Annotated in this window: 205 protein-coding genes, 3 tRNA genes and 7 pseudogenes (1 of these 215 cut by a window edge); 97 read left to right on the plus strand and 118 right to left on the minus strand. The window is 38.9% G+C overall.

Features of this window, described 5'->3' with window-relative positions; all coding sequences use genetic code 11:
• Nucleotides 1-196: 196 nt before the first annotated feature.
• The 3 genes and pseudogenes from HYG88_RS15170 to HYG88_RS00020 form a co-directional block, all read right to left on the minus strand.
• Nucleotides 197-1097 (minus strand): annotated as a pseudogene (locus HYG88_RS15170) (TonB-dependent receptor domain-containing protein).
• Nucleotides 1098-1189: 92 nt separating this feature from the next.
• Nucleotides 1190-1579 (minus strand): transposase family protein, encoded by a 390-nt coding sequence (locus HYG88_RS00015; RefSeq protein WP_081399871.1) that lies wholly within the window; start codon nucleotides 1577-1579, stop codon nucleotides 1190-1192.
• Nucleotides 1580-1618: 39 nt separating this feature from the next.
• Nucleotides 1619-1942, minus strand: a complete 324-nt coding sequence (locus HYG88_RS00020; protein ID WP_162622378.1) for a transposase family protein — start codon at nucleotides 1940-1942, stop codon at nucleotides 1619-1621.
• Nucleotides 1943-2333: 391 nt separating this feature from the next.
• Here HYG88_RS00020 and HYG88_RS00025 point away from each other — a divergent pair, with 391 nt between their 5' ends.
• Nucleotides 2334-4397: a TonB-dependent siderophore receptor gene (locus HYG88_RS00025; RefSeq protein ID WP_005161032.1), complete on the plus strand. Its 2064-nt coding sequence runs from the start codon at nucleotides 2334-2336 to the stop codon at nucleotides 4395-4397.
• Nucleotides 4398-4561: 164 nt separating this feature from the next.
• A pseudogene (locus HYG88_RS00030) lies at nucleotides 4562-4784 on the plus strand (DUF6500 family protein).
• Between the two features lie 9 nt (nucleotides 4785-4793).
• On the opposite strand, the gene HYG88_RS00035 reads toward HYG88_RS00030, so the two are convergent.
• The 3 genes from HYG88_RS00035 to HYG88_RS00045 are packed head-to-tail and all read right to left on the minus strand — an operon-like array spanning nucleotide 4794 to nucleotide 8478.
• Nucleotides 4794-6266: a sulfite reductase subunit alpha gene (locus HYG88_RS00035; RefSeq protein WP_005161036.1), complete on the minus strand. Its 1473-nt coding sequence runs from the start codon at nucleotides 6264-6266 to the stop codon at nucleotides 4794-4796.
• Nucleotides 6267-6275: 9 nt separating this feature from the next.
• Nucleotides 6276-6866, minus strand: coding sequence for a PepSY-associated TM helix domain-containing protein (locus HYG88_RS00040; RefSeq protein ID WP_005161038.1), 591 nt, complete (start codon nucleotides 6864-6866; stop codon nucleotides 6276-6278).
• Between the two features lie 34 nt (nucleotides 6867-6900).
• Nucleotides 6901-8478, minus strand: a complete 1578-nt coding sequence (locus HYG88_RS00045; protein ID WP_005161040.1) for a DUF2271 domain-containing protein — start codon at nucleotides 8476-8478, stop codon at nucleotides 6901-6903.
• Nucleotides 8479-8786: 308 nt separating this feature from the next.
• Here HYG88_RS00045 and HYG88_RS00050 point away from each other — a divergent pair, with 308 nt between their 5' ends.
• On the plus strand, nucleotides 8787-9668 hold the full coding sequence (locus HYG88_RS00050; RefSeq protein ID WP_005161041.1) for a DUF4198 domain-containing protein: 882 nt from the start codon (nucleotides 8787-8789) through the stop codon (nucleotides 9666-9668).
• Nucleotides 9669-9766: 98 nt separating this feature from the next.
• Here HYG88_RS00050 and HYG88_RS00055 read toward each other — a convergent pair whose 3' ends face one another.
• Complete coding sequence (locus tag HYG88_RS00055; protein ID WP_005161043.1) at nucleotides 9767-10099, minus strand: multidrug efflux SMR transporter; 333 nt, start codon at nucleotides 10097-10099, stop codon at nucleotides 9767-9769.
• Nucleotides 10100-10217: 118 nt separating this feature from the next.
• Nucleotides 10218-12098, minus strand: coding sequence for a tRNA uridine-5-carboxymethylaminomethyl(34) synthesis enzyme MnmG (gene mnmG, locus HYG88_RS00060; RefSeq protein WP_005161046.1), 1881 nt, complete (start codon nucleotides 12096-12098; stop codon nucleotides 10218-10220).
• A 251-nt stretch (nucleotides 12099-12349) separates the two neighbouring features.
• On the opposite strand from mnmG, the gene HYG88_RS00065 reads away from it, so the two are divergent.
• The 9 genes from HYG88_RS00065 (at nucleotide 12350) to HYG88_RS00105 (ending at nucleotide 21583) form a co-directional block, all read left to right on the plus strand.
• Nucleotides 12350-12664 carry a hypothetical protein gene (locus HYG88_RS00065; RefSeq protein ID WP_005161048.1) on the plus strand — a complete coding sequence of 105 codons (315 nt, stop codon included), beginning with the start codon at nucleotides 12350-12352 and terminating at the stop codon, nucleotides 12662-12664.
• A 199-nt stretch (nucleotides 12665-12863) separates the two neighbouring features.
• On the plus strand, nucleotides 12864-13769 hold the full coding sequence (gene prmA / locus HYG88_RS00070) for a 50S ribosomal protein L11 methyltransferase (protein ID WP_005161050.1): 906 nt from the start codon (nucleotides 12864-12866) through the stop codon (nucleotides 13767-13769).
• A 14-nt stretch (nucleotides 13770-13783) separates the two neighbouring features.
• On the plus strand, nucleotides 13784-14647 hold the full coding sequence (locus HYG88_RS00075) for a DUF3426 domain-containing protein (protein WP_005161052.1): 864 nt from the start codon (nucleotides 13784-13786) through the stop codon (nucleotides 14645-14647).
• Nucleotides 14648-15022: 375 nt separating this feature from the next.
• Nucleotides 15023-15292 (plus strand): DNA-binding transcriptional regulator Fis, encoded by a 270-nt coding sequence (gene fis / locus HYG88_RS00080; protein ID WP_001086304.1) that lies wholly within the window; start codon nucleotides 15023-15025, stop codon nucleotides 15290-15292.
• Between the two features lie 82 nt (nucleotides 15293-15374).
• The gene (gene purH, locus HYG88_RS00085) at nucleotides 15375-16949 is read left to right on the plus strand and encodes a bifunctional phosphoribosylaminoimidazolecarboxamide formyltransferase/IMP cyclohydrolase (protein WP_178882383.1); all 1575 of its coding nucleotides are present in this window, start codon (nucleotides 15375-15377) and stop codon (nucleotides 16947-16949) included.
• Nucleotides 16950-17055: 106 nt separating this feature from the next.
• The gene (purD, locus tag HYG88_RS00090) at nucleotides 17056-18342 is read left to right on the plus strand and encodes a phosphoribosylamine--glycine ligase (RefSeq protein ID WP_005161056.1); all 1287 of its coding nucleotides are present in this window, start codon (nucleotides 17056-17058) and stop codon (nucleotides 18340-18342) included.
• A gap of 581 nt (nucleotides 18343-18923) precedes the next feature.
• The gene (locus tag HYG88_RS00095; protein WP_005161058.1) at nucleotides 18924-19796 is read left to right on the plus strand and encodes a MetQ/NlpA family ABC transporter substrate-binding protein; all 873 of its coding nucleotides are present in this window, start codon (nucleotides 18924-18926) and stop codon (nucleotides 19794-19796) included.
• A 69-nt stretch (nucleotides 19797-19865) separates the two neighbouring features.
• On the plus strand, nucleotides 19866-20891 hold the full coding sequence (locus HYG88_RS00100; protein ID WP_005161062.1) for a methionine ABC transporter ATP-binding protein: 1026 nt from the start codon (nucleotides 19866-19868) through the stop codon (nucleotides 20889-20891).
• Nucleotides 20888-21583 (plus strand): methionine ABC transporter permease, encoded by a 696-nt coding sequence (locus HYG88_RS00105; protein ID WP_004661291.1) that lies wholly within the window; start codon nucleotides 20888-20890, stop codon nucleotides 21581-21583. The genes HYG88_RS00100 and HYG88_RS00105 overlap by 4 nt, the downstream gene beginning before the upstream one ends.
• A 54-nt stretch (nucleotides 21584-21637) precedes the next feature.
• Here HYG88_RS00105 and HYG88_RS00110 read toward each other — a convergent pair whose 3' ends face one another.
• Nucleotides 21638-22504 (minus strand): hypothetical protein, encoded by an 867-nt coding sequence (locus tag HYG88_RS00110; protein WP_005161065.1) that lies wholly within the window; start codon nucleotides 22502-22504, stop codon nucleotides 21638-21640.
• Nucleotides 22498-23484, minus strand: a complete 987-nt coding sequence (locus tag HYG88_RS00115; protein ID WP_005161068.1) for a hypothetical protein — start codon at nucleotides 23482-23484, stop codon at nucleotides 22498-22500. The genes HYG88_RS00110 and HYG88_RS00115 overlap by 7 nt, the downstream gene beginning before the upstream one ends.
• 371 nt (nucleotides 23485-23855) lie before the next feature.
• On the opposite strand from HYG88_RS00115, the gene gloB reads away from it, so the two are divergent.
• From gloB to HYG88_RS00155, 8 genes are all read left to right on the plus strand, one after another.
• Nucleotides 23856-24587 (plus strand): hydroxyacylglutathione hydrolase, encoded by a 732-nt coding sequence (gene gloB, locus HYG88_RS00120; RefSeq protein ID WP_005161069.1) that lies wholly within the window; start codon nucleotides 23856-23858, stop codon nucleotides 24585-24587.
• A gap of 286 nt (nucleotides 24588-24873) precedes the next feature.
• A complete protein-coding gene (locus HYG88_RS00125) occupies nucleotides 24874-25080 on the plus strand; it encodes a hypothetical protein (RefSeq protein WP_004661287.1) in 207 nt (68 codons plus the stop codon).
• A gap of 297 nt (nucleotides 25081-25377) precedes the next feature.
• The gene (gene ahcY / locus HYG88_RS00130; RefSeq protein WP_005161071.1) at nucleotides 25378-26760 is read left to right on the plus strand and encodes an adenosylhomocysteinase; all 1383 of its coding nucleotides are present in this window, start codon (nucleotides 25378-25380) and stop codon (nucleotides 26758-26760) included.
• 74 nt (nucleotides 26761-26834) lie between these two features.
• Nucleotides 26835-27671, plus strand: a complete 837-nt coding sequence (gene metF / locus HYG88_RS00135) for a methylenetetrahydrofolate reductase [NAD(P)H] (protein ID WP_005161073.1) — start codon at nucleotides 26835-26837, stop codon at nucleotides 27669-27671.
• Nucleotides 27672-27692: 21 nt separating this feature from the next.
• Nucleotides 27693-28415: a 16S rRNA (uracil(1498)-N(3))-methyltransferase gene (locus tag HYG88_RS00140; RefSeq protein WP_005161077.1), complete on the plus strand. Its 723-nt coding sequence runs from the start codon at nucleotides 27693-27695 to the stop codon at nucleotides 28413-28415.
• A gap of 116 nt (nucleotides 28416-28531) precedes the next feature.
• A complete protein-coding gene (locus HYG88_RS00145; protein WP_005161079.1) occupies nucleotides 28532-31408 on the plus strand; it encodes an EAL domain-containing protein in 2877 nt (958 codons plus the stop codon).
• A 191-nt stretch (nucleotides 31409-31599) separates the two neighbouring features.
• Complete coding sequence (locus tag HYG88_RS00150) at nucleotides 31600-33870, plus strand: NADP-dependent malic enzyme (RefSeq protein WP_005161082.1); 2271 nt, start codon at nucleotides 31600-31602, stop codon at nucleotides 33868-33870.
• Nucleotides 33871-33967: 97 nt separating this feature from the next.
• Nucleotides 33968-35200 (plus strand): multifunctional CCA addition/repair protein, encoded by a 1233-nt coding sequence (locus HYG88_RS00155; RefSeq protein WP_005161085.1) that lies wholly within the window; start codon nucleotides 33968-33970, stop codon nucleotides 35198-35200.
• Nucleotides 35201-35268: 68 nt separating this feature from the next.
• Here HYG88_RS00155 and tsf read toward each other — a convergent pair whose 3' ends face one another.
• Together tsf and rpsB are read right to left on the minus strand one after the other, a co-directional pair.
• Nucleotides 35269-36147 (minus strand): translation elongation factor Ts, encoded by an 879-nt coding sequence (tsf, locus tag HYG88_RS00160; protein WP_005161087.1) that lies wholly within the window; start codon nucleotides 36145-36147, stop codon nucleotides 35269-35271.
• A 137-nt stretch (nucleotides 36148-36284) separates the two neighbouring features.
• Nucleotides 36285-37037: a 30S ribosomal protein S2 gene (gene rpsB / locus HYG88_RS00165; protein WP_004661273.1), complete on the minus strand. Its 753-nt coding sequence runs from the start codon at nucleotides 37035-37037 to the stop codon at nucleotides 36285-36287.
• A gap of 222 nt (nucleotides 37038-37259) precedes the next feature.
• Here rpsB and map point away from each other — a divergent pair, with 222 nt between their 5' ends.
• The 4 genes from map to HYG88_RS00185 all read left to right on the plus strand — a co-directional run bounded on the left by map (nucleotide 37260) and on the right by HYG88_RS00185 (nucleotide 42376).
• Nucleotides 37260-38084, plus strand: a complete 825-nt coding sequence (gene map, locus HYG88_RS00170) for a type I methionyl aminopeptidase (RefSeq protein ID WP_005161089.1) — start codon at nucleotides 37260-37262, stop codon at nucleotides 38082-38084.
• A gap of 194 nt (nucleotides 38085-38278) precedes the next feature.
• The gene (locus HYG88_RS00175; RefSeq protein WP_005161091.1) at nucleotides 38279-39334 is read left to right on the plus strand and encodes an OmpW family protein; all 1056 of its coding nucleotides are present in this window, start codon (nucleotides 38279-38281) and stop codon (nucleotides 39332-39334) included.
• Nucleotides 39335-39723: 389 nt separating this feature from the next.
• Nucleotides 39724-41073, plus strand: a complete 1350-nt coding sequence (locus HYG88_RS00180) for an MFS transporter (protein WP_005161093.1) — start codon at nucleotides 39724-39726, stop codon at nucleotides 41071-41073.
• A gap of 88 nt (nucleotides 41074-41161) precedes the next feature.
• Nucleotides 41162-42376 carry an alginate export family protein gene (locus HYG88_RS00185; RefSeq protein ID WP_005161094.1) on the plus strand — a complete coding sequence of 405 codons (1215 nt, stop codon included), beginning with the start codon at nucleotides 41162-41164 and terminating at the stop codon, nucleotides 42374-42376.
• A 195-nt stretch (nucleotides 42377-42571) separates the two neighbouring features.
• On the opposite strand, the gene HYG88_RS00190 is transcribed toward HYG88_RS00185, so the two are convergent.
• The gene (locus tag HYG88_RS00190; protein WP_178882384.1) at nucleotides 42572-43756 is read right to left on the minus strand and encodes a trypsin-like peptidase domain-containing protein; all 1185 of its coding nucleotides are present in this window, start codon (nucleotides 43754-43756) and stop codon (nucleotides 42572-42574) included.
• A gap of 191 nt (nucleotides 43757-43947) precedes the next feature.
• Here HYG88_RS00190 and HYG88_RS00195 point away from each other — a divergent pair, with 191 nt between their 5' ends.
• The 4 genes from HYG88_RS00195 (at nucleotide 43948) to HYG88_RS00210 (ending at nucleotide 45784) form a co-directional block, all read left to right on the plus strand.
• Nucleotides 43948-44706: a Nif3-like dinuclear metal center hexameric protein gene (locus HYG88_RS00195; protein ID WP_178882385.1), complete on the plus strand. Its 759-nt coding sequence runs from the start codon at nucleotides 43948-43950 to the stop codon at nucleotides 44704-44706.
• Between the two features lie 144 nt (nucleotides 44707-44850).
• Nucleotides 44851-45477, plus strand: coding sequence for a superoxide dismutase (locus HYG88_RS00200; RefSeq protein ID WP_005161104.1), 627 nt, complete (start codon nucleotides 44851-44853; stop codon nucleotides 45475-45477).
• Nucleotides 45478-45623: 146 nt separating this feature from the next.
• Nucleotides 45624-45699: transfer RNA gene (locus tag HYG88_RS00205), tRNA-Asn, on the plus strand.
• A 9-nt stretch (nucleotides 45700-45708) separates the two neighbouring features.
• Nucleotides 45709-45784, plus strand: a tRNA-Asn gene (locus HYG88_RS00210).
• Nucleotides 45785-45895: 111 nt separating this feature from the next.
• Here HYG88_RS00210 and HYG88_RS00215 read toward each other — a convergent pair.
• From HYG88_RS00215 to HYG88_RS00265, 11 genes are all read right to left on the minus strand, one after another.
• On the minus strand, nucleotides 45896-46552 hold the full coding sequence (locus HYG88_RS00215; protein WP_005161106.1) for a tRNA-(ms[2]io[6]A)-hydroxylase: 657 nt from the start codon (nucleotides 46550-46552) through the stop codon (nucleotides 45896-45898).
• 4 nt (nucleotides 46553-46556) lie between these two features.
• Complete coding sequence (gene pdxJ, locus HYG88_RS00220; RefSeq protein ID WP_005161107.1) at nucleotides 46557-47285, minus strand: pyridoxine 5'-phosphate synthase; 729 nt, start codon at nucleotides 47283-47285, stop codon at nucleotides 46557-46559.
• A gap of 55 nt (nucleotides 47286-47340) precedes the next feature.
• Complete coding sequence (locus HYG88_RS00225; RefSeq protein WP_005161109.1) at nucleotides 47341-48048, minus strand: DNA repair protein RecO; 708 nt, start codon at nucleotides 48046-48048, stop codon at nucleotides 47341-47343.
• Between the two features lie 9 nt (nucleotides 48049-48057).
• The gene (locus HYG88_RS00230) at nucleotides 48058-48255 is read right to left on the minus strand and encodes an NF038104 family lipoprotein (protein WP_005161113.1); all 198 of its coding nucleotides are present in this window, start codon (nucleotides 48253-48255) and stop codon (nucleotides 48058-48060) included.
• A gap of 26 nt (nucleotides 48256-48281) precedes the next feature.
• On the minus strand, nucleotides 48282-49307 hold the full coding sequence (gene era / locus HYG88_RS00235; RefSeq protein ID WP_005161120.1) for a GTPase Era: 1026 nt from the start codon (nucleotides 49305-49307) through the stop codon (nucleotides 48282-48284).
• A gap of 4 nt (nucleotides 49308-49311) precedes the next feature.
• A complete protein-coding gene (gene rnc, locus HYG88_RS00240) occupies nucleotides 49312-50007 on the minus strand; it encodes a ribonuclease III (protein WP_005161122.1) in 696 nt (231 codons plus the stop codon).
• Complete coding sequence (locus HYG88_RS00245; RefSeq protein WP_005161125.1) at nucleotides 49976-50353, minus strand: DUF4845 domain-containing protein; 378 nt, start codon at nucleotides 50351-50353, stop codon at nucleotides 49976-49978. The genes rnc and HYG88_RS00245 overlap by 32 nt, the downstream gene beginning before the upstream one ends.
• Before the next feature lie 28 nt (nucleotides 50354-50381).
• Nucleotides 50382-51245: a signal peptidase I gene (gene lepB / locus HYG88_RS00250; RefSeq protein ID WP_005161127.1), complete on the minus strand. Its 864-nt coding sequence runs from the start codon at nucleotides 51243-51245 to the stop codon at nucleotides 50382-50384.
• 20 nt (nucleotides 51246-51265) lie between these two features.
• On the minus strand, nucleotides 51266-53083 hold the full coding sequence (gene lepA / locus HYG88_RS00255) for a translation elongation factor 4 (RefSeq protein ID WP_005161129.1): 1818 nt from the start codon (nucleotides 53081-53083) through the stop codon (nucleotides 51266-51268).
• Nucleotides 53084-53240: 157 nt separating this feature from the next.
• On the minus strand, nucleotides 53241-53699 hold the full coding sequence (locus HYG88_RS00260; RefSeq protein WP_005161133.1) for a thioesterase family protein: 459 nt from the start codon (nucleotides 53697-53699) through the stop codon (nucleotides 53241-53243).
• Nucleotides 53700-53812: 113 nt separating this feature from the next.
• On the minus strand, nucleotides 53813-55189 hold the full coding sequence (locus HYG88_RS00265; protein WP_005161136.1) for a Do family serine endopeptidase: 1377 nt from the start codon (nucleotides 55187-55189) through the stop codon (nucleotides 53813-53815).
• Between the two features lie 374 nt (nucleotides 55190-55563).
• Between HYG88_RS00265 and nadB the strand changes: the two genes are divergently transcribed.
• Nucleotides 55564-57201 carry an L-aspartate oxidase gene (gene nadB, locus HYG88_RS00270; RefSeq protein ID WP_171063583.1) on the plus strand — a complete coding sequence of 546 codons (1638 nt, stop codon included), beginning with the start codon at nucleotides 55564-55566 and terminating at the stop codon, nucleotides 57199-57201.
• Between the two features lie 223 nt (nucleotides 57202-57424).
• Here the strand turns inward: nadB and tmk are convergent, their stop codons facing one another.
• From tmk to pabC, 3 genes are read right to left on the minus strand one after another with little or no spacing between them, the layout of a single operon-like run.
• Nucleotides 57425-58024 (minus strand): dTMP kinase, encoded by a 600-nt coding sequence (gene tmk, locus HYG88_RS00275; RefSeq protein WP_005161142.1) that lies wholly within the window; start codon nucleotides 58022-58024, stop codon nucleotides 57425-57427.
• An 8-nt stretch (nucleotides 58025-58032) separates the two neighbouring features.
• Nucleotides 58033-59103, minus strand: a complete 1071-nt coding sequence (mltG, locus tag HYG88_RS00280) for an endolytic transglycosylase MltG (RefSeq protein ID WP_005161146.1) — start codon at nucleotides 59101-59103, stop codon at nucleotides 58033-58035.
• Between the two features lies 1 nt (nucleotide 59104).
• Nucleotides 59105-59917, minus strand: coding sequence for an aminodeoxychorismate lyase (pabC, locus tag HYG88_RS00285; protein WP_005161148.1), 813 nt, complete (start codon nucleotides 59915-59917; stop codon nucleotides 59105-59107).
• Between the two features lie 403 nt (nucleotides 59918-60320).
• Between pabC and HYG88_RS00290 the strand changes: the two genes are divergently transcribed.
• The 6 genes from HYG88_RS00290 (at nucleotide 60321) to HYG88_RS00315 (ending at nucleotide 65825) form a co-directional block, all read left to right on the plus strand.
• A complete protein-coding gene (locus HYG88_RS00290) occupies nucleotides 60321-61328 on the plus strand; it encodes a sulfate ABC transporter substrate-binding protein (RefSeq protein ID WP_005161151.1) in 1008 nt (335 codons plus the stop codon).
• Between the two features lie 31 nt (nucleotides 61329-61359).
• On the plus strand, nucleotides 61360-61962 hold the full coding sequence (locus tag HYG88_RS00295; RefSeq protein ID WP_005161155.1) for an alpha/beta hydrolase: 603 nt from the start codon (nucleotides 61360-61362) through the stop codon (nucleotides 61960-61962).
• A gap of 77 nt (nucleotides 61963-62039) precedes the next feature.
• Nucleotides 62040-62873, plus strand: coding sequence for a sulfate ABC transporter permease subunit CysT (gene cysT / locus HYG88_RS00300; RefSeq protein ID WP_005161162.1), 834 nt, complete (start codon nucleotides 62040-62042; stop codon nucleotides 62871-62873).
• Nucleotides 62870-63754 (plus strand): sulfate ABC transporter permease subunit CysW, encoded by an 885-nt coding sequence (cysW, locus tag HYG88_RS00305; RefSeq protein WP_005161167.1) that lies wholly within the window; start codon nucleotides 62870-62872, stop codon nucleotides 63752-63754. The genes cysT and cysW overlap by 4 nt, the downstream gene beginning before the upstream one ends.
• Before the next feature lie 11 nt (nucleotides 63755-63765).
• On the plus strand, nucleotides 63766-64836 hold the full coding sequence (locus tag HYG88_RS00310) for a sulfate/molybdate ABC transporter ATP-binding protein (protein ID WP_005161170.1): 1071 nt from the start codon (nucleotides 63766-63768) through the stop codon (nucleotides 64834-64836).
• A 65-nt stretch (nucleotides 64837-64901) separates the two neighbouring features.
• The gene (locus HYG88_RS00315) at nucleotides 64902-65825 is read left to right on the plus strand and encodes a CysB family HTH-type transcriptional regulator (RefSeq protein WP_004959761.1); all 924 of its coding nucleotides are present in this window, start codon (nucleotides 64902-64904) and stop codon (nucleotides 65823-65825) included.
• A gap of 104 nt (nucleotides 65826-65929) precedes the next feature.
• Here the strand turns inward: HYG88_RS00315 and carO are convergent, their stop codons facing one another.
• A complete protein-coding gene (carO, locus tag HYG88_RS00320) occupies nucleotides 65930-66682 on the minus strand; it encodes an ornithine uptake porin CarO (RefSeq protein ID WP_005161185.1) in 753 nt (250 codons plus the stop codon).
• Between the two features lie 292 nt (nucleotides 66683-66974).
• On the opposite strand from carO, the gene dapD reads away from it, so the two are divergent.
• The 6 genes and pseudogenes from dapD to HYG88_RS00345 all read left to right on the plus strand — a co-directional run bounded on the left by dapD (nucleotide 66975) and on the right by HYG88_RS00345 (nucleotide 70548).
• Complete coding sequence (gene dapD / locus HYG88_RS00325) at nucleotides 66975-67796, plus strand: 2,3,4,5-tetrahydropyridine-2,6-dicarboxylate N-succinyltransferase (RefSeq protein WP_004661218.1); 822 nt, start codon at nucleotides 66975-66977, stop codon at nucleotides 67794-67796.
• A 116-nt stretch (nucleotides 67797-67912) separates the two neighbouring features.
• Nucleotides 67913-68623, plus strand: coding sequence for a 7-carboxy-7-deazaguanine synthase QueE (gene queE / locus HYG88_RS00330; protein WP_005161188.1), 711 nt, complete (start codon nucleotides 67913-67915; stop codon nucleotides 68621-68623).
• 70 nt (nucleotides 68624-68693) lie between these two features.
• Nucleotides 68694-69362 carry a 7-cyano-7-deazaguanine synthase QueC gene (gene queC, locus HYG88_RS00335; protein ID WP_201775130.1) on the plus strand — a complete coding sequence of 223 codons (669 nt, stop codon included), beginning with the start codon at nucleotides 68694-68696 and terminating at the stop codon, nucleotides 69360-69362.
• Between the two features lie 30 nt (nucleotides 69363-69392).
• Nucleotides 69393-69809: a hypothetical protein gene (locus tag HYG88_RS00340; protein ID WP_005161190.1), complete on the plus strand. Its 417-nt coding sequence runs from the start codon at nucleotides 69393-69395 to the stop codon at nucleotides 69807-69809.
• Between the two features lie 77 nt (nucleotides 69810-69886).
• Nucleotides 69887-70016, plus strand: a pseudogene (locus HYG88_RS15200) (ATPase); the annotation flags it as partial.
• A gap of 19 nt (nucleotides 70017-70035) precedes the next feature.
• Nucleotides 70036-70548 (plus strand): peroxiredoxin, encoded by a 513-nt coding sequence (locus HYG88_RS00345; protein WP_005161193.1) that lies wholly within the window; start codon nucleotides 70036-70038, stop codon nucleotides 70546-70548.
• Nucleotides 70549-70723: 175 nt separating this feature from the next.
• Here HYG88_RS00345 and HYG88_RS00350 read toward each other — a convergent pair whose 3' ends face one another.
• Nucleotides 70724-71299: a nicotinate-nicotinamide nucleotide adenylyltransferase gene (locus tag HYG88_RS00350; RefSeq protein WP_081399881.1), complete on the minus strand. Its 576-nt coding sequence runs from the start codon at nucleotides 71297-71299 to the stop codon at nucleotides 70724-70726.
• Nucleotides 71300-71407: 108 nt separating this feature from the next.
• Here HYG88_RS00350 and HYG88_RS00355 point away from each other — a divergent pair, with 108 nt between their 5' ends.
• Complete coding sequence (locus tag HYG88_RS00355; protein ID WP_005161200.1) at nucleotides 71408-72208, plus strand: enoyl-CoA hydratase-related protein; 801 nt, start codon at nucleotides 71408-71410, stop codon at nucleotides 72206-72208.
• 101 nt (nucleotides 72209-72309) lie between these two features.
• Nucleotides 72310-73071 carry a nitroreductase family protein gene (locus HYG88_RS00360; RefSeq protein ID WP_005161201.1) on the plus strand — a complete coding sequence of 254 codons (762 nt, stop codon included), beginning with the start codon at nucleotides 72310-72312 and terminating at the stop codon, nucleotides 73069-73071.
• Here the strand turns inward: HYG88_RS00360 and HYG88_RS00365 are convergent, their stop codons facing one another.
• Both HYG88_RS00365 and purL read right to left on the minus strand, forming a co-directional pair.
• Complete coding sequence (locus HYG88_RS00365) at nucleotides 73072-73386, minus strand: hypothetical protein (protein ID WP_005161204.1); 315 nt, start codon at nucleotides 73384-73386, stop codon at nucleotides 73072-73074.
• A 100-nt stretch (nucleotides 73387-73486) separates the two neighbouring features.
• Entirely contained in the window at nucleotides 73487-77317 is a 3831-nt protein-coding gene (gene purL, locus HYG88_RS00370; RefSeq protein WP_178882386.1) for a phosphoribosylformylglycinamidine synthase, read from the minus strand.
• 462 nt (nucleotides 77318-77779) lie between these two features.
• Between purL and HYG88_RS00375 the strand changes: the two genes are divergently transcribed.
• From HYG88_RS00375 to pal, 10 genes are all read left to right on the plus strand, one after another.
• Nucleotides 77780-79120 carry a deoxyguanosinetriphosphate triphosphohydrolase gene (locus tag HYG88_RS00375; RefSeq protein ID WP_005161211.1) on the plus strand — a complete coding sequence of 447 codons (1341 nt, stop codon included), beginning with the start codon at nucleotides 77780-77782 and terminating at the stop codon, nucleotides 79118-79120.
• Nucleotides 79121-79176: 56 nt separating this feature from the next.
• On the plus strand, nucleotides 79177-79779 hold the full coding sequence (gene ruvA / locus HYG88_RS00380) for a Holliday junction branch migration protein RuvA (protein ID WP_005161214.1): 603 nt from the start codon (nucleotides 79177-79179) through the stop codon (nucleotides 79777-79779).
• A gap of 18 nt (nucleotides 79780-79797) precedes the next feature.
• Nucleotides 79798-80793 carry a Holliday junction branch migration DNA helicase RuvB gene (ruvB, locus tag HYG88_RS00385; RefSeq protein ID WP_005161224.1) on the plus strand — a complete coding sequence of 332 codons (996 nt, stop codon included), beginning with the start codon at nucleotides 79798-79800 and terminating at the stop codon, nucleotides 80791-80793.
• Between the two features lie 152 nt (nucleotides 80794-80945).
• Nucleotides 80946-81854 (plus strand): hypothetical protein, encoded by a 909-nt coding sequence (locus tag HYG88_RS00390; protein ID WP_005161225.1) that lies wholly within the window; start codon nucleotides 80946-80948, stop codon nucleotides 81852-81854.
• 152 nt (nucleotides 81855-82006) lie between these two features.
• Complete coding sequence (gene ybgC / locus HYG88_RS00395; RefSeq protein ID WP_005161226.1) at nucleotides 82007-82414, plus strand: tol-pal system-associated acyl-CoA thioesterase; 408 nt, start codon at nucleotides 82007-82009, stop codon at nucleotides 82412-82414.
• A 24-nt stretch (nucleotides 82415-82438) separates the two neighbouring features.
• Nucleotides 82439-83137 (plus strand): protein TolQ, encoded by a 699-nt coding sequence (gene tolQ, locus HYG88_RS00400; protein WP_004661166.1) that lies wholly within the window; start codon nucleotides 82439-82441, stop codon nucleotides 83135-83137.
• Complete coding sequence (gene tolR, locus HYG88_RS00405; protein ID WP_005161227.1) at nucleotides 83137-83589, plus strand: protein TolR; 453 nt, start codon at nucleotides 83137-83139, stop codon at nucleotides 83587-83589. Before tolQ ends, tolR begins: the two co-directional genes overlap by 1 nt.
• A 3-nt stretch (nucleotides 83590-83592) precedes the next feature.
• Nucleotides 83593-84942: a cell envelope integrity protein TolA gene (gene tolA / locus HYG88_RS00410; protein ID WP_178882387.1), complete on the plus strand. Its 1350-nt coding sequence runs from the start codon at nucleotides 83593-83595 to the stop codon at nucleotides 84940-84942.
• A gap of 96 nt (nucleotides 84943-85038) precedes the next feature.
• The gene (gene tolB / locus HYG88_RS00415) at nucleotides 85039-86322 is read left to right on the plus strand and encodes a Tol-Pal system beta propeller repeat protein TolB (RefSeq protein WP_005161248.1); all 1284 of its coding nucleotides are present in this window, start codon (nucleotides 85039-85041) and stop codon (nucleotides 86320-86322) included.
• A gap of 22 nt (nucleotides 86323-86344) precedes the next feature.
• Complete coding sequence (pal, locus tag HYG88_RS00420; RefSeq protein WP_005161251.1) at nucleotides 86345-86914, plus strand: peptidoglycan-associated lipoprotein Pal; 570 nt, start codon at nucleotides 86345-86347, stop codon at nucleotides 86912-86914.
• 50 nt (nucleotides 86915-86964) lie between these two features.
• On the opposite strand, the gene HYG88_RS00425 is transcribed toward pal, so the two are convergent.
• Complete coding sequence (locus HYG88_RS00425; protein ID WP_005161254.1) at nucleotides 86965-87150, minus strand: NF038105 family protein; 186 nt, start codon at nucleotides 87148-87150, stop codon at nucleotides 86965-86967.
• Between the two features lie 177 nt (nucleotides 87151-87327).
• Here HYG88_RS00425 and HYG88_RS00430 point away from each other — a divergent pair, with 177 nt between their 5' ends.
• From HYG88_RS00430 to HYG88_RS00450, 5 genes are all read left to right on the plus strand, one after another.
• Entirely contained in the window at nucleotides 87328-88299 is a 972-nt protein-coding gene (locus HYG88_RS00430; RefSeq protein WP_005161257.1) for a class 1 fructose-bisphosphatase, read from the plus strand.
• A gap of 59 nt (nucleotides 88300-88358) precedes the next feature.
• A complete protein-coding gene (locus HYG88_RS00435) occupies nucleotides 88359-89135 on the plus strand; it encodes an RNA methyltransferase (protein ID WP_005161260.1) in 777 nt (258 codons plus the stop codon).
• Between the two features lie 156 nt (nucleotides 89136-89291).
• Nucleotides 89292-89903, plus strand: coding sequence for an RNA polymerase sigma factor (locus tag HYG88_RS00440; protein WP_005161262.1), 612 nt, complete (start codon nucleotides 89292-89294; stop codon nucleotides 89901-89903).
• Nucleotides 89896-90219: a hypothetical protein gene (locus HYG88_RS00445; RefSeq protein WP_005161264.1), complete on the plus strand. Its 324-nt coding sequence runs from the start codon at nucleotides 89896-89898 to the stop codon at nucleotides 90217-90219. The genes HYG88_RS00440 and HYG88_RS00445 overlap by 8 nt, the downstream gene beginning before the upstream one ends.
• Complete coding sequence (locus tag HYG88_RS00450; RefSeq protein WP_005161265.1) at nucleotides 90209-90598, plus strand: DUF3106 domain-containing protein; 390 nt, start codon at nucleotides 90209-90211, stop codon at nucleotides 90596-90598. Before HYG88_RS00445 ends, HYG88_RS00450 begins: the two co-directional genes overlap by 11 nt.
• Before the next feature lie 95 nt (nucleotides 90599-90693).
• Here HYG88_RS00450 and HYG88_RS00455 read toward each other — a convergent pair whose 3' ends face one another.
• From HYG88_RS00455 to cxpE, 4 genes are all read right to left on the minus strand, one after another.
• Nucleotides 90694-93165, minus strand: coding sequence for a hypothetical protein (locus tag HYG88_RS00455; protein WP_005161266.1), 2472 nt, complete (start codon nucleotides 93163-93165; stop codon nucleotides 90694-90696).
• An 18-nt stretch (nucleotides 93166-93183) separates the two neighbouring features.
• Nucleotides 93184-95031 carry a rhombotarget A gene (rbtA, locus tag HYG88_RS00460; RefSeq protein ID WP_005161268.1) on the minus strand — a complete coding sequence of 616 codons (1848 nt, stop codon included), beginning with the start codon at nucleotides 95029-95031 and terminating at the stop codon, nucleotides 93184-93186.
• Nucleotides 95032-95146: 115 nt separating this feature from the next.
• Nucleotides 95147-95842 (minus strand): DnaA regulatory inactivator Hda, encoded by a 696-nt coding sequence (gene hda, locus HYG88_RS00465; RefSeq protein ID WP_004661138.1) that lies wholly within the window; start codon nucleotides 95840-95842, stop codon nucleotides 95147-95149.
• Between the two features lie 20 nt (nucleotides 95843-95862).
• On the minus strand, nucleotides 95863-97056 hold the full coding sequence (gene cxpE / locus HYG88_RS00470; RefSeq protein ID WP_005161270.1) for a chloramphenicol efflux transporter CxpE: 1194 nt from the start codon (nucleotides 97054-97056) through the stop codon (nucleotides 95863-95865).
• A gap of 134 nt (nucleotides 97057-97190) precedes the next feature.
• Here cxpE and purM point away from each other — a divergent pair, with 134 nt between their 5' ends.
• A complete protein-coding gene (purM, locus tag HYG88_RS00475) occupies nucleotides 97191-98261 on the plus strand; it encodes a phosphoribosylformylglycinamidine cyclo-ligase (RefSeq protein WP_004661134.1) in 1071 nt (356 codons plus the stop codon).
• Nucleotides 98258-98887, plus strand: a complete 630-nt coding sequence (purN, locus tag HYG88_RS00480; protein ID WP_171063585.1) for a phosphoribosylglycinamide formyltransferase — start codon at nucleotides 98258-98260, stop codon at nucleotides 98885-98887. The genes purM and purN overlap by 4 nt, the downstream gene beginning before the upstream one ends.
• A 498-nt stretch (nucleotides 98888-99385) precedes the next feature.
• Here purN and HYG88_RS00485 read toward each other — a convergent pair whose 3' ends face one another.
• Complete coding sequence (locus HYG88_RS00485) at nucleotides 99386-100180, minus strand: alpha/beta fold hydrolase (RefSeq protein ID WP_005161279.1); 795 nt, start codon at nucleotides 100178-100180, stop codon at nucleotides 99386-99388.
• 136 nt (nucleotides 100181-100316) lie between these two features.
• The gene (gene sppA, locus HYG88_RS00490) at nucleotides 100317-101339 is read right to left on the minus strand and encodes a signal peptide peptidase SppA (RefSeq protein ID WP_005161282.1); all 1023 of its coding nucleotides are present in this window, start codon (nucleotides 101337-101339) and stop codon (nucleotides 100317-100319) included.
• A 138-nt stretch (nucleotides 101340-101477) separates the two neighbouring features.
• On the opposite strand from sppA, the gene HYG88_RS00495 reads away from it, so the two are divergent.
• A complete protein-coding gene (locus HYG88_RS00495) occupies nucleotides 101478-102428 on the plus strand; it encodes a lysophospholipid acyltransferase family protein (protein WP_005161285.1) in 951 nt (316 codons plus the stop codon).
• A gap of 41 nt (nucleotides 102429-102469) precedes the next feature.
• Here the strand turns inward: HYG88_RS00495 and HYG88_RS00500 are convergent, their stop codons facing one another.
• The 3 genes from HYG88_RS00500 to HYG88_RS00510 form a co-directional block, all read right to left on the minus strand.
• Nucleotides 102470-104896: a DNA internalization-related competence protein ComEC/Rec2 gene (locus HYG88_RS00500; protein ID WP_178882388.1), complete on the minus strand. Its 2427-nt coding sequence runs from the start codon at nucleotides 104894-104896 to the stop codon at nucleotides 102470-102472.
• An 87-nt stretch (nucleotides 104897-104983) separates the two neighbouring features.
• Nucleotides 104984-105670 carry a lipoprotein-releasing ABC transporter ATP-binding protein LolD gene (gene lolD / locus HYG88_RS00505; protein ID WP_050041672.1) on the minus strand — a complete coding sequence of 229 codons (687 nt, stop codon included), beginning with the start codon at nucleotides 105668-105670 and terminating at the stop codon, nucleotides 104984-104986.
• Nucleotides 105663-106898 carry a lipoprotein-releasing ABC transporter permease subunit gene (locus HYG88_RS00510; protein WP_005161293.1) on the minus strand — a complete coding sequence of 412 codons (1236 nt, stop codon included), beginning with the start codon at nucleotides 106896-106898 and terminating at the stop codon, nucleotides 105663-105665. The genes lolD and HYG88_RS00510 overlap by 8 nt, the downstream gene beginning before the upstream one ends.
• Before the next feature lie 25 nt (nucleotides 106899-106923).
• Between HYG88_RS00510 and HYG88_RS00515 the strand changes: the two genes are divergently transcribed.
• The gene (locus HYG88_RS00515; protein ID WP_005161296.1) at nucleotides 106924-107511 is read left to right on the plus strand and encodes a PilZ domain-containing protein; all 588 of its coding nucleotides are present in this window, start codon (nucleotides 106924-106926) and stop codon (nucleotides 107509-107511) included.
• Nucleotides 107512-107528: 17 nt separating this feature from the next.
• Here the strand turns inward: HYG88_RS00515 and HYG88_RS00520 are convergent, their stop codons facing one another.
• Together HYG88_RS00520 and HYG88_RS00525 are read right to left on the minus strand one after the other, a co-directional pair.
• Nucleotides 107529-108422: a DMT family transporter gene (locus HYG88_RS00520; protein ID WP_005161299.1), complete on the minus strand. Its 894-nt coding sequence runs from the start codon at nucleotides 108420-108422 to the stop codon at nucleotides 107529-107531.
• 7 nt (nucleotides 108423-108429) lie between these two features.
• Nucleotides 108430-108900, minus strand: a complete 471-nt coding sequence (locus HYG88_RS00525; protein ID WP_005161301.1) for a YaiI/YqxD family protein — start codon at nucleotides 108898-108900, stop codon at nucleotides 108430-108432.
• A gap of 221 nt (nucleotides 108901-109121) precedes the next feature.
• Between HYG88_RS00525 and HYG88_RS00530 the strand changes: the two genes are divergently transcribed.
• Both HYG88_RS00530 and HYG88_RS00535 read left to right on the plus strand, forming a co-directional pair.
• On the plus strand, nucleotides 109122-110060 hold the full coding sequence (locus tag HYG88_RS00530; protein ID WP_005161305.1) for a hypothetical protein: 939 nt from the start codon (nucleotides 109122-109124) through the stop codon (nucleotides 110058-110060).
• Nucleotides 110061-110096: 36 nt separating this feature from the next.
• The gene (locus HYG88_RS00535; RefSeq protein WP_178882389.1) at nucleotides 110097-110240 is read left to right on the plus strand and encodes a hypothetical protein; all 144 of its coding nucleotides are present in this window, start codon (nucleotides 110097-110099) and stop codon (nucleotides 110238-110240) included.
• 73 nt (nucleotides 110241-110313) lie between these two features.
• Here the strand turns inward: HYG88_RS00535 and serC are convergent, their stop codons facing one another.
• Nucleotides 110314-111393 carry a 3-phosphoserine/phosphohydroxythreonine transaminase gene (gene serC / locus HYG88_RS00540; protein ID WP_178882390.1) on the minus strand — a complete coding sequence of 360 codons (1080 nt, stop codon included), beginning with the start codon at nucleotides 111391-111393 and terminating at the stop codon, nucleotides 110314-110316.
• Nucleotides 111394-111718: 325 nt separating this feature from the next.
• Here serC and HYG88_RS00545 point away from each other — a divergent pair, with 325 nt between their 5' ends.
• Genes HYG88_RS00545 through HYG88_RS00560 form a run of 4 tightly spaced genes read left to right on the plus strand, consistent with a single transcriptional unit; the run spans nucleotide 111719 to nucleotide 116634 of the window.
• Nucleotides 111719-113215 (plus strand): TolC family protein, encoded by a 1497-nt coding sequence (locus tag HYG88_RS00545; protein ID WP_178882391.1) that lies wholly within the window; start codon nucleotides 111719-111721, stop codon nucleotides 113213-113215.
• 12 nt (nucleotides 113216-113227) lie between these two features.
• On the plus strand, nucleotides 113228-114391 hold the full coding sequence (locus HYG88_RS00550) for an HlyD family secretion protein (protein WP_178882392.1): 1164 nt from the start codon (nucleotides 113228-113230) through the stop codon (nucleotides 114389-114391).
• Nucleotides 114392-114394: 3 nt separating this feature from the next.
• Nucleotides 114395-115525, plus strand: a complete 1131-nt coding sequence (locus HYG88_RS00555) for an ABC transporter permease (RefSeq protein ID WP_178882393.1) — start codon at nucleotides 114395-114397, stop codon at nucleotides 115523-115525.
• Nucleotides 115522-116634, plus strand: a complete 1113-nt coding sequence (locus tag HYG88_RS00560; protein ID WP_087545823.1) for an ABC transporter permease — start codon at nucleotides 115522-115524, stop codon at nucleotides 116632-116634. Before HYG88_RS00555 ends, HYG88_RS00560 begins: the two co-directional genes overlap by 4 nt.
• 26 nt (nucleotides 116635-116660) lie before the next feature.
• Here HYG88_RS00560 and gyrA read toward each other — a convergent pair whose 3' ends face one another.
• The 12 genes and pseudogenes from gyrA to HYG88_RS00620 form a co-directional block, all read right to left on the minus strand.
• Nucleotides 116661-119390 carry a DNA gyrase subunit A gene (gene gyrA / locus HYG88_RS00565; RefSeq protein ID WP_178882394.1) on the minus strand — a complete coding sequence of 910 codons (2730 nt, stop codon included), beginning with the start codon at nucleotides 119388-119390 and terminating at the stop codon, nucleotides 116661-116663.
• A 296-nt stretch (nucleotides 119391-119686) separates the two neighbouring features.
• Nucleotides 119687-120202, minus strand: a pseudogene (locus HYG88_RS00570) (DinB family protein).
• A gap of 82 nt (nucleotides 120203-120284) precedes the next feature.
• Nucleotides 120285-121217 carry an electron transfer flavoprotein subunit alpha/FixB family protein gene (locus tag HYG88_RS00575; protein WP_178882395.1) on the minus strand — a complete coding sequence of 311 codons (933 nt, stop codon included), beginning with the start codon at nucleotides 121215-121217 and terminating at the stop codon, nucleotides 120285-120287.
• Nucleotides 121218-121234: 17 nt separating this feature from the next.
• Nucleotides 121235-121984: an electron transfer flavoprotein subunit beta/FixA family protein gene (locus HYG88_RS00580; protein WP_004661090.1), complete on the minus strand. Its 750-nt coding sequence runs from the start codon at nucleotides 121982-121984 to the stop codon at nucleotides 121235-121237.
• A 438-nt stretch (nucleotides 121985-122422) separates the two neighbouring features.
• Nucleotides 122423-123310 carry a site-specific tyrosine recombinase/integron integrase gene (gene xerA / locus HYG88_RS00585; RefSeq protein WP_171063586.1) on the minus strand — a complete coding sequence of 296 codons (888 nt, stop codon included), beginning with the start codon at nucleotides 123308-123310 and terminating at the stop codon, nucleotides 122423-122425.
• Between the two features lie 37 nt (nucleotides 123311-123347).
• The gene (locus HYG88_RS00590; protein ID WP_005161348.1) at nucleotides 123348-123950 is read right to left on the minus strand and encodes an alpha/beta fold hydrolase; all 603 of its coding nucleotides are present in this window, start codon (nucleotides 123948-123950) and stop codon (nucleotides 123348-123350) included.
• On the minus strand, nucleotides 123947-124684 hold the full coding sequence (locus HYG88_RS00595) for a hypothetical protein (protein ID WP_005161350.1): 738 nt from the start codon (nucleotides 124682-124684) through the stop codon (nucleotides 123947-123949). Before HYG88_RS00595 ends, HYG88_RS00590 begins: the two co-directional genes overlap by 4 nt.
• A 71-nt stretch (nucleotides 124685-124755) precedes the next feature.
• Complete coding sequence (gene dapF, locus HYG88_RS00600; RefSeq protein WP_005161353.1) at nucleotides 124756-125610, minus strand: diaminopimelate epimerase; 855 nt, start codon at nucleotides 125608-125610, stop codon at nucleotides 124756-124758.
• Nucleotides 125611-125616: 6 nt separating this feature from the next.
• The gene (gene lysA / locus HYG88_RS00605; protein WP_005161356.1) at nucleotides 125617-126867 is read right to left on the minus strand and encodes a diaminopimelate decarboxylase; all 1251 of its coding nucleotides are present in this window, start codon (nucleotides 126865-126867) and stop codon (nucleotides 125617-125619) included.
• Nucleotides 126868-126889: 22 nt separating this feature from the next.
• Entirely contained in the window at nucleotides 126890-127117 is a 228-nt protein-coding gene (locus tag HYG88_RS00610) for a lipoprotein (protein WP_004661075.1), read from the minus strand.
• Nucleotides 127118-127260: 143 nt separating this feature from the next.
• Nucleotides 127261-128673 (minus strand): amino acid permease, encoded by a 1413-nt coding sequence (locus HYG88_RS00615; RefSeq protein WP_005161361.1) that lies wholly within the window; start codon nucleotides 128671-128673, stop codon nucleotides 127261-127263.
• 311 nt (nucleotides 128674-128984) lie between these two features.
• Entirely contained in the window at nucleotides 128985-130478 is a 1494-nt protein-coding gene (locus tag HYG88_RS00620; protein WP_005161364.1) for a sodium:alanine symporter family protein, read from the minus strand.
• 351 nt (nucleotides 130479-130829) lie between these two features.
• Between HYG88_RS00620 and radA the strand changes: the two genes are divergently transcribed.
• Together radA and HYG88_RS00630 are read left to right on the plus strand one after the other, a co-directional pair.
• A complete protein-coding gene (gene radA, locus HYG88_RS00625) occupies nucleotides 130830-132221 on the plus strand; it encodes a DNA repair protein RadA (protein WP_005161367.1) in 1392 nt (463 codons plus the stop codon).
• Between the two features lie 82 nt (nucleotides 132222-132303).
• Nucleotides 132304-133284, plus strand: a complete 981-nt coding sequence (locus HYG88_RS00630; RefSeq protein WP_005161369.1) for a Tim44 domain-containing protein — start codon at nucleotides 132304-132306, stop codon at nucleotides 133282-133284.
• A gap of 726 nt (nucleotides 133285-134010) precedes the next feature.
• Here HYG88_RS00630 and HYG88_RS00635 read toward each other — a convergent pair.
• Nucleotides 134011-135639, minus strand: a complete 1629-nt coding sequence (locus HYG88_RS00635; protein ID WP_005161373.1) for an inorganic phosphate transporter — start codon at nucleotides 135637-135639, stop codon at nucleotides 134011-134013.
• A gap of 438 nt (nucleotides 135640-136077) precedes the next feature.
• Here HYG88_RS00635 and metH point away from each other — a divergent pair, with 438 nt between their 5' ends.
• On the plus strand, nucleotides 136078-139764 hold the full coding sequence (metH, locus tag HYG88_RS00640; protein WP_005161375.1) for a methionine synthase: 3687 nt from the start codon (nucleotides 136078-136080) through the stop codon (nucleotides 139762-139764).
• A 150-nt stretch (nucleotides 139765-139914) separates the two neighbouring features.
• Here metH and HYG88_RS00645 read toward each other — a convergent pair.
• The 3 genes and pseudogenes from HYG88_RS00645 to def all read right to left on the minus strand — a co-directional run.
• Nucleotides 139915-140034 (minus strand): annotated as a pseudogene (locus tag HYG88_RS00645) (DUF559 domain-containing protein); the annotation flags it as partial.
• A gap of 107 nt (nucleotides 140035-140141) precedes the next feature.
• Nucleotides 140142-141419 carry a glutaminase gene (locus HYG88_RS00650; RefSeq protein WP_005161379.1) on the minus strand — a complete coding sequence of 426 codons (1278 nt, stop codon included), beginning with the start codon at nucleotides 141417-141419 and terminating at the stop codon, nucleotides 140142-140144.
• Between the two features lie 115 nt (nucleotides 141420-141534).
• On the minus strand, nucleotides 141535-142017 hold the full coding sequence (def, locus tag HYG88_RS00655) for a peptide deformylase (protein WP_005161384.1): 483 nt from the start codon (nucleotides 142015-142017) through the stop codon (nucleotides 141535-141537).
• A gap of 130 nt (nucleotides 142018-142147) precedes the next feature.
• Here def and HYG88_RS00660 point away from each other — a divergent pair, with 130 nt between their 5' ends.
• Nucleotides 142148-142351 (plus strand): hypothetical protein, encoded by a 204-nt coding sequence (locus tag HYG88_RS00660; protein ID WP_034602845.1) that lies wholly within the window; start codon nucleotides 142148-142150, stop codon nucleotides 142349-142351.
• A gap of 45 nt (nucleotides 142352-142396) precedes the next feature.
• Here the strand turns inward: HYG88_RS00660 and HYG88_RS00665 are convergent, their stop codons facing one another.
• Both HYG88_RS00665 and HYG88_RS00670 read right to left on the minus strand, forming a co-directional pair.
• On the minus strand, nucleotides 142397-142888 hold the full coding sequence (locus tag HYG88_RS00665) for a DUF2505 family protein (RefSeq protein ID WP_005161389.1): 492 nt from the start codon (nucleotides 142886-142888) through the stop codon (nucleotides 142397-142399).
• A gap of 109 nt (nucleotides 142889-142997) precedes the next feature.
• Entirely contained in the window at nucleotides 142998-143288 is a 291-nt protein-coding gene (locus tag HYG88_RS00670; RefSeq protein ID WP_005161399.1) for a hypothetical protein, read from the minus strand.
• Between the two features lie 213 nt (nucleotides 143289-143501).
• On the opposite strand from HYG88_RS00670, the gene HYG88_RS00675 reads away from it, so the two are divergent.
• Complete coding sequence (locus HYG88_RS00675) at nucleotides 143502-143942, plus strand: universal stress protein (RefSeq protein WP_005161401.1); 441 nt, start codon at nucleotides 143502-143504, stop codon at nucleotides 143940-143942.
• A 44-nt stretch (nucleotides 143943-143986) separates the two neighbouring features.
• Here HYG88_RS00675 and HYG88_RS00680 read toward each other — a convergent pair whose 3' ends face one another.
• The 3 genes from HYG88_RS00680 to HYG88_RS00690 form a co-directional block, all read right to left on the minus strand.
• Nucleotides 143987-145150 (minus strand): alanine racemase, encoded by a 1164-nt coding sequence (locus HYG88_RS00680; protein WP_005161405.1) that lies wholly within the window; start codon nucleotides 145148-145150, stop codon nucleotides 143987-143989.
• A 234-nt stretch (nucleotides 145151-145384) separates the two neighbouring features.
• Nucleotides 145385-146671: a D-arabinono-1,4-lactone oxidase gene (locus HYG88_RS00685; RefSeq protein WP_005161411.1), complete on the minus strand. Its 1287-nt coding sequence runs from the start codon at nucleotides 146669-146671 to the stop codon at nucleotides 145385-145387.
• Nucleotides 146668-148416 (minus strand): neutral/alkaline non-lysosomal ceramidase N-terminal domain-containing protein, encoded by a 1749-nt coding sequence (locus HYG88_RS00690; RefSeq protein ID WP_005161412.1) that lies wholly within the window; start codon nucleotides 148414-148416, stop codon nucleotides 146668-146670. The genes HYG88_RS00685 and HYG88_RS00690 overlap by 4 nt, the downstream gene beginning before the upstream one ends.
• A 61-nt stretch (nucleotides 148417-148477) precedes the next feature.
• Between HYG88_RS00690 and HYG88_RS00695 the strand changes: the two genes are divergently transcribed.
• Nucleotides 148478-149578: an AraC family transcriptional regulator gene (locus HYG88_RS00695; protein WP_034602731.1), complete on the plus strand. Its 1101-nt coding sequence runs from the start codon at nucleotides 148478-148480 to the stop codon at nucleotides 149576-149578.
• 109 nt (nucleotides 149579-149687) lie between these two features.
• Here HYG88_RS00695 and HYG88_RS00700 read toward each other — a convergent pair.
• Nucleotides 149688-149951: pseudogene (locus tag HYG88_RS00700) on the minus strand (IS701 family transposase); the annotation flags it as partial.
• A gap of 258 nt (nucleotides 149952-150209) precedes the next feature.
• On the opposite strand from HYG88_RS00700, the gene chrA reads away from it, so the two are divergent.
• Nucleotides 150210-151553: a chromate efflux transporter gene (gene chrA, locus HYG88_RS00705; protein ID WP_005161417.1), complete on the plus strand. Its 1344-nt coding sequence runs from the start codon at nucleotides 150210-150212 to the stop codon at nucleotides 151551-151553.
• A 139-nt stretch (nucleotides 151554-151692) separates the two neighbouring features.
• Here chrA and HYG88_RS00710 read toward each other — a convergent pair whose 3' ends face one another.
• Genes HYG88_RS00710 through modA form a run of 3 tightly spaced genes read right to left on the minus strand, consistent with a single transcriptional unit; the run spans nucleotide 151693 to nucleotide 153777 of the window.
• Entirely contained in the window at nucleotides 151693-152310 is a 618-nt protein-coding gene (locus HYG88_RS00710; RefSeq protein WP_005161420.1) for a molybdenum ABC transporter ATP-binding protein, read from the minus strand.
• Between the two features lie 2 nt (nucleotides 152311-152312).
• Nucleotides 152313-153002, minus strand: coding sequence for a molybdate ABC transporter permease subunit (modB, locus tag HYG88_RS00715; protein ID WP_178882396.1), 690 nt, complete (start codon nucleotides 153000-153002; stop codon nucleotides 152313-152315).
• Nucleotides 153003-153006: 4 nt separating this feature from the next.
• Nucleotides 153007-153777 carry a molybdate ABC transporter substrate-binding protein gene (modA, locus tag HYG88_RS00720; protein WP_005161425.1) on the minus strand — a complete coding sequence of 257 codons (771 nt, stop codon included), beginning with the start codon at nucleotides 153775-153777 and terminating at the stop codon, nucleotides 153007-153009.
• A 756-nt stretch (nucleotides 153778-154533) separates the two neighbouring features.
• Between modA and HYG88_RS00725 the strand changes: the two genes are divergently transcribed.
• Nucleotides 154534-156063 (plus strand): cryptochrome/photolyase family protein, encoded by a 1530-nt coding sequence (locus HYG88_RS00725; protein ID WP_178882397.1) that lies wholly within the window; start codon nucleotides 154534-154536, stop codon nucleotides 156061-156063.
• Nucleotides 156064-156065: 2 nt separating this feature from the next.
• Complete coding sequence (locus HYG88_RS00730; RefSeq protein WP_081399873.1) at nucleotides 156066-156227, plus strand: DUF2256 domain-containing protein; 162 nt, start codon at nucleotides 156066-156068, stop codon at nucleotides 156225-156227.
• A gap of 24 nt (nucleotides 156228-156251) precedes the next feature.
• On the opposite strand, the gene HYG88_RS00735 is transcribed toward HYG88_RS00730, so the two are convergent.
• Nucleotides 156252-156785, minus strand: a complete 534-nt coding sequence (locus tag HYG88_RS00735) for a lipocalin family protein (protein ID WP_372616322.1) — start codon at nucleotides 156783-156785, stop codon at nucleotides 156252-156254.
• Between the two features lie 344 nt (nucleotides 156786-157129).
• Here HYG88_RS00735 and HYG88_RS00740 point away from each other — a divergent pair, with 344 nt between their 5' ends.
• Nucleotides 157130-158302, plus strand: a complete 1173-nt coding sequence (locus HYG88_RS00740) for an iron-containing alcohol dehydrogenase (RefSeq protein WP_005161441.1) — start codon at nucleotides 157130-157132, stop codon at nucleotides 158300-158302.
• 365 nt (nucleotides 158303-158667) lie between these two features.
• Here HYG88_RS00740 and HYG88_RS00745 read toward each other — a convergent pair whose 3' ends face one another.
• Entirely contained in the window at nucleotides 158668-159849 is a 1182-nt protein-coding gene (locus HYG88_RS00745; protein WP_005161443.1) for a hypothetical protein, read from the minus strand.
• Nucleotides 159850-159991: 142 nt separating this feature from the next.
• Between HYG88_RS00745 and HYG88_RS00750 the strand changes: the two genes are divergently transcribed.
• Nucleotides 159992-161503, plus strand: coding sequence for an aldehyde dehydrogenase family protein (locus tag HYG88_RS00750; RefSeq protein WP_005161445.1), 1512 nt, complete (start codon nucleotides 159992-159994; stop codon nucleotides 161501-161503).
• 212 nt (nucleotides 161504-161715) lie between these two features.
• Here HYG88_RS00750 and HYG88_RS00755 read toward each other — a convergent pair whose 3' ends face one another.
• The 7 genes from HYG88_RS00755 to HYG88_RS00785 all read right to left on the minus strand — a co-directional run bounded on the left by HYG88_RS00755 (nucleotide 161716) and on the right by HYG88_RS00785 (nucleotide 170764).
• Nucleotides 161716-163110, minus strand: coding sequence for an amino acid permease (locus HYG88_RS00755; RefSeq protein ID WP_005161448.1), 1395 nt, complete (start codon nucleotides 163108-163110; stop codon nucleotides 161716-161718).
• A gap of 177 nt (nucleotides 163111-163287) precedes the next feature.
• Nucleotides 163288-164262: a succinylglutamate desuccinylase gene (gene astE, locus HYG88_RS00760; RefSeq protein ID WP_178882398.1), complete on the minus strand. Its 975-nt coding sequence runs from the start codon at nucleotides 164260-164262 to the stop codon at nucleotides 163288-163290.
• A gap of 34 nt (nucleotides 164263-164296) precedes the next feature.
• Entirely contained in the window at nucleotides 164297-165637 is a 1341-nt protein-coding gene (gene astB, locus HYG88_RS00765; protein ID WP_178882399.1) for an N-succinylarginine dihydrolase, read from the minus strand.
• A 32-nt stretch (nucleotides 165638-165669) separates the two neighbouring features.
• Complete coding sequence (gene astD / locus HYG88_RS00770) at nucleotides 165670-167139, minus strand: succinylglutamate-semialdehyde dehydrogenase (protein WP_178882400.1); 1470 nt, start codon at nucleotides 167137-167139, stop codon at nucleotides 165670-165672.
• On the minus strand, nucleotides 167139-168182 hold the full coding sequence (gene astA / locus HYG88_RS00775) for an arginine N-succinyltransferase (RefSeq protein WP_178882401.1): 1044 nt from the start codon (nucleotides 168180-168182) through the stop codon (nucleotides 167139-167141). Before astA ends, astD begins: the two co-directional genes overlap by 1 nt.
• 22 nt (nucleotides 168183-168204) lie before the next feature.
• Nucleotides 168205-169410, minus strand: coding sequence for an aspartate aminotransferase family protein (locus tag HYG88_RS00780; RefSeq protein ID WP_178882402.1), 1206 nt, complete (start codon nucleotides 169408-169410; stop codon nucleotides 168205-168207).
• Between the two features lie 79 nt (nucleotides 169411-169489).
• Nucleotides 169490-170764: a Glu/Leu/Phe/Val dehydrogenase gene (locus HYG88_RS00785; RefSeq protein WP_155756603.1), complete on the minus strand. Its 1275-nt coding sequence runs from the start codon at nucleotides 170762-170764 to the stop codon at nucleotides 169490-169492.
• Nucleotides 170765-170990: 226 nt separating this feature from the next.
• On the opposite strand from HYG88_RS00785, the gene HYG88_RS00790 reads away from it, so the two are divergent.
• Entirely contained in the window at nucleotides 170991-171413 is a 423-nt protein-coding gene (locus tag HYG88_RS00790; protein ID WP_004660976.1) for an Lrp/AsnC family transcriptional regulator, read from the plus strand.
• Nucleotides 171414-171495: 82 nt separating this feature from the next.
• On the opposite strand, the gene HYG88_RS00795 is transcribed toward HYG88_RS00790, so the two are convergent.
• The 13 genes from HYG88_RS00795 to HYG88_RS00855 form a co-directional block, all read right to left on the minus strand.
• Entirely contained in the window at nucleotides 171496-172335 is an 840-nt protein-coding gene (locus HYG88_RS00795; RefSeq protein WP_005161472.1) for an SDR family oxidoreductase, read from the minus strand.
• Nucleotides 172336-172344: 9 nt separating this feature from the next.
• The gene (locus HYG88_RS00800) at nucleotides 172345-173412 is read right to left on the minus strand and encodes an amidohydrolase (protein WP_005161475.1); all 1068 of its coding nucleotides are present in this window, start codon (nucleotides 173410-173412) and stop codon (nucleotides 172345-172347) included.
• Nucleotides 173413-173710: 298 nt separating this feature from the next.
• Nucleotides 173711-173821, minus strand: a complete 111-nt coding sequence (locus HYG88_RS00805; protein WP_087543379.1) for a hypothetical protein — start codon at nucleotides 173819-173821, stop codon at nucleotides 173711-173713.
• Nucleotides 173822-174034: 213 nt separating this feature from the next.
• Complete coding sequence (locus HYG88_RS00810) at nucleotides 174035-175735, minus strand: NAD-dependent malic enzyme (protein WP_005161493.1); 1701 nt, start codon at nucleotides 175733-175735, stop codon at nucleotides 174035-174037.
• A 292-nt stretch (nucleotides 175736-176027) separates the two neighbouring features.
• Entirely contained in the window at nucleotides 176028-176414 is a 387-nt protein-coding gene (locus HYG88_RS00815; protein WP_005161494.1) for a carboxymuconolactone decarboxylase family protein, read from the minus strand.
• Nucleotides 176411-177868 (minus strand): NAD-dependent succinate-semialdehyde dehydrogenase, encoded by a 1458-nt coding sequence (locus tag HYG88_RS00820; RefSeq protein WP_005161496.1) that lies wholly within the window; start codon nucleotides 177866-177868, stop codon nucleotides 176411-176413. The genes HYG88_RS00815 and HYG88_RS00820 overlap by 4 nt, the downstream gene beginning before the upstream one ends.
• Before the next feature lie 147 nt (nucleotides 177869-178015).
• Nucleotides 178016-179185 (minus strand): hypothetical protein, encoded by a 1170-nt coding sequence (locus HYG88_RS00825; protein WP_005161498.1) that lies wholly within the window; start codon nucleotides 179183-179185, stop codon nucleotides 178016-178018.
• 25 nt (nucleotides 179186-179210) lie between these two features.
• Nucleotides 179211-180611: a cytosine permease gene (locus tag HYG88_RS00830; RefSeq protein ID WP_005161499.1), complete on the minus strand. Its 1401-nt coding sequence runs from the start codon at nucleotides 180609-180611 to the stop codon at nucleotides 179211-179213.
• Between the two features lie 313 nt (nucleotides 180612-180924).
• Entirely contained in the window at nucleotides 180925-182394 is a 1470-nt protein-coding gene (gene tgnC, locus HYG88_RS00835) for a (Z)-2-((N-methylformamido)methylene)-5-hydroxybutyrolactone dehydrogenase (protein WP_005161500.1), read from the minus strand.
• Between the two features lie 10 nt (nucleotides 182395-182404).
• Complete coding sequence (gene tgnB / locus HYG88_RS00840; protein ID WP_178882403.1) at nucleotides 182405-183442, minus strand: flavin-dependent trigonelline monooxygenase oxygenase component; 1038 nt, start codon at nucleotides 183440-183442, stop codon at nucleotides 182405-182407.
• Nucleotides 183443-183444: 2 nt separating this feature from the next.
• Nucleotides 183445-184377, minus strand: a complete 933-nt coding sequence (tgnA, locus tag HYG88_RS00845) for a flavin-dependent trigonelline monooxygenase reductase component (RefSeq protein ID WP_004660963.1) — start codon at nucleotides 184375-184377, stop codon at nucleotides 183445-183447.
• A gap of 30 nt (nucleotides 184378-184407) precedes the next feature.
• Nucleotides 184408-185199: an alpha/beta fold hydrolase gene (locus HYG88_RS00850; protein ID WP_005161504.1), complete on the minus strand. Its 792-nt coding sequence runs from the start codon at nucleotides 185197-185199 to the stop codon at nucleotides 184408-184410.
• The gene (locus HYG88_RS00855; protein WP_005161507.1) at nucleotides 185168-185770 is read right to left on the minus strand and encodes an amino acid synthesis family protein; all 603 of its coding nucleotides are present in this window, start codon (nucleotides 185768-185770) and stop codon (nucleotides 185168-185170) included. The genes HYG88_RS00850 and HYG88_RS00855 overlap by 32 nt, the downstream gene beginning before the upstream one ends.
• A 153-nt stretch (nucleotides 185771-185923) precedes the next feature.
• On the opposite strand from HYG88_RS00855, the gene HYG88_RS00860 reads away from it, so the two are divergent.
• Nucleotides 185924-186586: a GntR family transcriptional regulator gene (locus HYG88_RS00860; protein ID WP_005161509.1), complete on the plus strand. Its 663-nt coding sequence runs from the start codon at nucleotides 185924-185926 to the stop codon at nucleotides 186584-186586.
• A 56-nt stretch (nucleotides 186587-186642) separates the two neighbouring features.
• Complete coding sequence (locus tag HYG88_RS00865; RefSeq protein WP_005161511.1) at nucleotides 186643-186930, plus strand: DUF1330 domain-containing protein; 288 nt, start codon at nucleotides 186643-186645, stop codon at nucleotides 186928-186930.
• A 116-nt stretch (nucleotides 186931-187046) separates the two neighbouring features.
• Here the strand turns inward: HYG88_RS00865 and HYG88_RS00870 are convergent, their stop codons facing one another.
• The 7 genes from HYG88_RS00870 to HYG88_RS00895 all read right to left on the minus strand — a co-directional run bounded on the left by HYG88_RS00870 (nucleotide 187047) and on the right by HYG88_RS00895 (nucleotide 192242).
• Nucleotides 187047-188006 (minus strand): ATP-binding protein, encoded by a 960-nt coding sequence (locus tag HYG88_RS00870; RefSeq protein ID WP_005161515.1) that lies wholly within the window; start codon nucleotides 188004-188006, stop codon nucleotides 187047-187049.
• Between the two features lie 86 nt (nucleotides 188007-188092).
• On the minus strand, nucleotides 188093-188419 hold the full coding sequence (locus HYG88_RS15205) for a hypothetical protein (protein WP_005161517.1): 327 nt from the start codon (nucleotides 188417-188419) through the stop codon (nucleotides 188093-188095).
• On the minus strand, nucleotides 188419-189099 hold the full coding sequence (locus tag HYG88_RS00875) for a response regulator (protein WP_004660952.1): 681 nt from the start codon (nucleotides 189097-189099) through the stop codon (nucleotides 188419-188421). The genes HYG88_RS15205 and HYG88_RS00875 overlap by 1 nt, the downstream gene beginning before the upstream one ends.
• The gene (locus tag HYG88_RS00880; RefSeq protein ID WP_256730981.1) at nucleotides 189084-189986 is read right to left on the minus strand and encodes an FAD:protein FMN transferase; all 903 of its coding nucleotides are present in this window, start codon (nucleotides 189984-189986) and stop codon (nucleotides 189084-189086) included. Before HYG88_RS00880 ends, HYG88_RS00875 begins: the two co-directional genes overlap by 16 nt.
• An 84-nt stretch (nucleotides 189987-190070) precedes the next feature.
• Entirely contained in the window at nucleotides 190071-191450 is a 1380-nt protein-coding gene (locus HYG88_RS00885; RefSeq protein WP_005161523.1) for a DUF3570 domain-containing protein, read from the minus strand.
• Nucleotides 191441-191695 (minus strand): DUF4266 domain-containing protein, encoded by a 255-nt coding sequence (locus tag HYG88_RS00890; protein ID WP_005161526.1) that lies wholly within the window; start codon nucleotides 191693-191695, stop codon nucleotides 191441-191443. The genes HYG88_RS00885 and HYG88_RS00890 overlap by 10 nt, the downstream gene beginning before the upstream one ends.
• Nucleotides 191696-191708: 13 nt before the next feature.
• The gene (locus HYG88_RS00895) at nucleotides 191709-192242 is read right to left on the minus strand and encodes a TlpA disulfide reductase family protein (RefSeq protein ID WP_005161529.1); all 534 of its coding nucleotides are present in this window, start codon (nucleotides 192240-192242) and stop codon (nucleotides 191709-191711) included.
• Between the two features lie 183 nt (nucleotides 192243-192425).
• Between HYG88_RS00895 and dsbD the strand changes: the two genes are divergently transcribed.
• Nucleotides 192426-194333 (plus strand): protein-disulfide reductase DsbD, encoded by a 1908-nt coding sequence (gene dsbD / locus HYG88_RS00900; RefSeq protein ID WP_005161532.1) that lies wholly within the window; start codon nucleotides 192426-192428, stop codon nucleotides 194331-194333.
• 65 nt (nucleotides 194334-194398) lie between these two features.
• On the opposite strand, the gene HYG88_RS00905 is transcribed toward dsbD, so the two are convergent.
• The 6 genes from HYG88_RS00905 to greB all read right to left on the minus strand — a co-directional run bounded on the left by HYG88_RS00905 (nucleotide 194399) and on the right by greB (nucleotide 198553).
• A complete protein-coding gene (locus HYG88_RS00905; protein ID WP_005161539.1) occupies nucleotides 194399-195283 on the minus strand; it encodes a cation diffusion facilitator family transporter in 885 nt (294 codons plus the stop codon).
• Between the two features lie 19 nt (nucleotides 195284-195302).
• Entirely contained in the window at nucleotides 195303-195812 is a 510-nt protein-coding gene (locus HYG88_RS00910; protein ID WP_005161542.1) for a cytochrome b, read from the minus strand.
• 319 nt (nucleotides 195813-196131) lie between these two features.
• Complete coding sequence (gene nudC, locus HYG88_RS00915; protein WP_005161545.1) at nucleotides 196132-196905, minus strand: NAD(+) diphosphatase; 774 nt, start codon at nucleotides 196903-196905, stop codon at nucleotides 196132-196134.
• 97 nt (nucleotides 196906-197002) lie between these two features.
• Nucleotides 197003-197266 carry a TIGR03643 family protein gene (locus HYG88_RS00920; protein WP_034601686.1) on the minus strand — a complete coding sequence of 88 codons (264 nt, stop codon included), beginning with the start codon at nucleotides 197264-197266 and terminating at the stop codon, nucleotides 197003-197005.
• A gap of 612 nt (nucleotides 197267-197878) precedes the next feature.
• A tRNA-Ser gene (locus tag HYG88_RS00925) sits at nucleotides 197879-197968 on the minus strand.
• Nucleotides 197969-198064: 96 nt separating this feature from the next.
• The gene (greB, locus tag HYG88_RS00930) at nucleotides 198065-198553 is read right to left on the minus strand and encodes a transcription elongation factor GreB (protein ID WP_178882404.1); all 489 of its coding nucleotides are present in this window, start codon (nucleotides 198551-198553) and stop codon (nucleotides 198065-198067) included.
• A 372-nt stretch (nucleotides 198554-198925) separates the two neighbouring features.
• On the opposite strand from greB, the gene HYG88_RS00935 reads away from it, so the two are divergent.
• Nucleotides 198926-200035 carry a transglycosylase SLT domain-containing protein gene (locus tag HYG88_RS00935; RefSeq protein ID WP_005161677.1) on the plus strand — a complete coding sequence of 370 codons (1110 nt, stop codon included), beginning with the start codon at nucleotides 198926-198928 and terminating at the stop codon, nucleotides 200033-200035.
• A 52-nt stretch (nucleotides 200036-200087) separates the two neighbouring features.
• On the opposite strand, the gene HYG88_RS00940 is transcribed toward HYG88_RS00935, so the two are convergent.
• Nucleotides 200088-200471 carry an SCP2 sterol-binding domain-containing protein gene (locus tag HYG88_RS00940; protein ID WP_004660844.1) on the minus strand — a complete coding sequence of 128 codons (384 nt, stop codon included), beginning with the start codon at nucleotides 200469-200471 and terminating at the stop codon, nucleotides 200088-200090.
• A gap of 199 nt (nucleotides 200472-200670) precedes the next feature.
• Nucleotides 200671-201576: a tRNA 2-thiocytidine(32) synthetase TtcA gene (gene ttcA, locus HYG88_RS00945; protein ID WP_005161680.1), complete on the minus strand. Its 906-nt coding sequence runs from the start codon at nucleotides 201574-201576 to the stop codon at nucleotides 200671-200673.
• Between the two features lie 493 nt (nucleotides 201577-202069).
• Here ttcA and HYG88_RS00950 point away from each other — a divergent pair, with 493 nt between their 5' ends.
• Both HYG88_RS00950 and htpX read left to right on the plus strand, forming a co-directional pair.
• Complete coding sequence (locus HYG88_RS00950; protein ID WP_005161682.1) at nucleotides 202070-202930, plus strand: lytic transglycosylase domain-containing protein; 861 nt, start codon at nucleotides 202070-202072, stop codon at nucleotides 202928-202930.
• A gap of 214 nt (nucleotides 202931-203144) precedes the next feature.
• Nucleotides 203145-204050, plus strand: coding sequence for a protease HtpX (htpX, locus tag HYG88_RS00955; protein ID WP_005161684.1), 906 nt, complete (start codon nucleotides 203145-203147; stop codon nucleotides 204048-204050).
• 57 nt (nucleotides 204051-204107) lie between these two features.
• Here htpX and HYG88_RS00960 read toward each other — a convergent pair whose 3' ends face one another.
• Nucleotides 204108-204701, minus strand: coding sequence for a DUF4112 domain-containing protein (locus tag HYG88_RS00960; protein WP_005161686.1), 594 nt, complete (start codon nucleotides 204699-204701; stop codon nucleotides 204108-204110).
• 172 nt (nucleotides 204702-204873) lie between these two features.
• Complete coding sequence (locus tag HYG88_RS00965; protein WP_005161688.1) at nucleotides 204874-207981, minus strand: multidrug efflux RND transporter permease subunit; 3108 nt, start codon at nucleotides 207979-207981, stop codon at nucleotides 204874-204876.
• A gap of 309 nt (nucleotides 207982-208290) precedes the next feature.
• Here HYG88_RS00965 and HYG88_RS00970 point away from each other — a divergent pair, with 309 nt between their 5' ends.
• Nucleotides 208291-209904 carry a phosphoethanolamine transferase gene (locus HYG88_RS00970; RefSeq protein ID WP_005161690.1) on the plus strand — a complete coding sequence of 538 codons (1614 nt, stop codon included), beginning with the start codon at nucleotides 208291-208293 and terminating at the stop codon, nucleotides 209902-209904.
• A gap of 164 nt (nucleotides 209905-210068) precedes the next feature.
• Nucleotides 210069-211202: a glycerophosphodiester phosphodiesterase gene (locus HYG88_RS00975; protein WP_005161692.1), complete on the plus strand. Its 1134-nt coding sequence runs from the start codon at nucleotides 210069-210071 to the stop codon at nucleotides 211200-211202.
• A gap of 43 nt (nucleotides 211203-211245) precedes the next feature.
• Here the strand turns inward: HYG88_RS00975 and pnuC are convergent, their stop codons facing one another.
• Nucleotides 211246-211818 carry a nicotinamide riboside transporter PnuC gene (gene pnuC / locus HYG88_RS00980; protein WP_005161695.1) on the minus strand — a complete coding sequence of 191 codons (573 nt, stop codon included), beginning with the start codon at nucleotides 211816-211818 and terminating at the stop codon, nucleotides 211246-211248.
• Between the two features lie 278 nt (nucleotides 211819-212096).
• Between pnuC and HYG88_RS00985 the strand changes: the two genes are divergently transcribed.
• Nucleotides 212097-213701 carry a CocE/NonD family hydrolase gene (locus tag HYG88_RS00985; protein ID WP_178882405.1) on the plus strand — a complete coding sequence of 535 codons (1605 nt, stop codon included), beginning with the start codon at nucleotides 212097-212099 and terminating at the stop codon, nucleotides 213699-213701.
• A 29-nt stretch (nucleotides 213702-213730) separates the two neighbouring features.
• Here the strand turns inward: HYG88_RS00985 and HYG88_RS00990 are convergent, their stop codons facing one another.
• From HYG88_RS00990 to rlmE, 5 genes are all read right to left on the minus strand, one after another.
• Complete coding sequence (locus HYG88_RS00990) at nucleotides 213731-214045, minus strand: DUF5713 family protein (RefSeq protein WP_034602853.1); 315 nt, start codon at nucleotides 214043-214045, stop codon at nucleotides 213731-213733.
• Between the two features lie 111 nt (nucleotides 214046-214156).
• Nucleotides 214157-215776 carry a VWA domain-containing protein gene (locus tag HYG88_RS00995; RefSeq protein WP_178882406.1) on the minus strand — a complete coding sequence of 540 codons (1620 nt, stop codon included), beginning with the start codon at nucleotides 215774-215776 and terminating at the stop codon, nucleotides 214157-214159.
• A 118-nt stretch (nucleotides 215777-215894) separates the two neighbouring features.
• Complete coding sequence (folP, locus tag HYG88_RS01000; protein ID WP_218647809.1) at nucleotides 215895-216749, minus strand: dihydropteroate synthase; 855 nt, start codon at nucleotides 216747-216749, stop codon at nucleotides 215895-215897.
• Nucleotides 216750-216882: 133 nt separating this feature from the next.
• A complete protein-coding gene (gene ftsH, locus HYG88_RS01005; RefSeq protein WP_005161716.1) occupies nucleotides 216883-218778 on the minus strand; it encodes an ATP-dependent zinc metalloprotease FtsH in 1896 nt (631 codons plus the stop codon).
• A 136-nt stretch (nucleotides 218779-218914) separates the two neighbouring features.
• Nucleotides 218915-219565 carry a 23S rRNA (uridine(2552)-2'-O)-methyltransferase RlmE gene (gene rlmE / locus HYG88_RS01010; RefSeq protein ID WP_004660807.1) on the minus strand — a complete coding sequence of 217 codons (651 nt, stop codon included), beginning with the start codon at nucleotides 219563-219565 and terminating at the stop codon, nucleotides 218915-218917.
• 228 nt (nucleotides 219566-219793) lie between these two features.
• Here rlmE and yhbY point away from each other — a divergent pair, with 228 nt between their 5' ends.
• Together yhbY and HYG88_RS01020 are read left to right on the plus strand one after the other, a co-directional pair.
• Nucleotides 219794-220120 carry a ribosome assembly RNA-binding protein YhbY gene (gene yhbY, locus HYG88_RS01015; RefSeq protein ID WP_004660805.1) on the plus strand — a complete coding sequence of 109 codons (327 nt, stop codon included), beginning with the start codon at nucleotides 219794-219796 and terminating at the stop codon, nucleotides 220118-220120.
• A 5-nt stretch (nucleotides 220121-220125) separates the two neighbouring features.
• Nucleotides 220126-220662 (plus strand): DOMON-like domain-containing protein, encoded by a 537-nt coding sequence (locus HYG88_RS01020; RefSeq protein WP_005161717.1) that lies wholly within the window; start codon nucleotides 220126-220128, stop codon nucleotides 220660-220662.
• A 49-nt stretch (nucleotides 220663-220711) separates the two neighbouring features.
• On the opposite strand, the gene HYG88_RS01025 is transcribed toward HYG88_RS01020, so the two are convergent.
• Nucleotides 220712-221320, minus strand: a complete 609-nt coding sequence (locus tag HYG88_RS01025; RefSeq protein WP_005161718.1) for a hypothetical protein — start codon at nucleotides 221318-221320, stop codon at nucleotides 220712-220714.
• 360 nt (nucleotides 221321-221680) lie between these two features.
• Here HYG88_RS01025 and carA point away from each other — a divergent pair, with 360 nt between their 5' ends.
• The 5 genes from carA (at nucleotide 221681) to HYG88_RS01050 (ending at nucleotide 227976) form a co-directional block, all read left to right on the plus strand.
• Complete coding sequence (gene carA / locus HYG88_RS01030) at nucleotides 221681-222820, plus strand: glutamine-hydrolyzing carbamoyl-phosphate synthase small subunit (protein WP_005161719.1); 1140 nt, start codon at nucleotides 221681-221683, stop codon at nucleotides 222818-222820.
• 14 nt (nucleotides 222821-222834) lie between these two features.
• On the plus strand, nucleotides 222835-226068 hold the full coding sequence (gene carB / locus HYG88_RS01035; RefSeq protein WP_178882407.1) for a carbamoyl-phosphate synthase large subunit: 3234 nt from the start codon (nucleotides 222835-222837) through the stop codon (nucleotides 226066-226068).
• A gap of 90 nt (nucleotides 226069-226158) precedes the next feature.
• Nucleotides 226159-226635, plus strand: coding sequence for a transcription elongation factor GreA (greA, locus tag HYG88_RS01040; RefSeq protein ID WP_005161722.1), 477 nt, complete (start codon nucleotides 226159-226161; stop codon nucleotides 226633-226635).
• Between the two features lie 67 nt (nucleotides 226636-226702).
• On the plus strand, nucleotides 226703-227329 hold the full coding sequence (locus tag HYG88_RS01045; RefSeq protein ID WP_005161724.1) for a CatB-related O-acetyltransferase: 627 nt from the start codon (nucleotides 226703-226705) through the stop codon (nucleotides 227327-227329).
• Nucleotides 227330-227538: 209 nt separating this feature from the next.
• Complete coding sequence (locus HYG88_RS01050; protein WP_004660790.1) at nucleotides 227539-227976, plus strand: universal stress protein; 438 nt, start codon at nucleotides 227539-227541, stop codon at nucleotides 227974-227976.
• Between the two features lie 283 nt (nucleotides 227977-228259).
• Here the strand turns inward: HYG88_RS01050 and HYG88_RS01055 are convergent.
• The 3 genes and pseudogenes from HYG88_RS01055 to HYG88_RS01065 all read right to left on the minus strand — a co-directional run.
• Nucleotides 228260-228382 (minus strand): annotated as a pseudogene (locus tag HYG88_RS01055) (IS5/IS1182 family transposase); the annotation flags it as partial.
• A gap of 18 nt (nucleotides 228383-228400) precedes the next feature.
• Nucleotides 228401-229294, minus strand: a complete 894-nt coding sequence (locus tag HYG88_RS01060; protein ID WP_178882408.1) for a neutral zinc metallopeptidase — start codon at nucleotides 229292-229294, stop codon at nucleotides 228401-228403.
• A gap of 31 nt (nucleotides 229295-229325) precedes the next feature.
• Nucleotides 229326-230249, minus strand: a complete 924-nt coding sequence (locus HYG88_RS01065; protein WP_178882409.1) for a DUF808 domain-containing protein — start codon at nucleotides 230247-230249, stop codon at nucleotides 229326-229328.
• A gap of 165 nt (nucleotides 230250-230414) precedes the next feature.
• Between HYG88_RS01065 and trpS the strand changes: the two genes are divergently transcribed.
• On the plus strand, nucleotides 230415-230686 hold the beginning of the coding sequence (gene trpS, locus HYG88_RS01070) for a tryptophan--tRNA ligase (protein WP_004664430.1). Its footprint extends 742 nt past the window's final position; 272 of the gene's 1014 nt are visible here — the first part of the coding sequence; it begins with the start codon at nucleotides 230415-230417; its stop codon lies off the right edge, out of view.

Consider the following 230686-nt stretch of genomic DNA (forward strand, 5'->3'; position numbering starts at 1 on the left):
TTGTTCCACTTTAGATATTTGTTTAAGATGAGATGTAACTCATTGAAATGTGTCATCATATTCGTCGTCAGAAAACAAGTATTATGCCATTATTTCAATGAGTTGTCTTTTTTTGTCGTGTACAAAGAAAAATCAAATAAAAAAGCGTCTTTAGTTTAACTAAAGACGCTTTTACTCATATGCGATTTAAACAAGTTTAAAACTGATAATTCCATCGAACTAGAACATTACGTGGTGTTCCAGGCATTGACTCTGAGCGCCAATAGTCTTTATTGGTTAGGTTATTTACAGCAAGCGTAACGTTCCAAGGATCAGCGCTATAACCAATTGCAGCATCTAAACGCGTGAATCCTTGAAAATCGATAGGCGTATTATCTAAATTGCTATTGGAATATATCTTCGCATCACCAACATAAGTTGCGCCAATTTCACCATAGATCTTCTCGACTGGTAAATAGCGTATAAATAAGTTTCCAGTATGGCGTGGAGTATTATTGAGTACTTTACCAACATTGGCCGCTTTATTGTCTTTAGAAATCTCTGTATCCATATAGCTATAGCCTCCCCGTACAAACAAGTTATCTAAAGCACGTCCAATAAAGCTAAACTCTATCCCTTTAGACTGATGCTGGACCCTTCAATATTTCAATGCGCTCAATATTGGCATTACTACGGCGAACTTGACCACTTTCACGGACACCATCACGATAGATATCGCCAGTATCTGCATTAAATCCGCGCAAGTTGATGCCATCACCACGCATATCATAGCTCGTTGATACCCCAGGTGTTCCCTGTAACATGACACTTAAATCATTTGCACCATAGATTTTATATTTCTGAACATCAATGGTATCAATCGTTTGAGGAATATCTTTTTTCTTTAGCCCATTTCGAGTCACGCTGGCTTGATCATAATCAATATAGCTTTTAATTGGATCAAGCTCACTCATTGCTTCAATTTTAATCGTTGGCATAACCGCAGCCTGAATATTGTTTTCGTTGGCAAGTAGGTACTGCGCTTGTAAGAGCATTAAGCTTAATGCACTAAATCTAAAAATAGGCTTGTGAGAGAGCGTAACATATCGAGATGTCATAAAAATTCCAAACAAAAAATCAGACAAATATTAAGAAAAACTTAAAATACAAAAAACAATACAATAGACTTCCTTCATAAATCATTTTTCAATCAATTTAATTGTTTATCTTTCACCCAATCTAAATTGTATATGCCAGCAAGTAAATTAAACCGCAGGTTTAATCTTTTACGACGATTTCTATATACACAAGATAAAATCTTAAAACATTTCATCCTTCCAAATACATGCTCTACTTGAATTCGTCTACGACCAATCTCTCTATTTAACTTATTTAATTCAGAATCTAGTTTTTCAGTTTTCTTTGCTTTAGATGGCATGAGGCATCCAAAACCCAATTTTTTTATCCCTAAATACCCCTTATCAACGATAAAAAAGGGCTTAAATTTTAATTTCCTCATACTTTTTTTAAATATTTTAAAATCATGCATGCTTCCATGACTTCCACATACACTCAGTATTTCACCTGTTGTATAGTGCATAGATAGCTGAAATTTAAAGGTATGTCGCTTTTTTTACCGCTATACCATTTCTTCTGTTTTTTTTGGACGTTGAACTAATATTTCAGTTGCATCAATCACAACAACTTCCCAATCCACTTCATCTCGATTAGGAAGTTGTTTTGGCAAGTTAAATTTTCCAGAACGGATTAAGGTATCTTCAATAACACGTGTGATACGAATTGCACTCGTTTCAGATACACCGTAACTCATACCAAGATGGAAAAATGTTCGATATTCTCTCCAATATTCTATACATAAGAGCAAACGATCTTCCAACGGTAATTTATGCGGTCGTCCTTTACCAATATGACCAGGTAAATGCTTATTTAGCTCGGCCAACATGAGGTTAAATGTAGCCCAACTAACACCGGTAAGCCTACGAAACTTAACGTCTGATAATTTTTGAATATCTTTGAATTTCATCCAAGGATTATCTCTTGAATTAAATAATTTTGCTGATTAATTTAAGATCAAATAAATTGTACGTTTTTTGATTTATGACGGAAGTCTAATATTAATAAAAATAATTCTTATTTTTACCATATTTTGCATAATTTCTTTCTCACAGCTTATTAAGCAGTCAATTTTTACGAAATCATGCTCTTTAATAGCGCATAAATAATTAAAAAATATTTTTAAATCTGAGGCTTATTTAAGCTAAATTCCATTTTTCTACACAATTTTACATTAGGCTACACACAAAATAATTTGATCTTTCTTTTGGGGTACTTGAATGAAATATCCACTCTATTTTGGGAAATTGAGTGTACTTAGCTCGGCATTACTGAGTATCAGCACTTCAGTTTTCGCCGCTGATAGCAACATAACAACACCTACAGAACCAGCAACGCAGGTTTTACCTACCCTATCGTTTAAAGCATCGGCAGAGCCACAGAAACCAAAAGATGATGATATAAGTGCTGTACCTAAAACCATTATCACCCGTGATGAAATGCTACAGTACGGCGATCAATCCGTGATGGATGCATTACGTAGAGCTGCTGGATTTCAACTTCCGACATCTGGACAAGGTCCACGCGGTGGTGGTGGCGCTTCTGGAATGCGTTTCCGTGGTGGAGTTGGTCCAACATTCCTTATCAATGGTGAACCTGTGCAAGGTGGACCACGTGGTGGTATGTCTATTATTGACACGATTACCCCTGAAATGATTGAACGAATTGAAGTCGTGAAGCAGCCAAGTGTTGCTCAAGCGTCTGTTGCGTCATCAGCTGTTATCAACATTATTTTGAAAGAACCTCTCGATAGTCGCATCAGTGGCTCGATAAAAGTAGGTTATGGTAAGTACGAGGATTCTGAGAAACAATCAAAGAGCGAACAAAAAATCAGCCTACAAGCTGACGGTCGTGAAAATCAATGGTCATATAGTGTTTCTGCAAATCAAATGTGGGTTGATAACACATCCCTAACCAAAACAGAAACATCAGCGGGTACACGTGAACAATCGCGCACGGTCAATCGAAGCATGCAAATGTTTTCACCTCGCTTGCAATACGATCTCGATGATCAACAAAAATTGATTGCCGAATTATTCTATCGCAACATCAAAATGGATGGTTATTCAGCCAATCAAACGCAAGATGATAAAAATGATAGCATTCGTCTAAATACACGTTATGAACGAAAAGACAAAGACTTAAGCGATAAGATTCGGCTATCCGTTGAACGTCAAACCGAAACTCAACTCACCCGTTCACCTCAAAATACCATTTATACCGATGAAACCATTCATGAATATGGCCTCGCTTATGATGGGATGCGCAAATTAGATCCGACTCGTCAAATCAAATTTGGTGTTGATACACGGAGTAGTAACTTAGACAGCAATGTGAGCAATCGTTTAGATGAGCAACGTTATGCTTTATATGCCGAGGGAAGCTGGCGTTTTACAGATCGACAAACCATTACGTTGGGCGCGCGCCAAGAATGGTTAAATCGCTCTGGTCTAGTTGATTATCAGGACCAACATCTTAGCCCTGTACTTGCTTATCGTTTTGATCTAACCGAACAATGGTCGATTCAAACCAACCTTAGCCAAGCATTTAACAGTCCAAAAACTGATCGTCTCATTCCGAATGTCACTGTTTCTACAGATAGCGATGCTGGTTCATTGAATAATCCTGATCGCGGCGGTAATCCGGACTTAAAACCAGAGAAAACAAGCGCTGTAGAATCAACTTTGGCATATGACTCAGCGAATGGTGGTATGAGTTTAACTGCATATCATCGCGAAATTAAAGATTACATCGAAAAGGTGATTGCGCTTGAAGGGTCACGTTATGTTGAACGTCCACAAAACCAAAATCAAGCAACGACCTATGGTGTTGAACTTTCTGGACGTTATGCGCTGAAACAAACGGATGCAGGTCATTCATTTATGCTGAATGGGCAAATATCAACGATCCGTGCAAAAGTTGAAGATGAACAGCACAATGAGCGTTTAGTCAACGATGTTGCCCCATATAATGCAAGTGCAGGGTTATCTTATAACTTTAAGCCTTGGCAGCTTTCTACCAGTATCAATCTGAGCTATACACCTGAATTTACGCGTGGTTTAGATGGTCAACCTTATGATCGAACCACCAATCACCGTTTTGGATTAGACCTCAGTGCAACCAAGCGTTTCACTGGTGGCTGGGCGGCAAGCTTAAATCTCAACAATCTACTCAGTACAGATTATAAAGAACGACTGACCAATCAATCTGACGGTAGTTTATATCAAGCAAGAACAAATCAAGGTATGGCGAGTTTCCAATTATCTGTTGAGAAAAAGTTCTAACTTTACTGCCTAGGCTAAATTGATTCATCATTAACAAAAGCCAGTTATGAAAATAGCTGGTTTTTTAGATTTCAAAATAGATATTAAAAATCTAACTATGAAAATTTTCGATATTGGGAATGCTATGATCTTCATCCTACTTTCATCAGTGCTTAGAGGATAATATGCGAGCCGAACTCAAAGCCAAAATCCTACAGGTCTACGATGAAAAAATTGCAAAAAAAGGCAGTAACGTCGGACTTTCTTTCTATGCCTTTTTTGCCAATAAAAATGATGATCCTGAACACTTAATGGAAGCTGCCCCATTGGTGAATCATTGAACATCGACTTGATCATTTTGAAAAAGCTGACAAGATCAAAGCACTAGTCTTAGCCCAACCCGATTAATCAAACGTCTTAATACACATCGCGTTGATAACGCTGTTGCTGCTTAAGCTGTTCTACCTGTTCATGCCCTAGAATCTCTTTTAGTGCTTGATCAACACCGCTCGCCATGCCTTGTAAACTACCACAGACATATATCGCTGCGCCTTGTGCAATCCATGCTTGTAATTGAACTGATTGTGTTCTTAGACAATCTTGCACATAGACTTTTTCAGCCTGATCACGTGAAAAAGCATAATCCACATACTCCAGAAAACCATGCTGCTGCCAATAGCGAATCTCTGTTTGGTACAAATGATCAAACTGCTGCTGTCTTTCACCAAAAATCAACCAATTCCGTCTATATCCCCAATGCTCACGTTGGCGTAAATGTGCAACTAGACCTGCGATTCCCGTACCATTGCCAATTAAAATCAGTGGTCGATCATCATGAACTAAGTGAAAACTTGGATTATGACGTATGTTAGCTTGCAGCGATTGGTCTTGCTCCAACCCCACTGTCAACCAACCTGAGCCTAGTCCTAAACCTGATTCAGTCTGTTGCTGTCTCACCACCAATTCAATTAAACCGTTTTCAGGCAAACTAGCAATCGAATATTCACGCTGAGCTAAGGATTCAAATTGTGTAATCCATTCAGCAAATGAAAGTGATGCGCGAGGTGGTAATTTTCTTAAATTTAAGCGGCGCAGTTGAGGTATGAAATCCACTGCATCTTCTTGCTGTTGTGCTACTAAAAAATTCTGAATATCAATCGTATTATTTTCACATTGAATTTCTAAAATATCGCCTGATGACCAAACCAAATCTTGTTCAGGAATTAATTGGATTTTATAAATTGCTTCCCCAATACTGCCTCTATTCAAGCATTGGCGATGAGCAAACTTTAATTCTACATGCTCTTTTTCAATAGATAGCGCTGAAAATTGAGTGCTGGTTAACTGCTCCAAGCCAAGCAACCATTGTTCTAAATCACGACTATTGAGCTGATCCACACAAACTATTGGAAATAGAGCTTGAGCTTGTTGCTTCAATAACCATTGTTCTAGTGTTTTCCCAAACTGACAAAAATTCGAGTAACGTTGATCACCCAATGCAAGCACTGAAAATGACAAATGCGATAAATCTAAAGATTGGGACAGAATTTTATGGACAAATGACTGGGCAGCATCAGGTGCATCCCCTTCTCCATAGGTACTCACCACCCATAAAATACGTTGATGTTGCGTTAAATCAGTAATACTCAGTTTTTGAATATTTCGAATCGCAGTGTGATGATCAATTAAGCATAATTGTTCAGCCGTATGCTTTGCCCAAGATTCAGCATGACCTGATTGACTTGCATACACCACTAAATAAGCAGGATGATCTTGATTGGCTTTTTGCTTCGCATGACGTTGTTGCCATAACAACCAAACAATTATAAAAAGATGTAGACTCAATAATATTGCCAATATCACAATAATCGTCAGTACAGCTTGAGTCATCCTTTCACCTTAAATAGCAGACCAAATGAGCAAAATAATTGCCGATAAACTACATGCTGTTAAAAGCAGATGTGTCACTAAACGAGTTTTAATGGTCAGGAACAGAATATAACCTGCCAAAGATAATAAAATAATGATGATCGCACTAATATCAATTAACCAATGCCAAGCTGTTCCAACGTTTTTGCCACGATGCAAATCATTCAATAATGAAACAGTGGTGGCTGGTTTCTGCGTTATCTCAACATCACCATTGTCGAGCAACACCCATAAGTCTGTTGAACCTGCTGGGCCTTCGAGACGAATCATGACCTCACCGTCTAGCATTTCACTACTTTTATAACGACCAATCAAAGGCTGTTTCGAACGAACGTATTCCACAATACTTTGGCTTGGATTCTCTTGTTTTTGCAGAGACGCAACCAGTGTTGGCGGTAAAGTGAATGTGGTGGTTTGCTCTTCATTTTTTGATTTAAACCAATCAGGATTATTGAGAAATAAACCTGTAGCAGCAAAGAAGATCAAAACGATAAAGGCAAAGGCAGAAAGCCAACCATGCACATAGCGTGCATGGCGGTAAAAATCACGGCGTTGATACAAGGGATTAGCCTCATAAATGGAGTGACGCTAGAAATTAAGCACCACGTTGGAAATTCAATTTAACTGTACCAATTTCTGCTTGAGCAGGCAGCGTTTGTGTTGCAGCTTTTAGTGTGACATTCAATTCAATGGTTTGATAAGAATGATCGCCATGCTCACGCGAGGTTTCAATATGGATAATATATTTACCTGCATTCACTATTTTACCCGCTTCGTCTTTACCATCCCAAGCCAACTTATACTGTCCTGGTTGACGTGAAGGTTTTGCAACAGCATCTAAGTTTGGCATTTGACGACCATATCGACGCCACCAAACATAGTTAGAGTTAATCCACTTCTCATCTTTACCCCAGACAGCCAGTGTACGCACAATCTTTTTATCGCTATCTGTAACCCAAACTGACACATAAGGTGCACGGTAGTTATCTACTGCGATTTTTGGAATATTCACTTCTAACTGAGCTTGGTAGCCTTTTGGCCAAGCTGTTGCTGCGCCATTCGCCGCAACATGACGCATTAGAGCAGGTTGATTGGCATCTAACAATGATGACCAGCCTGAACTTTGATAACGTGTGCCGTCAGTTGCAACAAGTTGAGCTTCATAACCGACGAGTTGTTCAATCAGTTGCATCCCTTCATACGCAGGCATTGCGGTTAATGCTGTTGCTAAAGCATCTGAATCAGCAGCACATTGTCCAACCACAATACATTGTTCAACGTTTTGAATCGGTTGTCCTGTATGTGGATTTAACAAATGTGATTGATCTGCGAACCCACGATAGCCTTGACCACTAAAAGCTACAGCTTGATCTTTCAGGTTGAGTACCTGAGTTGGTGCAACATTATCAAAACGTTCATTCGGGTCTTGTACACCAACTTTCCAACCCGCTTGTTGAGGTGATTGCCCCCATACACGCATATCGCCACCAATATCGATCAGAATACCTTGTAAATGTGGCACTGCTTGTTTAGCTGCTAACAAAGCACGGTCAATCACATAGCCTTTAGCGTAAGCATCAGGTTCGATTTTAATAGCTGATGGTGTTTTAATCTGCTTTGTTACAGGGTTAAGTTCAATACTTTGGGTTTGTAACTGTCGTAATAAAGATTCTTGAGTGTTGTCATCCAAACGTTGGACTTGATTGCTATTTTCCCATAATTGGATCAATTGCCCCAAACGTGCATCAAAACCGCCACACGTTGCACTGCGCCACTGTTCACAAGCTGCGACAACATCATAGAGCTCAGATGAAGCAAAAATTTGCTGCTCACGATTTAATTGGCTGATTTCACTATCATCACGCCAAACTGAAAGAATCTGATCAAGTCGAGCAATTTCTGTCTGAATCGCTTGTAATGCCTTTTCTGCATCTTGTTGCTGAGATGTAGTGACTACAACATCTAAAGATGTGCCTAACACATGATCTTGATGAAAACGATAACTTGGTAATTGGATTGGCGCGGATAATTGATGTGCATCTTTTATATTTATATTTAGTTCATCTGCTTGAGTCGCCGTAAATGGGGACATCAAAACTGTTAACGCAGCCATCAACGGAGATAAACGAAAAATTATCTGTATTGGACGAAAAATTTGTTGAGTTGATGACATACGGGGATTCCATTTTCCAAGATTTACTTAAAATCTACTGGTCGCTCAATTAAAGTAATGCTCTTCTTCTATCTCAATACTTAACTTAGACTACGATATAATTTGATCAAATTTTTCAATAAAATCAATAATATTAATCTGCATAAAAACTTAAGTTAAAAGAGAAGAATAACTTTTTAATCATCAACTTAGTTTTTGAACATGACGATTAAAAATTTATCGAAATAATATTGCAATTGATACTCGTTATCAAGTAGATTGTGGCAAATCTTTTGCATTTTGTATATTTCTCTTTTAAGGAATTTTTCATGCGTCATTTGATTACGACTGGATTACTCGCGCTGTTACCAACCTTGAGTTTTGCTCATACTGCCAGCCCATTTTTACTGCCTGAAGTCTTCGATAGCAAATCTGACAGTGTGAGCTTTCAAAGTGGTATTACAGTAGAAAAATTCTTTGTCGCAAGTAGAAATTTTAAAACCAGCTATCAAGTCACAACGCCTGAAGGTAAAACTGAATCTTTCAATGCAGCAGCTGAACTCAAAAAGTTTAATATCGCTGAATTCAATTTAACCAATGATGGTACCTATCGCATTCGCACAAAAGAAGCGACTGGTAATCCAACCAAATATGCTCAAGTTGATGGGCGTTGGTTACGTGTTCGTCCATCACGACCTGCAAATGCTGCACCTATGCAACCTCAAGCAAATGCTGAACAAAAAGCACCTCAGCAAGCAAGCCAACCACCACGTTTTGTGACAGAGGATCAAATCACGGCTAATGCAAAAACACTTCAAACAACAAACTATTATCTTGCTGAAAGCTTTGTGACAAAAGGCAAACCAAGCCCAATTCCACAAGTTGAAAATAAAGGTTTTGAATTTAAGTTTTTAACACACCCAAATGAATTATTTGCTGGTGAATCACTTAAAGCACAAGTTTTAATGGATGGCAAAGCTGTTCCTAACTTAGAAGTTGATGTCTTTAAAGGTGCGAGCAGCTATCAACCCAATGCTAAACGTGAACAACCGCACGTGAAAACCAATGCAAAAGGTGAAGTCGAGATTAAATTTAGCGAAGCAGGCATTTATTTAATTACCGCGACTTATCCAGAAGCGAATAGTGACAATACCAAACCACCTGTTGCTCAAACATACACGTATAGTGTTACTGTAGAAGTGACGGAGTAAGCCATTCAGGCACTTACATTTACATTTTTTGTAAGTGCCTTTGATTTTCCTGTCTGATTACAAGCAATTCAAATTTCTGCTTTGACTGACTTACCAGTTTAATGCGAACTTGTTTTAGACAACAAATTCAGGACCAGAACGCCACTCATAATCAGTACAATCCCAATAATTCCCCATAGATCCAATTTTTGATCATAGAAAAACCAAGCAAAGGTCGTGATCAATACAATTCCCACCCCAGACCATATCGCATAAGCAATACCAACTGGAATTGTTTTCAGTGTCAAAGATAAGCAATAAAATGCAATGATGTAACCTAAAATCACAACGATAGAGGCAAATGGCTTTGTAAACCCTTCGCTACTTTTCAGTGCAGATGTCGCAATCACTTCTGCTGTGATCGCTACAAATAAAAATATCCAACTTTTCATTTACCACACCTGCTCTATCCAAACAAACATTTCACATCTATTAATTCAATCATAAAAAAACACCCTTTAATAAAAAGGGTGTTTTCTAGTTCTAAGATCAAGAATCTATTAATAATATTTAAGCAGATTTCTTCGCCATATTATTTTTACGAATCGTAATCATCACCAACTGAACTGCTGCAGGAGTGACACCTGGGATACGGCTTGCTTGCGCTAAAGTTTCAGGGCGAACTGTTTTAAGCTTTTGAGTAATCTCGCGAGATAAACCTGAAACACCATCATATTCAAAGTCAGCTGGAATCTTCGTTTCTTCAAGGCGTTTCATCTGAGCAACATCATCATGTTGACGGTTGATATAACCTTCGTATTTCACCGCAATTTCGATTTGCTCACCCACTTGCTCTGAAACTTCAGAACCCGTTAATTCTGCAATTTGACTGAAATTGATATTTGGACGTTTCAATAAATCAATCGCACTACATTCTTTACTAAGATCAGCACCCGTCATTTCAACGAATTTTTTACCCATTGGATTGTTTGGCGCAGCCCATAAATGTTGTAAACGAGAAGTTTCGCGCTCAACTGCTTCCATTTTTTCGCTATATGCAGCCCAACGCTCATCATCCACTAAGCCAAGCTCACGACCAATAGAGGTTAAACGCTGATCGGCATTATCCTCACGCAACATCAAACGATATTCAGCACGAGAAGTAAACATACGGTACGGTTCTTTGGTTCCCAATGTAATCAGGTCATCAACCAATACGCCCATATAAGCTTGATCACGTTTTGGTGTCCACTCTTCTTGTTCCCACGCACGGCGTGCAGCGTTTAAGCCTGCAAGCAAGCCCTGTGCACCCGCTTCTTCATAACCTGTCGTACCGTTGATTTGACCCGCAAAGTACAGATTTTGAATCGCTTTGGTTTCAAGTGTAAATTTCAATGCTTGTGGATTGAAATAGTCATATTCAATCGCATAGCCCGGACGCAAGATATGCGCATTTTCCATACCACGGATCGAACGAACTAAATTGAACTGTACGTCAAATGGTAAAGAAGTCGAAATTCCGTTTGGATAAAGTTCATGGGTATCCAAGCCTTCTGGCTCCAAGAACACTTGATGTGAATCTTTATCAGCAAAACGGTGAATTTTATCTTCAATTGATGGACAATAACGTGGGCCTACGCCTTCAATTACACCCGTATACATAGGTGAACGATCTAGACCACCACGAATAATTTCATGGGTTTTTTCGCTTGTATGGGTAATATAGCAATTCACCTGTTCAGGATGCATAGATACATCACCCATAAATGACATTACAGGCGATGGGAAATCACCTGGCTGCGGCGTCATAACAGAGAAATCAACTGTACGGGCATCAATACGCGGTGGTGTACCTGTTTTTAAACGACCTACTGGCAATTTAAGTTCACGCAAACGATGAGCTAATGCAATTGACGGTGGATCGCCCGCACGACCACCACTTGAGTTTTGTAGACCAACGTGGATCACACCGCCCAAGAAAGTACCTGTCGTCAATACCACAGTTTTGGTATCAAAACGGATGCCCATTTGGGTTACAACGCCTTTAACGGTATCGCCTTCAACAATCAAATCATCCGCAGCTTGTTGGAAAATATCTAGATTCGCTTGATTTTCTAAAGTATCACGAATTGCAGCTTTATAACGAACACGGTCAGCCTGTGCACGTGTTGCACGTACAGCCGCACCTTTACGAGAGTTTAGAATACGGAACTGAATACCACCTTTATCCGCAGCAAGTGCCATTGCACCACCGAGTGCATCAATCTCGCGGACAAGATGTGATTTACCAATACCACCGATTGCAGGGTTACAGCTCATCTGCCCCAAAGTTTCAATATTATGCGTCAACAATAATGTTTGTCTTCCCATACGAGCAGCAGCAAGCGCCGCTTCCGTACCAGCGTGACCGCCACCAATTACGATAACGTCGTAAACTTTAGGATAGTGCATAGTGGTAAATGTGTATTCAAAAAATGACAGAGTATTATACAGGATTTTTCATATTAAGTTGACAAAAACCGTCAATATTCTTATTCACTAGAAATCAATGGTCTGTATACAAAACACACAAAAAGAAACTTTCTGTTGCATTTTTCTCCAATAGTTAACAAAGCGCCACACAATCATTAACCTGATCACCACTGTTTTAGTGAATGAATTTCTTATTCTAGTTAATGCATAAAATACTTTAGGAAAATGATATGAACAAAAAGCTTTTAATTTCATCGTTTCTTTGTAGCCTATGTTTAGCTGTAACTGCACAGGTAAATGCTATATCGACTGTTGATGCTCAAACTCAAAAGTATCAACAAGTTTGTAAAAGCAAAAAACAAGGTGATATGGTTTCTTTTGCTTATAAAGGTGTTGTTTATAACGGTACATGTGAACCCAATGAAGCTGGAAAACTAGCATTCCAGCCACCGATGCCTGCTAACAACGCGACACCTGAAACTCAAAGCAAAATTTCAGAAACTCAGTCCGCACCTCGTCCAGTAAGTTCAGTCCAAACACCATAGACTTATCAAATAGGAAAATTATAAATATTTAAAATGATAAAAGAATGTGACCTAAGCACATTCTTTTATCCTATTTGATGTGATCAACACACTAAATTCAAAAAAAAGATCTTAAAATTGTAATCTGCCTATTTTATAATCCCTTTAGACTAGCTGAATCTATTACAATAACCCCAAATACATTTACTTAGGTTTTCCTGTGAACTGGCTACAAATTCATATTACCGTTGATCAAGATCAAGTTGAGCTTACTGAAACACTGCTTCTCTCTCTAGGTGCTGTGAGTGTGACTTTGGATGATGCTGAAGATCAGGCACTTCTTGAACCATTACCGGGTGAAACGCCACTATGGAATAAAGTTATTGTTACTGGAATTTATCAACAAGAAGAAGATGATCCTATCGATGTTGATACCTTAGAAGCTTTCCTCAAGGCGCAGCTTCCTAACGTTCCGATGCGTCATGAATATTTAGAAAATCAAGTATGGGAACGCGCATGGATGGATTATTACGAACCAATCCAAATTGGCGAGAAATATTGGATCGTACCTGAGTGGTTAGAACCACCTGAAGCTGATGCAACAAATATTAAACTTGATCCAGGTCTTGCTTTTGGTACAGGTAACCATGCAAGCACTTTCTTGTGCCTACAGTGGTTGGGTAAAACCGACGTAAAAGATAAAATCGTCATTGACTATGGCTGTGGTTCGGGCATTTTAGGCGTTGCAGCTTTATTGCTTGGTGCTAAAAAAGTTTATGCCACTGATATCGATCCTCAAGCAGTATTGGCTACAAAACAAAATGCAGAATTAAATGGTGTACTTGAGCGTCTTTATGTAGGATTACCTGAAGAGTTTGAGCAAAAATTCAAACCACAACAGGCAGACGTCCTAGTTGCGAATATTTTAGCGGCACCGCTCATGGCACTTGCGCCTGAATTCTCAACTTTATTGAAAAATGAGGGTGAATTCGCACTTGCTGGTGTAATCGAAGAGCAAGTTGCTGATGTTTCTAGTGTTTATTCTGAATTTTTTGATATATTACAGATCGAAAAACGTGAAGAGAACTGGTGTCGCATCTCAGGAAAACGTAAAACAACAATTTGAGAAATTTGTTCCTTATGAGTGAAAAACAAACCCGCTGCCCTAAATGCTCAACCGTGTATAAAGTAAGCCTTTCACAACTTAGCGTTGCACAGGGCATGGTTTGTTGCCCAAAATGTATCATTAATTTTAATGCTTTAACGAATCTAATAGATTCTGAACCGGCTGACACAACCTTAACACCACCAAATCGTTCATTATTTTCTTCGATTCAACCCGATAGTTCTTTTGCTGAGAAGCAAATGCAAATTTTGAGTATTTTTGATCAGAAAATTGAAAACTCAAATATTGATTTATTGACTTATTTAAATAATTTAAATTACTTTAATACTGAACCTATTACGGCATTGCCTAATTTGAACTTATCAGAAGATAACTTATTAATCATCCATGAACAAAATCATAAACAACATGGCTGGCTTTATTACACATTGTGGGGATTAGGCAATATTGCATTAATTCTAGTTTTTGCTTTTCAGATTTTATGGTTCAATCCAAAACTCATGCATGATAGTCCAGCATTGAATCACATCTTTAACTATGCTTGCAGTGTAGTAACGTGCAAAATAAAGAATGAACAATATAAATTTCTTAGTTTTGAAAAAGTAAAAATTAAACGTGTAGGAAAAGATGAAACAAGCTTCACAGGTGTATTAGTAAACCGTCACAAAGATAGTCTTGTGATCCCCTCTATTAAAGTGATTCTAAAAGAAAATGGAGAAGTCATCACCGATATCACGCTAAAGCCACAGGATTATTTAGTGGATAGTTTAAAAAGCATCCAAAGAATCCCAACGAATAGCCCTTTTAGATTCGAATTTATAGTGCCAAAGAGTAAACATAGCTTCGATGATTATAGTTTAGAAATTGTACAGCCTTAAAAGCGTAGAAAAATGACAAAAAAATAAAAAAAAGTGCAGTTAATTTGCTCACTTTTTCGCAGACAGTGGTATGATACGCGCCACGAATGCTTAACCCACTTACTCCTCGTTATTTATAGACAATAAAATCGTTAAACGAACTGTGCTTCTAACACATAAGCGCATTGTTGGTTTTTTTGTTTTTGAAAGTAGGCTGTAACAAATATTTAACTATTGTTACGCTTATTTTTTACACAAATCGAGGATTTGTGGCAAGCTAATAGTCCCTTTGTTTTAGAGTCACTGTTTTAGGATCTAAAACAGGACTCAGTAATTTAGACCACATTTACATATCACTTTATCCAAGTGGTATTTTGATTTTTCGGATTAACACGCATGAATAGCAAATCTCCTATTTTTACGGCTCAATCTGATGTCGCTCTTCGCATCCATGTAGATCGCGCAGTTCGTCATTATTTTGCACAATTGCAAGGTGAGCAACCATCTCAAGTTTATGACATGGTTTTAGCAGAAATGGAGAAACCTCTTTTATCTGTGGTCTTAGAATACACTCGTGGCAATCAAACGCGCGCTGCTGAGATTTTAGGCCTTAACCGCGGAACTTTACGTAAAAAGTTAAAAGCTCACGGTTTAATGAGTGAATAATTGATAAAATGCTCACGTTCTCGTGGGCATTTTTTTTGCCTTTTATTTTTAATCTGTAGACTTCAAACTGTTGACTAAAATCATGACTATCAAACGTGCTTTAATCTCTGTTTCCGATAAAACTGGAATCGTTGAATTTGCTCAAAATCTTGCAGCTCTAGGGGTAGAAATTTTATCTACGGGCGGTACATATAAGTTGCTTAAAGACAACAATATCGCTGTAGTAGAAGTTTCTGAACATACAGGTTTTCCTGAAATGATGGATGGTCGTGTTAAGACACTACATCCAAAAATCCATGGTGGTATCTTGGCACGTCGCGGTCTAGACGAAGCTGTGATGCAAAAACACAACATTGATCCGATTGATCTGGTTGTGGTCAACCTTTATCCATTTGCTGCGACTGTGGCTAAACCAAATTGCTCACTTGCAGATGCGATTGAGAACATCGACATTGGTGGTCCAACCATGGTGCGTGCAGCAGCAAAGAACCATGCTTCTGTGGGTATTATTGTAAATGCTTCTGACTATGATTTAGTTGTTGCTGAATTAAAAGATCATGGTGCACTTTCTTACGAGACTCGTTTCGACTTAGCGGTAAAAGCGTTTGAGCACACAGCACAATATGATGGCATGATTGCATCTTATCTTGGTGCTCGTGTTGGCAAAGCTGAAGGTGAAGCAGATTTATTCCCTCGCACGTTCAATACCCAACTTAATAAAGCTCAAGATTTGCGTTATGGCGAGAACCCTCATCAAAATGCAGCATTCTATGTTGAAGCAAATGCTAAAGAAGCATCAGTTTCAACTGCGAAACAATTACAAGGCAAAGAATTGTCTTATAACAATATTGCAGATACAGATGCAGCACTTGAGTGTGTTAAATCATTTGCAAAACCTGCTTGTGTCATCGTTAAACATGCAAACCCATGTGGTGTTGCAGTTTCATTAGATGGTATCCAAGCGGCTTATGATCTTGCTTATGCAACTGATCCTGAATCTGCATTTGGTGGCATCATTGCATTCAACCGTGAATTAGACGTTGCAACTGCACAGGCCATTGTGGATCGCCAATTTGTTGAAGTGATTATTGCACCAAGTATTGCTGAAGGTGTACTTGAAGTTACTGGCGCGAAAAAGAATGTACGCGTGTTAGTCTGTGGTGAACTTCCTGCTATCGATGCACGTACCGCTCAATTTGACTATAAACGCGTGAATGGTGGTTTGTTAGTTCAAGATCAAGACTTAGGTATGATCACCAAAGATGATCTTAAAGTAGTAACTAAACGCGCACCAACTGAACAAGAAATTGATGATCTTATCTTTGCTTGGAAAGTAGCAAAATATGTGAAATCAAATGCGATTGTTTATGCTAAAAATCGTCAAACGATTGGTGTAGGTGCAGGTCAAATGAGCCGTGTAAATTCTGCTCGTATTGCTGCAATCAAAGCTGAACATGCTGGCTTAGTGGTTGAAGGTGCGGTCATGGCATCTGATGCATTCTTCCCATTCCGTGATGGTATTGATAATGCGGCTAAAGCTGGCATTAAATGTATTATCCAACCGGGTGGTTCTATGCGCGATGAAGAAACAATTGCAGCCGCTGATGAAGCTGGTATTGCAATGGTCTTCACTGGTATGCGCCACTTCCGTCATTAATACCCCTAAGTCCCTCTTTCTTGCGACATCTAAATCGCATCCTAGGGGGACTTTTTTATTCTGAACAGGTATATTCTTAAATACGGAAAAAGGAAATAACTTAATAATGAATATTTTAGTTTTGGGTAGCGGTGGCCGTGAACATGCACTTGCATGGAAAATCGCACAAGATTCAAAAGTAACACAAGTTTTTGTTGCGCCGGGTAATGCAGGCACAGCAACCGAAGATAAGTGTCAAAACGTTGACATCGATATTTTAAATAATCCTGCCATTATCGAATTTGCAAAAGCAAATGATGTGGCATTGGTGATTGTTGGCCCTGAAGCACCTTTAGTGAATGGCGTGGTTGATGCAGCACGTGAAGCAGGTTTAAAAATCTGGGGGCCGACTCAGTACGCTGCACAGCTTGAAGGTTCTAAAGCATTCGCTAAACATTTCTTAAAACGTCATAACATCCCTACAGCATTTTATGATGTATTTACTGAAGTAGATGCTGCAAAAGCTTATATCGAACAGCATGGCGCACCAATCGTGATCAAAGCGGATGGCTTAGCGGCAGGTAAAGGTGTAATCGTTGCAATGACCAACGAAGAAGCTTTTGCTGCGATAGACGATATGCTTGCAGGCAACAAGTTTGGTGACGCTGGTTCACGTGTTGTCATTGAGCAATTTCTTGCAGGTGAAGAAGCAAGTTTCATTTGTATGATCGATGGCAACAACATTTTACCGATGGCAACTTCACAAGACCATAAACGTATTTTTGAAGGCGACCAAGGTCCAAATACGGGTGGTATGGGTGCTTACTCTCCTGCTCCAGTTGTTACACCAGAAGTATTTGAACGTGTAATGAATGAAGTTATGCGTCCTACTGTTGATGGTATGGCAGCTGATGGTCATGTTTACACAGGTTTCTTATATGCTGGTTTAATGATTGATGAACAAGGTCAACCACGCGTTATTGAATTTAACTGTCGTTTCGGTGATCCAGAAACTCAACCGATTATGATGCGCTTAAAATCATCTTTAGTTGATTTGGTTGAAGCGGGTATTGCTGGTAATTTACCAAGTGAAGCTGAATGGGATGAGCGTAAATCAATTGGTATCGTACTTGCAGCTGAAGGATACCCTGATACAGTCCGCAAAGGCGATGTAATTTCTGGCATCGGACAATCTCCTGAAGATACTAAGATCTTCCATGCAGGTACTGCAACGACTGAAGATGGTCATGTGATTACTGCTGGTGGTCGCGTTCTTTGCGTGACTGCGCTTGGAGACACAGTTCTAGAAGCTCAAATCAATGCACTAGAAGTATGTGGTCAAGTGACATTTACAGGTATGCAGTATCGTAGTGATATTGGTTACCGCGCAATTGCACGTGAAAAAGCAGAATAAGCTTTGGTTAATTAACAAAAGCCTTCTTCGGAAGGCTTTTTTATTCTTTAATTAGCATAAAAATCACTTCCTTATTCATTATTTAAATATTAAATTCAGAAAAATATATATCACTAATTCAATAAAATTTGACATTTCCATCATCAGAAAAAACTACAAAAGTATCATTTATTTACTTTTACCAAAATTAAACTATTTTTCTAATAATCATATATTTATACCCACAAGTACAAAATAGAACACTATAACAGAACCCAAATTATTGTTATGATTGCTAAAATTTTCGACGAGTGCTTTTGGTTTTATACATATTCTTTTATATATGAATAAGAATATGAAATTTAACTCGAAAAGTATCAGCTAATCTCGATTTGATATGACAATTATTGAACCAGTATGCTTAAGTCAAATTCTTAAGATCAATGTTCTTAATTTTCTGTTGTTGCAAATGATTCGATCAGTCGCCTGTTCATAGCATTAAATTTTGAACCGACTCACCTCTTTGTAACAAGAACCCTATAGCTCTTAAGTAATGCATTAGCGGATTATTTACTAAGCATTATTCCGATTAGGATTTACACATGAAAAAGCTTATTAGTCTTTTTTTAAGTGTGTCTGTGTTATTACTTGCAGCGTGCAGTAAACAACCTGACACCAAAGCAGAACAAAAAAATGAATCGGGTGGATTACAAACCGTTGTAATTGCATCAACAGGCTCAGATGCTGATATTTGGCGTTATATTGCGACATTGCCTGAAACTAAAGCGGCAGGTATTAAACTTGAAGTCAAAAACTTTACTGACTATGTTGCAATGAATACAGCTGTTGCTAATAAAGAAGTTGATATTAATGCCTTCCAATCTTACGCTTACCTTGTTGCTTTTAATGCGGCAAATAAAGATAAGATTGCACCTGTTTCAACGACTTATTTAGAGCCGATGGGTATTTACTCAAGCAAAGTCAAAAAAGTTGAAGAATTTGCTCAAGGCGCAACCATTGCAATCCCAAATGACGGCGCAAATGAATCACGTGCATTGTTACTTTTACAAAGCGCAGGTTTAATCAAATTAAAAGCTGATTTCGATCCTGTGAAAGGCACGCCTGCTGACATTATCGAAAATAGTAAAAAAATCGTAATCAAGCCAATTCAAATGGCGACAGCTGTACGTGTAAAAGACGAAGTTGATGCGATTTTATTAGGTAACACCTTGGCTTTAGAAGGTGGTTTGAACGTTCTTAAAGATGCTATCTATTACGAACCAATTGATCAAAGTACTAAATTAAATGTCAATGTTTTAGCAACTGCCGAATCTCGTAAAGATGATGCAGTACTACAAAAAGTTGGTGCGCTTTATCATACAGAAGCTGTGAAAAAATATGTGCAAGAACATTTTGCAGGTACAAAAGTTGATGTAAACAAACCGACAAGCTATCTCACTGAAGCAAAATCGTAATATAATATTTTCAATGAAACAGGCAAAGATATTTGCCTGTTTTTTCTTTTTTGCTTAGTACTGACGAACATGATCCAATTTAAAAACATTTCGAAACACTATCAATTGAAAGGTCAAACGATCAACGCACTGGATCAAATTAATTTAGAGATCCCAGAAGGCAGCATCTTCGGCATTATTGGTTATAGTGGTGCAGGTAAAAGTACGTTGATTCGTTTGATTAATTTGCTTGAACGCCCAACGCAGGGACAGGTAATTATCAATCAGAAAGACTTTACTGCAATGGATGCGCGTACGCTTCGTCAAGAACGTGCAAATATCGGCATGATCTTTCAACATTTCAATTTACTGCAAACTAAAACAGTATCTGAAAATATTGAAATGCCACTCAAATTATTGGGGCATAACAAAGCTGATCGTGAAAAGCGCCTAGCAGAACTATTAGATTTCATCGATCTCAAGCACAAGAAAGATGCCTATCCTGATGAACTTTCAGGAGGACAAAAACAACGTGTAGGTATCGCCCGCGCGCTTGCAAACCATCCCAAAATTTTACTGTGTGATGAAGCAACCTCTGCACTTGACCCTCAGACCACACAATCCGTTTTAGCGCTATTAAAAAAGATTAATAAAGAACAAAAGATTACCATTGTGATGGTCACCCATGAAATGGATGTAATTGAGTCAGTCTGTGACTATGTTGCAGTCATGGAAGCAGGTCATGTGATTGAAACAGGCCCCACCCTCAATATTTTTAGTCAACCCCAGCATTCGACTACAAAGACCTTCATTCAAACAGTTTTGCAACAACAGTTACCAATTAATATCCTCAATAACCTTGAACATAAGCATCACAATAGTATTTATAGTCTGCAATTCTTGGGGACATCTGCTCAAGAAACCGTCATTCAAGCTGTGATTAAGCAATTTGATTTGAGCCTAAATATTCTTTTTGCCAACATGACTGAAATCAATGGCACTGTGATTGGACAGATGTTTATTCAACTTTTGGGTGATTCAGCGACTATTCAAGACGCTATTAAGTTTCTTGAGCAACAAGGCGTGAAAGTTGAACAATCAGGAGTAAGCCAATGAGAGATTTAATCGTACAATGGCTTACTGAAGCTTCCGCGCCGTTTTGGCACAGTTCCCTTTCAATTGATCAATTCGTCACGGCATTACAAGAAACCTTTCAAATGGTTTTTTTCTCATTGCTTTTTGGTTGTATTTGGGGATTGATTCAAGGTGTAACTTTAGTTGTCACTCGCACAGGTGGTATCTTACAAAACCGAGCGATCTATTATTTTCTCAACCCAATTGTAAATGCACTACGTTCTTTACCATTTATCATCTTACTTATTGCAGTTATTCCATTAACTAAATTATTAGTTGGAACTTCGATTGGTACTTGGGCTGCGATTGTTCCCCTCACCATTTATGTAGGTCCGTATTTAGGGCGATTGATTGAAACTTCATTACTTGAAGTGAATGAGGGTATTATTGAATCAGCTCAAGCTATGGGTGCCTCACCTTGGCAGATCATTTTTAAATTTATTATCCCCGAAGCACGTAGCTCATTAATTTTGAACCTGACCACAGGGACGATTTCCTTAATTGGTGCAACTGCAATGGCTGGCGCAGTTGGTGCAGGAGGTATCGGTGATTTAGCTATTTCCTATGGTTATCAACGTTTTGATACCAGTGTTGTTATTTTAACCGTGATTGTACTGCTAATTTTAGTTCAACTGGTTCAATCATTTGGTGATTGGTTAGCAAAATTACGCTAATCACAGCAACAGACAAAGCTCTCATTTTGAGGGCTTTTTTTGTACCTTTCTATTTTAAGGAAAGTAAATTTCATTTGCAGCTTTGAATGTATTAACATGTAAAGGCACTAAATCATCAAGTGCCTGATAGCCGCCTGCCAATACAAACAGTAATGGAATTTTCATTTTTTTTGCCATTTCAAAAACTAAGCGATCTCGCTCATATAACAGCTCAGTGGTAAACCATTTTGAGCCATATTTATCTAGTTGGTGGCAGTCCATACCAGCTTGATAGATGATTAGATCTGCTTCCCAATGTGAGGCATATTGAAACGCTTCAAAAATCGCTTCCCGATATAAATCAAAGTTGCCCTGCTTGGGATGAATATAGCGAGTCAGGCTACGCTCCCCTGCCTTGCAACCAAAACGAATCCCAAAAATTCCGAAATTGACCAGATTGGTGAGTCTATTGGTAAATATTGCCGTTCCATCTCCGCCATGCTGATCACAGTCCAGCACAAAGATACGTTTTTCAGGATTTTGTTTAGCAACCAGAGCCAAACCATTAAAGGTACAATATGCAGCACCAGACTCATAACTGGCATGATGAAAACCCTGTGCGATATTGGCCGCAATCCCCTCTTTAAAGGCAATATCAGCGCCAAGCAACTGCCCTGCCTGTACTGATAGGATTGCGTCCCTTAATTGCTCATTCCACGGTTTAAAGCCCTGTATGGTTGCAAATGCAGATTCTCCCGATAAAAAGGCTTCCACATATTCTGGGTTATGTAGTTTTTTTAATATCTCAGTATCAATTAAACCTGGATCAATTAAATCAACCATTTGATGAGTTCGCAGCACATCAGCGACGGCTGTCAGTTTTTCCATACTGTTGGTATGTGTTCTTGCAAAATAGCGTGGTGAGTAACAAGCTTTTAGCATGGATGCCCTACATAAATTTGATCTTTTGCAATCTCAATCAGTTGACTTAGTTCCGTGGTATCAGGTCTAAATAATCCATTATCAACCTGTTGTTTAAAATGATACCCAAACGCACGCGCACGGTTTTTTGGCGAAACAACCAGTGTCGTTAATCGTAAAAACCAAAAACCATTCATTTGAGCAATTGGAATCACATATCCTTTATATTGTTTATTAGGCTTCTTTTCCAGCTCATCGATTTCATAACTTGCAGAGAAAAGACTTCCTGCTGGTAAGCGCACCCCATTCATCATCAATGGCACGAGACTGATACAAGAGTGATTATCCCCCATATTCAGTTTCTCCATCATGATGGGTAAACCTTTATCATCCACAAAAATATTAATTTCACCTTGTCGCAATAAACAATGATGTGCAATTCGCAAGAAAAATTTTTCTGCCATCGGACATGAGCCAACCTTCGGCTTTTCCTCTAGAGAATGACACTCAATCATTTCAATTTGATCAATTGTTTGTGGAAGAATAATATCTGCAAGTAATTGGCAAATTAAAATGCTTTCTTCAAGCTCTGCATATTGATGGATTTTTCTAAGCTTCGCTTGAAAATCAACTTCTTGTTGCAAATTCTGAGTAAATGTATCTTGTGAATTAGAACGTTCTAAATATTGTTGCACATCAATATTAATATCCAAATTACGCCAAGTTTCCAACACTAAACCATATGAAGAACTTTGATTTAAAATGTTTTTCAAACCTTTAACCTCGTAGTCTTCAAAAATACGAAAATCTTGGAATCCCAACATATCACGTGGCTGTGAAACAAATTCAGCAATCACACGAGTGGCTTGAGTATAACCACAACCGCGACGTTCTGTTTGATGACTAAAATGCTCATTCAACATTTCTGTAAGTTTGGAAGACAAAGGATATAAATATTTTTTGAAGATAACAACAATTTCATGATCTACCAAATCAGTCATAATACTCTCACTGTATTCTTATGATTTATTTTTCATTTCATCTTTAAATGTGTTACTTCGTTAAATATTGTTAAATCTAATTTTTAAACTATGTTAGCTTTAATTAAGTATTTTCACACCACTAAAGATGAATATAAACCATTAATTTATCAAAATTTTTATAATATTTATAGAAAAAGTATAACTTGTCAACCTGAAAAATACCTGATGATTGAAGCTGTCATAATATGCCCTAAAAAGTCAGCATTCTGTATGAATTCTTAGGTAATCTTTTGCACTCTTATACATTTACACTTAAACTAACTGTGATTTGATTATTCAAATACTCTATTCATCAATAACCACATAAATCAGAGATTTAGGATTCGGCCATGCATTATAAAATTCATGCAATTGACGTAAAAAATGCCTTAAAAAACTATATTTGGTTATTAGAAGATACTCGTACGCAAGAAGTCGTAGCAGTTGACCCTACAGAAGCAGCACTTGTTACCGATTTTTGCGAACAACATCAACTTGAGTTGAAACAAATCTGGTTAACACATTGGCATCGAGATCATACTGATGGTGTACAAAGCCTATTGGCTGAGCAAAATTCACCCGTTTTCGGTCCACGCGATGAACTCAGTAAAATTTCGTTTATATCCAATCCACTGCAACATAATGACCATTTTCACTTTAATGATTTAAAAGTTGAAATTATTGCAACACCAGGGCATACACTAGGTCATATTGTTTATTTTATTGAAGAAATAGACACGCTTTTCTGTGGTGACACATTATTTGCAATGGGCTGTGGGCGCCTATTTGAGGGTTCTGCTGAACAAATGTACCACTCATTAAATCGCTTAGCTGCGTTGCCAATACAAACCAAAGTTTATTGTACACATGAATATACGCTTGCAAATGCAGAGTTTGCATTAACAATTGAACCTCAGAATGTTGCATTACAAGAACGCATAAAGGAAGTCAAAGCATTGAGAGATGCTGAACAAATTACTCTGCCAAGTACAATTAAATTAGAGCTTGAAACAAATCCGTTCTTGCGCACAGAAAGTGTCGAAGATTTCGCAAGGATCAGAGCGCTTAAAGATCAGTTCTAATTTTAAAGTTCTACTTTTTAAAGGCTAAACTTTAGTTTTTAAAAAGTAGAAAGTGAAATGATTTTTTACATTTATTTTGGATCAAAACCCAATCCGAGAAAAAACAATACAAGTAAATTAAATCAATTATTTAAATAATTTTATCAGATAAAATTTAAGTTTAATTTCAGTTTCAATCAATCTAATTTTACATTGGTTACATGAAGAAAAATAAATATATGCAATCCCCCTTTAAAAATTTTTAGGTCACCCTTATTAATAAATACAGGTTAAAAGGAGTTCTGGAATGAAAAACAGAGTTGTGAAAGCAAAAAATTTATTGGCTTTTCGTATTTGGTTAGAAAAATTAGGATATTCAGTAAAAAGTTTAGCCGACAATAAAGGTTTTACCTTTAGTTTTAAAAAAGAATACGGTTTGGTCACGTGTGACTTATCTGGAAATGCCTTAGCCATGCAGCTTGGCGAAGAATTTGAAGATCATTTAAAAGCTTAATGCGATTCTTTTGTGCATACATAAGGATTTCAAAGGGATTTGGAATCCTTGTTCGTTCATTCAAAAAATTTAATCACTTATCCCAATCTAATTCTTCATTTTATAATCATCTCAAACAAAATAACATTGGAACTAAAGTCATTTCCAAGTATTATAATGCCCAGTCGAGGGATGCTGCGACGATTGATTAGCACTAAAAATCAATTTGCCAGGCTCGACGATCGGTTAGACGCTCGTGCTAACCAACAACGGCATCCGCGAACAGAATGATCCATACTATTTTTCTAGGAGATCCTGATGAACGCGGTTACTGCTTCATTTACAGATTATAAAGTCGCTGATATTTCTCTTGCTGACTACGGCCGTAAAGAAATCAAACTTGCTGAAGCAGAAATGCCAGCTTTGATTGGTTTACGTAAGCGTTATTCAGCAACTAAACCACTTGCTGGCGCAAAAATTTTGGGTTGTATTCATATGACAATCCAAACTGCAGTTTTAATCGAAACACTCGTAGAACTTGGCGCTGAAGTTCGTTGGACATCATGCAATATCTTCTCTACTCAAGATCACGCTGCTGCTGCTATCGCTGCTGCGGGTATTCCTGTGTTTGCTTGGAAAGGCGAAACTGAAGAAGAATACATGTGGTGTCTTGAACAACAAATCAATGTAAATGGCACACCTTGGGATGCCAACATGATTCTTGATGATGGTGGTGATTTAACGCTACTTGTTCACGAAAAATACCCTGAAGTGATTGCAAAAATCCACGGTGTAACAGAAGAAACAACAACAGGTGTTCAACGTCTGTATGAAATGTTACGTGATGGTACGTTAAAAGTTCCTGCAATCAACGTAAATGATTCCGTAACGAAATCTAAAAACGACAACAAATATGGTTGCCGCCATTCTCTAAATGATGCGATCAAACGTGGTACAGATATGTTGTTATCTGGTCGTCGTGCACTTGTAATCGGTTACGGTGACGTAGGTAAAGGTTCTGCACAATCACTTCGTCAAGAAGGTATGATTGTACGTGTTACTGAAATTGACCCAATCTGTGCAATGCAAGCATGTATGGACGGTTACGAAGTTGTATCTCCATACAAAAATGGTGTTCAAACAGGCAAGAAAGAAGACATCAACCTTGACCTTCTTCAAAACACTGACCTTATCGTAACGACAACAGGTAACTACCACGTTTGTGACGCTGCAATGCTTGATACATTAAAAGCAGGTGCTGTAGTGTGTAACATCGGTCACTTTGATACAGAGATCGACACTGCATATTTACGTGGTTACAAGTGGGTTGAAGTTAAGCCTCAAGTTCACCAAGTGTATCGTTCAGAAAATGAAAATGATTACTTAATCCTTCTTTCTGAAGGGCGTTTAGTGAATCTTGGGAATGCAACAGGTCACCCATCACGTATTATGGATGGTTCTTTTGCTAACCAAGTGTTAGGTCAAATGCACTTGTTCGCTGAGAAATTTGCCGATCTTCCTGAAGATCAAAAAGCTGCGAAAATCCGTGTAGAACTGATTCCTAAGAAATTAGATGAAGAGGTTGCTGCTGCAATGGTGCTTGGCTTTGGTGGTGTACTCACCCAATTGACTCAAGTACAAGCAGATTACCTCGGCGTTCCTGTGGAAGGTCCATTCAAATCTGACGCTTATAAATACTAAGAAAATCAGGGCAGACGTTTACGGACTGCTCTTTTTTCTAAAATAATGTCTAAGCGATTAAAAAAGGATTTGAAATGACGAAACGTGTTCCTATTTCTTTTGAATTTTTCCCGCCAAAAACTGATGCTGGCGCTGAAAAGCTACGTATCGTTCACCAAGAATTACAGCGATTAAACCCAGAGTTTTTCTCCATTACTTATGGTGCTGGTGGTTCTACTCGTGAACGCACTTTAGCAGCCATTAATGATTTTAATGGCAAAGGTACGCCCGTCGCCCCTCACCTTTCTTGTATTGGCGATGATAAAGCTCGTATTGCTGAGCTCTTAGATTTATATAAATCACAAGGGATTGACCGCATCGTAGCATTGCGTGGTGATTTACCTTCAGGTCAAGTTGGTCTTGGCGAATTACCTTATGCTCAAGATCTTGTTCGCTTTATCCGTGAACATTCAGGTGATCATTTCCATATTGAAGTTGCTGCGTACCCTGAAATGCATCCGCAAGCTGATAGCTTTGATGGTGACATTCAACGTTTTGTTGAAAAAGTGAATGCAGGCGCGAATGCAGGTATTACCCAATTTTTCTTCAATCCAGATGCTTATTTCTATTTCATCGAACGTATTGCTAAAGCTGGTGTGGATATTCCCGTTGCGCCTGGCATCATGCCAATTACCAATGCAAGTAATTTGATTCGCTTTGCGGATGGAACTGGTGCAGAAATTCCGCGTTGGATTCGCAAACAACTTGCTGCTTATGGTGATGATAGCGAAAGTATTAAAGCCTTCGGCCATGAAGTGATTGTTAAACTTTGCGAACGTTTGATCGCTGGTGGTGCGCCAACACTCCATTTTTATTCAATGAACCAAACAGAGCCAACTCGACAACTCGTTGTTGATCTTGGTTTAAACTAATTTGTACGAGCCTTACCCAGCATGAATCGTTTTTATATCGAAACAGAATTAAATACTGGCAATTCGATTGAATTAACAGAATCGGTATTTCATCACTGGGTACGGGTGCTTCGTGCAAAAGAGCTAGATCAAGCCATCTTTTTCAATGGAAAAGGTGGTGAATATATCGTAACACTTACTGAAATTAATAAGAAAAATGCTTTTGTTTCTATTGATCAATTCAACCCTATAGATCGAACAGCGCCTGCTAAAGTAATTTTAGGCCAAGTCATGAGCAAAGGCGATCGTATGGATTATGCGATTCAAAAAGCCACTGAACTTGGTGTCACAACTATTCAATTATTGACTAGTGAACGTTGCGAAATGCGGTTAAGATATGAACGTGATCAAAAGAAATTAGATCATTGGCAGTCAATTGCGATTGCTGCGTGTGAACAATGTGGAATGAACAAAGTTCCAAATGTTCTAGCACCAATAAGTTTAACCGATTGGGTAAAATCGGAACAGCTACCACAATCACGTTTTGTGTTAGCGCCAAACAAAGACCAAGAAAACGTAGTACTAAATAGCCAGCCTGATTTAGCCCTATTGATTGGTCCAGAAGGCGGTTTAAGTGAAGCAGAAATTGATGCTGCTAACCAAAATCATTTTCAAAGCTGGTGTATTGGAGATCGTGTTTTAAGGACTGAAACCGCTCCAGTTGTAGCTTTATCAATTTTAAATTATCACTTTTCAACCAAATAAAGTATTTGCATTGCTTTCGATCTGGTTTAAGGGTAATTTAAAATAAAACTATATCGTGCTTACAAAAAAATAATGATTGTACGCATAGATAAATAATGAAAAGGACTATTCTTTGTATGCTCGGGGTTCATGAAAAAAAAATTCCGCAGTTTATTTATACGGATCAGATCAACTATCCTAACCACGTACGCCTATTCGTTTTAAGTGTATTTTTGATTGCGCTTCTGGATTATCTGTTATTTGCTTCTTTCTATTCCTTTAGTGCGAATGTCTTTACCACATGGATGACCCTTACTCTTACACTATTACTCATTTTTTACGCAGTTTGTCACTTTTCATTAAGATATTATTCATCAAGTCGCTTTGCTGGAAAAACCAATATTACCTTTCAGGCCATTTGTTTTTTCACGGGTTTGTTGCTGGGAATCAGCACCATTGTGATCAATTACCTATTGATCAGGGATGTCCCGAATCTTTCAGCCTCACATATCCTGATCCTGACCGCCTTGCTGCTCACCTCTTCACATATTATTGCGCTGACTTTTTTAACCCAGCATATCCGTTACTTCTTCCTGTTCTTCATTCCAAGCATCAGCCCTCTGGTGATTTCCCAAATTATAAATAGAGATCAGGAACATACCCTATTTTATATTGCCTATTACCTGTCCTTTTTTGCCACCCTGCTTTGTGCTCAGGCCACCTTTAATATTCACCAGCGCCTGTCTCAGGTTCTGGATAAAAACAAGCAACTGATTGATGTGGCGGAACAACACAATCAATGGACCGAAGAACTTTGCCAACAATTACAACGTGAAGTGAATAAATCGAAAGATATTGAAGCTCAATTACAATTTAACAATCATTTATTAGAACAAAAAGTTCGCGAGCGTACTTTTGATTTAACAGAAATAAATAATAGTTTACAGGAACATCGTCAAAATTTGGCTTTTGCACATGAAACTGCGGGTATTCGACCTTGGGAATGGAATTTAGAAAATAACACTGTTGGGATTACCAATTCTCATCGTAAAGAAGTTACGCGTGATTCTGAGAATCACTATTCGTTGCTGCATAAAATTGTACATCCTGATGATCTTGAACGTGTTAAAAATACACTTTATAAACATCTATGTGGCCAAACTAAACGTTACGAAGAAACTTTCCGCATTAAACGACCGAGTGGTGAATGGGTTTGGATTCATGATGTTGGCCAAGTCATGTTAAGAAATCCTAAAGATGAGACCCCTCTACGCATGGTCGGTATTCATCGTGATATTAACCAAGAAAAGAAAGACCAAGAACGGCTAAAATTAGCAGCGAGTGTATTCGAACAGGCTTCAGAAGGTATCTTTGTTCTGGATGATAGCTTCCACTATCTTGAAGTTAATCCTAAATATGAACAATTAACGGGTTTAGATAAACAGTTCATATTAGGAAAACAACTTTTTGAGATTACTAAACAAAATAAACAGCATCATCATAATTTTCATCTTTCTATCCTTGCTACTTTGCACGAAGAACATGAGTACGAAGGTGAGTTTCAGGAAACTTATCTTTCTGAAAAATCATGTTTCCTTTGGATCCATATGAACGCTGTAAAAGATGAATCAGATCGTGTGATTAATTATATCGGGATTGTCTCTGACCAAACTGAGCGTAAACATCAAGAGCAACGTTTATCATATTTAACCAATTATGATACCCTGACCGATCTACCTAATCGCTTCTATTATCACCAGCAACTGCATCAATATTTGGTTAATGAGGCTTCGATACAGAATTTAGCAGTTATCCGAATCAATATTGACCGTTTCCGTGCCTTGAATGAATTACTCAGCAATCAAGCGGGTAATGAGCTTTTGAAGCAAGTTGCACAACGTTTGCGTATCAGTAATATTGATGCACTTTTAGTCTCACATTTAAGTGCAGACGATTTTGTAATCATTTATGAAATGTCACCGTTACATCCGCCAATTCATCAGTTATGCAGTAATATTGTTGAAGCCTTTAGCAAACCCTTTTATATCGCTAATCAAGAGTATGTGGTCAGTATTTCGATTGGAGTTGCGATTTACCCTGAACACGGTCGTCAAGTTGACAACTTAAATACCCATGCAGAGCAAGCCTTAACAGAAGCCAAACGCTTAGGTGGAAATACAATCCGCTATTATTCTAGTGAGCGAACTAACTTCGTTGTTAATCATACTGATTTAGAGCTTGACTTGAGAAAGGCGATTCAAAACAATGAACTCGTTGTATATTATCAGCCAAAGATCACTGCTCAGAATTGTCAAATTAATGGATTTGAAGCACTCATTCGTTGGAAACATCCAACGAAAGGTTTAATCATGCCCGATATTTTCATTCCTTTAGCAGAAAGTACCAGTCTAATTTCTGATATTGGACGATTTGTCTTGTATGAGGCAGCGAAACAGTTACAAGAATGGCAAAAACTAGGTTTTACGAACATCCACATTGCTGTAAACATTGTTGCTCAACAAATTTTGCGTGGTCAGTTATTGCATGATATTGATGCTGTACTCGATGAATACTCTATTACAGGTGAAAATTTAGAGTTAGAAATTACCGAGTCAGCATTTTTAGAAAATACTGAAAGTGTTAAAACAATTTTGTGTGCATTGAAAGAACGTAATATTTCAATTGCACTGGATGACTTTGGCACAGGCTATTCTTCTCTGGCTTATTTAACTGAATATCCAATTGATATTTTAAAGATTGATCGTGCATTTATCTCGAAAATTGGTAATGCAAAACAAGATGCGATTGTTAATGCTATGATTGCCATGGGTAAAACAATTGGCTTAAAAGTTGTCGCTGAAGGCGTTGAAACAGAACAGCAATGTGAATATTTGAAACGACAAAACTGTGACATATTACAGGGTTACTTATTTGCCAAACCCTTAACTGCCGTACATGCAACTGAATACTTACAGCAACATATGCGTCTAGCAATTGCAAGATATTCCAGTTAAAACCATATTTTGAGCTTTTGGCAGTTTAATTTACACCCAATATAAATTGTCAATAAGCCTATACGTTCAGTGAAAATAAGCTTTTTTGACTGGGCGAAAACATGAACTAGTGCTATATTCTTGTGCACTTATCTTAATATAATCATCAGCCATGTATATGCCTGATTATTATCGGAACAATCGAGACTCAGATGGACGATCAATCTTTAAAAGAAGCCGCTTTATATTACCATGAATTTCCTACGCCTGGAAAAATCAGCGTGACACCGAGCAAGCAACTCGTAAACCAACGAGACTTAGCGCTTGCATATTCTCCTGGTGTTGCTGCTCCATGTCTAGAAATTGAACGTGACCCTTCTGCTGCTGCAAAATATACAGCACGTGGAAATTTGGTTGCCGTCGTGAGTAATGGTACAGCCGTGCTTGGTTTAGGAAACATTGGTCCTCTTGCTTCTAAGCCTGTTATGGAAGGTAAAGGCGTTCTATTCAAGAAGTTTGCTGGTGTTGATGTATTTGATATTGAAATTGCGGAAAATGATCCAGACAAGATCGTGGATATCGTTGCCGCATTGGAACCAACGTTTGGTGGTATCAACCTGGAAGATATCAAGGCACCTGAATGTTTCTATATCGAGAAGAAACTTCGTGAACGCATGAAGATTCCTGTGTTCCATGATGATCAACATGGTACCAGTATTATTGTAGGCTCAGCATTGTTGAATGCCTTGCAGATCGTGAACAAGAAAATTGATGAAATTAAAATCGTTGCATCAGGTGCTGGTGCTGCTGCATTGTCATGTTTAGATTTACTTTGTGCATTAGGCGTAAATAAATCGAATATTATCGTAGCTGATTCTCGTGGCCTTTTAACAACTTCACGTGAAGGACTTGATGAATCGAAAAAACGTTACGTTCAAGATATTTCTGCGACTCAATTACATGAAGTAATGGCTGGCGCAGATATGTTCTTGGGTCTTTCTGCAGCGGGAATTTTAACCAAAGAAATGGTTAAAGAAATGGCTGAAAACCCAATTATTTTTGCACTTGCAAATCCAGATCCAGAAATCTTACCTGAACATGCGCACGAAGTTCGTCCAGATGTGATTATGGCAACTGGTCGTTCAGACTATCCAAACCAAGTAAACAATGCACTTTGTTTCCCATATATTTTCCGTGGTGCACTCGATGTCGGTGCTACAACGATCAACGAAGATATGAAAATTGCTTGTGTACACGCGATTGCACGTATGGCACATATTGAAGCAGATGCTGCGACTTATGGTGAAAAATCTGCATCATTCGGTCGTGATTACTTGATCCCTCGCCCTCTAGACCAACGCTTGATTTTAGAAATCGCGCCTGCGGTTGCTAAAGCTGCAATGGATTCTGGTGTTGCGACACGTCCAATTGAAGATTTCTCTGCATATCGTCAAAGACTTTCTGAGTTTGTATATAACTCAGCATTCTTAATGAAACCGATTTTCTCACAAGCGAAAACTGACCCTAAGCGTATTGCATATGCCGAGGGTGAAGATCAACGTGTATTACGTGCGGTTCAAATTGTTGTAGATGAAGGTCTGGCTAAACCAATTCTTGTTGGTCGTACAGCCGTTATTGAAGACAATATCAGAAAACTCGGTTTACGCTTACAGCACGGTGTCAATATTGAAATCGTCGATCAAGAAAACAATCCTTTATATGATGATTTCTGGAAAGACTACTACAATACAATGCAACGTAAAGGCGTAACTGTTGAATATGCGCAACGTGAAGCACGTCGTCGTTCAACCTTAATCGCCGCATTGCTAGTTAAGTTCGGTAAAGCTGATGGTATGCTATGTGGTACTTATGCGAGCTACGATATCCATTTAGATTTCGTTAAAAACGTGATCGGTTTAAAAGAAGGTCGTAGTACATTCTTTACACTCAATGCATTAATGCTTGAAGATCGTAACTTGTTTATTGCCGATACCTATGTAAATACCAATCCAACTGCTGAACAACTTGCAGAGATGACTATCTTAGCAGCCGAAGAAGTGCGTCGTTTTGGTATGACCCCTCGTGTCGCTTTACTTTCTCACTCAAGTTTTGGAAGCGATCAAGTTGATCCAAGTGCTCAGAAAATGCGTGAAGTTTATCGTTTACTTTCTGAGCAAGCTCCTGAACTTGAAGTTGAAGGTGAAATGCATGGTGATGCTGCATTAGATGATAATATTCGTCATTTTGCATTTCCAAATTCACGCTTTAAAGGTTCAGCAAACTTGTTGATTATGCCGAATTTAGATTCTGCAAATATTTCATTCAACTTGTTAAAAGCAACATCTGGTAATAATGTAACGATTGGTCCAATCTTGTTAGGCGCAGCAAAACCAGTTCATATTTTAACACCGACAGCAACTACCCGCCGTCTAGTGAATATGACAGCTTTAACCGTTGCTGAAATTCAGCAAAGCCAAAACTGATACAGTTTAAGCATAGCTTTTAACATTAAAAGCTATGCTTAATGCTTGAGAAAACCTCTATTCTGTAGCATGATTGTGTGAAGAATAGAGGTTTTTTATGCAAGTTTATTTAGTAGGCGGTGCTGTTCGAGATCATTTACTCGGTCGCCCCTATCACGAAAAAGATTATGTTGTGGTTGGAGCAACACCTGAACAATTATTATCTCAAGGCTACCAACCCGTTGGAAAGGATTTTCCTGTATTTCTTCATCCAAAAACAAAAGAAGAATATGCACTAGCGCGTACTGAAAGAAAATCAGGCATTGGCTATCACGGATTCCAATTTTTTACTGATACCACTGTTAAATTAGAAGAAGATTTAATTCGCCGTGACCTAACAATTAATGCAATGGCAATGGATGAAACTGGACAAGTTTATGATCCATATGGTGGTCAAAAAGATCTTGATCAGAAAATCCTACGCCATGTTTCAGATGCATTTACAGAAGATCCCTTACGTGTGCTACGTGTTGCTCGCTTCGCTGCTCGTTATGCTAGTTATGGATTTGAAATTGCAGAAGAAACTTTGCAATTAATGAAAAGAATTGCCAATTCAGGGGAACTGAATGCTTTAACACCTGAACGTGTATGGAAAGAGACTTCTCGTGCATTAATGGAAGATCATGCCGATATCTATTTTCAAACATTAAGAGATTGTGATGCACTAAAAGTACTGTTTCCCGAGATAGATGCATTATTTGGTATTCCTCAACGCCCAGAGTACCACCCTGAAATAGATTGTGGTGTACACACCTTAATGGCACTAAAACAAGCTTGTCAGGCCAACTATGGACTAGATGTACGTTTTGCTGTCTTGGTGCATGATTTAGGGAAAGCACTTACTCCAACTGAGGAATTACCACGGCATATCATGCATGAGGAACGTGGATTAGAACCCGTTACAAACGTATGTGAACGCTTGAAAGTTCCCACACATCTGAAAAATTTGGCTTTAATTGTTTGCAAAGAACATCTGAAATGCCATCAAATCAAAAATTTGAAACCTGGTACTGTATGGCGTTTACTACAGCGCTTGGATGTTTTACGAAAACCAGAAAAAGTCATTGCTTTTGTGCAGGCTTGTGAATGCGATGCTAAAGGTCGATTAGGTTTAGAAGATCGCCCTTACCCACAAGCACAGTATATTTTGGATGCCATGGAGATTGTTCGGAATATTAGAGCACAGGATTTACCAGAACATGTTCAAGGTGCAGAAATTGGCGAAATGCTCATTCAGTATCGGATTGAAGCATTAGCAAAACTTAAAGAAACACATGACGAACAATTTTAAAAAATTAACATAAATAAAAACCCAGTCATAATGACTGGGTTTTTTAACTTTTACTGATTCAATAAAAATTATTGAGCAGCAGCAGCTTGAGCAGCAGCAACTTCGTCAGCAAAGCTCATTTCAGCTTTCTTCTCAATACCTTCACCTACTTCGAAGCGAACGAATTGAGCTACATTGGTACCAGTTGCTTTCAATACATCAGCAACTTTCTTGTCGTTGTCGATTACATACATTTGACGGTCAAGTGCAACTTCGTTCAAGTATTTGTCAACTGAACCACTTACCATCTTCTCAACGATGTTCGCTGGCTTACCAGATTCCAACGCTTTCGCTTCAGCAATTTCTTTCTCTTTCGCGATCAAGTCAGCTGGAACAGCTTCTGCATTTACAGCAACTGGGTTGAACGCAGCAACGTGCATTGCAATACCTTTACCAGTGTCAGCATCACCTGTGTAAGATACAACCACACCAATTTTTAAACCGTGCTTGTAAACAGCCAAGTTTTCGCCTTCAACGATTTGAGCACGACGAACCTGGATGTTTTCACCGATTTTTTGAACAAGCGCAACACGAGCTTCTTCTACAGTCGCACCGTCTTCAAGCTTAAGTTCAGCAATTTTTGCAGCATCAGTTTCATTTGCAGCAAGCGCAGCAGCAGCAACCTTATCAGAGAAGTTTTTGAAGTTTTCGTCTTTTGCAACGAAGTCAGTCTGACAGTTAACTTCAACAAGAATTGCTTTATTACCGTTTTGGATGATAGTAATCGCACCATCAGCAGCAATGTTACCTGCTTTTTTAGCAGCTTTTGCTTGACCTGATTTACGAAGGTTATCAATCGCAAGTTCAATGTCACCGCCTGCTTCTGTTAATGCTTTTTTGCATTCCATCATTGCAAGACCAGTACGGTCACGTAATTCTTTTACCATGCTTGCAGTAATTGCAGTCATGTTGATCTCCTAAAATCGGTAGAAAATAAATCTGTTCAACAAAAACGGCCCAAAGAAACTCTGGACCGTTTGCAATCTCGACGCTTAATTTGCCACCATTACATGTCGCAAAAATGACAAGCTTGCGTCAAACCGCATTAAGCCTCAGAAGCGTCTTTTGCAGCGTCATCGCCTTTAGCTTGTGCATTCGCTTGTGATTGAGCATATTCTTTACCAGCAAGAATTGCATTTGCCATAGCTGATGCATATAAAGTTACTGCACGGATCGCATCGTCATTACCAGGAATAACATAATCAACGTTATCTGGGTTAGAGTTTGTATCAACGATACCGATTACAGGAATACCTAAGTTTTTCGCTTCTTTGATTGCAATCGCTTCGTGATCAACGTCGATTACAAATAATGCGTCAGGTAAACCACCCATGTTTTTAACGCCGCCTAAAGCTCGTTCAAGTTTTTCCATCTCACGAGTACGCTCTAAAGCTTCACGTTTAGTAAGCTTAGCAAAAGTACCATCTTGAGATTGAGTTTGAAGATCTTTTAAACGGTTGATAGATTGGCGAAGTGTTTTCCAGTTCGTCAACATACCACCTAACCAACGGTGATCTACATAAGGTTGACCAGCACGTTGAGCTTGTTCACGGATGATGTTAGAAGCAGCACGTTTAGTACCAACGAACAATACTTTGTTCTTTTTGCTTGCAAGATTGTTAACAAAGTTCAAAGCATCATTTAACGCAGGAACAGTGTGCTCAAGGTTGATGATGTGAATTTTGTTACGCGCGCCGAAAATATATTGACGCATTTTTGGATTCCAAAAACGAGTTTGGTGACCAAAGTGTGCGCCTGCTTGAAGAAGGTCGCGCATGCTTACGTTGTAATCTGCCATTTTCTTTACCTTAAAGTTTGGGTTAGGCCTCCATATATCCGCATTCTCCACCTATTGCTAGGCACCCAGAGTAATGTGACGATATATGTGCGGATTTTTGATAACTATTCATCAGTTTTTCGCACAACTTTTATAAGCAAAATTGTCACGAAAAGCATTTGATAAAATAGGCGGCTATTTATACCATAGACGCTTGCAAATTACCAAAAGTTTTTAGAGATCATGAACACGACTTATACAGCTCCTCGTCGATTAATCAAAACGCCCGAAGAAATTGAAAAGATGCGTGTTGCAGGAAAACTAGCGGCTGAAATTTTAGACATGATTAAACCGCATATTAAAGCGGGAGTGAGTACTTTAGAACTCGATACAATCTGTCGTAACCATATTGAAAATGTACAACAGGCAATTCCTGCCTGTGTGGGCTATGGCGCTGCACCAGGTCGCCCTGCTTTCCAGCATTCCATCTGTACTTCAGTCAACCATGTGGTTTGTCATGGTATTCCCTCTGAAAGTAAAGTTTTAAAAAATGGTGATATTCTCAATATTGATGTAACAGTCATTAAAGATGGTTATCACGGTGATACCAACATGATGTATATCGTTGGTGGAGAGACTTCTATTCTTGCAAATCGTCTCTGCCAAGTTGCGCAAGAAGCCATGTATCGTGGTATGGCTACGGTTAAACATGGCTCATATCTTGGCGATATTGGACATGCAATCCAACAATATGTTGAGTCTGAACGTTTTAGTGTTGTGCGTGAATATTGTGGTCATGGTATTGGCAATGTTTTCCATGATGAACCACAAGTTTTACACTATGGTCAGAAAGGTACGGGTATGCGCTTAGAAGCAGGCATGACGTTTACGATTGAGCCAATGGTCAATGCAGGGGTTTGGCAAACAAAACTTTTAGGTGACAAATGGACTGTGGTTACTAAAGACCACAAGCTTTCAGCTCAATATGAACATACCATTTTGGTAACAGAAACAGGCATCGAAGTACTTACTGCTCGCCCTGAAGAAGATTTATCTCGTTTTATGTAATTTATTTCGTTAAAGAAAAGCTACTTCGGTAGCTTTTTTTCATATTCATAATTTCTTCATTAATTCATCTAAATCAAACAAAAGTCTTCATAAGCATAACAATTTTAAATTTTAACTAAACAAACCATTTAGTAAAAAACGTTATTTTTATCAGAATAAAAAGTTCCTTATAAATCGGACATGGAGTCCTCACTATGAAAAAACGCATGCTATGCATTGCAGTAGGAATTGCTGCAACCCTACCCACTATGAGCTTTGCGGAGTCACCTTATTTTAGTTTAAAAGATGGAGATGGTTTCAAACGTTTCTCTCTTTCAGCTGGTTGGTTACATGCCATGCCACAAGGTTCTGCAAATCCTATTAATATCAATACGACTGTAGCTGAGGGAACACAATCTAAAGTAGGTGATGTGTCTAAACAAGCCGTACTAGATGCAGCAGTCAAAGATTCCAATCCTATCGTTTACGGTGCGATTAATTTATGGCCAACCGATACTGTATCGGGTCTTGCAACAGGTACAGCTACCATTAAAGGATTATCTAACTGGCAAAGCCAAGGAACAGGTTTAGAAGCAGACAATGTAGATACCGTTGGTATTATGGCAAATTATCACTTTACTGATAATTTATCTCTAGAGATTAAGGCCGGAATTCCTCCAAAAGTTGATATTAAAGGGAAAGGCGACATATACGCGCCATTAAGTGGATCAGCAAGTACTATTTTAGGTGATATTGACTTAAAACAGGATCTTCATATCACAGATCTGACCCAAGGAGGCAAAGCAGCAACTGCACGTGCTTGGCTACCTGCGGTAGAACTCCATTACCAGTTTGGTAAATCAGGCGTCAATAAATTCCGACCTTACGTTGGAGCAGGTGTGATGTATGCTTATTTTAATGATCTTAAAATGAACTCGGGCATAGAATCTGATTTAGTAAAAGCTGGTCACATGATCCAAAATATCCATGACGGCAAAGCAGGAGCTGCCTTAGATGGTAAGACATCATCAGCAGATCCTATTGTCGAATTGGAAGCGACTGATACTTTTGCTCCGATTGTCACAGTAGGCGCAACTTATGATTTCAATCCAAATTGGTTTGCCGTTGGGTCAGTTTCTTATTCAAAAATGAATAATGAAGCAAAAATTTATGTGACTGACCGCAATACAGGTAAAGAGTTGATCCAAGCAAATACTAAAATTGATATAGACCCACTTATTACTTATTTAGGCGTTGGCTATCGTTTTTAGACAAAACTTTAAAAAACAGCTTCGGCTGTTTTTTTATTTATCGCCACCTTTTAAATCATCATTCATAAAAAACATGCACCAATTGCAATCATTTTCGAAATAATGAAGACACATAAATATCAATAAAGCATATGAGATTCATTGATAAATAGCATTCATCAATACAAATAATATTATAAATATAATTATATATTTATAATCATGTAGTTAATTTTAAATTTTGATCAAATTTATTTTTTGGCACACCCCTTGCTTAGTAACAAGCATCATGAATCAACGATGATTCATAAAAAAATTTGCTGACGGCCAATGAAGTCCGTTCTGTTCGGTTTGTGTATGCAGAAATATTGCATAGCAAAAATATATTTCGTTCAGTTCAGGGGAAGGTTATGTCTTCAAAAATGAATCTAAATGCTAAAAAAGCAACTGAAATAAAATTATTTAGCTTTTCAACGCCCGCCATGCGTGCTTTTCATATGACTTGGCTCGCATTCTTTGTATGTTTCTTCGCTTGGTTTGCTTGTGCACCCTTAATGCCAGTCATCAAAGGTGAATTTAATCTAACCAAAGACCAAATCGCAAACATCAATATCGCTGCGGTTGCAATCACAATTCTGATCCGACTCATTGTTGGTCCACTCTGTGATAAATATGGACCACGCAAAACCTATACTGCTCTTCTCATTGTTGGCAGTATCCCTGTTTTCGGTGTTGCAGCAGCAAATACTTATGAATCGTTCTTGTTTTTCCGTCTCTTGATTGGTGCAATTGGTGCGAGCTTCGTCATCACCCAGTATCATACTAGTGTCATGTTTGCACCTAATGTTGTTGGCACAGCCAATGCGGCTTCTGCAGGTTGGGGAAATGCGGGTGGAGGTGCGACACAAGCAATCATGCCATTAATTCTCGGTGCAATTGTGATGTTTGGCGTTGAACAAGCAATGGGTTGGAGAATTGCGTTGCTTGTACCTGGCATTATGATGGTAATTGTTGGTGTACTTTATTGGAAACTTACACAAGACTGTCCACAAGGTGACTTTAAAGAATTACGCGCAAACGGTGTTGAAGTTGGTAGCGGTAAAAAAGGTGGTGTTGCTATCTTAATGCAAGCTGCTCGTAACTATCGTGTTTGGATTCTATTTGTTTCTTACGCAGCATGTTTCGGTATCGAAATCTTCATTCATAACATTGCGGCAATGTACTATGTCGACCACTTCAACATGGGTTTAAAAGAAGCAGGTTTAACTGCGGGTATCTTTGGTCTACTTGCCTTATTCGCTCGTGCTTTAGGTGGAATTGTTTCAGATAAAGTTGCGATTTCAAAAGGTTTAGATGGTCGTACAAAAGTATTATTTATTCTTATCTTATGTGAAGGCTTATTCCTCATTCTCTTCTCACAAATGAATACTGTAGCTCTTGCTATTATTAGTATGACTGTCTTCGCGCTATTCACGCATATGTCTTGCGGAGCAACTTATGCTTTAGTTCCTTTCATTGACCGTAATGCACTTGGTGGTGTGGCGGGCATTATCGGGGCTGGTGGTAATGTTGGTGCGGTTGCAGCAGGCTTCCTACTTAAAGGCTTACTAGATGTTCAAACTTGCCTCATGATTTTAGGTAGTCTTGTAACTGTGGCCGCTTTCGGTGTCATTCTCATCCGCTTCTCTGTAGAACATAAAACGAAAGAACAACAACTGTTTGACCAAGCTGTGCTTGAACGCAACTCTATCACCTCTTAATCATCATTCACTTAGTGCGGGGAAACTTACCTTTCCCCTACACAATCTAAATTAAATCCAGAAATTATAATCTCTCAGGGGTCTCAATATGAAATTGAATCTTCTTAGCTTTGCTATGCTCAGTGTTTTAACAACTACGGCATTTGCCGCAGATAACTTTTTAAGTCAAACTAAATTTTCTCTCGATAGTCGCCTACGTTACGAATTGGTTGACCAAGATAACCAACTAAAAAATGCTGATGCCTGGACTTTGAGACTACGCCCTTCACTGGAAACTGACTCTTGGCATGGCTTAAGCGCATTTGTGCAAGGAGAAGGAACTGTCGAAATTAATGATCATTTCAATAGCACACGTAATGCTGAAACAAACTACAGTACAGTCCCTGATCCTAAAAACCTACAATTGAATCAAGCTTATTTAAAATATGCTTATAGTCCAAAGTTTGATTTAAGTATTGGTCGTCAAGCTATTAATTTAGATAATCAGCGCTTTGTAGGCTCCGTAGCTTGGCGTCAAAATGATCAAACCTTTGATGCGATTAGTTTAAATATTAAACCTTGCAAAGAGTTTGGCTTGTATTATGCCTATATTGATCAAGTCAATACTATTTTTGGTAGTGAAGATGTAAAACCTAAATTTGTAGCAGCCCAAGATGGTAAACAAAACAGTCAAATTCACTTAATTCAAGCTAAAATGAATTACAACCCATTGTTGAACGCAACACTATATGGGTATTTGATGGATTTCGAGGATTTAAGTGCTTGGTCAAATCAAACCTATGGCTTACGCTTAACAGGTAAGAAAAACAATTTTAGATACGTTGCTGAATATGCCAAACAAAGTGAATATGCTGAGCAACCTATAAATTATGATGCTGATTATTATGGATTAGAATTAGGTTATAGCATCACGGATCAAGGCTCAGCACTGGGTGAAATCACACTTGGCTATGAAGTGCTTGGTAGTGATGATGGAAAAATTGCATTTCAAACCCCATTGGCGACTAAACATAAGTTTAACGGATGGGCTGACTTATTCTTGACCACGCCCGTGAATGGTTTAACTGACTTGTACATTTCATCAAGTTTTAATGTATTTGGTAAAGGTAAATTAGGCACTGAACTACATCAATATCGTAGTGATGAAAAAAATATGAATTATGGTCAAGAATTCTCTATTTCTTATTCTCATGCTTTGCCTATTAAAGGTTTGTCTGCCCTAGCAAAATTCTCAGATTATCAAGCGGAAGATTTTTCTGTAGATACTCAAAAGTTATGGTTGCAAATGGATTATAAATACTGATATTGAGTCGTTGTAATCTAATTATAAAAAAACTGTCATCAAATCATCAAATTTCGATGGTGTAATAAAAAATAAAAAACTCCAAAATTTGCAAAAAGCTTGCTGATCGACCTTTATCAGCAAGCTTTTTTCTTTTCATAAATAAAAAGGCTACCTCAGTAGCCTTTCATATTCAAATTAAATCATAAGATCATATTAGTCTTGAGGCTTAGGCAATGGGATATATTGCGACTGCGCGTTTTGTTGGGTTTTTCTCTCTCCAACTTTAACTTGCATGCTCTGTTGCTTACCATCGCGTTCAACCATCACATCAATCACACTTTGTGGTGCTTGCAATGCAACATAGTTGATTAAATGTGAAGCTGAAGTAATTTGCTCATTATTGACTTGAATAATTTTATCGCCGCGTTTTACACCTGCAGCATCTGCTGGACCATCACGCAAGACATCGGCAACAACAACACCTACAGATTTGGCTGCTAATACATCTTGCTCAACAGTGTTCGGAATTAAGCTAATACCTAACCAACCACGCACAACACGTCCATCTTTCAAAATTGAATTTAGAACTTGTTGGCAGACATTTGCAGGAATCGCAAAACCAATTCCAAGTGATCCACCTGATTGCGAGAAAATAGCGGTATTTACACCGATTAAATTACCAGCGACATCAATTAATGCACCGCCAGAGTTACCTGGGTTAATTGCAGCATCTGTTTGAATAAAGTCTTCGTAAGTATTAATACCAAGATCAGAACGACCCGTGGCAGAGATAATCCCTTGAGTCACGGTTTGCCCTACACCAAATGGATTGCCAATTGCGAGAACGACATCACCAACTTCATTACCACTCAATTTGAATGGCAATACAGGAAGCTTATCCAACTCAATCTTGATCACAGCTAGATCTGTATCAGGGTCAGTGCCAATCACTTTTGCTTCTGCACGACGACCATCATGCAAAGCAACCACAATATGTTCAGCCTGAGCGATTACATGATTATTCGTCAGAATATAACCGTCTGCACGAACGATTACTCCAGAACCTAAACTATTTTCATTCTGTGGTTGTTGTGGCACCTGATTACCAAAAAACTCACGAAATACAGGATCATTGAGCAATGGATGATTCAACTGTTTGACTTTTTGTGTAGTAAAAATATTGACTACAGCAGGTGCAGCAACTTTAACTGCAGCACTATATGAAACAACGCCACCAGCTCGTGTCGTATCAATCAGAGGTTCAACTTTTTCAGCAGGCATTTTTACACCATCAGCTGCAACTGTTGGTTTAGGTTGATGAAATCTCTGCCAAGCCAGAAAACTAAATATAACAAGAATGAGTAATACCCAAGGTAACCATGTAAATGCACGGCGCACGTCTATTATCCTCTAGGCGAAATTAGTTTATGAGTAAGTAAAATATTGATGAACTAGAAATTTCTATCATTGTAAAGTAAATACCTTAAAATCAATGCAAAAGTTAAAAAAGTTTTGTCTAGCTTTAGTTACATTTAAAAATATGCTTTTATTAAGCTGAATCTATAAATGTCATTCAGTTGAGGAATCGCATGGCAAATTTGCATGATATTGTGCAATGGTGTAATCAAACTTTAAAAGTTAGTGAGTTTAAAGATTACGCACCCAATGGCTTACAAATTGAAGGCACGCCTGATGCAAATAAAATAGTCTGTGCTGTTACAGCCTCAGAAGATGCAATTAATGCAGCTATTGCGCAGCAAGCAGATGCCTTACTTGTCCATCATGGTTACTTTTGGAAAGGTGAAGCCTACCCTATTACAGGGATGCGTGGTAATCGAATCAAAAAATTAATTCAGAACAACATCTCTTTGATCGCCTACCATTTGCCTTTAGACTCACATCCCACACTTGGCAATAATGCCGCAATTGCAGATTTAATCGGTTTACAAAAACTAGAAGCTTTAGATCCATTCGAAAAGCATCCGATTGGAAATATAGGCTATTTGGAAAGTCCATTAAGCCCAGAGCAATTTAAAACAAATTTACAGGCTATTTTTGATTTTAATGTGATTCATTTGCCGAGCGAGAAAACTCAAATCCAAAAAGTAGGATTTTGCACAGGCGGCGCTCAAGATTTTATTAATAAAGCAGCAGAAAAAGATTGTGATGCTTATATTTCTGGCGAAGTCAGTGAGCGTACTTTTTATGAAGCTAAAGAATTAGGGGTTCATTATTTTGCCTGTGGTCATCATGCAACTGAACGATATGGCGTACAACGTCTTGCTCAAGCAATTACAAATCAGTTCGCTGTAGAAACTATCTATTTCGAACTAAATAATCCGATTTAATAGAATTGACAAATCCGATTTTATTTATCGTTTTTAATTGGACCTTTATTGTATATCGTTCTTTAAAAGACTGCCCTATTATGTTTGGAATCATTTACAATAGAGCCACTTAACGTAAAACCCAGCAATTGCAAGGATTGGAACATGACAACCATTACTTTACCTGCACTTCCATATGGCTATGATGACTTAGCTCCGCACATTACTCGCGAAACTTTAGAATACCATCACGATAAACATCACAATACTTATGTTGTTAACTTAAACAACCTAATCAAAGGCACTGACCTTGAAGGTAAAACTTTAGAAGAAATCATCAAAGCATCTGCTGGTGACGCTTCTAAAGCAGGTATCTTTAACAATGCTGCACAAGTATGGAACCACACATTCTACTGGAACAGCATGAAGCCAAACGGTGGTGGTAAACCAACTGGCGCAATCGCAGCTAAAATCGAAGAAGCTTTTGGTAGCTACGAAAAATTTGCAGAAGAATTTACTGCTGCTGCAACAACTCAGTTCGGTTCAGGTTGGGCTTGGTTGGTTGCTGATGAAATCAATGGCAAATTATCAATTACCAAAACTTCAAATGCAGACACTCCGCTTGCTCATGGTCAAATTGCGGTATTAACCATTGACGTTTGGGAACATGCTTACTACATCGACTTCCGTAACTTACGTCCAAAATACATCGCAACTTTCCTAGAAAACCTAGTGAACTGGGACTATGCAAATGCAAAACTTGCTGGTCAACCAGCAGGTGTTGAGAAATAATTTTTATTTCTTGAATAAAAACTGCCCACTTCGGGCAGTTTTTTTATAATTAAAAATTAAAAAGCATATTTATCAAGCAAACGATTCATTTTATTTATTATTCTTATTGACGCATCTGAAATTCATCCCTAAAATGCGCATCAGATTCTCCAATAGCTCAGTCGGTAGAGCGACGGACTGTTAATCCGCAGGTCCCTGGTTCGAGCCCAGGTTGGAGAGCCAATCTACTATTCTTCCATAGCTCAGTCGGTAGAGCGACGGACTGTTAATCCGCAGGTCCCTGGTTCGAGCCCAGGTGGAAGAGCCAAGATTCTAAAAATCCCCGATTATTGATCGGGGCTTTTTTTATTACTTAATAACAAAAATGACCAATAAAAAAGCTCCTGATCAACAGAAGCTTTTTGTCTTTTAAATCAGCTTAGGCGGCGACCGGCGTTGGCACACCGCTGTGGAAACGGAACGTATCATCTGGAGTTAAAATCAGATTTTTTTCCACTTCACGGATATATTCAATACGTTGCTGGATCGTCTCTTCTGGATCTTTAAGTTTCGCCGTTTTTGCAACATCTAAAGCTAAAGCCAAATAATCCTCAAAATGACGAGATTCAGACTTAAGTAAGTAGCGGTAGTAACGCCCTAGCTCATCGTCCACAACAGGTGCCAGCGCATAAAAACGTTCACACGAGCGTGCTTCGACAAATGCACCGATAATCATCACATCAATTAAAGCCTCAGGCTCATAGGTACGGATTTCTTTACGTAATCCACCTGCATAGCGCCCTGCACTCAACCCCTTCCACTCTTGGCCGCGTTTGTTCATGAATTCCAAAACCTGCTCATAATGCAGCATTTCTTCACGTACCAATTGCGCCAATTTCACTTGCAGGTCTGTAAAGAAACTATAGCGGAACATCAAGTTCATTGCTGTACTCGCCGCTTTTTTCTCACAGTTGGCATGGTCTTGCATTAAGATGTCCAGATTATTAATGGCTTCATCCAACCATGCCTGAGGAGTCGTACAACCCAAAAATGCAATGACAGGTTGCATTAACTCATCATAATTTACACTACTCATCAACTTATCTCGCAGCAGCCTGAATCGCTGCTTTCATATCTGTTACTGCTTGAGTCAAACCAACGAATACACTATCGGCAATAATCGAATGACCAATGTTGAGTTCATAAATTTGTGGAATTGCTGCAATTGCTGCCACATTATCCAAATTCAAACCATGCCCGGCATTCACAACCAAACCTTTAGCTGCTGCATACTCAGCACCTTTGATAATACGAGCTAATTCAGCTTGTTGCTGATCAGCTGTCTCGGCATCAGCATAAGCACCTGTATGGATTTCAATGGTTGGTGCACCACATGCGACAGCTGCGTCAATTTGTGCAAAATCTGCATCGATAAACAAAGACACATCACTGCCAATCGCTTTCAGTGCTTCAGTTGCCGCCTTCACTTTTTCAAAATGCCCAATCACGTCCAATCCACCTTCGGTGGTCACTTCTTGACGGCGTTCAGGCACGAAACACACATGCTGGGGTTGAATCTCTTTGGCAAACGCAACCATTTCATCAGTTACCGCCAATTCCAAATTCATACGTGTTTTTAATAATGGACGCATACGACGTACATCATCATCTTGTATATGACGGCGATCTTCACGCAAATGTAAAGTAATCCCCTCAGCACCAGCCTGTTCACACAACAAAGCAGCCTGAACTGGATCAGGGTAAGTTGTACCACGTGCTTGTCTTAATGTCGCAACATGATCAATGTTTACACCTAAGATTGCAGCCATAAAAAATATCCTATCGGTTTAGCCCTGAATCATTATTTTCAATACATCAGGAATATCAAGTTTGTGTACTTTGAATCCAAAGTTGACGGCTTTTCAGCGGTCGATCACCCAACAAGGCGCTAATCATTTGACGGTATAGTTTACCCAATAATTGCAATTGTTCGTGAGAAAAATCCTGCCCATCTTCATAACTTTGCATGGATGTAATCAATCTACCATCAAGTGTTGAACTCGAAGCTTGCGAAACTGGTAAAAAACCATCATTGAGCTGAAATTGATAATGTTGGTTGACCTGAATGTCTTGTTGACTCGCATCTGTTGAGAAATCAATGGCGTAGCCAAGTTCCACCAATAGTACATGCTCAAATTGACGTAAAATCTGCCGAAGAAATACAGCAGCTTGTTCGTGTGTCGCCAATTGCTGTAACAGCACTAAAATCAACTGATATTGTTCAAATGTTTGCGGCATCATCTCTTCTAAGGGACATAGTCGCAATAGAATTTCATTTAAATAAAAACCAGCAAAAAATGCATCACCATGAAAGAATACAGGTTGATTCAGAATTTCCAGTTTTGTGAAGTTTTTTAGTTCAGATTTGCCTGTAGCTTGCAGACGAATAGGCTGATATTGCGGCGGTGGGGTCTGTCTTAGAATCCCATCCACCCGACCATATTCTTGTGTAAATAAATGCACAATATGACTTTTTTCACGATATTTACGATGATGAATCAAATAACCATGTAGGACTTCATTGCGCATCATAGTACGAGACTAGTCCTTCTTTTTCTCATCCTTTTCTTCATCATCGTCATCGGGAATCACTGCGCCAACAACCGCAGCAGTTCCTTTAACAACACCTTTGGTGGTCTTATAAGCAACTTTAACAGGTACAGTCACAAGCTTGTGAATACAGCCTTGCAACATGAATACACATGTCACGATCGCGAGTATCCGAAGTGTTGTTTTCATACCTGTTTCCGCTATCTTAAATGAGATTAAATATCGCTATAACCCAAGCTTTTTAGTGCACGCTCATCATCAGACCAACCACCTTTGACTTTCACCCAAAGCGTTAGCATAATTTTTTGCTCAAACATTTTTTCCATATCTGTACGTGCATCCATGCCGATGCTTTTCAGCTTCGCACCTTTATCGCCAATCACAATAGCTTTTTGCCCTTGGCGTTCTACAAAAATGGTCGCATCAATATACGTACAAGGTGGTTTTAAACGACCTGTTTTTTCATTTACAGCCGCTTCTTCAGTTTTAAATGATTCAATTTGAACCGTTAAATCATATGGAAGCTCTTCACCTAACTGACGCATAATTTTCTCACGAATGATTTCACTTGCAAGGAAACGCTCAGAACGATCGGTAATCTGATCTAATGAATACAAAGGTGGTTGATACGGCAGATATTTCTCAATCGTGTCACGTAAATGATCTAAATTCGCACCACGCAATGCTGAAACTGGAACAATTTCAGCAAAATTCATGAGCTTGGCACGCTCTCGAATCAGTGGTAAAGCCTCATTTTTATTTTCGAAGGTATCTAGCTTATTGATCACAAGGATCACTGGCATATCAGCATTTTTAAGTTTTTCCAAAACCAATTCATCGTTTTGAGTCCACTTTTGTGCATCAACCACAAATAAAACCAGATTCACATCACGCAATGCTGAATGTGCAGCGCGGTTCATCATCTTATTGATGGCACGCACTTCTTTTTTATGCATCCCTGGCGTATCGACGAATACGGCTTGGGATTTCTCACGCGAATCAATCCCCACGATTTTATGACGTGTAGTTTGTGGCTTACGTGAAGTAATCGATAGTTTTTGACCCAAGATATGATTCATCAAAGTTGACTTGCCCACGTTTGGGCGACCAACGATGGCAACAAAACCGCTTTTAAAATCTGAAGGAATGGTCGTTCCTTGAGAACTAAAAAATTGATCAACTAGATTATTGCCATCTTGCTGTTCAGTTGCTTCTGGCTTATTTTCTTCTGAATGAGACATCAGGTTATTGCTCCAATAATTTTAAAATCTCTGCCGCTGCCGTTTGTTCGGCAAAACGACGACTTGAGCCCTCGCCTATAATTTTTGGCAATCCCGCTACATCACATTCCACTTTGAAATGTTGATTCGGGGCATCACCCTGAATATCTACAACCTCGTAAACTGGGAGAGGTTTTTTACGTGCTTGTAAATACTCTTGCAAACGTGATTTAGGGTCTTTCAGCTGATCGGTCGGTTCGATATGATCAAGATATGGTTCATACCATTTTAACACAATGCGTTCGAGCAAGTTGAGATCATTACTGTCTAAATAAATAGCACCAATGATTGCTTCAACGGTATCCGCCAGAATTGACTCTCGGTGATGTCCACCCGATTTTAACTCGCCTGTGCTTAAAATTAATGACCGACTCAATTGTAAGTCATTTGCAATTTTCCCCAATGCTTCCTGACGAACCAAGGTCGCACGCATACGCGTTAAACGCCCTTCATTTTCAAGTGGGTAGGTATGGTAAAGATAATTGGCAACAATCATCCCTAATAATGAATCGCCTAGAAATTCTAGGCGTTCATAATTGTGCTTTTGACTCACAGAACGATGGGTCAATGCCAGTTTCAACAAATCAAGCTGTTTAAACTGGTGACCAATTCGCCCCTGTAAACGGGTATCATTGAGCTTGTTTGGCAGATTTTTGGTCAAAGGTTTTCTCAAAATTCATCACTAAACTAATATTCAGCATAAAAGGCTTACGCACTTCATACTTTTTCTTAACAATTAAATCATCTTTATAAGTAACCTGTGCAACATCCTTGAAACGAAGATCCCGAACCCCATTCATATCCAGACGCTGATCCATCTGAGCTGCGAACTTAGTTGGTGTAATATTCTCGGGACTATCCTTTAATAGACCTTCAATTTGAGAATCTATAATTCGATCATCCCAATATGCTGGCCAGATTGCGATCGATGCCTTTACAGCAATCGCAAATAAAACCACCCCAAATAAAATTGCAATATACGAAGCCCCTTGCTGAGATTTACGCATCTTTAGTATGTCCTATACGTTTTATTTATTAGTCAATCTTACCATTTCGGCTGAAACTTGGAAGATTGAAACCAGGTTCTTTATGCATCCAAACATAAAAAGCACGGCCTGTTAAGTTTGCTTCAGGGACAAATCCCCAAAAACGGCTATCTGCGCTTTGGTCACGATTATCCCCCATTGCAAAATATTGGCCTTTGGGAACAGTTACTTCCCAATCCTGCCCATTACTTTGAATAAAGACATCATTGGCTTTCGCTACAAATGGCACTAACGCTTCTGCACCCTTTAACTGGGCAAATTGAAACTGTTCAGCCAAAGGATTACGGCCATCTAAATAACGAATTAAATGCTGGTGTTCACCTAATGTTTCTTTAAAGTAATATACAGTTGGAGTTTCAAGTTGGTCTTTCTCACGTTTAACTTCAGTGGCAACTTTTGCAATTTGCTTTCCGTTAATAATTAATTGTCCAGCTTTAAACTGAATGTGGTCACCAGGCAAACCCACTACACGCTTGATATAGCTAATCGTTGGTTGTGGTGGATAACGAAATACGATGACTTCACCACGCTTTGGTTCGCCAACATTGATAATCTTACTATTCACAATTGGTAAACGTACACCGTAATCAAACTTATTCACCAAAATAAAGTCACCTGTTTCAAGAGTAGGTACCATAGAATCAGATGGAATATTAAACGGCTCATAAAGGAAAGAACGCAGCACCAGCACAACTGCCAATACTGGCCAGAAATCATACGCCCATGTGATCACAAAGTTTTCCTGATCACGTCCCTTGTTTGCACGTTGTTTTAGTACCAACTTGTCAAGCAACCACACCACAAAGAAAATCAGTGTAACTGGAACGAGAATCAAATTAAAATCAAAATCCATGAGCGATTCCTAAGTCTTTTCTATCGATCAACTTTTAATACAGCCAAGAACGCTTCCTGTGGAATTTCGACACTTCCCACCTGTTTCATGCGTTTCTTACCTTCTTTTTGTTTCGAAAGCAGTTTCTTCTTACGAGACACGTCACCACCATAACATTTTGCCAAAACGTTCTTACGCATGGCTTTCACAGTGGAACGTGCAATGATTTGCGCGCCAATGGCCGCCTGAATCGCCACATCATACATTTGTCGGGGAATCAGGTCTTTCATCTTCTCAACCAGTGCGATACCACGATGGCGCGCATCCTGACGATGGCAAATCATTGCCAGAGCATCCACCTTTTCGCTATTAATTAACACATCAACCTTAACCAGAGATGAACTTTCAAAACGGACAAAGTTATAATCCAGTGATGCAAAACCACGAGAACATGATTTCAATTTGTCAAAGAAATCCATGACCACTTCTGCCATTGGAATTTCAAAGGTAATAGAGACTTGATTACCGAGGAATTTCATATCTTTTTGCACACCACGGCGCTCAATACATAGCGTCATGACATTACCGAGATATTCCTGTGGCACAAGGATATGACACTCGGCAATCGGTTCACGCAAATCTTCTACTGTTGAACCATCTGGCATTTTTGACGGGCTATCAATATAGATGGTTTCACCTTTTTTGGTGAGTGCCTCATAAATTACAGTTGGTGCTGAACTGATCAGGTCAAGATCATATTCACGTTCCAAACGTTCCTGCACAATTTCCATATGCAGCATTCCCAGAAAGCCACAACGGAAACCAAAGCCTAAAGCATCAGAGCTTTCTGGCTCAAAGAATAAAGCCGAATCATTAATTTGTAATTTTTGTAGCGCTTCGCGGAATGGTTCAAAATCACTGGCATCAATTGGGAAAAGCCCAGCATAGACCTGTGGCTTCACTTTCTTAAAGCCTGGAAGTGTTGCAACATCTGGCGTAGAGGCAAGCGTGATGGTATCACCCACTGGCGCACCAAAAATATCCTTGATCCCCGCAATCACAAAGCCAACTTCACCCGCTTCGAGAATGTCAGTTTCGGTATGTTTTGGATTAAACACACCTACTGACGTGACAGGATGAGTTTGACCTGTCGATTTAACCAGCATCTTGTCGCCCTTGCGGATACGACCCTGTTTAATACGGACAAGCGAGACAACCCCCAAATAGTTGTCAAACCATGAGTCAATGATCAACGCTTGCAACGGGGCATCGCGATCACCTTCTGGTGCTGGAATTACATCAACCAGACGCTCTAAAACACCCTCAACCCCTAAACCTGTTTTTGCGGAACAGGTTGGCGCATCGGTTGCCTCAATCCCGATAATTTCTTCAATCTCATGGATGACACGCTCAGGTTCAGCCTGAGGCAGGTCAATCTTGTTCAGGATAGGCAATACTTCAAGCCCCTGCTCAATGGCGGTATAACAGTTTGCAACAGATTGAGCCTCAACTCCCTGTGCTGCATCCACCACCAGCAACGCGCCTTCACACGCAGCCAATGAACGTGACACTTCATAGGAAAAGTCAACGTGCCCTGGGGTGTCAATAAAGTTGAGCTGGTATTCCTGACCATTTGGGTGGGTATAGTACAAGGTGACTGATGCAGCCTTAATGGTAATCCCACGTTCACGCTCAAGCTCCATGGAGTCTAATACCTGAGCCTGCATCTCACGATCCTGTAAGCCGCCACACATCTGAATAAAACGGTCTGCCAGTGTTGACTTGCCGTGGTCAATGTGTGCAATGATCGAGAAATTGCGTATATTTTTGATATCTACGGATTTTTTAGCTTGCGCCATGGGTTACCTTGAGAAAATAGAACGCCCGATACTTAAAAGAAGCAATGAGCCAAAGCGGTTTAACAAAATTGTTGCCGATTATAACAGAACAGCTTTTCAAAGTATCCAAAATAATGCGTTTCATTTAAAGGCTTCATGCTTCACGCATTATCTGGATTCACTCCATAGCAGCATAGGAAATTGAAAAATCCATCGGATTCAGGTCAACTGGAATGGGCTGGTAGGCATGGATAAAACTGGGTGACATGCGTTTGGGACGACCTGTGGCAATTTCAATACAGGCCCATTTGGTGTTGCCAACAAACAAGATATTTTGATCTTTTGGACGATAAAATACGTACTGGCGAGAAGAGTACAATGCATTAATATCATCCAGCCATGTCCGCAAAATAACCTCCTCCCCCTCAAGCGCAGCCTTACGATACTGCACATGATGCTCAACCGCGACCATCGCATGTTTAAGTTGTATATATTCTGCCAGTCCCAAGCCCAGAGTTTTGATATGCGACTCGGCAACATCCTGCATCCACTGGATATACACCACGTTGTTAACGTGTCCAAGTACATCAATATGTTCTGGCTGAACCTGTATTTTTAAATCAAAAATAGTACTCATATTTCTGGGGATTCATTATCAAAACTTGATTGCATACACTAGTCCAAACACATCTTCATTACAAAATAAAAAACCACTCCAAATATGGGAGTGGCTTTAAAAATCAGGATGAGTTACTGAAGACGTAAACCGACAATCGCACGTTGCCCCTGACGGACAATCACAATACGAGCCACACTATTTTTCGGTAATGCCGCAATCGCATTGGCAAATGCCTGACTATTGGCAACAGGTGTGCTGTTGACTTGTACAATCACGTCACCTGCAACCAGATTCGATAATGAAGCCAAACCGCCTCGCTTCACATCACGAATAATTGTACCACCGCGAATATTTAAACTGGCTTTTTCTGCCTCGGTCAAATCACGGATACCCATCCCTAACCCATTGGCTGGATTGTTTTTATCTTCAGCAGCAGGTGTATCATCTGGTGCGGTACTTAAAGTCGCAGAAATGGTACGGATCTTGTCATCCCTCAGCACTTCCAACTGAATGGTCTGGTTTGGCGCTATACGGTTTAAGCGATAAATCAGGTCGCTGGTACGGCTAATGCTGTTTCCATCCAGTTTCAGAATCACATCACCTGATTTTAAACCTGCTTTTTCGGCAGGTGATTTTGGCGAAACCTGATTAATCAATGAGCCTTCTGGTTTTGGCAATTTATAGGCATCCGCCAAATTGCGGTCAACATCCTGCAACATCACGCCCAGATAAGAACGGGTGACTTTGCCAGTGGTTTTCAACTGCTGCACAACATCCATCGCCACATCAATTGGAATGGAGAATGACAGCCCCATATACCCCCCCGTACCACTAAAGATACGCGAGTTTACACCGACCACCTCACCGCGCTGGTTAAACAATGGGCCGCCAGAGTTACCTGGGTTTAATGCGGCATCAGTCTGAATAAATGGAACTGATGTTTCACCACTCATATTACGGGACTTTGCACTGACAATACCTGCCGATGCTGAATAATCAAACCCAAAAGGAGAACCAATCGCCAACACTGGCTCACCCACTTTTAGCTGATTTGAATCACCAATTCTCAGTTCAGGAAAACTCGCGCCATTCACTTTCAATAAAGCAATATCGGTGCGCTCATCACTTCCAACCAGAGTTGCATCAAGCTCACGGCGGTCATTTAAGGTAATGGTAATACGTGAAGCATCATCAATAACATGACGATTGGTGAGTAGATAGCCATCCTTACTGATAAAAAACGCACTGCCGTAAGCAGTTTTTTCCTGTGGCCCCTGCTGTTGGGGAATAATCACCTGATTACCAAAAAAACGGCGTAAAATTTCAGGAACCTGTTGCTGCAACAACTCTTCCTGAGTCATTTTCTTGACAACATTGACACTCACCACAGCAGGACTCACCTGCTCAACGAGACTAGAAAAATCTACTGGCGATGCAGCATTAACCTGAGCAGCTGCCACCGTAAATACCGCAGCATACATTCCTTGTTGTAAATAGCGACTTTTCATGAAGCAAGAACCTACATACTGATGATCAAATAAAATTCAAGATTATGTTTTTATCATAACCCCACCACTCTTTTCGTAAAAATATGTTTATATTTTCAAAGCATACAACGAAATGGAATGACGGAATGTGAATAAATTGTGGAGTTTTTCCTACATCTTTATCCCCAATCCTGTTTTATCATGCAAAGCCTTAAAAACAGATTAAAACAGTGTACCAAATCGTAATTAACCTATATTTATATAGTTCCACTAAAAGAATGGTGAACAATTAAAAGCACTTTATTCGCAAAAAAATTGAGCAATTCTAGGCAGATTGGCACTTGCCTTTTTCATTAAAAAGCGTTGTTATTAGCGAACGTTTGAAAATGAAGCAGATCGTCATGCCTGATTTAGAAACAATTCACCATTTTGATGTGATTATTGTAGGCAGTGGTGGTGCGGGTTTAAGCCTCGCACTCTCTTTACCAAGTCATTACAACATTGCAATTTTGGCAAAAGCTGAGCTCACAGAAGCCAGTACTTTTTATGCTCAAGGTGGTGTTGCTGCGGTACTGGACGAGACTGATTCCATTCAACAACACATTAGTGACACTATGATTGCAGGCGCATATTTATGTGAAATGGATGCAGTCAAACATACCGTTGAGGGTGGCAAACCTTCTGTTGACTTCCTGCTGAAACAAGGCGTGCAATTCACACTGGATGATGATGAGCAATTACACCTAACTCGTGAAGGTGGTCATTCACAACGCCGTATCATTCATTCTGCTGATGCAACAGGTAAGGCAATTTCAACCACGCTTGTTGAACGTGCTAAAGAACGTAAAAATATTACAATTTTTGAAAATTATATTGCGATTGACCTCATCACACTACACAAGCTTGGTCATCAAGACAAAAATAATCGTGCGATTGGTTTATATGCATTAAATGAAAAAACAGAACAAGTTCATACATTCTTAGCCCCCTTCACAGCTTTGGCCTGTGGCGGCGCAATGAAAGCTTATCTCTATACCTCTAACCCCGACATTGCAACAGGTGATGGTATCGCAATGGCTTATCGAGCTGGTTGTCGTGTTGCCAATATGGAATTTAACCAGTTCCACCCCACCTGTTTATACCATCCTAAAGCACGTTCGTTCCTGATTACCGAAGCCATGCGTGGTGAAGGTGCTTATTTACGTTTGCCTGATGGTGAACGTTTTATGTTACGTCTTGACGAACGTGCTGAACTTGCGCCACGTGATATTGTTGCACGTGCAATTGACTATGAAATCAAACGTCTAGGTATTCGTCATGTTTGGTTAGACATCACACATAAATCACCTGAATTTATCACTGAGCACTTCCCTACGCTTTACGCACGCTTGCTCGAACTTGGGATTGATATTACCAAAGATATGATTCCTGTTGTTCCAGCAGCGCACTATACCTGTGGTGGTGTCGTTGTAGATGAGCATAGCCAAACTGACTTAGATGGTTTATATGCGATTGGCGAAACTTCATATACTGGCTTACACGGTGCTAACCGTATGGCAAGTAACTCACTGCTTGAATGTTTCGTTTATGGCATGAGTGCAGCGGAAGATATTCAAAACAAACATAATATTAGCTTTGAATTTCCAAATGTACCGTCTTGGGATGAGTCTCAAGTGACTGATGCCGATGAAGATGTTGTGATCTTACAAAATTGGGATGAATTGCGTTCAACCATGTGGAACTATGTGGGTATTGTTCGCACCACTAAACGTTTGCAACGTGCTTTACATCGTATTGAAATGTTAAAACGTGAAATCAACGAATATTATCAAGGCTACCGCGTCAGTAAAAACTTGATTGAATTACGTAACCTCGTTTTAGTTTCCGAAATGATAGTACGTTGTGCGATGGAACGTAAGGAATCTCGTGGTTTGCATTACACGTTGGATTATCCTGAGCTTTCTAATGAAATTCGCAAAACGGTGTTAACGCCACCGAATTTTAAAGTGGAACAGTTGTTGGTGAATGAGTAATACTTTTAAGTTTTTGGAGCTTTTCAAGACAACTTAAGGCTATTATTTACTATCGAGGTAGGCGACATGGATGTCGCCCGTTGAGCTGCGGTATCAAGGATGTACCGTCAGCTCAACAAAGGATTTTTGTTACTTTTCATCCTTGAAAAGTAAGGCATAAGTAATAGAGTTCAAAGCGTGATTTCAAAATTTTTCAACAATAAAGATTGAGAATATAGCTATTTTATTTCAAATACCGCAAAGCCTCTTCAAACACCAAATCCGCATTCTGAGTCGCATCCAAACGCTTGATCCGTTCAGGCTCTGCTTGCCACAAGGTCTCATAACCCGCACGCACTTTGGCAAAGAAACTCAACTTCTCTTGCTCAAAACGATCCAATGCCCCACGCTCTCGCGCACGAGTCATCCCCAACTCAATCGGCGCATCCAACCAAAAGGTAATATTCGGCATTTTCGTCACAAAAGTTTGATTTAATAATTGCAACTTTTCCTGACTTAAACCACGTCCAGAACATTGATATGCAAAGCTGGCATCAGTAAAACGATCACTTAAAACGATCTTACCTGCATTTAAAGCAGGGATAATGACTTGTTGTAAATGTTGCGCACGTGCTGCATAAATCAATAACAACTCAGTATCATGACTCATTTGTTCTTCGTGATTCACCGCTAATAATAAAGAGCGAATCTGTTCAGCTAACGGCGTTCCACCCGGTTCACGCGTCAAAACGACTTCTTTACCTTGCTGTTCAAAGTACTGATGAATTTTACGGATGAGTGTCGTTTTACCTACACCTTCCGTACCTTCAAAACTAATAAACATCATTCATCCTACTTTTGCTTTGCACGTAACGCAGTTAAATATTCTTGAACTGCATGATTATGATCTTCTAAAGAAGCTGTAAATTTATGCCCACCATTACCTGTGGCAACAAAGTAAATATTTTTAGCATCGTCTGGATGCATTGCTGCTTCAATCGCTTTTTTACTTGGCAATGCAATCGGAGTTGGCGGCAAACCATTGATCGTGTATGTATTATAAGGCGTTGCTGTCCGTAAATCATTGCGAGTGATATTACCCTTATAATTATCCCCCATACCATAAATTACGGTTGGATCAGTTTGTAGACGCATACCGATTTTTAAACGACGTACAAACACACCTGAAACTTGCTCTAGTTCACTATCTAAACTGGTTTCTTTTTCAATAATCGAAGCCATGATTAAAGCTTGATATTTATCGTTATAGGGTAAGTTCGGTGCTTTTTTTGCCCAAGCTTCATCTAATGATTTCATTTGGCGACGATATAAATCCGTTAAGATTTTCTTATCTGTTTCGCCCTTGGCAAAGAAATAAGTATCTGGTGCAAATAAACCTTCAGGGTGTGAATAAGGAATATCTAAAGCTTTTAATAATTGGTCTTGAGGTAGATCTAAAATAGTCTTGCTAACATTCGGATCTTTCTTTAAATTCTGTAGCAATTGTTTAAAAGTTGTCCCTTCAATCACCAAAATACGATTCATCTGTGCATTTTCAGCATCAGATAGCATATCAAGTACTTGACGAACACTCATCCCTTTATTGATTTCATACACACCAGCTTTCAAACTGTCATGAATCATAAATTTTTGATAAATCTTTAAAATAATAGGGAAATTAACTTTATTTTCTTTGGCTAGATGATCAATAAATTTTGAGTAAGTATCTCCCGAAGAAATGACTAGAACCTGCTTTTTCCCTTCGACTGGATAGTTCTTAAATAAACTTGCCCAAAGCACACCGAGTACGAGCAAAAAAAAGACAACGATTACAATCAATAAGGCTTTGATAGGAAACTTAGACTTCGGTTGAGCTTTTGGCTTTTTCTTTGTTTTGGCTGGGGTTGTTGGTGGCTTTGGCATATTAATCAATCTGGCTAAGTTTCAATGTTTCAAATAAATCAAGGTAGGGTTGCTGCTCAAAAGCCCGACCATTAAATCGAATAACTGCTTTCATCGGATGTAAAGCGTTGCAGAAAAATAGACTTTGAATACGTTCAATATCATTAATTTCTACACAACCTTGTTCACATTCAATATTCTGTTGCTTCATACGAGATAGAATCTTGGCTCGCATGACGCCGTGAACGCCATTATAACGAAGTTCTGGTGTAATCCATCGGTCATTTATACGAATAAAACAATTACTGCTCACCCCTTCTACAATATAACCTTGTACATCAGTTACCAATGCTTCAAGCCACCCCTGATGGTCAGCTTCCTGCTTTAATAACACTTGTTCTAAACGGTTTAATGTTTTTAAACCCACTAAATGCGGCATATTCAAACCTAGAGCATGATTGAGTACTCCACTCTCAATCCACTCTGGTTGAAAAACTTGCATGACTTTAGGGTAATACCAAACATAAACATCAGCAGCATGTAAAGGTAAGCTATATCCTCGATCTCCCTCACCTCGACTAATCACAATTTTTAAAGTGCCATTCAAGGTAAAATGCTGTTGTTGTAGTTGTGCTAAGGTTCTATCTACGACCGATAAATCCACATCAAGACTTAATCTTTGGCAAGCCAATGCCAAACGAGCAAAGTGTAATTGTTTTAGTTCAAACGTATCTTGAAAAATTCGCGCAGTGGTAAAGCAACCATCTCCATAATGAAAGGCTCGATCTAACAACGGAATCGAATCAATCAATTGTCCATTTTTATAACACTGCATGATCAAAAATTCAGTCTCCAACACATCGTCATCATACCCTGAAACCTAAGTTTGGCAAAAGCATGTACACAATCCACGCCTCATTCATCATGATCTAGAATCCAATCGTTTATTAACAACTCGAATTAGCACGGACTCTCTAAATATATTCAGGCTTAATCTACCGAAACTCATTTTTAAATAAACATTCAATATGAATCAAATTCAACATTTTGTTTTATAGCTATATACAAAACAATTATCAGAAATTCAGCATAAGTTATCTCTTTTTTATATTTCTTTTTTATTCATATCAAATTCGATTTTAATTATTTTTTTTGCAAAAAAACTGGCGCTATGCTGCATCCATATTCCAAACAATGATTGAAGGTCTGCTGATAACAGATCGATTTAAGGGGTTTTTATGCGTTTTTCTCAAGTTAAAGTCGGTGTTATTGCCGCATTACTTTCAGTTTCTTCATTTGCGGCACAAGAATTTTTAAATGTGTCTTATGACCCAACTCGTGAGCTATATACAGATTTTAATAAGCAATTCGGTGCATTCTGGAAACAGCGTACAGGACAGGATATTGAGTTTAAGCAATCTCACGGTGGTTCAGGCAAACAAGCACGTGCCGTTATTGATGGTCTAAATGCTGATGTCGTAACACTAGCACTTGCTGCGGATATTGATGAAATCGCTGAAAATGCAAAATTACTTCCAGCTGATTGGCAGAAGAAACTACCAAATAACTCCACGCCTTACACCTCAACGATTGTTTTCCTTGTACGTAAAGGCAACCCAAAACAAATTAAAGATTGGGGTGATCTGGTTAAACCAGGTGTAGAAATTATTACACCAAATCCAAAAACATCAGGTGGCGCACGTTGGAACTATTTAGGTGCTTGGGCATGGGCAAAACACCAAAAAGGTGGTAACGATGCTAAGGCACAAGAATTTGTTCGCCAAATTTACAAACAAACCAAAGTACTTGATTCAGGTGCACGTGGCGCAACCACTACATTTGCTGAACGCGGCATCGGTGATGTTTTACTGGCTTGGGAAAATGAAGCATTCCTAGCAGTACGTGAACAACCAGGTAAATTTGAGATCGTTACACCGTCACTTTCAATTTTGGCTGAGCCTCCAGTGGCGGTTGTAGAAAAAAATGCTGAGAAAAAAGGTAATTCACAAATCGCTCGTGGCTATTTGAACTACTTATATTCTCCAGCGGGTCAGGAAATTGCAGCACGTAACTTCTATCGTCCTCGCAACGTAGCTGTTTTAAAGAAATATAGCACCACTTTTAAGCCTCTGAAGCTTGTCACGATCGATAAAGAGTTTGGTGGTTGGACAAAAGTACAAAAAACTCATTTTGATAATGGCGGTATTTTCGATCAAATCGTCAAGATCAACAGCACCACAAAATAATTTACTAACTAGGTAAATAAGGAGAGCGGACATGATTCATACCGTAATTGTTCCTGGTGTTGGTGGTAGCGAAGCTCAACATTGGCAATCTTGGTTACAACAACAACTCGTATCTAGCTCTCGCGTTCAACAGAAACATTGGGACCGACCCGTTTTAAACGAATGGGTTGCTCAATTTGTTAAAACCGTTGCAACTATAGAAGCACCAATACAAATTGTTGCTCATAGCTTTGGCTGTTTAACCAGTGTTGCTGCTTTAGCTGAACATCCAGAGTTACAAACAAAAGTAAAAAAATTAATTTTGGTTGCACCTGCAAATCCTGCACGGTTTGGCGAAGCAGGCTTTGCTCGTCACAGCTTGACTGATTACAAACAGTATTTTCATCAGCTCAATATTGATGTACCAACCACCTTATTAATCAGTGAAAATGATCCTTGGTTAGGTTATTTCGATGCTTTACAACTGGCTCAAGCTTGGAAACTGACACCCATCAATTTGGGGCAAGTAGGTCACATCAATGTGGCATCTGGATTTGGCCCTTTTCCAGACATCCTTAATTACATGTTGCCTGAAAAAAAACTGCAACCTGTAACTCGAATGAGTCAGGCAAATTTTAATTTGAAATTTGCCTAGATTCCGCTCTCAGTATTTTTGGTTTTAGTGTTATTTATTTGCTGGTTTTAGCAAATATTTCTCTTTGAGGAAATATCATGTCGCAGCGTTCCCGAGTGCTGCCTGGGTTTGGTCTGTCTTTGGGCTTCACCCTCGCTTATGTATCTTTTATCGTACTTATTCCTTTATCAGCTGTATTTATCCGATCTTTAGGAATCGGATGGGATGGTTTATGGGAAATCTTAACTTCAGAACGAATCCTAAAGTCACTGCAACTTAGTTTCAGTGCGGCATTGATTGCTGCGCTAGTGAATGTGATTTTTGGATTATTATTGGCATGGTGCTTAGTTCGCTATAGTTTTCCAGGTAAAAGAATTGTCGATGCATTAGTCGATTTACCTTTTGCCCTACCAACAGCTGTTGCAGGGATTGCTCTCACTTCTTTATACGCACCAACAGGTTGGATTGGTCAACATTTAGAACCCTTAGGGATTCAAGTTGCATATACCCCAATTGGTATTACCCTTGCATTGATTTTTATTGGATTACCCTTTGTTGTTCGAACAGTACAACCAGTTCTCAGCGATATTGAAACTGAACTTGAAGAAGCAGCTTCTGCACTGGGTGCAAATCGCTGGCAAACCATTACTAAAATCATTTTACCCATCCTATTCCCTGCACTATTAACAGGCTTTGCTTTGGCATTTGCCCGCGGTGTTGGTGAATATGGCTCCGTCATCTTTATTGCAGGCAATCAACCGTATAAAACAGAGATTGCTCCCCTCATGATCATTTCTCGTTTAGAAGAATATGATTATGCAGGCGCAACAACGATCGCTGTAGTTATGCTCGTTCTCTCATTTGCCATCTTATTTTTAATTAATTTAGTTCAAGCATGGGCAAGCCGTCGTACAGGGAGAACTGCGCAATGAGTTTAAATACGAATAGCAATGCTTTAGCCATAAAGTTGCAATCTCGTGATTCAACCCGTGAACCAACATGGGTCCGTTATACATTAATTGGTATTGCACTGATTTTCTTCTTAAGTTGCTTAATACTACCGCTCATTTTGGTTTTTGTTGAAGCATTTAAACAAGGTCTTTCAGTTTACATCAATGCCTTAACTGATTCTGACACCCTGTCGGCAGTCAAACTAACCTTATTGACAGCAGCGATTGCTGTACCGATTAATGTAGTTTTTGGTGTCGCGGCTGCTTGGGCTGTGGCTAAATTCCAGTTCCGTGGCAAAGCCATCTTGACCACCATTATTGATATGCCATTTTCAGTCTCCCCTGTAATTGCAGGTTTAATGTTGGTTCTGATTTTTGGTTCACAAGGTTGGGTTGGCGGTTGGTTAATGGATCACGATATTAAAATCCTGTATGCCGTACCTGCCATTGTTTTAGCCACAATTTTTATTACTGTTCCTTTTGTTGCTCGTGAATTAATTCCACTCATGGAAGCACAAGGGACCGAAGAAGAAGAAGCTGCGATTGTACTCGGTGCTTCAGGTTGGCAAACCTTTTGGAAAGTGACCCTACCAAATATTAAATGGGGTTTGATTTACGGTGTGATTCTGTGTAATGCCCGTGCAATGGGAGAGTTTGGTGCGGTGTCTGTGGTTTCAGGACACATCCGCGGTGAAACCAATACCCTGCCGTTACACGTCGAGATTCTTTATAACGAATATACCTTTAGTGCTGCATTTGCTGTGTCTTCATTACTGGCATTTTTAGCGATTATCACATTGATCTTGAAAACTTGGTTAGAAATACGCCAAGACCAAGCAAATGAACATCAACCGAATCACTAAGGAATGAACACATGAGTATTCAAGTTAAAAATATTGAAAAACACTTCGGTGCATTCCATGCACTCAAAAATATCTCTTTAGACTTTCCTGAAGGTGAATTAGTCGCTTTGCTTGGTCCTTCAGGCTGTGGAAAAACAACATTATTACGCATCATCGCGGGTTTAGAATCTGCTGATCATGGTCAAGTTTTACTTGAAGGCGAAGATGCGACCAATATCCATGTTCGTGAACGTCAAGTCGGCTTTGTGTTCCAGCATTATGCCCTGTTCCGCCACATGACTGTGTTTGACAATATTGCCTTTGGCCTACGTGTTCGCCCACGCGCCACACGCCCATCAGAAGCCGAAATTAAAAAACGTGTCACGCGCTTATTAGATTTGGTTCAACTTGGATTCTTAGCTGATCGTTACCCTGCTCAACTTTCAGGTGGACAACGTCAACGTATTGCACTAGCACGCGCTCTTGCAGTAGAACCACGTGTTTTGTTACTCGATGAGCCTTTCGGTGCACTAGATGCCAAAGTTCGTAAAGAATTACGCCGTTGGTTACGAACCTTACATGATGAACTACATATCACATCTATTTTTGTTACACATGACCAAGAAGAGGCTTTGGAAGTCGCAGACCAAATTATTGTCATGAATAAAGGTGATGTTGAACAAATTGGTTCACCTCGTGAAGTTTATGAAAAACCAGCAACACCCTTTGTTTTTGATTTCTTAGGTCAAGCAAATCGTTTTGAAGGCGAACATACTAGCGGTATCATCCGCATTGGTGATGATCGAATCCAACTGCCAACCTCATTAGAAGCACCGCAAGGAAAAGTGATTGCATTTGCACGACCAAATGAATTACATATTCATACCCGTCCCCAAGCGAATACGATTGAGGCAACGTTTATACGTGAAGTCTGGATTGCGGGCAAAGTGATTGCGGAGTTACAAGATCGCAGTGGACGTACCATTGAGATTTTACTTAGTGTGGAAGAAGCAAATTTACATCAATTTAGACCGAATCAAACCGTCTGGATTAGTGCAGCTCAACTTCATTTATTTGCAGACCAAACGACTCAAGTTGCTTAGAATAATATCTTGAGGGCGATTAAATAAGTTTGATCGTTCCTCATCTTTTATGTGGAAAAATTATTATGAACTTTCAACAACTCAGAATTATTCGAGAAACTGTTCGCCAAAACTTTAATTTAACTGAAGCTTCTGCGGCACTTTATACCTCCCAATCTGGTGTCAGTAAGCACATTAAAGATTTAGAAGATGAGTTAGGTGTACAACTCTTTGTACGTAAAGGTAAACGCTTGCTCGGTTTAACTGAACCAGGTCAATCGTTATTAAGCATTGTGGAGCGTATGTTAGTTGATGCTGACAATATTAAACGTCTCGCAGATGATTTTAATAAAGTTGATGAGGGGACATTAACGATTGCAACAACGCATACCCAAGCACGGTATGTTCTTCCACCGATTGTGAATCAGTTTAAAAAATTATTCCCAAAAGTACATTTGGTTTTACAACAAGCGAGTCCTGTTGAAATCGCAGAAATGCTACTCCAAGGTGAAGCAGATATTGGTATCGCAACTGAATCTTTGACGACGGAAGAGAACTTAGCTAGCGTACCTTATTATGAATGGCATCATAGTATCATTACACCTAAAGACCACCCTTTGACTAAATTAGATAAAATTAGTTTAGATGTCTTGGCCGAATATCCATTAATTACATATCATGGCGGCTTTACTGGACGCTCTAAAATCGATAAGGCATTTGAAGATGCTCATATACATGCCGATATCGTGATGTCCGCCTTAGATGCCGACGTCATTAAAACCTATGTTGAACTCAATATGGGGGTGGGTATTGTCAATGATGTCGCTTATGACACAGACAAAGATTATCGCTTAGAACAATTAAAAACTGATGTTTTTGGAGTGAATACAACTTGGATTGCTGTGCGTAAAGGACATCTTTTACGTGGCTATGGTTATGAATTTATTTCTTTATGTTCTCCAAAAACAAACATCAAAGAACTTAAAAAAGTGGCTTATCCCGAAGAATAAATCAAACAAAATGAATGACTTTACTACTATTAGCCATTTATTTTCACCTAAAATATGAGCATAAAAAACGAGCTCAAAGCTCGTTTTTATGAAGAGTTGGGGGATTAGAACTTAAAGCTCACACCCACTTTAGCCACTGGCATCCACTCATAGCGACTCTTATTCGCAATTTTGTCTTGCTCATCAGCAACTGCCTGATTAATCGGCTTAGCTCCGTTAACACCTTTTAAGTTGTAAGCATCAAGTTTTACGTCAGGGTTACCTGTGTAGTAAGCACCAACTTCACCAAATAAACCAATATTTTTATACACTGGTGCATTCAAACCTAAACCGACATAAGGCGCGATGTTATTTTTATATGACATTTTGCCACGTACACCACCCTCTTGCCCAGGATTAACAACTTCATAATCATTGTTGTCAATTGTTAAAGTACGACCTGCTGATGTACGTTTCTGAAGATCATAATCATTATCAAGATACCCAACACCTGCTGCTACATAAAGAGAACGAGCGAACGCATTTTGACTCGCACCCCATGGATAAAGTTCAGCATTTAAATATGTGTTGTTATTCTCCATATCAAGATCATATTTGGTGCCATCAATTTTGACATCATCAGACCATGAAATATCGCCACCATTGTAACCAAGGCTTAAACCTACATATGGATTAACACGATAAGAAATTGCACCACCATAACCTGTAGTACCCACTTCAGCACGAACTGAAACTGGATCTAAGTATGAAGGAAACGTAGAACCTGATTCCTTCACAACTTGTTCATCTGCTGCTAAAGCAGAACCTGCAATCGCTGTTAATGCACCTGCAGCTAAAATAACGCGCAAAGCTTTCATTGAAGTCTCCTCAAAAAATACTTTTATCTAAGGTATAGTTGTTACTGTAGTAAAATCTTAAAAGAATGATTGATATCTTTTTATACAGAAACTGATTACTTTTTGTTATTTTTTGATACAAATTCAAAATAATTGTATATTTCAAAATAATGGATAAAAAACAATTAAATCCGAATTTAGTACAATTTTATTGATTAATTTTAAAACACTTTATTGTAACGACTTTTTTCAAAGATTCTTGTATCAAATTAGTGTAAAATCTCGGAAATTTATTTTTGGAAGAATGAAGATCATGTCTCAGCTTTCTACAATCATTGAACAAGCCTTTGAAGACCGTGCAAACTACAGTGCAGCAGATTGCCCTACTGAAATTCGTCAAGCTGTTGAAGAGGCGCTAACAGGTTTAGACAATGGTACACTTCGTGTCGCTGAAAAAATCGATGGTGAGTGGGTTGTTCACCAATGGCTAAAAAAAGCTGTTTTACTTTCATTCAAACTGAATGACAACCAGCCAATCGAAGCATGTGATCTACAGTTTTATGACAAGGTTGCAACAAAATATTCAGGTTGGACTGAAGAACAATTTAAAGCTGCTGGTGTCCGTGTTGTACCACCTGCTGTTGCTCGTCGTGGTAGCTTCCAAGCGAAAAATGTCGTATTGATGCCATCGTATGTCAACATCGGTGCATATGTTGATGAAGGCACTATGGTTGATACTTGGGCAACTGTGGGTTCATGTGCTCAAATCGGTAAAAACGTTCATTTATCTGGTGGTGTTGGTATCGGTGGTGTACTCGAACCATTACAAGCAAATCCAACGATTATTGAAGACAACTGCTTCATCGGTGCTCGTTCAGAAATCGTTGAAGGTGTGATTGTTGAAGAAGGTTCAGTGATTTCAATGGGCGTATTCATTGGTCAATCAACTAAAATCTTTGATCGTGAAACAGGTGAGATTCACTATGGTCGCGTACCAGCAGGTTCAGTCGTTGTTGCAGGTAGCCTTCCATCGAAATGTGGTACTTACAGCCTTTATGCTGCAATTATTGTGAAAAAAGTAGATGCGAAAACACGTGCAAAAACTAGCTTGAACGATTTATTACGTGCAGACTAATTTATAACGTTTCTCGGAGTTTCATCGCTCCTCGTCTCTACGATCAGCTATGGTCGTAGAGATTTTGTTTTTTATGTACTTGCTGCTTATGTAGCAACTGTTTGTGGTAACTATTTATGGCTTCCTTACGTTCTTCTGCAATTCCTGTATCTGATCCTGCGGCTGGTTTACGTATTACCGAGATCTTCTATTCTTTGCAAGGCGAAGCGAATACTTTTGGTTTACCGACCGTTTTTATTCGTTTAACGGGTTGTCCTTTACGTTGTAGTTATTGTGATACGACTTATTCATTTGAAGGTGGTGAACGTTTATCCCTTGAAGAGATTATCGAAACAGCAAGCCAACATAAAACACCTTATATCTGTGTGACAGGTGGCGAACCGCTTGCACAACCAAACTGTCTGATTTTATTACAACGTCTTTGTGATCTTGGATTTGAAGTTTCACTTGAAACCAGCGGTGCTTTAGATGTATCGAAAGTTGATCCTCGTGTTTCCAAAGTGTTGGATTTAAAAACACCAACGTCTAATGAAGATCATCGTAATTTACTTACCAATCTCGACTATTTAACACAGCATGATCAGATTAAATTTGTGATTTGTAATCGTGCCGACTATGAATGGTCTAAACAACAACTGGGAAGTTTCCAGTTGCAAGATAAAGTCAGTACAGTATGGTTCTCTCCTGCTTTCGCGGTAGAAAAAGGTACTGTTGCTCTGCCTGCTCTTGCACGTGATTTAGCTCAGTGGATTTTAGATGACCATCTCCCTGTTCGCTTTCAATTACAGTTACATAAGCTGTTGTGGAATGATGAATCTGGTCGCTAATCATCTTGTGACTGTCTCAAATGAGGCAAATCATCTACGAATAATTTTAGGTTGAATAATGGAAAATAATATGCGTTCTCGTGCCATCGTATTATTGTCTGGCGGTTTAGACTCGACAACATGTCTCGCTTGGGCACAAGCAAACTATGACTGTATCGCTTTAAGTTTTATGTATGGTCAGCGCTCTACAACTGAGCTTGATGCAGCCAAAGCACTCGCACAACGTGCAGGTGTAGAACATCGTGTGATTAATATTGATTTAGGCAATTTAGGCGGCTCTGCGCTTACAGATCATAACATTGATGTACCTGAACAATTACAAGAAGGGATTCCTGTAACTTATGTTCCAGCACGTAACACAATTTTTCTATCCTATGCTCTTGCAGCAGCTGAGGTATTTGACGCTCAAGCCATTGTGATTGGTGTCAATGCTGTTGATTACTCAGGATATCCTGACTGCCGTCCTGAATTTATTGACGCTTTTGCCAATCTTGCGCGTTTGGCAACAAAGGCGGGCGTGGAAGGAAAACCCCTTAAAATTGAAACACCTTTGTTACATTTATCCAAAGCGAATATTATACGCTTAGGTATCGAACATGGCGTAGACTATAGCCAAACAGTATCCTGCTATCAGGCAGATGCTCAAGGACGTGCGTGTGGCAAATGCGACAGTTGCCGTTTACGCCAACAAGGTTTTATCGAAGCAGGTATTGCGGACCCTACACGCTATACCGAATAGACGATATAGGGTTATAATTAGGTACAATATATGAAGTTTTTAAAATCAAATCTTATTCTTTCTACAATGATGTCAGCGACTGCTTTATTTGCAATGGCAATTCACGCAGCTGATAATCCATTACAAGCAGCATATAAAAGTACCAATGTAAAATCTGCATTGATTAACGTCTGTAAGGAACAAACCACTAAAGGTGGTAAGTTATCAGCTGCGGAAGTGAGTAAATTTTGTGGTTGCCAAATTGATGCTCAAGGGAAAGTAACTGAAGCTCAAAAATGGGAAATTCAAAGCGCAATCAATGCGAAGAAAAGCCCAAGTTCTTTAGCATTTGTACAGCAACAAAATAAAGAATTACAAGCTTGCCTAGGTGCACCACTGGTGTCTAAGCTTGAAAAGTTAACTGAAGAAGCAATGAAAGCTGCTCAGCAACAAGCTCCTAAAAAGTAAGCTTGTATTATTCAGATTAAAGCCTGCATAAATGCAGGCTTTTTTGTAGGCTCTGTTAAACTTTCCTTTATGTTAAAGAGGATGGAAAATTCCATACCATTGTGATTGACAGGACAAGGTTTTAACAAAGCAATTCCTATACGTCACGGTGAAATTGTTTATCATGAAGAATATGCTTTTTTACCACTTGAACTAGATCACGCTTAGCTTTATAGAAGGAATAAAAATGTCTGAGAATATTGAATTACCGAATCATACTTTTTCAACTACACAAGGTGAAGTCAATCTTGCTGAGTTAGGCAGCGAATGGCTTGTCATTTATTTCTACCCCAAAGATTCAACCCCAGGTTGTACGACTCAAGCTATTGGATTTTCGTGTTTAAAAGATCAATTTGAAGGATTAAATTGTCAAATTTTTGGAGTCTCTAGAGATTCTGTTAAAGCACATCAAAATTTCACGGAAAAACAAGCGCTCACAATTGATTTAATTAGTGATAAAGAAGAAGTGTTATGCAAACATTTTGATGTCATCAAAGAAAAAAATATGTATGGCAAACAAGTCATGGGCATTGAGCGTTCAACTTTTATTTTTCACAACAAACAGTTAGTGAAAAGCTATCGCAAAGTTAAAGCTGCTGGTCATGCTGAACAAGTATTGGAAGATTTAAAAGCATTGCAAGGCACTTCATTACGCATGAGGAGCATCGCTCCGCAAGATTCAAACTTTGACCAGTGTTGATCATTCGGCATTGTACGAGGCATAGCGAGTAGTGAATTTGGTTTGACGATTAAATTTTACTTACTCGCTATTTTTTATACAGCAAATCTCAACAGAACCTAGTTTATCCATCAAAAACACACGAATCTTTCCATATTCGTGTTTTCATCGATTTTCTGCTTAAAGAACTAAAATCTTAAAAACATTCATCCAAATTACTTTTATCACCCGCAAGATATTTATGCTGCAATTCCACATAGACTTTTGTATTTTTAAATTCAGTCAGAAATTCAATCGTGCCTTTAGGGAAAAATTCAGTTTGAATCTCTCCCCGATAATAGGCTTCTCGCATAGGCGTGGCTGAAATAGAATCTTTTAAACTATCCAACTCAACCATCTGCCATTCTGGAAATAAAGCTAAATAATACGAAGATTCATCTTTGAAGTGACCAATCAAACCTACTTTTGCATTTGGCTGAACCACTTGATTGACCAATGTTTTGACTTGTTTGACCCATTTTTCATCGTTATACACATCAACCACATGCACGAAATGAATCCGTTTCTGCTCATCTTCTGAAAAATTAGACAGAATCATTTGCTCACGTTCATGGGCTAAAAATGGGTTTTTGATATTCCGTTCTGATTGCGCTGAACCCAATGCCAAGATCACGTTCTGACTTTGTTGTAATGCAATTTCAATGGTTTGTAGATGCGCTAAATGAAAAGGCTGAAAGCGTCCAATAAAAACGAGATAGTCAAATGTGTACATAGGCGTAATTTCACTTTTTGTGAACTCATCAGTTGCGCCATTTAGGTAAATATGCGACATAATGAGGACACTTAAAAAATCAATCTGGATTAAAGCAAGGATAGTACGATGACACTTAGCTGTATTCAACAACCTCATCAACATTTGCAAGCAAATTTAGAAGATGGCGTACTCACCTTAGCCATTAACCGTTCAGAAGCAAAGAATGCACTTTACGGCGAACTTTATCTATGGATTGCAAAAGCATTAGATGAAGCTGATACAAATAAAGATGTACGTGTTGTTATTTTCCGTGGTGCAGAACAAGATTTTACTGCGGGTAATGACATGAAAGATTTCATGGCCTTTGTGCAAAAGCCGTATGAAGGCAAAGCAGGCGATCAACCACCATTTGTGTTATTAAAAGCTGCGGCTCGTTTTTCTAAACCACTGATTATTGGAGTGAAAGGCGTAGCAATCGGGATCGGTGTAACGATCTTATTACATGCTGATATCGTATTTGCAGACAATACTGCCCTATTCCAAATTCCATTCGTCAGCCTAGGCCTTTCTCCTGAAGGTGCTGCGAGCCGTTTATTGGTCAAACAAGCAGGCTATCAGAAAGCGGCTGAATTATTATTCACAGCGAAGAAATTTGATGCTGCAACAGCAGTAAAAGCAAATCTCGTGAATGATGTCGTTGAGGATGTTTATGCAACCGCACAACAAACAGCTCAACATTTAGCAGCATTACCTTTAGCGTCTCTAAAACAAAGTAAAGCGCTAATGAAAAAAGACCTAGCTGAAATTATTGCTTGCGTCGATGAAGAAGCTGAAATCTTTATGCAGCGTGTCCGTTCACCTGAAATGATGGAAGCTGTACAAGCATTTATGCAAAAACGTAAGCCTGACTTCTCACAGTTCAATTAATACATTACACTGTTTTTATATAAACCACTTAGTCAAAACTCGGTGGTTTTTTTATTTAACGTCCCAATATGAACAACAATCTTATAGGAACATTTATTCTCATGTCTGAACAAAATCAAACCGACAAAAAACGCTACTACGAACCTGCCACTCAAGATATTGATGTTGCCAATTTCCGTAAAGTCATTGAAAGCCGTCGTTCAGTACGTAAGTTCACGGATAAACCGATTCCAAGTGAGATTTTAGATGAATGTTTAGATTTGGCACTGCTTGCACCCAACTCATCAAACTTACAGCCGTGGACATTCTATGTGGTGCAAAATCCAAGTAAGAAAAAGCAACTGGTTAAAGCATGCTTAGGACAGCTTGCTGCTAAAACTGCATCAGAATTGATCGTATGCGTGGCGCGTACAGATCGTGTTGATGAAATGGCAAAACGAAATATTAGCGAATTTCCATTTCCTGAAGCCCCTGCAATGGTACAAAAATATTACCGTTTTATCCCCTACAACTACAAAACAGGTTATTTCAATGCATTAGGTAACTTCAAAAAAGTTGCATTTAAAGTAGCCCGTACACTTGATAAACAACTTCCTGTGACTGCATTTAACCCTGCCGATGCTAAATTATGGGCAACTAAAACCACTGCTTTAGCATGTGAAAATTTGGTATTGGCTTTACGTGCCTATGGTTTTGACAGTTGTATGATGGAAGGCTTTGATGAGCCTTTAGTTCGTAAAATTTTAAAATTAAATGATCAACAGTATCCTGTCATGGTGATTGGTGCAGGTGAACGGGCTACAGATGGTGTGTTCTTCCCGCAGTATCGTTTTGATCGTGATTTATTTATTCAAAAAGTATAATTATTCAATATCTAATATTTGAATAAACTCAAAGGCAGGCTCTTCGTAAGGATGGCTTGCCTTTAATACCTTTGCCACAACACTGGCTTTATCTTCAGGCACAATAGTTTCTACACGCCACTCTTCAAGTTGTTCCAGTTCATCCAACTGCCCTAAAAATGGATTTGCACCTTTAATAGGTTTAAATTGCCCTATTCCTTTCACTTGCCAAGCACAATGTTCATAATTACCAATACCACCTGCTCCTGCTTCAAAAATAGCAAGTTTGGTTAATTCAAGGTGTGATTCAGGCACGTAATAAATCAGTTTTAGCATATTCTTTTTGATTTGATTGTTCTTGTTCATTCATCGTTATTTTATATTGAATCCAAGAATAAAATAAGCCACCTGACGGTGGCTTATTTTTTATTTCATATTAACCAATGAATTTACGTGCGTTGCGGAACATACGCAACCAAGCACCATCTTCAGCCCAATCTTCAGGCTTCCAAGAATGTTGTAAAGCACGGAAGTTACGCTCTGGGTGTGGCATCATTACTGTTGCACGACCATCTTTAGAAGTTTGTCCTGTAATCGCTTCAGGTGAACCATTCGGGTTCAATGGATAGTGCTGAGTTGGATTACCCAAACTATCTACATAACGCAAGATCACTTGGTTCTCTGCATTTAAAGCAGCAAGTTGTTGTTCTGTCGCAACTAAACGACCTTCACCATGCGCAACTGCGATTGGTAAAATCGAACCTTGCATATCTTCAAGCAACACAGAAACAGATTTCTCTACGCGAACATTCACTGCACGCGCTTCAAATACTTCTGACATGTTACGGTGGAAACGTCCCCAATGCTCTGCACCAGGAATCAGCGGAGCAAGTTGTGACATCATTTGACAGCCGTTACATACGCCTAAGCTGAATGTATTTTCACGGTGGAAGAATTGTTCGAACTGATCACGTAGTTTCGCATTGAACAATACTGATTTCGCCCAGCCACCACCAGCACCCATCACGTCACCGTATGAGAAGCCGCCACATGCCACTAAACCTTCAAAGTCGCTTAAGCTCACACGACCTGCAAGTAAATCACTCATGTGTACGTCGATAGTATTGAAGCCAACTTTGTCAAAAGCAGCAGCCATTTCTACATGACCATTTACACCTTGCTCACGCAAAATTGCCATATTTGGACGACGTGTATTGATAAACGGCGCTTCAACTGGCTCATTTAAGTCATATGTTGGTTGTGCAATTAAACCTTTGTGGTTCTTATCTGCAATTAAGGCAAATTCTTGATCAGCTGTTTCAACGTTGTCACGTAAACGTTGGATCTGATGTGACACTTCAGCCCAAGCTTGTTGTAATTCAGCACGCTCAAGCGTTAAACCATTTACAACCAATTGATCAGTTGTATTCACACGACCAACAACAGCAATTGTATCTTTCAAGCTAGATGCTGCAACTTCAACTTCTAACTGCGCCCAATCAGCAGCCGTAATTTGAAGTACTGCACCAATTTCTTCAGCAAATAAGCTATCAGTTGATTGATTTTCTAGAGCAACACCTAAACGCGATGCGAACATCATTTCAGCAACAGTTGCCAATAGACCACCATCACCGATGTCATGGTAAGCTTTGATCACACCACGATTGTTCCAGTCTTGAATCAAGGCAAAGAATGCTTTGAAGTCATCAAAACTATCAACATCAGGGGTAACAGAGCCGATTGCTTTATAGACTTGCGCAAGGATCGAACCACCTAAACGGAATTGACCTTTAGATAAATCAATACGTACAAGTACTGAGTCTGCTAAGTTCTTCAGTTCAGGTGTTAATGTTTTACGTACATCTAAAACAGGTGCAAACGCAGTGATTACGCCTGTCATTGGAGAAGTTACGGCTTTATCTTCACCATCATTCCAAGTGGTACGCATTGAAAGTGAGTCTTTACCGACAGGAATAGCGATACCCAATGCAGGACACATTTCCATACCAATCGCTTTCACACCTTCAAACAAAGCTTGGTCTTCACCTTTTTGACCAGCAGCAGCCATCCAGTTTGCAGAAAGTTTGATATCGCTGATTTGTTCGATGTTGGCACACGCAATATTGGTAATTGCTTCCGCAACCGCTAAACGCGCTGATGCGGCTGGATTTAACAAAGCAACTGGTGGACGCTCACCCATTGCCATTGCTTCACCCGTGAAGCCTTGCAAGCTTGTTGTCGTTACCGCTGCATCTGCGACAGGCACCTGCCAACGGCCAACCATTTGATCACGTGCAACCATACCTGTAATCGAGCGGTCACCAATGGTGATCAGGAATGATTTAGACGCAACTGTTGGATTCTTCAATACGCGGAAAATCGCATCTTTCAAATCAACTTTTGATGCATCAAAGTCGTTACCTTTACGTTCAATCGTTTCATACGAACGTTGCATACGTGGCGTACCACCCAACATGACTTGCATTGGGATATCGACTGCATTGTTTTCAAATAATGGATCTTCAACAGTCAAATGACGTGCTTCAGTCGCTTCACCAAGTACTGCAAACGGACAACGCTCACGTGCACAAATTTCTTCAAACTGTTCTAAAGATTCTGGACGAATCGCTAACACATAACGTTCTTGCGCTTCATTTGACCAGATTTCCATCGGGCTCATGCCTGGCTCTAAAGATGGAATCTTACGCAGGTTCAATACAGCACCTAACTCGTGATCATTCACTAGTTCAGGCATCGCATTTGATAGACCACCCGCACCCACGTCGTGTACAGACACGATTGGGTTAAAGTCTTCTAAGCGCCAGCATGTATCAATGACTTCTTGGCAACGGCGTTCCATTTCTGGGTTTTCACGTTGTACTGAAGCAAAGTCTAAGCTCTCACCCATAGTACCGCTGTCTACAGATGATGCAGCACCACCACCAAGACCGATTAACATGGCAGGACCACCCAATACAATGAGTAAGTCACCTGGTTGAATCGCATCTTTTTCAACGTGGTCAGGACGAATGTTACCGTAACCACCAGCGATCATAATTGGTTTATGGAAGCCTTTAACTTCACCATTCACATTCTGTTCGAAGGTACGAAAATAACCATTCAATGCAGGACGACCAAACTCGTTGTTAAACGCCGCACCACCCAATGGACCTTCAATCATGATTTGTAATGGCGATGCCATACGTGAAGGTTTACCGTAGTTTTCTTCCCAAGGCTGTTCGAAACCAGGGATATTCAAGTTAGAAACCGTAAAGCCTGTTAAACCTGCTTTTGGTTTACCACCACGACCTGTTGCACCTTCATCACGGATTTCGCCACCTGAGCCAGTTGCAGCACCAGCAAATGGAGAAATTGCTGTTGGGTGGTTATGCGTTTCAACCTTCATTAGAATATGAGCGGCTTGGCTCTTATATTTATAAACAAAGTGACCATTTTCATCCGCTTTTGGATAAAAACGCATCGTGTCATAACCCACGATCACAGAGGCATTGTCTTTATACGCCGACAATACATCTGTTGGAGATTCTTTATAAGTATTCTTAATCATTTGGAACAATGATAATGGTTGTTTTTCACCATCAATTGTCCATTCAGAACCAAAGATTTTATGACGACAGTGTTCAGAGTTAGCCTGAGCAAACATCATTAACTCGATGTCATTTGGATTACGACCCAGCTTAGTAAATGCTTCGGTTAAGTAATCAATTTCTTGCTCAGATAAAGCAAAGCCAAACTCATTATTCGCTTTAACTAATGCTTCTTTACCTTGACCCAAGATATCAATTGAGTTGAGTGGCTTCGGCGCAGTTTCTGAGAATAAAGCTTTTGCATCTTCAATTTGAGCAAAAACTGTTTCCGTCATACGGTCATGAAGCACTTGTTTAACTTCATTCGTAATTTCAGTGACACCTTTTAACGTGAATAAAAGACCACGTTCTAGACGGTGTACTGGTGTATTACAGTTTTGGAAAATATCCGTTGCTTTAGATGACCATGGCGAGATTGTCCCCACACGTGGTGTGACTAAAATCTGGATTTCATCACTTGCAGCTTGGCGAAGTTCGAAAGATTGACCATCGTTTAAAAGTTGTAATGCCGATTGATGTTGCTGCTCGTTGAGCGCTTGATCAAACAAATAAACCCACTGGCTGTCAAAAGATTGAACATAACTCATTGACGCTAAACGTTTTAAGAGTTGAGCTTTCTTAAAAGAAGAATGTGCTGATGCACCGGCCACGATAAACATGTTGACTTTGGCTCCACGGGTGGGTCTAACGAACCTACCGCAATGTGACTTATGAGAGAGCGCATATTCTACTGTGAAAGCCTTCTTTCAGCTAGCCATCCATCTTAAAAATCAGAGTTTTCTATCCCAAATCACTTAATTTCTTATCGCTTTATGGGTTTAGTATATTCGTAACAATTCGTTTAGCCTGCTGTATAAATCATATTTCTTGTTTACAATTCTTCTTTTGTAGAAATACCAAACTGAAAAAAGAATTGATCATTGCCTGTAAATGACTCTTTTACGCCACCATCAACACCTTATACAAGCAACATATGCGAACCAACAAATGCCTTAAATTATGATTGAATACAAAACTATAAACGACAACATACTTATCTAAGACAACTTGTGTCGCCCTGCACTAGTGCTTTAATCTTTTTTTTGGCATGATGAAAATGAACTCATAGTGAATAATGATGAATGGAACAAATGCGTTGGTTGGAATTGCTGTCTGCAATTCGTTTAGGCAGTAAAAAAAGCAGTACCGAATTGGCTCGAAGCCCCTTCCACAAAGATTATGACAGAATTATATTTTCTCAAAGCTTTCGCCAACTGAATAGAAAAACACAGGTTCATCCACTCACTCAACATGATGGAATTCATACACGATTAACTCATTCGCTTGAAGTCTCTTGTATTGGTCGTTCACTTGGCATGTTAGCCGCAGAAAAAATCAAAGATGAATTACCGATGTGGATTTCACCAGCAGATGTTGGTGCAATTATTCAGGCAGCTTGCCTTGCACATGACATTGGTAATCCCCCCTTTGGACATGCAGGTGAATATGCGATTCGGGAATGGTTTGATGATGCATCGCATCGTGACTTTCTCAGCCAATTAACACCCGAAGAAGCAGCAGATGTACGTCAGTTTGAAGGCAATGCACAAGGACTTCGTCTACTTAGTCGTATTGATTATCATCCTGATGATGGTGGCATGCGTTTGACCTGTGCCACACTCGGAGCTTATTTAAAATATCCATGGTTATCTAAAACCATTGAAGAACAAGGCGATATGCCATCGCATCAAAGAGCAAAATTTGGTTGCTATCAATCTGAAAAAGAAATCTTAAAACAATTGGCTGAACAGCTCGGCTTAATTCAACTCGGTGAATATCATTATTGTCGTCATCCGCTCACTTATTTATTAGAAGCTGCGGATGATATGTGTTATGCCCTCATTGATTTAGAGGATGGCATTATTCTCAATATGCTGAGTTACGATGAGGTTGAACCCATTTTTCTGAATTTGATTGCCGACTTTGGTCGTCCTGAAGAGTTGCACTTACCCCATACCACATGGCAGCAAAAAATCGCAGCTTTGCGTGGGCGTGTGATGAAACGTCTTGTCGATGAAGTCACTACTGCTTTTGCTAAACATCATTATGAAATTTTAACGGGTCAGCTTAAAGGCGGTCTTTTACAATATTGCTCACCCGATATTGAAATAGGCATTCAAACAGCGAAAAATCTTGCTAGAGATCGAATTTTTGAACATCCTCAAAAATCTGGTTTAGAAATTATTGCACATCAAAGCCTACAAACGATTTTGGATGCATTTATTCCATTAACCATGCCACATAAGACCTTAAGCTTTAAAGAGCAACGTTTGATGTCGATTTTGCAACATTCAGGCGTAAATCTGCAAAACAACCACTATAATAATATTATGCAAGTTCTCGATATTATTAGTAAGTTCTCGGATCATCAGGCTTATAGCTTGGCGCAAGAGTTGCAAGGCAATAAAGTTGGGTTCTTTTAAAACAGAGAACTTTATCTTTTAATTTGAATTTTCAAAACAACAGTGAAACAAGTTTTATGATCGGATGTTTAATTGGCGAAGTGTTTGCCTTAGAAGCCCCAACCGTATTGCTGAATGTAAATGGTGTAGGCTATGAAATTGACACACCACTTTCGACATTTTGCCAATTACAAAAAGGACAGAAAGTCACTTTATGGACACATTTGGTGGTTCGAGAAGATGCACAGCAACTGTATGGTTTTAGTGATGCACAAGAGAAAATTATTTTTCGTACTTTACTCAAGGTCAATGGTGTCGGTCCTAAAATGGCGCTCGGTATTCTTTCGACTTTGAGCGTGGACATGCTCATCCATACAGTCGAACATGCTGATGTAAAAACACTGGTCAAAGTCCCAGGAGTTGGTACGAAAACAGCTGAACGTTTAATGATTGAACTACGTGATCGTTTTAAAGCATTTTCAAGCACGACCGTTTCAAATAATACAGCATCCGCTCAAATACAGTTCACTGGAAATTCTGCTGTTGCCGAAGCTGAAGCCGCTTTACAATCACTGGGCTACAAACCACTTGAAGCACAAAAATTGATTCAAGCCGTTAAAGCAGATTTTACCGAAGCCAGTGATATTATCCGAGCTGCACTTAAGTCATTGAATAAATAAAGATAGACCGAACTCATTATGCAAGACCGTTTAATCAGTGGTTCTGAAAAACCAGAAGATCATTTTGATCGTGCGATTCGCCCAACCTCTCTTGAAGACTATATTGGTCAGCCAGTGGTACGTGAGCAAATGGAAATCTTTATTGGTGCTGCACGAGGTCGTGGTGAAGCACTCGACCACACCTTGATTTTTGGTCCACCGGGTTTAGGTAAAACCACATTGGCGAATATTATCGCACGCGAAATGGGCGGTAATTTAAAATCCACCTCTGGTCCTGTATTGGAACGAGCTGGAGATTTAGCGGCGATGCTGACCAATTTGGAAGAAGGCGATGTCCTTTTTATTGACGAAATCCATCGTCTATCCCCTGTTATTGAAGAGATTCTTTATCCGGCAATGGAAGATTACCAATTAGATATTATGATTGGTGAAGGTCCTGCTGCCCGCTCAATTAAATTAGATTTACCACCTTTCACTTTAGTTGCAGCAACAACGCGTGCGGGGCTACTCACCTCGCCTTTACGTGACCGCTTTGGGATTGTTCAACGTTTAGAATTCTATTCTGTTGAGGACTTAACCTATATTGTCACTCGTTCGGCAAACTTGATGGATGTTCCGATTACCAAAGAAGGTTCAACTGAAATCGCTAGACGTGCACGTGGTACGCCACGTATTGCCAATCGTTTATTACGTCGTGTTCGAGATTATGCGCAAGTGAAAGGCACGGGTGAAGTGACTCAAGAGATGGCACAACGTGCTTTAGACATGCTTAATGTAGATAAAGATGGTTTAGATACTTTAGACCGTCGTTATCTCAGTATGTTACTTGAGCGTTTTGAAGGTCGTCCAACAGGTGTTGAAGCTTTAGCAGCCGCGATGGCTGAAGATAGCGGAACACTTGAAGATGTAATCGAACCTTATTTAATCCAACAAGGTTATGTCATGCGTACTGCACGTGGTCGTATTGCAACAAATATGGCTTATTTACAGTTTGGTATGACACCACCTGAATAAAGACATTATAAAATGCGCTTTTATGGAAAAGTAACATAATATAAAATTTCGCATCTTAATATAAAATACATGTTTTCTTGCTATAATTACGTAGTTAAAAGAAATAAACTTTCATTTTAACTACATAAAATCTAATACATTAAGGTAAGAAAATGACGAATAAAATATTGGCTTCTGTTTTATGCTCTGGGGCATTATCATTAACAGCATGCGGTGGTGGAAGCAGCGACAGTACAAATAACCAAACAAAAAATGATAGTAAAGAAAAACTAGATTATAATAAATCAGAAACTATCGACATCATTAATGAACCTGTGGTAAATCTTTCCAATCAATCTGAAAATTTACTACTTAATATTGCAGTACTTGCTGATGGAGCTTATGCGCGAGCCACTGCGATTGACTCTAAGTTACCCTGCATATCTGGTACAGCAACAGTGAATACAGACAATAGCGTAACGCTCAATAACTGTAAGCTCATGGCTGATAATACAGGAACGACGATCTCGGTTTCAGGTAATATCCAGTCTAATACTGCAAAATCAGGTACCTCAACCAAAAGTGAGCTTACCTTGACAAATATGAATATTGACACGGCCGATGAATCAATTTCAGTCAATGGTAAATTAAAATATACATATACAATTATTAGTGACAACTTAACTCAAAGCTTATTTGAATCTAATCAAGCCACTTACAAGTTCATAGATAAAACAAATAACAACAGTATTTATCAATATACTCTAAACAATTATGCACTCACTTCAAATTTCAATGCATCTACTGGCAACATAGAAGATATAGCGAAAGGACAATTAAGTGGCGAAATTAGAGGTAAGGTTTTCTCTGTAAACTTTAACTCTAATTTTAAATTTTCAACAGAAAGTGATTTTTATGCTTTAAAGCCAAGTGCTGCAAAAGTTGAAATCGTTGATCTCTATAATCAACAAAATACCATATCAATTACTCAAACAATTGGTGGTCAAGCATTAGTGAGTGCTTATGCCAATGCAAAACTTGTACAAGGTTATCCAAAAACAGTTGATTGGAACGAGTTGTAATAATTGTTGTTCACCTTCCACTTTAAGCCCTAATCATTAGGGCTTAATTTTTCAATGATCTAGCAATATGTTATTTATTACTATTCCCATCCTATCATTGACGCAATATCATTCCCTCAATTGCTCGCAGTATGCAGAAATAGGTTAAGGATATGGCTAATCATTTTGAATTTAATATTCGTGTATATATTGAAGATACAGATGCAGGTGGTATCGTTTACCATGCCAATCACATTCGTTTTATGGAACGCACACGCACTGAATGGTTACGTGCAGCAGGCATCGATCACTACTGGCATCAACAAGACTACAACTTCGTTGTACATCAAATTCAGGTGAAATATGTACGCCCTATATTAATGGACGATTTAATTACCGTTACAGCACGTGTTATTTCGTGTAAAGCCGCGTCTTTTGTGTTGCAACAAAATATTTATCGTGGTGAAATCTTGCTTGCTTCAGGTGAGGTTACGTTGGCATGTTTAAACAAAGAGTTAATGCCACGTAGACTTCCTGAAGAAATACGTGATCTGATTCAAAAAGAATTAGCACAGGACTAAAAATAAACTTTCGGCACTCAACTTATGGCAACTAATTTAGAATCTTCTCTACATATTTCTGACCTGATTTTACAAGCCAGCCCAGTCGTGCAATTGGTCATGTTGATCTTATTACTAGCGTCAATTTTCAGCTGGTACTTAATTGCCAAATTACATATGGGTTTTAAAAAAGCAGCTCAAGATGATGAGCATTTTCAAAAAATGTTCTGGTCAGGTGCCGAATTAAACACGCTCTACAATAATGCTCAGTTAAACTCGAAACGTAGTGGCCTAGAAGATATTTTTTATCAAGGTTTAGGTGAGTTTTTTAAACTACAAAAACGCAAAGCAGATACCAATCAAACCATTGAAGGTACTGAACGTATTCTTCGTGTCGGTCTAAGTCGTGATCAAGGCGGTTTAGAACAAGGTTTAGGAGCGCTTGCGAGTATTGGTTCTGTTGCGCCTTATATCGGCTTATTCGGTACGGTTTGGGGCATTATGAATGCCTTTATTGGCCTTGCTGCCGTTGATCAAGTTACTTTGGCAACCGTAGCACCGGGTATTGCTGAAGCACTTATTGCAACGGCAATCGGTTTATTTGCAGCAATTCCTGCTGTGCTGGCTTTTAACCACTTCACAGCGAAAGGTGAATCTATTTACTCAGATCGTGCGTTATTCGCAGAAGAAATGGTCGCTCTTTTACAGCGTCAAGCGATTGGATCGACACAGGAAGATGCATAATGGCAATTCAACGATCTGGGCGTTTTGAACGCATTAAAAAACCACTGAAAAGTGATATGAACGTTGTACCCTATATTGACGTTATGTTGGTACTTTTAGTCATTTTTATGGTCACTGCACCTATGATTACCAACGGCATCAAAGTTGATTTGCCCCAAGCGAATAATAATCCTATCGAATCGAAAGACATGCCTGCAATGGTAACGATTGGCAAAGATGGCAATATTTATTTGCAATACCAAGATCATAAAGATAGTGAACCTCTTTCACTTGAGCAGCTTGAAGCTATTTTGAGTGATGCTCAAAAGCAAGCGGAACAAGAAAATAAACAACTCACCGTATTAGTAAATGGTGATAAATCTCGCCCCTATGGTGAGGTTGTATCACTCATGGCTAGTTTACAAGAAACCGGTTTAACTCAAGTTGGTTTACTGACAGAGCCATTAAAGTAAGTTATGAAAAAATTTCAAGAGCCACCTTTTAAACAAAATGCAATTGCGCTAGGTTTTACCCTTGGGGTACATGCAATTGCGATTGTTGGCTTGCTTTTCTTAGGTCTAAGTAAACCGCCTGAGCAACCGAAAAAACTGACGACTGTTCTCATCAAGCCAGAAGATTTACCACCACCGATGGCAAAACCTGTAGAACAGGAAACGACTGCTGAAAATCAAGCGGAAGAAATATTAAGCCCTGTTGTAGATAATACTCAACCTGAAAATGTTCCTGTCACTCCACCAACGCCTACTGCACAGCAACTCGCTGATGCAAAACAAAAAGCAAAAGAAGCAGCCCAAGCAAAACAAGCAGAAGAACAACGCAAAATTGCCGAAAAACAACGTGCAGATGAAGAAGTAAAACGTCAAACAGAACAAGCTACTGCTGATAAAGCTGCAAAAGACAAAGCCGCTGCCGATAAAGCTGCAAAAGACAAGGCCGCTGCCGATAAAGCTGCTAAAGACAAAGCCGCTGCTGATAAAGCTGCTAAAGACAAAGCCGCTGCTGATAAAGCTGCAAAAGACAAAGCTACTGCTGATAAAGCTGCTAAAGACAAAGCCGCTGCTGATAAAGCTGCTAAAGACAAAGCCGCTGCCGATAAAGCTGCAAAAGACAAAGCCGCTGCCGATAAAGCTGCTAAAGACAAAGCCGCTGCTGATAAAGCTGCTAAAGACAAAGCCGCTGCTGATAAAGCTGCAAAAGACAAGGCCGCTGCTGATAAAGCAGCTAAAGACAAAGCCGCTGCCGATAAAGCTGCGAAAGACAAGGCCGCTGCTGATAAAGCTGCAAAAGACAAAGCCACTGCCGATAAAGCTGCAAAAGACAAAGCTGCTGCCGATAAAGCTGCGAAAGACAAAGCCGCTGCTGACAAAGCATCAAAAGACAAAGCTGCCGCTGATAAAGCTGCAAAAGACAAAGCCGCTGCTGATAAAGCTGCAAAAGATAAAGCAGATGCCGAAAGAGCCGAAGCAGATGCAAAAGCCGCTGCTGCTAAAAAGGCAGAGCAAGAGGCAGCTCAGAAAAAGGCAGATTCGAAAAAAATTGCTTCGACTGCCAAACGTGATTTCACAAATAAAATTGAAAGAGCTTGGAATGTCCCTTCTGGTTCAACAGGACAAAAAGCAACAGCCCGTGTAACACTTAGTGATAGTGGTGCTGTTTTATCTGTGATTGTAAATTCTAGTGATCCCGATGTAAAAGCAAGTGTAGAAGCCGCTGTTCGAGCCGCTGCTCCTTACCCTATGCCAGATGACCCTGATGCACGCCGTGAAGCAAGAAGCTTTACTTCTAGCTTTACTGCAAAACAGTAATGAATAGTTAACGTTACATGCTTTTAATAGAACAAAGCCTGTAACTATGTTAAATAATCAACAGCCACAAAAATACGAACATAAGTAATTGTAACTATGGACAAGACTCGTAAACACCTCATCTCCTTAGCAGTTTTGACTGCTATTAGCGCAATTGTTCCAACAGCAACTTTTGCACAACTTCACCTTGAAATTGCAAAAGCACCCGAACAAGCGCCAAAAATTGCAATTATCCCTTTTACAAATGACAGTGCGATTTATCCAATCATTGAAAATGATTTAAATCGTTCAGGTCGATTTACAAGTGCATCGCAAAACTTACCTGCAACTGCAAGCATCAACCAAATCCAAGCTGGTGATTGGCAAAATGCTGGTGTGCCATATGTGGTGGTTGGTCAAATTAAAACCATCGATGCGAATACATTTGAAATCCATTACCAACTCTATGATGTACAAAAACAACAATACTTATTAAATGAAGTGCTGACTGTACCAAGCTCTCGTGTTCGTCAAGCTGGGCATATGATCAGTGATGCGATATATCAAGCACTGACTGGTATTGCGGGTGATTTTAGCGGTCGTATTGCCTATGTATTACGCAATCCAGAAACCCCTGCTCAACGCTATACATTACAAATTGCTGATACGGATGGCGAACAACCTAAAACGGTACTGTCATCACGAGATCCAATCCTTTCTCCAACATGGGCACCTGACGCTAAAAAAATTGCTTATGTCTCTTTCGAAACTAAACGTCCTGCAATTTACATTCAGGATTTAGCAACGGGTCAACGTGAGGTTTTAGCGAGCTTCAAAGGCTTAAATGGTGCACCAAGCTTCTCGCCCGATGGGCAATCTATGTTGTTCACAGCATCTATGCATGGTAATCCTGAAATTTATCAGATGAATTTAAATACGCGCCAACTACAGCGTATGACCAATGACTCAGCGATTGATACCGAAGCACGTTATGCACCTGATGGAAAATCATTTATTTTCACCTCAGATCGTGGCGGTTCTCCTCAAATTTATCGCTACAGTTTTGATGATAGTTCAGTTAAACGCCTTACCTTCAAAGGTGCATTTAATGCACGCGGCACGTTAAGTGCTGACGGTAAAAAAATTGCTTTAGTTCATCGACCAAGTGGCAGTAATTACAAAGTCGCATTACAAGATATTAATACAGGGATCACTAATATATTGACACCAACCAGTCTGGATGAGTCACCAAGTTTCTCTCCGAATGGGCAGATGGTTGTTTATGCAACACGTGAAGGTAACCGCGGCTTACTCTCTATTATGTCTACAGATGGTCGTTTCCGTATGAATTTACCAAGCGAACAAGGTGAAGTCCGTGAACCCGCTTGGGCACCAAAATAAATTTGATTGATTGGAGAATCACATGAATATTAAATACCTAACAGTTCCACTCTTAGCTGCGACGATTGCTTTCACGGGTTGTGCGAGTCGTAAACCTGCTGCTGAAATCACAGCAGGCAATACAGCACCTAATACGTCAACCACGGTAAGCACTGACGGACTAAGTGAAGATGCTGCATTAAATGCACAGAACTTGGCTGGCGCTTCATCAAAAGGGGTAACTGCTGCGAACAAAACATTTTTAGCGAAACGTGTTGTTCACTTTGATTACGATAGCAGCGATCTATCAAATGATGACTATCAAACACTTCAAGCACATGCACAGTTCCTCGTTGCAAATGCCAATTCTCGGGTGGCATTGACAGGTCACACGGATGAACGTGGTACGCGTGAATACAATATGGCTTTAGGTGAGCGTCGTGCAAAAGCGGTCGAAAGTTTCTTGATTACCAATGGTGTCAACCCACAGCAGTTAGAAGCCGTGAGCTACGGTAAAGAAGCACCTGTAAACCCGGGTCATGACGAAGCAGCGTGGAAAGAAAATCGTCGCGTAGAAATTAATTATGAAGCAGTGCCACCATTATTAAAATAATGTTCGGATTTGCAATAAAAATGCTCACAATGTGAGCATTTTTATTTTGATTAAGATGAAGATTTTTGCTTCGACTGAGGTTGCATCGACTCAATCATATCGTGCTTATTAAATTCTTTATACTCAGGCTTCGCTTCATACTCTTTCCAAGCATCTTTCACACTTTCTTTCGAAATCGTATCTAAGCTAATCGATTCACTTGGCGTAGGGGTAGCTTCAAAATTTTTGGTTGACATCGTTCCTCTCCAAACTTCCTGTCTAGTATGCAATCAACATAGCATGTAATAGAATGCTTGTAATCACAAAAGCAACATAAATAAATTAAGATAATTTTTATTTTTCGAGCGATCTCATCTAGAATAGCGACATTCTTTTTATCAATTTTTGATGCGGCTAAATCGGAGCAATTCAATATGTCAAACCTTACATTATCCCAATATTTAGAACAACAAAAAGGGAATTTGACACCAGAATTGGCACAAGTCATTGAAACAATCGCGGCAACATGCCAAACCATTGACCAAGCACTACAAAAAGGCGCTTTAGCTGGTATTTTAGGCAGTGCTGGCAACGAAAATGTACAAGGTGAAACTCAAAAGAAATTAGATGTCATTTCTAACGACTATCTTATTGATGCATTAAAAGCGCATCCGCAAGTAGGTGGATTAGCTTCTGAAGAATTGGATGATTTCACACCTGCCCAAGAAAATGGCAAATATTTAGTGTTATTCGATCCACTCGATGGTTCAAGCAACATCGACATCAACATGTGTGTTGGCACAATTTTCTCTATTCTTCCCGCTAAAAATGCAGTCACTCAATCTGCAGATTTTATGCAAGCGGGTACTGAGCAAGTGGCGGCTGGTTATGTGCTTTATGGTCCTTCGACCATGTTAGCGCTTACCGTAGGTGCAGGTGTTGTATTCTTTACTTTCGATCCAACCACTCAAACCTTCCTACTTACTACGGATCAAGTACAAGTTTCAGTAGATACACAAGAATTCGCTATCAACTCATCAAATCAACGTCATTGGGAAAATCCAGTGAAACGCTATATTGACGAACTTTTAGCGGGTAAAACATCAGTCCGTGAAAAAGATTTCAATATGCGTTGGGTTGCATGCATGGTGGGTGATATTCACCGCATCTTATGCCGTGGCGGCATCTTCCTCTACCCTTATGATCTCAAAGATCCTAAAAAAGCAGGTCGTTTGCGTTTAATGTATGAAGCAAATCCAATGAGCATGTTAATTGAACAAGCTGGTGGTGCCTCTACGACAGGACGTGTTCGCATTATGGATATTCAACCAACAGAATTACACCAACGTGTTCCTGTTATAATTGGCTCTAAAAATGAAGTGGAACGCGTAACAAGCTACCACTAATTACTTTTATATTCAGGGCATTATTATCATCTTATAATGCCCTTTTGGATCTTTATATTATGGCTGTTATTTTTCTAGAATCAAAAGACAATGCAAAAATCAAACATTTGCGTGGGCTGATCGAACTCAATAGTGCTCGAAAGAAACATCAGCAAACTGTTCTAGAAGGTACTCATCTGTGTTTAGCATGGCTACAACAACATAAAAAAATCTTTTCATTATTTACGACTGAACAAGCTCTCGATCATCCTGAATTACAAAAGGTGATTGAATTACACCAGGGACATATTTTTGTCATTAGTGAAGTACTGTATAAAGATTTAAGTACTTTAGGTACAACTCTGCCTTGTTTAGCAATTGTCGATCTCCCTAAAACATCATTAACAATTGATTTTAAAGCTGATACCTTAATCTTAGAAAATGTGCAAGACCCTGGAAATGTTGGTACGCTATTGCGTTCGGCTGCCGCAGCCAACATTAAGCAAGTAATTTGTACGCAAGGTTCAGCTTCTCTTTGGTCCCCACGTGTATTACGCGCAGGAATGGGTGCCCATTTTAGCGTACATTGTTTTGAGAATTTTCAGTTAACCGACATTCTTCCCAAGTTTCAAATTCCTGTGTTTGTAACGAGTTCACATCGTTCAACCAGCTTGTATAGCAAAGATTTAAAGCAAGCATGTGTTTGGATTTTAGGTAATGAGGGACAAGGTGCAAGTGACTATGCCCTAGAACATGCTCAGGCTGTTACTATTCCTCAACCGGGCGGGCAAGAATCTTTAAATGTTGCCATCGCTGGATCAATTTGCTTTTTTGAAATGGTTCGCCAGCGCCAATAAAACGTTAAATTATTTTAAATACGATTTTTTTAATGAAAAAATCCATTACACTCATAAAATAATTGCTTAAGTTGTCAACGCATCCACCATTTTCAACGTTATATAATTAATGAATTGAAATAATGGTGGGTATCCATGACAGGATTTTCCATCTCTATGGATTTAGCACCGAAACAGGCTCGAACTGAAAATGGTACTGATTGTAGTACTGTTGAACAACGTCTGCGTTTTTTTATGCAAGACGTTACAGGTCGTGCACTTGTGATGATGGAAAGTGCAACTCAGGGACAACAAGGCATTGCAATGGATTTGGTACAAGAAGCCTTTATTTCATTGCATAAATCGTATTCAGATAAAAGTATTGAAGAATGGTATCCATTGTTTTATACCATTTTAAATAACAAATTACAGGATTGGAGGCGCAAAGAAGCACGTCGAGCAACTCCTTTCTCATTATTCAAAAAAATTAGCTTAGACGATGATGAGGAAATTATTGATGCGGTAGATGAATCTACCCCCAATCCATTCGAATTTCTGAACCAAGAAGTCACAATGGATGAAATTCAGGCTGCCATCAACCAATTACCAGTACGTCAACAGCAAGCATTTATGTTAAGAGCTTGGGAAGGTTTTGATACGGCAACCACCGCTCAAATTATGAATTGCAGTGAAGGTAGTGTAAAAACCCATTATCATCGTGCAATCCAAGGGCTTAGAATTGCTTTAGAGCATTTAAATCCACATACGGGAGGGTCATCAAATGAATAAAGATGAGTTCACTAAATCAGTGACTTCCAAACTCGATCAACTAGCAAAAGAGCAACATCACAAAAAAATGTTAGTGATGAACCATGTTCTAGATACTGTTCAAAAGAAACCAACCTCTTATTATAGTCTGTGGAAAATGGGAGGCTTTGCTTTAGCAGCAGCTCTCACTGGTATCGTTGTATTACCAAGCTCTCTACAACTGAACGATAAGCCACAAAGTCAGGTCGTTGTAAATCCAAAACTTTCACCGCAAATGGTTGAAGATATGGAAATGTTGATGGTACTTGGTGAGGATAAAGTTCCACATGGCAGCTAAGAAAATAGCAATTGTTGTGTGTACACTCAGCTTACTTCAAACAAGTTTTGCTGGTTCTGAGCGTTTTTGGGTGTTCTCAAAATCAAATAAACCAACTACAGAAGAAGCTTGGGATGATTTATCTCCAGAAGAACAACGTGTTCTTATTCAACGTTATCAAAGTTTAAAAGAAATTCCAACTGATCAGGGCTCTCAGCTTCAACAAAGAATGGAATGGTTTACTCAGCTTCCAGAAGATGAAAAACAAAAAATGCGTAATGTTTGGCAAAAACTGGGAACTCAGGAACGGAACACTTTGCGTAAACGTATGCAAAATGCCAGTGCCGAAGATAAAGTGAACATCCGTGAAGAATATTTAAGCAAATATTCTGAACACTAATTACTTTTAAATATTACTCTTTAGTTGTATACATTTAATTTATAATTTGAACATATAAAAAAGAGCGCTTTAAAAGCGCTCTTTTTTATTCAATCTTATTTTTTATAACGACGATATGCTAGTAAACCCAACAAACCTAATGCAGAGAAGATACCCATACTTCCTCCGCCGCTTTTCGCAGGTCGAGAATCATCCGAGGTAGTTGCTGTACTAATCACGTTTACAGTTGCTAAATTTGAAAGTTTTGGTGTTTCATCATTATCATAAACTTGATAATTAAACGAATAATTAAATGGATTAAAAGTATTTACTTCTTGAATATAAATATTTCCACCATAACACGTTTCTTTTTGATCAGGCGGAGGACATTTACCTTTACGATCAGCAGTAACTATTAGATTTTTTGTTGGGACATTCGATAATCTTATCGGTAATTCTAACCCATCTTCATTTATCCAAAAGTCTGACTTATTAGGTTTTGTTTCAGGACCTTTACCACCTGGGCCTGTATCACCTGCATCGTTAGCTAGTTCTAAAAGATTCAATTTTGCGATTTCTTTTTGCTGATACTTTAATGTCACAGATGTATCTTTAGCTTCAGGTGCTTGATTTGTAAATGAGGCCTTAATTAAACCTTTTGTTTGTATTGTATGATCATTTTTATATGTGATGGTATAACTACACAAAGCTTGTTCACCATCTTGTGTAATCGTATCATCTTTTCTATATACAACAATTTGTTGAATCTCAGGGACCCAAGTACATACTAAATTGCTATCTTCACGAGAATTTAGTTGACCATTAACAACTGAACCAACCCCAACCGTATCAACTTTAATATCATATAATTCTGGGCTGAAAAAATCTAAATGATGACTATCATCTTCGTGTGGTAATGGAAGTTGAAATGATTGTAAGTCAATATAAATAGCCCGATATTTTAAATTTTCTTTTTTATCATAATATTCAACCAATTTTTTATATGGTTCTAATCGGTATTTATAGTAGGTAAGATATTCTGGATCATTTGGGTTTTTAACTAGATTATCAAAAAAATCATTCTGAACCTTATAATTACTTATTAATTGACTCAATGATCGATTAGTAATACTGTCAATATCACCTGCAGTTAATTTCATCAATTCTACAGAACCAATATCACATGTATTTTTTGCTTCCGGCTGATAAAATAATACTCCATCAGCAAGACGAGCTAATCCTCTTTGGTCATATTCACTACAACCAGTTGTACCTTCACCACTTACATTCACTAAATCCTGCTTATCGACTCCTGCTTGTGTTATTCTTTTTGGATAATACATTGGTAAAAAAGCAGTATATTGAGATGCTGGGGCCATTGAACTTAATACAGTATCCATAGGAACATTGGTTAAATCAATGTTTGTTGTATTATCTTTATATACCTCTGCGGGTAAATCACATTTGCCATTATTTAATAATGAAAATGCATTATAGATAGCACCAATTCCCACATTCTCTTCTTTTGAAGCATCACCCAACAAATAACGACAAGAATATGCTCCTGAATTATAAGCAATTATATTAAAAAGCAAAGTCTTTATACCAATCTTATCATATAGAAAAGTTGTATATGCTTTATTTTCTACAATAGTGTTACTTGTTAGTGCTAATGCACTACCGCTACTTAATATTGTTGAATTGTTTTGATCTTCAGATCCAGCTTTTGTATCACCACTAAATTTTATTAAATTTCCTTTGACAGAGTTAGCGGTATTCTGAGCAATCGTATTTGCTTCCAATTCTGCTTTAGGTAGACCACAGAACTCCATCATACTTAATGAAGTATCCGATCCATTTTTTATCAGACTACTTGCTGTAAAACTTATATTTCTTTCCGAATATAGATTATCATTCTTACAAGCCATTGCAATTACACTACCAATTGTAGCGTCATTACCTTCAAATAAACTTTTAGAAATTGTAGCCGAAGCAGCTATTCCAGCTAGATAAATTGCCCCACCTGCACCAGTAGTTGCTTTAGAGTTTAATACCTTAATACTTTGCAAGGTAATATTTGCACCAGCATAAATTGCACCACCATTTCCCTGATTAGGCGCAACACCATTCGCAAGTATTAAATTCGTTAAAGTTAAAGGGTTCTTACCAGCAGTTGTATTAAAAATTCGAGAATTCTCTGCTTTGATAGTAGTCTTAATTTCAACTTGTGCAGGATATTGATTTGACACATCATTAATTAGAACATTTTTTTCATTCCAATTAGCTGGGGCTGCTCCCCATATTCTCACTTCTGAGTCAGGTGTTAATTCACTTTTTAACGTATATTCACCCGCTTCTAATTGGATATCTTGAGTATTAGAATAAATATCTGCAACAACACAACCATGTGCAGATACACGCGTTTTTGCAACCTCTAAGGCTTCTCTGATTGAACAAAGAGAATCTTCTTTATTTTCATCATTAAAGGTAGTCACTTTAATTGGTGCTGTTGCACTATTTGTTGCAGCTAACAATGGCATAGCTGAAACAACCATTAACGCTAATAAGGTTTTCTTATAATTTTTCATCTCATTTATCATCCTTGATTATGATTTAAAACGTCTCAATCCAATTAAACCAAACACCATTAAGATCCATCCAAAATCCATGCTGCCAACATTTACAGTTTTACTTTGAAAATTATTTGGCGGATCTTGGACAATTGTCGTAGGAATATCAATATAATAATTTGAAGGGTCATTAAGCCTAGTGATTGTAGTGATTACACGGATATTAAATTTATCTGCACCATGCCAATTACCATTTGGCACATAGACAATATTCCCTTTTGAATCTATTGTTAATTTACCTTTTGACTTTGTTTCAGTCTGTTCAATATTAAGACAACCTGATTGCCATGGTAATCCGTTAGCATCTGTATCACTCTTAAATATTATTTTACACGCCTCAGGATCAACTAATTCACCATCCAATAAACTATTCGCAATACTAAACTTTGCGATTTGTCCATATAGAATATCTTGCCCAGCAATTTCTACATCATTACGATTTACTACCAACTCAATCGCACCTAGATCACATAGTTCACTATAAACACTGCGCGCTTTACCTCGTTGATCAGAAGTTTCACAACTAATAGCTCCCTTGTTTGTCCCATCGCTAAAAATCCTCCCCTTATTAATGATTAGAGAGTCAGACAATGAATTATAAGAAGTTAATAATCTTGGTTGAAAAAAACCTAACATTTGATCTTTGGGAGTCGTATAAGGACATAATAATCCTTTGTCCTGAGGTAAATCACAATCCCCCTCCACTTGTCCACCTGCAATCAAATCAGTGTTTAATAGAAAATTTGGCAGTCCAGCGGGTGCATTACGATTGCAATCCACCTCTGTCAAATTACTTTGAATAACCGAAGAATCATTACTATCTGCAACACAGTTTTTATTATTTTTAGCTATGATACTATTTGAAATAAACGCACCATTCTCTAATTCAGCAGGTTTTGTGTCAGTAGCAGGGGTTGAAATCCATTTCGGAGCTTGCAAATATAGTCCAGCATCATTATAAATCATCGTAATATTATTGATGACCATTCCCCCTCGAATATTTGCTACATAGCCTCCCTTATTATTAAAAATGGTTGAATTTCTGAGTCCAAAAACTCTCAACAAGAGTGCATTCGAGATTGCGGTATCACTATAAGCATTTTGTACATATAAAATACTTCCATTTGCTTTTACTTCATTATTCTTTATCACTGATTGAGTAATAATATAACGAGGAACCTCACTATAAATGACCGCCCCCTGATCAGCTTTATTACCTTCAAAAATAGTATTACTTACACTAACAACACCTGCAGTTTTCTTGTCAGATAGTAAACCTTTATTATAAATAGCACCGCCTAAACTTGCATTACCATCCATCAATCTAGAGTATTGAATTGTTAATATTTCACGATTTAGAATCAAGCCACCTTCGACTACTTTCTGCGATGACCCTTTAAGATTCAGCTCTTTTAAGCCCACTGATAAAAGTTCATTTTCTACATTATTATCATCTATAATAAAAACACTTTCCGAACCCAACATTTTAATAGTAGCATTATTTAAACCTTGCTTATTATCATTAAAATCAGTACTGGAAGCAGTATTAATAGTCATCGATGCTTTAATTTGTATTGCCTTATTTAGAGTGTACTCTTTATCACGTTCTAGAATAATAATCGATGAAGCATCCTTATTACCACAACCATGATAACCGTTTTCAAATTCTTTTTGAGCACGATTATTTAAGAATGTTACAGCTTCACGTAATGAACAAACGGTATCATCTTTGTCTTCATCAACTAATGTTGTAACTTGAATATCCGCAGAATATACATGTCCAGTAATCGCAAATAAAGCGCAGGCAAGCGTCCGTTTGAGCATACCGTTCTCCTTCTATTTTCATTTTTCTTAGTATTGCAAACTACAAATTTGCAACCACATTCCTTTGTGCGTACTTTGTCATAGCTGTCAAAATTACTCAAGAAATTTTATGCGATTAGTGATATTCATCAATCAGAGCAAAAATTTGCTTAATCGTCGTATTTGAGAGCTTTGTTTTCTCACCTTTCAACATCTTTTCAAGTTGGGCAAGTGTCTGTAATAAAATGGAAGCTTGATGTGGCCCATTACTCAACAAATAATCAATAATTTGTTGGTCAAAATGAATTCCTCGCCTCGTCATAACAGAGTGTAATAAAGCCTGTCGATCTGTATATGAGCTTCCATTTGGCACTTTGACACTGACCGCTTGAGTCAGTCTCGACTGTAAGTCAGGTAATTCTAATTTTAATTCTATCGGTGCTACACGAGATGAAAAGACCAGTTGTCCCTCATGATTATTCATTAAATGAAAAACAGCTTTTTGCCAATGAGGTACACCACTAATTGCATCAATATCATCTAATGCCACTAAATCATAAAACTCTAATGAAGTAATCGCTTCAATTGGTGCATCTAATAATTCTAATAATGAGACTTTTATTGCACGACGACCCAATTCCAAATATGAATCACAAATTGCAGAGAGTAAATGGCTTTTACCAGTACCAGCACCGCCATAAACATAAAAGCGATTTACCAGTCCAGTATGTAACTGTCGTATCGCATCAACTACATGACCCCACCCTGGCCCCGAAAAATCGCTAATTCGCGCATCGAGCTGTGGTTCTATATCGAGTTGTAGTTGACGCATATCGTTAATTTGTTCCTCAATTACTTTAGATCATTTGAATGTGAAGTTTCGCTATCTTGAGAGTTTTTAATCTCAATATCAAGTTCTACATCACCAGCATCCACATTTATACGTTGAATTTCACCATGTTGAATACTGACCTCAATTGGAGATCCGTAAAATCGACTTTTTTCGTAATTATCTCTTGCGTGTTTAAGTAACACGACGATAACAGCCGCTACAGGCAAAGCAATCAGCATCCCTAAAAAACCACCCAGTTGAGCACCAGCTAGTACCGCAAATACAACAGCAACAGGAGATAGACCAATTTTGTCACCAAGTAAGAAAGGCTGCAAAATATATCCTTCCACCATTTGCCCAATCATAAATACAATACCCACTAAAAGTAACTGCATCCAATCAAGACCAAACTGGAATAATGAAGCAATCACGGCTGCGATAATACCAACACCAAAGCCTAGATAAGGGATAATACTGGCCAAACCAGCAATCATTCCAATAATTAAACCCACTTCTAAACCAATGATTTGCAGGCCAACGGCATACACTATTCCTAATAGCAGCATTACGAGGAACTGACCTTTAACAAACGCTCCAAGCACGCTATGACATTCACGAACAATGACTAAAGTTGATTCTTCATATGGACGAGGTATTAAACGACGCATACTTTGCAACATTCTTTCCCAATCAAGTAAGAAATAGAATGAAATGATAGGAATCAAAATAAATACGCCACCTAATTGAATAAAATTCAAACCAGATTGTGCTAAACGTAAAGCCATGGCTTGAATACTATCTGCACTGTAATTCGTTTGAATGTATTCCATAATTGCTTTAGAAATCTGTTCTGTATCCAACTCCATTGGAACAACATTAAAAGTATGGGATACCCAAGGTAGAAATGTCGCATTTACCCAATGTATACCTGCTGGAATACTATCTCGCGCATAGATTAATTGCTTCCAAACCAATGGGACAAGGAACCATAAAACAACTGTTAAGGTTACGCCAATCCCAACAAAGACGAGACTGATCGCCAACCAGCGAGGTAATTTAATTTTTACAAGGACATCTACAAGGGGACTAAAGAGATAGGCAATAAAAAAAGCGCCAACAAATGGTAATACAACTGGTTTTAATAGATACAACACCCAAAGTAGTAATGCGAGTCCTGCGAGGATAAAGATACGACGTAGTACCTGATCTTGCATAAAATCTAGCCTTTTTTCGTGTAATCGTTATAAATGGGAAAAAAATTTAATTAAAGATAGCATTTTCGAGCATAAATAACATAAGAGTTTCGTATATTCAGGTTATAATCTGCCGCCAATGCGGAGACTTCACTATGAGCAACTCAACTTCTACCCCAAATACTGGTTTAAGCTATAAAGATGCGGGCGTCGACATTGAAGCGGGCGACGCACTGGTCGATCGTATCAAATCTGTCGCTAAGCGTACCACTCGTCCGGAAGTCATGGGCGGTTTAGGTGGTTTTGGCGCACTATGCAAAATTCCAAAAGGCTATGAAGAACCTGTATTGGTTTCTGGCACAGACGGCGTAGGTACAAAATTACGTTTAGCGTTAAATCTAAATCGTCACGACACGATTGGTCAAGATCTTGTTGCAATGTGTGTAAACGATTTACTTGTTTGTGGTGCTGAACCATTATTTTTCCTAGACTACTATGCAACAGGTCATTTGAATGTTGATGTTGCAGCAAATGTAGTAACGGGTATTGGTAAAGGTTGTGAACTTGCTGGCTGTGCACTTGTTGGTGGTGAAACTGCTGAAATGCCAGGTATGTATGAAGGCGAAGATTACGATCTTGCTGGTTTCGCTGTTGGTGTAGTTGAGCATAGTAAAATTATTGATGGCACTAAAGTAAAATCTGGTGATGTACTTATCGGGGTTGCATCAAGTGGTGCGCACTCTAATGGTTACTCATTACTACGCAAAATTTTAGATGTTAAGAACGTTGATTTAACTCAAATCGTTGATGGTCGCCCACTTGCAGATGTTGCAATGGAACCAACACGTATTTATGTAAAACCAGTACTTGAACTTTGCAAACAAGTTGATGTTCATGCTATGGCTCACATCACGGGTGGTGGGTTACCGGGTAACTTACCGCGTGTTCTTCCGAATGGCGCTCAAGCTGTAATTGACGAGTCAAGCTGGGAATGGTCTGAATTATTCCAGTTGTTACAACGTGAAGGTAATGTAGAACGCTTTGAAATGTATCGTACATTTAACTGTGGCGTTGGCATGGTAATCGCTGTTGATGCAAGCGAAGCTGATAAAGCCATTGATGTATTAAATACTCAAGGCGAAAAAGCATGGAAAATTGGTTATATCCAAGAAAATGCTGAATCAGTTGAAGGTGCAGACGAAAAAATTCGCGTGATCTTTGCATAATGAGAATTGCTGTCCTTGTCTCAGGCAACGGTAGCAACTTACAGGCCCTGATAGATGCAAATCTGTCAGGGCAAATCATTGGTGTTCTATCAAATAAAGCTGATGCATATGCATTGCAGCGTGCTGAGAAAGCCAATATTGCAACCGCTGTTATTTCACATAAAGATTATCCGAATCGAGAAAGCTTTGACGATGCTATGCATCAGCAATTGCTTGCTTGGGAAATTGACTTAGTTATCCTTGCAGGTTTTATGCGTATTTTAACGCCAAACTTTGTCAGTCAATGGCAAGGTAAAATGTTAAATATTCACCCTTCTCTGCTGCCTTTTTATAAAGGAATTAATACACATCAACGTGTATTAAATACTGGAGATCGCTTGCATGGTTGTACCGTTCATTTTGTCACTGCTGAACTAGATGCTGGACAAAGTATAGCGCAATCCGCCATTCAAGTGAGTTTGCATGATAATGTAGAAAGCCTAGCACAACGTGTGCATGAGCTTGAACACTTCATCTACCCTCAGGTTGCAGAATGGTTATGTAATGGTCAACTCACTTGGACAAATGGTCAAGCATATTTCAATAAAAAACCTTTAGAACGACCAATTCAATTTGCTCAATTCTAAAAATAAAACACATCTTCGGATGTGTTTTTTATAATTCAATTTTTAAATTTTCACTGTTTTTCTATATAAGGATAATGAAGATAAATTGAAGCATAATAGATTTAGAGGAAGACCAATTTCCCAAAAGTAATACAAATCAATCGGAATAATAAAAAAATAAACACACCACTTAAAATATTTTTCAAATTGTTGTTGCGAAAGCAAAAATAAGGCTAAGATTGGAAGAACATCTACAATTAAGAATAAGTAAATGTAAGGGTGTTGAACCAAGCGCCAACAGAGGTGTTCAAACTTAGCCATAACAATTGTTGGTTATTTTGATAATAAAAATATTCTATCCCATAGAAAAATAGAATACCTAACATGTATACAGCTACACCATAAGTTTTCCATCGTTCTTCTTTATAAATTATTTGAATAAAGTGTATTTCTTATTGTCCATTAATTCAACCAAGTTTTGATCACCTGATACTTGGTTGAATTTCGTATTTTTTTAGCTTATTTATCAATCAAACTTCTGATTTTTTCCACAGTTTCAGTCGGATGCTCTAATGGGAACATATGTCCACCATTAACAATTGAAAAAGGAATACCCAATTTCCGTTTAGCAACTTGAGGAAGTTTTTCTTTTAAGAACACACTATCACGACCAACAACCAAATGAACAGGTACTCTAGGTTTTGGCATAGGCAACCACCACATCGATGGTGTCGTTCTAAACATTGCAACCTCATCCACTTTCGGGATGGTTAAAGTCACTCCACCCTTCAATGGATCATTGCTCAAAGCATGCTGAATATAAGCTTGGAAGCAATCTGCATCAAAGTGTTGATAAAATCCTCTAGAGCCTAAAAGTTCTGCTGCTTGTTCACGAGACTCCCAATGATCACGGCGACGTACAGATAGACCTGCTGGCGTAATTTTATCGACCAATTTAGGTTGAAAAACTTTAGCAAGATGAAAAGCAAATGATGCTTTACCTATAATAAATGGTGGGTCAAGCATCATCACTTGAGAAAACAACTCAGGACGACGATAAGATGCCATTAGTGTTAATACAGAACCTAACGAGTGTCCCAAGCCAATTACTTTTCGACCTTGTGATTGTTGCACGATACTATCAATGATTTGATCAACTAAATGCCTCCATCCATGTGTAATTGGATAACGTTTATCAGTGCCAATCTCTGCAACATAGATAATGTCATATTGATCTTTTAACTGCTCAAATAGCTTCTGATAAACTTTAGATGGAACACCATTAGCATGTGCAAAATGAATCAAAGGTTTCATAAGCGTTTCTTTCAATTTATATATTGATTGGTCGATTATCTCGCGCTGCAAATGCTTTGCAATTTAAAAGGGAGAACTGCCCAGTTATGTTTAAAAATAAAAAAGGCTGTGAATGATCATAGCCTAGTCTTGATGATTATTGTATTTTTGCATTTTGTTGGGTTTGTAGTTGTGCAGAAAGTGAACTACTAATTCCTTCACCAATCTTTGTACCCATACGTCCTAAAATCGACTCTAAAGGATTGCGTTGAACGGTATAATCTAATTTCTGATCTATTTTAAGATCGCGCATCAATGTTGTAATACTACCACTACGATCTGCAACACCTAATGCAATTGCCTGTTCACCCGTCCAGAATAGACCAGAAAATACCGCAGGATCATTTGACTTTAATCGTTTTCCACGACCTTCTTTGACTGCATTAATAAAATGTGTATGAACATTATCTAAAACAGCTTGCACATGTGCTTGTTGCGCTGGATTAATTGGCTTAGTCATACTTAGAATGTCTTTATTATTACCAGAAGTTAAAGTACGGTCTTCAACACCAAGTTTTTGCGCTAAACCACTCAAACCATAGTTCGGCATAATCACACCGATTGAACCAACCAAACTTGATGGGTTTACAATGATCTCATCTGCAGCAGAAGCAATATAGTAAGCACCCGATGCACCCATATCACCAATCACGGCATAGACTTTTTTATCTGGATGTTGTTTTTTAAGGTAGCGAATCTCTTGCCAAATCTCATCAGATTGCACGGGTGAGCCACCAGGAGAATTAATATTCAATGCAATCGCTTTACTGCCAGTGGCTTCAAATGCACGATTTAATGCTTTATTGGTGTCTTCACTATTGACAGTAGATTGACCACTAGAAGAATCAATAGTTCCAACAATATCAATCACAGCTAAATGATCAGAGCTGACATTCGTATTTGATTTTTCTACAGAAGTTGAGCAGCCTTTGCTCATTGCGATCAATACGATTAATAAATACGCAAAACCTAAGCATTTAAAAAAGATGCTCCAACGTCGACTACGGCGTTGTTCTTCGACAGAAGCCAAAACAGCTTTTTCTAAAATCTGCCATTCTTTGCCTGTCACATTATTGCTATTTGTAGGTTCATTTTGTGGTTTTGGTGGCCAATCGGACATAAGATTCCAATCCAATGTATTGTAAAGTGAATTTATTATATACGTTGATTTATAGAAAACTGTTTAAATAACTTGTTTTAACTTATAATTATTTTATACGTTATACTCTCCTCTTGTAATTTTTTTAATGTTTGATATATGGCACACCCCAAATCAACAAATAGTAATTACCGTCTCATCCAATTTCTGAGTCATCAACCACTCCAATTAGGTCGTTTTATCGCAGGTTTTGTTGCACGATTACTCAATAGTTTCCAGCTTTCTAAACTCTCAAAAATTATACAATTGAATTTACAGATCGCATTTCCTGAAGCATCTCAACAAGAAATAAATCAATTAAAAAAACAAGCAATTAAAAATGAACTAACCTCTTATTTTGAATTTGTGAGCATTTGGGGAGCTTCAAATGAGAAAAATATTCAGCGCATTCACAAAATTCATAATGAGCATTATTTTCACGAAGCCCTCGCAGAGAAAAAAGGACTTGTCCTGATTATGCCTCATTTGGGTACTTGGGAAGTGATGAATGCATGGCTATCCAAACATACTCAAATGACCATCCTTTATAAGCCAGTGAAAAATCCTGATGCTGATCGTTTTGTTCGTGATGCACGTAGCCGTAATCAAGCGAATTTAGTACCCACTGATGAAAGTGGAGTTCGTCAGATTTTTAAAGCATTAAAACAAGGTGGTACAACTGTTATTTTACCTGATCACACCCCTGATCACGGTGGTGAAATGATTAAGTATTTTGGTATTCCCTTGGCATCGAGTAGTTTAAGCGCAAAGTTAATTCAAAAAACAAAAGCACGAACTTTATTCCTTTATGCTTTGAGGAATGACAAAGGTGGATTCGACATGCATATCGAGCGTATCAATCCTCAAATTTATGAAGGCAATGCCGAAGATGGTACGCTTATTATTCATCAGACTTTGGAAAATTTAATCCAACGTCTTCCAATGCATTATCACTGGAGTTATAAACGATTCAGTGCGAACCCTAGCTTACGCAAAATTTATGATATTGACGTCAACGAAGCTTTAGCAAAAGTTGCTGAAGTTCGTCGGCAAGAAAATACTCAACTTTAATCCTATAAATATTGTGATATGAAAATATTACAATATTTAAGTTATTTTCTTTCCAACCATTTAATTTGCTGTCTTTGCTGTCTGAGCTCAACCTGACCATTTTCAAAAACAAAACGAATTGTTCCTGCTTCAACCGTAGTTAATAATGGAATGTGTAGCGCCTGTAGACGATTTTTCAACTCTTGACTAGGATGTCCATAACGATTATCAAACCCTGCCGAAGCAATCGCAAGTTTCGGTTTTAAAGTCGCTAAAAAATCATAAGCAGAACTATGTTTACTCCCGTGATGTCCCAAGATCAAAACATCTACTTTTAAGTCGGGATATTGTTGCATTAATTTATATTCAGCCTCCCAACCTGCATCTCCCATGATTAAAAATTTTTGATAAGGTTGGGCATTTAGAAACTGCAAATACACCATACAGGAATACTCATTTTGCTGATCCTTTGCATGAATAAGCTCATCTGATTTAGGGGATAGAATTTCAACTTTTAGATTTTCATATGACCAATGCTGACCTTGCTGACAAAATGAGAAATTGTTTTTGAACTGCATTTTTTGGTCATATTCATTTGACTGAACTTGGGATATTTCAAAGTTTTTTTGAATAATAGGAAAAGCACCACTATGGTCTTGATCAAGATGAGATAAGATTACATGGTCGATGTGGCGTACACCTTGTTGCCGTATAAATGGAATAACAACCCGCTCTCCTAAACTAAATTTATTTTCATTGTAAGAGCCCCCTGTATCAATCATAAAGATTTGTTCGGGATGTTGTAAAAATACAGCTTGCCCTTGTCCAACATCTAAAATATTTAAAACCGTAGGTTGAGTCTTTACACCTATACATATAGGTAAAAAACAAATCAATGCCCAAGCTTTAGGAATCGTTCCCCTCGGCATAAATAAAATAAGCATACCAAGGATTAAAGATACCATCATTAAGGGTGTATAACTTACCCCATATAAATGCGGTGCAATATTTTGCAAGATGTCTAAAATTGACATCAATATAGATAATACAAAATCATTAATTTGAAATAAAAACTGCCCTAATGCAGGAATGATGAGCCAAATACATGCAGCCAGAATACCTACTGGCACAACGACACCGCCAAGTAAAGGAATTGCAATTAAGTTACTTACAGGTGCAATCCAAGAAACTTGCTGAAAGAAAATCAAGACTAATGGTAATAAGGCGATAAAAATCTTAGATTGCGATTCAACCAAAGCTTTAGCAGCTAAAAATATTTTTTGAGTCCACGTAATCGGCTGATCTTGCGGTAATTGTGCAATGGTCTGATAAACTCTAAGTAGAATAAAACAGGCCCCATATGACAGCCAAAAACCAGCGGATAGAATACTAAAAGGATCAAAAAGTAATAATATACTGGCACTATAAATCAATAAGCTAAATGGGCGAATCGATTGACGAAAGAAGAGAAAAATACTTGCAAGCAAAGCAGTCAATAAAGTTCTGATCGCTGGAATCTCAAAACCAACAAATGCCACATAGACCAGAACACTGAGTAAAAATGGCAATAATAATAAAATTTGTCTAGGCTGCCATAAGTATAGATGTGGGCAGTAATGCTGTATGAGACGTTGTATCAACCAAGACAACATGAATGCAAAGATCAACACATGTGGACCAGAAATCGCTAACAAATGCGAAATTCCAAGCTGTTGAAATTGTTGTTTCAATGTGTTGGATAACAGGCTTTCATCACCTGTTAGCAAGGCTAAAAGTAAACCTTTATGCTGAAGCTTAGAAGTTTGTAACATCTGCCGAAATTCTAAGCGTTTCATCTCAACGCTTAATAAAAACTTAGCAGAAAAGCTTTGCTGTTGCTTTAAGTGACCTTGATAACCCAAACGGTAAATTTCATCAAAGCTTAAAGGTTGAATAGACTGCACTGAAAATGCAGACATTATATTTTGCTGCAAAAACCATTTTTCCTGATCAAATGCACCCACAACAGCATAACTATGCACTGGTTTAATCTGACCATAAACTCGATAATAATGACCCAACTGTAAACTTTGCTTCTGATTTAACTGATATTTGTCTTGTTTTAAATAAAGTAACCAGTTGACAGATTGCTTATGTCGATTAAGCACTTCAGCAATTTGTTTATGACCATCATCACTCAATTCATCTATATTTTTAATATAAACAATTGCTTCATAGGATTGTGATTCAAACTCTTTTAATTGCAGTCGTTGTTCTAATGCGGAATCTGCAAAATGATATCCTGTTGTAAACAATCCCCAGCTTGCACTGATTAAAATAAGTGCTTTATAAAAAGGTCGATAAAAATAGAATTCTTTCTTGTATATGCCAAAGCTAAAGATCAGGATTGCAATAGCCAACCAAATCCACCATGTCAGCTCGATAAAATCAAGATGAAATCCCATGATTGCAATACCAGCAATCCAGCCCAATAAAATAATTTTTAACATGTAATTTTTTAATTAAGTTTTTGATTTTTCTGAACGCAAAATTAAAGCCCGTTTTCAGGGCTTTAACAAGAGATTAAACAAAATAAATTATTTTGGATCAATCCATAAACCATCTTGCATATGCAAAATCGAATCTGCTGATTGAGCCAATTGCTCATCATGAGTCACGATTAACATCGCCATATTCAGCTCTTTTTTGAGATCAGTCAGCAATTCAAAAATACTCAATGCTGTTTTACGATCTAAATTACCAGTTGGTTCATCTGCTAAGACAACTGCAGGTTTCGTCACTAAGGCGCGCGCTAAAGCCACACGTTGACGCTCACCGCCCGATAATTCACCTGGTTTATGATCTAAACGATGCGATAGACCGACACGATCAAGTAGGTATTCTGCTTGTCTTTTAACATCCTTATAATTACTTTCACGACGTAACATCAAAGGCATGGCTACATTTTCTAAAGCAGAAAACTCAGGCAACAAATGGTGAAATTGATAAACGAAACCTAGATATTGATTACGTTTATAACCACGCTCTGCTTCGCCTAAATTATCAAAACGCTGACCTTGCAAAAAGACTTGTCCTTGCGATGGTTGCTCTAGGCCACCAAGCGCATGTAATAACGTACTTTTACCTGAACCACTCGAACCAACAATGGAAACAAACTCGCCTGCTTTTACTTGAAGTGATAAACCTTTAATCACTTCAACTTTGCTTTTACCATCATCAAAATGTTTATAAATATCTTTGGCTTCTAAGACGATCTTACTCATAACGTAATGCCTCAGCAGGTTGAACTTTGGCTGCACGTAATGCAGGATAAATTGTCGCCAAAAAGCTCATCAATAATGAAACAATGACAATTACGGTAACATCTTGCCATCTGAGATATGAAGGCAGATAGTGAACAAAATAGGCATCAAACAAGTTCAAACCTAGAGCAGTATTGAACCAAGAAATAATATCACTAATGGTCAATGCTAAAGTTACACCTAACACTGTTCCTGCAATCGTTCCAATGACACCAATCACCGTGCCTTGTACCATAAAAATTTTAGTGATCATGGACGGTGAAGCACCGAGAGTCCGCAGAATCGCAATATCAGATTTTTTATCTGTTACGACCATTACTAAAGATGAAACGATATTAAATGCAGCAACCACAATAATCAGAACAAGAAGTAAACCCACTAAGGTTTTTTCCATCTGAATCGCATTGAAAAGATTGCCGTGCGTATACGTCCAATTCGATGCGTAGAAATTACTTGGTAATTGTTTCACGATATCATCTGCAACAGATGGTGCAGCAAAAATATCATCTAACTTTAATCGCACGCCTTGCGCACCATCAGGCAAACGCAATAATGTTGATGCATCATTTAAGGCGATATAACCCACCATCGAATCAACTTCTGCACCTACACTAAAAATTCCAACCACTTTAAAACGTTTAAAGCGTGGTACAACACCTGCTGGTGATGGTGTTGCTTCAGGCAGAACTAAGGTGACATTGTCATTTAAACCAAGACCAAGTGCATCGGTCATATCCTTGCCTAGAACAATACCGAACTCGCCTTTCTTCAAAGCATTTAAATCACCTGAGACCATATGGTTTTGGATAATTGAAACTTTCTTTTCATATTTAGGCTCAATTCCGGTCACCATAATCCCTGCCACTTGCCCTTGAGCGGTTAACATCCCTTGCAATTGAGTAAATGGTGCAACACCTGTCACATGCGGATGGTGTTCAACTCTTTTTACAAGCTCAGGCCAATCTGTTAGTATCTGAGTAGAAGAAACTGTGGCTTGCGGAACCATTCCAAGAACACGATTTTTTAATTCACGGTCAAAACCGTTCATAACAGACAGTACTGTAATAAGGACAGCAACGCCAAGGGTTAAACCAATCATGGAAACCAAGGCAATAAAAGAAATAAAATGATTACTTCGCCGAGCACGAGTGTATCTCAACCCTATATACAGCGAAATTGGCTTAAACATACCATTTAGTCCGAGGTGATTTATTATGGAAAATTCACAACATCAGCTTGTTGAGGACAACTCTGAACGTCGAGTGATGTCTCGTATTGATGCTGTGTTAAGAATCAACTATCAAGTCATTCCTGACGACGTTGCGCTGAATGATCCTTATGATTCTCACTTTGTATTGCCACGCTATTTTCTACTACTTGCTGAATTAGATCAATTTGATCATGCATTTCGCTACGAATTAGAACAATTAAATGAAAAAGATCAACAAATTGCTCGCATATTATCCCTTTTCAATCAAAAATTGAATCTGATTACTGGTTCTTTTTACGACAATATCGTGCAATCCCTACTGCCAGTCCCTGAACAAGTTAACTTTTCCGAGAACGGTTTGAGCTTCTTTAGCTCACAAGATATTAATGAAGGAACCTACATTCATATTACGTTGAGTCATCCTGAAAACTACTTTCATATCGCAGCAACTGCTCAAGTTGCTTACAGCTCAGCAGATGAACAAGGTAAATTCCGTATTGGTGCTTATTTCATTACCCTTAATCCACAAGATCGTGCCAAATTAGCGGAAAGTATTCAAGAATCACAACAAACTGAAATCAACCCAAATTAAATATGAAAATGTCGTTTTCATATTTTCAAACGGCGATAGGTATTAAAATCTTTATAAAAATAAAGACACAAACCTAATAGAATGATGCTTGCCCCAACAAAAACCTGTGCAGACAACTGTTCATGATTGAGGTAAGCACCTATGAGTATTGCCAACATTGGGGTCATCACCGTCGTCAGTGATAAGGTGGTCGCTTTCAAATTTTGTACCAGCTTAAAATAACAAAACATCGCAATTAATGAAGCCATTACAACAGTATAAGTCAACGCTAACAATGATTTCGTCGAAGGAATGTGCGTTGGTGCATGTTGCCAAATCCAAGGGAGTAATAATATGGCTAAGATTGTTGAAACCAGAATTGAACCGGTTGCTTGAGCCATCGGTTGCACATCCGCATTGATTTTTTTCACCAGAAAAATAGAAAGCGAATATGCAAAAACACTCATCAGCATTAAAACAATACCTATCGGCTGCACATGCTTTTGACTGCCACTCAGACAAATCATCGCTAACCCAATAATTGAGGTTCCCATCCCCAACCACTGCAAACTCGCTAACTTTTGTTGAAAACCAAAACTTCCAATCAGCCCAGCCATGATCGGAGCTAAGCCGAACATCAATGCAATCAATCCAGAACTTAAATAAGGGGTTGCTGCATAAGTAAAAATTTGCGAACCGATCAAACTTAATGAACCAGCTACATAACTTGATAACGCAACTTTATGAATCGGGAATTTAACCTTTAACAGCAATAACACGCTAACCGCCAAAGGTAAGGCAATAAAAAAGCGTAATACCAAAGCCCACATAGGGTGTAAATCAGTAACACTCCAAACAATTGCTAATGGCGTGGTTGCCCAAATGAATACTAATAATCCATATGTCAGTACTAAGTTGATTCGTGAAGGCATATTTAGCTCAAGAAGCGGTTTTGCGTTTTTGTTTGAAAATAGTTTGATCTAAAGAGCTTGAGAATTCACGTTTATCACGTTCAGAAATAGGTGGTGGACCGCCTGTTTGCACACCTGCACCACGCAAAGTATCCATAAAATCACGTAAATGCAGGCGTGCTTTAACATTGGCAGTGGTATAAATTTCACCTCGTGGGTGAATAGCAATCCCACCTTTTTCAATGACTTGTGCAGCAAGTGGAATATCTTGTGTAATGACAATGTCATTTTCATGCATACGCTCAATGATTTCTTTGTCTGCTTGATCTGCCCCACTCATCACCTGAATCGAATTAATCCGTAGAGATGGCGTAATCCCAACATTCTGATTAGCGACAAAGGTAACTTCTAATTGATAACGATCAGACGCACGTAAAATCACTTCACGTAAAATTTTAGGTAAAGCATCCGCATCTACCCATAATTTAAATGGCAGCACGTTGGCACAAGCTCATAAAAATAAAAATATAGTGTAGCAGATTACGGTAAAAGTAGAGTTAGCATCATTAGAATAATTGCTGCTGTCCATTTCATTGATTAGATTTGAGATCAAAAACAGAAATTTGAATTAATTTTTAATGAATTACATATCCAGACTTGAAAAATGGATGTTACCCTCGATTTAATAGAATAAGTTCAATCTTTTTAGCATCACGCTTTATGAAAAATCAAAACAGTCCTGAAACTATTAAAATTCAAGATCAAAATTTCGGCAATCATGTTGAGCATTGGAACCTATTGACTGATACACCCGAAACAGATGTTCCCAAATGGTTAGGATTGGCACTTGATGCTCCAGTGATGCCTATGGGCTTATGTGAAGATGAACAAGATATGGATCAATCATTTTGGTTGATTCAAGGGCCAAAGGGTCAGTCTATTTCAATCAATCAAATTATTGCGGTTGAAAATCAAAAACCACGCGCATTAAAAACAGCATTCCCAAGTTTTGAAAGCCCATATAAATATGATGCCCAAATTGAACGTATTATTACTTGTGATTCTGCGACTCAAGCAGTATTACGTCTGAGTTTAAATAAAAATACGGTTATTTATGCATTTGATAATTTATTCAGTGTTAATCACTGCCAATATGATCAAAATCAAACTTATCAAGTTCAATTTAATGCTTGGGCATATGAATTAGAACCAGTTGCTGAAAATGAGAAAATCATTGTTGATGACCCTGCATCAATTAAACATCATCGTGCTTTAAATGCTATTTTGGCTGAACATAATGGTGTTGCACCAGAAAACTTACAAGAGCTGATTAACGACTGGCAACCACAAACACCTGAAGATCACGAACCTGTAACCGTTGATTTTTCTAAAATGGTGGCATATTTGTATGGTGAAACATTAGGTCAAGAAGATGAAGCTTGGTTCCAAGGTAATATCGTTGGCAAAACAACCATGCAATTTATGCAAGATGAATATACGCTGTATGATGTGACTTTAGTTTTAGAAGATGATTTACCTGCAATTTTAATTCGAATTGCAACAAAAAATGATTTGTATAAAAACTTTAACATTGGCGAATATATTCGCGGCAACCTATGGATTCAGGCGAATATTTATGCTAAAACTGCACTAAAGTGACAAAAAATCACACAAATGGCATTTTTAGGCGTTCTAATGAAAATTATACCAGAACAAACGACCACCAGTTTGATTCATTCGAGTGATCAAGGTCTTAAACTTGATGTTGGTGCTTTTTGCTTTTTTTTACTTGGTATGTTTTTAGCAGCACTCTTTTTTCATCAAATCGGCTTATTTTAATTTTTAGATTTAAATTGTGTGAATAAAAAAGCCCTCATTCATGAGGGCTTTTATTTTATGGATGATAAATTGCTTAACCGTGACGTTTTGCAAACTCGTCCATGAAATTAACCAATGCTTGTACCCCTTCTAAAGGCACAGCATTGTAAATACTTGCACGCATACCACCCACAGAGCGATGACCTGCTAAGTTAAGCAAATGGCTTTGCTCAGCTTCTTTTAAGAAAAGTTTCTCAAGTGCTTCATCTGCAAGTGTAAATGGTACATTCATGATTGAACGATTTGGAATTGCGATTGGATTATTATAAAAATCACTAGAATCAATATATCCATAAAGCAATTTTGCTTTTTCTTGGTTTACTTTATACATTGCGTCTACACCGCCTTGTTCAAGTAACCATTCAAATACTAAACCAGACAAATACCAAGCATAAGTTGCAGGCGTATTTACCATTGAATCATTTTTTGCCTGATCTGAATATTTCAAAATGCTTGGAATTTCAGGTTTTGCTTGATCTAATAAATCATCACGCACAATAACGATCGTTAAACCTGCTGGGCCAATATTCTTTTGTGCCCCAGCATAAATTAAACCGAATTTACTTACATCTAATGGTGCAGACAAAATACTTGAAGAAAAGTCACATACCAACGGCGCATTAACGTCTGGTACACCTGCAAATTGTAGACCACCAATCGTTTCATTATCCGCATAGTGCACATAAGCCGCATCGTTTGAAAGATTCCAAGTACTTTGCTCAGTAATGGCGTGTTTTCCATCAATGAGCGTACCCGCTTCAATGACATTGATGTCCCCATAACGTTTTGCTTCTTTCAACGCTTTTTCAGACCAAATACCAGTATGAATATAATCAGCTTTCGCATTCTTGCCGAGCAAGTTTAAAGGAATTGCTGAAAATTGAAGCGATGCCCCACCTTGTAAGAACAATACTTTATAGTTCTCAGGAATGTTCATGAGCTTACGCAAATCTGCTTCAGCTTTTTCCGCGACAGCAACATAGTCACTACTACGATGACTCATTTCCATGATCGACAAACCTTTACCTTGCCAATCCAACATTTCTTGTTGAGCTTTCTCTAAAACGGCAGTAGGTAATGCAGCAGGACCAGCGCAGAAATTATAAGCACGCATGAGTTTTCCCTTGTCAAAGTGAAACAAATTGAAATTGGGATTTAATCATAGATTAGCGAAGGTTGCAGCAGCTTATCGAGTAAATATTTCAATTTTAGTGCAAAAAACATATAAATTTTTTAATCTGCTTTTGATTATTTTGATGCATTTTATTCACTGATCACAGTTTAAATCCCATCCTTCTTTATAGATTAAAAACTCTATTTTTTACAAATTCAATACACCAATTGAAGTGATATAACTATTTAATTAAAAACATAATATTTCAATTTTATAAAAAGAATTTAGACTATCCAAGGATATGATTAAATTGCGATATACTCTAATGTTGAAACGACATGATCGACCGAGCCTTCAGGTCAAACGGTTTCCAAAACAGCTCAGCCTATATATGAGCCTGATTAGTTGTACCCTATTTTCATTACCATCATTTGCTCAGACCTTCAGTTATAGCCAAGCTGAACAATATGTCGTGCAAAATGCTTATAGTTCTCAAGCGCAACAAGCCTTACAGCAAGCATCGCAATTAGAAATGGAAGCTGTTAAAAATTTAGGCTTACCAAGAATTGATTTAAATGCTCGAGCCTATGCATTTCATAGTGAAACGAGCGTGCCTCTTGAATCAAGTAAACGTCGTTTAGAAAATTCATTAACAAATGGTTTCGATGAAAAATTATCTCAATGGCAAAATGTATTACCTCCAGAAGTCATCGATCAGGTCAGCCAAGGTTTTGATCAAGTTGTTAGCGATGGTTTAAATAAAGTTCCAAATAACTTAGATGTCACTGTTGAAGATCATGATGTTCGTACTTCAGTTTCAATGGTTATGCCGCTATATACAGGTGGAAAAATTAATAGCGCTAAACAAATCGCCACTATTCAAGCAAAACGCTCAAATATTAGTGAAAAACAACAGCAAGATACACAACGTTTCGAAATGATTCAGGCTTATTTCAATGTGCAATTACAACAACAATTAGCCAAGTCAGCATTGTTTAATTTGAATGCGATGCAAGAGCATTATAACAATGCGCTAAAACTTGAAAAACAAGGTTTTATTAACAAGGGACAGCGTATGCAATTTGAAGTTGCACGCAATAATGCTGAACGTACTTACCAAAATGCACAGTCTAATTTAAAAGCGAGCGAATTTAGTTTACAGAATCTATTACAAACCAAAGAAAGTGTCAGTCTAAGCACCCCACTTTTTGTGAATTTAACTCAGAATCATTCTTTGGATAAATTGCTTGCAAATTATGATCAGAACTCAAGTTTGATTAAAAAACTACAAATAGATACTGAATTGGCCAATGAAAATGTGAAAGTTCAACAAGCCTCTAAAAAACCAAGTGTTTTTGCTTTTGGAGAATACGGCTTAGATAGCAAAGAAAATTGGATTGTTGGTGTGATGGCAAAATACAATTTATTCTCAGGTATAGACAATAATAAAAATATCCGTGCAGCAGAGCTCAAAAAATATGCAGCAGAGCTTATGACTGAACGGACAAAACAAGAAGTCGAAAATGTTTTATACAAATCTTATAGTGAATTAAACTCTTCGCAAAATAGCCATCAATTACTTACCCAGAATACCAAAGCAGCTCAAGAAAATTTAAGAATCCAACAACTTTCATTTAAAGAAGGTATGGGTACTGCAACGCAAGTGATTGACGCACAAAATGCTTTAAGTACTTTAAAAACTGAAATGGCACTCAACTCGTATAAATATATTTTATCTTTGGCCACCTTATTACAAAGCTATGGTTCTATTGATGAATTTAAGCTTTACGTTAATCAACCACGTACTGACTATATCCGCTAATTGGAGAAATTTATGAGCCAGAATCCATCATCATCCAATTCAGAACGTGATACAGATCAAGTCAATCAAACAACAGATGCTCAAACAAAAGAAACAGCATCTGAACCAGTTTCTCTAATTGAACATACAGAAAAAGTAGACACTGAAACAGCACCTTTGAATAAAAAAATTCCACCGAATAAATCATCTAAAAATGGGAAATTCAAACTTATTGGGTTAATTATCCTTATTTTATTATTCGGTTTAATTGCATTTGGTCTATGGAAAGCTTATCAACCTCAGACCATTGAATTACAAGGTCGCGTTGAAGCAGAAACAGTACATATCAGCACCAAAGTTCCAAGCCGTATTGAAGAATTTTACGTCACTGATGGACAACCCGTTAAAAAAGGACAGGCTTTGGTTCGTTTTGTGAGCCCAGAATTAGAAGCAAAAAAAGAGCAAGCACAAGCAGCTTTACAAAGTGCTACAGCATTTCATTCAACCGTATATCGTGGTGCTCAGCAAGAGAATATCGAAACCTTATACGCCAACTGGCAAGCAATGAAAACCCAAGCAGATTTGGCTGCAACCACTTATAAACGTGGTGAAAATTTATTTCAACAAGGTGTCATTTCTCGTCAACGCCGTGATGAAATGTTAGCCGCCCAAACTTCGGCACGTGAAACTGCTGAAGCAGCTTATCAACAGTACGCACGCGCAAAAAGAGGCAGTACGGAGCAACAAAAATCAACTGCTGATGCACAAGTGGCTATGGCTCAAGCTGCGGTAAAAGAAGCCGATGCTTTAACCGAAGAGACCAAACTGTATTCACCGACTGATGGTACTGTTTCTAAAACTTACGGTAAACCAACTGAGTTAGTCGCGACAGGCATCCCTGTAGTAAGCATTATTGAAGACCATGATTTATGGGTAAGTTTGAATGTCCGTGAAGACCTGTATAGCTCAGTCTATAAAACCAAAACTCTGGAAGGTTTTATTCCTGCACTCAACCATAAAGCAAATTTTAAAGTGAAAAAAATTGATGCCGAAGGTGATTTTGCAACGATTAAGACAACAAGACAAACTGGCGGTTATGATATTCGTAGCTTCAAATTTCATTTAGTACCAGAACAAACCATTCCAGACCTAAAAGTCGGTATGAGTGTTTTATTTAACATTGCAGAGGCAAAGTAACCGATGTTTGCAGTAATGCTTCGGGAGTTGCGCTATTTAAAACGCCATCAAGCTGATTTTTTTATGGCGATCATTGCCCCTTTGTTGGTGATTCTTCTTTTTGGCAATATGTTTGCATCGGGTAAAGCTGAGCATTTACCTATCGTTGTGATTGATCAAGATCAAAGTGAAATGAGCCGTAAAGTCATCCATGCACTGAGTATCAATCATACTTTACAAGTAAAAACCATCACCACTAGCCAAGATGAAGCCGAACAGCTTATTAATAAAACTGAAGCATGGGGATTCGTTTTAATCCCCGATGGTGCAGAACAAAGATTAGTAAAAGCACAGGATGCTCAAATCAGCATTGCCTATAACCAGTCCTTTTTTAGTATTGGAAATACCATTTCCTCTGCAATGCTGATGAGTACATTAAACGGTATGGCAGATTATACGGGACAGAGTTACTTATCAAATGTAATCCCCTACTTGGATGTTCCCACACCAAATATTAAGATTTCTACGCTATATAATCCTAATATGAGCTATGAACTGTTTCTGGAACCATTCATGGTGCCTGCAGTGCTACATCTACTGCTTTGCTGTTGTGTGGCTTTTGCGATCGGACAGGAATTTAAAAGGAAAACCCTGAATGAATGGGTTGACTCAAAACACATTATTTCTAGCCTATTAGGTAAAATCCTGACCTATGTCTTTATTTTTTGTGCGTGGACAGGGTGCTGGATGTTTTGGCTAGCACATATTCGTGGCTACTTTATTGCAGGCTCGCTCAGCCTAATTTTGCTTGCACAATTTTTACTTTATTTTTCTTATGCTGTCATCAGCAGTACTGTTGTATTAGCCACCAAAGATCTACCTAAAACCTTTGGTTTTATTGCACTTTACGGTGGATCATCACCTAGTTTCTCGGGAATTACTCTCCCCCTGAATAATGCACCAGCATTTACTCAATTTTGGTCAATGATTATTCCATATACGCCTTATGCGAAACTACAAACTGAGCAATGGGTGATCGGTAGCGATATTTCCGTATCTCTTATTCCTTTTGGTATTTTAGTTATTTTCTCTGCTCTTTATTTAGGTTTAAGTATTCGTTTATTGAAGAAAAATATTCAGGAGCAAAATCAATGAAATCATTTTGCTTCTATTACATCCAAACGTTTAAAAATATTGTTGCAAATAGTTCTGTATTTACCACATTGATTGCAGCTGTAATCATGTATAGTTTTTTCTATCCTACTGCTTATAAAGCTCAGTCGGCAGCAGACATCCCAATTGTAATTGTTGACCAAGAACAAAGTATTTTAACCTCAAAAATTATTAGTCAAGCTGCTAATAGTCCACATATTCGAATCACAACAGTTACCGATAATTTCCTAGAGGCTGAGAAACTCGTAAAAAATCAGAAAGCTGAAGGCATTTTACTCTTACCCGAAAATCTTACCAATAGTTTGAAACGCGGCGAAATGGGTGGAATCGGTCTTTACCTAAGTACAGCCTATTTCATTCGAACCAAAGAAGTGGGAATTGGTCTAGCGACTTCAATTGAAGCGAGTTTACAAGAATATTTAGAAAAATTTGGCAAAGCTTCTTCATTTCATCCTGAGATCTCAATTCATCAGATTCCTCTATTTAATACATTATCTGGCTATGGCAGCTATATTTTTCCTGCTGTATCTAGTCTTATTATTCATCAAACCATATTACTCGGACTCGCAATGTTGATTGCGAGCTATAGAGAAAAAGGTTGGGTTGCCAACCGATCAGAATTTTTTGCGATTTTTGCCGCAATATTAACCATCGGATGTTTAGGTTGTCTCTATTTATTTGGCTTTACATTTTGGTTATATGAATATCCGCATGGGGGTAATTTCTGGGGAATGCTATTCGCTGTTCCAATTTATGTGAGTTGTATCATTGGTTTAGCAACGCTTATTGGCTCATTGGTGGATATGCCCGAACGAGTCGGACATTTAATTATTGTGACTTCAGTGCCTTTGTTTCTATTAACAGGAACAGCATGGCCACATCAAGCTATGCCTGAATGGATGCAATTCTTGGCGTGGTTACTACCATCCACCAATGGCGTACAAGTGTTCGTACAACTGAATCAGATGGGGGTCGCAACATCCATTGTTGTTCCTAAACTTATTTATCTTGCGACGGTAGCTGCAATTTTACTGGCACTTTCTTATTATCGATTAGTGATGATGAAATCAATAAAAAAGGAAGCCGATTAGCTTCCTTTTTTATGATCTTAGATGACTTACGCTTCTGGCGTATCATCTTTTGGTTCTACTGTCGCTTCTTCAGAAGTTACAGCCTCAACCTCTGTATTTTCCGTTTCTTCTGTAACGTCTAACTCTTCGTCATCTTCTACAGCTGCAATCGAAACAACACCGACTAAGGTTTCAGCATCGCTTAAGCGGATTAAACGAACACCTTGTGCATTACGACCTGTGGTTGCAACCTCAGCAGCACGGGTACGCACTAATGTACCACCATCAGAAATCAACATCAGTTCTTTGCTTTCATCAATAGATACCGCACCGACAAGCTCACCATTACGTTCGCTGGTCTTGATTGCAATCACACCTTTACCACCACGTTTCTTGGTTGGGAAGTCATCCACTGGTGTACGTTTACCATAACCGTTTGCACAAGCACACAGTACTTCACCCGTTTCAGGTACAACCACAAGTGAAACAATACGACTGACAACATTCGAATCTGATGAATCATCATTGTCATCGCTATCATCATTTTCGACTTCAGCATCTTCAGATTCAATGGTATTGCTTGCAAAACTCACACGCATACCACGCACGCCTTTGGCCGTACGTCCCATCGCACGAACATCTGTTTCAGCAAAACGAATTGCCTTCCCTTCGTTCGAGAACAACATGATCTGCTGATTACCATCGGTAATTGCAACACCGATTAAAGTATCTTCTTCGTTCAACTCAATCGCACGTAAACCATTAGAACGAACATTGCTAAATTGTGCTAATTCAACACGTTTAACCGTACCTGATGCTGTTGCCATGAATACATAGTGATTTTCAGGGAATTCAGTCAACGGTAAGATTGCAGTCACGGTTTCATTTGCATCCAATGGAAGCAAATTAATAATTGGACGACCTTTTGCACCACGTGAAGCTTGCGGAACCTCAAACACTCTCAAGCGATAAACTTTACCAACATTGGTAAAGCACAATACTGTCGCGTGATTCGATGCAACAATCAAATGTTGAATAATATCATCATCTTTCATCGAAGTTGCAGACTTACCACGACCACCACGACGTTGCGCTTGATAATCAGAAAGTGGTTGAGTTTTCGCATAACCTGTTTGAGAAACAGTCAATACCACTTGTTCTTCTGGGATCAAATCTTCACGGCAGAAATCAACGCCTGATTCAACAATTTCAGTACGACGCCCATCACCATATTGTTGCAAGATTAAAGCAAGCTCTTCACGGATCACATTCATCAATAAATTAAAATCATTGAGAATTGCTGTTAATTCAGCGATTTGACCTAAGATTTCAGAATATTCTGCATGTAACTTGTCTTGTTCGAGACCCGTTAAACGATGCAAACGCAATTCCAGAATTGCGGCAACCTGTGTTGGAGATAAACGATAAATATCACCTGACAAGCCAAATGGACGTGTAGGGTCTTCGCCTTCAATCTCATCGGGACGAACAGAAATCGCGCCTGCTTTTTCAAGTAGTGCAACCACACCACCGCCTGCCCACTCACCTGCCTGTAAACGCTCACGTGCTTCAGCGGGGTTAGCAGAAGTTTTAATGGTTTCAATAATGGCATCAATATTTGCCAAGGCAACCGTTAAACCCTCTAAGATATGTCCACGTTCACGTGCTTTACGCAATTCGAACATGGTACGGCGAGTCACGACTTCTTGGCGATGACGAATAAATGCCGCAATAATATCTTTCAGGTTCATCAACTTAGGCTGACCGTTGTCTAAGCAAACCATGTTAATGCTGAACGAGTTTTGAAGTTGGGTATGCAGGAATAAGTTATTCACCGCAACTTCTGCATTTTCACCACGCTTCAAGTCGATCGCAATACGCATACCGTCTTTATCTGACTCGTCGCGCAGTTCAGAAATACCTTCAAGTTTCTTTTCTTTGACTAACTCGGCAATACGCTCAATGGTTTTTGCTTTGTTAACTTGGTAAGGAATCTCAGTAAACACAATCGTTGTACGACCCGTTTTTTGATCTTCTTCGAAGTGATATTTACCACGAATATGCAAACGGCCTTTACCAGTGCGATAGGCATCAACAATGCCTGATTTACCGTAAATAATACCGCCTGTAGGGAAATCTGGACCCGTAATGTGTTCCATCAAGCCTTCAATCGAAATATTCGGGTTATTGGCGTAGGCTAAACATGCATTCACGACTTCTGTCATGTTATGTGGCGCCATATTGGTCGCCATACCTACCGCAATACCTGTCGTACCATTAATCAAAAGATTTGGAATACGTGTCGGCATGACTTGAGGAATACGCTCAGAACCGTCGTAGTTATCTTCCCAATCAACAGTATCTTTTTCTAAGTCTGCTAAGATTTCATGGGTCAACTTTTGCATACGAACTTCGGTATAACGCATTGCTGCTGCGCTATCCCCATCGACCGAACCGAAGTTACCCTGACCATCAACTAACATGTAACGCAAACTGAAGTCTTGCGCCATACGAACGATTGTTTCATATACTGCGATGTCACCATGAGGGTGGTATTTACCGATCACGTCCCCGACAACACGAGCAGACTTTTTGTATGCTTTGTTATAATCATTGCCCAATTCATGCATTGCAAACAACACACGACGGTGAACAGGTTTAAGACCGTCTCTCACATCTGGCAATGCACGAGATACAATTACGCTCATCGCATAATCTAGATATGAATGCTTGAGTTCGTCCTCAATGGCAATCGGTCTAATTTCCGATACGCTCATGCATACTCCTTGTTTACAAGTAGATGGCTCTACTTGTTTTTATGTATTCAATCTTGCAAAAAATTAGTTCAGAAAATTGAACTAAAATTAAAAAATATAGCTAAAAATTATAGCATAAATGACAGGTTAACTGGGAGTTTGCTAATCTGAAAATAGCATTTTTTTACAATAAAAAATTTATTAGAATTAATAAGTTAAAAATCTAGTTTTCCATTTTTTAGTGAACAGAATAAAAGGTTACTTTTTAATCAAAATAAAGGTATTTTTAATAAAATATTCAATCCAGTTTTTTAAAATCAGCGGTATAAATAGGCACATTCTCTTTGAAAGAAAATTAAGTCTAGCTCCAAGGACTTTGCTGTTAGCTCAAAGATCATGCTGTGCATTTGACCTCGATGATGCGTTTGATGGTTAAATAGGTGTGCCAATATTTCAATCAAAGGCTCAATATAAATTTGACCTCGACGGACATAACTAATGGTTTGATGGAATGAAACTTCATCATGTTCATGAATAAAATTTATCAGACTTTGATCATGTTCAATTCAAGCATTCTCTAATTGGGCGAGTTGATTATAAAGAATTTCATCCAAAGTATACGTTGATGCAACAACACCTTTGATACGCTCAAACCAAAGTATCTCTCCTACCAACACATGATTTGCCGTTCGCATAAGGGATTTAAAATAAACTTTACAATCTTGATTTAATTGCTCCTCTGTTAAGCCGATGAGCGTACAAAATAACTTTTGATTTGCCCACTGATTATAATGAGCCAGCATCAGAAAATAGGTCTTAAAAGTACAATTCATCGGCAATGCTCTCATTTATTTATTCTTATTTTTAACATAAAAAAACGCCCCTTTCGGAGCGTTTCAAACTTAATTCAGAGAATTAAAGTTTAGATACCAATTCTGGTACAACAGTGTTCAAATCGCCCACTAACCAGTAGTCAGCAACGCTGTTGATTGGCGCTTCTTCGTCTTTGTTGATTGCAACAATAACTTTAGAATCTTTCATACCCGCTAAGTGCTGAATCGCACCAGAGATACCGATTGCCAAGTAAAGATCTGGCGCAACGATTTTACCAGTTTGACCAACTTGGAAGTCGTTTGGTACGAAACCAGCATCTACCGCAGCACGTGAAGCACCTTGAGCAGCACCAAGCTTATCAGCCAATGGGTCAAGTACTTTGTGATAGTTTTCACCAGAACCTACACCACGACCACCAGAAACAACGATACGCGCAGCAGTTAATTCTGGACGATCAAGTTTCACGATTTCTTCGCTTACAAACTTAGAAATACCAGCATCTTTCGCTTCAGCAACAGCTTCAACTGCAGCAGAACCGCCTTCAGCAGCTGCAGCATCAAATGCTGTACCACGAACTGTACCAACGATGATTGCTTCGTCAGATTGAACAGTTGCGATTGCGTTACCTGCATAGATAGGACGCTTGAAAGTATTTGCAGATTCAACAGCAATGATGTCTGAAATCATGCTTACGTCAAGAAGTGCAGCAACACGTGGAAGAATGTTCTTACCCGTTGTTGTAGATGCAGCTAATACGTATTTGTAACCTTTCGCTAAATCCGCAACTAAGCCAGCAACGTTTTCAGCCAATTGGTTCGCATAAGCAGCATTGTCAGCAAGTAATACTTTGCTCACACCAGCAACTTTAGCAGCAGCATCAGCAACTGCTTGAGCGCCAGAACCAGCTACTAATACAGTAATATCACCACCGATTTTTTGAGCTGCCGCAACAACGTTTAAAGTTGCACCGTTAAGTGACTGGTTGTTGTGATCAGCGATAACTAAAATACTCATGATTTTATCCTTCTGTATTAGATCACTTTCGCTTCATTTTTCAATTTTTCAACAAGTTCGTCTACAGACTTCACTTGTACGCCAGCTTTACGTTCAGCAGGTGCTTCAACTTTAACTGTTTTAAGTTTAGTACCAGTTGCAACGCCGTAGTCAGCAGGAGACTTAGTATCAAGCGGTTTTTTACGCGCTTTCATGATGTTTGGAAGAGCAGCATAACGTGGCTCATTCAAACGTAAGTCAGTTGTGATGATTGCTGGAAGACCAAGCTCAACAGTTTGTAAACCGCCATCAACTTCACGAGTAACTTGTACTTTACCGCCGTCAACTTTAACTTCAGATGCAAAAGTACCTTGACCAGCACCAAGTAAAGCACCAAGCATTTGACCTACTTGGTTAGAGTCATCATCAATTGCTTGTTTACCAAGAAGAATTAGTTCTGGTTTTTCAGCATCAACAACGCCTTTTAAAATTTTAGCAACTTCTAAAGCGCCAATTTCATCAGCAGTTTCAACTAAGATACCACGGTCAGCACCTAAAGCCATTGCAGAACGAATTTGTTCTTGCGCGTCTTTAGAACCCACTGAAACAACAACGATTTCTGAAATCGTTCCTTTTTCTTTTAAGCGAACCGCTTCTTCGACTGCGATTTCACAGAATGGGTTAATTGACATCTTAACGTTAGTTAGGTCAACCCCAGTATTGTCCGGCTTAACACGAACTTTAACGTTGGCATCAACCACACGTTTTACAGCGACAAGAGCCTTCATGTAATCCTCGGCTGTTCTAAGCAAGTAAATGTAGTGAAGAGCATTCTAACTCTTCGATCGAAACTTTTTAGGTGCCCTATCTTGCAATGTATTTGGCATTTCGGTCAAGTCACAATTTTCGCTATGACTGTAAAAAAGATGAAATGCTCAGTTCACTAATTTAGAGCACTGAAAAATCAACTCAATTAAGCTGTCCATTCTTATCAATATTACATTTTGATTTTATTAATATTTTATAAAATTCAACCATCTAAAATATATCTTGCAGACAAAAAGCAGATGTTCTGTAACGGATCATTTCGGGCAAATCCAAACACCCAACAGTTTTTGCAAAAAATGGGCAATAAAGTGAGAATATTGTTTAAGCACTGTTCAAGTGTGCCCTGTAAAATAAGTTGCCTATTTTACATCCAATTTTGCAACATAATATATCAGGATTCAGTTTTTCTGCGCCCGAGGATGGGTTTGGTCATATACATTCATCAATTGTTCAAAGTCGACATGGGTATAGATTTGAGTGGTGGACAAGTTGCTATGACCCAACATTTCCTGAATTGCACGTAGATCACCACTGGCGGAAAGCAAATGGCTGGCAAAACAATGCCGTAATAAATGTGGATGCAAATCGACACTGATCCCTGCCCGCTGGGCCTGTAACTTGACCCGATTTTCAATTTGTCGTGGAGTCAGCGCATTGCCTTTTTGTGAAATAAACACGGCTGAATCTGCGGCAAAACCACCCTGCCATATCCGATAGATTTTTAGCCATTCAATCAAGCCTTGTTTTGCCTTGCTTCCAAACGGCACAACTCTCGTTTTATTGCCCTTACCTGTAATGCGTAATAACTGTCGATTAAAATCAATATCCTTGACAGTTAAACCCTGTAACTCGGCTAAACGTAGACCACTCGAATATAACAGCTCAAGCATCGCCCTATCCCTTAACCATAATTGCTGCTCAACTGGTTTTTCAGGTGCAGGCTGATCCAGAATCTGATTGATGGTTTCAATGTCAATCATGCCTGGCAAAGGTCGGGGCTGACGTTTTAACTTAAAATCTTCTGATGGATTCTGCTGTAAATATTGTCCTTGCTCAGCCCATTTCATAAATTGGCGGATGGAGGTCAAGTGACGTTGCAGGCTACTGGAACTCAGGTGGTCGCGTTCAACACGCTCGGCTAAATATTCACGTAAGTCTGAAGCTTCAACATCCTGTAATTGTAATTGTTTGTTTTCACAAAAACTAAAGAAATCAGTGAGATCTCGTTGATAGGCCGTGATGGTGTGTTCAGACTGATTTTGAATCATCCGCTCTTTTAACCACATGGAAAGGAGTTGTAAAGCTGTCTGCACACTCAACTCCCTAAAATTGCTTTATAAAATCGTTGATATAAATAGCAACTTCATCTGCATACTGCTCAGCAAAATCATGCTCTCCGCCTTGAATCACATAAAGCTCAGATTTCTTAAAGATATGATGTAAATGTTGTCCCACAGCAACAGGGCTAATCAGGTCCTGATCTCCCCACAATAATAAAACCTGTTGTTGAATATGTACCAATTGAGCTTCACAGTCTACCTTTGCTGTAACAAACCAATCGGGATATTGCAAATATTCTTGCTGATACGCCTGTCGCCAATCCTGAACTTGAAACGGGTCTAAATTGATACCTCCCGAAGTTGCCATCAGAACCAAGCCTTTGAGCAGATCAGTCTTTTGTAATATGGCTGCGATGGCAAAAATACCACCCATTGATTGAGCAATTAAAATCGAGGGTTGTTGAATCTGTGCAACCACATAATCAGTTAAATCATCAAAATTATTTATATCTGGATGTGCAGCCACACCATAAAAACCTGGATATGTAATGACCTGTTTGGTATAGCTCTTAGGCAATTGTGCAGTCAACGGATTCCAAAACTCTGTATTGCCTGATGCACCTGGAAGAAAAACTAAATGAGTCATTGATGTACCCAAATACCTCTTTCTTCAACAAAATAAGTATAATAATTAGCTACATTAAAATTATATGCACGTGTTTTATAACGGTCATAAAATCCACCATGTTTATTTTGCTCAAAACATGTCATAAATCTTTGAACTACATCCAGGCTTTCATGACCTGTTAATATTTTATTAACACTATTTGATTCATCTATAGTTAGCTCTCTACCCTGTCGATCAAAGATATGCTCAACATCATACGCCTGTACTTTATTCTCCTTAGACTCAATCACAAACTCTGGCATATGATCCCAGCTCGACACTAGATAACCGATATCTTTATAAGGTGTTGCTAATACTGGCTGAGCATACATTTCTACAAACTGACCAGATGCAGACACTTTTGCAATCGCCACTGCACTTTGTTCAAACAATTCATCTGGGCGCATCCAGCCATTTACTTGTACAGGGTCAACTGCATTTGACCCTTCATACTCTTGCACCCAAATAGGATGCCCACCCGTGACAAAAACTACTTTTAAATCTTTTCTCCAGTCTATTGCATCACAATTTTGATGAAATAGCGCCCAAACCTCCCTCTTATCAGATATAAATGTCTTTGTAACAGGTTGATATACTAATTCTCTTTCAACATTTTCAGGCTTAGATAACACCATATCTCCAACATTGATTTTTTCAATAGGGATCAACCCTTTGTTTGTATGAACCAGTGTCCCTGCTGCAAATCCATTCATTTTTATGTCCTTTTTAGTTATAAAAAAACCTATCCCACATCTCGCAAGATAGGTTTATGCTTGTTTAATTTTCAACCCTGAAAATATCGTAAATCCAGACGCGCATCATAAACATGCGTGGTTGGACCTGTCATCCAAACCACATCACCTTCACGCCAAGCGATATGCAACTTACCACCTGCAAGCTGAACTTCAACTTCATTGGCAAGTAAACCACGGCGCATACCACTCACCGCTGCTGCACAAGCCCCTGTACCACAGGCTAAAGTCTCGCCGACACCACGTTCAAACACACGTAAACGAATATGCTTTTCATCAATGATCTGCATAAATCCAGCATTCACCCGTGAAGGGAACCGTGTATGTGATTCTACTTGTGGGCCAATACGCTCAACATCAGCAGTTAAGACATCAGGTACGATAGTCACAGCATGAGGATTCCCCATGTTCACAACATCAATATTAATACTTTGATTGTTTGCAAGTTCTAGTGCGTATAAGTCTTCAATATCTTCATGTTCTTGGGTAAGAAATGGAATTTCTTCTGGAAGAAATTTTGGTGGGCCCATATTAACCCGAACCCACCCATTGGCACCCAATTCAGGCTCTACAATTCCAGCCTTGGTTTGTACACGAATTTTAGTTTTGGTCGTCAGTTGACGTTCATGTACAAAGCGAGCAAAACAACGTACACCATTACCACATTGTTCTACTTCTGAACCATCGGCATTAAAAATACGATATTTAAAATCAACATCAGGAAAATCAGGTGGTTCAACAATCAACAGTTGATCAAAACCCACACCAAAATGACGATCGGCTAAACGCTGAATGGTGATAGTATCTAAATAAGCTCGCTGCGTGATCAGGTCAACGACCATAAAATCATTGCCCAAACCATGCATTTTGGTAAATTCTAAATACATCTCAATTTACTCCTCAGGCAATAAACGTTCTTTTTCCCAAAGTGATTCTATGCTTTCACGTTCACGAATTACATAGGCTTGATCACCACTGACCATAACTTCGGCAGCACGACCACGCGTGTTGTAGTTCGAGCTCATTACAAAACCGTAGGCACCTGCACCTAATACAGCAAGGACATCATTTTCTTGAAGTGCTAAATCACGCTCTTTACCCAAGAAATCACCTGTTTCACAGATTGCACCAACCAAATCCCAAGTTTTAACTTCAACATCGGGATTTGGATTGACTGACTGAATATCCATCCACGCTTCATATAAAGCAGGGCGAATTAAGTCATTCATCGCTGCATCAATAATGGCAAAGTTACGATGATTGGTTGGTTTGAGTAAATCAACTTTGGTCAAAAGTACGCCTGCATTGGCAGAAATACTACGTCCTGGTTCCATATAGACTTTTAGACCCAGTTTTTCCAAAGCTGGACGCATGGCATTGGCGTATTCGGCAACACTTGGCGGGGTCTCATCTTTATAACAAACTCCCAAACCACCACCGATATCAATATGTTTGAGGTTGATGCCCAGACCTTTCAACTGTTCAATCATTAAAACCACACGATCAAGCGCATCAACAAAAGGCTTGGTTTCTGTCAACTGTGATCCAATATGACAGTCAATACCGACAATCTCAAGATTTGGTAATGACGCCGCATATTGATAAGTCTCATTGACCGTATCACTTGGAATACCAAATTTGTTTTCTTTCAAACCTGTTGAGATATAGGGATGAGTTTTCGCATCCACATCTGGGTTTACACGTAATGAAATCGGGGCTTTTTTGCCTAATTTTGCGGCTACTTTTTGGATCCGATCAAGTTCAGCATGAGATTCAACATTGAAACATGCAATACCTACGGTCAAAGCCTTTTCAATGTCAGCTTCAGATTTACCTAAACCAGAAAATACAATTTTTGAAGGTTCACCACCTGCTGCGAGAACACGTGCTAGTTCCCCACCCGTCACAATATCAAAACCTGCACCAAGTTTTGCTAATACATTCAGAACAGCGATATTTGAGTTTGACTTCACTGCAAAACAGATTTGATGATCAATAAAATCAAAAGCACGATGCATATCTAAATAATGCTTCTCAAATGTAGATTTTGAGTAAACATATAAAGGCGTGCCAAATTGCTGTGCGAGCTGATCTAATGAACATTGCTCAGCATGCAATACTCCATTAATGCGAGTGAAACTCATGAAGATGTCCTTATTTAAAAACTTAAGGTGAGGTTGTCTGTGATACTGTTGAAGATGTTGCTGCTTGGTTTTCAGCTTTCACATCATCAGATGACGTTTTAGCCTGAGACGTTTCATTTTTATAAAGCAGGTATTTTGCACGTTTGTCATGATTGATATCAGAAGGTAATTGCAATGCCCCTGACTGACCACATGCAGTAAGTACCACACTACTGAATAATAAACCGATCGAACAAATGACTTGACGCATCTGAGCACCTAACTTTTACAATTCGGAGCAGTATAGCGTGATCATCAGATTGGCTAAAGTCTAAACTTGAAGGAATAAAACAATATCCATAAAAAAACGCCGACTTAGATGCCGACGTTCATGTCAATTACTTCTTTAACTGCTTACTTCTTTTTATTTAAGAAATAACCAATTGCCAAAATAACAAACCAGATTGGGCTAACTTTAAGTGACTCTAAAGTGGTTTCATCCAAAGCAAGGAAATAAATCGTTGCAAGAAAGAATAAAATAACCACCCAACAAGTAAACACGCCACCAGGAAGTTTAAAGGTTGATTGTGCATGTAACTCAGGACGGTTTTTGCGGTAGTTAATGTAACTCCACATAATCACAATCCACACACAGATAAACAGGATGGTTGATAAAGTGGTTGCTAGAGTAAAGGCTGTCACTTCATCATTGGTTCCCGTCTGTACTTTATAAATGAACTGTACAAATGCACCAATAAAGATACAGATTGATGAGAAAACCAATGCTTTTGAAGGAACGGCAGATTTAGACAATTTACCAAATAATTTTGGTGCTTGCTTATCCGTTGATAAACCAAATAGCATACGACTGGTCGAAAATACACCACTATTCATTGATGACATCACTGAAGATAACACCACCAAATTCATAATAATCGCCGCAGAAGCAATACCTGCTTGTGAGAAGATGTTTACGAATGGGCTGACTTTAGGGTTAATTTGATCCCAAGGAGTTACACACATCACCACGAACAATGCCAATACGTAGAAAATAATGATACGAATTGGAATTGAGTTAATCGCTTTCGGTAAGTTACGTTGTGGATCTTGTGTTTCAGCAGCGGTTGTACCGACCAGCTCTACACCGACAAAGGCGAAAATTGCAATTTGGAAGCCTGCGAGGAAGCCATCTAACCCTTTAGGGAACATACCACCATGTGTCCACAAGTTGCTAATACTCGCCGTTGTACCCGCAGCATTAGTGAACCCCGTAAAGATCATCCATAAACCAACCGCAATTAAGACAATAATTGCTGTGATTTTAACCATTGCAAACCAGAATTCCATTTCACCGAATAATTTTACGGTGACAAGGTTCAACCCAAGTACAAATAGAATCGCAACACTACTAATCAACAATCCGCCCAATGGAGTAAATGACTCACCCCCATTGAAAAATTCAAGATAGTAAATAATGGCTGATAGGTCGGCAATACCAATCGTGACCCAACATAGCCAGTATGTCCATCCAACAAAATAACCCGCCCAAGGACCGATTAAATCAGTGGATAAATCAATAAAAGATTTATACTTTAAATTCGATAAGAGTAATTCACCTAAAGCACGCATGACGAAAAACACCATGATACCGATCAAGCCATAAATGAATAAAATAGATGGTCCAGCTAAACTAATGGTTTTGCCTGACCCCATAAACAATCCCGTTCCGATTGCTCCACCAATTGCAATCAGTTGAAGATGTCGATTAGATAGACTACGGTGAAGCTCACTTTGCTCGTTGGCCTCACCTAAATTTTGATTCGACATTTTTACAAAAACTCTCAAGTATTTTTCGTTCGTTAGCTAATGCTCAAATCAAAATGACAATTCGCACCATTTAATGGCATCTTCTTGCATTGTAAATTGCTTTGATGATGTTTTAGCTAGCCAATTTTCTGTCTGTACAACTCAACATTTCAAGTTAAATACAAATGGACCTGATCATACGCACAAGGATGTACCAACTCAATGCACTTTTTTGACTCCATATTTTTCAATAGCTTAAAAATTAGGCAATAAAAAAGCAGCCTCTGAAGGCTGCCTTTATATCTAGATATTTACTTTAATTTATTATGATATTAGTTTTGTTTATTCTTAATACGATCTTCCCAGAACGTAGCATTACGAATACCAAGTTTTACTGGATCAAAAGTAAACTCTTTAACACCCGCTTTTTGCTGCTGTTCATAATCTCTCAACGCTTTAATCGTTGGTTTCCAAATGAAGTAAGTGACAATAATACCAATGATATTAATCCAAGCCATTAAACCTACACCGATATCTCCAATTCCCCAAATATAACCTGTTGCACTGATTACACCATATGAAACAGAAAGAATGATGAAGCATTTGGTGATAAATAATAAAGATGGAGTTTTAGTAATATAACTTAAATAAGTAATATTGGTTTCAGCGATATAGTAATACGCAACAATCGTTGTAAATGCGAAGAAGAATACAGCTAATGCAACAAAGATTTGTCCAAAACCACCAAATACTGTACTTACTGCCATTTGAGTAAACGCAGGAGAGCCAATTTCAGCCGTGGCGGCAACATTTTGTACAATAAATTGACCTGCCTCTAGAGTACCTTGAACATTGTACATTCCAGTAATAAGAATCATAAATGCAGTAGCAGAGCAAACAAATAAAGTATCGATATAAATTGAGAATGCTTGTACTAAACCTTGTTGAGCAGGATGCTCTACCTCAGCTGCGGCAGCGGCATGTGGTCCTGTACCCTGACCTGCTTCGTTAGAATACACGCCACGTTTTACTCCCCAACCAATTGCAGCACCAAGACCTGCCATAGGAGAAAAGGCATCAGCGAAAATTAAGGAAATCACACCAGGTAACTTATCGATATTGATAAAGACAATAATTAATGCCATTACAATATAGCCAGCCGCCATAAACGGCACTACAAATTCAGCGAATTTTGCAATACGTTTGATACCACCAAAAATGATGACTGCAAGTAGTGTTACAATCACAACTAAAGCGAGTAGTTTATAAGTGCCGACATTTCCAAAAACAATTGCACCTTCACCTGTGATTTGTGTGAAAGCATTACCTACTGCATTTGCTTGAATACCGGGTAAAAACAAACCACATGAAATGATCGCGGCAATCGCAAATAAAATACCCAACCAACGCTGACCTAGACCTTTATCAAAATAAAAAGCGGGTCCACCACGATATTGTCCTTGATATTCAACTTTATAAATTTGACCTAAGGTTGATTCAACATAAGCAGTACTCGCTCCTAAAAATGCAACAAGCCACATCCAGAAGACCGCACCTGGCCCACCAAAACCAATTGCTGCTGCCACACCTGCAATATTACCTACACCAACACGACCTGAGAGTGAAACAGCGAGTGCTTGAAACGAAGAAATACCTTGTGCCGATGAGCCTCCTTTAATGAGGAGGCTTATCATATCTTTGATCTGACGAACTTGAACAAACCTTGTTAGGACGGAGAAAAATAAACCTGCACCTAAACATAAATAGATCAGAGCTTTGCTCCAAATAATACCATTTATCCAATCAACAATTTCTGCTGCACTCATAAACATCAACCTTTTGTATAATTTAAAAATATATCAATTGATACATTTTCATTTGTCTGAGCATCAGCAATATTTATGCCATTCAATATAATTCTTATGACAACAAATGAGCAAATGCTCAAAGACCTTCCGTGGAAAAAGTGAATTTAAAGAATTTTCGACTCAAAAACCGACTATATCTTACTTGTAAAAGTCTTATATCGTGTTATTTTTCTGAGCACTTCCCTTTAACCAGTCAATTACGAAAACACCGTTTAATCTTAATTCCTTATCAAGAAAATGAACGATATTGATCTTTTCCGTAATTACTCTACTTTTTAACTAATTTATCGCAAATTTTCAATTTTATATATGGCAAAAATTAAAACTGTTTATCGATGTGAACAATGTGGTGCAGATCATTCTAAATGGGCTGGTCAATGTTCTGAGTGTGGCGAATGGAATAGTCTAGTAGAAGTTCGACTGGAACCAACAGTTAGTCATAGAGCTCAGCCTAAAATGGGCGGTGGTTATGCTGGTCAAAGTGCTAATATCACAACCCTTAATCAAATCTCAATTTCACATGAAACTCGTCTACAGACAGGTATTAGCGAATTCGATCGTGTACTCGGTGGCGGTTTGGTTACAGGCTCTGTTGTACTGATTGGTGGTGATCCTGGTATTGGTAAATCAACAATTTTATTGCAAACCGCAACTCACATGGCTAGCAAGAAAAGTTCAGCTCTTTATGTCACAGGCGAAGAATCACTTTCTCAAGTTGCCTTACGTGCTCAACGTTTAGATCTGCCTACAGACCAACTCAGAGTTATGGCTGAAACTTGCGTGGAACGTATTTGTGAAGTTCTCGCGCAAGAGCGTCCTGCTGTGGCCATTCTTGATTCAATTCAAACCATATATACAGAAACTCTGCAATCTGCTCCAGGTGGAGTTTCACAAATCCGTGAGTCTGCTGCCTTACTTACTCGTTTTGCTAAAAATAGCGGAACAGCGTTATTTATCGTGGGGCATGTAACTAAAGAAGGTGCTTTAGCTGGACCACGTGTGCTTGAACATATGGTGGATTGCGTACTGTATTTCGAAGGTCAGTCGGATTCTCGATATCGTATGATTCGTGCCGTGAAAAACCGTTTCGGAGCAGTCAACGAGCTAGGTGTCTTTGCCATGACCGACAAAGGACTTCGGGAAGTTGCCAATCCATCTGCAATTTTTCTCAGTCGTTATGATGAAGCGATTCCTGGTTCAATTGTCATGATCAGCCGTGAAGGAACGCGCCCTCTCTTGGTCGAAGTTCAAGCCTTAGTTGATGATGCACACGGGCAACCACGTCGAGTGGCACTTGGCTTAGAGCAAAACCGTTTGAATATGTTACTTGCAGTGATGCATCGTCATGGTGGTGTGCAAACCTCAGGACAAGATGTTTATGTCAATGTAGTGGGTGGTTTAAAGATTACCGAGACTGGCTCTGATCTTGCGGTTTTATTGGCTTGTGCATCAAGTTTAAGAGGTAAAGCCCTGCCACAACAATTGGCAGTTTTTGGTGAGGTTGGACTGTCTGGTGAGATTCGTCCTGTACCAAATGGTCAAGAAAGATTAAAAGAAGCGACCAAGCATGGCTTTAAATATATCATTTTACCAAGAGCTAATGCACCGCAAAAAACTATTGATGGCGTTCAAATCATTGCCGTTGCACGCTTACATGAAGCTCTCACTGAAGCAATGCAATTGAGTGACGAGTTGACATAAAAAAACATACTTTTTTAGTTGAAATTATCAACGAATACCTTCATAAATACACTTACATCTTGGAATTAAATAGGAATTTTCGATGCAAGTACACCAGCGTGGCTTGATGGCAGCTTTATTGATGGCAACTTTGGTCGCAGCACCAGTTGCAGAAGCTAAACGTGCGGGCGGTGGCAAAAGTCATGGTATGACTCGTTCAACAACGACGACTCAATCTCAGCCAACTACAACTCAATCGTACCAACAACCTACAACTAAAACTACGACGACTCAAAAATCAGGTCCAGGCGTAGGTTCTATGGTTGCTGCTGGTGTAGCAGGTGCTGCTGTAGGTGCAGTTGCTGCAAATGCGCTTGCTGATGATAAGAATCCAACTGCAACAGAACAACAAGCTGCTGAACAAGCTCAACAAGAAGAAAAAGGCGGCATTCCTAGCTGGCTTTGGGTTCTTCTTGCAGCTGCTATCGCCTTCTTTGTATTCCGTAAATTCGGCGCAAAAAAAAAATTAGCCGCAGCTAATCCATATGCTCCAAATAATAACGGTCAAAACAACTTTGGCCGTCCTGTAAGCCCACAACCAACTATGCGTCAAACGGCTGGCGATAACACCAATATCTTTGGTCAATCTGTCGGTGGCGGTACGGCTGCTCCTCAAGCAGCATTTGGCGGGGCATCAATGAGTAGTGGCAATCAACTCCCTGATGGTACTGAACCTGCTGCATTCCTGCGTGTTGCACGTCAGCGTTTCAACCACATTCAATCTGTCAATAGTGCAAGTAATGTTGAAGAAATTCGCCGCTATTTAACACCTGAGCTTTTTAATTCAATGTATCAGGACATCATAGCCAATCAGGATCAGGATGTTGCTGAATTTAGTAACCTGAATGCAATGGTGGCAGACACTGCAACTGAAAATGGTCAATATGTGGTTAGCGTTCGTTTCACAGGTACGGTAAGTGAAGATTTAAATAGCTTGCCACAACCATTTACTGAAATTTGGCACTTTGTTAAACCTGTTGGCTCGCAACAAAATTGGGTTGTCGCAGGAATCCAACAAGCATAATTGCTAATATCATTTGAAAAAGGAGCTATTCAATAGCTCCTTTTTTATTGGTGCAATTATCTGAGAAATAAAAAAAGCCACTCTCGATTTCTGAGAATGGCGGAGTGTAAACCCTAATTTCGATTGCCTATATTTTTAAATAGATCTAAACAGGCAGTTAAGTAAACTGTGTATCTCAGTTATCTTAGCGGATAATCAAGAATAAAAATATTCCTCGTTTGGGGAATAAAACTTTTTGTAATAGGTTCACGTAGATCTTCTTCGCTTATTTAGGAACAATCATTACTTCAGGCATTCAGGCATTCAGGCATTCAGGCTTTCAGGCTTTCAGGCTTTCAGGCTTTCAGGCTTTCAGGCTTTCAGGCTTTCAGGCTTTCAGGCTTTCAGGCTTTCAGGCTTTCAGGCTTTCAGGCTTTCAGGCTTTCAGGCTTTCAGGCTTTCAGTTCATGCCGCGTAAGGCTTTCAGGCTTTCAGGCTTTCAGGCTTTCAGGCTTTCAGGCTTTCAGGCTTTCAGGCTTTCAGGCTTTCAGGCTTTCAGGCTTTCAGGCTTTCAGGCTTTCAGGCTTTCAGGCTTTCAGGCTTTCAGGCTTTCAAATTAGAACAGATTGACTTGAGTTAGAGCCTAATATTCTTGGTTTGTGTCCAATCTATCGCTATTTTATGACCCATAAAAAAAGCTTTGCCGAGGCAAAGCTTTTACATGATTTGGCTTTAAAGTAAATCAAATCATGATACAAACTGTAAGAATAACCAGTATAAACCACCAGATAAACAAATCGTCGCTGGTAAGGTAAATATCCATGCAGAAAGGATTGTTTTCACTGTCGCGAAGTTCAGCCCAGACTTGTTGGCAACCATCGTCCCTGCAACAGCACTGTTTAGAACGTGAGTTGTTGAAACTGGCATACCTAAACCATCAGCAGCAGCAATCGTTGTCATTGCAACAAGTTCAGCAGACATCCCTTGACCATAAGTCATATGGTTCTTACCAATACGCTCGCCGACAGTCACAACAATACGCTTCCACCCCACCATCGTACCTAAGCCAAGCGCAAGTGCCACCGCAACTTTAACCCAATTTGGAATATATTGCAGGAATGAATCAAGATTACTACGGTATTCTTTCACCACTTTGGCTTGGTCTTTATCCATTTCTGGCAAAGCTTTCGCTTTATCTAATCGCTTGAAAGTTGTGGTACTTAAATACATATCATTACGGATTTCGCTTACAGCGGTCTCAGGAATAGTTTTAAGATCACCATAATTTGCAACGCGTGTTCCTAAATGTTCCGTCATACTTGCAAGTGCTGGAACAACTTCAGGTGTTTGCTCTTTGGTTTGAATATATTTAGTGAGTACAGCACGCGCTTTCTCATCAGATAATTCATTTTGATTTACATTCAACACAGCAGCTGTTTGACTTGAAAGCTTTTCAAATGATTGAAGATGATTTGCATCTAAGCTTTTGTTTAGTGAATATGCTAATGGCACTAAACCGATCAAGATCAACATGATTAAACCCATGCCCTTTTGACCATCATTAGAACCATGTGCAAAGCTCACGCCCGTACATGTAAAAATCAAAATTGCACGGATGAGAGGTGGTGGTGGCTTATTACCTTCTGGTGGTTGAAAAAGTTCTAATTGGCGTTTAAAAATTTTTTTAACCAACAAGAATACAATTGCTGCGAAAGCAAAACCGATTAAAGGTGAGAATAATAATGCCTTACCCACTTTAATGACTTGATCCATATCAATGCCACTGGTTGCACCAGTTGAAGCATTTAAGAAATGGTTCATGATCCCCACACCTAAAATCGAGCCGATTAAGGTATGAGAGCTTGATGCTGGGATACCAAGGAACCAAGTCCCTAAGTTCCAAAGAATGGCTGCAATTAACAAAGCAAATACCATTGCAAAACCAGCCCCACTACCGACATTCATAATCAGTTCAACAGGAAGTAAAGCAATAATACCGTACGCAACAGCACCACTCGCAACCATAACCCCAAGGAAGTTACAGAAACCAGCCCACATCACTGCAACAGGTGCAGGTAATGCATTGGTATAAATCACGGTGGCAACCGCATTGGCTGTATCGTGGAAACCATTAACAAATTCAAAGCCTAAAGCAATGAAAAGTGCCGTGGATAGAAGAATAACTGAATATAAACTCAAAGGTGGTACATGCGCTAAGTCAGCACTCACCTGAAAACCAATATAAATAAGTGTTGCAATAATAATTGTTAAAAACACCGGCATAAAAAATTTCGGTATAGGAACATGTACATTCGTCGATTTTGCCGTAGAACTGGCAAGCGGTGAATCCGAAACAGGAGGAAGATTAGAATTCATGTAGACGGTAAGAGGATAATAAAATCCTCTGTATTGTTTAATTAAATTATGACAATTATATGACAAAGGACTGTCATATGAAGCCAAATTTTCATATTTTTCTTATATTTTTTTATGTTTTTTTTGATTCAAACCAAGATTATTTTTATTTTTATATAACAAAAACAATATCTTAATTAAAAATAAGTTCAATAAAACCTGTTTGTCTGATTTTGCAACAAACACAACAAAATATGAAACTTATTTGTCATATTTCGAAATATACGTTTTCTTTTTAGCCATTATTCACCGAAATTATTGCAATTTCATGAAGCTTTTATGACATTTTCAACCTGACTGGATGAATTACATCATCCTGATGCTGAAAATACGCGCTTTTTGTTCGCTTCTGTTACAATGCCCCTGCTTTTTATCTTCATCATCGACTGGGGTTTCTGAATGTCCACGCTTACCACCCTACAATCACTTCTCGCCCAACGCATCTTGATTATTGATGGTGCAATGGGAACCATGATTCAACGCCATAAATTAGAAGAAGAAGATTATCGTGGTGAACGTTTCGCAGATTGGGCTTCTGATCTCAAAGGTAATAATGACCTTTTAGTACTGACTCAACCGCAGATTATTCAGGGTATCCATGAAGCTTATCTGGATGCTGGTGCAGACATTATTGAAACCAACAGCTTCAATGGTACACGTGTTTCAATGTCAGATTATCACATGGAAGATCTTGTACCTGAGATCAACCGTGAAGCAGCACGTCTCGCGAGAGCTGCGTGTGATAAATACTCTACCCCAGATAAACCACGATTCGTGGCAGGTGTACTCGGCCCTACATCACGTACATGTTCGATCTCACCGAACGTCAATGATCCAGCATTCCGTAATATTACTTTCGATGAACTCAAAGAAAATTATATCGAAGCAACACACGCCTTAATTGAAGGTGGTGCTGACATTCTATTAATCGAAACAGTTTTCGATACATTGAACTGTAAAGCGGCAATCTTTGCGGTCAAAGAAGTCTTTAAGCAAATCGGTTATGAACTTCCATTGATGATTTCAGGTACGATTACAGATGCCTCAGGTCGTACATTGACAGGTCAAACTGCTGAAGCATTCTGGAACTCAGTGCGTCATGGTGATTTGCTGTCAATTGGTTTTAACTGTGCATTGGGTGCAGATGCAATGCGCCCTCACGTTAAAACGATTTCTGACGTAGCAAATACCTTTGTTTCAGCCCATCCAAATGCAGGTTTACCGAATGCATTTGGTGAGTATGATGAAACCCCAGAACAAACAGCAGCCTTTATTAAAGAATTTGCTGAGAGTGGTTTGATTAATATTACTGGTGGTTGCTGTGGTACCACACCAGATCATATCCGTGCGATCTACCAAGCTGTTAAAGATATTCCACCACGTAAAATTCCTGAGACTGTTCATGCTTGCCGTTTGAGTGGTTTAGAACCATTTAATATTTATGATGATTCTTTATTTGTAAACGTTGGTGAACGTACTAACGTTACAGGATCAAAAAAGTTCCTTCGTCTCATCCGTGAAGAAAATTTTGCAGAAGCTTTAGAAGTCGCTCAGCAACAGGTTGAAGCTGGTGCGCAGATCATTGATATCAACATGGATGAAGGGATGCTCGATTCGCAAGGTGCGATGGTGCATTTCCTGAACCTCGTCGCTTCAGAACCTGATATTTCTCGTGTGCCGATCATGATTGACTCATCGAAATGGGAAATCATTGAAGCAGGTCTAAAATGTGTTCAAGGTAAACCTGTTGTAAACTCGATTTCCTTAAAAGAAGGTTATGACGAGTTTGTCGAAAAAGCTCGCCTTTGCCGTCAGTATGGTGCAGCAGTTATTGTCATGGCTTTTGACGAAGTTGGTCAGGCAGATACCGCTGAACGTAAGCGTGAAATTTGTAAACGCTCATATGACATTTTAGTCAATGAAGTTGGCTATCCAGCTGAAGATATTATTTTCGATCCAAACGTGTTTGCAGTAGCAACAGGTATCGAAGAACACAATAACTATGCCGTAGACTTTATTGAAGCGACTGGTTGGATCAAACAAAACTTACCACATGCCATGATTTCTGGTGGTGTCTCTAACGTTTCGTTCTCATTCCGTGGTAATGAACCTGTACGCGAAGCGATTCACTCAGTATTCCTCTATCATGCCATCAAACAAGGCATGACTATGGGTATCGTAAACGCCGGTCAGATGGCAATTTATGACGATATCAATAAAGAGCTGAAAGATGCTGTTGAGGATGTTGTACTTAACCAAAACCAAGGTGAGACAGGTCAAGCTGCAACTGAAAAACTTCTAGAAGTTGCTGAAAAATATCGTGGTCAAGCGGGTGCTACCAAAGAAGCTGAAAATCTTGAATGGCGTAATGAGTCTGTCGAAAAACGTCTGGAATATGCTTTAGTTAAAGGTATTACCACGTATATCGATCAAGATACTGAAGAAGCACGTTTAAAATCAAAACGTCCGCTTGATGTGATCGAAGGCCCATTAATGGACGGCATGAACGTGGTCGGTGACTTGTTTGGTTCAGGAAAAATGTTCCTTCCTCAAGTTGTTAAATCTGCACGCGTCATGAAACAAGCTGTAGCATGGCTCAACCCATACATTGAAGCTGAAAAGTCAGAAGGACAATCTAAAGGTAAAGTCCTGATGGCAACGGTAAAAGGTGACGTACACGATATTGGTAAAAATATTGTGGGTGTTGTCTTGGGTTGTAATGGTTATGACATCGTTGACCTTGGCGTGATGGTACCTGCAGAAAAAATTCTGCAAACGGCAATAGATGAGAAATGTGACATCATTGGTTTGTCAGGTTTGATCACCCCTTCATTGGATGAAATGGTCTTTGTTGCCAAAGAAATGCAACGTAAAGGTTTTAATATTCCTTTATTGATCGGCGGTGCAACCACATCAAAAGCACATACCGCAGTTAAAATTGATCCTCAATATTCAAATGATGCTGTAATTTACGTCGCGGATGCTTCACGTGCAGTGGGTGTCGCAACCACCCTACTTTCTCCTGAAATGCGCGGTAACTTTATTGCAGAGCATCGTGCTGAATATGCCAAGATTCGTGAACGTTTAGCAAATAAGCAACCGAAAGCTGCAAAATTGAGTTATGCAGAATCCGTCGAAAACGGTTTTAAAATTGATAATCACTATGTACCACCAAAACCAAATGCTTTGGGTACACAAGTTATTAAGAATTATCCGCTTGAAACCTTAGTTGAATATTTTGACTGGACACCATTCTTTATCTCATGGAGTTTGGCAGGTAAATTCCCGAAAATCTTAGAAGATGAAGTGGTCGGTGAAGCAGCGACTGATCTTTATAATCAAGCGCAAGCGATGCTGAAAGACATCATTGAAAATAAACGTTTCGATGCCCGTGCTGTATTTGGCTTATACCCTGCTCAGCGTACTGGTGCGGATACCGTCAGCGTATTTGATGAATCAGGTCAAAATCGCACTCATACCTTTGAGCACGTACGTCAGCAATCAGACAAAGTGACAGGTAAACCAAACTTGTCTTTGGCGGATTATATTAAGCCTTCTGAACAACCTGAAGATTATCTCGGTGGTTTTACGGTGTCGATCTTTGGTGCTGAAGAATTGGCAAATGAATATAAAGCCAAAGGTGATGATTATTCAGCAATCTTGGTTCAGTCTTTGGCCGATCGTTTTGCCGAAGCCTTTGCAGAACATTTACATGAACGTATTCGTAAAGAGTTCTGGGGCTATAAAGCCGATGAGACTTTGGGCAATGAAGAATTGATCAAAGAGAAGTATGTCGGTATTCGTCCTGCGCCTGGTTACCCTGCTTGTCCAGAGCATTCTGAAAAAGCAGTGTTATTCGACTGGTTAGGTTCGGAAGCAAAGATCGGTACAAAATTGACTGAACACTTTGCGATGATGCCGCCTTCTTCTGTCAGTGGTTTCTATTATTCGCACCCTGAAAGTGAATACTTTAATGTTGGCAAGATTTCTCAAGATCAGCTTGAGGATTATGCGAAGCGTAAGGGCTGGTCACTGGATGAAGCGAAACGCTGGTTAGCACCGAATTTAGATGATTCGATTGTTTAATTTAGAGTTCTTATAATCTCCCTTACGAAGCAATGCTTCTCATCTTCTTTAAAAAAGAGGGGAACTTTTGCGTATCAAATGAGTTACGTGACAACCCCTCCCTTTTTCAAAGGGAGGTTGGGAGGGACTAAATCCAGTCAGTTGATTCTAAAACTGTAATTCTAAAATCTGTTTACGTCTGATTCTTTGCCATAGCAGTTGCTCAGCATCTGTCATATTACTTCTTAAATTTCGAGATGCTTGCTTTAAATTTTTATTATAAGGCTTCATCAATACCTACCTTTAAAACAGACAACTACTCAACTTGATCCAAACGTCTCTAGCACAATATATAAACGCTATTTTGAACCTATATTAAATATAGACTCTCTCTACTCCTACAGCTCCTTATGCTTCTCAATCAAATCCTCTAGATTTTGATAAACATGCAATATTCGATCTTTATGGGTTCGTGCATGATCCAAACGCTGTTCGGGGTCAACCAAAAGCAAGCTATGACCATCATCAATCAAACGATCAATCCCCTCTAAAAACATCCGTTTACCTACATCATGGATCAGTGAAATCTGACTCAAATCAATCACGATTGTATTCTTATTTACAGGTTCACACTGCAAAGTCCGTAACAACATTTCAGCTTCAGTAAATTTCAATACACCGCGCAGCACATATACACTTAATGACGCATTTTTTCCTGTCAGATAATGGCTTTGTACAATGGTTTGTGCCGAAGATGTGCCTTCCATCAAATGTAAGCCCATGTCACGTGATAACCGTTCTAAAATCTCTATACCACGTACACTATTACCATGTTCATCTAACTTTGGTGAAAAAGCTGCAATACTGACCTGCCCCGGCAATACACCTAATATCCCACCTGCCACTCCACTTTTGGCTGGGATACCAACCGTCGTGAGCCAATCACCAGCAGCATCATACATGCCGCAACTCATCATCACACTGAGAACTTGGCGTACCACTGCACGATTCAATAGCCGTTTACCTGTTTTAGGATCAACCCCACCATTGGCAAGCACACTTCCCATACGAACGAGATCTTTCACCGTGACCAAAATCGAACACTGACGAATATAGCCATTCACAATATCAACAGGATCGCTCTCCAAAATCCCGACGGTTCGCAACATATACCCTATCGAAAGATTACGATAGGCAGTTTTTACCTCGGACTGATAGACAGCATCATCAAAACGTAGTTCACGCCCAGCCAGTTCGCTCATAAACTCACGTAGAATTTCTGCGCCTTGTAGCCCTTCTTTGATTGGAATCAATGAATGTGTGGTGATTGCACCTGAGTTAATCATTGGATTTTTGGGACGGCGATCATTCCCAAGTGAAATCTGATTGAATGCTTCTCCAGAAGGTTCAACACCTACTTTGTCTAATACCGCATCTATTCCAAGCTTTTGTAGCACATAGGCATAAGTAAAAGGTTTAGACATCGATTGAATCGTAAACTCAATCTCATCATCGCCCACTGAATAGACTTCACCATCTACAGTAGACAACGCCAAAGCCAACCGATTGGGATTGGCATTGGCTAACTCAGGAATATAATCGGCTAGACGACCACTATTATCAGTATCACAGGCATCAATTACGTGTGCCAAATAATCAGGAAGAGGCGTTTTCATGGTTGTCTGCCTTTAAAGATTTCAATTGTTCATATCAATTAAGTTTTATGATACAGGGTACTGATAATATTCAAATTATAGCTTTTGTAATTTTTTTAATGTCTAAGCAATAAACTTAACTCACTCGTTCTACAAACAGTATCCCATTTAAATGATCCACCTCATGCTGCACAATTCGTGCAGGAAAACCATCAAATATTGTTTCAATCACCTCACCTTGTAAAGTGTGATAACGCACTTTGATACTCTGGGCTCGTTGCACTTGCCCACGCTCATCAGGAACACTTAAACACCCTTCTTCCCCCAAACAAGTCGCTTGAGAAAACTCCAAAATCTCAGGATTGACCATTACTACGGCATCCATTTCAGGTGCTTCGGGATAACGTGGATTTGATCGCGAAGCAACGATGATCACTCGCTTAGAGATATACACTTGTGGCGCTGCTATCCCTACACCATTACGTTCAAGCATAGTGGCATGCATCGCAGAAGCCAGTTGCAATAGCCACTCGCTATTAAACTCCCCCTGAGCAACCGCAGTCGCTTTAATTTTTAAAATCTCTTCACCGCGTTGCGCTACAGGTAAAATTACATTCATCCCACGACCTAATTATTTTTGATCAATACTCACACACATCGTATTCGATATTTATTCACGCTTCTATAATTTTCATTTGAGAATCTTGTCATAGTATATGCACGATAAAAATAACGTATGGCAAATCACAATGAACGCAACCCAGCTTTTTCTTGGTGTGATCTTTAGCTCAATTGGCTTAGGCTATTTTATGTATGGCAAAAAGCAAAAAATGACTGTGCCTTTAGTTTGCGGTTTAGTTCTGATGATTTATCCTTATTTTATCGAAAGTACGACTTTATTAAGTGTCATCGGTGTGGTTATCTCAATATTGCCCTATTTTCTACGCTTCTAAAATAAAAAAACTCCCCTTACGGAGAGTTCTTTTATCGCATCTAAATTAAAGGTTTTTCTTTAATTCATCCTCAACAATTTCAATCTCAAGCTGGCTAAACTTGCGAATCTCGCCCTCTGCATGCTTTTCAAGCATTCCACCGATCAAAGGTACTTTCACCTTTACCGTCCAGGTCAGAGTAATGTCTACTTGGTTACTGTTACCTGTTACCTTACGTTCAGCTTTTGCTTCTAAAGGTAAGTTTGCGCCTAGCTCTACAGTTGAGGTTAAATTTTTTAAATCAGTAATATCAGAACGTTTTAAACGGAATGCATTTTTTAATAATTTTTTAGCCACATCTGGGATATTCACATCAAGATTATATTCACGACGTAAGGTATAAATATCACCTTTTACAGCAGATTCAATAATTTCTAAGTTCTCACCTGGAATACGCTTACATACTGCTTCATGCAATGAAGTCATAGCAACTAATCTTGAAAAATCTTCAATTGAAACGCCATGAATTGTTTCATTTACCGTAAATTGATGTGCCATTTTTTAAATTTCCGTTTAGTTTTAATTAAGGTTTCATCATCGCAGCAAATTATATCATTCTCATTTCAATCACAAAATCTGAACATGTAAAAATTAATGACTGCCCGGATTAATAATTTTTATTGTAATGATGTCTTATACCTAATTTTACCGTTACTCGCTCCGTTCGGCTGATATAGAGATAGTGATTGCCATATTCGATGACTGCATAAAACTGCTCAGCGCCATCATCTAATCCTGTAGCAGACCATGTCGCCCCTTGTGGAAACTCATCTAGCCATTCAGCTTTATAAAAATCTGAAACTGAGTCAAATGCGAGATAACGCTCTGGATCAGCCATAATTTTTGCTGCGACTTGATCAAATTTTTGTTGTTTGAATGCTTCTAAACTGAGTAACACGGATGTTCCTATGCCGATAAATATGAAGAAAAATTACAAAAATACAGAGATTCTCTTAGACCCATATTTTGCTGAGGGATTTCCTATATTTCTAGATTATATTCAGCGTTATCATAGGTTTTAGATGATCGTCCCATTTGCTAGAATAGGTTCAATGTGTTATCAACTGCTTATACTTTTATCTTTTACAACGATAAACTATAAGGAGTAAATATGTCTTATCAAAATATTTTAGTCGCTGTTGATGATTCTCCAATTTCTTATGCAGCAGTTGAACATACACTGTCTTTAGCAAAATTATCAGGGGCAAAAGTGACTGTACTCAGCGTGGTGGCTGTTGATCCATATGTCGGTGTTGATTTTTATCAAGTTGCACCAGCCATTACCGATCATTTTATGCAGGCTGAAGCGCATGCTAAAACCCAACTACAAGATATTGCTCAATCTTTCATTCGCGATGGAATTGAGGTTCAAACCAAAATTCAGCATGGTGTAGCGAGTGAAGGCATTATTTTTATAGCTGATGAAATTGGCGCAGACCTTATTATTATGGGTTCACATGGTCGTACAGGCGTAAAACGCTTATTACTGGGTAGTGTAGCGCGTGCTGTTTTAACGGAATCACATATTCCTGTGCTGATTGTCAAACAATAAACTGAGACAAAATGCAAAGCCTTGTGTGATCGCACAAGGCTTTTTTATTCCCGAAAGCTTTGCCATGTCTCAAAAGCATGTGCGCGATAAAGCTTCAACTTAGAAAACTGAAGAATAATCGCTTCACTCTGTGTCGGTCTTAAAAAAACAAAATCATCGACCTGAATATCACAATCCTTGGGTACATTGACCAACTCCTGATTACTACTTCGCCCATACAATGCATGTGGATGCGCTTGTTTTGGATAGACATAATTCGCTAGCCAATAGCCGCCATAAATAAACAGTGCCTTATACTTATGTGGCAATTTATCGAGTAAAGACATTGATGGCAGCTGGGTAAAAGGTAAAACTTTTAAGACTGGCGATGCAATCCATAAAGCAGGCTGTAAAGCCTTTAAAAAATCACTGTCAAAATCACTTGGTTTTAAGAGCATTGAACCAAAAGACAAATCATTGCAGACACTTTCAGTGGTATGAAAGCTAAAGGTTAGACTACCACCACCATTAAAACACAGCGCATCACTCCACAGCGATGGAAACTGCTGTTTAATTAGCTTTTGGTAATCGGCATAGGTCTGCTGTGAGCTTTGATAAGCCAATTCAGGTTTTTTAATGATGGCTGGAATTTTAGTGACATGTGCATCATAGCCCATCAAACCAGAAAGCTTTAAATACTGCGGATACTGTTGAATCAACTTTAATATTTCGACCATCTGTGCTGCCGATTGCACGCCACCACGATGCAAACCAACATCAATCTCAATATTCACATGCAAAGATAGAGCATAGAGCTGAGCAATCTCAAGATACTGTTGTAAGCGTTGCTTGGTATCAATCAGCCACTGAATGTTGGCATTTGACCACTCCGCATGTTGATCAAAAAATTGATGGACTGCTTGAGCGGGCATTGGTTTACCCAACAAAATATTGGCTTCGGCAAAATTTTCTAAGATCGAAACAATATGCGGTTGATGAAATACCATAAAGCGTTGCGTATTCAGTTGTTCAGATAGCAACTTAAGTAATTCTAGGCTTGCTAATGATTTCACTACCAAGCGTGCTTTTAAATGTGGTGCATGTGACAAACGCAGTTGTACATGTTGGATATTTTGTTTTAACGCAGCCGCATCTACAATAAGTTGCGGGGTCGCAATCCCCTGTTTTTTTAGGTCAAGATTGAGTTGTTTAAAATAATGATCCAACATGGCTATACCTTTTTTATTTAATCCTGATCCTAAAAAACCATCTTATACAAGGGAATGTCATCTACAACCTGAGTAAGCCAAAACGACCAAAGCTTTGGCAAAACGCAAGAGTTTAAATGCATCTTATACTTTTTAGGATGAAACCAAAGTAAATCTAGCTGAAAGCTTCACCCTTAATTGGATGAGAACTCGATATGATTCCGTTAAATACTTTCAACTCATAAAAAACTCTATTTAACCTAAAAACAGCTTTTCCAGATAGGGATTTAAAAACTTAGCTTCTGGATCAAGCTGCTGACGCAAAGCCATAAAATCATCCCACTTTGGATATACAGCCCGAAGCTGTGTGCTGGTCATATGATGCATTTTACCCCAATGCGGACGCCCTCGATATTTCTGCAAAATCGGCTCAACCACATCAAAAATCAACTTCGGATCTTGCTTATGATATTGATGTACTGATATCGAAATCGAGTCCTGCTGATAAAAAGGACTGAGCCAAATATCATCACCTTTCACAAAGCGAAATTCGAGCGGAAAAAAGGTGGCGACTTTATACGTTCTTAAAGCATGTAATACTTCATCCAAACACTCAATTCCACGATCAACGGGAATCTGATACTCCATTTCATTGAACTTGGTATTACGCGGTGTTGGAAATATCTTGCTCGACCAATCGACATAGGTGGTTGGTTTGACAAAGATGCCTAATAGTTTCTGTAAATAAGGATTTAGTGATGGAAAGTTTTTGGTCAACTCAGAGCATAAGGTCAGTAAGGTATCATCCGATGGGAAATTCTCTTTCCGAGGTAAAATTGCTGCATCGGTTTCATCCAAAGTTTTCAACATCAACTGCTTTTCATGGGGAAATACAAAACACTCGATATGTCGATGCTGATGCTTCCATTGCTGAATGTTTTGCATCATGTCCTCGACTAGACAAAGTTGAATATGCTCTTTCAGCTTATAGCGAGGTCGATTCTGCATAGTGATCTTGGTTAAGATTCCCAAGCTACCCAAAGAAACCCGCCCTGCGGCAAAGATTTCAGAGTTCTCTGTGCGACTGCATTTTAGGATTTCACCAGATGCCGTCAATAACTCAAAAGCTTCAACATAGGCTGAAATACAATGTAAATCTGCACCTGTGCCATGTGTGCCTGTAGAAACTGCACCCGCCAGACTTTGCTGATCAATATCTCCTTGATTCATCAAAGCCTGATTGATGGATTGCTGCTGTAAATGCTGATCTAAATCGTATAAACGTGTACCCGCATAAATATTGCTCTGACAGTGTTCTACATCGAAAGATGCAACACCTGAGATTCGATCTAAAGATACTAAGGTCGCATCGGTACACACCAACGGCGTAAAGGAATGCCCTGCACCCACGACTCTTATTTTTTGCTGTTCATAAACAATCGACTGTAATTCTTGAATATTGACTGGTTGTAAAATCTGTTGTGGCTTGGCTTTTTGAAAGCCTGACCAGTTTGTCCAAATGCCTTGTGTTAAATCACTCATACTGCCTCTCCTTGGCTAACGGCAGTTTTTAAATTGCCATGATTGCTGCGTTTTGCGAGTTCGTTTTCTGGAATCGGCTGTGGTCGTGTCATTTCATCGTAATGACGTTTATTTTTTTCTAACAACAATTGTTTTGCCAAATCTTTGAATTTGCTCTGACAAGCTGCCAATGTCCATTGACCAAATAAGGTATGCCCACCCTCATAAGCTTGTTGTTGGTATTCTTCATAGGTGGTGACATAACCCATATAATCATTGCAATACGATGCCAACCAGACCCTCTCTATTGACGCCTGTGTAGCAAGCGTCTGCTTGACGGTGTCAACCACACGCTGCCCTGCGATGGTGGTAAATTCGCCTGGACAGCAAATCAAAGCCAATTGACCTAATCGTATAATCTGTAATGGAACAACGCTCGGGACTAAAGAACTGTGCTGAATCGCCCCCGCTTTCACTTGTCGGTTCATTTCTGCAATCAACGGATCAAGCATACTCGGTGGAAAACCAATCGGTTGACCTAAAATCTTTTTAGCACCTGCTTCCAGTAAGATCTGTTTTGGTCCTTGAGAGGCATACAACTGCTGATAGTCTGCAAAATCAGCTGCTTTTGAATGCTTGGTTTTCTGTCTGCGAAATTGATCGGCTAAAAACTGCATCCCTTTAATTAAAACTTTTGGCGCACCTAAACCATCGACAGGCGTGCCTGCAAAAAATGCGGTGCCATGACAAGGCTGACTGGTTTTTGCATGCTTTTGCCCCGCTGCAAACTCATCTGGAATCTCAATATTACTCAAATCAACATAGGACAAAACAGCATCGATCTTGCCTTCAACTTTATGTAAATTTTTAGGAATATTGGACTGTAAAGCCGTCAAAGCCAGCTCACTTTGATAACGACCATTTTGTTGTGCGTATTGATATTCCTGCTCGCCTTTAATCTTATTGCGAATCTTCAGCTGATCTTTGCCATGAAAATGCGGTGATACGTCCCCTGCAGTTGCTTGAGCAAAAATTGTGACTGGATTTTGAATCCCTTGCTCAATTAAAGCCTGCTCAGAGAATACGGCTGCATAGCCTTTATTATCGCCATCATAGGCGTTTAAAGAATTTCCCAAACAGGTTGCATGGACACCAAATAATGAAATAAACGACTGTAGTTGTTGCTCACGATAGAAACCGATCAACTGCATTTCTCTGTTCAAGGCTAAATGCGTTTCAGCTTCGGTACGTGGCTGAACTTCTGGATTCCGATTATAGGCTTTGATTGAACGATTCCATGCGACAGGTGTCTGTTCTGGAAAATGCTGCGTCCCTAAAAAAATCTCGGTGTCTTGTTCAGATACAATCGCATTTTGAATACTCAATACAATCGCCTCAACAATGGCAGTTAAATGTTCAGGCACAAAACCAGGGGTTGGCATATTGTATAAAGCTTCATAGCCACAACCGCCAGGTCCTGAGTGAGTATGGGTTGCCATGAGGACCAATTGATTTTCATCAAATGCTGAACCTAGAGTTTCGATGAGTCTCTCTACGGTTTGGCTACGCATCGCATGGGTAATACAGCCTAAATCCAGACAGCAGATAATGAGCCGATGCTGTTGCTGATCAACAATAGTAAAGCTACGTGCATATAACGCTGTGCGCTGTTCATAGGCACGATGTGACCATTGTCCATAACCAAACATGGCATAGCCTTTCGGTGTAATTTTGATTTGTTGTTTATCCCAACCCACCTGATACATCACGACTTCCTTTCGATTTTTTTATAACTGTGTTAAAGCATGTTGAAAGTTAATCAAAATTATGCTATACGCAACAGGGTTAAAGAGACTTTTCTTTAGGGGGCAAAACGGACTTATGCCTATACGTAGCAGCGATAAAAATGATCAACAGCAATTTATTCCACCCACCATTCTGGCGAGCCTGATCCATTATGCAGAGCAGCAACAGTGGGATTATGCTGCATGGTTTCAGAATTCAGGTTTAGACATTGCACAAATACAGCAAACCCAAGCTGTGGTCAGTTTTAGCCAACTCTGTGATGTGGTTGGTCAAGCCATGACCACCTATCAGCAGCCCGACCTTGGTTTAAAGCTTGGCAGTAGCGAAGGTCTGATTTCGATGGGGATTTTGGGCTTTGCCATGCAATCCTGTAAAACCGTTGCAGATGCTCTAGACATTGCACTGCGCTACCATCGGATTTCTGGCAGTGTCTTAAATATCGACTTTTCTATCCACGCTGATCTTTGTGAATTAGAAGTCACTGAACCCTATCCCTGCAATGAACTTAAAGCCTTTTTCTATGATGAATTATTCAGCAGCATCATCACCTGTTTAAATGCAATGCTGGGCGACCATAATGATGTGATCAGTCTTGAGCTCAGCTATTTAGCAAGCGAATATCAACAGCAATATAATGATATCTTTGGCTGCCCAATTCAATTTAACAGTGATAAAAATATCATGCGCTTTAGCAGCAGCATGTTGCAGCGCAGCTTAAAAAATTACAGCCCTGCCAATTACGCAACTGCTATCCAAATCTGTGAACAAGCCTTAAAAGAAATCGACCGGCTCAATCAGGTCGGCTATGTACATTTACTTGATCATTTGATTGAACAGCATTTACCTGAGCGTTTCGAGATGCAGCAAGCCGCAGAACAATTACACATCAGCGAACGCCATTTAAGACGGCAATTATTATTGGAAGGTCTGAGTTTTCAACAAATTCGGCAAAATGTATTGGAACGTAAAGCCAAACAATTACTGGGACAAAACCTGTCCATGAGTGAGATTAGCCTGCAACTGGGTTTTAGCGAATTACGTGAATTCCGACGTGCCTTTAAACGCTGGACAGGGCAAGCGCCTTCGGTTTATAAACAAGAGATCATTTTACTTAATGCCTAAGAATCAAACGGTCTAGAAATTTCCAAGCGCAGATAAAAGAGAACCGGAAATGCCTTTTCTTGTAATTTTAAATTCTCGCAAATATTCACTACCGCGCTCGGTGGCATGTATGCTGACTATACGGTTTATCTAAAACAGTATCATCAATACTGACAATAAGTTTATTATTATCAATATGTTGAATTGCTTATTGATATAGGTCGTGAGGTGTGTAGTCTTCACGCTCTAGAAAGCGATTTACACTATCATGCGAGATGTTATAAGTCTCGGCAAGTTGTGTGCAGCTAATAGAGTTCGGTTCTGTCATGAGAAAGCCCATATAAATGGGTAGAGTACAAGTTGCTGTAGAAGCATTTTTAATTCGTCTGATCACAGATACTTTATAAAGCATTTTAATACTTTTTTGAATCCGTCAATGCGTAAGTCCTATATTTATATTTTTTATCGATATAAACACTTTGTTTTTATTATTCTGCAATCAGAAAAATTTATTAAAAGTCATTAATTTGAATTATTAAAGCAATTAAATATATAAAGAAATGAATTGGATTCATTTAGAATCGACAACTTCTTATGGTGTGCAATACAACTCGCGATATTCAGAAAATAAACGCTCTATCTGAGAATAATTATGCAGCAATCTGATCGAATAAAAGCTCTGGACTCTATTCCTTTTTGGCAAGCCTTTTTATTTTGGTTGAAATTAGGCTTCATTAGTTTTGGAGGACCAGCAGGTCAAATTGCAGTGATGCACCAAGAACTAGTCGAACAGAAACGTTGGATTTCTGAAAAAAGATTCTTACATGCACTCAACTATTGCATGCTTTTACCTGGCCCTGAAGCACAACAACTCGCCATTTATATTGGTTGGTTGATGCATCGAACCGCAGGTGGCTTAGTTGCAGGCATTCTATTTGTGCTGCCTTCTTTATTTATTCTAATTGCCTTGTCATGGATTTATGTACAGTTTGGTGATGTGCCAATTATTGCTGGATTATTTTATGGTATCAAACCTGCCGTAACAGCAATTGTATTCCATGCAACTTATCGCATTGGTAGCCGCTCACTCAAAAACAATTTCTTATATTTGATTGCCGCTACTGCTTTTATCGCGATCTTTTTCTTCAATATTCCCTTTCCATTGATTGTATTGAGTGCCGCGATACTAGGCTATTTACTGAGTAAAAAGCAACCACACTTATTTGCAACTCAAAGCACCCATCAAGGCAAGCAAAAACATTATGGTGCTGCCCTGATTGATGATGATACGCCTCCTCCTGCACATGCTATTTTCCGTTGGACTCAACTGACTAAAATCCTCGTTATCGCAGCATTGTTATGGTGTATCCCAATGATCAGTTTAACCTTAAGCTTAGGATGGCAACATGCTTATACCCAAATGGCATGGTTCTTTACCAAGGCTGCATTACTGACATTTGGTGGAGCTTATGCCGTATTACCTTATGTGTATCAAGGTGCGGTGAATCACTATGCATGGCTCAGTCCAACCCAAATGATTGATGGATTGGCATTGGGTGAAAGTACTCCAGGCCCACTGATTATGGTGGTTGCATTCGTTGGATTTGTAGGGGGCTTTAATCATGCCTTGTTAGGTGCAGATCATCTATTCTTGGCAGGTACACTCGGCGCTGTCATTGTCACATGGTTTACTTTTTTATTTTCCTTTGTGTTCATTCTCGCAGGTGCTCCGATTATTGAATCCACTCATAATGAACTTAAATTTACAGCACCACTTACGGCAATTACCGCTGCTGTCGTGGGGGTTATTCTCAATCTTGCACTTTTCTTTAGTTATCATGTGCTGTGGCCACAGGGTTTCGATCACGCTTTTAATTATGAAGCGGCAATCGTCACAATCGCTGCGATGATTGCGCTGTTTAAATTCCAAATCAATGTGCTTTATGTGATTTTCGCTTCTGCACTTTTTGGTTTAGTTCTATACCTATTTGTATAAAAATTCGCACTAGAGTTGATGCATAAATCAACTCTAGTCACCCCAATCTATTCAATATGATGAATTTCCACTATTAAAAGATGTTGATCATGTCAATGATGAGGAAGTACAGAAATTTCTGGCTTTATTACAGCGCTATTTATAAATACCAGATTTCATGGGTGAGCTGCTCAATCTCAGATTTATCATGGCTGACATATAACATTGGAATGCCTAATTCCTGTTTGACGCTTTGAAAAAAAGGAATGATCTCTGCTTTATGTGCTGCATCCAATGCAGAAAGTGGCTCATCTAATAACAACACTTGTGGTGAATACAGCAATGCTCGTCCCAATGCGACACGCTGTTTTTCCCCGCCAGATAGTTTCATGGGCATTCGCTCAATCAGATGTTCTAACTTGAGTAACTCAATAATATAGTCCACCTCAAACTGACGTTGCTGCGGTTGAATATGCTTAAATCCAAACAATAGATTCTGCTTGACGTTTTTATGCGGAAATAACTGTGCGTCCTGAAATACAAGACCAATACGACGTTGTTGTGTAGTCAGATTAATTTTCTGTGCCTGATTAAACCATGTTTGATTTTTGATTTTGATCCAACCTGCTTGCGGCGTAACTAAGCCTGCAATACTATGCAAAATCGTGGTTTTTCCTGAACCTGAAGCTCCAAATAAACCAATCACAGACTGATCGGATTGAAAGCGTTGATCTAGAGAAAATTGTCCTTGGGTAAGTTGGATATGACAATCAATCATGCTTAACGACCACGTTTATTTTTCTGATAACGATTGAACCATTGCGCAAACCACAACGCAAAAAACGCCACAGATAAAGACAAAATAATCAATCGCCATACTGCGGCTTCAGTATCAGGTTGCTGCATCAAACTATACATGGCTAAAGGCAAAGTACGAGTTTCACTGGCAATATTGCCAACAAAAGTAATTGTTGCACCAAACTCACCCAAACTTCGGCAAAAACATAAAATGCTCCCCACCAAAATTCCGCTACTTGCAAGTGGCAAAGTTACCTGCATAAATGCCCCGAAAGAGGATGCACCTAAGGTTTTTGCAGCCATTTCTAAACGCTGATCCACCAGTTCAAACGCCAATCGAATTGATTGTACGAGTAAAGGAAAGCCCATTACCGCAGATGCCAATACCGCCCCTTTCCAATTAAACGCAAACTCCAATCCAAGTGGTGCTAGATATTGTCCTATGATGCCTCGATTGCCAAAAATTTGAAGTAACAAATAACCAGGTACAACTGGTGGTAACACTAAAGGTAAGAAAACCAGTGTTTCAAATAGTGATTTACCCCAGAACTCTTTCCTAGCTAAAATCCAAGCAATCAAAATTGCTGGAATTAAACTCACAATCAAACATGTTGCTGCTACTTTAGATGACAGTAGCAACACCTCAAGCTCTTCAGGAGTCAGAATCATCATTTAATTACTTAAGTACGCTAAAACCATATTTTTTAAATACTTTTATTGCCTGACTGCTTTGTAAAAACTTATAGAATTTCATTGACTCTGTATTCTTTTTTACTAAACCTATTGGATAAATAATAGGTTGATGGGTATTTTCTGGAAATGTTCCAACGATGATGACATTTTTGCTGATCGCTGCATCAGTAGCGTAAACAATCCCTAACTGACATTCACCATGTGCCACAAAGTTTAAGGCTGCACGTACATCTTCTGTTTCCACTAGACGAGTTGAAACCTTATCCCACCAGCCGATCGAATTCAAAGCCTGCTTTGCATATTTCCCAACAGGTACACTCTTAGTATCACCTGTACACCATTTACCTTGAGCAACCCTAGTGAAATCAAAACTTTTATTCATTTTTAATTTGATTGGACGAGCTTTGGGAGCAATCACTACCAAACGATTACCCAATAAATTCACGCGATCATTTGCCGATACCAACTGTTTTTTTTGCAAATAATCCATCCATTGCACATCGGCCGAAATAAATACATCAGCTGGTGCACCTGCTTCAATCTGCTTAGCTAGCGTTGAAGAACCCGCATAAGAAGTCTTTACTTCAACTTTATTTTTTTGTTCGTAGATTGCATCTAATTCATTCACCGCGTTGGTCAAACTTGCTGCGGCATAGACCGTTACAGACTCATTCGCAAAAACATTGCTACTAGAAAATACGCTACAAGCAAAGATAGTACATAAAACACGGATCGCTTTCATATTGATCGGCATGCCACTTTTCCCTCATAAATCAATATATTTTTAAAAACATATCGAAAGATAAAAATATGCTAAAAATAACAGAGATTAGGGCTTTGCTATTTTTAATGATGCTATGAGTCAAAATAAAATCTCACAGCATGATGAAATTCAATTTCACCTAATGTGAGTTCATCCCAGTTTGGTGCAAAAATTAAAAACAGCTCAATTTAGTGCAATCCAAATTATGAAACCTTTTCCCCTTTTGCAAAGGTCGCATTTTAAAGATTCTAATTCTATTGAAATCAGAACGATAAAATATACTTCATACTTAAAAATATATTCTCAGAAATATAGCGATAAGCAAAAGATTTCACTCCAAAAATACAAAAAATATGGTGAAATATGTTTCAAGAAGGAAACAAACGAAAAATACTTTGTATCTATTCCAAGAGCCTGAGCATAGATATTTTTCAACCAGCATAAAGCAATGGCTATGCCAAAAAATTGGATGATTAATGTAGCTCACACAAAAGCTGTGGCAATGTCATTCAACCAACGCTGAGCTGTAATTGTTGCGGTCAAAAATTAGATGCGCATTTGATTGATGTTACCTGTTTCTTTCACTGAGAATATTTCATAATGTATATTCAAGTTTTAGCTATTTATTTAAGTGCCCATGCTGCTTAATTTAAAAGCTCTCAATCCAATACGATTAAAAAGAATTGCAGTATTCACAAGAACTTTACAACCGAAAAACTATATTCAAATTTTTAAGCGTGAAAGCTTATGCGCTACGGTTTAATTTTAGGTGATCAACTCTCGGAAGAAATCGCCACATTAAAACGACTTGATAAACATGAAGATGTGATTTTAATGGCGGAACTGGTTGAAGAAGCCACTTATGTAAAACACCATCCTCAGAAAATTGCACTCATTTTTAGTGCAATGCGACATTTTGCCAAACATCTTAAACAACAAGGATGGACTGTTCGTTATCAAGTTTTTGACCGTTCAAAAACAACAAACAATTTTCTTCAATTTCTTAAGTCTCAATTAGATAAACAAGAGGCAAAAGGTTTAGTCATAACCGAATGTGGAGAATACCGCTTACAATATCAAATGGAAAATAGTTGGGAAAAAGAACTTAACATTCCCATACAAATCCTTATAGACGATCGTTTTTTCTCTTCGATTCAAGCTTTTAAACAATGGAGTTCAACTACCAAAGTCCTACGGATGGAGTTTTTCTACCGAAAGTTAAGACAGCAAACAGGCTATTTGATGCAGGCGGATAAACCAATTGGAGGAAAATGGAATTTTGATAGTGATAATCGTCAAAAGTGGAATGGAACCCCCGCTATTTCTCCTGCTTTATATTTTACTCATGACCAGATTGATTTAGATGTGATCGCTTTAGTTAAAGCAGAGTTTCAAGATCATATTGGTCAAATTGATCATTTCAACTGGGCAACTACACGTCAACAGGCACTTCAAGCCCTTGATTATTTTATCCAACATCAATTAGTCCATTTTGGTCAATATCAAGATGCTATGGTGAACCAACAAGATTATATGTTCCATAGCCTCCTTTCTCCCTATCTAAACTGTGGATTGCTGTCACCGAAAGAAGTTTGTGATGCTGCTGAATCAGCTTATTACAATAACCAAATTCCGTTGAACGCTGCTGAGGGTTTTATTCGACAAATACTAGGTTGGCGTGAATTTATTCGCGGCATTTATTGGCTGTGTATGCCAAATTATCGTGATCTCAATAAATTAAATGCTGAAAGAGACTTGCCCAGCTATTTTTGGACTGCTGAAACAAAAATGCAATGTATGCATGAATGTTTAAGAAACTCTTTGGAAAATGCTTATGCTCACCATATTCAACGCTTGATGGTGATTGGTAATTTCACATTACTGAATGGTATCTCACCCAAGCAAGTCAATGAATGGTATTTGAGCGTTTATGCTGATGCATTTGAATGGGTACAACTTCCAAATACTCATGGAATGGTTTTATTTGCAGATGCTGGTCTTGTTGCAAGTAAACCTTATGCAGCATCAGGTAATTACATTCATAAAATGTCCAATTACTGTCAACACTGCCATTACAATGTAAAAACCAAAACTGATCATGATAGTTGCCCATTCAACAGTTTATATTGGGACTTTCTACATCGAAATCGAGTCTTTTTTAGTTCAAATCCGCGGATGACAATGATGTATAAGCAATGGGATAAATTAGAATTATCTGAACAAAATCGTATTTTAAAACGTGCCTCCCATCTTCAAAATCAGATCGAAGAACTCTAAAAATGCATAAAAAAATACATTTACCCGAGAAAGTTTGTCTAAATTGCCACCTCACATTTTCTTGGCGTAAAAAATGGGAAAGATGTTGGAATGAAGTTCAATATTGCTCTAAAAAATGTAAATCACAAGCTAAAATTAATAGTAAAAATCAGGTATCAAACTGAGATACCTGATTAAATTTTAATAACTTATGGTGTCCGATGAGGAGTTTTGATGAGCTTAGATAAGTCGTAACCTTGTTGTTTCGCTGTTTCAAGGTATGAATTATATGTAGCGTCATCAATTGTTGGTGTCTTAGAAAGAAGCCATAAATATTTCGTCGATGGCCCACCTACCAATGCAACTTTATATTCAGGATCTACGCGTAAAACCCAATAATCGCCTTTCGTAAATGGCAGCCAACGTAAACCTTTAGGTAAGAAACTAACTTTCAATTTACTATTCCCACTATTAGCAGGATAAGCCACACCTTCTGAACTATCCATTTGCCCTGTTTTAGTTCTACAGCTATTTAAGACCCCGATGGTTTTATCAGGATTAAGCATATACACAGCAGTCGTATCACTTAGACAGTGTCGTTGAAAATACATTGGCAAATGAGCGATCTCGTACCATTTTCCAGCATATTGATTCACATCAATTTTATCGACAGCAGAGGGTTTTTCAGCATTTGCTTGCATTGGTATTACAGCAGCAGTCATTGCAGCAGACAATATTGCCATGCCAAATAAAGTTTTGGCTTTCATTTTATCCTCTTGATTTTATCAAAATTGACTAAACAATTTATAAAGATAAAACCGTGAATAAAATGTGAGATTTACTCTTTATTACATTAAAAAACAATTATTTAACAACATTAATATTCAGTAAAAATACAGATATTTAATTTTCTAATATGCATCGATTGCGCCGAGATAAAAATTCATATTATTGCATTTAAACAGTCTGAGACATTTCTTGGTAGGTTTTTGGTAGGTAGGAAAAATTTTTAAGCCTCGCATACTGAGCCTACAGTGATGAGATCACTGAATAACAAACAATGGAATATGGAAGAAGGAATCGCTCCATGGCTTTTAAAAATATTGCAGATCAAACTAACGGTTTTTACATCCCTTGTGTATCTCTTTTTGGACCAGGCTGTGCAAAAGAAATCGGTGCGAAAGCACAGAATCTTGGTGCAAAAAAAGCACTGATCGTAACTGATCAAGGCTTATTTAAATTTGGTGTTGCAGACACCATTGCACAATATTTAAAAGATGCAGGCGTTGACAGCCACATTTTTCCAGGCGCTGAACCAAATCCAACTGACATCAATGTACATAATGGTGTACAAGCCTATAACGACAATAGCTGTGATTTTATTGTCTCTTTAGGTGGCGGTTCATCACACGATTGTGCAAAAGGGATTGGACTCGTCACGGCCGGCGGTGGTCATATCCGTGACTATGAAGGTATTGATAAAAGTACGGTACCTATGACGCCACTTATTGCGATTAATACCACTGCGGGTACTGCATCAGAAATGACCCGTTTCTGTATTATTACCAATACCGATACCCACGTAAAAATGGCAATTGTTGACTGGCGCTGCACTCCATTAATTGCAATCGATGACCCTAAACTCATGGTTGCAAAGCCAGCAGGTTTAACCGCTGCAACGGGAATGGATGCACTTACACATGCAGTTGAAGCTTATGTATCGACTGCAGCAAACCCAATCACCGATGCCTGTGCAGAAAAAGCCATTACCATGATTAGCCAATGGCTACGCCCTGCGGTTGCAAATGGTGAAAATATTGAAGCACGTGATGCAATGAGCTATGCACAATACCTCGCAGGTATGGCATTCAACAATGCATCTCTAGGCTATGTCCATGCCATGGCTCATCAATTAGGCGGATTCTATAATCTCCCTCATGGTGTATGTAATGCGGTATTGCTCCCTCATGTATGTGAGTTCAATCTAATTTCTTGCCAAGACCGTTATGCAAAAATTGCTGAACTTATGGGTGTAAATACTGAAGGGCTTACAGAAACTGAAGCGGCTTTTGCAGCCATTGACGCCATTCGGGAATTATCATCTTCAATCGGTATCCCATCTGGTTTAACTGAACTTGGTGTGAAAACTGAAGATCTTGCAATCATGGCTGAAAATGCTCAAAAAGATGCCTGTATGCTGACTAACCCTCGCAAAGCAACGCATGCCCAAGTTGTTGAGATTTTTAAAGCAGCATTGTAATCCACACTTTTCCCGAGAAGTAAGCTGAATCTCTCCGACCGTTAGCTTACTTAATTTTAGGAATACCCCTCAAAAGGTATTCCCTTTTTTTATTTCATTCAGCTTCTCAATATCCATAATCGAATCAAATTTCAGCGAACTTGTGAATCATTTTTTCTAAATTAACCCTGTCTTTGATAAGGTCAAACGCTGCTATATTGTTTAAAGGTTATGAACTAAATTAAGCTAATCATATTGTTTTTCAATTTGATTAAATGATATGCCTTTAGACAAATTTTTCTAATGCCAGCTAAATGATATCCCAAAAGATATCACCCATTGTTATTGAATATAAAACAAAATTTTATTTTTTAGATCCGCTATAGTTATGACATATCTCTGAATTTGCTCAGCGATTGATGAGCAGGATGATCTAAAGGTAACAATTCAATTAATCTTTCAACGGCATCAATTGCTTCAGGAAAATGAGCTACATGTTTCAGTAATACATCGATTTCTTTGGTTTTAAAAATCATATCGCTGAGACGTGATTCAAGACAATCTCGCCATGCGCATAGGAAAGGACTTTCTGTTTTTGATAAGAAGATACCCTTATACAATTGTAATGCTGAGGCGATATAACCCGAATCAAGTGCCTGTTCCACATATAAAAAATCAGCTTCTACATTTGCAAGTAAGCGATAAGGTCTTGAGCCTAGCATTCCGCCCAAAATATCACGTAACTGTGACATCTCAGCCTTTAACGTTCCAACACTGACTTTACGCTCACCATAAAGCGCTTGATGTAAATTTTCTAAATTTAAACCATTCGGACAGAGCGCTAAAATTGCCAAAATTTCAATTTGACGCGGCGTTAAAACCAAAGATTTATTATTAAACATCACTTGCGGTGAAGTAAAAGCACGGATATATAAACGCTGACGTTGCTGTTCAATCAGAGCGGTTTGAATAATAGATGCACAACGCTCAGCAGCCAATACACCGAGCGTATTGTGATTTTTCCAAGTTGTGGATAAATCCACGACACCTAACACTTGTTTGGAGTAGGGATCAATCACTGGCGCTGCATAACAAACCCAGTCATGCACGGATTCCATATAATGCTCATTTGAAAACACGCAACTAGATTGTTGAGTCTTTAAAGACAGCGCTAAGGCATTCGTCCCAACCTCTTCTTCTGCCCATTGACCGCCTGCAATAAAATGTACCTTTTCAGCGGCGCTTTGCATCTGCGTACTGGAAGCAGTCCAAATAATTGTACTCCCCACATCGCCAACCGCAATCACCATAGATGATTGTGCCGCAATATGACTGAGATCATTTGAACAAACCTCTAATGCTAAATCTAAAGTCGTTTTTGCTTTCTTATGTTGTGCCAATAAAGGTGCAGCCAAGCGCTCTTTTGGAATAGCACAAGATGCTGAGCGTTGCCAAGAACTGGCAATACTTTGTCCTAGCATTTCAGCACTTTGCGGCGACAAACTATTGTGTCGCTTAAGTTGATCAATTGATGTTCGTTGTTGTAATAGGTCTCGTTTTGTAAACATTTGTGTATCCTTTACTAATGACCACGATTTCCAACCTTTCTCCAACCTTCCCAGTTATATCCTAATCAAATAGCGTACAAAAGTACCTTATACCAAAGCTGTAGATGCTTAACAGATCAATTATAAGCAAAGGAATATATATATGCGTTATGTCGATCCTAATCAACCTGATTCAAAGGTTCAATTCAAAGCTCAATACGAGAACTTTATTGGCGGTCAATGGGTAGCACCTATTAAAGGAGAATACTTCGATAATATCTCTCCTGTCGATGGCAAAGTATTTACAAAAGTACCGCGTTCGTCAGCTGAAGATATCGAACTCGCATTAGATGCAGCACACAAAGCCAAAGCTGAGTGGAATAAAAGCTCTCCGACAGTACGTTCAAATATTTTACTTAAAATCGCTGATAGACTAGAACAAAATCTAGAATATCTTGCCGTTGCAGAAACTTGGGATAATGGTAAGCCTGTTCGAGAAACACTTGCTGCCGATATTCCATTGGCAATTGACCACTTCCGCTATTTTGCTGGTTGTATCCGTGCACAGGAAGGCGGCATTTCAGAAATCGATGAAGATACAATTGCTTACCATTTCCACGAACCTTTAGGTGTCGTTGGACAAATTATTCCATGGAACTTCCCAATTCTCATGGCTGCATGGAAACTTGCTCCTGCACTAGCAGCAGGTAACTGTGTCGTATTAAAACCAGCAGAACAAACACCTGTAAGCATTCTACTTGTTTTAGAATTAATCCAAGATATTCTACCTGCTGGTGTATTAAACGTTGTGAATGGCTATGGTGTCGAAGTAGGCCGTCCACTTGCCACTAATCCTCGTATTGCCAAAATTGCATTTACAGGTTCAACCCAAGTTGGACAGTTGATCATGCAATATGCAACTGAGAATATTATTCCAGTCACTTTAGAACTTGGTGGAAAATCTCCAAATATCTTCTTTGAAGATGTTATGGATCAAGAAGATGATTTTCTTGATAAAGCACTTGAAGGCTTTGCAATGTTCGCACTCAATCAAGGCGAGATTTGTACTTGTCCCTCTCGCGCATTAGTTCAAGAAAGTATTGCGGATAAGTTCTTAGAAAAAGCCATTGAGCGTGTGAAACGTATCAAAGTTGGACATCCACTTGATACTGAAACAATGGTTGGTGCACAAGCTTCACAAGAACAACAGGAAAAAATCCTACGTTGTATTAACATGGGTCGAGAAGAAGGTGCTGAACTTCTTACGGGTGGTGGTGCTAGACAAGAAGTGGGTGAAGGTTTCTATATCGAACCAACTGTCTTCAAAGGACACAACGCGATGCAGATCTTCCAAGAAGAAATTTTTGGACCAGTTCTATCTGTAACAACGTTCAAAGATTTTGATGAAGCCATCAAAATCGCAAATGACACCATCTATGGTTTAGGTGCTGGCGTTTGGGCTCGTTCTGCACATACTTCATACCGCGCTGGTCGAGCAGTTGAAGCAGGACGTGTTTGGACAAACTGTTACCACATCTATCCTGCTCATGCTGCTTTTGGTGGTTATAAAAAATCAGGCGTTGGTCGTGAAAACCACAGAATGATGTTAGATCACTATCAACAAACCAAGAATCTTTTAGTCAGCTACTCAACTAAACCTGCTGGATTCTTCTAAAACATGACTAGCGATATTTACCTATAAGCAAATATCCTAAATCAAATGAAAAGAGCAAGTACTACGGCACTTGCTCTTTTTTGTCATCTCTATTTGAAGTTCTTTACATTTTATAAACAGCCAAATCGTCATTTTCTAAAGTAAAAAAGACGAATCTCAACTCAAAGATTCTGAGTATAGATTCGTCTTTTATGAAGGATTAGCTTATACAGTTAAGCTTTGTTTTTATAAAACATATAGTAGCTTGCATAGCAGGCGATGATAAATAGAACACAGCAGACAAAACCAACTTGCATTGAAGGATCTGCCACCATACTAATACAAGTAATGACACAGAAGGCCCCACCTAAAATTGGTGTCAACGGAAACAACGGTGCAGCAAATTTAAGGTCTTTTACGGTTTTACCAGACTTAATCCATTGTCTACGGAAGTTAAATTGGCTCACACAAATTGAGATCCAAACCACGACCATAGTAAAAGCAGCAACACCCAGTAAATTTTTAAAAATGGTTTCAGGCGCAAATTGTTCAGATAATAAACCAGGAATTGCACCAAACATGGTGACAATAATGGCAATAATTGGCGTACCTGAACGTGTCAATTTAGCAAACACTTTAGGAAGTTGATTCTGCGCTGACAATGACCACATCATTCGAGAAGCAGCAAATAAGCCTGAGTTGGCAGCCGATAAAAGTGCAGTAATAATCACAAAACGAATAATATCTTCTGCATATGGAATGCCGATGTAATTAAATACCGTTACAAATGGACTATTACTTACGCCTTCTGCATTGAGTCCTGCCATTTCATAAGGCAGTAATGCACAAATCACCACAATCGTACCAACAAAGAAAATCAATAAACGCCAAATTGCAGCATTAATTGCTTTCGGTACCGTTTTCGCAGGTTCTTCAGCTTCCCCTGCGGCAACCCCAATCAGTTCTGTACCAGAGAATGCAAAATTAACGATCAGCATTGTGGCAAAAATTGGGTAAATACCATTTGGGAACCAACCATGCTCGGTCAATTTACTAAACAGCGGTGCTGACTCATGACCATGATAGGAGATCAAGCCAAAAATAGCGGCTAGGCCCAATGCAATAAAACAGATAATGGTGAGAACTTTAACCAAAGATAACCAAAATTCCGACTCAGCAAATAACCGAGTGGAACTCACATTCAGCGTAAAGACCAGTGCTGCAAATAATAAGGTCCATGTCCACATGGATATGGAAGGAAACCACTCCTGCATGAGTAAAGCTGCAGCTGTAAATTCAGTACCTAATGTTGCAGTCCACGTCAACCAATACAACCATGTGATCATATAGCCCGTGCCTGGTCCAATATAGGTTCTGGCATATTCACCAAATGAACCCGAAACTGGCATCTGTACTGCCAACTCACCTAAACACAGCATCACCATGTAGGCAATAATACCACCAAGCAGGTAAGAGAGAATCGCACCAATGGGACCTGCCTGTGAAATCACATCACCTGAGCCTAAAAATAAGCCCGTTCCAATTGCACCACCTAATGAAATCATCACCAAATGACGTTTCGTCATGGCACGTTTTAGCGGCTTACCCACTTCCATATTGTTAATCATACACGATCACTCCAACTATCTTTTATGACAACCTGTCCTTGCTTTCCACTTCATAAAAATGAATATCCAATGGATATTTTTTCCGATCTTTTGTTTTCTACTGAACATACATATTCAAACTCCATTTACGCCTATTCCGTATCACATCCATTTTTTAAAAGTCGATGTATGTGTATGCTACCCAATTTCCTTTAAAACCAGTCCAGCTCTCAAGCCCATCTTCACATTTGGATTTGGAAATAAAATCCAAACTTGTTGATTATCGACGACATAATTGTCTGCTTGCTGAGTTGCAATCACCTCACCTTTCTGAAAGGTTGAAAAATTAGGTGCATCAGCACTTAATTGCAATTGGAAATCGTCACTCTGCTTTAGAACGGAGTCCACCACCTTAAATTGGCGAATACTTGGCTTCTGTCTACATGGCAAAGCCTGCTCTGAAAGTACCGCACGTAAAACCTGATCGGTACTCGCAAATTCAGATAAATCATTTTGACCAAAAGGCTTAGCTTTGCCTAACTCCAAGGTACTACTCGCCGCCTGAAACCGTTCAGCAGTAAAATGAGTAAAGGTTTTTCCAACCGCATTGTGATAGACCAAAGCATCGAGATCCGCAGCATTTAAGCTTTGGATCAAGAAGTCATCATAGGGCTGTGTTTGATAGGGAAATAATGCAAATACAGGCAGTAATGATGCACGAATTGCAGTGTGCATATCATAATGATAGCGCTGTGCTTCAAACTGACTTTGCTCAAAAAACTCTGAAGTACACTGTTCTAATTGTGCTGCTCGATGCGTTTCATCATCTTGTGCTAACTGCTGATATGCACCACAAAACATTCGGTTCATATCATTTTCGAGATAACGAACACCTTGTCGAATTGCCTTAGGATTACCTAAAACAAAGAGTACACGCACCGCTAATTTTAAATGCTCAGCAAATAGGTCACTAATGATGCGAGACAATAGTTCAATCGGTGCTGTTTCATTACCATGAATTCCAGCAGAAAGCACCATGGTTTTTCTATACGCTGTTTTAGGTGTACATTGCAGTAACCCTTCACCTAGCCATTGCCATGTAAACTCAACTGTTTCACCCTGCATTTGCTCGGGTTCCTGTTGCGCTAAAGTCAACGCGAGTAGATCAACCATGTACTTTCATCCTTAAAAGCCGTTCTTTGCTGTTTTATCTTTGGAAGTGATAAACCGAGCCTAAATTTAAAATCTTAGTGAGTTCATCTAGCGCAGTACGGCTCTCAATCAATAAACATGGATCAGCCAAATCATCCTGCGTTAACTCATCACGGTAATGCTGATCCACCCACTGATTCAGTGTTTTGAACAAAGCATCATTCATGAACAAGTTTGGATTGACTGCATTCAGCTCAGCTTCGTTTACAGCAACACGAAGTCTTAAACATGCAGGTCCGCCGCCATTCCGCATACTTTCACGCAGATCAAATACTTTAATGTCGTCAATTGGTGTTCTCATTTGAATCATGTCATTTAAGTAACTCCAAACGGCTGAGTTCTGACGAGATTCTTCTGGTACAACAATGCTCATGCCACCATCAGCACGGGTTAAAATTTGACTATTGAATAAATAAGTTGAAACAGCATCTTCAACCTTCACTCGACTTTCAGGCACTTCAATCGAAACAAACTCTTGTTCAATTTCGGCCATCTTGTGACGAATTTCATCTAAGGCTGCAGCTTGATTTAAAAATGCATGTTGGTGATGGAACAACACCTGTTGGTTACTCACGGCGATCACATCATTATGAAATACGCCTTGATCAATCACGTAAGGATTTTGCTGAATAAATACAGTACGCTTTGCATCTAACCGATGTAAACGCGCAATCGCTTCACTCGCCTCACGCGTTTGACGTGCAGGGAATTTTTGTGGTGCAACCGTACCACCAAGTTGTTGTTGACCGTAAACAAAAACTTGCACGGCAGCCTGATCATAAGCACCGCCTAGACGATTATGATTGGCTGCACCTTCATCGCCAAATAAAGCAGCTTCTGGTAATGCTTCATGATGTGCGAAATATACATCATTCTTGAACATCGCTTGAAGAATACGAGTCGTTGTATGATGCTCAATTGACCGATGGAACTTATTATTTAGGTTTGCAGCAGTAAAATGCATCCGCCCGTCAGCACTGTCAGCCGATGGTGATACCGTACACGAGTTCGCGGTCCACATTGATGAAGCTGAACTCAATGATGATAGCAACGCAGGTGCCGTACGCATGGCTTGAGCAATTACATCAATATCACTACCCGTAAAGCCTAAACGACGCAATGTTGGTACATGCGGACGCTCTTGTGGTGCAAACACGCCTTGTTTAAACCCTAAGTCTGCAAGGGCTTTCATTTTCTTCAAGCCTTGTTTTGCCGCAAGCTTAGGATTTGATGCATTATTACGGTTTTTAGTTGAAGCCACATTACCAAATGATAAGCCCGCATAATGATGCGTAGGACCAACTAAACCATCAAAATTGATTTCATAACCAGACATTTTATTCTCCATGTGTCCCGATGCGATCCGTCTTAGAGCACAATGCCCGGTGATAATTTTGCAGGAAGCGTCACGTTATCACTTTCCAGTGATGCCATTGGCCAAGCACTATAATCTGCTGCATAAAAGGCACTCGCTCGGTGATTACCAGAAGCACCTACTCCACCAAACGGTGCTGCACTTGAAGCACCAGTCAATGGTTTATTCCAATTCACAATACCCGCACGTGCTTCAATCAACACACGATCAAATAAATCTCGGTCAGGTGAAACCAAACCAACTGCCAAACCAAATCGAGTGTTATTGGCGATGCTTAATGCTTCATCAAAAGTGTTGTAGCGATAAATCGTCGTCAATGGACCGAAGTATTCATCATCAGGAATACCATCGACCTGTGTTAAATCTAAAATACCTGCGGTCAACAATGAACTGTCTGCTTGTGGACGTGTCATTTCTAATAATGGTTTTGCGCCTAAAGCAATCAGTTTAGTTTGTGCTACTAACATTTGTTCAGCAGCACGAGAAGAGATCACACCACCCATAAATGGTTGTGGTTCAGCATTCCACTCACCAACAACTAGATTCTTCGCGACTTCCACAAAACGTTGAATGAAGGCATCACCATTTACACCCTGCTTGACAATGATTCGGCGTGCACAAGTACAACGTTGTCCTGCCGAAACAAAAGCGGATTGAATCGCTAAATTCACCACAGCATCAATATCTGTTACTTCGTCAATGATGAGGGCATTATTGCCACCCATTTCCAAAGCAAGGATTTTTTCAGGCGCGCCTGCCATTTGCTTATGCAAGTGATAACCTGTATTCGCACTACCTGTGAACAACAAACCATCAATTTGTTCAGCCGCAGCAAGTGCCTCACCTGTACTACGCCCACCTTGTACGATATTCAATACGCCATACGGCAAACCTGCTTGCTGCCATAACTTTGCCGTTTCTTCCGCAGTCCAAGGGGTAAGTTCACTTGGTTTAAACACTACGGTATTGCCTGCAATCAATGCAGGAACAATATGACCATTTGGCAAATGACCTGGGAAGTTATATGGACCAAATACAGCCAAAACACCATGTGGACGATGACGTAGTGAAGCAATACCATCTGGCATTCTAGTTTCACTGAAACCCGTACGTTGATCATAAGCACGAATTGAAATCGCGACTTTGCCAACCATCGATTGCACTTCGGTCAATGTTTCCCAAAGTGGTTTACTGGTTTCTTGACTAATCACTTGAGCCAATTCATTTTTATTCTGCTCAAGTAGACTCGCAAAACGTTCAATAATTGCGATACGATCTTCTAACGGCATACGTGCCCAAGCAGGGAATGCCTGACGAGCAGCAAGACATGCCTGCTCAACATCAGCTTGGCTGGCTTCATGACCTGCCCAAATTTGCTGATTGTTAACAGGGTTGGTTTTACTGAATGCGGTTCCTTGTCCTTGGATCCAAGCACCATTAATTAATAATGCACCTTGTGACATTAGTTCTTCTCCATTTTTTCTAATGCTAAAACGCGTACTTGATCGTGTTCAGCAATATTCAGTGCTTGTGCTTGTGCTGCTGTCATGTACAAAGTGTCACTTTCAGTGATTTTGTTATTGATCAACAACACGCAATAATCTTGGTATTGGTCATTCGCAACCAAAAAATGAGTTTCTGTCGTTTCAACTTGCTCAGTGATTTTAACGTTGAGCAAACGACTCTCTTTGACTGCACGTAGTTCAGCGGTATTGGCTTCCAGTGTTGGCCCTGCATCAAAAATATCCACATAACCCTGATATTTAAGCCCTTCTGACATCAGCACTTTCGCCGCAGGCAATGTGTGTGGATGTACTTCAGCAATCACAGCACGCGCCTCTGAGGTCAGCAAATCAACGTAAACTGGAAATCTCGGCATGAGTTCTGCGATAAACGCTTTTTGTCCTACACCACTTAAATAATCCGCAGCTGCAAAATCCATATTGAAAAATAGATAACCGAGCGAATCCCAAAATGGCGAATGTCCATTTTGATCTGAAAAACCACGCATCTCAGCAATCAATCTTTCTTCAAAGAAAGAACGGAAGGCAGCAATAAACAAAAAACGTACTTTGGATAAAAACTTACCGTTTTGGTTTTTGCGGTATTCAGGATCAAGGAACAAAGTGCAGAGCTCACTGCAACCAGTATGATCATTACTTAAAAAAAGAGTATCTAAAGTCTTATACACATTTAAGGCTTTAGAGGCATGCACCTGTTTTGCTACACGGAAGTTGTAAAATGGTTCTTTTAACCCCACTGCAACTTCAATCGCACTCACACCCACAATTTTGTGAATACTGGTATCTTCTAAAACAAACAAATAACTTGCCTCACACTTTTCGGTTAAGCCTGCTAAAGTGTGAGTCGTACGTGTAATACGTTCAGCTAAGATTTCTTTGTTTTCTGGTAAGGAGGTCAAGCCAATGCCCGACTCTCCTGCTCTTTGCGCTAAACGATAAATATCATCTAAGTCCCGATGCGCTGCATGTCTAACAATCATCATGGTTAGATGCTCACAACAAGATTTAGAGGCGTGCTAAGGCACGAGCAAAACGATTTAAACCTTCGTCAATATCTTCCATTGGAATAATCAGTGAAGGGGTAAAACGTACGACATCAGTACCTGCAACCAACGCCAACAAGCCTTCTTCACCCGCTAAGGTCACGATATTTTTTGCTTTGCCTGCATATTCATCTTTTAGAACGCAACCAATTAATAGACCTTGACCGCGGATTTCTTTGAATAAACCATATTCAGTATTGATTTTATGCAAAGCATCCATGAAATATTGATGACGTTTTTTAACGCCGTCTAAAACTTCTGGTGTATTGATGAATTCAAACACCGCACCTGCCACTGCACAAGCCAATGGATTACCACCATAAGTCGTACCGTGATCACCCACCGCATACATATTGGCATAATGATCTGTAGTAATCATTGCGCCGATTGGGAAACCACCACCTAAGGCTTTTGCCGTCGTTAAAATATCTGGGGTTACGCCAGTATTCATGTAGGCATAAAGTGAACCTGTACGGCCAACACCTGTTTGCACTTCATCAAAAATCAGCACAGCGCCTTTTTCATCACACAACGCACGTAAGCCTTTCAAAAATTCGATGTCAGCGGGTAACACACCACCTTCGCCTTGGATCGGTTCTACGATCACCGCACAGGTATTTTCAGTAATAATAGCTTTAGCAGCATCTAAATCATTAAATGCCGTATGCTCGATTCCACCCGGTAAAGGTGCAAAATCTTGAGAATATTTAGGTTGTCCACCTGCTGTTACGGTAAACAAAGTTCGACCGTGGAATGCATTTTTAAATGCAACAATATGATTTTTATTTGGATTACCACTGAGTAAACCAACTTTACGTGCCAGTTTTAATGCTGCTTCGTTCGCTTCTGCACCAGAATTACAGAAAAATACTTTGTCAGCGAATGTATTTTCAACCAATTGTTTGGCAAGGCGTAATACTGGTTCGTTGGTATAACCATTACCAATGTGCCAAAGTTTTTGAGCTTGTTCTGTTAAAGCATTTACCGCAACTGGATGGGCATGACCTAAAGCATTAACCGCAATACCACCTGCAAAATCGATATATTCTTTATCGTTTTGATCCCAAATACGAGAACCTACACCACGAACCAAAATGAAATTTGCTGGAGCAAAAACAGGCACCATCCAATCATTAAAATTGTTACGTGTAATTGCGACTTCGCTCATTTTATTTACTCACTTCCTGTTTTGATATGCAGGCTCATTGAATATTCAATGAGCCGTTTGCTTTAACTTTATGGATGGTTTATCCCGGGAAAATACCACGCTCTTTACGAGCTTTGAGGATACGTTCACACGCTAAAATATAAGCTGCTGTACGCAAGCTACATTGCTTTTGCGCTGCGGTATTCCACACATCACTCATGGCTTGAATCATCAGCTTGTCAAGACGTTCATTAATTTCGTCTTCGCTCCAGAAATAACTCGCCATATCTTGAACCCATTCAAAATAACTGACGGTTACACCACCTGCGTTACAAATTACGTCAGGAACTACAGTAATGTTACGGCTAACGAATACATCATCTGCTTCTGGATAAGTTGGTCCGTTTGCACCTTCAAGCACAATTTTCGCTTTGAGTTTTTGTGCACGTTCAACCGTAATCTGACCTTCTAATGCTGCTGGAATCAGAATATCCATATCGACATCCCAGAATTCTTCATCCGAGATCACAGTCGCTTCAGCAAAACCTTTCACGCCACCCTGTTCAGCAACATGCTTTTGTAATGCTTTTACTTTAAAACCTTCAGCATTAAAAATTGTGCCTGTGTGATCTTGCACAGCAACAATTTTTGCACCTGCCTGATTAAACAAATATGCAGCTTCATTACCTACGTTACCAAAGCCTTGAACTGCAACTTTGCTGCCTTCGATAGGTAATTTGATACGCTCTGCAACTTGCATACCTGTAACAAATACGCCACGACCTGTTGCACGAACACGGCCGAGTGAACCACCTAAATGCACAGGTTTTCCAGTTACAACTCCCGTAACCGTGTGACCTTTAATACTTGAATAAGTATCCATCATCCAGCCCATGATATTGGCATTAGTACCAACATCAGGTGCAGGAATATCAATTTGTGGGCCGATAATTGGGCTAATTTCACTAGTAAAACGACGAGTTAAACGCTCTAATTCACGTGCTGAAAGTTCTTTTGGGTTGACACGAACACCACCTTTTGCTCCGCCAAATGGGAGATTAAGCACCGCAGTTTTAATGGTCATCCATGCTGATAAGGCCATGACCTCATTCAACTCAACATCTTGGTGATAACGAATACCACCCTTACCAGGACCACGAGAGAGATTGTGCTGTACGCGATAGCCTTCAAAATGACGAATTGTGCCATCATCCATCACGATTGGCACATCAACAATTAGCGTACGTTTTGGTGTTTTCAGTGTGTTGATAAAGTTGCTGAGGTCGGCATCCAAATAAGGTGCTACACGATCTACTTGAGTGAGAAAGGTTTGCCAAGCACTACCATTTTGAGCCGCATATGATAAAGACATCATCTTTTCCTTAATTAATCAATTGTCCCTGTTATCTACAGATTCCCTTACTGCAAAGGTTTCCGCTCACCCCATCGTTCCGTGTCAACATAGATTTCTTGATTCATTCGAAAAAAATGTTTGGGGCTTCGTATATTGATTATTATTAAGAATCAAATTGATTCACAAAATTCTTTATAATGATTAAAATGAATTAATTTTTATCAATTTGCTAATAGTAAGTATCAAAATGAACAATATTGATCATATTATCTTAGGTTTACTCAAAGATAATGCTCGGATCTCAATTACAGATCTGGCTGCAAAAACACGAGTCTCTAGAGCGACTGTGCAAAAACGAATTGAATACATGGAATCGACGGGTATCATCACGGGATATACTGTACGCTTTCGCCCTAATGTGGAGAAAAATATTATTCGGGCGTGGATGAATATCATGGTGGAGGGAACCAAAGCGCAAGCCGTTATTCGTGAATTACGCCTAGAATCAGCCGTTGAACGCCTGCATACTACAAACGGGAAATGGGATATTTTGGTTGAATTACAGTCCGACAGTTTAGAAAATTTTGACAAGGCACTCGAACGAATTCGAAATATTTCAGGTATTTATAATAGTGAAACAAGTATTTTACTTTCTACATATAAAACATAATGATAGATGATAATTCACCTTGAAATGAATTAACTAGGATGCTCACACAAATTAAATGAGCATCCTTAGGTTGAAGAATATTTTAACTTTTTTTCAAAGTTTTTTTGGTTAAAAAATCCAATGCTTGAGAATAATGAGTGGGTGTAATCCGCTGAATCAAATCTAAAATTTTGGCATCATTGCCAATCAATATTCGAGCTTTGTCCTGTTTGACCGCCTCTAAAATGATTTTCGCAGCTTCTTCAGGTGGGGTTTTCAAAACTTTATTAAATGATCGACTAGCCTTTGCAGGGTTCATACCCAAAGAGCGAATACTGTCACTCATACGAGCACTATTAGCGATATTGGTTCGTATACCACCTGGATGCACACAAGTCGCACTGACACCATTATTTTGCATATTTAATTCTTGACGTAATGATTCGGTAAAACCACGCACTGCAAACTTTGTTGCGTTATAAGCACTTTGAGAAGGTTGAGCAGTGAGTCCAAATAAACTAGAAATATTAATGATATGCCCTTCACCACTTTGCTTTAAATAAGGCAAAAACTCTTTTGTGCCGTAGACAACACCCCAAAAATTAATATTAAAAATCCATTCCATTTCTTCATAGCTCATACCTTCTACGGTGCTTGCTAATGCAACGCCAGCATTGTTAAAAATCAAATTGATTTTCCCGTGATCTTTGAAACTATTCTCCGCCCATTCACGTACAGCTTGCTGATGAGAAACATCTAGTTTGGTTAAAGTGACTTTCACAGGATACTGTTTTACTAAAGACAATGTTTCGGCTAAACCTTGATCATTCACATCGCTCAAAGCTAAATCAGCGCCTTGCTGTGCTAGTAAAATTGCAAGTTGTTGACCGATTCCAGAACCTGCACCCGTAATTGCAGCAACCTTTTGATTAAAACTTTTCATATGATGACTCTAATTTAATTGATAAAAATTGGCAGCGTTTTGTCTAAAAATGGAATACATCGCTTGATCACCATAAGGTGTGATCATTTCAATATAAGCTTGGATCAAATCGCTTAGCGTTGTATTTGCTTTATCCATAGGAAAATTTGAAGCAAAAATAATTCGATCTGAGCCAAATACCTGTATTGCATGTTGAATCAATGGTGTTAATAAATTCACCATTTCATAGACGGTTGCAGTACGGTATTGTTGATAAAATCGGTGTCCTAACACGGGCATCATCAGCCCTGAAATCTTGGCATAAACATTTTTCTGCTCAGCCAGAACTGCCAAATCATGCTGCCATTGCTGGAAAATGGCGGCACGTTGTGATGGTGTTTGGCCAGTTTTTTTGCCAATAGGGCCAAAAAGTCCTGCGGGTGTTGCCAAATGATCAACGACTATAGGTGTTTGAGGAAATTGTTTCGCTAATTTTGTAATTTCTGAAATTTGTGTTGAATAAGTCCACGCATCAAAAGATAAATCCATTTTGGCAAGTTGTTCAAAGCCTTTAAGGAATTTTTTAGACTGATATAAATGTGCTTGATCACACCAACGATAAATACCAAAATCCTCATGCCAAGAAGCCATTTTACGAATACCTCTAAATAGAGGGCTGGCATCTTGATGCGCTTTTAAAATCTGTTTAAATTTTCGATCTCGCGGGTCAGCAGTGGCGATAATTGCACCTAGCTTTAAATTTTGGTCTTTAAAATTTAATTGTTGAATCCATTTGGTTTCTTCGACAACACCAAAGCCTTTATGATGATGCCAATTTGCTTCGACATGTACTACGCTTTCAATCCTATGATGTCCCATATCTTCATGATAATTTTGAGGGAGATAAGGACTCAACGCATATTTAGTTAATCCTAGCGTGTCTAAAAGTGGCTTCGGTTTAACGACTCGAATAACTTTATTCATCACACGGGGATAATTCCCCAAAGCTTTAACCAACAAGGCAGCAGAATGTGGAGTATGGTATGGATCCCATTGATGGATATGCGGATCTATAATTGCAAAATCGAGTTTTCTCATTCCAACACTCTTTATTCTTTCAAATGATGAAGATGTGATGATCATCGTCCCAAGTCATCATTTATGTAATTTTTAAAATACGGCTTATTTTTAGAGTACAGAACAAAAATCTATGAATAAAATGATTTATTCTAATGAAGAGCTATGAATATTATTCATTGTTTTGAATGGCTGGATGAATATAATCCAAGCCGCATCCAGTAGATGTGATCATTGTAGCGAAACAGATTCCCAAGCTTAAATTTGCTGTATTAAATGAATAGCTAAACAGTGCTATAAATCAGACTTGAAGCTGATTTTACAGAAAATATTCCCAAATAATATAGCCTAACCCAAAACCGATAAAAGCATAGAGTGTGATAATAAAAAACACAAAACTCGCATTATTTTTCTTTTTTAAAAAACTCATATTTAGCCCATTCATATCAACCTCGTTATACTTTGAATGAATACAGATGATAAAGGTAGATACAGATTTTATAAAAAAAATATAACAGATAGTTGTATGAGAGTAATAATAAGCTAAAAACCTGAAAGATCATTCAAGATCAGTCAGGTTTTGTTCTGTTCTAGATTACTGAATTACATTTACATTTCATCAATCAGACTAGATCTGGCTCAATTAAAAAGTAACTCGGCGATAATTTCGATATTCAGGTGTCCAAAAATTATCTTCAATCACATTTTTCAGCACATCATTGCTCATGGGTACTGCTAATCCATCTGCCATCGCAGCTTTTGCAACTTTAAAAGCAATGAATTTGGAGACTTGATGAATGTCATTAATATTTGGCAAAAGATCTGCAGCTGGATTTTTTAAACGCGGTGAGCAATCTGCCAATGCTGTGCTTGCCGCCATCAACATTGCATCACTAATATGATTTGCACCACACGCAATCACACCCAAGCCTATTCCTGGAAAAATATACGAATTATTACACTGAGCAATCGTATAAGTTTTACCTTGGAAATATACTGGTGCAAAAGGACTACCTGTCGCAACGATTGCAGCACCTTGTGTCCATTCAATAATATCTTTTGGCTGAGCTTCTACTTGAGAAGTCGGGTTAGATAATGGCAAAACAATCGGATGCTTATAATATTTAGCTAAAGTTTTAATCACTTCTTCACTAAATAAACCTGCTTGCCCTGATACACCAATCAGAATACTTGGTTTAGCATTTTTTACGACATCAAGTAGCGCAATTTCTTGTCCTGCATATTCCCATTCTGAAATTGCATTCAAAGGTGTTGCGAGTTTTTGTTGAAAGTCGAGTAAATTGGGTTGTTGATCAGTCATTAAACCGAAGCGATCAACCATGAAAATACGTGAACGGGCTTCATGATCGCTCAAACCTTCATCCATCATTTGTCTAATGATATGCTCAGCAATACCACATCCTGCTGAACCAGCACCAACAAAAGTAATAGTTTGATCTTTGAGTTGTTTACCAAGTGCTCTAGATGCAGCGATTAAACTAGCAACTGTAACTGCTGCAGTTCCTTGAATGTCATCATTAAAGCAGCAAATTTTATCTCGATATTGAGTCAATAATGGCATTGCATTAATTTGGGCAAAATCTTCAAACTGTATCAACACATTCGGCCAACGTTCACGCACAGCAGAAATAATCTGTTCGACAAATTGGTAATATTGCTCCCCTCTGATTCGAGGTTGCTTCAATCCCATGTAAATTGGATCGTTGAGTAATTCTTGATTATTTGTACCAACATCTATGGTAATCGGTAACGTATAAGCGGGACTAATACCTCCACATGCGGTATATAGAGATAATTTTCCAATTGGAATTCCCATACCGCCAATACCCTGATCACCTAAACCAAGGATGCGCTCACCATCGGTAATGACAATCACTTTGACATTTTTCTTATTTACATTATGAATAATTTGATCGATGTATTGACGTTCAGCATATGAGATGAAAATCCCACGATGACGACGATAAATATCAGAAAAACGCTGGCAAGCCTCGCCGACGGTTGGTGTATAAATAATGGGTAGCATTTCATCTAAATGCTGACTCAATAAATTATAAAAAAGAGTTTCATTTGTGTCTTGAATATTTCTTAAATAAATATGCTTATTCAAGTTATTGTCAAATGACAAGTACTGCTGATAAGAGCGTTGCGTTTGTTCTTCAATGTTTTCGATATTGTTAGGTATCAGTCCATGCAAGTTAAACTGCTCACGCTCTTCTGTTGAAAAAGCTGAACCTTTATTCAAGAGTGGAAGTTCTAAAAGAGCGTTCCCAGCATAGGGAATATATAAAGGTTTTTGGGTTTTACTAGGATTTGCGGGCATACCTTACTCTTTCGATGATCTATCAAATATCAAATTTTCTTTGCTCAAGATGGAATTAAAACCACCTTAAACGAAGTGCATAATTTACACCAATAGACACCTAAAGCTGCATATATCTCAGTATATAAAAGGTGATTGGTTATTTAGAAAATAAATACTCTGTTTAAATTATATCCATTCTGACCGTAACAATCGTAACAATTGGTATGTCACTATAAGAGCGAAGAGCCAAAATGAAATCACTTAAGCAAACATCACCAGCATGCTGTGTAATGTTTGCTCAATCGTTCAATTAGTTATTTTCTTGTTCATATTCCTGAATCGCTTCTTTAGCAATTCGAAAACTATCTACGGCTGCCGGTACGCCACAATAAATTGCGACTTGTAGCAGCACCTCACGAATTTTTTCCTGAGGTACACCATTACGCAAAGCACCTTTGACATGAAGCTTCAACTCATGTGGACGATTCAGTGCAGAAATCATGGCAAGATTGATTAAGCTTCGCTCAGGCTTGCTCAGTTCCTCTCGCCCCCAAACTGCCCCCCAGCAATACTCTGTGACCAACTCTTGTAAAGGTAAGTTAAAATCATCAGCATTGTTGATCGAATTATTGACATAAGCTTCACCCAACACTTGTTTACGAATGGCTAAGCCTTTTTCAAATTTTTCATTACTCATGCATTCAATCCCCCAAATAAGGTGTATTTGATTTCAAGATAATCTTCGATCCCGTATTTCGAACCTTCACGACCTAAGCCCGACTGTTTGATTCCACCAAATGGTGCCACTTCATTGGAAATTAAGCCCTTGTTGATTCCAACCATACCGTATTCAAGCTGCTCACTCATCCGCCAAGCGCGTCCTAAATCTTTGGTATAACAATACGCCGCTAAGCCAAATTCCGTCGCATTTGCCATTTCAATGGCTTGTTGTTCAGTTTCAAACTTGAATACAGCAGCCAATGGACCAAATGTTTCTTGAGTCGCCACATCCATCTCAGCGGTGACATCAGCAATAATGGTAGGTTCATAGAATAACTCACCTGCACTATGACGTTTACCACCAGCTATCAAACGACCTGCTTTAGCTAAGGCATCAGCGACGTGAGCTTCAACCTTTTTCACTGCATTGGCATTAATTAATGGACCAATTTCACTCCCAACATCCAAACCATTGCCGATTGCAAAAGCATTGACCTTTTCACTTAATGCAGCAATGAATTTTTCGTAAATTCCTTCTTGAACAAGAAAGCGATTCACACAAACACAGGTTTGTCCTGCATTGCGATATTTAGCAATTAATGCCCCTTCGATTGCAGCATCCAAATCTGCATCATCAAAGACAATAAAAGGTGCATTACCGCCCAATTCTAATGAAACTTTTTTCAGCGTTTGCGCTGAGCGTTGATACAATAATTTTCCAACGGGTGTTGAACCTGTGAAGGTAAATTTCCGTACATCATCACTTTCAAAGATTGCATCCCCAATCGTGACTGCATCCCCTGTAATGACACTGAAAATCTCAGCAGGTACACCCGCTTGAATCGCTAAATCGACCAAAGCCAATGCCGTAAATGGGGTTTCTGGCGCTGGTTTAACGATACAAGGACAACCCGCAGCCAAAGCAGGTGCAACTTTACGAGTAATCATTGCCGCAGGGAAATTCCACGGCGTGATTGCTGCAACAACACCAATCGGTTGCTTGCTCACGATAATCCGTGCATCTGGATAAGGACTGGGAACAATATCACCATAAACACGTTTTGCTTCTTCAGCAAACCATTCAACAAAGCTAGCAGCATATAAAATTTCACCTCTCGCTTCTGCTAAAGGTTTTCCTTGTTCGCTAGTCAAAATAAATGCAAGTTGATCTGCATTTTCAACCATCAAATCGAACCATTTTTTTAAAATTGTTGAGCGATCTTTGGCTGTTTTATTTTTCCATACAGCCCAACCTGCAACTGCTGCTTGAATTGCGCGTTCGGCTTCTGCCTTGCCCATATTCGGTACAGTACCAATCACTTCTTGTGTTGCAGGGTTATAAATATCAGAAGTTTGTTGATTATCGGCATCACACCATTGTCCAGCAACAAAAGCTTGTTGATGAAATAATGGCAATTGATTAAGTTGCATACTGATTATCCTATTTAGACTTCGGCATTAATACACAGAACATTTTACAAAACAGTATCAATGTTCTGGTATTAACTAAACCTGTATTATGGCATACCAAATAAATCTTGAAAAAAATTTTCGGTTGCCCGAATGTTATAGCTGATTTTAGAAGTAATAGAATAACGTTAGGTTAAGTAACTTATTCCATTTACCATCATCCCCATGCGCCAGTGATTTTTCAGTACCACCAATGAAGGGATCATTTTGACTCATAATGTATTCTGCAACCAAAGAAATCTGTTTATGGTCGATTGAAACACCAAGGATATTACGGATTGAATCTTGAGAACCAGCCAAATCCTTATTGTATCGACTGTGCATAAAATACGGCGTGATATTGCCAATTTGCTTAACATCTTTAAAAGTGTAGCCAAGATCAGCTGTATAGTAAGTCGCTTTGTTTGCAACATAATATTCACCGTCATATGAACCCATCAAAGATGAAGTTGCATCAACAATGTCTTTATTAGTGACATCATTTTTACCACCTGTTAAGGTCAGACCTAGATTGCCATAATTGATTTTGCTAAATAATGCCCACGCATTACGTCGACCCGTTTGAGATGTGGTTTTATTGTCAATCTCTGAAGTCCAATATGAAGCACCGACCTGTGTAGTTAAACCTTTTACACCCAGATTAATATCTTGGGTAATACGTCCGACCCACATGTTTTTCTCTTCTATATCACTTTTGGTAATGTCATCAGAACTTACATAGTTCGCACTATAGCGACCTGAGTCTTGGGTAGTACCTTCATAGTGACCTGCATCTGCCGCAAAATAACCGACATCAAATTTGGTCGCACTTGGCAATTCAAAATGATAGTTTAAACCTAAATTATGAACATCTTCTAAACCTGCTGTAGTATTGATACTACCGTACAAACTATTGCCCCAGAAACGTCCTGATCCAAATGGAATAGCTTGCATTCCTGCCACAACCTGATCAGTTTCATTTAAATGATAACCTGCATATGCATCAATCAAGGTTGAAAAATCACACAGCGTATCGTATTGATAACAACGATATTCAGCATGTCCAAATAGTTTGCCGCGTTCATAATCAAGTTTTAGTTGTGCAGCATCAAAACGGATCTTATGTTCTGAAGCAGGTTCACCGTAATCTTTGTGTTGATAATTGGCACGTACATAACCAGAAACCGTTAACTTGCCTGAGTCGGCATTGCTGTCACCAAAACTAATTCCTGCATAACTTGGTGTAATCATACTGGTTAATGCAGTTGCCAATGTGAGTTGTAAATAACTTTTTTTCATGTCATCGATTCCATTCTAAGCATGTTTAATGTTGCGCTTTTACATTGAGTGCTGGGCTACTGCATTTAATCTTTTCGAGATTAAAGACGTAGTACACAACAAAACTCACCACCAATCCGATTACCCAAGAAATATCCACATCCTGAATGACGTTTGCGAATGGGCCTGTAAAAAATGCATTGGTCAGAAAAGGGATTTGAACCACGATTCCGATGAAATATGCAGTTAAAGCTTTGCCATTAAATTTGCCGTAGATACCACCATCTTGTGCGAAGATCGACTGAATATCATAAGATTTCTTATTGATCACATAGAAATCCAATAGGTTAATCGATACCCAAGGCACTAAAATAAATAGCAAGGCAAAAATGACGTTCAGGAAGAAGCTAATAAAGTTGCTCGATGCCCAAAGTGCTGTAAACGTAGCGAGAATTAAGACCATAATCGACAAAATAATACGGACATTCTTACTTGGCATCCATTGACCTGCAAAGGTTTGGATCGAAGTAATACACGATAAAACCGCACCATATAAATTCATGGCATTGTGACCGATGATATTACAAAGGAATAAAATCATCAGAATCGAACCGAAAATACCTGTACCCGATTTCACCGCTTCCATCGCATCAGTACCAGAACCAATACTCACCGCAACTGTACCAAATGCCATCGCAAAGATTGTTCCAAGCGAAGCGCCCAAGTAAGTGAAGATAAATGGTTTAAAAATCCCAATCGACTTCGGTAAATAACGTGAATAGTCTGAGGTATAAGGTGAAAAACTAATTTGCCAAACTGCACATAGACCAAACATGGCAAACCAACCTTTTAGGTTAAATGAGCCTTTGGCAAGTACTTCAGCATTAATTTGTGGCAACATAATCAACAAGCCGATCAGCAATGAGCCACCCATTAACCATGTCCCAATTTTATTAAAATTATGAATTAAATGATAACCCACCACCCCAATGGTGGTTGCTGCAATTGCACCAATCACCGTCGCAGTTGGAACAGGGATTGCGGGAACGACGGTATGTAAGGTTTTACCTGACAAGATAATGTTGGAAATAAAGAAACCGAGATAAATCAGTGTCGTAAATAATACGACTAGTAATGCACCATAACGCCCAAACTGTGCTCGGCTTTGAATCATTTGGGGAATGCCGACTTGGGGTCCTTGAGCAGAAGTTAAAGCTAAAATTGCAGCACCAAAGAAATGACCACAACAAATTGCCACTAGCGCACTGATCAAACTGAGGTTAAACGTTAGCATCGACATTGCACCAGTAATTACAGCTAAGGGTGCAATATTGGTACAAAACCAGAGCGTGAATAGATCACGTACTTTTCCGTGACGTTGAGATGGATCAACATAATCAATTGAATTGCTTTCAATGGCGAAAGCACTATTTTCATTTTGGCTCATATCCTTAATCTCTCTTTGAGGACTTCATTTTCCTCAATATCAAATATTTGTGAGAGTAAACTTAGGTTTCACAACCTGCCTGATCAGCGCCATATCCAGATGACCTGACCTTTATTTCTCTTGTTTTACAGACGAATCACATCAACTTTGGTTAAAGAAATGGCAAAAAAAGATAAAGGAAACCTTGTTGAGGCTCTTGAAGCTCAACGAATATTATCTTACGTATGCCTTGATCAGATTTATGTGATTTTGAAATTCAACTGCGTCATCTTTTCATCCCTGAAATTTAAATCCTAATGACTGTTGTGATGTATTAACGCATCACAAAAGGGTCATCAATCGGTTGATCTGAGGTACGCAACCACACAGTTTTAGTGGTGGTATAGTCCAACACCGCATCTGAGCCAGCTTCACGACCATGTCCTGATAGACCATGCCCACCAAAAGGTGCAAGTGGAGAAACAGCACGATAGGTATTCAGCCAAACAATCCCTGAACGAATTGCTTTGGTCATACGATGCGCACGGCTTAAATTATTGGTAAATACACCAGCTGCGAGTCCATAAGGCGTACTGTTGGCTTTTTGAATCGCGTCTGCTTCAGTGTTAAAACTCACTACAGACAAGACAGGACCAAATAACTCGGTCATGACGCAATCGGCTTGTGGTACATCACTACAGTCTAAAATTGTGGGTGGATAGTAATAACCTGCTCTTTCAAGCGTTTTCCCACCTGCCAATAATTTCGCCCCTTGCTGAATCGAGCGAGCAACGACTTGCTCAATTTTTTCACGTTGGCGCAAGGTGCACAGAGGGCCATATTCAGTTGCCATATCATCAGGCAAACCAATCTTGATACTTTGCACACGCTCAACCAAACGTTGAACAAATTCATCTTTGATACAGTCTTCAACCAGCAACCGTGAACCAGCAACACAGCTTTGCCCTGTTGCTGCAAAAATCGCTGCGACTTGTGCATTTACTGCGCTCTGTAAATCAGCATCTGCAAATACAATAAAAGGAGATTTTCCGCCTAACTCTAATGAGACTTTGGCAAGGTTCTGAGCAGAGTTGCGCACAATATGGCGTGCTGTTTCTGGACCACCAGTAAATGCCACATGAGCCACGTCTGGATGGCTACATAAAACGACACCACATTCAGGGCCAAAACCTGTAATGACATTCACCACACCTGCTGGAAATCCTGCTTCATGCACCAAACGTGCAAAAGCAAGTAAAGGCGCTGGTCCCTCTTCAGAGGCTTTCAGAACAATACTGCAACCTGCCGCCAATGCTGGACCAACTTTAACCGCAGACAAAAATAATTGGCTATTCCACGGAACAATTGCAGCGATCACACCGACTGGTTCACGGATGGTCCATGCTTGCATATCTGGTTTATCAATCGGTAAATAGCTACCTTCGAGCTTGTCTGCAATTCCTGCATAGTAACGATAATATTCAGCTACATAAGCAATTTGGCTCGACGTCTCACGAATGATCTTGCCTGTATCACTGGTTTCATATTGAGCCAGTTGCGGTGCAGCTTTTTCGATTAAATCAGCAAGTTTATATAACAATTTTCCACGCTGTGAGGCAGTTAAACCAGCCCAAGCTGCATCTTGCAGAGCCTGAGATGCCGCGGCAACTGCACGATTGACTTCATCTGTACGTGCTTCAGGCATTTTCGCCCAAACTTGCCCTGTCGCAGGATTGATGCTGTCAAATTGTGCAGCACCATCCTCAAATTGACCATTGATATACAACTGGAATTGAGAAGTCATGTCTTCTCTCCTATGCAAATGCAGGCATCACTTCATTAATCATACGTTGTAACGATGCTTTTTTACGCTCAAAGCTCATTCCTGTATCAATCCAGAATGAATATTCGTTATAACCCATTGCTTCATAAGCTTTTAAGCGATCAATCACTTCTTGCGCCTGACCAATCACATTATTTTTACGCATGGCTTCTGGCGTATAAAATGGATGAGCTGCAATTTCTTCATCACTCAATGGCGCGATTAGACCTTGCGTAATTTCACGCTCATTTTTAAACCATGCGCCAAAATAGTTATAGAATGTATTGATTTCATCTGCTGCTAATTGAGCATCTTCCTCACTATCAGCGACATAGGTATGACGCAATAACATAATTTCAGGACGAGGAATATCAGCAAACTTTTCACAGGCGGTATTAAAATGTCCCATGAGTTTTTCAACTTCTTCATCACCAAAATGTAATGGTGTGACTTGTACATTACAGCCGTTTTGCACCGCAAATTCATGGCTATTTGGATCACGTGCTGCTACCCAAATCGGTGGATACGGTTGTTGTAACGGTTGAGGTGCAGAAGTGGTTTTCGGGAACTGCCAAAACTCACCATTATGCTCATAATCACCTTTCCACAGGTTTTTAATCGCGGGGATCATTTCACGTAAACGCTGACCTGCACTCCATGCATCCATACCAGGCACCATACGCTCATATTCAAACGAGTAAGCACCACGTGCAATGCCAATATCTAAACGACCATTGGTGATAATATCCGTCATAGCAGCTTCACCTGCCAATTTAATTGGATGCCAAAATGGCGCAACTACTGTACCCGTGCCCAAACGTACATTTTGGGTTTTATTGGCAATATCAACTAAGTTAATGAATGGATTAGGTGCAATCGTAAAATTCATTACATGATGTTCACCTGTCCAAATCGCATGCATACCACCTTGATCGGCAATCTGGCAAAGTTCAATCATCTCATCATAGAGCTGCTTCTGCGTTTGTTGATCAGAAACACGTTCCATGTGTACAAATAATGAAAAACGCATAGTTAAACTTCCTCTTTAACAATTTGACGAACCGTACCGCTAATTTGATTACCGTAATAAACACCATAGGTTTTGAGATGGTTTTCTTTACGATAACGCATCAACATACTTTCTAAAGCGCTATCCACAAAAGTCAGTTGTTCTAAATCATTTAAATCAACAAATTGACCTTTGGTTGCATGTGCGATCGGGGTATTACATAAAAATGCAATATATTGCTGCTGGGTGGTCACATCATCATAGACAGAATAGATAAAGCTTGGTGAGGCTTCTGGCTGATAAGCTGCAAAGATTTTTTCCAGTGCTTTTTCTGCACCGTCTTTTTCAACCATCAAATGTGGCAATGTCCACTTTTGATCCTGTGTCTGTTCAAGCAAGATCTGATTTTCATGTCCAATCAATGCCATCATCATGACTTTCATACTCGAAATCACATCAGTAGATGATTTGGCAGGTGTGAAATAAGCTCCACGGTAATACCCTAAACCAGCAAAGCCTGCTGAACCAAAATCTTCAACTTTACCAATTAAAATCGCATGATCACCTGCATCTACAACTTGATACGTCGTACAATCAAACCAAGCACTGACTTGATCAATGACAGGGTTATGAGATGCGCTCTTTGTCCATGCTAAATTTGCAAATCGATCGTCACTTGGGCGAGCAAAAGTATTCGAAACATCCTTTTGTTCTTCTGCCAAAATATTAATTGCAAAATGTGAAGCATTAGCAAAGTTATTATAATTGCTTGATGTCTTTGCAATGCTGACCAGCAGCAAAGCTGGGTCCAAAGACACCGAAGCAAAAGAGTTCGCAGTAAAGCCTAATGGTGTTCCATCATCTTTACAGGTGGTTACGACGGTTACGCCAGTCATAAATGACCCAAAGGCATCACGTAGTTCGCGTATTTTATTAACACTATCCATTTCACTCATTGTCATATTCCTTCATCAATGTGTGGCAATTTAGACTTGGGTTTCTAACCACGCCTGCATTGCAATATTTACTTGGTCTGGTGCAGTCAAATTCACCATATGACGCTCATTTTCAATCACAATAGCGGTGCCATTTCTCGCTTGGCTTGCCATTTGTACTGCCATTTCTGCTGTTGAATTTGGATCATCAGTTCCAGTTAAAACCAATGCTGGACACTGAATTTTGCTCCAGTCATCTGCGTAAATTTGATCGCCATATGCAAATGCCGCATATGCTGTGGCATATCCAGACAAGTCCACATTTTCCAACCAAGACTTGACTTTTCCAGCAGCAATTTGTTCTGCTTCACTGTTACCAAACCAGCGTTGTAGTGGTGTTTCAACGTCAATATGACCTGTTTTTAACTCTTCTGCACGATTCACGACAGCATCACGAGCTTGGCTGGTCCGCTTGTATACACCGTTCAACACCGCCATTCGTTTGACTAAATCAGGACGAGTTGCGCTTACGCCTGTCGTAATCAATGAACCCATCGAATGACCTGCCAAATTCACCGCACCTAGATTCAATGCTGTAATAAATTCGATTGCCCAATCAACAAATGCTTTTAAAGGTGCACCATTCGCAAGTTTTGTACTTTTTCCATGACCTGGCATATCCACCGAAATCACACGATAATGTTTCGAGAAATATTCGATTTGTGGATACCAAGCGGCTGCTTGCATACCTACACCATGGATGAGAACCAAAGGCTCTCCTTCTCCTTGCTCAAGATAATGAGCAATCCGATTATTTGACAGCTGCAGGGTTTTTGAGATCATGACCTAACTCTTCCAAATCTTGATAACGATCGCCAATACGATGATGTGGACGTCCACCTGTCGCTGCGCCAATTACAATCACAATTTCATCGGCAGCAGGTGCATCTGGAATTGCAAATTGAAGAGTCAAATAATGAGAACGGCGGCCTTCATCATTTTTATCCATCATTGGAACAAGAATCGAAGCATTCGCTGGACCACGCGTATTATTAAAAGCGAGATAAGACTTAGCCCCAACCGCATTACGGTATGTATTTCCAAAATGTAAGGTATGAATGAGGGCTGATGCATGCTCTAGCTCACCATTCAAACCTACGACCGCACTTTTACCAAATGCTTCTACCGCTTCACCTGAACCGACTTCATCAAGAATCAGTTGAGTTAAATGCTCACTTAGAATCGGAGCAATACGGCGAATCTCAGGTGTTAGGTTTTCGACATAACCCTGACCAGCCCATGGGTTATTGATCACAGCAGCAGCAGCCACCATTTTTAGCGGTTTTGTTGCTTCTTTATCGCCATCGACATAAGTCGTTTCAACATGAAGAACTGTTTTACGGATTAGATTCATGGCATTTCCTTGCGAGTGAATTTATTTTTGCATTCGTATTATGGTATACCATAATACATAATGAAAAAAAAGCAAGAGTTTGGTATGCTAATTTTCAGCTAGAAACATGTAACAAAATTTTGACTTATTAAAATCAGGAAAGATTAATCATCTATGAATCTTAAAATTGAAAATCCACCTGTGACTTTACGTGAGCTTTGTTTGAATAAAGTACGTAACGCGATCATTACAGGCTATTTCCCTTCTGGGAAAAGATTAGTCGAAAGAAGCTTGTGCGAAGAATTAGGGGTAAGTCGCTCTGTTGTACGTGAAGTCATTCGTTATTTAGAAGCAGAAGGTTTAGTTGAAATTCTGCCAAATAAAGGCCCAATTGTTTCATTATTGGATTGGGAAATTGCATCGCAAATTTATGAAATTCGACTATTACTCGAACAAAGTGCCGTTGCAGATTGCACCCAAAACCTAACTGCTCAAACAACAGAAACGCTGAAAGTATTATTGATTGAACTTGAGCAAGCCTTTACAGCAGATGACATTAATTTAATTATTTCTACCTCTTCAAAACTTTACGAAACTATTTTTACCACTGCAAAACATCATATTGCTTGGGAAGTAGTACAACGTTTGAATGGTCGGATTAGTCGTCTTCGTGCAATGACCATGAAATCGACGAAGCGTGAAATTTCTGGCTACCAACGTATTAAAAATATGTGCGAAGCAATTTATCTGCACCAAGATCCTGAAAAAGCAAAACAAGCCGTGGCTGAACATATTGCTGAAGCTGCTGCGGTTGCAAAAAATATTTTGAATGCTTAATGCCTCAATCTGTAACTAAAATGGTTTTTTTAATTTAAAAATAAAAGGATAAGGAAATGTCTGCTTACTGGATTGCACATGTCATCATTCACGATATGGAACAGTACAAAGAATATATGGCATTAGCTCCCTTAGCATTTGAAAAATATGGTGCTAAATTCCTTGCTAGAGGAGGAAAATCAATCGATATGGAAGGTATACAGTTTCAACGTCATGTGATTATTGAATTCTCTGATTTGGCAACTGCACAAGCTTGTTATGATTCTGAAGAATATACTAAAGCAAGGCTCGCACGTGAAAATTGTGCTGAAGTCATGATTAGTATTGTTGAAAGTCTAGATTGATCAAAGAAGAGAGATCGACTCTCTTCTTTTTCTTATTCAATGATACATTTTAAATAATGAATTTATTGAAATAAAAATTATTACATCATCGTAAAAATCAGGTTTATTTCGGTTTTCTACCATTGTAAGTGCACGCTTAAGCCACCTGTTTCATGGTTATTTAGAACTAAGCGCATACCATGTAATTGAGCAATTTTAGATACTATTGCCAATCCTAATCCTGAAGCTCCCACATCACTTCCACCAACTTGGGTAAACCGATTGGTAACCTCACCTAGAAACTTTGGATCAATCCCCGTTCCAGCATCAACCACTTCAAAAATTATCATTTGAACTTGCTTAAATAACTTTACTGAAATGACAGCATTATTTGGCGAGTGCCTTAGAGCATTATCAAATAAATTACGTAGCAACGAGAGTAAAAGCGCCGAGTCTCCATTGATAGTCACCTCTTCAACATCTAGGTGAAATTCAATATTTCTCTTAAATGCCAATGGCATGAGTTGAGCAATTGCCTCTCGAATTAAAGCTGAAAAAATAACAGTTGTAGTATGTACAGACATTTGCCCCGCTTCTAAACGTGCCAACAAAAGCATTTGTTCGACCACTTGCTGATTACGCTCTACACTTTCAGATAAACGCTGTAAAATCATTTCTCTTGCATCAGGTTGAATCAATGCTTGTTCAACTTGTAATTTAATCACAGTAAGTGGCGTTCTTAGTTCGTGCGCTGCATCAGCTAAAAAATGTTTTTCTCTTTCTAATGAAGAATCTACTCGATGAAATAGATCATTTAACTCCGTTATCACAGGTTTCAATTCGTCGGGCGAATGAGGTAAATGTAACGCACTTAAATCATTAAAATCGCGTTGAGAAATTTTTTCACCCAATTCCACTAACGGTGCAAATGCTTTTTTAAGTTGAAGTTTTAATAAACATAAGGCTAAAAAAAGTGCAAAAATCAAACTGAGTAATAGACTAGCTTCGATATTGGTTGATAGCTCCTTTCGAATATCTAATCGCTCTGCAACAGCAAGCCAGCTCTTTTTGTTAGGCAGCCAAACGGTATAAACCATCCAATCATATTCCCCACCTTGAAATTGTGTTAATCCCTCTTTTAATGGTGCTAAAGCATGATTTGGGGCACTGGCCGAACGAAGGACTAAATCGCCCTCTTTACTCCAGACCTGAATTGCAATCTTCTTTTCATAGGCATGACCGTTGAAGCGTTGATCACCTGAACTGATATATGTTCAAGTAATGTTTCATCAAGGCTTTTTTGCAAATCTATCCAATTTTGATGTGCCTGTTCTGAATCAATTAAACCCTTAATAATTCTGGTATTATCAATTAGAGTTGCGTCAAACAACTCATTTACTTCATGTTTTGTCGCAAGATAGCCTAAAATACTACTCAAAACTAATGCGAGAATAAGCGCATATAAACTTGTTCTAACAACTTGTTGTTTTATCGATAATATTTTCTGCATTACAGTTCTACTTGAACTAAATATCCAACACCGCGAATGGTTCGAATAAACTCAGGAAATAGCTTTTTACGTAAATGATGGATATGTACCTCTAAAGCATTACTTTCTAATTCATCTTTATCTAATAATGCCGTTTCTAAACGATCACGGGTGATCACCTGTCCAATATGCTCCATCAGTAACTTCAGCAAGCGATATTCTTGACGCGATAAGCTAATTTTCTGATTTAAATAAAAAACTTGATGTGAACTTGGATCTAAACAAACCTCACCAATTTTAATTTTGGTCTGCGCACGGCCACAACGTCGTCTAATTAAAACACGAACTCTTGCCAGTAATTCAGATAAGTCAAAAGGTTTTAAAACATAATCATCTGCACCAAGATCAAGACCAAAAACTCTGTCTTGAATCATGTCTCGTGCCGATAAAATCAGAACAGGCAAGTCTTGTTGCATTTCCCGTAATTGGGCAAGTAACTCAAAACCAGAAATTTTAGGTAAACCAATATCCAAAATCATCAAGTCATAGCTTGAAGTTTGCAAGCAGCTCATAACCCGTTCAGCATTCTTATGCCAATTTACCTCTGCACCTTGAGCTTGCAAGATTTCGGACAAAGACTCACCTAGCATAAGATCATCTTCAACTAAAAAAATACGTTGTCCACTTAGTCGATAATCCATGCTTGCCCCTCTGATTGTTCTCCTAAGAACTGTTTTGCACCCGCGCCTTCTAACATTGCCAAGGTCGCTAACATGCCAGCTTGAATACAGGTTTGAGCATAAACGGTAATTGAACGCGGTGCATCTTTTATAGAAGCCCCAGTTAATGGATTTAAAATATGGCTATAACGAACACCATCTTTGAACAGATATCTTTTACTATCACCACTGGTCGCCATAGCCCCTGTATTTAAATCAAAATAGGCTTGCGCTTGATTGCTTTGCTCAGGGGTTTCTAAACCGATTCGCCAAGCCAAACCTGATTTTCTTGGCCCTCTCGCTCTGAGATCCCCACCAAAATTGACCAAATAAGCTTGCTGACTTAATTGCTCAATGATTTCTGCACAACGATCTACTGCGTATTCTTTACCAATTCCACCAAAATCGAGCGACATTCCTTGAGGTAAGTAAATTTTTTTCTGAGATTTTTTCCATTTCACTTTGTCCCAACCAATATGAGGCAAAAGCTGATTAATTTGCTCAATACTTGGAACTTGGTCTGAACCATCAAAACGCCAAATTTTTCCAAGTACGCCAGAAGTAATATCAAATTTTTTTTCGGACAATTGATATAAAATTTCAGAAAAATCAAATAATTTTGCTGTTTCCTCATCCACATCAAACCAACAATCGGTATTGCGATGCAAGGCAGCTAAAAAACTATCATTACGATAACGGCTATATTTCTGTTCAATGCGTAAACATTCTGCATAAACAGCTTGTGCAATATGTGCTGCGCTCGTCCAATCAGTATGATCTAATAACACTTGGCAAGGACTTGCCATCGCAGTAAAGCGAATTTGATGAAGCGCATCATTTTCTTGTATTAATTCTAATCTATGAGACATCATACTCAGGCTTGGTTTAAATCAATATAAATTATGAAACCTACCACTCGAAAGTAATAGGTTTTAACAGCTTAGATTAAATTATTACCATTTAAAACTATAACCAAGTTGAACAAAAGTTGCCGATAAATCTGGTTGCAAAATTTGTCCTGCCAAGTTCCCACCAATTGGTTTTAGGTCTTTGGCTTTCTGATCATATTGTTCTACACGGAAACTCAGCTCACGGTCATTTGCAAGATTCATCCCAAATTTAACACCGTAGGTCGTTGCATCAAACGCACCTAAGCGGCTATCCGCCGATGCATATTGTACGGTCGGAATCGGTTCACCTTGAGCATCCAGTTCAATACCATCACCCACTTTTAAGTAGCTATGATAGAAATCAGCAGCCGTTTGGGTGTAGTAACGAACATGAGGTTCTACAAAATATTTCTCGTTTACCGCATAACGATATTTTGCATCAAATGTGTGTGATTTAACGCCCCAGTCATCTGTGGTAAAACGATATGAGACATCGGCAACATCACCACGATCAAACCCATATTTATATTCACCAAAGAAGCTATGACGTGTTCTTTTCTCTGGACGATTTTCAAATAAGTAGAAATTATTACCTGCAGCAAAGTCCTGATCAGCAATTAAATTGCCGTTAGCATCGACTAGCGTCAAAATTTTATATGGGTCGTTTTGGTATCCATTACTCATCGATAATGAATAGTTGAGTTGTACCAGTGAGTGACGATCAATTACTTGCGTTAAGCCAAGTAAAACATCAGAAACATTCTTGCTCTTTGTGCCTTGTTGTTTCTGTCCATCCAATTGTGGAGTTAGAGGTACAGGCGCACCACCAACAGCATCAATACTGTCATACTCAAATGCGCCACCCAATGACACAGTGGTATTCTTGTCATTAAAGTCTTTCGCAATGCTCGCATTTGCTCCGATTGATCTGAAATCGTACTCATTTGAGACATTTCCACCCACATTCAGCTTCATATCTGGTGCAATTGGTTGTTGCCAATTTGCGGATACTGCAACACGGGTATCATGAAATTCATCATCTAAGGGTAATTGGTTTGCTGGCGTTGGTTTCGCAGCATTACCTGATGGGCCTGTAAAAGTTTGTGGCACATTGGCTGATGTCGCACCGTTCGGTGAAGCACCTGTGAGTGAATCAACAACCACTTTTCCAGATAAAATATGTTGGTCGCCAAAGTCTTTTTCAAAACGAACACTCGGTTCGATGGCTTGAACACGACTATCCGCTTCTTTGTACATCAACACCGCAGTATCAACTTTCCAACCCGGCTCTACGATTTTAGATAAACTAAAAGGCGAAGTTGTACTTTCTTTGCTAGAAGTTGCAGTCATTTCAGCATGTGCAACGTGACTACTTAATAAAACTGTTGAAGCCTGAGTCAAAGCAAGCGCAATGTGGCGTGCTGATTTTTTTGTTAATTGCATCCGCAACCTCCACCACCAAAACCACGACCGCCACTGGCTGCTTCTTTACTAAAATAAATATGTTCATCATACGCAGCATCTAATGGTGCAGCATCTAATTGCATCGCTGGACGAGCCAAAATATCACGCTCCCAAGGCTTAACCCCTAAAGTTTGCATCTTTGTCGGCATATGACTACATGCGGATAACAACAGACTCGGCAATAAGATGCCTAGACTGGTTAATATCTTTAAACTAAATTTCAAATTTCACCTCTGCTTAAGTATTTTTATTGGAGAGTAAGCGCACAATCTCAGCCTCATACTCGGCTTCTTTGGCCTTGAAGAAACCTTGATGTTTTGCTGCTGGCTGACCATCGCGCCCAAGAATGAATGTGGAAGGCATTCCTGGTACCTTAAATTGGCTGGCTAACTTTCCTTGTTGGTCTAATCTAATTTCAAAATTAGGCTGATATTGCTGAATAAACTTGAGCGCTAATGCAGGATCTTTGTCTACATTGATTCCTACGAAAACCAATCCATCTTTTCGGTACTTGGCTTGCATTTGTTTCATCCAAGGAAAAGATTCTCGACAAGGGCCACACCAACTGGCCCAGAAGTCAATTACAACCACTTTCCCTGCATATTTCGACCAATTAATATCGCTCGCTGGCAACATTTTATTGTTCGCAGAAACTGCTGACGGTTCTGCTGCCTGAATTGTGCTGACACTAAAAGCACCACCACAACTAAGTAATGCTAAAACTGCAATTCGCCATTTTATTTTTGCTAACGTTTGTTTTTCCCAAGCCATCGACGGACTCCACATTTTCCTCAGCTCATAGACTAATGAAATGCAATCGGTCAAACATTAACACTTGCTTAAGACAATCCAACAATGGCTTAAGCAAGTGTTAAGGCAAGTTGTGATTAACTTCAGTACGCTTCATCCATCAAAAAATGTACGTCCGTATAAATGAAATTAGGGGATGTCTGGATGAGACCGTTCTTCAATCCGATTCAAGATGTTTATAGATCTACACTGCATATTTTTATTGTTTTAATTTTAGGTTTTTTATCACTGCAAATCGTGAATGCAGCTACACCTGATTTCTCGAAAGTTGTGGATACAACTCAAGATAGCTTTTTGCCTGTTGAACAAGCATTTTCATTAAAAGTACAACCAGATCAAAATCAAGCTGCACTAAATTTGAAATGGACGATTGCACCCAATTACAGTTTGTATCGAGATCGAATTCATGTAGAAGTCTTCACACCAAAAGATGTGACGATAGATACAAGCGAACTTGCTGGTCATATGGTATGGAAACAAGATCCTAATTTTGGACGTGTGGCTGTATTTCATGATGCTGCAACAATGAAAGTTGGTATTACCCATTTAGGTAGTAGCCAACCAGAAACAGTCCAAATCAAATTGCGTTACCAAGGTTGTGCTGATAGTGGCTTATGCTTTCCACCTGTAGATGAAGTACTCACCATTCATCCCAAAGGATTAAAATTGGTTTCTGCAACTAGTATTAAAAAGCCCGACAACCATATAGAAACCATAAGTCCTGTAAAAAATAAAGATGAGAATTACGATCTGAATAACGCCTCGAGTCTTGCTGCATTTTTAAATCATGCGAGTGTGCCACTCATTTTATTAACACTTTTAGTCTTAGGTGCAGGTCTTGCATTTACACCTTGTGTATTTCCCATGATGCCGATTCTTTCAGGTTTGATTGCGGGTGAAAAAAGTGAGCGATTAACAGGATGGAGAGGTTTTAAGCTGTCCCTTGCTTATGTACTGGGCATGGCGGTGTGTTATGCCATCATGGGAACACTCATGGGGTATTTCGGTGCGAAAGCAAATCTTCAATTATGGCTACAATCACCAGCGGTACTTATCAGCTTTGCTATTTTATTTATTGTTTTGGCTTTCGGCATGTTTGGTGTATACACCCTACAACTCCCGCATTTTGTTCAAAACAAATTAGATCGATTCTCTCAACAACAAAAAGGTGGACGCATTGGTTCGGTTGCACTGATGGGCGCACTTTCAGCACTTGTTGTTTCGCCCTGTGTTTCTGCGCCTTTAGCGGGTGTATTGGTCTATATCAGTGCTACTAGTGATGCTTTACTTGGTGGAATGGCATTATTTAGTTTAGGACTAGGTATGGGAATTCCATTAATTGTCCTAGGTACCACAAGTGCTAAATTATTGCCACGCTCTGGAAGCTGGATGGAGCAAATCAAGAGTATTTTTGGTGTTGGATTAATCGCTGTCGCAATTTGGTTACTATCTCGCGTTTGGACAGGAAGTGTAACGCTATGGATGTGGGGTGCCTTACTTGGAGGCTATGGGGTTTGGTTAGGTGCTTTTGAACAAGCAAAAAACCATAAAGATCGCTTAGTCAAAGCATTTGGTCTTGGGCTTAGCGTATTAGCGCTATTTTTATGGATCGGTGCTGCAACAGGCCAAGATGATCCATTACACCCACTTGCTGCTTTAAGCCATACGGCAGTATCACCCGATACCACTAAACCAGCGAATGTCATCTTTGAAACAGTGAGCCAACCGCAAGCTTTACAAGCCTTATTAGATCAAGCCAAACAAAATAAACAGACTGTTGTAATCGATGTATCTGCCGATTGGTGCGCTGCTTGCCAAGTCATGGAACGTTCAACGTTTCGCGATAGCCGTGTGATTGAAGCATTTTCGAAATATAAAAGAATTCGTTTTGATATGAGCGAAAGTAGTCAAGTACAAAAAGAATGGCTACAAGCCATTCATTTGTATGGCCCACCTGCACTCATTTTTATCGACAATAATGGTAATGAATTAAAAAGTTTACGCGTTCAAGGGGAAATTGAAGCTGATAAACTGATTGAATATCTTAAATAAATCATCCAAATCTAGGCATCTTGAATATAATTTATTCTAGATGCCTTTGCATTTTCAATGCCTCACTATATTGGATCAATATGAGTGACCACATCAATGACATTATGATTTTTAAGGACTTCATTTCTCGCCTCTACTGCAATTCTATGTCCTTCTTTGACACTTTGTTCGCCACTGACTTCCAAATGAACATCGACAATAATCATGTCACCCATTTTACGTGTTCTCAGTTGATGCAGACCTAGTATCCCATCTTTCTTCAACAAAGTTGCTTTGATCGCAGCTATTTCATCTTCGTTCGCTGACTTGTCCATCAAATCATGTAAACCCGTCCAGCTAAACTCAAACCCCATTTTGGCAATCATTAAACCGACAATTAAGGCTGCGATTGGGTCAAGAATTGGATATCCTGCGAGATTACCTAAAATCCCTAAGGCAACAACAAAAGAAGATGCTGCATCTGAACGTGCATGCCAAGCATTTGCAATCAATAAACTTGATTTTACTTTTTTGGCAATAGCAAGCATATAGCGGAACAAAAGTTCTTTACAGATCAAGGCTGTTATTGCAACCCAAAGCGCCATACTGTGAACTTTGGGAATTTGTTCGGGATGAAGGATCTTATGCGTTGCCGTCCATAACATACCAACACCAACAATGAATAAGATCAGACCAAGTATAAAAGATGCTGCATTTTCAAAACGAAGATAACCATATGGATGTGCATCGTCAGGTGCTTTTTGGCTATGACGGTTCGCCACCAATACAATAAAATCCGCAACTAAATCACTTAAAGTATGAATACCATCTGCAACTAGACCTTGTGATTTTGAAAAAATACCAATCAATATCTGTCCAATCGACAAAAAGAAATTAACAACAACACTTATCCACGTTGATTTGGAAGCAGCTTTTGCTCTCGACTCAAGATCAATATTTGATTCAATCATAATCTTTTAAGCTCTTGGTTCATTTTTTAAAATAAAGCATGCTTTTCAGAACATTATCTTTAAATACATAATGATGAATTAAGGCAGCTAATGCATGTAAACCTATAAGCACCATGAAAAAATTTCCAAGAAACTCATGCGTTTCACCAATTATTTCTACGTTCCATGAATTACTTATTAAAGGTAAATTCATTCCAAATAACTGATAACTTTCGGTTAATCCAGATAAAGTAAACCAACCAAATACAGGAATTAAAAATAACAATGAATAAAGTGTATGTTTCACCATTAAAAATAATGTTTTCTGATATTTACTCATCGGCTTATTGTGTGGGAGATCTTTTTTATAAATAGAAATCATTATAATTCTGATGAAAAATAACAGAAATACTGAGACTCCAGCAAAAACATGCAGTTCCCCACTTTTTAGATGCACTGTTGGATCTCCGCCAGTGATATAAGCAAGTACGACAAGAAGAAACGTTAACCAATGCACTGTCATTACAGGAAAAGGATATTTATTTTTCATACCACCCCGACATTAAAATTCATATTTCAAAATATATAAAAACATTCTATTACATTATAAAAGTGATCTTAAATTTAAATTAATTTTTAAAAAATAGTTTAAATATCAAAAACTAAAAATAAATATCATTTAACACCAAATAAAAGCAATCATTCTCAATTTCATTCATCATAAATTCATGAGTAAATACAACTCTAATTATTTCCATGTTTAATCTCAAAGTATTTTATGAAAAATTCAGCATAAAATACTCGGATATCTGAATTATAAAATTGGCTTAATCCGCCCAAATAATGCTATTAAGTGAATCAATACAAGATTATAACCATTCACTCGTATCATCAGCGACTGCTGTACCATGAATGATATGCATGATCATGGCATAGGCAATACTGCCTTTAAATGGGATTTCTGGAAGTTGATCAAATTTAAAAAATTGAGCATCACTAAGCTCATCTTGCTGTAATTCAATTTCACCCGCGTGATAATCTGCTTTAAATGCAACCATCAAATTACTTGGAAATGGCCAAGGCTGACTTGCCAAATATTTTATATTTTTAATATGTAGGCCTACTTCCTCAAGTGTCTCACGTCGAACGGCATCTTCTAATGTTTCCCCTACCTCAACAAAACCCGCGATCAAACTATACATTTTCGTTTTATTTCGTGCATTTTTTGCGAGTAGTATTTCATCATCACCACGTGTAATAATCGTAATGACACATGGATTCACTTTTGGATATTGTGTATAGCCACAACTTGAGCAAACCATCGCAAACTGCTCAATGCTCTGGATAGTTTTAGTTCCGCATCGACCACAAAACTGATGATTACGTCGCCATTCAAGTAATTGAACAGCTCGACTTGCTTGCTCAAATTGCGTCTTATTCCAAAACTGTACTAATTGACGAATCGGTACAAAATCGAATCCTTCAGGAATGGTTTCATTTTCACATAAATCTCGAGCAATCACTTTATAATCACTTGATAACGCCAGATCGTTATGCAATCTTTCGACTTGAGGAAGTTGGAAATCTTGATCCACTAAAAGCTGCTGTTGTTGAAAAATATAAGCAATTGATAAATTAGACATTACTTTACCTTAGTGATATTCAATTGATCTATATAAATAAAATCTATACTGTAGAATTGGTTATGAATGAAAGCTTCTAATTTGTCACTGATCTTATTCAATGATGCTTGTATTGGCGTGAGCAGTAACCACGAGACACTTCAGGCGAACGCAATTGCAAATGTTTTGTCTTACGTCCACTTACTCTCTTCCGCCAAAGCTTAAAGCTATTGGTTTGTAAATGAAGCCGCATAAGTCGGATTACAGCTGATTCATTCAAACCATATTCACGAGAGATCGCTTCAAATGGGGTTCTGTCTTCCCAAGCCATTTCAATAATTCTAGATATATCACCATCGAGATATTGAGCTGTCTGAATCACAAAATCATCCTTATTTTTTAGAATTAAACTCAAAAATTCATGCAATAGATGACGATCAATCATCTGTTATCACAATTTAAATATTTGGATGATATTAAGATGTTATAGATGAAAAATTTGTGATTTTTTAAGATGAAGTAGTATAAGAAAATGATCTAAATAAGGGAGAAATTTAATCTCCCTTAAAACATAAGTGATTGATCTACAATTTTATATAATTCGTTTTATACGAGAGCAGTCTTTTTAGGATGTAACCTTGCTTAGGCTACTCAGAGATCAAAATTTTTTGACTTAAACAAACCATCGTAAACGGAACAGAATATTTACAGTATTGGATCATTAAAGTTAACCAGATTAAAAAAAGCCACATCTGGAAATGTGGCGAAAGGTGTAACTATACTTGTACGGCTTTAGCGTATTTTTAAGTTAACTGAATTAGCTTAAATCAAACTGAATTTATCAAACTCAAGAAAGTTCTCTGATCAGTAATGATCATATTAAGTAATAAGACATCAAATGTAATTAAATCCAAAGTTTGATGAGGGGTAGGTTGAGGGGTAAACACATAGATAAAAAAAAGCCCTTGTAACAACAAGGGCTTATTTAAATATTTGGCGGAAGCGGTGAGATTCGAACTCACGGAGGACTCACACCCTCGTCGGTTTTCAAGACCGGTGCATTAAACCGCTCTGCCACGCTTCCAATGGCGGCTATCATATAAATAAAAATTAGAATTGGCAAATCTTTTATTCAAAATAATCAATCAAATGCTCAAAATAAAATCAAAACAGTAAAAATTTAAGCATTTTTAGATTTTTCATAGCAAATTGAGTTGATATACCACACTTTTTTTCCTAATGGAGTAATGACTTCCACCTCATCATCCACCTCTTTGCTCAATAATGCACGTGCCATTGGAGACTCAATCGAAATATGCTGGGGATGATGATCATAAATTTCATCTATCCCCACAATCCGTAATTTCTTTTGCTCCCCGTCATCATTTTCAATCTCTACCCAAGCTCCAAAATAGACTTTTCCCTCCTGCTCAGGCACAAAGTCAACGATTTTCAATTCCTCTAAACGCTTACCCAGATAGCGAACACGACGATCTATTTTTCTAAGTAATTGTTTATTATATTGATAATCTGCATTTTCTGACCGATCTCCCAAACTTGCGGCCCAGTTTACCTTTTTGGTGATTTCTGGACGTTCGTCATGCCATAGTTTTTTTAATTCAGCAACCAGCAAGTCATGTCCATTACGTGTGATCAAGTTCGATTTCATATTTAAAAACGCTACAACAACAATCCATTTACAAGTTTTTGCATTGTATTCCTTATTTCAACACGACTAAAGTGTATAAATTTTATTCTTTTTCAAATCATATGTTTGTGATGTATTTCTCATATTTTTACTGATCAAAATTTGACAAGCTCCTTTTTGACGCTTAAGATGCGCCCCTAAGTTAGTTTTTTGTTTACTTTTTATACACCTTGTAAATGATGTGAAACATTTTCATCATTTTTCCATTAACCCAATGTCATTTTGAATGACGTTCATGACTTGCCCACCCCGATTTAATTTATCAACTTTTAGAAGTTGTGGTGAAGTTTCGCCTCAATTTTTAGGGCATAAATTACCTGTAGCGGAGACAACATGCACAGTAATTCAAGTTCTGGGTCTAGGCCTGGCCTTAACTCTTTATCTTCTAAACTTTCATTTCAAACGATGGTATTAGGAATTGCAATCCTTCCCTTTAATAGTTTGAACGCAGAAAAATCACATCAATACAACACGGTTGTAACCACCAATACATTAACGGTAGTTGCTGTTGAAAACCCAACAACTGTCTTTAAAGACGGGCAATTTTTGCATGGTTTTGGCTATGATTTAGCACGAAATTATGCACAGAGTTTAAATGTCAAACTCGATTTTAAAACGGTTCCTGATAATGCAACTGCGTTAAAATGGATTGCTCAAGGTAAAGCTAATCTTGCTATGACAACTGCAAATTTAGCAGCCATTGAAAGTAAACAACTTGTCTCTTTTTCTGCAAGTTGTGGTGATCAAGCTACTTTAAGTAAAAATGGATTAAATCCTCAACTCAATTGGGTACTTAAGCAAGCTGATGATCCGTTAACGCTCACTGCAAGTGGATTTGTTTGTCAAAGCAAACAGCTTGGTACAACCCAACAACTAGCTTCCTTTTATAATCGCAATGTGGTTAAACCTGAAGCATGGTCTACGATTCAAAAAGACCTGAACCAGCGTTTGCCAATTTATAAAGCAAGCTTTAAACAAAGTGCGTCTAAGTATAATTTAGATTGGCATTTGCTCGCTGCTATTGGCTATCAAGAGTCTTATCTTAAACCCACCTCGGTTTCTCCCACTGGTGTACGCGGTTTGATGATGTTGACCAATAGCACCGCTCAAGCAATGGGTGTGAGCAACCGATCTGATCCGATACAAAGTATTCAAGGTGGTGCAAAATATTTTGATCTAATGCTAGATCAATTTTCGAATGTCCCTTATCCAGACCGTAATTGGTATGCTTTGGTCGCCTATAACATGGGACCAGGTGCAGTCAATCAGATTCAAAACCGAATCAAAACCCAAGGAAAAAACCCAAATCAATGGGTAAATTTATATGATTATTTACAGCGTAACCAAGCGCGAAATGGTCGATATAAACAAGCAGTTCAATACGTGACACGTATTCGAACTTACTTAGAACATTTAAAGACCAACAGTCGTATTGATGTCTAAGTTGAAAATAAAAAAGCTTACCTCTCGGTAAGCTTTTTTATGAGAAAAGGACTTAAGCAGTTTGCTCAAGTACTTTCTTGAATAAATCTTTTTGTTCTTGGCTTGGCTTCGCCGTTTGTAAAGCCATAAGTTGAGACATATCGCCTTGTACTTTGATTTTACCAGTCATAAACGCTTGCATCGCAGCAGCCATATCAAACTCTAAAAATACTTTACGTAATGTTTCAGCATCCATATTTAAAGTTGTTTTAGCATTTGCAGACAAACCTTTTTGGATTTTACCAGCATCTAAGGCCAATTCGGTATTACCAGCCGCATCTGTTACAACTAAGTTAATCGCTAAATTCGCAAGTGCTGGTGGTAAATTTAAATCACCCGCTTCAGCAGTAAGTTTTTCAACAGTTGCAAACCAATCATCAGTTAAAAATGCAGCCATGATTATTCCTCAAATATATTTGTTCAATTTCTTGTGTCATCTATCCAGACAACATTAAATGAAGCAATTTGCTTGTGCCCTGTTATAGCACGTAATTTTTATTTTAGGCTATGGCTTTTTGTACGAAGAATTCACTTTTTAGCTCTTTTTTATAAAAAAAAGACACTTAAATAAGTGCCTTTTCAAAAAGTTTTACATTTTATTCAGCAGCGAAACTCAAGTTCACTACATCAAGACGATTTTTCATCTCTTCAGGGTCTTTCATATCAAATTCACGTTGCCCATCTAAGGCTTCGAAGTCAAACAATTCACGGTCAGCCAATTGTGAAGGCGATACATTCTGTAAGGCACCAAAGATGCTATGTAAACGTTTTGGATGTTGTTTATCCCATTCACGTAGCATGTCATTAATAATTGCACGTTGTAAGTTTTCTTGTGAACCACATAAGTTACATGGAATGATTGGGAACTTTCGTAGATCAGCATATTTAATAATGTCTTTTTCTTCGACATAAGCCAAAGGACGAATCAAGATATTCTTTTTATCTGAAGAAAGAAGTTTTGGTGGCATTGCCTTTAAGCTACCGCCATGGAATAAATTTAAAAAGAAAGTCGCCATAATGTCATCGCGATGATGACCTAATGCAACTTTGGTTGCACCGATTTCTTGTGCGAAGCCATATAACGAACCACGGCGTAGGCGTGAACATACCGCACAGTAGGTTTTACCTTCAGGCGTTAGGCGTTTAGTAATCGTATAAGTGTCTTTTTCAAGAATGTAATATGGAATGTTATTTTCTTCCATATAACGTGGTAAAACATCTTCAGGAAACCCTGGTTGTTTTTGATCAAGATTCACCGCAACAATATCAAAATTGATTGGTGCAATGCGCTTGAACTGCAACAGGATATCCAGCAAGGTGTAGCTGTCCTTACCACCTGAAACGCAGACCATGACCTTGTCGCCATCTTCGATCATGTTGTAATCACGAATTGCATGCCCTACTTGACGACGAAGCTTTTTCAACAGGCGATAATATGCCGAACTCGTCGGAAGCTCAGGCTTAAAATTAAATCCTTGGTTGGACTCCACTGGCGCGTACATAGACGTGATTTACTCATAAACAAAAATACCGCAAGATTTTATCCGATTCCGAAAAGATGCGCACCTAAAGAATTTTTCAATTTCGTGCAATCGTCATATTTCAGTTTCATACTGGTAAAATTCTGACCAAATTATGTCAAAACGGTCTGGATTGCTTATATTTCAAACTTTTCCACAGTTTTCCACAAAAGCTGTGGATAAAATTGTGGATTTCTTCGCTATTGACAAAGTATTTTTATGTGAGAACAAGGCTTACAATCAAATTGATCATTTTTTAATCAATGATTTTTAGTTAACAAAAACAATGCTTTAAATATGTCAAGACTTAGATTTTAAAAAAAATAATTTAATTTTTTTTGCTGAACATTCGCACAAATCGACTTGCTTTTTGTAAGACAGCGGAAATAAAAAAATTGTAGCTAAAGTTTTTTTTATGCTTTTTTTTGTTACACTACTGTGAACAACTCCATGCTCATCTTTTGTGAATATTATAATGATGGACAAAACAAAATATATTTTCGTTCTTTTTTTGGGGACAATCGGTTTTTTAAATACGACAGTATCTAGTTATGCTGGTCAAACCATTTATCAATTTAAAGATGATAATGGTACAACTTTGCTTACCAATAAAAAGAAAGCTGAATACAATCACCTAAAAGTGATTAAAGCGACCTATTATCCTGATAGCAATATTCACAGCTATAGTAACTGGGGCGCAAGTGAAGCCTCTGTTCTACCAAGTTATAGTCGTAATAAAAATGCTTTTGATCAAATGATCCGTCAAGCAGCGCAACAGCATGGTGTTTCAGAAGGTCTGATTAAAGCCGTTATGCATACTGAGTCAGGTTTTAATATTAATGCGCGATCCCCTGTCGGTGCTCAAGGATTAATGCAATTGATGCCTGCCACTGCACGGCGTTTTAATGTGAGTAATGCTTACGACCCTCAACAAAATATTTTTGGTGGTGCGAGATATCTAAGTTGGTTGTTAAAACGTTTTAATGGCAATACGCAACTTGCTATTGCTGCTTATAACGCTGGTGAAGGCAATATTGATAAATATGGTGGAATACCGCCATTTCGTGAAACACAAGATTATGTCCGTCGTGTCACAAGTCGTTTTCAAAATCTCTATTCATCAGGTCTAAGTTCAACTTCGAGTTCTAATAATGCAAATACTCAAGTGATTGCTCAATCGGCAAATTATACATCTTCAAATTCAGAAGCTGTGGCTGCACCTAAACAATATAGCCGTCAAATTATCACATTGGCCGATGGTACTTTTACAGATGCTCCAGGCACATATACCACAGCCAATGCAACTGCATCTGCACGAATCCGAGTAAGTGATTAAACAAAGAAATCACTTATTCTCACATCATGATTTTATTTGTTTTTTTTAAATAAATTAGTCGTTTCCCCCTTCTTAAAACACTTCTATTGTTTTATTAGCTTAATGTATCTACGCTCATTTTTTGCTTGAATTTTTAGGGTTCGCCCTGCATATTAGCGTTATGATTTATAATTTATAAATCAGATCAGTTTTTATTTATAAGAGGATTTTCTCAATGATGCGGATTGGTTTGTTCTTGCTGACCAACCTCGCGGTACTGGTTGTAGCTGGCATTATCTTGTCACTCTTCGGTGTCGGTAGTTACCATGGCGCGGGTGGCTTGAATCTAGGCAACCTTTTAGTCGTCTGTTTTGTCTTTGGTATGGTGGGTTCTTTAATTTCCTTATTCATGTCGAAGTGGATGGCGAAAAAAACCACTGGAACTGAATTAATTGACCCAAATGCTCCTCGTAGTCAAGCAGAAGCTTGGTTACTACAAGAAGTGGCACAACTTTCCCAACGTGCAGGTATTAAAATGCCTGAAGTTGGTATTTTCCCTTCTTACCAGTCCAATGCATTTGCGACAGGTTGGAATAAAAATGATGCTTTAGTCTCTGTTTCGACAGGCTTACTTGAGCGTATGAACAAAGATGAACTTCGTGCTGTACTTGCGCACGAAATCGGTCACGTTGCCAACGGCGATATGGTGACTCTTGCATTGATTCAAGGTGTAGTGAACGCCTTTGTGATGTTCTTTGCACGTATTGCAGGTGACTTTATTGACCGTAATGTGTTCGGTCGTGAAGATGGTGAAGCACCTGGTCTTGCTTATTTTGCTATTACGATTGTACTCGACATCGTATTTGGTATTTTGGCCTCTGCGATTGTAATGTGGTTCTCTCGTCAACGTGAATATCGCGCAGACGAAGCTGGTGCACGTTTAGCTGGCAAACAAGCAATGATTTCTGCTCTACTTCGTTTACAGGCAGAGTCAGAAATGCCAGATCAAATGCCAAAAGAAATGAAAGCATTTGCAATTGCTGAAGGTAAGGAACAAGGCTTTAGCTTAGCGGCTTTATTCCAAACGCACCCAACCATTGAACAACGTGTTACCGCTTTACAGCAATTAAATGTTCAATAATCAGTATCAGATAAATGATAAAGCCTCCGTTATGGAGGCTTTATTTTTGCTTAAAATCTAGTGTGCTTGGAAAGATTGATAAAACTGCCACAGATAACTCAAACCTGCCCAAACTGCAACAAGCAATAAAATGAGTACGGCAATACCCAATAAATCTGGGATACGTAACCAAATCCAACTTACGATCGGATTACGCCAGAAAGCTGAAGTTTTCTGCTTTTGTTCTAGGGATTCATGCAAGAATGGATGCACCACATGAATATCACTATGTACTTGATATTCCTCACGGATATGATCATGTACGATTTCCAGTGTTTTGCGACTTGGACGAATAAATACGTCAAATAAGGTACCGACAATCGGTACAAAACCCACCAACATATCCATAATTGCCAGTTTAACCACACCTTTCAATTTATGCTGTGGTACGCCCACTTCTCTGGCTTTTTTAAAAGCATATAGTGTTAAAATAAAACCTGCGATATCGCCCGCAAAGGGAATGGTACTCAATGCAGCATCTGCCCCGACTCCCTGTTTGGTAAAAGGAATCCGAACCAAACTATCCATGGTATTGGCAAATTTTGCTAAATCACGTTCAACAGCGATCGCTTGCTGCTGAGTTAATTTTTTTTGTTCTGTTGGAGCAGTCATTCACTCAACCTAAAAACCATGTTTATGCTTGAGAATAAAGCAGATTTTTCGTTTTGTCGGTACAATTATTATTACCAATCAGAATAAAATCATTGAAGCAATTAATAATTCAGGTCTATGAGCTTAACTCATAGACCTGATCATTCATTTGCACTGAATTTTAAAGATTGTCTTATTCAGTGGTTTCCAGTTTATGTTTAGGCTGGAACATACTGGCAACCAGTACAAACATAAATGGAATAAAGATCAGTACCAATATTGTCCCGAATATCACACCACCTAAAACACTGATACCAATTTCTTGACGGCTTACAGCCCCTGCTCCAAATGCAAAAACCAGTGGAATAACTCCCGCGCCAAATGCAAAAGACGTCATTAGAATAGGACGCAAACGCAGCCCTGCACCTTGTAGCGCTGCTTGAATGGCATTTTTTCCTTGTGCTTGGGCCATCGCTGCAAATTCAACAATCAAAATTGCATTTTTACAGGATAAGCCAATTGTTGTAAGTAAAGCGATCTGAAAGTAAACATCATTTGGTAAAGCAAAAATATGGGCAAAAATAATACTACCGCCAATCCCTAAAGGAATTGCGGTCATCACAGCCATAGGAATACGCAGACTTTCATACAACGCGGCTAAACATAGAAAAATAAATGCAATAGAAATTAAATATAGCCAAATTGCTTGATTAGTCGATTGCTGCTCTTGATAAGAAAGCCCAGTCCATAGCAAACCTAAGCCTTCTTGTTGGCCCACCAACTGTTCAATATCTTTCATGGCTTGGCCTGAAGATTGACCACTGACAACGTTAGCTTGTAATTGCAAAGCACTGTATCCCATATAGCGTTGCACAATGCTTGGTGTCCCTCCCCATGATGTCGTTGAAAATGAACTAAAAGGAACCATTTGATTTTGATTATTGCGTACTGACCAGCTATATAAGTCTGCAGGCTTAGAACGGAATGGTGCATCACCTTGTAAAATAACTTGTTTAATTCGACCACGGTCAATAAAGTCATTCACATATGTCCCACCCCATGCGGTCGACAAAGTACTATTAATTTCATTTAGATTTAAACCATTTGCCATCGCTTGCTTATGGTCAATCTTCACATTCAAAGTAGCTTTACTATCAGTAGATTGTTTATCTAAGTTTTCAAAACTTGAATATTTTTGTCCCAACTGTTGCAACTGTTTAAAACTTTGATCGAGGAATTGCTCACCTTGCCCATTAATATCCTGAATCCATAAATCCATTCCATCTGTTGCGCCTAATCCATTTACCGAAGCAGGCAACGTCACATTGATCTGTGCATCGGGAAATTGGCTAAAATATTTAAGTGCTCTCTTTCGAATAGCTTCAGCAGAGTTTTTCTTCCCAGTACGGTTGTCCCAATGATTTAATGAAACAAAGCCTTGTCCAAGATTTTGCCCTGTTCCAGAATTATTTCGTCCGTAACGAATAAGCACTAAATTGACATTTGCTTTTTCACTCTGAAGAAAATACTGACGAATTGCCTCACCGACCTCCTGACTTTTTGAAAGTGGCGCACTATCCACTAATTTAAATTGAACACTTAATATCCCTTGGTCTTCTTTTGGTAAAAAACTACTTTGTAGACTGCTATACAACAAAGCAAATACGGCAATTAATGCAATAAAAATCACAGATACAGAGATTTTATAACGAAGCATGGTTTGCACTAGAGATAAATACTTATTTTTAAGTGTGTCTATCCCGTTATTGAACTGAATCGCCCATGACTTAGGTTGATGGTTTGGCTTTAAAATCAAAGCACATAAAGCGGGTGTAAGCACCAAAGCCACTACTAAAGATAAGACCATCGCAGCAACCAAAGTGATTGAAAACTGACGATAGATAACCCCGATAGAACCAGCAAAAAATGACATTGGAATAAAAACGGCTGTTAACACCATGGTAATTCCAATCAATGCACCACTAATTTCTTGCATAGATTCAACGGCTGCTTCTTTGGGTGACAAATGCTGCTCATGCATAAGCCGTTCAACATTTTCCACTACAACAATTGCATCATCAACCAACAAACCAATCGCAAGCACCAATGCAAAAAGAGTTAAGGTATTAATACTAAATCCAAGTAATTCAAGTACAGCAAAAGTCCCTAAGATCACGATCGGTACAGTAATACTTGGAATAAGCGTCGCACGCCAACTTTGAAGAAAAAGAAACATGACTAAAATAACTAAACCAATTGCTTCGACAAGTGTTTTAATTACCTCTTTAATAGATTCTTGCACAAAGGGAGTATTATCTCTTGGATAAACGATCTTATACCCTGTTGGAAGCTTGCTAGAGAGTTCATCTAGAGTCTGATGAATAAGTTTAGATGTTTGAATTGCGTTGGCACCAGAAGATAAAGAAATACCAAGACCTGCAGCTGGATAACCATTGATCGTATTAAATGATTGATAATTTTCTGCCCCTAATTCAATCCGAGCAATATCTTTTAATTGAACAAAACTTCCAGATACATCTGATTTCACAATAATTTGTTCAAAGTCTTGAATGGTCTTTAAGCGAGAACCTGCTGTTACTTTTGCATTCAAGTATTGACCTTGAACAACGGGCAAATCGCCGATCGCACCTGCTGCCACCTGTGTATTTTGAGTAGTAATCGCGGTAACGACATCATTTGGAATTAAATTATATTGAGTCAATTTATTTGGATCTAGCCAAATTCGCATTGCATACTGCGATCCAAAAATATCTGTTTCACCGACGCCATCAATCCGATTTAAATTATCAAGGACATGTGTAGATAGATAATCAGACAACGCAATATTATTTGCTTGCCCTGTACTGTCATACAGTCCAATCACCATAAAGGTATCACCCAAGGACTTAGTGACATTAACTCCCTGCCGTTGTACCGCATCTGGGAGACGGCGTATCACACCACTAATTTTATTTTGTACTTGAACCTGTGCTGTATCGGGATTTGTGCCATTTTCAAAACTAATCGTAATACGGCTACGACCAGCTGCATCGCTGGTTGAACTAAAGTACAGTAAATGATCAAGCCCTTGGATTTGTTGCTCTAAAACTTGAGTTACACTTTGTTCAACTGTTTTGGCATCAGCACCACTATAGTTGGTCGATACTGTAATTTTCGGTGGAGCAATATCAGGATAACGTTCAACTGGCAAATTCAGAATTGCCAGTATTCCTAATGCCATCACAATAATGGCAAGCACACCTGCGAAAATTGGACGCTCAATAAAAAATTTAGATAGCATGGCTGCTCATTCCATCGTGGAAACAGTCAATTTTTTCAAAAAGATAGGAAAATAGAGGGACTTTCAATCTACGATCATTACCGAGCTTTCAAGGAAACACCATCCTTATTAACATATCATTGCAAAAAGCGAAAATTACGGAGAAATAATGAATTTTTTATTGATCATCAGCATATTTCATCGAAAACAAATGAGGTCAAAAATTTAATTTACTATCCTATCAAATACTTCTTAATTTTAGATTGACACTCCACTCACTTAAACCGATAGTAGCACGCTCTCCGTTGCTCCCTTATTTTTTAGGCATATATGAAGGCCAATTTTAAACATTTTAATATTCTGCTCCTAATTCTATTACCCGCATTAATTACTGGGGGGTTACTCAGTATTGCTGGCAATTTGTCTGATGGTTTAAGACTGGGATTTCTTTCTTTGCCAGGTGTAGGTTTAATTTGGCTTGCGATTAAAACACAAAAAAAATATTGGTATGGACTTACAGTTTTATGGTGGTTTGCGACTTGGCTTGATGTACTATTGCGTTCGAGTACGTGGTTTTTATTTGATAGTGATAATGAAGCCTATTTTATTATTGAAGCAATTGCTAATACCAGTCAGCAGGAAACGTGGGAATTCATACAACTACACTTAAGCACAATCTTAAGTGTGATTTTTAGTCTACTTTGCTTGCTAATTATTTACAGTATTTCTACTTTCAAACTGATTAAAGCTCACCATCTTGATCAGATGTGGCAGAGTCGAATTTATCGTAGTTGTATCGTTTTACTTGTTCTATTAACAATAACAAGCTATTTAATGAAGCCATCACGTAAAGTTCATCCTATCATTTTTTGGTCAGACTATCAAACAAAACTTCAGGATTTTAAAAATAGAATTAAGCAACATCAAAATGTACACCGACAATGGGACATCAGTGCAAAGCAAAATTTAACTTTAACAAAAAAACAGGATGAGAAACAAACACATGTGTTAGTTCTCTCAGAGAGCTTAACAAGTTTAAATTTAGGTGTTTGTGATTATCAACGCGAGACGACTCCACAATTAGCAAAAAAACTTGATGAGTTAAAAATCTTTTGTAATGCATTTTCACCGTCACCTTCAACGATCAATGCGCTACGTGTTTTATTGACTGAAAGTCCTGCATCTGCGCATGATCAATATTCTTCGGAAAGCGTTTTAGCTTACGCTCGCGCGGCAGGCTATAAGATTTATTGGTTAAGCAATCAAGATGATAGTTATTTATCTTCATTATTTGGTTCTTATGCAGATACGGCTGTTTATAAAAATACACGATCAGGAAGAAGTAGTCATTCATTAGATGAAAAGCTTATTCCCGTTTATCAACAAGCTCTTGCAGATCCGGATCCTAAAAAACTGATTATTCTTCATTTGATTGGCGCACATCCAAATTACCAAGAACGTTACCCATTAGCGTTTAATAAATTTACTGGAGACAGTAATGATGCTGTCGAACTCGACCTCAAGAATCGTAATATTGATCCTTGGGTTCGTTCACTACGCAATGATTATGATAATGCAGTATTATATGAAGACTCGTTGCTTGCCAGATTTTTAGACGATCTAAAGGCTGATAATAATTCTGATTTTAGATCTTTTATGGTCGTTTCAGATCATGGAAATGAAGTTGGTCATGAAATTGACTATGCTGGTCACAGCCCGAATACAAAAGCGGGATACCAAGTTCCTGTGATTATGTGGCATGACAATATGCAAGTCACGGGTGTCAATAAAGAAAAAATGCTTAATACAGCAGAACTCGATAACAACTTAATGCATATCATGGGTCTTAAAAATAAAACTGCTTCACCGCAATCTTATTGGTTAGATCGTGATTATCGTTTTACGCCTGAAGTAAATTGGCCTTATTGGAAACAGAAGTCATAATCTCCCTCCAGACCCCGCTTTATCAAAGCCTAAAATCAGATATTGGATTTCAAACATTCAGTTAAAAAAATCATTATTTTCATAAAATTATCATCTAATTGTCATCCATTTGATAAATTAAAACGGCAAGATCAATGCTTTAAGAAAAACTAATGAGTTAAATTATGTTCAAAAAAGTATTGGTCTGTATTAGCTTGATCGGTCTGACAGCTTGCAATGATGACAACAAAGATCAACAAAGCACGGCGCAACCTGAACCTCAATTACCACAAGTGATTGGACATCGTGGCGCGAGCGCACTTCGTCCAGAACATACACTCGCATCCTATCAAAAAGCGATTGATGATGGTGCTGATTTTATTGAACCAGATTTGGTATCAAGCAAAGACGGCATATTGGTTGCTCGCCATGAAAATGAGATCAGCGGCACAACCAATGTTGCAACGCTTCCTCAATTTGCAGACCGTAAAAAAACTAAAATTATTGATGGCGTGAGTTTAACAGGTTGGTTTACTGAAGATTTTACTTTGGCCGAGCTAAAACAGCTCAAAGCACGTGAGCGTATTCCCCAGTATCGTGCTGCCAATACGCAATATAATGATCAATTTGAAATCCCGACACTCGATGAAATCATTGATTTAGCTGCAAAGCATTATCAAAAAACGGGCAAAATTATTGGTCTTTATCCAGAAACCAAACACCCAACCTATTTCCAAAAACAGAATTTGGCTATGGAAGATACTTTGTTAAAAACCTTATCCAAATACCAATATAGCCGCGATATTGCGCCTATTTATTTACAGTCTTTTGAAGTTGGCAATCTAAAATATTTAAAAAATCAACTCGATTTACACAAGAGTGTTAAGCATGCACAATTGATTCAGCTCTATGATTCACCTGAAGCAAGACCAGCAGATTATGTTGCACAAAACAATCCTAAAACCTATGCAGATCTAGCAACGGCACAAGGCCTCAAAGACGTTTCGGCCTATGCGAATGGTGTAGGTCCATGGAAAGTCTATGTCTTTAAAGATGCAGCAATGACACAGACCACCTCTTTTATTGCAGATGCCCATAAAGTCAATTTAAAAGTACATCCTTATACCTTCCGCCCTGAAAATAATTTCCTACCAGACAGCTTAAAATGTAGTAAGGATACGTCCAAAGCAGCCGAGCGTTGTGAGTCTGGTTCAATCAAGGAAATGCAACTTTACTTCAAGGCTGGCGTAGATGGTGTATTTACTGATGATCCAGCATTAGGTCGTCAGGCAGTACAAAGTTATCAAGCAACTAAATAAGTCAAAGTAGTGAATAAGGGCAGTTGTTCTACTGCTCTTATTTTTAAGAAAGAGTAAGTTGCTTGTGTTTGACTTGTTCCCATTGCCACCAACCATATGCAGCCAACAACACAAAAGCGGCATACAATCCTGCGGTTAAAAATAATTCTTTATAAATAAACATACCTACATAGACAATATCGACAAATACCCAAAGTACCCAAGTTGCGATATGTTTACGACTTGTCCAATAGGTTGCCAGTAAACTAAAAGCAGCGAGTTGGGCATCTAATAACGGTACAGCAGCATCGGTAAAATGTTTAAGCGTTAAACCAAACAATAATCCACCGATTGCTGCTAAACACATTTGCATCAATACCATTTTGGCTGCAATTGGTTCGATCCGAATCTCATGGTCTTGGCGTTTACCTTTCAGCCAATAATAAAAACCATAGAAATTAATCAGCATAAATAAGAATTGTAAAATCGTTTCGCCGTATAATTTAAAGGTGAAAAAAAGGTAAGCATATAAAATAAATGCCAAAAAATTAAACCACCAACACCACATATTCCGTTTTATCGTGAGCGCAACACCGATCACACTAATAATAACGGCAATAATTTCTAAAGAAGACAAGAGCAAACTACTTTGAAAATCCGAATGACAACATTATGGAAATATTCTTTATTTAAGCAAGCCAAAAAATCTTGATCTGATGCGCTTCTATTCGCCATATTTTTAAAGCTTTAACGCCAAAGGTTATTTTTCACTCAAGCCCACATCGAATTAAATAGTATAAAACTGATAGGTCAATAAAATGACCTATCCTTTATAGTCTCAATCCGTTTCACACTGTAAACTACATACCATCCAATTAGAATTTCTCACAGATTTGCTCAAGGATGAAAGAATCTATGCGTTCAAATATTTTATGGCTTTGCTTTGGCATTTTTTTGCTATTACAAGGTTGTGTCAATGCGGCAATTCAACCTCAAAAAATTCAATCTCAACCAACAGAATTAAAACAACGTTATTTTCAAGCAAAAACAATCGCATCAGATGGAACAATCATTGCGTTTACAGTGTATCAACCACATTTAAAAGCAGGACAAACAGCTCCTTTGCTGCTACATACCCATGGTTTTGGTTTATCTCGAATGAAAAGACCAGAATTAAGCTTGTATGGTTTTTTACTTCCGACGGGTCAAGTAGCCAAAACAGCGTGGAAAAATGGCTATTGGGTCATCAGCTATGATCAACGTGGTCATGGAAATAGTCAGGGTAAAATTCGCTTAACCGATCCTGAAAAAGAAGCTCAAGATGTCATTAACATCATGAACTGGGCTGAAAAAAACTTGCCACAACTGGCACAAAATCAAAATGGTGTTCGTACAGGTATGATTGGCGAATCTTATGCAGGCGGTGTGCAATACATTGCTTCTGCTCTAGACCCTCGCCTACAAGCAATTGTACCAATCACAACTTGGCATGATATCGTCGATAGCCTTGTACCCAATGGCGTTCCCAAAGGAGATTGGCTAAGTTTCTTGAATTTGATTGGTGACTGGTGGAACTGGAACAAATTTGATCCCGAACTTAAACAAGCTTATCAAGATATCCAACAAGGTCAGTTGAAACAATCAACTTATGATTTACTAAAGACACATCAAGCTAGTTGGTTTTGTGAAAATGCTCAAGCGCCAAAAGCAGATGCGCTCATTATCCAAGGCTTTAGAGATGTATTATTTCCTTTTAATGAAGGCGTTAAAGCGGCTCAATGTATTCAGAAATCGCAGCATGAAGTCCATTTAATCGGCGTACAAGGCGGACATTTACAACCATTTGCACAGCGTTCCCCATTGGGTGATACTCCTTTTTGGTATATTGGGAAATCTGTTGCCTGTGGGAATCAAAAGCAATATAAATTACAAGACACGATCATGGGATGGTTTGATCAAAAACTCAAAGACCAAACTGCAACAATTGATTTACCAGAATTATGTGTCGACAAAAGTCCGGTCTATAAGTTCAAAGATTTGGATGCAAAAACACAATACACGTTAAATAGAACTTGGATTGAACCTCAGAATTCGCAAGCTGTGTTTGTTCCGATCCATACAATAACTGAATTGGCACATCTCACAGGTACACCACAACTCAATTTAAAGATCGAAACGCCAAATAATAAAGTAGAACCAACACTATTTATTTCTATGGCCATTAAATCTGAAAAAACGGGTAAATATGCTATTTTAAATGATCAAACAACAGCATTAAATCCAAGCAAAAAACATACTTTTGATCAAGTTATTTCTCATAAAAATTCAGCATCGAAAGGAAATCAAACTATTGAATTACCTAGTATTAATGGACGTTTGAACAAAGGCGATACTTTAGGCTTACTGATTCAGACCGAAAGTATTTATTATCAAAAAATTAAACAACCTAAAATTGAAGCATGGATTTCAGGTCAAATTACTTTACCTAAATTTTGGAGTGAGATTTCAAATAAGGAATGATCATAATTTCTAAATATCGAGAGTGAATTTTACCACTCTCGATTTGCAATCAATTGTTCCATTTCAATCTCAAAATAACCTGCTTCTTGCACAATCATCATCATAGCTTCAGCAATGTAATCCGCAGCCGTATCATCTAAACTTGAATCTAGGTCTTCAAACTGGGGTTTCATCTCATTAATTGCGATCATTGTATGATGAGCAAAATGATATATTTCTGCTTCAGTTAAACCAGAACGACCCACCTTTTTGGAAAAGTGTTTAATCTGTTGTTTAACTTCGGCAACGAGAATGTCAGGATAATATTCATCATCAAACATGGGGAGAAGGAGATCTTCAAACATAAATAAAATAATATGCCAATAAAACGCCATGCTTATAACATAATCCCATACAAATCACGATATTTCGACATAAAAAAAGCGATCTTTCCGACCGCTTTTAAAAAAGATAATTTAGTCTTTTTTAGCACTTAAACTTTTTGCGATCTTGGCAAGCTCTATAAATTCCTCACGCATTTGGTAAAGATCTGGTTTTGCAGCTTGCTGGGCTAACTGAATAATTTGATCCCACCCCATAGCAGCATTGTATTGCCCACCTTTTAGCTGCTGGGCATAGGAAGCCACCGCAATCGCAAAACGAGTATCGCTATTGGCCTGAGCAAGGGACTTACTTTGCGCTTTTACAGCTTGGTTTAAAAGAATGCTCTTCTCTTGATTTGGCAATTTATAGCGCAAATTTACAAACGCATATTCAGATTTTTTCGTTGTATCTGTTTTTGTTGATGCCTGATAACGTGAATCATTGAGCCAGCCTTGCTGCCCCACTGGAATGATTTCATAAATTGCCGTAACGTTATGCCCTGCCCCGATATCGCCCGCATCAACTTTATCGTTATTGAAATCTTCCTGTTTCAACATCCGATTTTCATAGCCGACTAAGCGATATTCTTTTACCGTAGCAGGATTAAACTCCACCTGAATTTTTACATCCTGAGCAACCGTTGCCAGTGTTGACGAAAGCTGACGTTGTACCACTTTTTTCGCTTCATTTTTATTATCAATATAGCTGTAATTACCATCTCCTGCATCCGCCAGTTGCTCCATCAACTGCTCATTATAATTTCCTGTCCCAAATCCCAATGTCGTTAAAGAAATACCACTTTTACGTTTCTCAGCCACCATCCCTTTTAAAGTACTAAAGTCAGTAATACCTACATTAAAGTCGCCATCAGTTGCCAATAAAATGCGATTGATTCCATTCTTCACAAAGGCTTTTTCAGCTTGTTTATAAGCCAGTTGAATTGCCTGTTCGCCTGCGGTTGCCCCACTTGCCTGTAATTCATTAATGACGGTTAAAATTTTGTCTTTTTGATCACCAGAAGTGGGTGCTAAAATGAGTTTCTCACCACTAGCATAAGTAATAATCGTGACTTTATCTTGAGGTCGCAATTGCTCGGTCAATAATCTAAGAGTTTGCTTAACCAAGGGTAATTTATCTGCTGCATCCATACTACCGGAAACATCAACCAAGAATACCAAATTGGCTGGTGGTAACTGTTTGGTTGCCATGTCTTTGGCTTGAATCCCGATTTTGATCAGTTTGGCATTTTCTTTCCACGGTGAATCAACAATTTCAGTCGTGACCGAGAATGGGTGAATGCTGTTTGGCTGCGGATATTGATAATCAAAGTAGTTAATCATTTCCTCAGCACGAACCGCATCGACTGGTGGCAAACGCCCATCATTCAGGAAACGGCGGGTATTGCTATAACTGCCTGTATCGACATCAATGCTAAAAGTTGAAACTGCCTGATCTGCAACCCGATAAATAGGATTGACCTCATTCTTTTGATATTTTTCAGTATTCTGTTCTAGCCGCACGCTTTCTGGACTAGGCATTGCCGCCATGTACGCAGCAGGAGCAATCATCTTTCGGGTACTATCCGCTGCCATATTAGACATAACCAAAGATGCAGGAGCGACTACATGGCTACGTTCCTTTACGGGATTACCACAGGCGATCATCATGGAACTTAGCAAGGTTAAGGTCAGTATTTTTGTAGATTGATGCATAATAAAATCCCCCAATTTTATGTCTTTTAAATGAATGACAAGATTGAAGTGATTGTATGCAAAAAGATAAAGATACATCGTATTGGAATGTATTTTTATCTTCATTATTTCTCTGTAATTATTGAGCTAAACACATCGCATTCCAAACTTTTATCGCATCGCTTGTGGCTTTAACATCGTGCACTCGAACAATACTAGCCCCCTGCTGAATACTCAGTAGATGTCCCATGACACTTCCAAGCGCACGTTCCTGTGCAGGTATACCATTCAATGCCTCACCAATGAAACGTTTACGTGACAAGCCAGACAAGATCGGGTACCCCATCCGATTCAGTTTCCAAAACTCATTGAGTAATCGAAAATTCTGTTGTGCGTTCTTGGCAAAACCGAAACCTGGGTCGATAATAATATTTTCTTTGCTTACTCCGACTGCAATTGCTTGATTAAGCCGCTGCTGTAATTCATGGATCACATCTTCAGTCACATCCTGATATTGATCCAACTGATTCATATTGGTCGGTTCACCACGCATATGCATCAACACCACAGGAATATTTAATTCAGCCGCCGTTTCTAAAGCTTGTGGACGAGTTAAAGCACGAACATCATTCCAGATATGCGCACCTGCTTTCACGGCAGCTCGAATCACCTCAGGCTGACTGGTATCAATCGAAATGATTACATCATAATTGGATAATGCTTCAACCACAGGAATCACTCGACGAAGTTCTTCTTCTAGCGCTACAGGCGATGCATTTGGACGTGTAGATTCTCCACCAATATCAATAATATTTGCCCCATCTTCAATCATTTGTAAGGCATGTTGAACCGCCTGATCTTTTTGATGGTGCTGTCCGCCATCACTAAATGAGTCAGGTGTTACATTAAGAATACCCATAATCTGTGGCTGGGATAAGTCCAGTGTAAAACGACCACACTGCAACTGACATTGTGGTAATGGCATCAACTGCATCAAAACTCTCCGCACTTTAGTACGGTTATTTTAACAAGACTGTCGTTTGAAGGTTGATGATTTATTCTCAGCTTATACCAAAATACAGACAAAAAAAGAGCGACCTAAGTCGCTCTGATTTATTTAATTCTAATTAACCCATTACTGGTAATGGTGGTGGTGTAGATGGACCATCTTTTGGTGGTTCAAATGCAGCCACTGGATTTTCAGGAATATAGACCTTAGGTGGTTGTGGTTCACGACCTTCCATGATGTCACGGATTTGGTCACGATCGATGGTTTCCCATTCCATCAACGCTTTCACCATTGCATGTGCGATATCTTTGTTATTTTCCAAGATATCACGAGCAACTTTATATTGTTCATCTAAGATACGACGTACTTCTTCATCAACTTTTTGCTGAGTTGCTTCTGAAATTGTACGGCTACCCACATTACCAAAGAAACCACTTTGGTTTTCATCTTCATAAACCATTACACCAAGAGCATCAGACATACCATACTTGGTCACCATTGCACGCGCCATTTTAGTTGCACGTTCAAAGTCGTTTGATGCACCTGTCGACATTTGATTAATGAAAACTTCTTCGGCAATACGACCACCAAATAAGATTGAAAGCTCATTCAACATCTTATCTTTGTAATGGCTAGTTTGGTCTTGCTCAGGCAACTGCCAAGTTACACCTAATGCCCAACCACGTGGCATGATTGTCACTTTATGCACAGGGTCTGTACCTGGCAAAATTTCAGCAACAATGGCATGTCCAGCTTCATGGTAAGCCGTCGCACGACGTTCTTCTTCACGAATCACCATCGATTTACGTTCTGGACCCATGTAGATCTTGTCTTTTGCATCTTCAAAGTCATGCATATCGACCGTGTTTTTATTACGGCGAGCAGCAAACAACGCAGCTTCGTTGACTAAGTTCGCTAGTTGCGCACCTGAGAATCCTGGCGTACCACGAGCAAGGACTTTAACATCCACGCCTGTAACCGAAGGAAGTTTCTTCAAATGAACATTCAAGATTTGCTCACGACCACGGATGTCTGGTAAACCCACCATCACTTGGCGATCAAAACGACCTGGACGAAGCAATGCTTTATCAAGTACGTCTACACGGTTAGTTGCTGCAATGACGATCACACCCTCATTACCTTCAAAACCATCCATCTCAACAAGCATTTGGTTCAGGGTTTGTTCACGCTCATCATGACCACCTCCTGTACCAGAACCACGATGGCGACCAACAGCATCAATCTCATCGATGAAAATGATACATGGAGCATGACGTTTAGCTTGTTCAAACATGTCACGAACACGTGATGCACCGACACCAACAAACATTTCAACGAAGTCAGAACCAGAGATACTAAAGAATGGAACTTTAGCTTCACCTGCAATGGCTTTCGCAAGTAATGTTTTACCCGTACCTGGAGGACCAACCATCAATACACCACGAGGAATGGTTGCACCAAGACGTTTGAACTTAGAAGGATCTTTCAAGAAGTCAACAATTTCAACCACTTCTTGTTTTGCTTCATCACAACCTGCAACATCGGTAAACGTAATCTTAATCTGGTCTTCAGATAACATTTTCGCTTTTGACTTGCCAAAACTCATTGGGCTGTTTTTGCCACCAGCACCACCACCCATATTACGCATAAAGAACATGAATAATAAGATGATCAGTAATACAGGGAAGCTCGCAATGAGAAGTTGCATCAAAATGCCTTGACGTTGTGGTGCAGTACCTTCAACGACTACATTCTGTTTATTCAAGCTTGGAAGCAATTCAGTGTCTTCTACTTGTGGACGAACCGTTTCAAAAGAAGAACCATTGGTTTTTTCACCACTAATGTTTAAACCGTCAATTGTGACTTGTTTAATTTGCCCAGCATTCACCGCTGCAACGAAATCAGAATATTTCATCGCTGCAGGCTTATTGCGGTCACTGACGTTGCTAAAAATCAAAATCAGAACACCGAGTATGATGAGCCACAATACGGCATTCTTGAAGTAATCGCTCAAGGCTTTATTCCCATATCAATCTAATTTGATCATACCTAATCTTGGCTGACCTTCACAAAAACAGCAATAAATTTGCGTTGCAAAAAACTTAAAAGGTACAAAATGCACAATTTTTAACAACTTGGCAAGTACACTTTTATTGCAATGCCTTTTTACGACCTTGACCAATCAAAAAAACTTCTTTTGATCGAGCACGAGATGCCGCAGGTTTGGCTGTTTTTAACACATCAAAACTATCAACAACTTGTTTTCTGAACTCATCAAATCCTGAGCCTTGGAACACCTTAACAATAAACTGTCCATTTGGGCCTAAAACTTTTTGAGCAAAATCCAGTGCCAACTCACACAAATAAATCTGGCGTGGTTGATCGACAGCCCTATTACCTGATGTATTGGGGGCCATATCTGAAATTACAACGTCTACTTGACGTCCATTTAAAATATTTAACAATTTTTCGAAAACTTCTTCTTCTCGGAAGTCACCTTGTAAGAAAGTCACATCTGGAAGAGCGTCCATTGCGAGAATATCTGAAGCAATCACTAAACCATTTGCGCCGACTAATTTACCTGCAATTTGTGACCAACTGCCTGGTGCTGCACCAAGATCGACAACGGTCATACCCGGCTTGATCATTTTATATTTTTCTTGGATTTCAAGTAATTTATATGCTGCACGTGCGCGATAACCTTCCTTCTGTGCTTTCTTTACAAAAGGGTCATCTAAGTGCTCTCTCATCCATGCACGACTGCTTTTAGACAATTTTTGATTGGTAATGCGTGTCGCCATAACTCACTAAATTTCAAAAAACTTCTGATTGGTCATTGTACGTTAAAATTACTCTCATTACAGTACGGTTGTAGTTCATTCACACGAACTTTTACAGATTTTTTCCGATTGTCATGATTGGCTATTTGCCTAATTTTCACATATTTGTTTCGAGTGCCTGTCTGCTAAATCTATCTTAGAAACGGGATGCAAGTTATACTAAGTCGTTTTCCCAATCAGGTATTTTTAATGGCGGCTTTATCTATCCATGAACGTAAGCGTTTACGTCAAATTGGTCATGCACTTAATCCAGTTGTAATGATTGGTGGCCAAGGTCTTACAGAAAACGTCATTGAAGAAACTCATCGCGCACTCAATGATCATGAACTCATTAAAGTGAAAATTGCAGGTGAAGATCGTGATGCACGTGCCGCAGTAATTGATGCGCTTGTTGAAGCAACAGGTGCTGAATCTGTACAGAAAATTGGTAAAATTGTTTTGCTTTATAAAAAAGCAGCAAAACAAAACCAGCATCTTTCTAATTTAGTTCGTTTTGCTCACTTAAGTAACAAGTAATCAAAATGGCAAGTTATGAACTTTCTGCTTTCGATCGCTTTAATGCTATTACTGTCGTTGGAGCAATTGAGCAACAAACACCAGCGACATTAAATGTTGGTTTTTGGGTTCGTGATCCCAATCAGTTTCTGATTTACCCAGATCAAGTCAAGGCTCATCCTCGCCAAGACTTTTTATGGGAACAGACTTGTTTTGAGATTTTTATTGGTGTGAAAGATGAAGATTTTTATCGTGAAATCAATCTTTCTCCCTCTCAAGCTTGGCAAGCCTATCAATTTGAAGAATATCGCTTCCCAGAGGATATGCCGCCCGTTGCTGCATATGACATTGAGTTGAACCATTTGCAACGCACACATTATGGTTTAAATGTCAGTCTAGATTTATCTAAATTTATGCAACAGAATAAATTGAAATGGTCTGACTTGTATTTAGGTTTAACTGCGGTTTTTAATACCACTCAAGGTAATCACTATTTTGCAATGCAACATAGTAGCCCACAAGCCGACTTTCATAATAAACGCGATTGGTTACATCAATTCTAAAAAATAAAAAAAAGCGAGAATGATCTCGCTTTTTTTATTTAAATACTTGTTAGCTAGCGCGAACTTTATTCCAAGCTTCTACCGCTTGCTCTTTAGTACGCTTAAAACTACCAACCAAAGTATCTTTATGCTTCACTGAAATTTGACCAATATCATCTTTCAACTCTTTGCTGACCTTCGTTAAATCTTCAATTAAAGCATTTAACTCAGTTTTTAATGCATTCGTTAATTCAACTAAATTGCCTTGTGATGAATTCAGTTGAGTTTTAATAACATCAATACGCTGCAAAATATCTTGCTTAATTTGTGCAAGCTGATTTTGGATATTTTGGTTAAGTTCTTTCGCTTCCGCCTCAATTTTTTCTTGAGTTTCAGCTAATACTTCTTTCACTTGCTCTTGAGTCTCAGCAATGACTTCTTTCGCTTGTTCCTGAGTCTCAGCAATCACTTCTTTCGCCTTCGCTGTTTTTTCAGCTACAACTTCTTTCGCTTTTGCAGTTTTCTCAGCAACCACCTCTTTCACTTCTGCCGTCTTTTCAGCAACAGCTTCTTTAACTTCAGTGGTTTTCTCTGCAACAACTTCTTTCGCCTTCGCTGTTTTTTCAACCACAACTTCTTTAACTTCTTCAGTTGCTGGTGTCGTTTGATTATCAGCCATTGTGTTTCCCCTCTATATTGTTAGTTGATTTTTTGGCTAAATATAAGATAAAACGCTTTACTTTTAGAGTATGAAAAAATTGTTAGACAATTTTCATAATATCTCATGATATAGATAGAAGAATGATTGATTTGGCAATAGACATAACAACAGCCAAACTTATAAAAGAAAAACTACAATTACTCGCTTTAGCCAATAAAACAGATAGACTTTTGAACTACTCATGCGTATAATGCGCTGTTAAGTTACAAGCGAGCAGACTGGAAGGAGGGGCATGTTTTTAAAGACAGCCTACCTTTTTTTATGTCTTCTCGCTTTTTTACAGCCCTATTTTTGTGGTTTTAGTTCAGGAGCTTTGGTTTGAGCACCCCCGCCATTTTAGCCCTCGCAGATGGAACGATCTTTAAAGGAACGTCTATCGGTGCATCGGGAAGTACGACTGGTGAAGTCGTTTTTAATACAGCCATGACTGGCTACCAAGAAATTTTGACTGACCCAAGTTATGCGCAACAAATTGTGACGCTGACTTATCCCCATATTGGAAATACAGGCTGTAATAGCGAAGACGTTGAATCTGGTCGCATCCATAAAGTATGGGCGAACGGTTTAATTATTCGTGATCTTCCTTTATTACATAGTAATTTCCGTGCAGAACAATCACTCAGTGAATACTTGGAACAACATAATGTTGTTGCAATCGCTGATATTGATACGCGTAAATTGACACGTATTTTACGTGACAAAGGTGCGCAAAATGGTTGCATCCTTGCTGGTGAAAATATCACTGAAGAAGAAGCAATTGCAAAAGCACGTGCATTCGGTGGTTTAAATGGTTTAGACCTTGCAAAAGAATGCTGTGATCCTGAAGGCTTTGAATGGACTGAAGGTTCTTGGACTTTAGGTCAAGGTTTTAGCCAACCAGAATTTAAATTTCATGTTGTTGCATACGATTATGGTGTCAAAACCAACATCTTACGTATGCTTGCAGACCGTGGTTGTAAACTCACTGTTGTGCCTGCACAGACCCCTGCTGAGAAAGTTCTCGCTTTAAATCCAGATGGCGTGTTCTTGTCAAATGGTCCTGGTGATCCAGCAGCATGTGACTATGCGATTGAAGCAGTAAAAACGATTGTTGAAACTACGACTTTACCTGTATTTGGTATTTGTTTAGGTCACCAAATTTTAGCACTTGCTTCTGGCGCGAAGACCATGAAAATGAATCATGGTCATCACGGTGCAAACCATCCTGTACAAAATCTTGAGAATGGTACAGTGATGATTACTTCTCAAAACCACGGCTTTGCTGTCGATGAGAGTACTTTACCTGCAAACTTAAAAGTGACACATCGCTCTCTGTTTGATGGTACAAACCAAGGTATTCATCGCACTGACAAACCAGCATTCAGCTTCCAAGGTCACCCTGAAGCAAGCCCTGGTCCACATGACTGTGCTCCATTGTTCGATCATTTCATCGAACTTATTGAAGCATCTAAGAAGTAATTAAGGAGCGAATAATGCCTAAACGTACGGATATTAAAAGCATCTTAATTATTGGTGCAGGTCCAATTGTGATCGGTCAAGCATGTGAGTTTGACTACTCAGGTGCGCAAGCATGTAAAGCACTTCGTGAAGAAGGCTATCGTGTTATTTTGGTGAACTCTAATCCAGCAACCATTATGACTGACCCTTCAATGGCGGATGCAACTTATATCGAGCCAATCACTTGGCAGACTGTTGCTCAAATCATTGAAAAAGAACGCCCAGATGCAGTCCTCCCAACGATGGGCGGTCAAACTGCATTGAACTGTGCACTTGCATTAGATGCCAACGGTGTTTTAGAGAAATACAATGTTGAGTTGATTGGTGCGTCAAAAGAAGCGATTGAAAAAGCAGAAGATCGTAAACTGTTTGACATCGCCATGCGTAAAATCGGCTTAGAGTGTCCTCGTGCTGATGTTGCTGAAAGCATGGAACATGCATTGGAAATTCAAGCACGTTTCGGCTTCCCAGTGATCATTCGTCCGTCATTCACGATGGGTGGTTCTGGTGGCGGTATTGCGTACAATAAAGAAGAATTTATTGAAATCTGTGAACGTGGTTTCGATCTTTCTCCAACTAAACAATTATTGATTGATGAATCATTAATTGGTTGGAAAGAATACGAGATGGAAGTTGTTCGTGATAAAAACGACAACTGTATTATCGTATGTGCGATCGAAAACTTTGACCCAATGGGTGTGCATACTGGTGACTCAATCACTGTTGCCCCTGCTCAAACATTGACAGATAAAGAATATCAAATCATGCGTAATGCATCGGTTGCTGTTCTGCGTGAAATCGGTGTTGAAACAGGTGGTTCAAACGTTCAGTTCGGTATTAACCCGAAAGATGGTCGTATGGTTGTGATCGAGATGAACCCTCGTGTTTCCCGTTCATCTGCGCTTGCGTCTAAAGCTACTGGCTTCCCGATTGCAAAAATTGCTGCAAAACTTGCTGTTGGTTATACCCTTGATGAATTGAAAAATGACATCACTGGCGGTGTAACACCTGCAAGCTTCGAACCAGCAATTGACTATGTCGTAACCAAGATTCCTCGCTTTAACTTCGAAAAATTCCCACAAGCTGAGCCTGTTCTTACAACTCAGATGAAATCTGTGGGCGAAGTGATGGCGATTGGTCGTAACTTCCAAGAATCTGTTCAAAAAGCACTTCGTGGTCTTGAAGTCGGTGTGAGTGGCTTTGATGAAAAAATCGAAGTTGGTACAGCAAATGCTAAAGACATTATCTTAAAAGAGCTTAAAGTTCCAGGTCCAGATCGTATTTGGTATGTTGCCGATGCATTCCGTCACGGTTTCTCATTAGATGAAGTGTTTGAAGCAACCAAGATTGACCGTTGGTTCTTGATCCAAATTGAAGATATCGTTAAAACTGAAGCTCAAGTAAAAACTCTAGGCTTTGGCGATTTAAATGCTGACAATATCCGTTCGTTCAAGCGTAAAGGTTTATCTGACCTGCGTATTGCTGACTTGATGGGTATTTCACAAAAACAATTCCGTAAACAACGTTGGAACTTGGGTGTCTATCCAGTTTATAAACGTGTTGATACTTGTGCTGCCGAATTCGAATCTGGCACAGCTTACATGTACTCAACTTACGACGAAGAATGTGAAGCAAATCCATCGAACCGTGACAAAATCATGGTCATTGGTGGTGGTCCAAACCGTATTGGTCAAGGGATCGAGTTTGATTACTGCTGTGTACACGCTGCGCTTGCAATGCGTGATGACGGTTATGAAACCATCATGGTGAACTGTAACCCTGAAACAGTTTCAACTGACTATGACACTTCAGATCGTTTGTACTTCGAACCTGTAACACTTGAAGATGTACTTGAAATCGTACGTACAGAGAAGCCTAAAGGTGTGATCGTACAGTACGGTGGTCAAACACCATTGAAATTGGCGCGTGCTTTAGAAGAAGCAGGTACACCGATCATTGGTACATCTCCTGATGCGATTGACCGTGCAGAAGACCGTGAACGTTTCCAACAAATGATTCAACGTCTACAGCTGCGTCAACCAAACAACAGCATCGTTAAATCTGCTGAAGAAGGTATTTCAGAAGCAGCGAAAGTGGGTTATCCACTAGTTGTTCGCCCATCTTATGTATTGGGTGGTCGTGCAATGGAAATCGTTTATAACGAAGATGAGCTAAAACGTTACCTTCGTGAAGCAGTTCAAGCTTCAAATGAAGCCCCTGTCCTGTTAGACCGTTTCCTTGATGATGCAACTGAAGTGGACGTAGACTGCGTATCTGACGGTAATGACGTTGTGATTGGCGGTATTATGCAGCACATCGAACAAGCAGGGATTCACTCAGGTGACTCAGCATGTTCAATTCCTCCTTACTCACTTTCACAAGAAGTTCAGGATGAAATGCGTCGCCAAACTGTTGCAATGGCAAAAGAACTCGGCGTAATCGGCTTGATGAACGTTCAGTTTGCAGTAAAAGGCAATGACATTTATGTACTCGAAGTGAACCCACGTGCATCACGTACAGTTCCTTTCGTATCTAAGTGTATCGGTGAATCTTTAGCGAAAGTTGCTGCTCGTTGTATGGCTGGTCAATCTTTAGAATCTCAAGGATTCACTAAAGAGATCATCCCGACTCACTTTGCAGTAAAAGAAGCTGTATTCCCGTTTGCTAAATTCCAAGGTGTTGATCCAATGCTTGGGCCTGAGATGAAATCTACAGGCGAAGTAATGGGTGTAGGTCAAACTTTCGGTGAAGCATTCTACAAAGCAGTACTTGGTTCAAACGAACGTTTACCAGGCTTGCCAACAGAAGGCGAAGTGAAGCATGCGTTCTTATCAGTTCGTGAATCAGATAAGAAATACATTGCCAATATTGCTAAACAATTAATCGAATATGGCTTCAAACTTGTTGCGACGAATGGCACACATCGTGTTCTGAAAGAAGCAGGCATTGAGTGTGAAGCTGTCAATAAAGTCACTGAAGGTCGTCCACATATTGTAGACCGCTTGAAAAATGGTGAGATTCATCTTATTGTCAACACAACTGAAGGCAAACAAGCTCAATACGACTCTGCCATGATTCGTCGTGCTGCCCTACAAGGTAAAGTGTATTACACTACGACAATTAATGGTGCTGAGGCTGTTTGCCAAGCATTTTCTGTGAAATTGCCAATGGATGTATACCGCTTGCAAGATTTACAAACTGTAGGTTAATTCTTTACTGATAAGTCCCGCCACCTTATCGGTGGCGGGCTTTTTCTTTTTTTAATCCTGTATTTTCCCAACCAATTTAGAGGGACTGAAATGCAACGTTATCCTATGACTCCTGAAGGCAAGGTTGCCTTAGAGAAAGAATTACAACAGCTAAAAACAGTGGATCGCCCACGTATTATCCAAGCGATCGCGGAAGCTCGTGAGCACGGTGATTTAAAGGAAAATGCTGAATATCACGCTGCACGTGAACAGCAAGGTTTTTGTGAAGGTCGTATTCAGGATATCGAAGGCAAACTGGGTGCAGCTCAAGAGATTGATGTCAAAACACTTGAACAAAACGGTCGTGTTGTGTTTGGTGTTACAGTAACCATCGAAAACCTAGACACTGAAGAACGTAAAACTTATAAAATCGTAGGTGATGATGAAGCAGATTTTAAAATCAATAAAATCTCAGTGAACTCACCGATTGCCCGTGGTCTTTTAGGTAAAAGCGAAGGCGACGAAGTAAAAATTCAAACACCACAAGGTGAAGTTGAATACGAAATCGTCAGTGTGGAATATCTTTAATATTCCAAACTGAATTAGCCCCTCTATTTGAGGGGTTTTTCTTCTTAAGATACTCGGTAGAAATTCAATGGACTCATCTTTGATCAACTCTCCTGTTAAACATTGGTGTGAATTCGAATTTATTTCCAAAACAGTAAAAAATCCAAATATCCATATCAAAGGCAATTACTCTTATTATTCTGCTTATTGGGATCAGGGCTTTGAACGTTGTGTGGTACGTTATCTACATGACAAACCTGCAACACCAGAAAAACCAATAGACCAACTTCATATTGGCAATTTTGTCTGTTTTGGTGCTGAATGCGTGATTATGATGGGCGGCAATCAATTACACCGTCCTGATTGGATTTCGACCTTCCCTTTTGACACCCGTAGTTTCTTGCCTGCTGGTGATACCGTGATTGCCGATGGTTGCTGGATTGGTAGCCGCGCCATGATTATGCAGGGAGTAAAATTGGGTGAAGGTGCTATCGTGGCAACAGGTGCTGTGGTCACCCAAGATGTACCGCCTTATGCAATTGTTGCTGGTGTTCCAGCCAAAGTGATAAAATATCGTTTTCCTGAACAAGACATCGAAAAACTGCTTTCCCTCAAATTGTATGACTTAGATGAAAAGCAAATTTTAAAAATGCGTGAACAATTGCAGACGGACCAACTCGTAGAGTTATGTTCATATTTAGACCAAAGTCTATAATCTTTCCAAATCTAATATTCACCTTAATATTTAAAAAAAAGATTATTTTTTCAATGGATTGAATAATTAAAAACTGCTTTAACATTTAATTATTCTTATAAAATTACTAGGTTTTATTATGCTACTAATAAGTTTAATATGAAAACATAGATCTTATTTTAAACAAAATTTAGAAACAACTCAAAGTGCAATAATAAGGAGTAATAAACATGGCCTATCAAAAAATCTTAGTTGCAATTGATGACTCTGAAATCTCCGATAATGTCATTCAACAAGCGGCTCAACTTGCAAAAGCCCTAAATAGTGAAATCACTGTGGTTGAAGTGATGACCTTAGACCCATATTTGGCAGATGCATACCTTAGACTCGGTCAAAGTAATGAATTGATTGAACGTGTTCGTAGCTATGTACAAGAAAATTTAACCAAAGCGGAAAAAAAATTTGAAGCTTTAGGACTGACAGTCGCAACTCAAGTGTTGGAAGGCTTCTCTGTAAATGGGGAAATTATCAGTGCTGCACAGAACTTAGGTGCTGATCTGATTATTATGGGATCACACGGTCGGACTGGTTTCAAAAAATTTATCTTAGGCAGCGTAGCTCAAAAAGTATTAGGTGAAAGCCATATCCCTGTTTTGGTCGTACGTTAAATATTCTGATTTTTAGTTTTAGAAAACATCGCAACCCTTATGAAACCTTAAGTTTCATAAGGGTTATTTTTTGATTATTGAATTTTTAATTCATTAGGTTTTGCTTTTTGTAAAACTTCTTTTGGTAACTCAGTCGTAGAAACAATCGTCAGTGACTGTGTATTTGCTTGAATGTTTTCTTTCTTAAGTTCATTCAGTACACCATTGGTATCTTTAGTACTTAAGGGCTTTTTTGCACACAGATTTGAAATGTAAAGCCCCCTAATTGAGCTAAATTTAAGGCCTAACTTGGGTAAGTGGGTCGACCTAATTTCGCAAATCTGTTGAGGACTGCTACGCGTGCATGAATCTCATTCACTTGGCTGTCAAAATTCCTTGAACAGAGTTTATCGCCTAATAATTTAAGAACAAATATTCATCGTTTTTACTTAAAAGTATCACATTGATTGATATCTCCAGATTTCAGACCTTGCTGAAACCAGTGCATTCGTTGTTCACTACTGCCATGTGTGAAACTATCGGGAACAACCTGACCTGTAGCTCTACGTTGCAAATAATCATCGCCAATTTTCTCGGCAGCATCCATTGCTTCTTCAATATCACCCTGTTCTAAAAATTGAGTGCGTTGTTGATTCTGATGCGCCCAAATACCAGCAAAACAATCCGCCTGTAATTCTAAACGGACAGAAAGCTGATTTCCTTGTGTTTGGCTAGCTTGTGCACGTGCTTGCTGTACTTGACCAGAGATGCCCAATAGATTTTGAATATGATGCCCGACTTCATGCGCAATGACATAAGCCTGTGCAAAATCCCCTGCTTGATCTTGACGAGAAAGTTCTGTCTGATTCTGCTCACCAGAAATACCCATTTGCTGGCGCATATCTTTAAAGAAAGCAGTATCGATATAAACTTTTTGATCAGCAGGACAATAAAACGGCCCCATCGCTGCTTGTGCCCTACCACAAGCTGATTTATCGACACCGCTAAACAAAACTAAGCGTGGTGGCGTGTAAGTCATGCCAAGTTTTTGAAAAATCGGCGTCCAAGTATCTTCTGTATCCGCAAGAATAGTTCCAACAAAATCACTTGCCTCTTTCTGTTCAGCAGTTAAATTTTGTGGCGCAACACCCTGTTGTGAAGACTGAGCACTGGTAACCGCTTGAGTTGCTTGATAGGCTTGTTGTGGATCTACTCCAAAAAACTTCCACGCAACAAATGCAACGATCAAACCTATAATACTGATACCACCTGCTTTTGCTCCGCCACCACCACGACGGTCTTCAACATTGGTACTGATTCGACGACCTTTCCAGCGCATAGTGACCTCACATGATTATATTGTCCAAGATTTAAGCCGAAGCCTTTGACCACACTTTTTGAATCAACCCAACAATGATCAGTACAATAGCACCTGCAACCAGACCAATACCCAAATTAATCAATGTTGGTGTCAAGGCACCAATAATTGAACCAAAACTTGGAATCAACTCTAAATGGTCTACGGTTTCTTCAGTAAAATGATGTAATAAAGGAACTGTATGCGAAATAATTCCACCACCTACCAAAAACATTGCAACCGTTCCAACAATAGATAATGTTTTCATTAGAATAGGAGCAAATGCGAGTAGACCACGACCTATTTTATTTTTAAACGCAGATGCTTGCTGTGTTAAATATAAGCCTAAATCATCAATTTTCACAATCATTGCAACAAAACCATAAACACCTACGGTCATTACGATTGCAATCACACTTAATACAGTCACTTTAGTCATAAATGCTGCTGTTGCAACTGTACCTAACGAAATCACCACAATTTCAGCAGATAAAATAAAATCAGTACGAATCGCACCTTTTACTTTTTCTTTTTCAAACTTGTCTAAATCTATTTCGATCTGTTCCAAGCTTTCATTGGCTTCCTCAGCTGTTTTTGCTTTTTTATGCTGGAGCATGTGTACAACTTTTTCTACTCCTTCATAACATAGAAATAAGCCGCCAATCATTAATAAAGGATTGATTAACCAAGGTGCAACTACACTAATCAGTAATGCTAATGGAACCAAGATAAGTTTATTAACGAAAGAACCCTTAGCAACTCCCCATACCACAGGCAACTCTCGATCTGCACGTACACCACTGACTTGCTGCGCGTTTAGGGCTAAATCATCACCCAACACTCCTGCTGTTTTTTTTGCAGCCATCTTACTCATTACCGCAACATCATCTAAAATCGTTGCAATATCATCGAGTAATAACAATAATCCACTCGCCATTTTTATTTCCCAGTTTGTATTTATTTCGCTATTGTAGAATTCCTCAATAAATTCACAACATTATTTTAAGAAAAAGTTTAAGCAATCGCTGACGAAAAATTTTTATTTCCCGTACAATAATATCAATCTTTATATTTATGAAACTACTGAATCTTGGAATATATCATGAGTAATGCTGATCAACGTCCAATCATCTTGACAGGCGACCGCCCTACTGGACAACTTCATCTTGGACACTTTGTTGGCTCATTACGCTCTCGTGTTGGTTTACAAGACAGTCATCATCAACACCTTTTATTAGCAGATGCTCAAGCACTCACTGATAATGCTGATAATCCAGATAAAGTCCGTAACAATATTCTTCAAGTTGCATTAGATTATTTGGCAGTTGGTATTGATCCAACCAAAACAACGATCTGTGTCCAATCATGCTTGCC

Origin of the sequence: Acinetobacter sp. SwsAc4 (assembly GCF_013391535.1) — a bacterium.
In the GTDB taxonomy this organism is placed as follows: Bacteria; Pseudomonadota; Gammaproteobacteria; order Pseudomonadales; family Moraxellaceae; genus Acinetobacter.

What these genes read in the sequence shown, in the direction of transcription:
- HYG88_RS00015 (WP_081399871.1), bottom strand. Translation starts at nt 1,579, where the DNA reads ATGCACTATACAACAGGTGAAATACTGAGTGTATGTGGAAGTCATGGA.
- HYG88_RS00020 (WP_162622378.1), bottom strand. Translation starts at nt 1,942, where the DNA reads ATGTTGGCCGAGCTAAATAAGCATTTACCTGGTCATATTGGTAAAGGA.
- HYG88_RS00025 (WP_005161032.1), top strand. Translation starts at nt 2,334, where the DNA reads ATGAAATATCCACTCTATTTTGGGAAATTGAGTGTACTTAGCTCGGCA.
- HYG88_RS00035 (WP_005161036.1), bottom strand. Translation starts at nt 6,266, where the DNA reads ATGACTCAAGCTGTACTGACGATTATTGTGATATTGGCAATATTATTG.
- HYG88_RS00045 (WP_005161040.1), bottom strand. Translation starts at nt 8,478, where the DNA reads ATGTCATCAACTCAACAAATTTTTCGTCCAATACAGATAATTTTTCGT.
- HYG88_RS00050 (WP_005161041.1), top strand. Translation starts at nt 8,787, where the DNA reads ATGCGTCATTTGATTACGACTGGATTACTCGCGCTGTTACCAACCTTG.
- HYG88_RS00055 (WP_005161043.1), bottom strand. Translation starts at nt 10,099, where the DNA reads ATGAAAAGTTGGATATTTTTATTTGTAGCGATCACAGCAGAAGTGATT.
- mnmG (WP_005161046.1), bottom strand. Translation starts at nt 12,098, where the DNA reads ATGCACTATCCTAAAGTTTACGACGTTATCGTAATTGGTGGCGGTCAC.
- HYG88_RS00065 (WP_005161048.1), top strand. Translation starts at nt 12,350, where the DNA reads ATGAACAAAAAGCTTTTAATTTCATCGTTTCTTTGTAGCCTATGTTTA.
- HYG88_RS00075 (WP_005161052.1), top strand. Translation starts at nt 13,784, where the DNA reads ATGAGTGAAAAACAAACCCGCTGCCCTAAATGCTCAACCGTGTATAAA.
- fis (WP_001086304.1), top strand. Translation starts at nt 15,023, where the DNA reads ATGAATAGCAAATCTCCTATTTTTACGGCTCAATCTGATGTCGCTCTT.
- purH (WP_178882383.1), top strand. Translation starts at nt 15,375, where the DNA reads ATGACTATCAAACGTGCTTTAATCTCTGTTTCCGATAAAACTGGAATC.
- purD (WP_005161056.1), top strand. Translation starts at nt 17,056, where the DNA reads ATGAATATTTTAGTTTTGGGTAGCGGTGGCCGTGAACATGCACTTGCA.
- HYG88_RS00095 (WP_005161058.1), top strand. Translation starts at nt 18,924, where the DNA reads ATGAAAAAGCTTATTAGTCTTTTTTTAAGTGTGTCTGTGTTATTACTT.
- HYG88_RS00100 (WP_005161062.1), top strand. Translation starts at nt 19,866, where the DNA reads ATGATCCAATTTAAAAACATTTCGAAACACTATCAATTGAAAGGTCAA.
- HYG88_RS00105 (WP_004661291.1), top strand. Translation starts at nt 20,888, where the DNA reads ATGAGAGATTTAATCGTACAATGGCTTACTGAAGCTTCCGCGCCGTTT.
- HYG88_RS00110 (WP_005161065.1), bottom strand. Translation starts at nt 22,504, where the DNA reads ATGCTAAAAGCTTGTTACTCACCACGCTATTTTGCAAGAACACATACC.
- HYG88_RS00115 (WP_005161068.1), bottom strand. Translation starts at nt 23,484, where the DNA reads ATGACTGATTTGGTAGATCATGAAATTGTTGTTATCTTCAAAAAATAT.
- gloB (WP_005161069.1), top strand. Translation starts at nt 23,856, where the DNA reads ATGCATTATAAAATTCATGCAATTGACGTAAAAAATGCCTTAAAAAAC.
- HYG88_RS00125 (WP_004661287.1), top strand. Translation starts at nt 24,874, where the DNA reads ATGAAAAACAGAGTTGTGAAAGCAAAAAATTTATTGGCTTTTCGTATT.
- ahcY (WP_005161071.1), top strand. Translation starts at nt 25,378, where the DNA reads ATGAACGCGGTTACTGCTTCATTTACAGATTATAAAGTCGCTGATATT.
- metF (WP_005161073.1), top strand. Translation starts at nt 26,835, where the DNA reads ATGACGAAACGTGTTCCTATTTCTTTTGAATTTTTCCCGCCAAAAACT.
- HYG88_RS00140 (WP_005161077.1), top strand. Translation starts at nt 27,693, where the DNA reads ATGAATCGTTTTTATATCGAAACAGAATTAAATACTGGCAATTCGATT.
- HYG88_RS00145 (WP_005161079.1), top strand. Translation starts at nt 28,532, where the DNA reads ATGCTCGGGGTTCATGAAAAAAAAATTCCGCAGTTTATTTATACGGAT.
- HYG88_RS00150 (WP_005161082.1), top strand. Translation starts at nt 31,600, where the DNA reads ATGGACGATCAATCTTTAAAAGAAGCCGCTTTATATTACCATGAATTT.
- HYG88_RS00155 (WP_005161085.1), top strand. Translation starts at nt 33,968, where the DNA reads ATGCAAGTTTATTTAGTAGGCGGTGCTGTTCGAGATCATTTACTCGGT.
- tsf (WP_005161087.1), bottom strand. Translation starts at nt 36,147, where the DNA reads ATGACTGCAATTACTGCAAGCATGGTAAAAGAATTACGTGACCGTACT.
- rpsB (WP_004661273.1), bottom strand. Translation starts at nt 37,037, where the DNA reads ATGGCAGATTACAACGTAAGCATGCGCGACCTTCTTCAAGCAGGCGCA.
- map (WP_005161089.1), top strand. Translation starts at nt 37,260, where the DNA reads ATGAACACGACTTATACAGCTCCTCGTCGATTAATCAAAACGCCCGAA.
- HYG88_RS00175 (WP_005161091.1), top strand. Translation starts at nt 38,279, where the DNA reads ATGAAAAAACGCATGCTATGCATTGCAGTAGGAATTGCTGCAACCCTA.
- HYG88_RS00180 (WP_005161093.1), top strand. Translation starts at nt 39,724, where the DNA reads ATGTCTTCAAAAATGAATCTAAATGCTAAAAAAGCAACTGAAATAAAA.
- HYG88_RS00185 (WP_005161094.1), top strand. Translation starts at nt 41,162, where the DNA reads ATGAAATTGAATCTTCTTAGCTTTGCTATGCTCAGTGTTTTAACAACT.
- HYG88_RS00195 (WP_178882385.1), top strand. Translation starts at nt 43,948, where the DNA reads ATGGCAAATTTGCATGATATTGTGCAATGGTGTAATCAAACTTTAAAA.
- HYG88_RS00200 (WP_005161104.1), top strand. Translation starts at nt 44,851, where the DNA reads ATGACAACCATTACTTTACCTGCACTTCCATATGGCTATGATGACTTA.
- HYG88_RS00215 (WP_005161106.1), bottom strand. Translation starts at nt 46,552, where the DNA reads ATGAGTAGTGTAAATTATGATGAGTTAATGCAACCTGTCATTGCATTT.
- pdxJ (WP_005161107.1), bottom strand. Translation starts at nt 47,285, where the DNA reads ATGGCTGCAATCTTAGGTGTAAACATTGATCATGTTGCGACATTAAGA.
- HYG88_RS00225 (WP_005161109.1), bottom strand. Translation starts at nt 48,048, where the DNA reads ATGATGCGCAATGAAGTCCTACATGGTTATTTGATTCATCATCGTAAA.
- HYG88_RS00230 (WP_005161113.1), bottom strand. Translation starts at nt 48,255, where the DNA reads ATGAAAACAACACTTCGGATACTCGCGATCGTGACATGTGTATTCATG.
- era (WP_005161120.1), bottom strand. Translation starts at nt 49,307, where the DNA reads ATGTCTCATTCAGAAGAAAATAAGCCAGAAGCAACTGAACAGCAAGAT.
- HYG88_RS00245 (WP_005161125.1), bottom strand. Translation starts at nt 50,353, where the DNA reads ATGCGTAAATCTCAGCAAGGGGCTTCGTATATTGCAATTTTATTTGGG.
- lepB (WP_005161127.1), bottom strand. Translation starts at nt 51,245, where the DNA reads ATGGATTTTGATTTTAATTTGATTCTCGTTCCAGTTACACTGATTTTC.
- lepA (WP_005161129.1), bottom strand. Translation starts at nt 53,083, where the DNA reads ATGGCGCAAGCTAAAAAATCCGTAGATATCAAAAATATACGCAATTTC.
- HYG88_RS00260 (WP_005161133.1), bottom strand. Translation starts at nt 53,699, where the DNA reads ATGAGTACTATTTTTGATTTAAAAATACAGGTTCAGCCAGAACATATT.
- HYG88_RS00265 (WP_005161136.1), bottom strand. Translation starts at nt 55,189, where the DNA reads ATGAAAAGTCGCTATTTACAACAAGGAATGTATGCTGCGGTATTTACG.
- tmk (WP_005161142.1), bottom strand. Translation starts at nt 58,024, where the DNA reads ATGTTTATTAGTTTTGAAGGTACGGAAGGTGTAGGTAAAACGACACTC.
- mltG (WP_005161146.1), bottom strand. Translation starts at nt 59,103, where the DNA reads ATGCCAAAGCCACCAACAACCCCAGCCAAAACAAAGAAAAAGCCAAAA.
- pabC (WP_005161148.1), bottom strand. Translation starts at nt 59,917, where the DNA reads ATGCAGTGTTATAAAAATGGACAATTGATTGATTCGATTCCGTTGTTA.
- HYG88_RS00290 (WP_005161151.1), top strand. Translation starts at nt 60,321, where the DNA reads ATGCGTTTTTCTCAAGTTAAAGTCGGTGTTATTGCCGCATTACTTTCA.
- HYG88_RS00295 (WP_005161155.1), top strand. Translation starts at nt 61,360, where the DNA reads ATGATTCATACCGTAATTGTTCCTGGTGTTGGTGGTAGCGAAGCTCAA.
- cysT (WP_005161162.1), top strand. Translation starts at nt 62,040, where the DNA reads ATGTCGCAGCGTTCCCGAGTGCTGCCTGGGTTTGGTCTGTCTTTGGGC.
- cysW (WP_005161167.1), top strand. Translation starts at nt 62,870, where the DNA reads ATGAGTTTAAATACGAATAGCAATGCTTTAGCCATAAAGTTGCAATCT.
- HYG88_RS00310 (WP_005161170.1), top strand. Translation starts at nt 63,766, where the DNA reads ATGAGTATTCAAGTTAAAAATATTGAAAAACACTTCGGTGCATTCCAT.
- HYG88_RS00315 (WP_004959761.1), top strand. Translation starts at nt 64,902, where the DNA reads ATGAACTTTCAACAACTCAGAATTATTCGAGAAACTGTTCGCCAAAAC.
- carO (WP_005161185.1), bottom strand. Translation starts at nt 66,682, where the DNA reads ATGAAAGCTTTGCGCGTTATTTTAGCTGCAGGTGCATTAACAGCGATT.
- dapD (WP_004661218.1), top strand. Translation starts at nt 66,975, where the DNA reads ATGTCTCAGCTTTCTACAATCATTGAACAAGCCTTTGAAGACCGTGCA.
- queE (WP_005161188.1), top strand. Translation starts at nt 67,913, where the DNA reads ATGGCTTCCTTACGTTCTTCTGCAATTCCTGTATCTGATCCTGCGGCT.
- queC (WP_201775130.1), top strand. Translation starts at nt 68,694, where the DNA reads ATGCGTTCTCGTGCCATCGTATTATTGTCTGGCGGTTTAGACTCGACA.
- HYG88_RS00340 (WP_005161190.1), top strand. Translation starts at nt 69,393, where the DNA reads ATGAAGTTTTTAAAATCAAATCTTATTCTTTCTACAATGATGTCAGCG.
- HYG88_RS00345 (WP_005161193.1), top strand. Translation starts at nt 70,036, where the DNA reads ATGTCTGAGAATATTGAATTACCGAATCATACTTTTTCAACTACACAA.
- HYG88_RS00350 (WP_081399881.1), bottom strand. Translation starts at nt 71,299, where the DNA reads ATGTACACATTTGACTATCTCGTTTTTATTGGACGCTTTCAGCCTTTT.
- HYG88_RS00355 (WP_005161200.1), top strand. Translation starts at nt 71,408, where the DNA reads ATGACACTTAGCTGTATTCAACAACCTCATCAACATTTGCAAGCAAAT.
- HYG88_RS00360 (WP_005161201.1), top strand. Translation starts at nt 72,310, where the DNA reads ATGTCTGAACAAAATCAAACCGACAAAAAACGCTACTACGAACCTGCC.
- HYG88_RS00365 (WP_005161204.1), bottom strand. Translation starts at nt 73,386, where the DNA reads ATGCTAAAACTGATTTATTACGTGCCTGAATCACACCTTGAATTAACC.
- purL (WP_178882386.1), bottom strand. Translation starts at nt 77,317, where the DNA reads ATGTTTATCGTGGCCGGTGCATCAGCACATTCTTCTTTTAAGAAAGCT.
- HYG88_RS00375 (WP_005161211.1), top strand. Translation starts at nt 77,780, where the DNA reads ATGGAACAAATGCGTTGGTTGGAATTGCTGTCTGCAATTCGTTTAGGC.
- ruvA (WP_005161214.1), top strand. Translation starts at nt 79,177, where the DNA reads ATGATCGGATGTTTAATTGGCGAAGTGTTTGCCTTAGAAGCCCCAACC.
- ruvB (WP_005161224.1), top strand. Translation starts at nt 79,798, where the DNA reads ATGCAAGACCGTTTAATCAGTGGTTCTGAAAAACCAGAAGATCATTTT.
- HYG88_RS00390 (WP_005161225.1), top strand. Translation starts at nt 80,946, where the DNA reads ATGACGAATAAAATATTGGCTTCTGTTTTATGCTCTGGGGCATTATCA.
- ybgC (WP_005161226.1), top strand. Translation starts at nt 82,007, where the DNA reads ATGGCTAATCATTTTGAATTTAATATTCGTGTATATATTGAAGATACA.
- tolQ (WP_004661166.1), top strand. Translation starts at nt 82,439, where the DNA reads ATGGCAACTAATTTAGAATCTTCTCTACATATTTCTGACCTGATTTTA.
- tolR (WP_005161227.1), top strand. Translation starts at nt 83,137, where the DNA reads ATGGCAATTCAACGATCTGGGCGTTTTGAACGCATTAAAAAACCACTG.
- tolA (WP_178882387.1), top strand. Translation starts at nt 83,593, where the DNA reads ATGAAAAAATTTCAAGAGCCACCTTTTAAACAAAATGCAATTGCGCTA.
- tolB (WP_005161248.1), top strand. Translation starts at nt 85,039, where the DNA reads ATGGACAAGACTCGTAAACACCTCATCTCCTTAGCAGTTTTGACTGCT.
- pal (WP_005161251.1), top strand. Translation starts at nt 86,345, where the DNA reads ATGAATATTAAATACCTAACAGTTCCACTCTTAGCTGCGACGATTGCT.
- HYG88_RS00425 (WP_005161254.1), bottom strand. Translation starts at nt 87,150, where the DNA reads ATGTCAACCAAAAATTTTGAAGCTACCCCTACGCCAAGTGAATCGATT.
- HYG88_RS00430 (WP_005161257.1), top strand. Translation starts at nt 87,328, where the DNA reads ATGTCAAACCTTACATTATCCCAATATTTAGAACAACAAAAAGGGAAT.
- HYG88_RS00435 (WP_005161260.1), top strand. Translation starts at nt 88,359, where the DNA reads ATGGCTGTTATTTTTCTAGAATCAAAAGACAATGCAAAAATCAAACAT.
- HYG88_RS00440 (WP_005161262.1), top strand. Translation starts at nt 89,292, where the DNA reads ATGGATTTAGCACCGAAACAGGCTCGAACTGAAAATGGTACTGATTGT.
- HYG88_RS00445 (WP_005161264.1), top strand. Translation starts at nt 89,896, where the DNA reads ATGAATAAAGATGAGTTCACTAAATCAGTGACTTCCAAACTCGATCAA.
- HYG88_RS00450 (WP_005161265.1), top strand. Translation starts at nt 90,209, where the DNA reads ATGGCAGCTAAGAAAATAGCAATTGTTGTGTGTACACTCAGCTTACTT.
- HYG88_RS00455 (WP_005161266.1), bottom strand. Translation starts at nt 93,165, where the DNA reads ATGAAAAATTATAAGAAAACCTTATTAGCGTTAATGGTTGTTTCAGCT.
- rbtA (WP_005161268.1), bottom strand. Translation starts at nt 95,031, where the DNA reads ATGCTCAAACGGACGCTTGCCTGCGCTTTATTTGCGATTACTGGACAT.
- hda (WP_004661138.1), bottom strand. Translation starts at nt 95,842, where the DNA reads ATGCGTCAACTACAACTCGATATAGAACCACAGCTCGATGCGCGAATT.
- cxpE (WP_005161270.1), bottom strand. Translation starts at nt 97,056, where the DNA reads ATGCAAGATCAGGTACTACGTCGTATCTTTATCCTCGCAGGACTCGCA.
- purM (WP_004661134.1), top strand. Translation starts at nt 97,191, where the DNA reads ATGAGCAACTCAACTTCTACCCCAAATACTGGTTTAAGCTATAAAGAT.
- HYG88_RS00485 (WP_005161279.1), bottom strand. Translation starts at nt 100,180, where the DNA reads ATGAAACCTTTGATTCATTTTGCACATGCTAATGGTGTTCCATCTAAA.
- sppA (WP_005161282.1), bottom strand. Translation starts at nt 101,339, where the DNA reads ATGTCCGATTGGCCACCAAAACCACAAAATGAACCTACAAATAGCAAT.
- HYG88_RS00495 (WP_005161285.1), top strand. Translation starts at nt 101,478, where the DNA reads ATGGCACACCCCAAATCAACAAATAGTAATTACCGTCTCATCCAATTT.
- HYG88_RS00500 (WP_178882388.1), bottom strand. Translation starts at nt 104,896, where the DNA reads ATGTTAAAAATTATTTTATTGGGCTGGATTGCTGGTATTGCAATCATG.
- lolD (WP_050041672.1), bottom strand. Translation starts at nt 105,670, where the DNA reads ATGAGTAAGATCGTCTTAGAAGCCAAAGATATTTATAAACATTTTGAT.
- HYG88_RS00510 (WP_005161293.1), bottom strand. Translation starts at nt 106,898, where the DNA reads ATGTTTAAGCCAATTTCGCTGTATATAGGGTTGAGATACACTCGTGCT.
- HYG88_RS00515 (WP_005161296.1), top strand. Translation starts at nt 106,924, where the DNA reads ATGGAAAATTCACAACATCAGCTTGTTGAGGACAACTCTGAACGTCGA.
- HYG88_RS00520 (WP_005161299.1), bottom strand. Translation starts at nt 108,422, where the DNA reads ATGCCTTCACGAATCAACTTAGTACTGACATATGGATTATTAGTATTC.
- HYG88_RS00530 (WP_005161305.1), top strand. Translation starts at nt 109,122, where the DNA reads ATGAAAAATCAAAACAGTCCTGAAACTATTAAAATTCAAGATCAAAAT.
- HYG88_RS00535 (WP_178882389.1), top strand. Translation starts at nt 110,097, where the DNA reads ATGAAAATTATACCAGAACAAACGACCACCAGTTTGATTCATTCGAGT.
- serC (WP_178882390.1), bottom strand. Translation starts at nt 111,393, where the DNA reads ATGCGTGCTTATAATTTCTGCGCTGGTCCTGCTGCATTACCTACTGCC.
- HYG88_RS00545 (WP_178882391.1), top strand. Translation starts at nt 111,719, where the DNA reads ATGTTGAAACGACATGATCGACCGAGCCTTCAGGTCAAACGGTTTCCA.
- HYG88_RS00550 (WP_178882392.1), top strand. Translation starts at nt 113,228, where the DNA reads ATGAGCCAGAATCCATCATCATCCAATTCAGAACGTGATACAGATCAA.
- HYG88_RS00555 (WP_178882393.1), top strand. Translation starts at nt 114,395, where the DNA reads ATGTTTGCAGTAATGCTTCGGGAGTTGCGCTATTTAAAACGCCATCAA.
- HYG88_RS00560 (WP_087545823.1), top strand. Translation starts at nt 115,522, where the DNA reads ATGAAATCATTTTGCTTCTATTACATCCAAACGTTTAAAAATATTGTT.
- gyrA (WP_178882394.1), bottom strand. Translation starts at nt 119,390, where the DNA reads ATGAGCGTATCGGAAATTAGACCGATTGCCATTGAGGACGAACTCAAG.
- HYG88_RS00575 (WP_178882395.1), bottom strand. Translation starts at nt 121,217, where the DNA reads ATGAGTATTTTAGTTATCGCTGATCACAACAACCAGTCACTTAACGGT.
- HYG88_RS00580 (WP_004661090.1), bottom strand. Translation starts at nt 121,984, where the DNA reads ATGAAGGCTCTTGTCGCTGTAAAACGTGTGGTTGATGCCAACGTTAAA.
- xerA (WP_171063586.1), bottom strand. Translation starts at nt 123,310, where the DNA reads ATGTGGTTAAAAGAGCGGATGATTCAAAATCAGTCTGAACACACCATC.
- HYG88_RS00590 (WP_005161348.1), bottom strand. Translation starts at nt 123,950, where the DNA reads ATGACTCATTTAGTTTTTCTTCCAGGTGCATCAGGCAATACAGAGTTT.
- HYG88_RS00595 (WP_005161350.1), bottom strand. Translation starts at nt 124,684, where the DNA reads ATGAATGGATTTGCAGCAGGGACACTGGTTCATACAAACAAAGGGTTG.
- dapF (WP_005161353.1), bottom strand. Translation starts at nt 125,610, where the DNA reads ATGTATTTAGAATTTACCAAAATGCATGGTTTGGGCAATGATTTTATG.
- lysA (WP_005161356.1), bottom strand. Translation starts at nt 126,867, where the DNA reads ATGAGTTTCACTCGCATTAATGGAGTATTGCATGCTGAGCAATGTTCA.
- HYG88_RS00610 (WP_004661075.1), bottom strand. Translation starts at nt 127,117, where the DNA reads ATGCGTCAAGTCATTTGTTCGATCGGTTTATTATTCAGTAGTGTGGTA.
- HYG88_RS00615 (WP_005161361.1), bottom strand. Translation starts at nt 128,673, where the DNA reads ATGTCGAATCAAAATTTAGGTGAGGCCAACGAGCAAAGTGAGCTTCAC.
- HYG88_RS00620 (WP_005161364.1), bottom strand. Translation starts at nt 130,478, where the DNA reads ATGAGTGCAGCAGAAATTGTTGATTGGATAAATGGTATTATTTGGAGC.
- radA (WP_005161367.1), top strand. Translation starts at nt 130,830, where the DNA reads ATGGCAAAAATTAAAACTGTTTATCGATGTGAACAATGTGGTGCAGAT.
- HYG88_RS00630 (WP_005161369.1), top strand. Translation starts at nt 132,304, where the DNA reads ATGCAAGTACACCAGCGTGGCTTGATGGCAGCTTTATTGATGGCAACT.
- HYG88_RS00635 (WP_005161373.1), bottom strand. Translation starts at nt 135,639, where the DNA reads ATGAATTCTAATCTTCCTCCTGTTTCGGATTCACCGCTTGCCAGTTCT.
- metH (WP_005161375.1), top strand. Translation starts at nt 136,078, where the DNA reads ATGTCCACGCTTACCACCCTACAATCACTTCTCGCCCAACGCATCTTG.
- HYG88_RS00650 (WP_005161379.1), bottom strand. Translation starts at nt 141,419, where the DNA reads ATGAAAACGCCTCTTCCTGATTATTTGGCACACGTAATTGATGCCTGT.
- def (WP_005161384.1), bottom strand. Translation starts at nt 142,017, where the DNA reads ATGAATGTAATTTTACCTGTAGCGCAACGCGGTGAAGAGATTTTAAAA.
- HYG88_RS00660 (WP_034602845.1), top strand. Translation starts at nt 142,148, where the DNA reads ATGAACGCAACCCAGCTTTTTCTTGGTGTGATCTTTAGCTCAATTGGC.
- HYG88_RS00665 (WP_005161389.1), bottom strand. Translation starts at nt 142,888, where the DNA reads ATGGCACATCAATTTACGGTAAATGAAACAATTCATGGCGTTTCAATT.
- HYG88_RS00675 (WP_005161401.1), top strand. Translation starts at nt 143,502, where the DNA reads ATGTCTTATCAAAATATTTTAGTCGCTGTTGATGATTCTCCAATTTCT.
- HYG88_RS00680 (WP_005161405.1), bottom strand. Translation starts at nt 145,150, where the DNA reads ATGTTGGATCATTATTTTAAACAACTCAATCTTGACCTAAAAAAACAG.
- HYG88_RS00685 (WP_005161411.1), bottom strand. Translation starts at nt 146,671, where the DNA reads ATGAGTGATTTAACACAAGGCATTTGGACAAACTGGTCAGGCTTTCAA.
- HYG88_RS00690 (WP_005161412.1), bottom strand. Translation starts at nt 148,416, where the DNA reads ATGTATCAGGTGGGTTGGGATAAACAACAAATCAAAATTACACCGAAA.
- HYG88_RS00695 (WP_034602731.1), top strand. Translation starts at nt 148,478, where the DNA reads ATGCTATACGCAACAGGGTTAAAGAGACTTTTCTTTAGGGGGCAAAAC.
- chrA (WP_005161417.1), top strand. Translation starts at nt 150,210, where the DNA reads ATGCAGCAATCTGATCGAATAAAAGCTCTGGACTCTATTCCTTTTTGG.
- HYG88_RS00710 (WP_005161420.1), bottom strand. Translation starts at nt 152,310, where the DNA reads ATGATTGATTGTCATATCCAACTTACCCAAGGACAATTTTCTCTAGAT.
- modB (WP_178882396.1), bottom strand. Translation starts at nt 153,002, where the DNA reads ATGATGATTCTGACTCCTGAAGAGCTTGAGGTGTTGCTACTGTCATCT.
- modA (WP_005161425.1), bottom strand. Translation starts at nt 153,777, where the DNA reads ATGCCGATCAATATGAAAGCGATCCGTGTTTTATGTACTATCTTTGCT.
- HYG88_RS00725 (WP_178882397.1), top strand. Translation starts at nt 154,534, where the DNA reads ATGCGCTACGGTTTAATTTTAGGTGATCAACTCTCGGAAGAAATCGCC.
- HYG88_RS00730 (WP_081399873.1), top strand. Translation starts at nt 156,066, where the DNA reads ATGCATAAAAAAATACATTTACCCGAGAAAGTTTGTCTAAATTGCCAC.
- HYG88_RS00735 (WP_372616322.1), bottom strand. Translation starts at nt 156,785, where the DNA reads ATGGCAATATTGTCTGCTGCAATGACTGCTGCTGTAATACCAATGCAA.
- HYG88_RS00740 (WP_005161441.1), top strand. Translation starts at nt 157,130, where the DNA reads ATGGCTTTTAAAAATATTGCAGATCAAACTAACGGTTTTTACATCCCT.
- HYG88_RS00745 (WP_005161443.1), bottom strand. Translation starts at nt 159,849, where the DNA reads ATGTTTACAAAACGAGACCTATTACAACAACGAACATCAATTGATCAA.
- HYG88_RS00750 (WP_005161445.1), top strand. Translation starts at nt 159,992, where the DNA reads ATGCGTTATGTCGATCCTAATCAACCTGATTCAAAGGTTCAATTCAAA.
- HYG88_RS00755 (WP_005161448.1), bottom strand. Translation starts at nt 163,110, where the DNA reads ATGATTAACAATATGGAAGTGGGTAAGCCGCTAAAACGTGCCATGACG.
- astE (WP_178882398.1), bottom strand. Translation starts at nt 164,262, where the DNA reads ATGGTTGATCTACTCGCGTTGACTTTAGCGCAACAGGAACCCGAGCAA.
- astB (WP_178882399.1), bottom strand. Translation starts at nt 165,637, where the DNA reads ATGTCTGGTTATGAAATCAATTTTGATGGTTTAGTTGGTCCTACGCAT.
- astD (WP_178882400.1), bottom strand. Translation starts at nt 167,139, where the DNA reads ATGTCACAAGGTGCATTATTAATTAATGGTGCTTGGATCCAAGGACAA.
- astA (WP_178882401.1), bottom strand. Translation starts at nt 168,182, where the DNA reads ATGATGATTGTTAGACATGCAGCGCATCGGGACTTAGATGATATTTAT.
- HYG88_RS00780 (WP_178882402.1), bottom strand. Translation starts at nt 169,410, where the DNA reads ATGAGCGAAGTCGCAATTACACGTAACAATTTTAATGATTGGATGGTG.
- HYG88_RS00785 (WP_155756603.1), bottom strand. Translation starts at nt 170,764, where the DNA reads ATGATGTCTTTATCATATGCGGCTCAAAATGGTAGTGCTTGGCAAACC.
- HYG88_RS00790 (WP_004660976.1), top strand. Translation starts at nt 170,991, where the DNA reads ATGAACAATATTGATCATATTATCTTAGGTTTACTCAAAGATAATGCT.
- HYG88_RS00795 (WP_005161472.1), bottom strand. Translation starts at nt 172,335, where the DNA reads ATGAAAAGTTTTAATCAAAAGGTTGCTGCAATTACGGGTGCAGGTTCT.
- HYG88_RS00800 (WP_005161475.1), bottom strand. Translation starts at nt 173,412, where the DNA reads ATGAGAAAACTCGATTTTGCAATTATAGATCCGCATATCCATCAATGG.
- HYG88_RS00805 (WP_087543379.1), bottom strand. Translation starts at nt 173,821, where the DNA reads ATGAGTTTTTTAAAAAAGAAAAATAATGCGAGTTTTGTGTTTTTTATT.
- HYG88_RS00810 (WP_005161493.1), bottom strand. Translation starts at nt 175,735, where the DNA reads ATGCCCGCAAATCCTAGTAAAACCCAAAAACCTTTATATATTCCCTAT.
- HYG88_RS00815 (WP_005161494.1), bottom strand. Translation starts at nt 176,414, where the DNA reads ATGAGTAATGAAAAATTTGAAAAAGGCTTAGCCATTCGTAAACAAGTG.
- HYG88_RS00820 (WP_005161496.1), bottom strand. Translation starts at nt 177,868, where the DNA reads ATGCAACTTAATCAATTGCCATTATTTCATCAACAAGCTTTTGTTGCT.
- HYG88_RS00825 (WP_005161498.1), bottom strand. Translation starts at nt 179,185, where the DNA reads ATGAAAAAAAGTTATTTACAACTCACATTGGCAACTGCATTAACCAGT.
- HYG88_RS00830 (WP_005161499.1), bottom strand. Translation starts at nt 180,611, where the DNA reads ATGAGCCAAAATGAAAATAGTGCTTTCGCCATTGAAAGCAATTCAATT.
- tgnC (WP_005161500.1), bottom strand. Translation starts at nt 182,394, where the DNA reads ATGACTTCTCAATTCCAGTTGTATATCAATGGTCAATTTGAGGATGGT.
- tgnB (WP_178882403.1), bottom strand. Translation starts at nt 183,442, where the DNA reads ATGCGTTTTTCATTATTTGTACACATGGAACGTGTTTCTGATCAACAA.
- tgnA (WP_004660963.1), bottom strand. Translation starts at nt 184,377, where the DNA reads ATGAGTGAAATGGATAGTGTTAATAAAATACGCGAACTACGTGATGCC.
- HYG88_RS00850 (WP_005161504.1), bottom strand. Translation starts at nt 185,199, where the DNA reads ATGATCTCAAAAACCCTGCAGCTGTCAAATAATCGGATTGCTCATTAT.
- HYG88_RS00855 (WP_005161507.1), bottom strand. Translation starts at nt 185,770, where the DNA reads ATGAATCTAATCCGTAAAACAGTTCTTCATGTTGAAACGACTTATGTC.
- HYG88_RS00860 (WP_005161509.1), top strand. Translation starts at nt 185,924, where the DNA reads ATGAATCTTAAAATTGAAAATCCACCTGTGACTTTACGTGAGCTTTGT.
- HYG88_RS00865 (WP_005161511.1), top strand. Translation starts at nt 186,643, where the DNA reads ATGTCTGCTTACTGGATTGCACATGTCATCATTCACGATATGGAACAG.
- HYG88_RS00870 (WP_005161515.1), bottom strand. Translation starts at nt 188,006, where the DNA reads ATGGTTTATACCGTTTGGCTGCCTAACAAAAAGAGCTGGCTTGCTGTT.
- HYG88_RS15205 (WP_005161517.1), bottom strand. Translation starts at nt 188,419, where the DNA reads ATGCAGAAAATATTATCGATAAAACAACAAGTTGTTAGAACAAGTTTA.
- HYG88_RS00875 (WP_004660952.1), bottom strand. Translation starts at nt 189,099, where the DNA reads ATGGATTATCGACTAAGTGGACAACGTATTTTTTTAGTTGAAGATGAT.
- HYG88_RS00880 (WP_256730981.1), bottom strand. Translation starts at nt 189,986, where the DNA reads ATGTCTCATAGATTAGAATTAATACAAGAAAATGATGCGCTTCATCAA.
- HYG88_RS00885 (WP_005161523.1), bottom strand. Translation starts at nt 191,450, where the DNA reads ATGCAATTAACAAAAAAATCAGCACGCCACATTGCGCTTGCTTTGACT.
- HYG88_RS00895 (WP_005161529.1), bottom strand. Translation starts at nt 192,242, where the DNA reads ATGGCTTGGGAAAAACAAACGTTAGCAAAAATAAAATGGCGAATTGCA.
- dsbD (WP_005161532.1), top strand. Translation starts at nt 192,426, where the DNA reads ATGAGACCGTTCTTCAATCCGATTCAAGATGTTTATAGATCTACACTG.
- HYG88_RS00905 (WP_005161539.1), bottom strand. Translation starts at nt 195,283, where the DNA reads ATGATTGAATCAAATATTGATCTTGAGTCGAGAGCAAAAGCTGCTTCC.
- HYG88_RS00910 (WP_005161542.1), bottom strand. Translation starts at nt 195,812, where the DNA reads ATGAAAAATAAATATCCTTTTCCTGTAATGACAGTGCATTGGTTAACG.
- nudC (WP_005161545.1), bottom strand. Translation starts at nt 196,905, where the DNA reads ATGTCTAATTTATCAATTGCTTATATTTTTCAACAACAGCAGCTTTTA.
- greB (WP_178882404.1), bottom strand. Translation starts at nt 198,553, where the DNA reads ATGAAATCGAACTTGATCACACGTAATGGACATGACTTGCTGGTTGCT.
- HYG88_RS00935 (WP_005161677.1), top strand. Translation starts at nt 198,926, where the DNA reads ATGCACAGTAATTCAAGTTCTGGGTCTAGGCCTGGCCTTAACTCTTTA.
- HYG88_RS00940 (WP_004660844.1), bottom strand. Translation starts at nt 200,471, where the DNA reads ATGGCTGCATTTTTAACTGATGATTGGTTTGCAACTGTTGAAAAACTT.
- ttcA (WP_005161680.1), bottom strand. Translation starts at nt 201,576, where the DNA reads ATGTACGCGCCAGTGGAGTCCAACCAAGGATTTAATTTTAAGCCTGAG.
- HYG88_RS00950 (WP_005161682.1), top strand. Translation starts at nt 202,070, where the DNA reads ATGATGGACAAAACAAAATATATTTTCGTTCTTTTTTTGGGGACAATC.
- htpX (WP_005161684.1), top strand. Translation starts at nt 203,145, where the DNA reads ATGATGCGGATTGGTTTGTTCTTGCTGACCAACCTCGCGGTACTGGTT.
- HYG88_RS00960 (WP_005161686.1), bottom strand. Translation starts at nt 204,701, where the DNA reads ATGACTGCTCCAACAGAACAAAAAAAATTAACTCAGCAGCAAGCGATC.
- HYG88_RS00965 (WP_005161688.1), bottom strand. Translation starts at nt 207,981, where the DNA reads ATGCTATCTAAATTTTTTATTGAGCGTCCAATTTTCGCAGGTGTGCTT.
- HYG88_RS00970 (WP_005161690.1), top strand. Translation starts at nt 208,291, where the DNA reads ATGAAGGCCAATTTTAAACATTTTAATATTCTGCTCCTAATTCTATTA.
- HYG88_RS00975 (WP_005161692.1), top strand. Translation starts at nt 210,069, where the DNA reads ATGTTCAAAAAAGTATTGGTCTGTATTAGCTTGATCGGTCTGACAGCT.
- HYG88_RS00985 (WP_178882405.1), top strand. Translation starts at nt 212,097, where the DNA reads ATGCGTTCAAATATTTTATGGCTTTGCTTTGGCATTTTTTTGCTATTA.
- HYG88_RS00990 (WP_034602853.1), bottom strand. Translation starts at nt 214,045, where the DNA reads ATGTTTGAAGATCTCCTTCTCCCCATGTTTGATGATGAATATTATCCT.
- HYG88_RS00995 (WP_178882406.1), bottom strand. Translation starts at nt 215,776, where the DNA reads ATGCATCAATCTACAAAAATACTGACCTTAACCTTGCTAAGTTCCATG.
- folP (WP_218647809.1), bottom strand. Translation starts at nt 216,749, where the DNA reads ATGCAGTTGATGCCATTACCACAATGTCAGTTGCAGTGTGGTCGTTTT.
- rlmE (WP_004660807.1), bottom strand. Translation starts at nt 219,565, where the DNA reads ATGGCGACACGCATTACCAATCAAAAATTGTCTAAAAGCAGTCGTGCA.
- yhbY (WP_004660805.1), top strand. Translation starts at nt 219,794, where the DNA reads ATGGCGGCTTTATCTATCCATGAACGTAAGCGTTTACGTCAAATTGGT.
- HYG88_RS01020 (WP_005161717.1), top strand. Translation starts at nt 220,126, where the DNA reads ATGGCAAGTTATGAACTTTCTGCTTTCGATCGCTTTAATGCTATTACT.
- HYG88_RS01025 (WP_005161718.1), bottom strand. Translation starts at nt 221,320, where the DNA reads ATGGCTGATAATCAAACGACACCAGCAACTGAAGAAGTTAAAGAAGTT.
- carB (WP_178882407.1), top strand. Translation starts at nt 222,835, where the DNA reads ATGCCTAAACGTACGGATATTAAAAGCATCTTAATTATTGGTGCAGGT.
- greA (WP_005161722.1), top strand. Translation starts at nt 226,159, where the DNA reads ATGCAACGTTATCCTATGACTCCTGAAGGCAAGGTTGCCTTAGAGAAA.
- HYG88_RS01045 (WP_005161724.1), top strand. Translation starts at nt 226,703, where the DNA reads ATGGACTCATCTTTGATCAACTCTCCTGTTAAACATTGGTGTGAATTC.
- HYG88_RS01050 (WP_004660790.1), top strand. Translation starts at nt 227,539, where the DNA reads ATGGCCTATCAAAAAATCTTAGTTGCAATTGATGACTCTGAAATCTCC.
- HYG88_RS01060 (WP_178882408.1), bottom strand. Translation starts at nt 229,294, where the DNA reads ATGCGCTGGAAAGGTCGTCGAATCAGTACCAATGTTGAAGACCGTCGT.
- HYG88_RS01065 (WP_178882409.1), bottom strand. Translation starts at nt 230,249, where the DNA reads ATGGCGAGTGGATTATTGTTATTACTCGATGATATTGCAACGATTTTA.